The following is a 219,177-nucleotide window of genomic DNA, read 5'->3' as shown; positions in this document are numbered from 1 at the left end:
AGAGGGTCGAAGGTTCGAGTCCTTCATGGCTCACCACTTTTATATGCGGGTGTGGCGGAATTGGCAGACGCACCAGACTTAGGATCTGGCGCCGCGAGGCGTGGGGGTTCGACTCCCTTCACCCGCACCAAGTTTACACGCGGAAGTAGTTCAGTGGTAGAACACCACCTTGCCAAGGTGGGGGTCGCGGGTTCGAATCCCGTCTTCCGCTCCAAATCTGCCGGGGTGGCGGAACTGGCAGACGCACAGGACTTAAAATCCTGCGGTAGGTGACTACCGTACCGGTTCGATTCCGGTCCTCGGCACCATTTAAATTTATGCGCCCGTAGCTCAATTGGATAGAGCGTTTGACTACGGATCAAAAGGTTAGGGGTTCGACTCCTCTCGGGCGCGCCATATATGAGCGGGAAGTAGCTCAGCTTGGTAGAGCACTTGGTTTGGGACCAAGGGGTCGCAGGTTCGAATCCTGTCTTCCCGACCAGTGGGAATTTTAAAATTATATTAGGGGGCCTTAGCTCAGCTGGGAGAGCGCCTGCTTTGCACGCAGGAGGTCAGCGGTTCGATCCCGCTAGGCTCCATCATATTTATCTGGAGGAATACCCAAGTCTGGCTGAAGGGATCGGTCTTGAAAACCGACAGGCGGGTTAAACCGCGCGGGGGTTCGAATCCCTCTTCCTCCGCCATAAATACTTATCATTCTCTTACGGTCCGGTAGTTCAGTTGGTTAGAATGCCTGCCTGTCACGCAGGAGGTCGCGGGTTCGAGTCCCGTCCGGACCGCCATACTTTTTTCGAGTAGGATTATACCTACTTTTTATTATGCTCTAATATCCTTCATTGGCAGGGTAGACCTGTATGAAATATTTTTATTATGGCTCAGTAGCTCAGTCGGTAGAGCAATGGACTGAAAATCCATGTGTCGGCGGTTCGATTCCGTCCTGAGCCACCTTCTTATTTGCGGGTGTAGTTTAATGGTAAAACCTCAGCCTTCCAAGCTGATGTCGTGGGTTCGATTCCCATCACCCGCTCCATTTATTTATATAAATGGGCCTGTAGCTCAGCTGGTTAGAGCGCACGCCTGATAAGCGTGAGGTCGATGGTTCAAGTCCATTCAGGCCCACTCTATTCCGCAGTAGCTCAGTGGTAGAGCAATCGGCTGTTAACCGATCGGTCGCAAGTTCGAATCTTGCCTGCGGAGTTATACATTTTGGAAAACCCCCTATTTTTCTTCTTAGTGCAGAAAAGTAGGGGGGTTTTCGTTTATTTATATCTTTAATCCATCAGGATAGGACAATTCTCTACTTTAAAAAGTTATAGTTATTTATTGACTCGCTAATGGGAAGGTTATATAATAAATCTCGAAATCGAGATAATTTGTAAAAGGATTGATAATTATGAATTTGATGAATGAACAAGACCTGTCTTTAAAGCTATTTGTTGTATTGTCCCGAGCAGTACAGTCCATAACAAAGAGGATTGAAGAGGATATAAAAAGCTATGGACTGAACCCTACTGAGTTCGCAGTTCTTGAGTTGTTGTTTAATAAAGGAGACCAGCCAATACAAAAAATTGGCGATAAAGTATTACTGGCAAGCAGCAGTATTACTTATGTTGTTGATAAGTTAGAAAAGAAAAACTTTTTAGTGCGAAAACCATGTCCTAAAGACCGCCGTGTCACGTACGCATCAATCACGCGAGAAGGCCATGAATTAATGGGCAGTATTTTTCCTAAGCATAAGGAGGCTATTCAAGAGATATTTGGTGGTCTGGAATCTGAGGAAAAAGAAGTAATGATTAAACAATTAAAAAAATTAGGGTTTTATGCTCAAGAATTATAATTTTTTTATATAGTTTGCTCAAATTGATAATATATTAACTAGCGGTAAATAAAGGTCTAGTGTATGTATATGAAAATAGACGATATTAATTTGAAAAAAGGTTGGGATTTAAATGATAAATATGTATCCTGCAAGATCACGTTATACAACAGATCACGGCTGGTTAAAAAGTAACTTCAGTTTCTCCTTTGCAGAATATTATGATCCTAATAATATGAATTTTGGTCCGATGCGTGTTCTAAACGACGATATTATAAAACCGCTTAAAGGGTTTGGAGCACATCCACATCACGAAATGGAGATTGTATCAGTTGTATTAGAAGGTTATTTAAAACACGAAGACAGTACAGGACACTCAGCCATTACAACCTTTGGAGAGGTCCAGCGGATGTCAGCAGGGACAGGAGTTGTTCATTCGGAGGTCAATCCTTCCTCTACGGAAAACGTAAACCTTTTACAAATGTGGTTTGAACCTGAAAAGCCCGGTGTAGCTCCATCATATGAGCAGACAAGTTTTGATATAGAAAAGATGAAGAATGCGTTGTTGCCTATTGTAAGCAAAAATCCAACTTCCAATCACTCAGCTCATATTAATCAGGATTTAACGATCTATTTATCCGATCTAGAACGAGGACGAGAGGTTACTTTTACGCAAAAAGAGGGCCGGAGAATCTTTTTATTTGTAATTGAGGGAGATGTAAGGATAAATAGTAAAACCACTTTAAATAAACGCGACTCAGCTCGTATAACAGAAACAACTACACTGCATGTAGCAGCAGAGTCAGAATCACGTTTCATGTTAATTGATTTACCTTGAGCGCTCCTGCTGTTCTGCAAGCCGTTTGAAGTAGGAGTTTTTTTGCCTAAAATGATAAAAAATTTTTTAAAGGTTCCATATTGAATGCACTCGTCATCAATTAGTCAATTGATGTATAATATAATTTGTGAATGATACAAGCATATCTATCTGTATTATTTATTAGTCAGACGAAATCATAAAGTCCCCTTTATCACTATTTTGAAAAAGTGTAGAAGAAACTTTTGTCGCATTTAGTCTTTTAGGCAGATTCAAAGTGGAAAGTGAGTGTTCATAATGGGCCGTAAATGGAACAATATTAAAGAAAAAAAAGCAGCAAAAGATGCAAATACGAGTCGAATCTATGCGAAATTTGGACGGGAGATTTATGTAGCAGCCAAACAGGGCGAGCCTGATCCTGAATCAAACCAGGCTTTAAGGTTTGTACTTGAACGCGCAAAAACATACAGTGTACCAAAACACATTATTGATCGTGCGATTGAAAAAGCAAAAGGCGGTTCAGAAGAAAACTACGATGAACTTCGTTATGAAGGTTTTGGGCCAAATGGATCTATGGTGATTGTTGATGCACTAACAAATAACGTCAACCGTACAGCATCGGAAGTCCGTGCTGCTTTTGGTAAAAACGGTGGTAACATGGGAGTAAGCGGATCAGTTGCGTATATGTTTGACGCAACAGCTGTTATTGGTATTGAAGGAAAAACAGCGGATGAAGCGCTTGAACTATTAATGGAAGCAGATATAGACGTACGGGATATTGAAGAAGAAGAAAATGCAGTGATCGTTTATGCTGAACCTGACCAGTTCCATGCTGTGCAGGAAGCATTTAAGAACGCAGGTATAAATGAGTTTACAGTTGCGGAATTAACGATGCTTGCGCAAAATGATGTAACTCTTCCAGAAGATAGTCAGGTACAATTTGAGAAAATGATTGATGCGTTGGAAGATTTAGAAGACGTTCAGCAAGTGTACCACAACGTGGATTTAGGGGAATAATGTAGAGAAGGAACTTTTTTCGTTTTGGAGAAAGTTCCTTCTTTTTTATTGGTTATATATATTTTGAACAAGTATAGTTTAGGAACTTATAGGGGAAGTCACTTGCAGGGTACACCTTTGTGTAAACATGTGTACACGATAAGGTGATTTGTACACTTTTATGTATACATGTTTACAAGATCAAATAGATTGTACACTTTCTTGTGTACATGTTTACATATTGAATACATTAGTAAACAAAAACGTAAACATGTGTACAAATATGTACACAAGGCGTGTTTTAAGCATGTTTACGAATTTGTACACAAAAATACAAGTAAGTATACATGTTTACAATTTTGTAATAGTTGGGAAAAAAGATTGACCGGTGAGGGAAAGTTAGATAAAATAATTTCAGAATTATGTAAATATTCAATAAAGAGGCTGAAAGGATGAGTTTATTGGCAAATTCTCGTATTGCAGCAATTGATGTAGGAAATGATTCACTAAAAGGCATTTTTGGAAAGCTGGAAACGGATATTCATATTCCTAACGTAATCGCTAGAGATGTTGCGGATCGTCCAATTATTGGGATAGAGGAACTAGATAATCAAGATCCTATTGATGGTATCCATATTCGTGTACACTCTCCTACTCTAAAAGAAAACAATGCTATTTATCGTGTAGGGCATTTGGCTACAAAAAGCAGCAATTCAGCAGAATTAGACCCAGGAAGCAGCAAGTCTGAGGAAGATCAAACACTTGTTATGTTATTTGCGGCTTTGGCAATAGATGCAGCCCGGGAAGAAAATAAACAGATCTTTAAGCGTTCTAACAATGTTATTGAGGCGACTTACATATTAGGAACGGGACTTCCTCTTAGAGAAGTAAAGGAAGGGAAGGATGTTGCTTACCGTTCTCGTCTGCTCAGCTCCGTTCACCAAGTAGAGTTTCTAGTGACTCCTAAATATCAAGGAATCAAGGTCAATATTAAATTTGAAGAAGTGAAAGTTTATCCAGAAGGATTTGCTGCTTTTATTAACCTTGTGATGGATAATAATTTAAACATTATTAATAAAGATCTTATTGATAAGAGAATTCTTATTCAAGATATTGGGGGATTATCAACAGATGTCGCAGTCATTAAAAATCGCAAGGTAGATGACGATAAGGCACAAGGTTTTAACTTGGGAGTATCAGAGTCTCTTGAAGCTATTCGAGAAGAAATCCGCTCTAAACATGGGGTAGAGCTCGATAGCCGCCGGGACGTTGTGGAAATTATTACGAAGAAGAATGATCGAAATCATATTATGGTGAAAGGAAGCCGGACAAGCGTTCATGATATTGTTGATCGGATTCTTTTAGAGTTGGCGAAAAAGCAATATCGCCACTTGAGGAACATCTGGCAAAAGAACTCGCAGACAGAGATTTGTTATTTCATCGGAGGCGGCTCTATTATCTTAAAAGACTACCTCAAAGCATTAAACAATAGTTTAGATGGATATAACATTGATTTCTTTGAAGATGAGAAAGAAAGTATCTGGATGATGGCCAATGCTTATTATAAACTGATTGCTGATTTTTCAAAAAAAAATCAAAAAGAAAAGCAAAGTGAAGAACAAAAGCTGGTCAAAAAATAAATAGGGTGATTTCATGAAGGAGATGGGAATGAGGAGGGGACAGCCTATTACGTTTCGTATTCCCTCCGATACACCTGATCACGTCCTAAAGCATTTGCAAAGGCTAAAGGAAGTGGAAAAAAGAAACTTTTCCAGTAAAATTGCTGAGTTTGTGATGCAAGGGGTGAATGACTCATTGTCGAAACAAAGAGAGACAATCGCGATTCCCCTTCCAAAAGGACTAAATAAAGAACAGCGGGATTGGTTAAAGCACGAACACTCTGAGGCATTACTAGGCAGTATTGTGTATCAATTGTTATCTGACCCTATCCGTACAGCTTCCGTTTTTGCATCATTAAACAGCAGTGCATTAGAGATAGAGGATGCCCTGTATCTTCAGGAAGAAATAGCTGCTGGAGAAGCAATGGAGATAGAATGGCGTTCAGAAAGTAACCAACTGCAGACAAATGATGAAAAGGAACAAGAAGAAGTACATTCAGAAGAAACAAATAGAAATAACGATGATGACCTCAATAACTTTAAGTGGGAAGGAGTTCAAAGCACGGAAACGCTTCCTGCTGAAGAGGAGGATCTGGAAGACCTGCTTGGAGACTTTCTTGCTCAAATGAATCAATAAAGTACATCCTATTCATTAATAGAAGCACACTTTTGGGTTATGCAAGCCTATTCCTCAGAAGTGTGCTTTTTCATTCTTTTGGAAGCAATGAAAAGATGGAAGGGGTACTAAAAAGGTGAGAGGCTGTTAGTTTTGTGTTAGATTGTGAATGGAAGGAAGAAGAAATAATTAAAAGGGGTGACGTATATGGGCCAATGCAATATCGATCATTCACGAGAAGAGGTCATTCAAAAGCTGGAAAGCCAGCAGTCGTTTTTACCGGAATCATTGTACGGAGATATTCATCTTTTTTTAAAGAGCAGGCATTCCCAGCAAACATTGAATGAATTGTTTCATCTGTTGAAAAAGTACGATCTTTCATCAAAAGAAGAGCAGGAAGAAAGAAATGAAAAGCTGCAAAAGCTGGTCAAGTGAAGGGTAAAGGACAAGAGGGCGGGGTGAAAACTTAGTTTTCACCCCGCCTTATTTATACGCATGGCCATCATTTTCAGTCGTTTTAATTTCTACATAGTGGGTGTGATACCCATCCATTCGATAAGGAAATGGGCGGGCTTGTATAAGCCTCGATTCTTATTTAATTCATCATCTCCGCAATAATTTCGTATGAACGAAGGCGGTCTTCGTGGTGGAAGATTTGTGAGTTGATGATGACCTCGTTTGCTTTTGTTTCAATTAGGAAGCTTTCGAGTTTTTGTTTCACTGTTTCCGGCGCGCCGACAATGGTGGCATGGGAATCCAGTGTTTTTTCGATCGCAGTTCTTTCAAAGGGGTCCCATATGTCATCCATATTGTTGATAGGCGGTTTTAATTGGGTTGGCTCTCCTCTTCGCAAGCTTAAGAATTGCTGCTGCTGGGAGGTAGCTAACCACTGAGCTTTCTCGTCTGTTTCGGCAGCAATCACGTTCACCCCGACCATGGCGTAAGGTTCCTTCAGAACATTGGATGGTTTGAAATGGTCGCGGTAAATATTCAATGCCGGCAGTGTGTAGTCTGGTGCAAAATGGCTGGCAAAGGAAAACGGCAAGCCTTTTTCAGCAGCAAGTTGGGCACTGAAGCCACTTGAACCGAGCAGCCAAATTGGAATATGAAGACCTTCACCAGGAAAAGAGCGGACACGTGCAGTTGGGTTCACTTCGAAATAGGCCTGTAGCTCGTCCAGCTGCAGCGGGAAATCCTCCACCTGGCTATGAAGCGTGCGGCGCAGCGCGAAAGCAGTCGCCTGATCGCTGCCAGGGGCACGGCCAATGCCTAAATCAATTCGTCCCGGATAAAGGGATTCAAGTGTACCAAATTGTTCCGCAATGACGAGCGTCGCATGATTCGGCAGCATGATGCCCCCAGAGCCGACACGAATGTGCTTTGTTTTGCCGGCAATGTGACCAATAATCACAGATGTAGCTGAGCTGGCGATGCCCGGCATGTTATGATGTTCTGCCAGCCAATAGCGGTGGAATCCCCATTTCTCTACATGCTGGGCCAAGTCTGCACTGTTTTTAAAGGACTGTTCTGCGCTGCTCCCTTCTGTAATTGGGGCGAGGTCCAGAACAGATAACGGAATACCTCGAAATTTCTTTGTTTTCATCGTAGTCATTTTGTTCACTCCTTGTTAGTGATGACTCTTCATTAAAAAATGATACGGGGTTTATAAGCAATCGTCCAATAAACTGTTTGTGTCTATGATGAAAGCTAACTGAACGAAAGGTTTTTAACACGAAAGCAAGTGGCTTTATTCGTTCTGTCGAAATTTGTATGATGAAATTTATTGCCGTTTGAAAACGTTTTCATTTATAATAAAAACAGGTCGGATGACATGCGTGGTCATCATCGTACTCGGCGTAGGCGGGGCCGGTGCAGAGAGCAGCTTTAAAGAATTGTGAATTGAAATTATATGTAATAAGTTATTATAAAAAGCAGCCATCAACTTTTCATAAGAAATGTTGATGGCTTTTTTGATGAGAACTGGAATTTCAAGTTCGCTCATTATAGCCTATCATTTCTGCAGTTCATCGACAGTGACAAATGTATAACCTGCTTCTGATAGTGACTGTAAAATCCCTTCGATTGCTTTAAGTTCTTTACCCGTTTCATCGTACATGGCATGAATCAAAATAATCGAGCCAGGAGTTACATTGTCTTTTACATAATCGACTTTATCAGCCGCAGAGGTGTAATAGGTGTCAGGTTCCAGGTTCCAAGTAATTGTGTCTCTGTTTTGCTTATTTAAGTAATAAGGCAATCCTACAAGCTTTTTCCCATTTGGCGGCCGAAAATCAATTTCCCCCTCATATCCTGCTTTTCTAATGAGCCGGTCTGTTTTTTCAATTTCATCTTTAATATAGGAAGATGTTTTTAAGACCATTCGGTTATGTGAATAAGTATGGTTTCCAATTTGATGTCCTGCTTCGACTACTTTCTTTGCTTCCTCTAGATGTTTCTCTATCTCTTCACCAATGAGAAAAAAGGTAGCCTTGGCATTGTATTGATCCAATAGCGGCAGAATCTCATTTACATTCTTCGTCGGACCATCATCAAAAGTTAAAGCAATTACTTTTTTGCTAGTTTCCACCTGTGACGTTAATCCTCCAAATAACTGGTATGTTCTAGCATTCATTAATTTATACGTACCAATCAATAGGAGAAAAATGATCAGAATTCCTATTCCGATAAATAGTAACTTCTTTTTCATCAAGACAACCTTTCTTTCTATAAAATTTTTAAACTAATTAATCATTATAGCGGAAATCAAAGAGTCCTCCAAGATAAGCATTTTTTATTTTAGTCGTGCGGCTGTCGAAATTTGTATGATGAAATTTATTGCCGTTTGAAAACGTTTTCATTTATAATAAAAACAGGTCGGATGACATGCGTGGTCATCATCGTACTCGGCGTAGGCGGGGCCGGTACGGGGAGGAACTTTAAAGAATTGTGAATTGAAATTATATATAATATGTTGTTATAGAATAAAGGGACCCCTCAACACTTCTGGCGAAGAGTTGGGGGGTTTTTTTATAATATGCGAGTTAATTCAAGTAAGTTTGAAACGAAGATAATAGTTATCGAAAGATGGGACTTTACCCCTTTCAAATAAGAAGGAACCTACATAATATAGAGTAATTTAATAGAAAGGAGATGAAATACTATGAGAAAGAACAACGATATAGCTGCACAGCAGGAGCCGGAGTGCCCTACATGCCCGGAAGGAACTGTTTGTGAAGATAGTGACCTTCTTTGTATAAACATTCCTTGCACAACTACAGTAGTACTTCTAGGTTTAATTCAATTAAATATTGGACCTTTATGTATTCGTGCTGGTTCAGTAGGTGATTTGGCGGGTTTAACAAATGAAGAGAAACTAGCTCAAGTGCAACAGGCTTTTGGTGCGCTGCGAAACACTCTGCCAAATTTCACTCTATAGAACAAGCTTTTTAACTGTCCCGAGAGTTTAACAAAATGATCTTTTTTATACAGTAGTTAAGAACATTGACTCATCAACGATGTATAACACTGTGCATAAATAGTAAAAACAGACACAACCAAAACCCCTTGGCGTACAAGGGGTTTTAATGTGTTCAGATGCTTATTAAAAAACATTCAATCTAGTATCCTTTACTGTTTGATTCATGCAGAAATAAAAAATAAGGTGATCATCGATAAAAGAATAAAAGGTATCACTTTGGAACTTAAAAGGTTATTTGTGCTCTTTTTATACTTATAAAAAAGAGCACTACTTGTAATCAAGCTGTTTAAAACGTTACTGCAAATGGTTTATTAAATATTCTGAAATTTGGCATAGTTTTTGCAAGATGTTAGGTAAGTATTTATTAAACTGCTAAACAACAATTCAAAAGGAGAGTGAGAATTAGATGGCGGGAACTTATAATCCTCCTTCTACGGAAGGAAAAGAAGAAGACTTTACCCTTGAAAAAGTACCAGAACATGCGAAGACAATGAAATGGGGAAGTCTAGTAAACACAACAGTTGGTATTGCAACAGCAATGGTTTTTATGCAGATGGGCAGCATGATGGCGATGCGATTCGGCTCTATGAACGCGTTAGTTGCAGAAATTTATGCTACTGTCTTAACGACGATCCTGGGTATTGGTATTTGTTATTATTCGGCCAGATCAGGAATGAACGTAAACTTAATGGCTCGCGGCGGCGGGTTCGGGTATATTGGTGCGTCGGTTACATCTATTATTTATGCATCGAACTTCATTATGTATTGCGCTATTGAAGGGGCGATTATGGCCTCTGCTGTACATGAATATTTGCCTATCGTTCCGATTCAAGCTTATATGGTTTTCTTTGGGCTGGCTGTTATTCCATTAAATTGGTTTGGCATTAAGCAGCTGGATAAATTACAAAAATGGTCACTGCCTATATATATTGTATTGTTAGGTGCTGCTATTTTCCTTTCATTTAAAATGGTACCTAAATATGAAGGTAGTATTTTTTCGTTTCTTCCAGAAGGACAGGAATTTGGGGGAGCGGGTTTACTCGCCTGCATTGGGATTATGAATGGACTTGTTGGCATTTTGCCGCTTGTCATGACGGACTATGCCCGCTTTATAAAAAAGGATGAGTTGAAAATGGGTGTATTTATGGTAGGGTTTGTTCCTATGTTCATTTCTTTTTTCGTAAGCGGTTTAATTGGTATTTATTTTGGTGTGCGTTTTGGCCAGGAAAATCCAGGTGTTTATTTCGTGCACATTTTAGGAATTGGCGGAGCGATGTTTACCATTTTAACGCAGCTTCGAATCAATATTAACAATCTTTACAGTGGTTCATTATCGCTTGCGAGTTTTTTTGAAAACGTATTCAAATTTAAGCCAAACCGCACATTTTGGGTAGTAGTGGTAGCTTTAGCGGCTATTGGACTCATGCTTTTGAATGTACTTGATTATTTAGGAGCGCTTTTAACATTCCAGGGTGTATTTTTATTCGCATGGGTATCCATTATTTTAACAGATGCAGTGATCGTAAAACGACTCTTAAAAATAGGCCCTCCTTATTTCGAGTATAGACAGAAATATTTGTATGCATGGAATCCAGTAGGTGTTATTTCATTAGTTGTTTCCAGCTTCGTTGGTACACTTGCCGCTTTTAATTACTTTGGAGAATTTTTCACGAATACATCTGCATTTTTATCAGGAATCATTGCTACTCTGCTTTATGTTACTTTAGCGGTGGCAACCAAAGGAAAGTATTACATTAAACAGAAAGCTGAAGATGTGATGAAAGGTGATTATATTGCTTGAGTATTAACTTTTGACTAGGAGATGGGGAAAGGACATGAATATAAAAGGTAAAATTGCTGTTGTAACAGGGGCTGGATCAGGAATCGGCCAATCCATTGCAAAGACATTTGCACAGGCAGGAGCGACAGTTGTGATTGCGGAAATAAATGAAGAAAACGGCCGAAATCTGGAGATGGAAATGAAAAAAGAAGGCTATTCTTCAATGTATGTGAATACCGATGTTTCTTCATCGGCCAGTGTGAAGTCAATGATTGAACAAACCAATGAGCGATTTGGCCGTCTAGATATTTTAGTTAATAACGCCGGGTTGGAATACTTTACAACTATCGAGGAGACGACTGAAGAGCAATGGTATAAAACGATGGATGTGAACCTTAAAGGAGTCTTTCTCGGCATCAAGCATGCGATTCCGATGATGAAAAAACAAGGGCAGGGCAGCATTATCAATATTGCATCCGTAGCTGGTCTTTCTGCCTGGCCGGGGTTAGGGGTTTATTCCGCAGCTAAAGGCGGAGTCGTTCAATTAACAAAAGCAGCGGCAGTTGAAAATGGAAAATACGGTATCCGTGTAAATAGCATTTCACCCGGAGCTATTCGGACACCTTTACTAGAGGAACAATATCTTGGATCGACAAATGATCCTGCTGCCGTTGAAGCAGAACTATTAAAACGTAATCCAATGAAACGCTTCGGGATGCCAGAGGATATTGCGGGAGCGGCCCTTTACTTGGCAAGTGAGCATTCTCAATTTGTGACTGGACACTCTCTAGTTGTGGATGGGGGACTGACTTCGTTTGTAGGAGAACTTATTTAAGGGGAAAATTGAACTTAAAGGTCCAAAATAACACGAAATATAGATTAAGTGAACTAATTGGGCACATTATTTAAAGAGCCATATTGATTTATATTTTGATAGATAAATAAAAAGAATTTATTTTAATAGTTAAAGAAAAAGAGGAAAAAACGGAGGAGTTTTTTATGAAGCTAGCAGGAAAAAAAGCGTTAATAACTGGAGGAACAACGGGTATTGGACGAGGTATTGCAATCGCATTTGCGAAGGAAGGCGCTGACATCGCCATCAATTACTTTGGAACAGCCGAAGAAGCCATCTCTGTTCAAAAAGAATTAGAAGATGAATATGGAATTACTGTTGTGCTGGTTGAAGCGGATATAACAGACGAACAACAGGTAGAATCAATGATAGATACAGCGGTTCATGAACTTGGAAAAGTTGATATTTTGGTTAATAGTGCAGGGATTCTCACTCAAATGCTGCTGAAAGATATGAGCGTAAATGATTGGGATCGAATGATTCAAGTGAATCTGAGAGGACCGTTTCTTTGTACAAAATCCATCTTGCCTCACATGATAAAAAATAATTATGGCCGCATCATTAATATTGCTTCTCAGCTTGGTCAAATAGGGGGAGTGGAGCTGTCTCACTATTGTGCAGCGAAGGCAGGGGTCATCGGATTTACAAAATCAGCAGCTCGGGAAGTGGGGAAATATGGGATCAATATTAATTGTATTGCCCCAGGCCCAATTGAAACGAGCATGATTAAAAACTTAGATCATGCTTGGAAGGAACAAAAGCAAAAATCGCTTCCGATTCCTCGTTTTGGATTAGTGGAAGAGGTAGCACCAACAGCAGTTATGCTTGCTTCTGATCCAGATGGAAACTTATATACCGGACAGACGCTAGGGCCTAACTCAGGCGATGTGATGTTGTAAATAAAAAAAGGTGGCATGTATATTGCATTTGTATATTTAAAATATTTTAAAAATTCAGGAGGGTTAAAGAATGTGTGATTTCCATCTTCAATTAAAACCGGGTAAATTTGAGCACCAACGTCAATTAAAAGTAAGCAAAAGTCCTTGGGGACCAGACGATGAAATCGGAAGACTAAATTTAATTACACCAGAATCGCGGGCAAAAGTAATGGCATCTATTGATCAATCTAGAGCTTTTGATTTGTCTGTTGATTATTTTATGGGAATGCCTTCATGGTCTGCTGCTGGAGATCCGCCGTATCAAATTTGGATGACACATACACCGACAGGAAACGTGAATGACAATTTATTGAACGTATCAAAAGAGAGCAAAGAATTGATCAGTTATTCAGGTGATGCTATTTCTATGTACACTCACTGTGGTACTCACATCGATACATTTAATCATTTCGGTTATAGAGGAGAAATCTGGAATGGATTTAATGAAGCCGAGCACCTTGGAAGCCGCCATTGGAATAAATGCGGCCCGGAAAAATTCCCAGTCATTATTGCGCGGGCTGTTATGCTCGATATTCCAGCTGCTAAAGGTGTTGAAACACTGCCGCCATCTTATGGAATTGGGAAAGAAGATCTTCAAGATGCAATGGACAAGCAAGGCGTATCTATTGAAGCAGGGGATATCGTTATGATTAGAACCGGTCAAATGACTGTCTGGCCGGACCGAGATAAATATTTAACAAATTCTCCAGGGCTTAACCTCGAGGGTGCTGAATTTTTAGCGGGTCTTGGTGCGATGATTATTGGGGCAGACAACATTGCGTTGGAGCAAAATCCATCTCCTGAGCCAGACAACTACTTCCCTGTACACACGTACTTATTCTCAGAAGTTGGCATTCCAATTATCGAACTATTGTGGCTTGAAGAGCTTGCAAAAGAAAAAATTTACGAAGTAGGATTCATGGGAAGAGCGATGCCGCTTGTAGGAGCAACAGGGGCACCTCTACAACCGATTGCATTCCCATTAGAACGTTAATATATAAGAGGGACGAATAAGCCTTTCTTAGAAAGAAGAAAGGCTTATTCAAAAAAATAAAAGAAGCCATCGACTGTTTGATTCAACGGTTGATGGCTTCTTTGTGTGTGAATTCGATTATGGGAGAAAACGTTGATGTTAATCTCGTATACCCCGTACTGCATGGCAGCCTAAAAATAAAAAGATGAAGTGATGCTGGATAGAAGTATAAATAGTATTTTATTGGAACCTAAAGGGTATATTTTAATCTTTTTATACTTACAAGAGAAATTTGTTAAGTCATCAATACTTTTGAAAAATAGAGGTTCTAATCAGGTTGTTATGGATTAATAACATATGTTTGTTAGCGTTTTCAGTGTTGGCATGAGTATTGCATTAATAAAAACATATGTAGAGCAATTATATTTTAACCATAAAAAATAAGGAGGCAGGTCAATGGGGGGAAATAATTACAGGTATAAAGTGATGTTCATGATGTTGATGTTGGCGATTATCAATTATATCGATCGTGGAGCGATTGCATATGCTCAGAAAGAGATAATAGAAGAGTTTGGTTTTGATAATTTTAGTTGGGGAATGGTTCTCGGCTATTTTGGGTATGGCTATATTTTTGGTTCGCTTTTTGGAGGGATTTTAGCAGATAAGAAAGGTCCTAGATTTGTATTTACATTAATCGGTATTGGATGGTCCATCTTTGTCATATTAACAGCGTTTGCTGGTGAAATCGGTATGGCCTTATTCGGAGGATCAGCATTAACAGGTTTTGCTGTTATTCGTATCTTTTTTGGTTTGGCGGAAGGTCCGGCCTTTTCTACGATCAATAAGGCGAATGCCAATTGGGCAGCTCCAAGTGAAAGAGGTTTAGCGGTAGGATTAGGGATTTTAGGCACACCACTAGGGGCCCTGTTAACGGCTCCGATCATTGTGGGTATTCTTTCTATTACAAACTGGAGAGTCATGTTTATTGGGCTCGGTATTTTCGGAATATTTTGGGTATTGATGTTCCGTAAAATGTTTACCAATATGCCGGAAGAAAGCCCTCATGTATCTAAAGAAGAGCTGGGGAAAATTAGATCAAGAGATAATCTGCTGCCTGGTGAAAAGGTAGTCGGAGATAGTAAAGCGGAAATAAAGTGGTACGAGTTTTTTAAGCATAGAGCATTAGTATTTAATGCGATTAGCTACTTTTCATATATGTATGTAAACTTTTTGCTATTAACTTGGACGCCTAAGTATTTACAAGATGAATTCGGTTTCCAGCTTTCTTCACTATGGTATTTAGGAATGATTCCGTGGACAGGTGCTTGTATAACGGTTCTTCTTGGCGGGAAAATCTCAGATTACTTGAGACGTAAAACTGGAAAATTAAGAATTGCAAGATCTTACTTTACCATTGTCTGCTTAGCGTTAACGGCAACATGTTTCTTATTCATTCCAACGGTTAACAGTGCCGCCGCGGTACTGGCTCTAATGACTATAGGAAATGCTTTTAATTCATTACCGAATACGGTTTATTGGTCGATTGTTTTAGATATTGAGCCTGATAAAGCAGGAACATACGGCGGAATGACGCACTTTGTCGCAAACTTTGCCACTATTATTGCACCAACATTCACAGGTTTTCTTGTCACGTATTATGGCTATTCGTCCATGTTCGTGGCAGCAGCTGTTGCGGTGATATTTGGAATGCTGTTCATGTTCTTTGTAAACCCAGATAAAAAGAAAGCAGAAAAGAAGCAGCTTGATCTACAGAGTGTGTAAGATTACTGACCTGCTAAGTTCTGAAGAATGGATAAAAGAAAAAATGTACGGAGTAGGATTGATGGGAGGAGCAATGCTGCTTCTAGAAGCGACAAGGCAGCAGCAGCTAATTGCATTCCCGTTAAAATAATGACATAAAGGGAGCTGCATCTTAGTGGACATGAGAGAGAGGGAACGTGTAAAGGGGCAAGAAATATTGAATTGGGATGTAACGGCTGTATCAAGGGCACTGCAATCTCGCCAAGTATCACCTAAAGAATTAACAGAATGGGTGTTAGAGCGTATCGAAGTTGAGAATCCCAAGTTGAATGCTTTTATTACTGTCATGCATGAACAAGCGATGGCTTCTGCTATAGAGGCAGAGCAGGACATCATGCGGGGAAATATAAAAAGTCCCTTGCACGGTATTCCGATTGGTGTAAAAGACTTGATTTACACAAAAGGTATTCGAACGACAATGGGTTCACGTGTTTATAAAGATTTTTTTCCTGAATATGACGCTTCTGTCGTTACGAAGTTAAAGGAGGCAGGCGCAGTTATTGTTGGGAAATTAAACACCCATGAGTTTGCTTATGGGACAACAGGTGACTCATCTTATTTTGGGCCGGTTCGCAACCCATATGATGTGAAAAAAATAACGGGAGGATCAAGCAGCGGATCAGGAGCGGCTGTAGCTGCTGGACTATGTTACGCTGCACTTGGAACGGATACGGGCGGCTCCATCCGTATTCCAGCGTCCTTTTGCGGAGTAGTCGGAATGAAGCCGACATTTGGACGGGTGAGCAAATGGGGAGTGTATCCGCTTTGTCCGACACTGGATCATGTTGGACCGATGACGAAAACAGTAAGAGATAATGCGCTTCTATTGAATGTTCTTGTGGGATACGACTCGAAAGATTATTTTTCCATAGTAAGAGAGCGGGAAGACTTTACTGACAAGCTGGAGAAAGGTGTGCAAGGATGCGTCATTGGCATTCCCTCCTCCTTTTTCTTTGAACACCTGGATAGCGAGATTCAAGCGAAGATGGAGCACGTCATCTCTGTTTATCAGGATTTAGGTGCCTCCATCCGCTTCGTGGACATAGAGAATCTGGATGCAGTATCAAAAGCCCATGGTACAGTGTTAAAAAGTGAAGCTTATGCCGTTCATAAGCATCACCTCGATGACGAAAGAAGTTCATGGGAAGGCGAAGTGAAAAATCGTTTACAAACAGGAAAAGACGTGCGGGCACATGAATATTTGAAAGCACAAGAAATAAAACAACAGGCGATTCAATCGTTTAATCAAGCGTTTGAGCAGGCAGATGTCTTGCTCACGCCAGTTACATCCATATTACCTCCCCATTTGTATGAGCGGGAATTGGAATTTAATCATAAAAAAATACATGTTTTTTCGGTGTTGAACAAATTAACAGGTATTTCCGATTTAACTGGTCTTCCTTGTATGTCAGTTCCGTGCGGATTGTCTGACGCAGGTCTTCCAATTGGATTTCAGTTAACAGGAAGGGCCTTTGATGAAAGCAATTTATACCGTTATGCTTATGCCTATGAACAAGCCGTTCTTCATAAACAATAATTTCTCTGCATCCCCAACTCATTTTTTCACAGGATGAGCTAGGGATGTATTTTTTATGATGAAAGCCGATGGTATGATGAAGATATTAAGAAGTGGAGGTGCCGTAATGAGCAGGGAAAAGGATGAACAGAATTTATTACAGCAGGCACTGAAAAGTCTAAATGTAAATGTTCATGTATTTGAAGACAAGGGTTTATTGATGGAACCTTCTAATCATGAAAATACAGTCGTTACTCACTCAAGTACCTTTCGCATAGGGGAACGGGATCTTACCGCAAGGCTTGAGATGTCTAAAGATCAGGCATTATCTCTATTGAAACAATGCCGTGAGTATTCGGACATGGAACTAGATTTAAAAACCATTCTCGATCATTGCCGGGAAGTGATCTTCGTTTCTGATGCCAATGGCAAAGTGCTGAGGGTAAGTTCTTCATGGAAACACCTTTGGAATGCTGAGGGAAAAGATTTTTTTGAAAAAGGGGTTTTTCAAGTTGAGAAAGAAGGAGTGATTACTCCTTCGGCTACACGGTTAGTGACTGAAAAGAAAGAACAAGTACAAATTATTCAACAAACAGATACAGGAAGAACGCTGATGGTAACCGGTATTCCGATTAAAAATAGGGATGGTGACATTCGACGAATAATCAGCATATCGGAGGACATCACTGAAATCAGCTCATTGAAGCAACAATTAAATAGTGAAAAAGTGAAAAATGAGCGGCTGCATGCCCTTTTATATGATAACGATGATAACGCAGTTCCCTCACTTGTGTTTAACAGCAATACCATGGACAATGTATTGCTGACGGTGTTTAAAATTGCTGATGTGGACTCTACTGTTTTGATCACAGGTGAATCTGGTGTCGGAAAAGAAGTGATCGCTCATTATATTCACCAATGGAGTGATCGGGCAGCGGAGCCATTTATTAAGGTCAATTGTGGTTCGATTCCCGAAAACTTGCTTGAATCTGAACTATTTGGATATACCAAAGGGGCATTTACAGGTGCATTAAAAGAAGGAAAGAAAGGATTATTTGAAGCCGCCCATGGAGGCACCATCTTCTTAGATGAAATTGGAGAAATGCCTTTCTCCCTTCAAGTAAAATTGCTGCGGGTATTACAAGAACAGGAAGTGACAAGAATTGGTGAAACAAAGCCAATCAAAATTAATGTACGTGTCATTGCAGCAACAAACCGCAATCTTCCGGAAGAAGTAAAACAAAGGAATTTTCGTGAGGATTTATATTATCGGCTGAATGTCGTGCCTATTCATATCCCGCCTTTGAGGGAGAGACGTGAAGATTTGTTGCCGCTCATTTTGCACTTTACCGAAGAGTTTAATAGGAAGTTCTCTAAAACAAAGGTGTTTTCCCAGGAGGCGATTAAACACTTTTACTCTTATAATTGGCCGGGAAATATACGTGAGCTGCGTAATATGATTGAACGGCTTATTGTGATGACAGACGCTGATTATTTGGAACCTTCTCATTTACATCCCTTTTTACATTCCGAATCTAAGGAGCCTCCAGTGAAATACCTCTTGGAAATCAAGGAAACGCCTTCAACCTCTTTAGCAGCAGATGAGCTGGCTTTCTCAGTATTAGCTGATCTAGCCCGTCATTACCGCAGACTTGGCATTACCCATGGGGAATGGGGGCTTATTTGTGCGGTTTTTACATATGAAGCGGCGGGATGGACCTTTTATGTGTTAGAGGAAGAACTAGCTGAACATTTAGAGTGTGGGACTCGTCAAATTCGTAAATGGCTGTATTCTTTAAGAAAAAAAGAAATGCTGATTGTTGAACGTTCGTGGAAGAAAACAGGCTATAATTTTAAGCCTTTAATAGAATTGGTGCAAAGTTAAGAAAGACATCAAATGTAATGGATGGGGTAATGATGAAATTAGATTTGTAGGTATACATAGCTTTGTAATTGGTAAAAATAATAGATGTTGTAAGTCATTATGATACCTCTCCCCTTTATTTTGCGCGCTTGTTATCAAGCGTGTTTTTTTAATTAAGGAAGATTTAATAGACGAAACAATAAATCATTAAAAATGATTCATTTAATGGGTGGAATGTTAATTAAGAAGAATTTTTGAATTTGGCAGGAAAAGAGGCAGGGGAATTCTCTCGTGAATGATCACCTAATGGGCGAGAAATCCCCCCACCTAAAAGGTGAGGGGGATTTTCCCCAAGATCGTCTTTAAGAATGGTTATCATGAATTCTCGCTTGCTGCCCTATTAGCTGCATCCACAGCTCTGCATATCATCGGACCGCAATACTTTGATGCTTAAGATTTTGCTAGTTCCGCACTCGCAAGCCACTCTCAAATGTGGAAGAACTTGTCCTTCCTCTGTTGCAGCTGAATAAGCAAATTCTATAACGGTCCATCTTCCAAATTTCTTTCCTGGAAATACCCCTGTTTTTTCCTCCAACACTCCCACCTCCTATTTTCTCTACAATAACAAATTTTGATAGGGTTCGTCACTATATTTAATAGAAAAATTAGAATATTCAGTATAATTTTCTCTCGTTCTGTTGAATGATTATATGATTCTGGCATTGAATGACAAACAGCCGAAGCTATTTCTAGAAAAAACGAGTGAAGAAAAAACTTTATCTCTGCTGTTTTATCAAGAGTAGAATTGAGAAGTCATTACATATCGTGGAATGTCACTTTCTTTTCATTTATTGTGAACAGAAGTTCAATTAAATCAGCTGTCCTTGCCTTCTACGCCCCATTCCCGAAGTTAGCGGCTTTATTCAGAGAAGAAGAGCGAGATTCAATTTATTATCGGGTATCTATGAAGCGATAAATTAATTGAAACTTTTTCACTTTTTAATCGTTAATAATACTAAAATAGAATGTACTATATAAGGGGGGCTGTATAATGCATAAAAGGAAATATTTTATTCTTATGCCACCATTTCTTTTGCTATTTATTGTGTTAATTTTTTATCTTCCAACTGATAGAATCAGCTATATATTTCTATTACCTATTGTATTGTGGATCACTTATTACAGTTGGATTTATGTGGAGAAACAAAAACAAAATAAGTAACCTTATTAATAATCCTTAACAAATATCAATTTGCTGCTTATTGAAAAAAGAAAGGAAAAGGGGGAAAGAAACCGCTCTGATCGTTTCCGTCAAAGCTTTCCACACGGCCTCTCAGCTATCTTCCTTCTTTATACTCCTTTAATGACGAGGATAGGTTTCTTTTAAAAATGTCACAGATTGGTTAATTAATGCCTTTAAAATATCAACATCAATATCCGCTAGTTTATTAATGTATACGCATGCTTTTCCTGCAGTATGTTTTCCGAAGTCTTTTAGCAATTCCTCCCGCTTTGTGTCACCGGTTGCAAAATACAAGCTTATTTTCGCTTTTCGAGGTGAAAAGCCGACGAACGGAGCATCTCCTTCATGACCCGATTTATATTTATAATGATATGAGCCGAATCCGATAATACTTGGTCCCCACATCTTTGCTTCATAACCTGTTGTTTCAGTGAAAAGATCCAATAGTTTATATGCATCTTCACGTTTTTTAGGGTTCTCAACGTTTTCAATAAATTCAATCACACTGTTATCCGTTTCTTTTGTTTTTAGTTCATACATATGAGAATCTCTCCTTATTATTTATTATTCTTTTAAAAAGAGTGACACAGGTAATCGTTTAATCACATCGTATCTAAAGGAGTATGACAAGCACAAATGTTTCGTATCAACTGATGAATTCAAGATAAAAAAAGCCACTGAAATTTTATACAAGAATGGGTTGGGCGATGGTATGATATAAAACAAGGTGGAAGAAAGAAATTTTTGATGAAAAGGGGAAGTTTAAAATGGAATATGTACAAATTAAAAGCATTAACGATCCGCTATTTGCTAAGCTTCACAAGCTGATGCAGGAAGTATTTCCTCCGGAGGAAGTGCTCGAATATGATTTATGGGCGGAACCGCTGCAAGACCCAACGATCCGTGTGTTTGTCGCTGTACATAATGATGAAGTAGCAGGAGTAACGGAGTATCGCTACAACACAGAGCTGCAAGTAGCGATGACGGACTTTACGATTATTATGAAGGAAGGACTTGGTGTTGGTCCGTTCCTAGCTAATAACAGACATGAAGATTTAATGAATTTGGCAAAGGAAAACGATCTTCAGTTACGAGGCATGTTTGCGGAAATTTATGATCCATACCGTGCGCAAGAGCATTCATTTGGCGGCATTAAAGTAATGGATCCATTTGTCCGCCGTGAAGTATTATCGCATCTTGGCTACAAACGTCTTGATTTTCCTTATGTTCATCCAGCATGGACAAATGAAGGAGAAGCGGTGAAGGAACTAGATTTGTGTTTCTTGCCTTACGAAGAAAATCTTCATTCCTTAAAAGCAAACTTTATCAGCCAATTTATCCAAACTTATTATGAAGTTTTGTCTAATAAGCCGCAAGAGTGGCATGATATGATCGCTTATCTTGATAAGCAAGAAGAGATCGAATTAGCCCCTCTATAAAGAGAAAAAATAACGAAAAGAAGCTATCTAACAGTCTATGATTCTCCGACTTTTAGAATAGCTTCTTTTTTCAGTCACTTGTACTAGTCTCTTACCATCTTGAGCCTGCCCATTTGTGATAGATCAGGAATACCAGAGAGGGCAAGAGTCAGTTCTGTTTCTTGGAAAAGTCGTTCAAGCACTTTTTCTACACCTTGCTGTCCGTTTGATGCTAAGCCATAAAGAAATGGACGGCCAATGAGAACGGAGTCAGCGCCTAATGCTAAAGCTTTAACGGCATCAGTACCGCGTCGAATGCCGCTGTCTAACAGAATAGGCATTCTTTTTTGAACGGCTTCTGCGATGGCAGGAAGGGCGTCGATAGTAGCAATTGTTCCATCAAGCTGCCGCCCGCCGTGATTGGAAACGATGATGCCGTCTACACCGTATTCTAAAGCGGTTAATGCATCTTCCGGATGTAAAATGCCTTTTAGTAAAACGGGCAATTTCGTTTTCTCTTTAAGTTTGGCAATATGCTTCCAATGAAGAGCCGGCGTATACATGTTTTCTAGAAGTGAGGCAACAATTGATGCCTCGTCATGATTTGGAAGGGCCTTCATGAATACAGGATCATTTATATAATTGGCTTTACCGAGGCCTTTAGAAATTGGCGAGAATTGATTGCGAATATCTCCTTCACGAAATCCAGGCATAATGGTATCAACAGTAACGACAATGGCCTCATAACCGGCTTTTTCTGCTCTTTCTACCATGCTGAAAGAAATGTCTTCATTGCTAGACCAATATAGCTGAAACCATTTAGAGCCATCTGGAGCTGCTGCAGCTACTTCTTCGATCGAATGGCTGGCTACTGTACTTAATATGAAAGGAATATTCATTGCGGCTGCGGCTCTAGCTGTAGCGAGTTCACCTTCAGGATGGGCCAGTTTTTGTACACCGACAGGAGCGATCAGAAACGGATGTCCATATGTACGGCCAAATAAAGTGACGCTTAAATCCATATCGGATACGTTGCTCAACATTCGCGGAACGATCGCCCATTTTCCAAAAGCTTCTACATTTCTCCGGGCTGTTTCCTCTCTTCCAGCACTAGATCTGGCATAGCTATAACCGCCTTCCTGCATCAGGCTGGATGCTTTTTTCTCCCATTCTTCAAATGAAAGCGGGAAGTCTGTTGATTGCCCTTTTATGGACACGTTTTGATGATTACTACTCATGTTTAATCCCTCACTTTAACAGATATACAAATATGGAATATTGAAACTTTCAAAGAAATAAAATGGTCAATATGCTTGTACTTTTATCTATTATGTCATGTTTTATAGAGATAGAAAAGTGAAGGAGTGTGAATAGTCAAATATTTTTGTCTATAGCAATAGATTGCCCATTTGCATGAATGGGGTATAAGTACTTGGTACTTCTCTCTCAGTTATTTATCGTAATGATCGACTAAATGAGAAAGTGACGTACAAGTTATAGTCGTTTTCATCGATTGAGTGAAAGTGGATCGGAGAAAGCATTTACTTTAACTCAATCTGTTTGTTCAGCTTTAACTATATATAGCTTGATTAAATGCTACTTAATTGTCGGTCTGAAGAAAAGTGAACGATGTATGGAAATAGGGGAAGGGTAAATAACAATAGTAAATATTTATTTATAATTATTATAAATAAATATTTACTTTTATTTAATTTATGTTATTATGAGGTTATTAGTAAAACAAACGATGGGGTGATAGTTTTGACGAACAAAAAACGCTTAACGACGAGCTGGGGTGCTCCTGTAGGAGATAATCAAAATTCGCAGACGGCTGGCCAGCGCGGTCCTACTTTGATTCAAGATGTTCATTTGCTTGAAAAGCTTGCTCACTTTAACCGCGAGCGTGTGCCAGAACGGGTTGTTCACGCAAAAGGAGCAGGTGCCCACGGTTATTTTGAAGTAACGAATGATCTGGCCAAATATACGAAAGCGGCCTTTCTATCAAAAGTTGGCAAGCGTACGCCGTTGTTTGTTCGTTTCTCAACTGTTGCCGGGGAACTTGGTTCAGCAGATACGGTACGTGATCCGCGTGGATTTGCGGTGAAGTTTTATACAGAAGAAGGGAACTATGATTTGGTCGGTAATAATACACCTGTCTTCTTTATCCGCGATGCAATCAAATTTCCTGATTTTATCCATACGCAGAAGCGTGATCCGCAGACACACTTGAAAAACCCGACTGCTGTTTGGGACTTCTGGTCCTTATCGCCTGAATCGCTTCATCAAGTAACGATCTTAATGTCAGACCGGGGCATTCCGGCGACACTCCGCCATATGCATGGATTTGGCAGCCATACATTCAAATGGGTAAATGAGAATGGGAAAGGTGTCTGGGTGAAATACCACTTTAAAACAGAGCAGGGCATTAAAAACATGGACGTAGGTTTGGCTGCAAAGTTGGCAGGTGAACATCCGGATTACCATACTGAAGATTTGTTTAACGCCATTGAAAATGGAGATTTTCCAGCTTGGAAACTATACGTTCAAATCATGCCGATAGAAGAAGCAGATACGTATCGCTGGGACCCATTTGATGTAACGAAAGTGTGGTCACAAAAGGATTATCCGCTCATTGAAGTAGGCAGGATGGTGCTGAACCGCAACCCTGAAAACTATTTTGCAGAAGTAGAGCAGGCAACATTTTCTCCAGGAAATTTTGTGCCGGGCATTGAAGCATCGCCGGATAAAATGCTGCAAGGCCGATTGTTCGCATACTCTGACGCACACCGTTACCGCGTAGGCGCCAATCATAATCAACTGCCGATTAATCGTCCGAAAGCAGAAGTGAATAACTATCAGCGTGATGGACAAATGCGCTTTGATAACAATGGCGGCAAAGCGGTTTATTATGAGCCCAATAGCTTTAGCGGACCAAAGGAAATGCCGTCAGCGAATGTCACGCCATTTAATGTAGCGGGGCAGGCAGGAAACTATAATTACCATCATGACGATCATTACACGCAAGCAGGCGACCTTTATCGTTTAATGAGTGAGGAGGAGCGCGAACGTCTTGCAGCCAATATTGTGAATGCGATGAAACCAGTTGCAAAAGAGGAGATCAAGCTGCGTCAGATCCGCCACTTTTATAAAGCGGACCCGGAATACGGAACACGTGTAGCAAAAGGGCTCGGTCTTACTGTGCCACAGAATGTATAAGCATTTGAGATAAGTCTTATTGAAACTTTGAATAAGTGAGTAATGTGCAGATAAAGTTTATTTTGGGGACGATCAGGCTGGTTGACGCTATTTGTCAACGGCCTGACAGCCGCCTATTTTTGAAAGTAATACGATTTAATTATTTGAATTATCTGAAAATATGATATAATAAACATACTACACCAATTTCAGTTTATCAATGTTTTTGTAGGCAGTTAACGTTCAGACCGCAGCCAAATTCTATTTTATATTTAAAGGGAGTGGAAAATATGGAAAGAAGAATTAATGATCAAGTAGTAGTTAAAAAAATGAATGAGCATTTTTGCCTTGTAAGAGAAGGGAAAGGCGATACAAATGATGTTGAACTATGTTTCTATTCTCTAGTGGACGCCCTATCTTATGCTTCAGAACGTAACTACTAAAGTTGATAAAGAAATAAGGGCTGTTTTAAAAAGGAGGGACTGACACTTCGAATCTTGAGTCGGTCTCTCCTTTTTGTGTGAGTAGAAATAGTGAATAAAATGACCCTGAAGATTTCTGCGACAGCGATTGTTTATACAGAATTGGCATTAAACTGCCTTCATCTTTAATAAAGATAGTAAAAAAGAGACTAGTTCTTTAATGAACATAAGTTTCTGCTGACTATTTTGGGGGTGGAAGAGATGCTGGAAAATACTTTAGTGATGGAAGAGATCTGGAGAAATAAGAAAGCAGGAAGAAGGGCAGCTGTGGCGACAGTTGTTCGCGTGTTTGGTTCCGCTTATCGTAAAGAAGGAGCAAAGATGCTGGTTGATGAGAGCGGAAAGGTAACAGGGACGATTTCAGGCGGATGCCTAGAAGCAGATGTTGCAGAATCAGCAAAGAAAGTGATTGAATCAGGCATTCCAATTTTAAAAATGTATGCACTAGATGAAGATGTTGTCTGGGGACTTGGTCTCGGCTGTCCTGGGACGATCGAAGTTTACATTGAATTGGTGTCCGATGAACAATGTAATCAACAAAGAAAAGGAACAATAAAAATGTCCCATCACCGAGCTTTTGATGCATGGCTTGAGTGTATAAAGAAAGAGAAAGAAGGGGCGCTGGCAACTGTTTTACAAACAAAAGGAAGCAGACAAGCGGGCCGCCTATTTATTCCTAAAAAGGGCCATCCTATTGGAACATTAGGTGATTCGGTAGTAGACTCGCAAGTTTGTCACATGGTGGATCGAAAGTTAAGCGAGTCCAATCCAAAGCCGGAAACAATTGTGTTTAAAGGGGCTCAGAAAGAGGAAGTCAGCGTATTGATCGATGTGTCTATTCCACCGGCCGCGCTGATGATTTTTGGGGCAGGGCATGATGCCATTCCCGTTGCTAAATATGGAGTATCATTAGGTTTCAAAGCGATTATTGTCGACCCGAGATTGGCTTACAACAGTGAAGAAAGGTTTCCTGGAGCGATGAGAGTGCTGGCTGAAACAGATCAGTTTGCCAAAAATCTTCACATTGATAGACGGACGTATATTGTAGTGATGAATCATCATTTGGAGCGGGACCAGGAAACATTAAAATTTGTATTGCCATCACAAGCTCCATACATAGGAGTACTTGGACCGCTCTCCCGTCGTATTCGCATGATGAATGCAATTGAAAAGGAAGGAATCGTTTTTAGGAATCATCAGTTAAAGCGGATGTATAGTCCGATCGGACTCGATATTGGTGCAGTCACATCTGAAGAAATTGCTGTTAGTATTTTAGCAGAAATAGTTGCGGTGAAAAATGGTCATACGGGCGGGTTTTTGCAAAATTCCGAGCACATTCACCAGGCAGCTAAGTTTTAACACACTGATGATAGAATACGGGCTAGAAAGGGAAAGAAAACATGGACGTATACGCTATGATTCTTGCGGCTGGCACCTCTTCTAGAATGGGACAGCCAAAGCAGCTGCTTCCGCTCGGTGAATATTTTATTTTAGAGCATGTAATCCATCGGGTATTAGAAGGACCGTTCACTAAAGTTGCTGCTGTGATCGGGCACGAAGCAGCTGCTATTCAAGAAAGTATTCACATTGAAGATCGGCGGTTTCAATGGATTATCAACAAAAATTATCACTTGGGGAAAAGTTCATCCTTGATATGTGGACTAGAGAGTTTTATATCAACAGGTTCAAACGTGATGGTCTTCCTCGGTGATCTTCCTTTTATTTCCGATGAGACGGTACATACGCTTTATGAAAGCGGGATGGAACTGTTTAGTGAATGCGGTGAACCTTTTATTGTCCGCCCTGTATATAAAGAGGTACCCGGGCATCCCGTCTTTTTTGGTCAAGTGAACAAAGGTTTATTTGATGACTTAGGCGGCGATCAAGGGGCTAAGGCTATTATTGAACGCTTCACCTGCAGAAAGCATCTTATAGTGGAAGATGAAGGGGTTTTATTGGATGTTGATACCCCGGAAGCTTATAAAGAGGCAAAAAAAAGAAATAGAAAATATGGATGAGATTATTAAAAAACTAAACAAGCGTGGAGGTGGTTAATTGGGATCATTTATTTTATTCGCCTTGATTATTCTATTTGCGTCTTTTTTACAGACGAGTACAGGTTTTGGTTTTTCGATTATGGCGACACCTTTTTTGCTGTTATTATTCGAGCCCAGAGAAGCCATCCAACTGAATTTGATTCTCTCGTTCGTCATTTCCTGTGTACTTATTCGCAAAATAAAAAAAGATATGGATGTTACGTTAGTGAAAAGACTTATAGTCGGAAGTGCGGCTGGTCTGCCAATAGGAATCGTTATTTTTCTGGTAGCAGATATTAATAAGCTAAAGATTGGCGTCAGTGTGATTGTTTTAGTATTAACACTCTTGTTAATACTTCAATTCCGTATCTCTCAAACGAAAGTAAGAGATTTGGTGACAGGCGGTTTGTCCGGCGTGCTGACAACGAGTATTGGCATGCCGGGACCGCCCGTCTTGCTGTATTTTTCCAGCATACATACCAGCAAAGAAAAACTGCGGGCGACGACTCTTGCTTTTTATTTATTCATTTATCCCGCAAGCTTGATCGTTCAGCTTTTATTTGCCGGTACGTCGAAAGGTATTTGGGTGTCAAGTGCTGTTGCTTTGCCCGTTGTTCTAGCCGGCTTGTTTTTGGGACAGCTGCTGTTCGCTCGGATCAATCAGCAAATGTTTCGTATTTTTTTATATGGTCTTTTAATTTTTACGGGTATTTATTTGTTGTTGGATAGCTGGAACTAAATCATTAGCTGTCTTTAGAACGATATGTAATATTGAGCCGTTTCATTCTACGGATTAAGTTCGCATGGTCAATATCGAGCAACTTAGCGGCGGAACGTATACTTTTGGAAGAATGGAGAGCGCTCAATATTTTCTGTGATTCAAATAAAGCTAATGCTTCTTTTAAATTAGGGTGATCATAAGCTGACATGATGGAATCGGGAATTTCCCTATCATGTTCAAAAGGTGAAGGTTCGTACCGGCCATGCTCTCTCATATGTTCCGGCAGATCATGTGGAGTGATAGTAGTCGATGTTGTAGAAACAACGAGAAATTCAATAATATTTTTTAACTCTCTAATATTTCCAGGCCATGGATAATGCGTTAAAATAGATAAAGTATCAGATGAAATATGTTTATCCAAATAGTATTTACGACATAGCTTTTGCAGGTAGTAGTCTATTAATGGAGGAATGTCGTCTGTTCTTTGTGATAGCGGCTGCATGGCTAAGTGGACAACATTAATGCGGTACCATAAATCTTCTCGAAACTGCTTGTGATAGACAAGTTCTCGTAAGTCTTGATTAGTAGAACAGATTAGTCGAAAAGAAAGTCGCTTTGGTTTAACATCGCCGACTCGAGTAATAGATTGATCTTGTAGGACACGCAGTAATTTCACCTGCATTGGTAAAGGAAGTTCACCGATTTCATCGAGTAAAATAGTACCTTTGTCGGCTTGTTCAAAGAGCCCTGGTTTGCCTTCTTTTCTAGCGCCTGTGAATGAGCCGCCGCTGAAGCCAAACAATTCAGATTCGAATAATTCCGGGGGAATGGCTGCGCAATTGACCTTGACGAAAGGTTGTTCTTTTTGCGGGCTGTGTTCATGAATAAAGCTAGCCAGGACTTCTTTGCCGGTTCCGGATGGCCCTGTGATGAGCACTGGTGTAGGAAAGGCAGCAATCTTTTTAGCTTGTTTGACTAGGCTTGTCATCTGTGGACTCTTAAAAACGACGGGAGAGTGTTCTTTATTTGTGGAGGACCTTGTGTTCTTTTGTTCTGCTCTTATTTGGTTTTGCAAATGGTTTAAATAAGTTAAATCCCGCACGCTTGTCACGACCATTTTCACTTTCCGATCTTCACTTTTTTCATTATCGAAGACGGGGGTAGCGGTTGCCACAAAGTATTTCCTTTTTTTTATCTTCTGCATAATTGTCGTTGTTTGTTTTGATTGTAAAGCCATATAAGCAGCAGAACGGTCAAAATACTCAACAAAGACTAGATCTTTAATGTTCTTTCCAACCACTTCATTCCGGGATATGCCGGTCATTTCTTCGTACGCTTTGTTTACTGCCAAGGTAACACCTTGATGATCTACTACATAAAGGCCGTCAGAGGAAAAATTAATGATTGTCCGCATTTGTTCATTCGTTTCTTCTAATTGTTTTACCTTTTCAATTAGTTCGTCTATCGTAGCATTCATACGACACTCTCCTTTTTTATGTAGTCATTTTATCACCACTATGGTATTAAAACGGCACCACTCTATATGAATACTTAACAAATATTCATATTGTTGTCAATATTCAGTCATTGGCATGGATCTTGTATTAAGTAATAGTAAGAGATCCTTTTCTGTGAGAAAAGCAGATAATGGATAACTACTAATTTATTACAAAAAGGAGAGATTCAGATGCCAGTACTTGATTTGCCAAGACATATTTTAGTGGAAAATGGAGCAGTAGAACGTTTAGATGAACTAGTAACAGCAAAGGGCGGAAGTAGAGTGTTTGTTATTATAGATTCTTTTTTAGCTCACCCGCCTGTTAATTTACATGAAAGAATAGCGGGGGTTCTTTTGAAAAAAGGGATGGAAAGTTCCTTTTTTAGTAACTATTCAGGCGAGCCAACAACAGAAAATGTAGAGGAAGCCGTCAGTCAATTACAAGCGTTTCAAGGAGACTGTGTCATTGGGATCGGGGGAGGAAGCGCTATTGATTTAGCGAAAGCAGTAGCTGTATTTGGAGGAAACGACGGCATAGGGTGGAGCGAGATTCCACAACTTTTACAGTTAAATCGTTTGCCGTTACTCGCAGTTCCTACAACAGCAGGCACGGGATCGGAAGCAACAAAAGTAATGGTGATTACAGACCCTGAAACGAATGTGAAAATGAATCCTGGTCACCCGCAATTAATACCAGATGCCGCTGTACTAGATCCTGAATTGACCCTCAGTCTTCCTCCTAATTTTACTGTGTATACTGGGTTGGATGCTTTGACTCATGCGATTGAAGGGTACGTATCCAATCGGGCTTCTGAAATGACTGATTTGTTCGCTCTTGAAGCAATCCGTAAAATAGGTCAATCTTTGTCCGGAGTGTACGAAAATGGAAAAGACAGCGATTTACGTAAAGAAATGATCCTGGCTAGCTGCTATGCAGGTATTGCGTTCTCGAATGCATCTACAAATCTAGCGCATGCAGCTGGAAGACCGCTTGGAGCACAATTTCATATTCCTCATGGATTAAGTGTTGCGCTGTTGCTTCCTTTTGTCATGAAGTTCGGATTAGAGTCTTGTAAAGAGCGTTATGCTGAAGTCGCTGTTGCTCTTGGAGAAGATGCGTCGCTCGACACGGAGAAATTGGCACAAAACGCTATCAAAATAATTGAAAATTATAATGAGGCTTTTGGAATTTGGAATGATGCAAAAAAATACATTCAGCCCCAACGGTTGATTGAAGCGATCCCAGTTCTTGTGGCCGATACTCTCTCGGGAAATGGGATTGCTACGAATAGAAAAGTGCCTGTTGAGCATGATGTAGCGCTCATTTATCAGATGTTGGCAGAAAAAGTTGCAGCAGCGGGCAGTACAAAGAATGAGAAAACACTGCTAAACAACTAGTCAATCATTTTATTGCTCATTACTGTTTGTAAGCGCTTGCTAAGTATCACTTGAACACGAGCCGTTGGTAATAATCTTGTTTGATTATAAAAATGAGGTGGGAAAACAATGAGCAAAGTAGAGGGAAAGATGCTGAGGCGTGTCGTTGGTGCCAGTTTAATAGGTTCTACAATTGAGTGGTATGACTTTTTCTTATACGGAGTCGTAGCAGGGATTGTATTTAATCATTTGTACTTTCCCGCAGATGATCCTTTTGTATCTACATTGTTAGCTTACGTTACTTTCGCCGTTGGTTTTGTTGCCCGTCCGATCGGAGGCATTATTTTTGGGCATTTTGGAGACAAGCTAGGCAGAAAAAGCATGCTTATTCTTACGTTATCGATCATGGGCGGCAGTACTGTGCTCATTGCATTTATTCCCACATATGAACAAATTGGTATATGGGCCCCGATCTGCCTTCTCTTCTTGCGGGTGATGCAGGGAATTGGTTTAGGAGGTGAGTGGGGGGGTGCCGTGCTTATGGCATATGAACATGCTCCTGCTGAAAGAAAAGGATTTTACGCAAGCTTTCCACAGATTGGTTTATCTATTGGTTTACTGCTTGCTTCTGGAGTAGTTGGACTCCTTTCCTTCTCTTTATCAGAAGGGCAATTCATGGCATGGGGCTGGCGTCTCGCGTTTGCTTTAAGTGCCGCTCTCATTTTTTTAGGCATGTGGATTCGATTAAATGTATCCGAATCGCCAGAGTTTGCAGAGGTAAAAGGTACAGAAAAGGAATCGAAAATGCCGATCAAAGAAATGTGGCACAATAACACAAGTAATGTGATCGCGGGGATGGGCGCAAGATATATTGACGGCGTGTTCTTCAATGTAATGGGAGTATTTTCGATTACGTATTTGACAAGCACGCTGCAAATTTCCCGGACAGATGCTTTAATAGGGGTTTCACTCGCAGCCTTCGTCATGTGTTTCTTTATTCCATTGTTTGGCCATGTCTCCGACCGTATCGGAAGAACCCGCACATATTGGATTGGAAGCCTAGTGACAGGTCTTTCCGCATTACCGGCATTTTGGATCATGTCCCAAAGCGGTGGCAATGTCACAATGATTTGGCTATCTATTATCATTCCATTTGGTATTTTTTACGCAGCCGTTTATGGTCCTGAAGCCGCGTTGTTTGCAGAATTATTTGATGCGAGAGTCAGGTATACCGGTATGTCTTTTGTCTATCAGTTTTCCGGCATCTTTGCTGGTGGACTCACACCCATTATTGCAACCACCTTACTTAACTACAATAATGGCAGCCCGCTTTTATTAACACTTTACGTTGTGTTTGCAGGAGTCGTCAGTGCCATTTCAGTTAGATGGATCAATATTCGCCAGACTGACTCAGTTCAAGGAGAAAACAGTAAGGGAGACATTAAATCAATAGGAAGTTAATGAGTGGCAGTTAGAGCCATTGATCCCGCCAAATGCAGAATGCAAGGAAAAGGGGCGGTTCTACAAGTGGATTTTTCTTACTGTAGGACGGCCCCAAAGATCGTTGAAAAGCGCCTGATTGCTTCATTACTCATAAATTCTCTAGTTCACCCGCTCCTCCTCAAGCTTTGTAACCCTCTTTAATTAGTCAAAAGGTGTCTAAAATCATCTTTGCTGTATAGGAACTGATTTCAGCTGACTGATTTTCATGCAAAGCTAAGTATAGCCTTCGATCCATCAAGCTTTTTCTTCAAATAACTTAACGATTTCCACAATGACATTTACTGCTTTCTCCATGTTATCGACAGAAATATATTCAAAGCGGCCGTGGAAATTTTCTCCGCCTGTAAAAATGTTAGGTGTCGGTAGACCCATATAGGAAAGCTGAGAGCCGTCTGTGCCGCCGCGGATTGGTTCAACGATCGGTTCGATGCCTAAGTTTTTCATAGCCTCGTAAGCGATCTCAACGACTTCTTTCACTGGTTCAATTTTCTCTCTCATATTGTAGTATTGATCGTTCATTTCCAGGGAAATTCGATTTTGACCATATTTATCCTGTAAATCTTTCACGATGCTGCTAAATGTTTGTTTTCGTGTTTGGAACTGGTCTTTGTCATGGTCGCGGATAATGTATTGCATCTCTGTTTTTTCTACGTCGCCGCTGATCGCAATAAGATGATAGAAGCCTTCATAGCCTTCCGTGTATTCAGGTGCTTCATCGGCCGGCAGCGTTCCGTGTAATTCCATAGCAATCTTCGCTGAGTGGACCATTTTTCCTTTGGCTGAACCGGGATGTACATTTTTGCCGTAAACAGTGACTTTAGCGCCGGCTGCATTAAAGCTTTCATATTGAAGTTCTCCGAGCGGTCCGCCATCTATTGTGTAAGCAAATGCAGCGTTAAATGCATCAACATCAAATTTATGAGGGCCTCTTCCTATTTCTTCATCGGGTGTGAAGGCCACACGGATCTTTCCATGTTTGATTTCCGGGTGTTTAATTAAGTAGGACATTGCGGTCATAATCTCAGCGATCCCGGCTTTGTTGTCTGCCCCAAGTAATGTTGTGCCGTCCGTTGTAATGAGTGTGTGTCCGTGGTATTGAGGAAGCTCGGGGAAATCTGCTGGTGATAAAATAATGGATTGTGCTTCGCTCAGTACGATGTCTTTGCCGTCGTAACTTTCCACTACTTGTGGATTTACATTAGCCCCTGTAAAGTCCGTTGCAGTGTCCACGTGTGCTAAAAAGCCAATCACCGGCACGTTCTTGTCTGTATTAGCCGGTAAAGTAGCCATGAGGTAGCCATTTTCATCTACCGTTACTTCCTTCATTCCAATTTCATTTAGCTCTGCCTCCAGCATGCGCAATAGTGTCCATTGCCCGGGAGTAGAAGGAGTTGTGGAACTGTTTTCATCTGATTGCGTGTCCACTTTTACATAGGATGTAAATCTGTTAATGATTTCTTTTTTCATCTACATTCATCTCCTTTATATATGTACTGAATTAATTTTAACACAAGCTATTCCAAACATTAGTATGGCTCTGCTCCCTATTGCCGGAGCTGGCAGGGGGCATTCTTTTATCCATCCTGTTTGTGTTTGTATTTATAACATTTGGAAAATGTCGTGTAAATAAGCCTGCCTTCATAACTAAACAAAAATGTATACAGAGCATACGGCTAAGTTTAAAATAGGACAGTTAGCTTTTTTGATATAGAGAAGGTGATATATATGTTAAGAGCTTATACGTGGCTAACTTTTTGTGTAGTAGTATGGGGAAGCAACTTTGTCTTTGGAAAGCTTTTAGTTCAAGCTTTTTCCCCAACCCTGTTAACGACGTTGAGGCTTTTATTTATTGTGCTATTTTTAGTTGGATTATCCTCTTACAAAAAACATGTTAAAAGAGTAAATAAAGCAGATTTACTCACCATTGTTTCCTTGGGGATTATTGGCGTATTCATCAATCAGTGGTCTTTTTTTGTAGGATTACAAACAGCTGATCCAACTACCTCGGCATTAATATTAGCAACAACCCCTATTTTAACAAGCTTTTTAGCAGCTGTTTTTCTAAAAGAAAAATTAACCCTTCGTATGCTGACAGGGTCTTTTGTGGCGATTATAGGTATTTACTTCGTTGTAACGAAAGGGAGTTTATCATCTGTACACATGGATAAAGGTCTTATATGGATCGTCATAACGATGATCACATTTGCCATTATGATCATTATCACAAGAGTACTTTCCCAAAGGATAGATCCGATGACCATTACTTTATATTCGAATATAACAGGCTTTATTGTATCAATCCCGTTTGCTTTTTTACTGGATACACCTTTACGAATAAGCTTTGAAATGTCTGATTGGGCTCTTCTGATCAGCACTGCTGTGGTGGTACACGGCATCGTCACGCTGATTTGGAATCATAACATTCGACACGTCGATGCTTCTAAGGCTTCTATTTTATCTAACTTGGAGCCTTTTGTAGCGATGGTTATGGGATTGATATTGCTATACAAACCGATTACAGGTGTGGAATTGCTAGGGGCGCTGTTTATTGTGGGGGGCGTCGTACTATCTACATATCAGCGAAAAAAACAATATAAACAAGCAATATCTAGTAAGTGATAAGAATAAATTCATGCAGCTAAAGAGAGGGTGGATGACGTGCATTCATAGTTATAATTATATAGAAATGCCGGGAATGAATATTCATGAAAATTGGTTATTTTTTCTCATAGGAAAAGAAGGAGCATTTGGCCGTATCGAATATTCCTGCCTTCCTTCTTCCTTATATATGACAAGTGGTAAGTCTTTTAGCAGAATGCTTGAAAAGGTTCTCTAGTTAAACAGGCTTACCTTTTTTGCGTTTCTGTGACATTTGATTTATTTTTATCGGCTCTTTTTTTTTATGTGTCTATTTGTCGAATTTTCTGTTTCGTTGTAATATCTCTCTTTGTAGGAAATATTTTCTCTAATAGTAAATCTTATTCAGGGTTTTTCGCTCATAAGGGGAAATCATTTGTAGGGGAAAAGAAGGGGTAGTCATGATGAAAGTTATAGGGGAAACACGGCAGGAGCGAATTGTCAGATCAAAAAAAATAAAAGAACACCAGCGAAACTCCAAGCTGATTGGTGCCACTTTGGCCATGTCACTGACAGCAGCATCTGTTTTTGTACAGCCGAAAGAGGCAGGGGCGTGTGACTGTGCAGAATCATATACGGTGAAAGCGGGAGACACACTGTATTCATTGGCGAAGAAGTATCAGGTATCAGTTGAGCAGCTTCAAGGAAAAAATGGCTTAACGACAAGCTCATTGAAGGTTGGACAGCAGATTATCGTTCCGTATAGGGATAATAATGGACAGCTGCTGCACTTGACTGGGAAAACGGAAGAAGTTGAAGAAAGTAGGGTGGAATCATCCTCCAGCTCACAGTTACAAGAAGCGGAGAATGCTTATACTAATTCCAATATAGCGGAGACAGAAAAGGTCTCAGGACAAACTAGAGAGCTTAAGGATAAACAGATAGTGAATCAACCTGCAGTTAAGACTGAACAGGCAGTTGAAGCATCTACTCATGTAAATATTAAGCAGGGACAGGTTAAAAAGGTTCTAGGTTCAAGCGATTTGTATGAAGAAGGAAAAAAAGAGAGAAGAACGGCGGTAAAAATGGAGCAGGAAGTAAAGCTCGTGATCAATGCGCCATCGGGTATTCACATTGTTCAATCAGGTGACAATCTTTGGAGTTTGTCTAAAAAGTTTGGTGTAACAGTAGATAAGATCAAGAAAGATAATCAGCTAAAATCCGATGCGCTCAAAATCGGGCAGAAGCTCATTATTACAAAACAAGCAGGCACATCTGCTAAGCCAGCTCCTGATAAAAAAACGGACAATCCGCCAGCAAAAGGCTCCTCTGTCGTTACTTATATTGTGAAGTCAGGCGATACACTTTGGAATACTGGGAAAAAATATGGTGTGCCGTTTGAAAAGATTATGAAGGATAATCATCTAAAATCGGATCGCTTAACCATTGGACAAAAGCTACTTATATATACAGAGAAACCAGCAGAAAATAAAAAAGAGCCAGGCGAAATACCCGGCCAAAAAATAAACAATGAGCCAAAAACGGCTTCCTCTATCATTTATATCGTCAAAACTGGCGACAGTTTATGGAATATATCAAAAAAATATAATGTTTCCATTGAAAAGTTATTAAAAGATAATGAATTGACATCTACTTTTTTATCGATTGGCCAAAAGTTAGTGATTAATCGAGATTCAAGCGATAGACAAATGGGTAATAAGCAGGCGCCGGCAAAAATAGCCGCTGCTACGTATAAAGTAGCAGCAGGCGACACGATTTATTCGTTGGCTGAACGCTTTAATACAAGTGTTGAACAGTTGATGAAGATCAATCAAATGAAGCAGCCGATTGTACTTATCGGTAACGAATTGAAAGTCCCAGCGGAACTTATTGTACAGCATAGTGGTAAAGTAATTGGGGCTGTTGATTCTACTTCGATTGAAGTCATAATACAAGGAAAAGCCATCGCCATGGAAGTTTCCTATGGTACATCTCAACACTATCAGAAGTGGCAAAACAAGTCGGTGACGTTAACCTATGTAAAGGGAACGAGTTCAAAACGCCCAGCACTTATTCGTGTTGAAGCTCTTTAAGATACGGTTCCATTAACACAGCCGTCCCTGTTTAGCTTTTCGGCTAAACAGGGACGGCTGTTTTTTTAGATAGCATTAATGAGAAGAAGCTTTTAACGGCAGCTCCCGTGTGCTTAATTTGCCTTTTTTCAAAAACAGCATCGTGCAGAAAAACAGAGAGAGTGTCACGATAAATAAGGCAAGACCGACTAGCCCTTTTGCGTAGAGCGAAGAAAAGTTCAAAGCTGTTAAGCCGGCTGTTACCGCGGCGGTGATGAATAAATACATGCCTGTTCGGGCTTGCGCACGGGAGGCATACACTTTCAATTCAGCTGCTTGTTCTATGAGTGTCACAATGACTAAAGTGAACATATTAGCAATCATTCCTGGCCACACAGGATGGGTTTGCAGGAAGAATTGAGTGGTTTCCCAGCTGCCTAGATGATACCAGAGCAGCCCAGTTGTTGTGCCGACGACCATAGATGAGATAACTGCTCGTGGCGTAGCTAACGGCCAAAAAAGAGCGGCTACAGCCGGAGCAAATGTGGCTGAGTTTCTCGTCACCCAGGCGAGTACATTCCACCAGGCTGACTGCTCTGCCCGGAGCGTAGCAAGGATAATCATTTCAACTGTTAAAATAGCTAATGCCCATTTCGTATAGCGGATGTACGTATGTTCATCACGTCCTGGGAACAGGGCTTCTCCTACATCTTTTCCGAGACTAGTAGCTCCTGAGAATTGGCACGGTGCTCCCCAGCTTAGAGCACAAGCCCAAAAACCGAGGAAAAACAGTGCGACGAGCGGAGCAGGCAAGACTTCAAGCAAATAATGAGGAATGGCGATCAGACCGACACTTCCATCTGGTACAACGATAGCAGCGGCAAGGCCAAAAATGACGGCTCCGATAATTAACGGAACGCCGAGAATGGCTCCCCATAAAAGCCCCTTTTTCCCTTCTTCAACGGTTTTACAAGATAAAGCCATTTGAAAGGCAGCTTGTGCCAGTACAATGTTAACGAGAAATGTGCCGAACCAGGCAACAATCGTTTGGATCCCGACGCTTGAATAAGAGAACATTTCAGGTTTCGCTTCAGCGAACTGCTTTAAGCCATCCAATCCGGGATTAATGAAAAAGGCCACAAACCCGACTGTCAGCATGACGTAAAACATAATGGTATTAAACATTTGCGTATAGCCTATGGCCCACATTCCGCCAAACTGTAAATAGGCAAAGAGCAGAATAGCAGTAATAATGACGGCAGTCAGTAGGGAAACTCCCGTAAATACATGTAGAGCAGATGCGAACGCTAAGGCTGTGGCCACAGACCACATTGGGAAAGCAAAAGCGGTAATGGCTCCTCCGAGTGCCCTCGCCTTGTTTCCAAAACGATCACCAATCAGCCCGGAAATGGTGACGACTAATTTTTTTCGGAACGGTCCGATAAATAAAAAGGCAATTAACAAAACCTGTACTGTTTCCGCTACACCATACCAGACAGCAGACACGCCCCTTAAGTAAGACAGTTCAATAATAGCGATAAAAGAAGAACCAGAAAATAAGCCGGTAATACATACAGCAACGAAAAACGCATTGAAATTGCGGCCCCCCACAAAATAACCGTTTCCGCTATTCGCTTTCCGTACCGTATATCGCCCAATTCCAATTAACAATAATGTATAAGCCAGCGCTAAACCAACAAACCAAAAACCAACACTCGTCAAATTTATTCACCCTTTCTGTAAAATATTGATTTTTTTCATTATTCTTTAAAGCAGCAATACAAATGCCCCCTTCGTTAGTAAGAAGAGGGTTAATGGTTCGTTCCGTCTTCTTATCTTTCAGAGTGTAATCTGCTGGATGTAGCACCTTGTATGGAACAGGTTGCTGAGATGTCATAGGGCCAGTCCCTCGATCTCTCTTGATAAGATTTTCACTATTTAATTAATTTGTATAATAAATCAATAAAACATATAAGTCAAATAGGTTTAATTGATTTTGGGGTTTTTAGATCAAAAGGCATATGGTTGTTTTTTACATACTGGGAATTGGGAAGATCATTAAATCTGTTAATATAGTAGGGAACAGAAGCAATTCTCCGCCTAAGACAAGTGGAAAACGCCATAACATCCGTACAAGATAAAGGTTTTATGTAATTTCATTGTGAAAATCCTTTACAAGTATAACAGCAGGGCATATTCCATAAGTATATTAGATAAGCAGGATACAAGTATCTAATATGTATTTTTTGAACCCTGAGATGATGAATGTATTGAACATAAGTACACAAGGGAAAAATGAATAGCGGTATCATATATTCGGTAAGCTGGTTTAAAAAAGGGGGGCATGAAATGGATGAGCAATTGTTGTCTTTAGCTTTCTCGGTGGAAGCGAATAAAGGAGTATATGCCCTGCTCTTAGGCTCAGGTATTTCTTATGCAGCGGGCATACCGACCGGCCGCGGGATTGTTCGTGAGCTTTGTCGGAGGATTATGCACGTAAATGGTGCAGACGAACAGGATCCGATGGACTGGTATGAAAAAAAGTATGGAAAAGTTCCTTTATACAATGAAGTCATTGAACTATTGGCAAAAACATCGTCTGAACGGAATGGATTGTTGAAAGAGTTTTTTGAACCGACGCTTGAAGAAGTGGAACAAAGGCAGAAAACTCCAACTGATGCTCATCGTGCCATTGCGAAGCTCGTTCAGCGCGGCTATATCAAAGTGATTGTTACGACAAACTTTGACCGTTTGCTGGAACATTCGCTTGATGAACACAGCGTGCAGTACCAGACGCTGTACCATGAGTCTGATATTGAAGGCATGAAGCCGCTGGCACACGCAGATTGTACAGTATTGAAAGTAAATGGCGACTATCGGGATACCCGCTTTAAAAATGTGACAGATGAGCTGAATAACTATACGGTGCCATTTGCCCAGCTTCTGCGGCGGGTATTTGATGAATACGGCGTAATCGTGTCGGGATGGTCAGCCGATTGGGATATTGCGCTCCGGGAACTGATTAAATCGGTGAAAGGCCGTCGTTATTCATGGTACTGGCATGCTTTTTCGGAAAAGTTAACACCACATGCCGATGAGCTGATCAGTTTTCGGGATGCAAGCAAGTTGATTGACCCAAAAGGGGCCGATCACTTTTTTACGGAACTGTATGAAAATGTAATAAATATTGCCAAAGTAAAAAAAGTGAGTCCAGAGAATATTCAAGTGAAAATGAAACGGCTGAAACGATATATTCAAGATAAAAGGGAAATTGAATTGAGAGAAATGTTGACGGAACATACGAAAGAGGTTGTTTCCTTTTTGTTTGAACAGCCCTATACAAAAGAAGCAGCCATTGAATCTGCGTCTATTCGCAGTCAAACGGCTGCTGAAAAAAGCAGAACACTCGCTATGCTCGTTGCTGTCATGGCTTATTATATGAAAACACCGGAGCAGGGGGAGCTGTTAATTCAGACAGCAGAGCGGCTGACCGGATCAAGACATCACAATGGCGACCCGCTTCTATTAGCGACACAGGGAATCCCGCTTCACGCCGTTTTTTACAGTATTGGCATTAGTGCGGTTATGAAGAAAAACTATCAATTACTGAATAAGCTGTTTACATTGCCCAATGTGCAAGACCCCCATCGTCATCAACTTTCTTTTTTAGCCTACACTTCCCCTCATATGGAGCTGGATCCATTGTTTGAACAAGTCTCAGAAGGGAAGATGCGGCTTGCACCGGCGGAAACGTATTTTACTTATCCTTATTTGAAAAGTGTGTTCATTGAAACAAAGCTCGCATTTGATGAACAGGAATTTGCCAATCATTTTGATTTGTTTGGGCTGTTAAGGGCAATTAAGTACCGCTATATGAACGAAAAAGGAAATACGAGCGGAAAGTTCGGCTATAAAACGAATAGGGAGCACCTGATTCGCTTTTTAAATGAGGGGGCAGAGACAGAACATTGGCCCGTACTCGTCATTTGCGATGGATCGAAGGAGAAGTTCACTGCTTCTCTCGAAAAGTTAGCGGAGGATTTGAATAAGAAAGACGGATTTCACGGACAAGGATTGCTGCATGCCTACACAAAATTTGATGAATGAGAAAATGGGAGGAAAATATTTTTCTCCTATTAATTTTTTTTTCAAAATCGTGCATAATAAAAGAGGTTTTAGAAACTGAAAAAGGGGTTGACCTTTGTGAAACATGTTTACACGGGTAAGACAAAAGATGTATACGAGCTTGAGGACGGGAACTATTTATTAAAGTTTAAAGATGACGTAACAGGAGAGAACGGTGTATTTGATCCTGGAGCTAATACGGTCGGCTTGACGATGGAAGGTGCGGGACAAGCTGGACTTAGATTAACAAAATACTTTTTTGAGATTTTAAAAGAAAAAGGCATCCCTACGCATTACATTGATGCGAATGTTGAAGAAGCAACGATGACGGTTCAACCAGCAACTGTCTTTGGCAAGGGCCTTGAAGTGATTTGCCGCTATCGGGCAGTTGGCAGTTTCCTGCGCCGTTACGGTATGTATGCTGAAGAAGGACAGCCGCTTGATGCATTTGTGGAAGTAACATTGAAGGATGATGAGCGGCAGGACCCGCCGATTTCAGAAGATGCACTTGATATGCTGGGCATCCTTTCTCACGATGAGTATAAAGAGTTAAAAGATATCACACAACAAATTGCTGCTACAGTGAAAGAAGAGCTGGCTAAAAAAGAAATAGATTTATATGATATTAAATTTGAATTTGGACGCGCGAAAGACGGACAAGTCATCTTGATTGACGAAATTTCCGGCGGGAATATGAGAGCCTATAAACAAGGGGAATACATCGAGCCGCTTAAATTAGAAAAGCTAATGATGGAAAAGTAAGACAAAGGCGCTTTAAATATGTTTTTTAGGTAAATGATCATGCAGCTTTGCCATGAAATATAAAGAAAGAAGGATCGAGAAAAGATCCTTCTTTTTTTTGTACTTAGGTTATGTGAATGACTATTGTTAATGTTAGCTCTTTGTTGATTGGACCGCCTGCAGCGGAAATCAACAAGAGAGTGTAACAAAGCTTTTGAAAAACAGTGATAACGCGTAAAAAAGGGCTTTGCTTATTAATGGTGATTAACTGCTGGCAGGTTCAATATGAATGACTGCGTCTTGGATGTTGTATTTTTCCAATAAAATCTCTTCAATATGTTCAGTAATCAAGTGGCTTTCGACAACATTCAGATGCGGATCAACAGTTATAGTGACATCGACAAGTGTGAAATTTCCATGCATGCGGGCCTTTACGCTGCATACTTGCTGCACATCAGGGACACGGGCAATGGTTTGATGTATTTCTTCCAAAAGGTCTTGATCAAAGCCATCTGTTAATGTATGTGTTGCCTGCTTGAAAATTTCCCATGCTGTTTTGATAATGATAAGTCCGACAATGAAAGCTGTTAACGTATCGAGCCAGCTTAGTCCGAATTGAGAGCCGACAATACCGATGAATGCTCCGATGCTCACTAAGGCGTCAGAACGGTTGTCTTGAGCAGCTGCCATCATTGCTTGGCTGTTGATTCTTTTGGCTAAGCGATGATTATACCGATATACGATGTACATGACACCCGCACTAAATACCGCCGTCCAGGCTGTAAGCATGTTAGGTGTGTCTTCTTCTTTTGAAAAAAAGGAATAGCCTGCGTCATAGAGAACTTGGAAACCAACGGTAATCATAATAAAAGCAGCAACGAGCGAGGCGATCGTTTCCGCACGAAAGTGTCCATAATGGTGATCTTCATCGGGGGGCTTGCGGGCAATTTTTAATCCGATGAGTATAGCGATTGAGGCAGCAACATCAGTTGAATTATTGAGCCCGTCCGCCTGTAAAGCTTTTGAATGGCCGATGTATCCGACAATCAGCTTCAGTAAAGCAAGAAAAATGTAGGCTGCAATACTAAGCCAGGCCCCTTTCTCTCCTTGTTTTAACTCTTTATAAGTATCCATTCTATGCCTCCGAAACGTGTCTTCTTTCATTAAGCATATCAGTTGAAATTTGAGTGAGTCTAGAGCAACAGGATTGCAGCAGGTGAACTTTTCTGTGCTGATTAAATAGAATTGAATGAAGTGAAAGAAAAAATGGACTTGGGCTGTTGATAAATGCTCGCTTTCTTCGTTGCTCATGACCCTTATAGTCACTCCGCTTCTCGGCAGGTTTCACGCCTCGGAAGACAAACATTTTCAATCAGTCTAAGACGATCTAAAGTAGATTATGTGAAAATGGGTATAACAGTTATAAATGAAGCAATGAATCAATCATTTAATCAAGGGATAGCTGTTGAAGTGGTTTTTTGGGCATTAAATGGGAAAAGCTATACATGATGAAGATACGCGCAGCGGTAAATAAAAAAGAGTGATCCATTTAAATAAATGTAGCGTTTGCAGAAAAAATCCAATAAAGAAGGTGAAGAAGGATGGTTAAGGTAGTAGTCATTGGCAGTTCATCCATGGACTTGGTCGTTACGTCGTCTAAACGTCCAGGAGCGGGAGAAACGGTAATTGGTGAGTCATTTAAGACGGTTCCCGGCGGTAAGGGAGCCAATCAAGCCGTAGCTGCGGCCAGGCTCGGAGCAGAAGTGTATATGATTGGCTGTGTCGGCGGCGATCATTATGGGAAAGCAATGATCAAAAACTTTCACGATCATGGAGTAATAACAAAGTATGTCGAGACAATTGCCGAGATGGAAAGCGGCACGGCCCATATTATTCTGGCAGAAGGAGATAATAGCATTGTTGTTGTCAAAGGTGCAAATGATGCGGTGATTCCGGCTTATGTTCAGCGTGCGAAGCCGATCATTCAACAAGCCGATATCGTTTTAATTCAGCAGGAGATCCCTGAAGAAACAGTCGAATATACGGCGGATGTTTGCAAGGAACTTGGCGTGCCTCTGTTATTAAACCCGGCACCCGCCCGCCCGATTAGTGAAAACGTCATTGAGAAAGCCACGTTCATTACGCCTAATGAGCATGAAGCAGCGTTGTTATTTATGGAAGTCAGCCAAGAAGCGGCATTGAAAAAATATCCTGAAAAAGTGTTTATTACAGAAGGTGCACAAGGCGTTCGTTATTTTAACGGAGAACAGGAAGTGATTATCCCTTCTTATCAGGTGGAAGCAGTAGACACGACAGGAGCAGGAGATACGTTTAATGCGGCATTTGCCATCGCTTTGGCAGAAGGAAAAACGATTGAAGGAAGTCTTCGCTTTGCTAACCGTGCGGCTTCGTTATCAGTGACGAAGTTCGGTGCGCAAGGAGGCATGCCGTCAAGGAAAGAAGTAGAGGAGACGTTATAACTGGAAAGCTCAGCATGTGGAACGGACCTATCTTCTAGAAAGAGGTGAATGTGATGAAAATTGAAATGAAAAACATTCATAAAGCGTTTGGAGCGAATAAAGTGCTGACGGGTGTTGATTTTGAATTGCGCCCTGGCGAAGTTCATGCACTGATGGGGGAGAACGGGGCGGGGAAATCAACACTCATGAATATATTAACGGGTCTTCATCAGCGGGATGAAGGAGCGATTGTCATTAATGGCGAGGAGCGTTCTTTTTCTAGCCCGAAAGAAGCAGAAGAAGGCGGAATTGCTTTTATTCATCAGGAGTTAAACATTTGGCCAGATATGACCGTGCTGGAAAATCTATTCATTGGCCGCGAGCGAAAAAATGCATTTGGATTACTAAAAACGAAGGAAATGGAAAAATTGGCGCAAGAGCAGTTTAAAGAGTTGTCTGTCGCCATTCCGCTAAAACAAGAAGCAGGGCTATGCTCGGTCGGTCAGCGGCAAATGATTGAGATTGCCAAAGCGTTAGTGACGAATGCTGAGGTCATCATTATGGATGAGCCGACAGCTGCTTTAACGGAAAGGGAAATCTCCAAGCTGTTTGAGGTGATTGAAGCTCTGCGCAAGCAAGGAGTATCCATTGTCTACATTTCCCACCGGATGGAAGAGATTTTTACGATATGTGACCGTATTACGGTCATGCGTGATGGCAAAACAGTCGATACAAAAAGAATTCAGGAAACGAACTTTGACGAAGTTGTTAAAAAAATGGTTGGACGTGAACTTGAAGACCGCTTTCCTGTACGTCATTCTTCTCATGGGGAGGTTGTGTTAGAAGTAAGAGATTTTACAAGGAAAGGTGCATTTGAGAACATCAGTTTTTCGGTGAGGTCGGGTGAAATCATTGGCATTTCAGGCTTAATGGGTGCTGGCCGCACGGAAATCGTACGGGCGATTTTCGGTCTTGACCGAATCGACAGCGGCGAACTGTATATCGATGGAAAAAAAGAGATTATTGACTCACCGAACGAAGCTGTTAAAAAAGGAATCGGTTTTATTACAGAAGACAGGAAAGACGAAGGGCTTGTCCTTGACTTTTCCATTCGTGAAAATATTGCCCTCCCAAGTGTACAGAGCTTTGCTCCAAAAGGAGTGATCGATCAGAAAAACGAGCAGGAATTTGTTGAGATGCTCATTCAACGGCTGACTATTAAAACGGAATCAGCGGAAACGAGTGCCAAAAATTTATCAGGCGGCAACCAGCAAAAAGTAGTACTCGCTAAATGGATCGGAACGGGACCGAAAGTGCTGATTCTCGATGAACCGACGAGAGGTGTAGATGTCGGGGCAAAACGGGAAATTTATTCACTGATGAATGAATTGACCGACCGGGGAGTAGCCATTGTTATGGTCTCTTCCGAATTGCCGGAAATACTAGGAATGAGCGATCGGATCCTCGTCGTCCTCGAAGGGAAAATCAGCGGAGAGTTAGTGAGAGAAGAAGCGACGCAGGAGAGAATTATGACGTTTGCAACAGGAGGGCAATAAGATGGACAAAACCGGTGTAAAACCATTCAAAGACCTGACACACAAACTCGGTCCGCTGCTTGGACTTATTATTTTAATTTTGATCGTCTCGATTTTAAATCCTAGTTTCTTAGCTCCTTTAAATATTTTAAATTTGTTAAGGCAAGTAGCGATTAATGCATTAATTGCTTATGGAATGACGTTTGTCATTTTAACAGGCGGCATCGATTTGTCAGTCGGCTCTATTTTAGCTCTGTCTAGTGCATTAATGGCTGGAATGATGGTTTCGGGTATGGATCCGATCTTGGCCATTCTAATTGGATGCTTACTGGGAGCGGTCATGGGTGCCGTCAATGGCCTGTTAATTACAAAAGGAAAAATGGCCCCATTTATTGCTACATTAGCAACGATGACGATTTACCGGGGATTAACGCTCGTCTATACAAATGGAAATCCGATTACCGGTCTCGGCGACAGCTATTTATTTCAATTGTTCGGCCGTGGTTATTTTCTAGGTATTCCAGTGCCTGCCGTAACGATGCTGCTTGCTTTCGCTGTTCTTTGGGTGATTCTTCATAAAACCCCTTTTGGCCGTAAAACGTATGCGATCGGCGGCAACGAAAAAGCCGCCTGGATTTCAGGCATTAAAGTGCAGAGAGTGAAAATGATGATTTATTCATTAGCTGGCTTGCTTGCTGCTTTAGCCGGAGCGATCTTAACCTCGCGTCTCAATTCGGCTCAGCCGACAGCGGGCACGTCTTATGAATTAGATGCCATCGCCGCTGTTGTTCTTGGCGGGACAAGTCTTTCTGGCGGCCGCGGACTAATCATTGGCACGCTCATTGGTGCATTAATCATTGGAACTTTAAATAACGGTCTCAATATATTGGGTGTCTCTTCCTTTTTCCAAATGGTCGTTAAAGGGATTGTCATCGTCATTGCTGTTTTAATCGACCGTAAAAAAGCTGCATAGGAGGGACCACAGTGAAAAAATTATGGATCATCCTGTTATCGTTGTCGCTCGTTATACTGGGGGGCTGCTCACTCCAACCGCCTCAATGGGCCAAACCGGCGAAAAAAGATAAGCTTGAAGACATTAAGATTGGCTTATCCGTCTCGACATTAAATAACCCGTTCTTCGTTTCACTGAAAGATGGGGTAGTCAAAGAGGCAAAAAAGCATGGCATGGCAACCATTATCATTGATGCTCAGAATGACTCAGCTAAACAAATTAACGACGTAGAGGACCTGATTCAAAAAGGGGTCGATGTCCTGCTTATTAATCCGACTGATTCATCGGCGATCTCTACAGCTGTGCAGTCAGCGAATGCGATTGGCATTCCTGTGATCACATTGGACCGTTCCGCAGATAAAGGCGAGGTCGTTACACTTGTTGCTTCTGACAATGTAAAGGGCGGTCAAATGGCTGGCAGCTTGATCGTTGATCAGCTTGGAGAAGGAGCAAAAGTCGCTGAGCTTGAAGGTGTACCCGGTGCATCAGCGACACGGGAACGCGGCAAAGGCTTCCACTTAGTAGCCGATAAAAAACTAAAAGTGGTCGCAAAACAGACGGCCAACTTTGACCGGACACAAGGGTTGAATGTAATGGAAAATTTGCTCCAAGGAAACCCTGATATCCAAGCCGTATTTGCCCACAACGACGAAATGGCGCTCGGAGCGATGGAAGCTATCGCAAGTTCCGGCAAAGATATTCTCGTCATCGGATTCGATGGAAATGAAGATGCGATCAAGTCCGTGCAGGCTGGCCAGCTGGCAGCAACCGTGGCACAACAGCCAGAACTCATCGGCCAGCTCTCCGTCAAGGCAGCTGGTGACGCATTAAAAGGAACAAAGGTTGAAAAAGTAATTCCTGCACCGCTAAAAATGGTGACGAAATGAGAAAAAGCCGGCAGAGAGGGTACATCCACTTTGCCGGTTTTGTTGTTCTATCTAAAATTTGAAGTCACTTATTCATTTCACAGCTAATAAACTAATTTAGACAGCAGCCCCCGATTCCAATCAATATTTGGAGTTGACAACAAAAGTTTGCCTGATGCAAAATAAAGGTACTATCAACGTAAATGTGTCACGAGAAAACGATAATGTTTTGTCAGAAAGGAAGAGTGCTTATGTTAATGGATTGGTTCACAGAATTGAATCCGTCTATACAGGCGCTGTTTGGCGGTTTACTGACGTGGGGATTAACGGCGCTTGGAGCATCTATTGTCTTTTTCTTTCGCCGAATTAATCAAAGTGTGATGAATATGATGCTAGGTTTTGCTGCCGGTGTGATGATTGCTGCCTCTTTCTGGTCCCTTTTGGCACCTGCGATTGAATTTAGTGAACAAAATGGGCAGATTTCGTGGCTTCCGCCTGCGATTGGTTTTTTGCTTGGCGGCTTCTTTATTCGGCTTCTTGATTTCGTCGTTCCTCATCTCGATTCCAACATAGTGGAGGAAGCGGAAGGACCGAAGACGGGATTGTCGAAGACGACGTTACTTTTTTTAGCGATTACGCTTCACAATATTCCAGAGGGGCTTGCGATTGGTGTGGCATTTGGAGCGGCGGGAATAGGGCTTGGCGATGCGTCCATTGTCGGTGCTTTAGGCCTTGCGATTGGAATCGGCCTTCAAAATATGCCGGAAGGAGCAGCCCTTTCTGTGCCCCTGCGAGGTGAAGGACTGTCGCGGCTGAAAGCTTTTAACTATGGCCAGTTGTCAGCCATTGTAGAGCCGATTGCTGCCGTGGTCGGAGCGGCTGCTGTCCTTGCTATACAGCCCATTATGCCTTACGCACTCGCATTTGCGGCTGGTGCTATGATCTTTGTAGTGGTGGAACAGCTGATTCCGCAGTCGCAGGCAAGTGGAAGCAAAGACTTGGCAACGCTCGGTCTTATGGCAGGGTTTACGGTCATGATGATATTGGATGTGGCTCTTGGCTGATCCGGAACTGGTATTCAAGGAGTCGGCCTCATAAGTGATACACGCTATACAATGTATCACTTATGAGTTTTTTTATTAAGCTATATTAATGACTATTGTTGATTGGAATGGACAGCGAGCCCCAGGGGAATCAGCAGGGCAGCTTAACGAAGCATGTATTAAAATGGTTTTATCGGTTTTTCAAATACGTGAAACAAGTGTAAGTCAGCAATGGAAAACTAATGATTGGCACATACATACGAAGAATAGCGAAACTTCAAGTGGCCATCCATTTCATGTATAATCAAAAGGATAAGATCTCATGATTTCCAAAAAATGATAAAGTTCATTAAAAGGAGGTACTGATCATGGCATTAGCATATTTTAATGGGAACATTGTTGACATGGATGATCCGGTTATTCCGATTGAGGAGCGGGGACATCAGTTTGGCGATGGCGTATATGAAGTGATTCGTTTCTATCAAGGGAAGCCGTTCATGATGAGAGAGCATCTTGAACGCTTATATACAAGTGCAAAAGCCATTAGGCTGGAGATCGGCAAACAGCAGAACGAATTAGAAACTTTAATGCTCGAATTAGCAGCGAAAAGCGGTTTAGAGAATGCAGATCTTTATATGCAGGCGACGAGAGGGGTGGCACCAAGAAACCACTTGTTTCCGAAATGCCCGGCTTCGATTTCTATAACGGTTAAACCTTCCCGTGAATTGCCGCAGGATGTCCGCAAGCAGGGAGTGCAGGTCGTATTGCTGCCGGACGAGCGCTGGCAAAATTGCTACATTAAGTCGCTGAATTTATTGCCGAACATTTTAGCGAAACAGGAGGCGTTTGAGCAAGGCTGTTTTGAAGCAGTGCTCGTGCGCGATGGCTTCATTATGGAAGGATCCAGTACCAATATGTTTATTGTAAAGGATGGGAAGGTGCAGACGACGCCGCTTTCGAATTATATTTTGGCTGGAATTACGCGTTTGGCAGTAAAGAGAATAGCAGAGGAATTACAAGTTCCATTTGTGGAAAAGCCATTTACGCCTGAAGAGCTGCTTCAAGCAGACGAAGTTTTTCTAACGAGTACGACATCGGAAGTGTTAGCAGTCACATCTGCGGATGGCCGACAGATTGGAAGTGGATGTCCCGGACCTGTCACTAGGAAGTTATATGAACATTTTCAATTAAAAGTAAAATGAATAAAGCAAGGAGACTGACTCCTATTTGATTATTCCTCTGCGTGAGAGTCAGTCTTTTTGATTAAGTTAATGGCCGGAAGCCTTCTTCATCTAAATATTGTGCCGCTTCCCCGTACGAATTGAACGTGCCGTCCAGGTTTAAACCAGCGTACACATTCCACATGTCGTCTTCTTCAATGAGCATAAGTGTTTGCCCATCTTCATTTATCCACTTTTCTTCAATAGCTTCTCCCGCAATTGCCGCTTCTTCCGTTGTTCTCGGTGAAAGTGATTGAATCGACTCATGAATAATTTTTCGCAATTCTTCTGCTGAAAAATCCCGGATATTTACCATGCCTTTAGCATCGGTCTCATAGCCAGCTAATTCACCCCCATAGACAAAGCCGTTACCATTTGGGTGAAGATGATAGACGATGTTCTTTTTTTCGGTGACGCTGTCAGCAAATTGAAAGTTCACTCGACCGAGGGAAACATCTTTCCGATCCAATTGAGGAAAAGATTCGATAATCGATAGTTTTTCGTTAAAATTCAGCATAATGCCTCCAATTTTTAAAAATAAGATAAATGCTTATTATACCATACCCTTCTTATTACTATTTCTTGCTTTTCATGACTTTAGTACTTACTTTTCGAGTTTTCTTTGGTAAAATAGAAGAAAAATGTAATATTTCGTAAAAACATTTGTTAGTTCATATATAGAGGAGAAATAATCATGAATTCATCTATAAAGGGCAGCGTGGAAGAGAAACAGAATGACTTTCATCAAGCAGAAGCGTTTGCTAGTTTGATCAGTGCTATGACTCCACTAAACATAGAAATTTTAAACGCTTTGCCAGTTCATGTCTTTTTGGAAGATCGAAGCGGGCGCACAGTGTTTGCTAACAGAATAGCCTGTGAAAAAAATGGAAAAACATTGGATGAACTCATTGGAAAGACGGTGTTTGATTTTTTCTCACCTGCTGTCGCTGAAAAAGTACGCCGTCATGATGTACAAACGTGGCAGGACAAGCAGTTAAGAATGAGAGAAACGATCGTGGATTTTAATGGCGTACCGACTCATATGCTGGCAGGTACGACTATTATCCAAGATGAACAAACAGGTGAAGAATATTTGCTCGGTTTTTCATTTGATATTAGTGAGCGTGTAGAGGCTGAAGAAAAACTAGAGAAACTTGCCTTTTACGATCCGCTTACAGGTCTTCCGAACCGCCGTTACGTGGAGCACCGCGGAAACCAGTATTTAAAGAGCCGGCAAAACAGTGTATCGGCCCTGCTCGTTTTTGACTTGGACTATTTTAAAAAAATTAATGACAGTCTTGGACATGAAGCGGGAGACTTGCTTCTTAAGGAAACGGCTAACCGCTTGAGAACACTAGAAGCGGAAAACATTCTGGCTGCACGTGTCAGCGGAGATGAATTTGCTCTTCTTGTGTCAGGAGCCGGCCACATGGATGAAGTATCCATGCTTTGTGAAAAGTTACTGGCACTGTTTCAGAAGCCATTTATTGTGCTTGGTAAAAAAGTGCCCATGTCCGCAAGTATAGGTGTCAGTGTATGGCCTAGAGATGGAAAGGATATTCACTCGCTCTTAATTCATGCTGATATCGCTGTCAATTCCTTAAAGAGTAAAGGAAGGAACGACTATCGATTTTATGATGCTTCTATGAAAGAATCTGCTCACCGGCGGCTAGAAAAAGAGATTTCTCTTTCCCTAGGTCTGGAGAATGAGGAATTTATCCTTCACTATCAGCCTAAAGTGCATATAAGTACTAGGGAAGTATACGGCATGGAGGCGTTAGTACGCTGGAATAGTGAAAAAGGATTGATCTATCCGGGGGATTTTATCGAACTGGCAGAGGAAACAGGGCTGATCGTTCCATTGGGAGAATGGGTATTGCGGGAAGCATGCCGCCAATGCAAAGAATGGCATGAAATGGGGTATACTCATTTAAAGATAAGTGTCAACGTATCAGCTGTACAATTTCAAAAACAAAACTTTGCAGAAGTGACTGCCCGCATTTTAAGGGAAACAGGTCTCGAACCAAGTGCGCTTGAGCTAGAGTTAACCGAAAGCACAGTGATGGAAAGACCGCAGGAAGCTGCAGTCATTCTTTTACGCCTGCAGCAGCTCGGAGTGGCGATTTCTATTGATGATTTTGGCACCGGTTTTTCTTCGTTCAGTTATTTAAAGCAGTTTCCGATGAATGCTTTAAAGATTGATCGTTCGTTTATTCAAAACATTGAAGAGGGAAAGGCAGATGCGGCAATTGCTAAAGCGATGATCGGCCTTGCCCGCAACCTACATTTAATGATCGTGGCTGAAGGGGTAGAAAACGAAAAGCAGATGGCTATTTTACAAGAAGCAGATTGTGATGCTGCCCAAGGCTATTTTCTCAGCCGCCCGCTTGATGCTGATGCCTTCTTGGCCTACTTGGAAAGCAGCAAAGTAAACTGATATGTCCAGTTGAAAGGGAAAGGCAGGATTTTATGAAAAAACGAATTTCTCTAAATGTACTGGTAGTTTTTCTGCTGGCGGCATCCATTCTCCCTATAAATGTTAAGGCCGCCGGCATTCATTATGCAGCACTGGGAGACTCTTTGGCCGCCGGTCAAACACCTCATAAAGAAATTGGTGTAAGTTATACAGATCTCATTGCGATTGCATTACAGCAGAATGGCCAATTGTCCAGTTTTTCAAAGGAGCTGGCATTTCCGGGCTATTCCACAGAACAAGTATTAAAGCAGCTAGAAAAGAAAGAAGCACAGGCCGTTATTCGGCAGGCGAACCTTATTACGATTTCCGCCGGAGCGAATGATGTGCTGCCGCTTATTCAAAATGATGCCGTGCGGGGAATGTTAAGCTATGAAGCCATTCCGGTATCATTTGCTTTAAATCGTGTACGCAAAAACTATATAAACATATTTGAAAAAGTGAAGGAAATAAACCCGCATGCACAGGTGTATGCAATCGGTTATTATTTTCCCTACCCACACGTAAAAGATGGACAAAAACCATCTGTAGCTGGACAGCTTGACCTTTTAAATAAAATTATTAAGCAGGAAGCGGAAAAAGCTGGTGCTTACTTTGTTCCTGTAGCCGGCCGGTTCGGAACGAATGCCGACTCGCTGATTCCAAATCCCGGAGATGTGCATCCAGCACTTAGTGGTTATTTGGAAATGGCCAATAGCTTTCTCCAAGTGTACGCTCCTGGAAGTCCATCTATTCCATCCAGCATACTATCCCAATTGCCGGCACCCATTCCTTTTTCTAAGCTGAAAAAAGTACAGCCTGCGCAATCAGAAAAACAGAAACCCGCTGAGAAAGAAGAAAAACAAAAGAAGAGAACAACAGATCAAACCGCTGCATCAGAGACGGTTAAAGGGTGCAAGCGGGGGGAGTACATGTAAATAGTGTCCTGTAAGAGGTCGATCCTCCGATTTTAGAATAAATGAAACACAGTCATAACAGCCGCTTAACTTCGTTAGGGGCTGTTTTTTGTCGTTATGTTTCATGGGTTTCTTTAAAATGGGATGGCTTATTGTTTTTCAATCAATACCCCTTTTTTTATTCCAATATGAATAATTTATGAAAAAACGAATACACTTTGAGGTCTAAACAAGGGAAATGTGTATTTCTTACTGCGTTAAAAATTGGCACAATATTTGCAATAATCAATCAAATGGACTAAAGGGGGGAGTTTATGTTGCAGACGAAAGGAATGAATCGATCGCTGACACTCGTTCACGTTGTTTTATTTGGCTTTTCGTTTATGGCACTTGCTACAGTTTTCAGTACGTATGGAATTGCTGCTGAATTATCGCATGGGATGGTCCCTGGAGCTTACTTGATTGCTTTAATTGTGATGCTTTTTACTGCATATAGTTACGGTCAGATGTCCAAAGCGATTCCATCGGCTGGTTCCGCTTATGCATATACACAAAAATCGATCAGCCCGTATGTTGGCTTTCTTGTCGGCTGGGCCATTCTAATGGATTACTTGTTTATCCCAATGGTGAACTATTTACTATTTGGTTTGTTCTTTTCTGCAGCTTTTCCAAGTGTTCCGAATTATGTATGGGTGCTAGGGCTGCTTACGTTAGTTACTGTCATTAACGTAAGAGGCGTAAAGCTGGCGACAAAGGCTAATGCTTTTATCACGATTTTTGCTGTAACATTTATCATTCTGTTTGTAGGCTTGTCTATTAAAGAGATTTTAAGCGGGACAGGCACAGGCACCCTTTTATCTTTGAAACCGTTTTATAATTCTGAAGAACCGATCTCATTTATTGTCACAGGGGCTGCTCTTTTATGTTTTTCATTTCTTGGATTTGATTCAGCTACAGCGTTCGCAGAGGAAACAGTTCAGCCAGAGAAAACAATTCCGCGTGCTGTGTTTATTATTACGCTCGTCGGAGGAGCCGTCTTTATTACTGTTTCTTACTTTGCTCAAAACGTCTGGCCGTCATATAACACATTTACAAACCCCGATTCTGCCGCTCATGAGATTATTACATTAGTCGGCGGTAAAACCTTTGCGTCCGCTTTTCTTGCAGTTTATGCGGTTACTGCATTCGGCTCCGCCATGTCTTCACAGGCAAGTGCTTCCCGCGTCCTGTATGCGATGGGCCGGGATGGTCAGCTCCCTAAAAAGTTCTTTAGCACTTTACATTCGAAATATAACACCCCTGTCAATAACATCTTATTGATTAGTGCAATTTCATTGCTTGCCTTGTTTTTGAGCTTATCGCTCGTTGCTTCATTTATTAATTTTGGCGCCTTTCTTGCATTTACAAGTGTGAACATCGCTGTAATTGCTTATTATTTTATTCGGAAAAAACAACGTTCTTTAAAAGGGACATTGCTTTATTTAATCATTCCCGCTATTGGAGCGCTGCTTGATTTGTGGCTGCTTATTAATCTGGATACTTATTCAAAAATACTTGGAGGAATTTGGTTTGCGCTCGGCTTCATCTACTTACTCGTTCTCACAAAAGGGCTTAGACAGAAGCCGCCTGAAATGGATTTATCAGCTTAATAGTTAAAAATAAAGGAGAAAAACAATGACAAAAGCAGATGTAATTATAATCAGTGATGCCGTTTTTACTGGATTAAAGGACAAACCGGAGCCTTTAGCTGTTGCTGTAAAGGATCATAAAATTTTGGCAGTCGATCTAAAAGAAAAGATAGCTAATTTTAAAGACGAACAAACAAAAGTGATAGATGTCGGCAATAAACTCGTTATGCCGGGCTTTCATGATGCACATTTGCATATCATGCTCGGCAGCTTATTCAGCCATTACTGTGTATCTTTGGCAGATGTGAAATCAGCTGAGGAGGCCGCTTCTGTAGTAAGAGAATATGCTGAAAGTCAGCCTGATCGCCCCTGGATTATTGGTACTGGCTGGGATCACACAGCATGGGATCAAAAGGAGTTTCCAGATCGCTGGGTATTAGACCAGGAGTTTCCTCATCGCCCTGTGATGCTGCTGCATGCGGAAGGGCACTACGGATGGGTGAACTCAAAGGCTCTTGAAATTGCGGGGATCACAAGAGAGACGAAAAATCCTGAATATGGGATTATTTATAAAGACGGTAACGGAGAGCCTACTGGTATTTTAATTGAAACAGCGATTGCTTTAGCAGCTGACTTTGCCTATGATTTTCCAAAAGGGCAGCTCCGGGACATGGTGGACCAGTTCTTGCAGCATGCGGCAAAGCTTGGTGTAACATCTGTCAATGATTTATATGCGAGCCGTGCACATGAAAAACTGGAAGCTTATTCTGTTTATAAGGAGTTTGAAGAGGAAGGGAAGTTATCCTGCCGGTTCCATCTTTATCCGCCGTTGAATGGAGATCTGGAACAAGCGAAGAAACTTAGAGAACAATATTCCTCGGATAAGCTTCGATTAGCAGGGTTAAAACAATTCATTGATGGAGTAGTCACGGGTTATACAGCCTATATGCTGGATCCTTATACAGACAAGCCAGAGACAAAGGGAGAGACCGCCTACACTGCTGAGCAACTGGAGGTGTGGGTAACAGAAGCCGATAAAGAAGGTTTTCAAATTCGTTTTCACACGATTGGCGACGGCGCCGTTCGTCTCGGATTGGACTTATATGAAAAGGCCCAGCAAGTGAATGGCCGGCGTGATGCCCGTCACGCTCTTGAGCATATTGAAGTCATTGCACCGGAAGATATCACGCGCTTTAAAGAGCTAGGCGTTATGCCTTCCATTCAGCCTTATCATATGGCTTTGATGCCAAGAGAAAGTCATACAACTCGTGTAGGGGAAGAAAAGCAGCCGTACATTTATCCAAATGCCTCTTTACTGAGATCAGGCGCTGAAGTGTCCTACAGCAGTGATTATCCGATCGTTCCTCTTGAACCGATGATTGAAATTTATCATGCAGTGACAAGAAAAGACTTCACGCTCAATGAGACATGGAATGAGCAAGAACGGGTAACGTTGGCTGAAGCTTTAAAGGCTTATACTTCAGGTTCCGCCTATAGTGTGTTTCGAGAGAATGAGCTCGGTACGATTGAAACAAACAAACTCGCTGATCTGATCGTATTGGATCGAAATTTATTTGAAGTGCCTCAACAGGAAATTCTTGAAACAGAAGTAGAGATTACATTTATGAATGGTGAAATTGTGTGGGAAAAAACATCTGTAGCTGTTTCAAAGTAATTGAGAAGGATGAAAAGGGAAGCAAGCAGCGGTTTTAAAAATGAATAAACGGCTGCTTGCCATACGTCAAACTCCTAAATAAAAAAGCATCACCGGGATGGTTGCAATACTTAATAGCGTTGTCACGAGCGTGGTAAATGAAACGAGGTCAGGTTCTGTGCCGAATTGGATAGCAAACATTGTCGTGTTAGCCGCGGCTGGCATGGCAGCTTGCAAGATTAAGACATCTTTTAACAGCTCGTTAACAGGCATAAAAGCGGCAATGGCAACTGCAAGGACAGGTGAGGCAAACAGCCGAATGAGCGTAACGGCAGAAACATACCGATAAGCCACTCTTTTTCTAGCAATAACAGCAAGCTGCATCCCGAGGACAAGCATCACTGTTGGGATGGAAGCATCTGCAATTAAACTGATCGCTTCCATAAATGTTTTCGGAATATGTATAGATAAGAGCTGTAAGGCAACACCAGCCAGTGCGCCGTGAATAACAGGCATGCGGATGACACGTTTGAGCGAGTCCGTTAAAGAGGCTTCTTCTTGCCCGCCAATCGATGCGAAAAAGAGTCCGATCGTGTTCATCAGAAACGATTGAAATACCATCATAATGACGGCATAATCAAAGCCCGCTGCTCCGAAGGCAAAAAGAACAACGGGCGCCCCGTAATTTCCGCTGTTCATGAAAGCACCGCCGAGCATCATAGCTGACATTTGTGGTTTTGATGCTTTCATCAAGTAGCCCGTCAGGCCAACGATCAACACAAGCCCGAAACAAAGGACGAGACAAAACCAAATAATATAGAAGTACTCCATCGTTAGCTCATTCGTATAAAAGGTTCGGAAAGCTAAGAACGGCGACATAATATAAAGGGCAGCCATTGAAATGGAGCGAATGTCGAACCCGATTATTTTTTGGCCAAGGAAGCCGGTAAAAAAGATCATAAAGGCTGGCAATACAATCATCAGTAATTCCACTAATAAGTCATCTCCGTCTAGTCAGCATTTTCTTCATCGTAACAGAAACAGCTAGTTCAGACTAGATTCATAGAAAAGAAAGAATGAGAAGATCTTATGAACCTTAGGAAACGTAAACAAAGCTGTTAAAACGACGAACAACAGGTGAAACGCATAAGTACGTTGAAATAAAAAAGCCAGGCGGCTCCATTGTGCAAGGAGATGCCCAGCTTGTATCAGCTAGCTTCTTTTTCAAACAATCCCTTGATCGAGCATGGCATCGGCTACTTTTACAAATCCAGCGATGTTTGCTCCGATGACAAAGTTGCCCTCATAACCAAATTCGGCAGCTGCTTCGACGCAGCTGTTGTAAATATTTTTCATGATCATGTGAAGCTTTTGATCCACGTCTTCAAATGACCATGGCATGCGCGAGCTATTTTGTGCCATTTCAAGTGCAGAGACGGCAACACCGCCGGCATTAGCCGCTTTTGCAGGGGCAAAGAGAATTCCTTTTTCTAAGAAGACGTCTATCGCTTCGAGTGTGGATGGCATATTTGCTCCTTCTCCCACTGCTTTTACTCCGTTTCCGACGAGCATGCGGGCTGCATCTCCGTTAATTTCGTTTTGAGTCGCGCAAGGAAGGGCGATGTCACAAGGGATTCTCCAGATGCCTGAGCAGCCTTCTACATATTCGGCTTGCGGATGTTCATTGACATATTCACTAATCCGTTTTCTTTCTTGTTCTTTAAGACGTTTGACAGTGGCCAGATTGATCCCATTTGGATCGAAAATATAGCCGTTAGAATCACTGCAGGCGATGACTTTCGCTCCAAGCTGTGTTGCTTTTTCGATGGCGTAGATAGAGACGTTTCCTGAACCGGATACAACGACCTTGCTGCCGTTAAAGGTTAGGTCATTATCTTTCAACATTTCTTCTACGAAATACACCGCACCGTAACCTGTTGCTTCTTTTCTTGCTAAGCTGCCGCCGTAGCTGACGCCTTTTCCAGTAATGACGCCGGCATGATAAGCATTTTGCAGACGTTTGTATTGTCCGAACATAAAGCCGATTTCACGGGCGCCGACACCAATGTCGCCGGCAGGTACGTCTGTATCTGGACCGATGTGGTTAGCGAGTTCTGTCATAAAGCTTTGTGTAAAACGCATCACTTCGCCATCTGATTTACCTTTCGGATCAAAGTCCGATCCGCCTTTCCCGCCGCCGATCGGCTGACCTGTTAGGGAATTTTTAAAAATTTGTTCAAAACCTAAAAATTTGATAATACTTGCGTTAACAGAAGGATGAAAGCGAAGGCCGCCTTTATATGGCCCGAGGGCACTGCTATATTGAACACGATAGCCGCGGTTGACATGAACTTTTCCTTCATCATCAACCCATGGCACACGGAACGTGATCATGCGCTCTGGCTCAACGATCCGTTCTAAAATGCCGTATTGCATATATTTTGGATATTTAGCAAACACAGGTACGAGTGAATCAAAGATTTCTTTTACAGCTTGATGAAATTCATCTTCGCTTGGGTTTCGTCTTTGAACGGCATTGTATACACCGTTTACATAGTCTTTTGCAATTTGCATACTTTTATTGGCTGTCTCTTGTGTGAATGCCATTTTCATCTCTCCCACCCGTTTAAAGAATTTTTTGAATAGTTAATATTATCTCCACCATTTATCTTACGGCATACTAAATTATATCGTCAATGCCATTAATATATGCAATTAATGCCGAATTGAGATGAAATAAAAAGAAGCTGCCTCATAAAGGTTTGACACCTTAGTTTTGAGGCAGCTTCTTTGCGGGATTCCGTATTTTACTTTTGAGTAAAGAAATCATTAATCGAACAGGCCAAGCATGTTAATAAAAACAATGATAATGGTTAGCGGCACGAGCCATTTCATCAGCAGGAGCCACGTAGAATATGGTCCTAAACCGAATCGGCGGCCGAGCATAAACTCTTCTTTAACAAGTTCGCGGTTCATTCGCCAGGAGATAAATAAGGCGATTAATAAATTCCCCAGCGGCAGAAGAATATTGCTTACGAGATAATCAGTCGCATCAAAAACCGTTTTGTTTAAAAACTGGACATCCGCAAGCAGGCTGGATGAAAGGGCTGCTGGAATACCGGCGAAAAAAACGATCGTGCCGGCAATGACAGCGAGTTTCTTTCTTGAAGAACCGTTTTTCAAAAAAGCAGCTACGATAATTTCCAATAGGCTGAACGAGGAGGTTAAGGTAGCAAATAAAAACAGTACAAGAAAGACAAGCAAAAATAGTTCTCCAAAGGGCATTTGCGAAAATACCGAAGGCAGTACAATAAATAACAATCCGGGGCCTTCTGCAGGTTCAAAACCAAATGCGAAAACAACTGGAAAAATGGCTAAGCCGGCAAGAACAGAAACAAAAATATTCATCAGTGCAACAGAACCGGCAGACACGGGAATGCTGACATCTTTATTTAAATAAGAACTGTATGTCACCATACAGGAGAACCCAACAGCTAGTGAAAAAAATGACTGTCCGAGTGCATACAGAACCGCTTCCGCTGTCATTTTGGAAAAGTCAGGTTTCAGAAAAAAGCGCACGCCTTCCATCGCGCCGTCTAGTGTTAATGAACGAAATACAAGGACGATAAAAAACAAGAACAAAAGCGGCATCATATATTTACTTGCTTTTTCAATGCCGTTTTGTACACCAGAAGCAATGACAATGATGTTAATGATCAAAAAAGCAGCAAGACCGCCGATCGTAATAGAAGGAGAGCTGATTGTTTGTCCGAACAAAGTGCCGTAGTCTGCTCCTTCATTAATCACTTGGCCGCCGAGTGCCATTACTGTGTAAATAAGTACCCATCCTCCTACTACGCTGTAAAAGGAGAGCAAAAGAAAGCATCCGGCAACACCTAGTTTACCAGTGATTGTCCAGAAGCTGTCAGGAGCAAGTTTTTTATATGAACTTACCGCTTCCTTACCGGAGCCGCGGCCGATAATAAACTCGGAAATCAGCATCGGCAATCCAATTAATAAAGTAAATAAAATAAACAATAAAAGGAAGGCGCCGCCCCCGCTTTGCCCGGTTACATAAGGGAACTTCCAAATGGCGCCGAGTCCAATCGCTGCCCCGGCTGAAGATAAAATAAAGCCGAGACGGGACGACCATTGTTCTTTTTTCTCCATAAACATATTCACCTTTTCTCTATTAAAAAGTCAGAGCTTCGTGCGTAAATCCCACAGTTCCGGAAAAAAGCGATGATCAAGCACGTTCTGTAAATATTGTACACCTGATGAGCCGCCTGTACCCCTCTTAAATCCAATAATTCTTTCAACTGTTTTCATATGGCGAAAGCGCCATTGCTGAAGCCAGTCTTCTATGTCGATCAGTTTTTCAGCCAATTGATACAAGTCCCAATAAGTTTTCACATCATTGTATACGTTCAGCCAAGCGGCTTCAACTGTTGGGTCCCCTGTATAGGTGATAGAGTAATCACGTTTGAGTAAATCGGGATTGATCCGAAAGCCGGCGCGGGAAAGGGCTTCGATGGCGGCATCGTAAATGCTTGGTGAACGATAATCCTTTTCTAATATAGCATGAAGTGCAGGGTCTTTCTGATAAATTGTTAAAATATGAGGTGTTTTATAGCCAAGTAGAAATTCAATCTGTCTATGCTGATAAGACTGGAATCCGGAAGCCTGCCCCAGTTTGCCGCGGAATTCCATATACTCAGAAGGGGTCATGGTAGATAGGACATCCCAAGCTTGAATGATTTGAGTTTGGATTTTTGACACGCGTGCCAGCATTTTAAAGGCTGGCTGAAGCTCATTTTTTTGAATGGAGGAAACGGCGCTTTTCATTTCATGAATAATCAGCTTCATCCATAACTCGCTTACATGATGGATAATAATAAACAGCATTTCGTCATGGTGATCAGATAAGCGCTGCTGGGAAGAAAGAAGTTGATCTAATTTCAAGTATTCTCCGTAGGTCATGTGATGAGTGAAATCTGTATGAATGGATGTTTCTTTTGAGGAGTTCTTTTTTTGGGCTGTCATATTTGATCTTCCTTTCCTAGTTATTGGAGAGCGGACGGAGCACAGCGCGGACAGGACTCCCATCAGCTCCTTCAATGGCTAAGGGCAGGGCAATGAGTTCGTAGTCACCGGGCGCCGCGTGATCAAGCACGATATTTTCCAAAATGTGAATGTTATTTTTGTGGAGGGAGTGGTGCACTGCCATCTCTTTGCTTTCGAGCAAATCAACAGAAGGTACGTCCACACCGATTAAGCAAATACCGCTTTCTTTGAGAAATGGACCGATATCTGGACGAAAAGGCATTGTCTTCTTCGGAAATAGGTGAGGCTGACTTGCAGAGACTGTTTTGAAAAGCAGCCGTTCGGTTCCCTCTAAGTGAAATTCTTTTAGCTGCTTCGTCCCAATTTCTTCGAAGTGGGAGACATCGATGACTCGGGCCTTGCCGATAAACACATCTAAATCAAGTTCAAGCACGGTTTTACCTTCGGAGTCAAAGTGAAAGGGAGCATCAATGTGTGTACCTGTATGCAGACTCGTTGTCATTTGACCAATGTTGACAGATCCGGTTTGTTTCTTTGTAAAAGATAGTTTGTAAGAAAAGAGAATATCACCAGGCCAGTGGGCAATCCGGCTGTTCAGCGGCTGAGAAATATCAATCCATTTTGATTTCATTATCACTGTCACATCCTGATTTGTATATTTGATAACCTTTTGATTAACTAAAGATACCAATATAAATTTATCAAAGAAAACTGTTTTCATTCCTCTTTTATAGTATAATGGATTATTGATTATCGCAAAAAGGCAGGGTTTTATTATGGATAAAAATGTGAAAATAAGCCCTTTTACACGGGAGAAAGAGTATAAAGACCGCGGCAGACTGCTTGTCAAGTGTCCGGATCGTCCGGGGATTGTTGCTGCCATTTCCAAGTTTTTAGCTGACCATCAGGCGAATATTATTGAGTCGAGCCAGTATTCCAATGACCCAGAAGGCGGGACGTTTTTTATCCGCATCGAATTCGACTGTCCGCAGTTAGTAGAGAAACAAGCGGCGATGGAAGCGGATTTTAAAGAGTTGGCAGATACATTTTCTATGGATTATCAATTTACCTATGCAGAAGATCGAAAGCGGACGGCTATCTTTGTTTCAAAGGAGCCCCATTGCTTGCTTGAGCTGCTATGGGAATGGCAAAGCGGCGACTTGCCGACAGACATTGCGCTTGTCGTCAGCAATCACGAGGATGCGAGAGGGATGGTAGAATCACTGGGCATCCCATTCTATTATATCCCCGCTAATAAAGACATTCGCAAACAAGTAGAACAGGAACAGATCGCTCTGTTAAAAGAGCATGATATTGATTTGATTGTTCTTGCCCGCTATATGCAGATTTTAACGTCTGATTTTGTCAGTGCGTTTCCAAATCAAATTATTAACATTCATCATTCCTTCCTTCCGGCGTTTATCGGTGCCCGTCCGTACGAGCGTGCTCATAGCCGCGGGGTGAAGCTGATTGGTGCAACGTCGCATTATGTGACAAATGATCTCGACGAAGGTCCGATTATTGAACAAGATATCGAACGGGTAAACCACCGGGACGATGTGATGGATTTAAAGAAAATCGGCCGCTCCATTGAACGCCGTGTACTTGCAAGAGCGGTCAAGTGGCACTTAGAAGATCGTGTGATCGTTCACGAAAATAAAACCATTGTGTTTCAATAAAAAAAGCTGCTTTGGACGAGCTGATACTGCAGACAATATGCAGTACGCTCGATCTAAGGCGGCTTATTTTTTTAGCTATGTTAATGACTGACTATTGTTGATTTTGCCCCTCTGTTGACTGGAGAAGAAAGCGAGTGCACTCAGCAGGGAAGTTTAATAAAGCTTACTTTTTAATATTCTTCTTGCCTCATAGAAGAGGTAATTGACGAATAAATAATGAATTGATATAGTAGTAAATAATTTTCAGAATACTTTTGTAGCCGAGAGGAGCAAAGACAGATGAGTATAGTTGAGACAGAGAAAGGGTATTTTGGACAGTTTGGAGGAAGCTTCGTACCACCAGAATTGAAGGAAGCGTTAGACTATTTAGCTGCACAGTTTGAACAATATAAAGATGATCCGGAGTTTGTAAAAGAATATAATTATTATCTGAAAGAATATGTCGGCCGTGAAAATCCGTTAACGTATGCGAGTCAATTAACGGAGCAGCTCGGCGGTGCTAAAATATATTTAAAGCGGGAAGATTTGAATCATACCGGCTCTCACAAAATTAATAACGTTATCGGGCAAATTTTGCTGGCGAAAAAGATGGGAGCTAAGCGAGTCATTGCTGAAACAGGTGCTGGACAGCATGGGGTAGCAACAGCAACTGCGTGTGCGATGTTTGGCATGGACTGCGTCGTATATATGGGAGCGGAAGATACTCGCCGTCAGGCACTGAATGTTTTCCGGATGGAGCTTTTAGGAGCAGAAGTTGTAGCTGTTGAAAGCGGACAAGGGCGCCTGAAGGATGCTGTTGATGCAGCGCTTAACGATTACGTAGCCAACTACAAAAATACATTTTATTTACTCGGTTCAGCAGTAGGACCCCACCCGTACCCAACGATGGTCAAACATTTTCACGCGGTCATTAGTGAGGAGTCGAAACGGCAGATTCTTGAAAAAGAAGGCCGTCTTCCGGATGCAGTATTCGCCTGTGTCGGCGGCGGGAGCAATGCGATCGGTGCATTCGCTCATTATATTGATGAGCCGTCTGTCCGTCTAATTGGTGCAGAGCCAGAACAAGCGGCTACCCTAACAAAAGGAAAGCCGGCTACTTTGCACGGATTTAAATGTTTCGTGTTGATGGACGAAGAAGGCAATCCGCTGCCAACTTATTCTATTGCTGCAGGACTTGACTATCCGGGGGTAGGTCCTGAACATAGTTATTTGAAAGAAATCGGGCGTGCTGAATATTATATGGTGACGAATGAAGAAGTACTCGAAGCTTTTCAAACGCTCTCGCGTACAGAAGGGATTATCCCAGCCCTTGAAAGCGCCCATGCTGTTGCACAGGCGATCAAAATGGCGCCTGCTATGGGAAAAGATCAAATCATCATCGTAAACATTTCAGGCCGCGGTGATAAAGATGTTGAACAAGTATTTGAAATGATGAAGAAATAAGAAGCAAGTAGACATTTGTCTAATAGGCTGAAACCGGCGCTTTATACGCCGGTTTTTTTGTTCTGTTAGATGATGTGTTTCTCATGCGCAAAGCAAACTCTATGCTATTTCGGCCCTTTAAGCCATTTCCGATGAGCCCACAAGCTGGATACATAATAGAGGAAGCTGATGAAGGCGAGCACTCCGCTGCCATAAAGCCAAAGTTCTTGTTCGAGGAAAAACGTACTAGCCATCAAGAATAGACTAATGACGATGAAAAGGAGTGCATCTCTTGTTTTAGACAATAAAAACGCTTGTTCAAGCTGCCGCTGCCCATGCCTCTGCCGCCATTCCCGGTATTTTCGCGGTTCGTCCAGTGTTTGTTCAATTTGGCGGGGAATGGATAACAAGGGACGGATGGATCGTATGAGTAAATGTAAGATCGTCCGATTGGAAGCAGATCCTGGTTCGGGATTCTCTTTCAACCATTTAAAAATGAGCGGTTTGCTGACTTCAAGCAAGTCAATATCGGGGTCAAGGATATATAAAATACCAATAAATATGGAAGCAGCCCGTCCAAAAAAGGCGAATTCGCTCGGCAGCTGGATGGGTTGTTCTTTGATGATCGTTTCCACATCTGACAATAGCTGTTCCATTAAAAAGTCATCGGCCATTGTAAAATGATGTTCGGTGTAGGTAGTGACAAGTGTACGAATGATTTGTTTTAAACGTTCTTTATCCGCATCTGGAAGTAAAAAGTGCAGACGTTCGAGAGAGGATACAACTTGATCGTAATCTCCTATAAGAATGCCTTCTACACCCTGTCGAATAGAGGCAGCATCGCTTTTTCTAATGTAACTAACCATTCCGAAGTCGATAAGGGTGATCGTTCCATCCTTTTTTACTAAAATGTTTCCCGGGTGTGGATCAGCGTGAAACTTTCCCTCTTGAAGCAGCTGTTCTAAAAACATTTCCATTAATCGAGCAGCAAGGTCGCGGCGATTAATGCCATTCTCCTGAAGAAACTTCAAGTCCGTCACACGGGCGCCTTCTACCCATTCCATAACGAGTACTTTCTCCGTTGAATATTCCTCATAGTAAACGGGAATATCTACTTTTTCGAATGCTTCATATCGTTTTGTGAAATAAAGGCCATTTTCTAGTTCTTTTAGGAAGTCTAATTCTTCCCCCACGGTTTCTTTTATCTCTTGATACAATGTCGGCAAATCTATTTGTTTACCGAACGGGGTCAAGAATCTTGCAAGCCACATTACAATTCGAATCGCTTTAAAGTCCGTGGAGATGATCTGTTGAATGCCTGGCCGCTGGATTTTTACGGCTACTGTCTTTGCATCGGGCAGAACGGCTTTGTATACTTGTCCTATAGAAGCTGATGCAATCGGGTGTTCGCTAATTTTTTGGAGAACGGCATCGTACGGCTTGCCCCACTCTTTTTCTAAGATGTTTTTGACTGCTGCCCACGAGACGCTGGGGACCCGGTCAATCAAGTCTTCTAGTTCCTTAATAAAGATGGGCGGCATAATATCTGCTCGTGTACTTAAAAATTGGCCGAGTTTAATGAGCAAACCATCTAAACGCAAGGCGGTCCGCCGATACTCCGATGCCTGGCGTTTCAATAAATCTTCCCATTTTTTCGTGGTTTGCTTTGTCCACTTTCCGCGGTGCTTTTTATGAAAAAAAGTTATTTGTAAAAAGAACCTTACTGACATCGTCACAATAATAAACATTCGGTAAAGAGCAAAGTTTTTCACAAATCTTCTTCCTTTCCGGATGCAGGATTTATTTTCATTCTAAAACAACGGTCTGCTTTCTGTACAATCAGTGATGCGTCAAATATAGTACCAGGGATTACCATCTAATTTTAGTACCAAGTCATAAATTGATTGACAACTGTGAAAATAAAGTGTTACGATTAGGCCTGTTGAAAGCAGAATTTAAGTCAGCTAATGACAGATGATTATTTAACATTTAGAAAAGAGGGAAGGTATATTGAAAGAGCTCCAGTCATTTGCTTGGTATGCCGCTCGTGTAGCGCCGCATCTTCCTAAAAAGGCATTTCAACCAGCTCCAGAACGATTGTGGGGAGGTTTGGCCTATCTGATTGTTGTCGTATCTGGGATATTAACCATTAGTTTAACCGATTTTAATATATGGATAAACTCTATCATTGCTATCGTATTAGGCACATCTTTTGCAGCGATGGGCTTTCTTGGCCATGAAATTCTGCATGGAACAGTCGTAAGGAAAGCATGGCTTCGCGAATTAACGGGAGGAATCGCTTTTTTCCCTTTAAGTGTCGGTCCAAAGCTGTGGATTAAGTGGCACAATGTGACGCATCATCGTCATACACAGGATGAGGAGAATGATCCAGATGCCTGGCCGACGGTTGAGCGGTTTTCAAAGGCTAAAGTGTTTAAGCCTTTTTATCAGCTTCCATTTTCTGTACGTGGATGTTTAGAGATGGCTTTTTTAGCGATTACCTTTACAATTCATTCTTCGCGTATGTTTAAACGTTTTATAAAAGAATTTCAGCAAGAAAAGCGCCCGTCTGTCTGGTTCCAATTACTTTTTCCGTGGACGGTATGGATCAGTCTGCTCGTTTTGATTGGACCTTTGAAATGGACATTTGCGTTTTTGATTCCGCTGTTAATTGGGAACTTTATTGTCATGGCTTATATTGCCACGAACCATCGGTTAAATCCACTTGTGCCTGTCAATGATCCGCTTGCTAACAGCCTGACGGTAACGGTACCTAAATGGGTGGACGTGCTTCACTTTAATTTCTCATATCATACCGAGCATCACTTATTCCCGGGAATGAGTTCTAAGTATTATCCGCTCGTGAAAGCTGAGATCAAAAAGCAATGGCCGGAACGATACCATGAGATGCCAATGACTCAAGCGCTTGCTGCCCTTTATAAAACACCACGTTTATACAGCGGTGAGACTCAAACAGAACTTGTTGATCCTTCGGCAGGAGAAACTTACGGCACACTTGGCCATGGGTTGAATCCAGCTGACATTAAGCCGAAAGAGGAAGGATCAGTTTTATTATCAGAAAAGAACGTTAAGCTCAATGAACGATTAATGAAATAAGACAAGCCGGGGCGTCCCATAAGGTTCTGACCTCACCTTCAATATATTATATGCAGTGGATGTTTATCCTTCTAAATATAAAGTATATTGTTGATGTGAGTCTGACACTTTAATTTGGGGCAGTCTCGGCTTTTTGTGATTATTTGGATATGTTAATATTGATTTTCGTTGGAGGTGATCGCTTTCTAGGGGTGATCCGAGAGCCTCCACGCCGCTATTGTTCCTTCCGCTCCAATCAACAATAGTCATGAACATAGCCTTATCATGATTTAAAGACGAATGAGAATAGGAGTACAGCGCTGATAGAGTGATACTATAATCGTAAAAAACAAAAGGGAGATGAAATAGATGAAAGGTAAAACGAATGCGGTGCGTATGCTCGATGCAGCGGGATTGCTGTACGACATGTACGCTTATGATCCAGCCGACGGCAAAATAGATGGTGTATCTGTGGCAGAGAAAATCGGAAAAAATGAAGATAGTGTGTTTAAAACACTCGTAACGATGAGTGCGGACAAACAAATTTATGTGTTTGTTATTCCTGTAGCAGCAGAACTTGATTTAAAGAAGGCAGCCAAAGCAGCAGGGCAAAAGAAGCTAGATATGCTTCCTGTAAAAGATATTCAAAAGTATACAGGCTACATAAGAGGCGGCTGTTCGCCGATCGGTATGAAAAAAGAGTATCCAACATTCCTTGATCCTCGAACCATTTCCCAGGAAACGCTGATTGTCAGTGCGGGAAAAATCGGCCGGCAAATCGAATTAAAAACAGCCGATTTGATTACAATTACACATGCAGTAACCGAACATGAAATCATCAAAGGATAGATGCTTCGAAAGCACGAACAATCGGTTTGAAATATCGCAGAACGCACTAGGAAAGTGAATAACAAGTAAAAAAACGCAACGGATTACCAGCTTGATGAAGGTCGTGTTTGAACTTCCTGTCCCGCTGCAAAAAGTCACATAGATCATGCCAGTTTGCATATAGTGATAAGAGGCCCACTTTTAAAACGAGATGCGAAGAGGTGTGAAAATGAGTGGAAATGTGATTCGCTATTTTACAAGAGGGAATACTGCAAAAGGATTATACAGTCTGCTTGATACGAATCTTCAAGGGATACAGCAGGTCTTTCTTGTAGACGGGGGGACACCAGCGGAGAAGAAAGCGTGTTTCCAGCAGCTCATAGATCTGATGCTGGCAAAAGGGATGGATATGGAGCTGCTGCATTGTCCGGGTGATCCTGATCAAGTAGAGGGGATCATTGCTATAGAAAAATCAGCGGCCATTTTAATGAAGCAGGCAGCACCAGCTGTTTCAGGTCCGCACGTACAATATGTGAAAATTCCAGGCAGAGCAGATATTCCAGCAGATAAGCGGCAAAAAGTTCTCCAATTAGCAGAGCAGGCGGAAGAGGCTCGGCAAAATGCCTACACGTGTTTTCAGCAAGCGCTAGTTGTCCATGATGAATGGGAGGCCATTTATATTAAACAGCTCGATAAGAGCAGAGCAAATGAGCTGAGTAATGAAATCATTGCTCAATTAATTCCTTCAGCAGCTGTGGGTAAAAAAGCAACGGTGAAACACCGGTTTCTAGGAGCGGCTACGCCGAAAGGAGCCGTAGATTTTGTAGGGAATTTAACAGACGGTCTCGCTAAAAGATATTTTATTAAAGGCCGTGCAGGAACAGGGAAATCGACCGTACTTAAAAAGATTGCTTCTGCCGCGGAAGAGAAAGGCTACGACATAGAAATTTATCATTGCGGTTTTGATCCGGCTAGTGTGGATATGGTCATTATCCGTGAGCTTGGCTTTGCTATTTTTGATAGTACTGCCCCCCATGAATATTTTCCAGAGAAAGCAACCGATAGCATTATTGATTTGTATCAGGAAATTATTAAAGCTGGCACCGATGAAAAATACGCGGCTGAAATTCAGGAGATTGCCGGCCGTTATAAGGCATTCATGAGCAGGGGAACTGCGTACTTAGCTGAAAGCAAACGCTGCAAAGAGGAAATGGCAGCGTGCTATCCGCAAGCGGCAGACCTTCAGACAATAAATCGCTTGTGTAATGAAATAATCGCGAGACTTTGAAAAATGTCACCAAACCAGCCCCTCTGGTTATCCGTGGGGCTGTTTTTTATTCTAGAAAAATAATAACTTACAGTTAGGTACGATAAATAATGAATAAATCTACTAAATTTTATATTCAGAATAGAGTTATAATTGGTATAGTATGAATAACGATTTACAAGAAGTAGGAGGAAAATGTTTTGGAGAAAAAAGAATTATTATTAGGAGCGGTTTTTTCCTATGATTTACGTATACCGCTTGCAAAAGGTGCAGGGGGAGAACGTTGATGTCAAAAAAACTTAATATGTTATTAGCTGTCGTTCCATTACTTGTTTTAGTGGCTGCTGCAGCGTCTTCTATTTTTTTCTGGAAAGCAGGTATGCTCATACCGCTGTTCGCGGGAATTGCAGCGACAGCTATTGTTGGATTAGTTATTGGGTTTAGGTGGAGAGAATTAGAAGGTTTCATGACGGAAGGTGTTTCGAAGGCATTGCCGGCAGTATTTATTTTGTTTATTATAGGGACTATTGTCGGGACTTGGATTATAAGTGGCGTTATTCCAACTTTAATCTATTATGGACTAGGTATCATTGATCCAAGAATCTTTTTGCCTACCGTTGTGCTTACGACAGGCATTGTCGCTATTACATTGGGCAGTTCTTTTACGTCAATCGCCACCATTGGCCTAGCATTTATGGCAATTGGCCAAAGTATGGGGTTTTCTCCTGCTGTCATTGCCGGCGGAATCATCTCAGGTGCTTATTTCGGGGACAAACTTTCCCCGCTGTCAGATACGACGAATGTGGCGCCTGCCATGGTCGAATCAGACTTATTTTCGCATGTCCGTCATATGCTTTGGGATACCATTCCCGCCTTTTTTATTACACTAGTTATTTTCTTTTTTATTGGGTTTGGCCATTCGAGAGATTTGACAGGAGCAGAAGGCATTCAAACGATCATGACCGGTTTACAAGATACATTTGTCATTCATCCTCTTCTGCTGTTTATGCCTGTCTTTACGATCTTTTTAATGTTAAAGCGTTATCCTGCTGTCCCTTCACTTGTCATTGTTAGTTTGCTGGGCGGTGTCATTGCTTTGACTGTTCAAGGAAATAGTTTATCTGAAGTGGTCAATGCTATGACTAGCGGATACAAGGCTGATACAGGTAATGCAACGATCGATTCACTGCTCAGCAGAGGCGGCATTGCATCCATGCTCAACACCATTGGTCTGATTATTATCGCGACTGCACTCGGCGGGATTTTAGAAGGAACGGGTATTTTTAAACGGATCATCAATACGATACTGACGAAAGCTCGCAGCACAGGATCTCTTATTTTATCCACGCTTGTTTCTTCACTCGTAATTGGCTTTGCGAGCGGGGCGCAATTTCTAGCAATCATCCTGCCAGCGCGCGCCTTTTTAAATGCGTATAAAGAGCGCGGACTGGATACAAAAAATTTATCGAGAAGTGTTGAAGCGGCGGGAACAGTAGGTATTAATCTTGTTCCATGGAGCGTTCCTGCTATATTTGCTGCGGATGTACTAGGGGTTAGCCCATTTGCTTTTATCCCTTATATTTTCTTTGCTTACCTTGTGTTAATCATTAATGTCCTATACGGGTATACAGGGATTTCAATGGCGAAAAAAGACTATGGCGTAAAAAAATATGAATCTACTACAAAGGAATTTGAACATCGAATTGACCAATTAGGGAGCTGAAAGCAAGTGGTAAAATTAGAAACGGTTATTAAAGTATTGGGGACAGCGCAGGACGGGGGAGTTCCGCAGCCTAACTGTTTCTGTCCTAACTGTAAGGATGCCTTAAAGAACCCGCTCAAAAAAAGATTGGCTGCATCGCTTGGCATTCTTTTACCTCAACTGAAGAAGTGGTATTTAATTGACGCGACACCAGACTTTAAAGATCAGTTGAATATGATCAATGCTGAACATCATGAACCACAGGAGTTAAGCGGCATCTTTTTAACCCATGCGCATATTGGCCACTATCCGGGTTTAATTTTTCTAGGCAAAGAAGCGATATCCGCTCAATCTCTTCCAGTTTTTACTGGTGAAAAGATGCACCACATGTTAAAAGAAAATGCGCCGTGGAATCAATTAATTGAACTGAATAATATTGAGATACACCCATTAGTGCCAAATCAAAACCCAACATTAAATGTTGATTTTGAGATCATGCCTATCAGTGTGCCTCATAGAAATGAATTATCAGAGACATTCGGGTTTATCATTAGCGGCCCTAACAAAAAAATTCTATATATTCCGGATATTGATCGATGGGAAGACTGGGAACACAGCATCGCCGAAATGGCTTCAACAGTTGACTACTGTTTACTGGATGCTACTTTTTATTCAGCGGATGAATTAAAACGATTGGGAAGAAACTACAAAGAAATTCCGCATCCATACATAGAAGAAACGATGGATTTATTGCAGGAAGTGGTGGATCAGAAGAAATGTGAAGTATATTTTTTGCACTTTAATCATACAAATCCAATAATAAATTCAGAAAGCCCTGAATATAAAAAGCTAGTCGAGCGAGGTTTCAAAGCGGCACGTGAAGGAATGGAATTTATATTATAAGGGGTATCAATAAAGAGTTCATTGATACAGAAAAGAACATTCCTATCAATGGCAAGTAACAGAGTATATTTCTGTTACTTGCCATTTTTGTTTAATTAGGCCATAAAAAACGGCCGATGAGCTGATCCACTTCTTCACTTTCATGCAGACCGCTATGGGTGATGCTCTGATCTGAAACAATTGCTTTTTGGAATTGGCGAGGTGGAACGATTTTCTCCAGACTGAGGGCGCTGTCGATGGAAACAAGCTGATCACCGGCACCGGCAATCGCCAGCACTTGTACATCTGATGGAAACAAATGCTTTTGTTTGAAAAGCTTTTGCAGTGCTGCTGAATGTGGCATTAAATCAGTGGCAGCTGCCCCGACGTTTCTTTTTAAGTAACTTTTATCTTTTAATCCAGAAAAAGGACTGCCGATGACGACTAATTTATTGATGAACGGATAGCCGGGTTTTCTTGTATATTCCTCAAGAAATTTAACAGACATGATGCCGCCCATCGAATGTCCGACTAGATTCACTTCTTCCAATTTGTATGTTTTATGCAGAGCATATAACGCCTTGGAGAGCCAGTATGATGTATCTTCAAAATTGGCCCGATTGTTTTCAAAAATGACTTGAACAAACAGACGTCCCCCCGCTGTAAAGTCAGCTGTTTCGTCAAAGAGAACCCGGCCATCGGCTGTTACGCGGCAGATCAGTCCTTTTTTTCCAAAGTGGTGAGTGTTCTCAAAACGTTCCAGCATGGATTGAAAAGAAGCAGCTGATCCTTTATATCCATGCACAAAAACAGTGACATTAGACGGGAGAACCGTTTTCTTAGAATGAGCTGTTTTTGCATTCCACAGGGAATCGGCACTTATATAAATGAGACTAAAAATGAGCAGAAAAGCCGGTATCAGTTTGTATAGCTTTCTCACAAGGTGCAGTCTCCTTTTTCGTTGATTTCTTTTTTGTCAGCTTTGTTCAATAGGCCGGTTGATTTTTCGTCCCAATCAACAATAATGACTAACATAGCCTTTTTGTATTATATAGTTTCTTTTATTTACAACAAGGCTATGCAAAGACTTTTGTTTATGTTCATTTATAATTTGATGGCAGCAGGAAAATGAGAATAGACGGTTAATATGACAAGCAGGAGGTGATTGTGTGCAAGAACGGGTCGGTGTGTGTGATCGGTGCGGAAAAGGACTATATTGTTTAGATGGATTTTTCAATGGAATAAAAGAAGGTGGAAAGATTTTTTGCTTCGAATGCGGGGAAAAAGAAGAGCAAGATGAACAGTGAAGAGAGCGTCTCAACATTATCACTCTTAGGAGCATCCGCTTTTTGTATAGTTCTTTGCACTTATCCGTTAATTGCCGTTTCAGGCGCTTCGCTTTCCGCGGGGCAAACGGTGAGCCTTTTCACCGCTAAAGCTCCTGCGGGGTCTCACCTGTTCGTCTTCTCCGCAGGAGTCTTCGCGCCTTCCACTACAATCAACTCAGTGAAAAATAATCGTCGGCACTTTATTAAAAAGTAATGAATTATTCACATTTTGTATGATGAAGTTACCGCATACTACTACCAGACAATTCATTCTGCTTATGAATATAGAAGATTTGACCCCCGGGCACCAACTCTCCCTCTCCTGCAGTTTTTAAACGTCTTTTGTGACCGCTTCTTTGATTTCACGGCGTTCTGCGTATAAATTCACAGCAATCGTTTTGATAATGCCGTACGTTGGGATGGCTAAAATAATACCCCAGATGCCAGCGATGTTACCTGCTGCCAGAATCAATGTAATGACCGTCAGCGGGTGAATATCAAGTGCTTTTCCCATAACGTTTGGCGAGATTAAGTTTGATTCAATCTGCTGGGCAATGAGCATAATAAGTGCAACCCAGACGGCCATTTGCGGGTCTTGAATCCAGGCAACAAATAGGGCTGGAATCACTGCCAGATAAGGGCCTAGAAACGGAATGATATTCGTGGCCATGCCGATAAGCGCTAGAATTAATGAATAATCTAAGTCGATAATTAAATAGCCGATGAACAGCATTGCACCGACGAGAAAGCTGACGAGAAGCTGTCCTTGAATATAGGCTTGCAGCGTTTCATCCAGGTCTTTTAATGTCCGGAGAACCCATTGTCTGCGGTGTCCTGAAAAGAAATTAGCGAGAAAAGGAGCAAACTTTTCTCTATCCTTCAGCATGTAAAACAAGAAAAATGGAACGAGTACCGTTAAGAATATAGCTTGCAGCAGCCCCTGAACAAAGTTAATCAGCCATGAGCCGAAAGACATTGCCCAGCTCTCTATATTTCCTTCTGCATCCTCTAAGGACTGAATCGCGAATGCAGGAAGCCGTTCTTTCTGATTCATTAAGTAATTGATTCCATCCTGAGCGGCCTGAATCATTTGTGGTGTGTTTTTCGCGAGCCTGGATCCCTGCTCGTTCACGATCGGTCCGATCATGGCGTATAAAACCCAAAAAACCACGATAAGCAAGACAAATACACTTAAAATAGATGCCCATCTTGGCAGTTTTTTTCCTTCAAGCCATTTGACAAGAGGACGGGTGACATAAAATAGTACGCCGGCAAGCAGGAGCGGCAGAAAGACCGTCTTTGCCACGATGACGAGCGGTAGAAAAATGTCATTTATTTCTCTAAAGAGTAAGATAATAATCAGGATGAGCACAATGGCCGCACCCATTTGAAACCATGTTTTATTCGTCAATCCATTCAACACTTCCTTCCGTCCATTGAAGCTGCTACTCACATTATACAAATAATTGCCGGAATAAAGAAATGATTCATACCAACAAAAGAAAGAGCTGTTCCAGCAAAGTAGGTTCTCCCGTCAAGGGATCTGTACTTCGCTTGGACAGCTCTGGTAAAATGTTTCATTAAAATAATAAATGGGCCATTCCTGCAATAATCGGCAGAGAGATGAGCGTTCTTAATAAGAAAATAAGAATCAGGTCTTTTATCGTTACTGGAATTTTCGTTCCAAGCAGAAGACCGCCGACTTCTGACATGTAAATTAACTGTGAAACGGAAAGGCTGGCAATGACAAAACGTGTTAACTCGCTTTCGATGCCTGTACCGATAATAGACGGTAAGAACATATCGGCAAATCCGACAGCAATCGTTTCAGATGCTTCTTTGGCAAACGGGATTTGCAGCAATTCTAACAATGGGATGAACGGCATGCCAAGCCACTGAAAGAATGGGGTTGTTTCCGCAATGATTAAAGCAACTGTACCAATAGCCATAACGACCGGAGCAACTCCAAGCCACATGTCGATCACATTTTGCATGCCGTCTTTTATGATAGCGGAAGGTTTGTTTTGTTCGGCTTGAATTACCGCCCGTTTCAGTCCATAGCTCAATGGTGTATAACCTTCGGGAATACTTTCATCATCGCTTTTTCTTGGTTCACCGCCGATGAATGTATCTGCCTTTTTAGAAAGAGGCGGGATGCGCGGCAAAATTAAAGCACATACAATACCAGCTAAAATAACTGTTCCGTAGAAGGGAAGGAAATAACGGGCTAGTCCCACTTGGTTAATGACGACTAAACAAAACGTGACCGAGACGACAGAAAACGTCGTACCGATAATAGCCGCTTCTTTTTTTGTGTAAAATCCTTCCTCATATTGCTTGCTCGTCAGCAATACACCGATTGTTCCATCTCCAAGCCAGGAAGCAAGACAGTCAACGGACGAACGGCCCGGCAATTTAAATAGCGGACGCATAATCTTTGTTAAAGAATAGCCAAAAAACTCTAATAATCCAAAGTTTAATAGCAGCGGCAATAGCAGGCCGGCAAATAAAAAAGTAGAAAACAAAATAGGGAGCAATGAATATAACAGCAGGCCGCCGGTGTTTTCTGAATGCACCCAGTCAGGCCCAAGTTTGTAAAGAGTCATGACAGCAAAGACAGCACCAATCACGCGTACAGACGCCCATATCGGAGCCACATCGAACAATGAGGCTAAAAATGGAGAATGACGAACAAATGCTGGCCGAAACGCTTTTACAAAAAGCGTACCTGCAGCTGCTAATATCACTAAATAAGTCATAATGGTTGGAATGGCAGCCCCGATCGCTGACTGTAAAGAGTTAGATAGAATAGCAATAGGAATCGTCAGCTCTCCATTGATCGGTATCGGTGTCATAAAGAAGAAAACCCCTATTAGGGATGGAATCACAAAACGTAAAATATTCGGCAAAGAGCTTTTAGTAGCAGAAGAAGTTTCCATTCAACACGTTTCCTTTCTGTATAAAAAACGAATATTTATTCACATACACTAAATTTAATACATAACCAATTAAAAATGCAACCCCTTTCATTATTATTCAAATATATAAAAAATTCGAATCTTTTTTAAGAATATATCATAAAAATCAAGTAATTAAAAGAGAACTATCTAAAAGTTAATAAGATTAAAATAATAATAAAAGGAAGTTGCATATTTAAAAACGAGTATTTTTAAATATGCAAAAATATCGATGGGAAATGAGCGGAACGATCAGTGCATACTGGGGTTTTTGATCAGCTTTCATCTAAATATGGAAAAGGGATGACCCGTGTTTGAGAAGAAAGACGGAAGACGATGTATAAAAATCACTCATCTACGAGGAGAAACTATGTTAAAATGATGGGAGGAAAAGTTTAAATAGATGCCAAGCACTGCTATTCAGCGATGATTTGGTATGTTAAAATAATTTTCAAAATTCAATTAAAGAAGGGGAACATTTTGAGTAAAGCTTTAACGAAAGTAAAAGTAGAAGATATTGTTATGGCAAGCCAAACGTTAAAAGATGTCGCGATCAAAACACCGCTTCAAAAAAATGAACTGCTTTCTGCTCGTTATGGGTGCAATATTTTCTTAAAACGAGAAGACTTGCAAGTGGTTCGTTCATTTAAACTGCGCGGTGCGTACAATTTCATCTACAACTTGCCAGATGAAGAGCGGAAAAAAGGAGTTGTCTGTGCAAGCGCCGGCAACCACGCACAGGGAGTCGCTTTTTCTTGTAAGCAGCTAGGCATAAAAGGGATCATCTTCATGCCGTCTACGACACCGCGGCAAAAAATTTCTCAAGTAGAACTGTTTGGGGGAGAAATGGTAGAAGTCATCTTAACGGGGGATACATTTGATGACTCGTATGAAGCTGCAATGGATTATTGTACGAAAGAAGGAATGGTATTCGTTCATCCATTCGATGCCTATCCTACTATCGCTGGGCAAGGAACAGTCGGGGTAGAAATTATGAATGAAACACCACAGCCGATTGATTATGTCTTTTGTTCCATCGGCGGCGGCGGGCTCGCAGCAGGTGTCGGTTCTTATATGAAAAGCATCAGCCCGCACACGCGCATAATTGGCGTTGAACCGGAAGGCGCTCCCGGCATGAAAACGTCATTGGCGAACGACAAAGTAACAGCTTTAGAATCGATCGATTCTTTTGTTGATGGCGCTGCGGTTAAGCAAGTAGGGAACCTTACGATGGAAGTGTGTAAGGAAGTGCTTGATGGTATCGTGATCGTGCCAGAAGGAAAGGTATGTACGACGATTTTAAAATTGTACAATGAGAATGCAATCATAGCGGAACCAGCTGGTGCTTTATCCATTGCAGCCCTGGATTTTTGCAAAGATGAAATTAAAGGGAAAAACGTAGTCTGCGTGATCAGCGGCGGCAACAACGACATCGACCGCATGCAGGAAATTAAAGAACGATCGCTCATTTATGAAGGGTTGAAGCACTATTTCATCGTTAACTTTCCACAACGTGCCGGCGCCTTGCGAGAGTTTATGCATGAAGTCCTTGGAAAGCAGGACGACATTACCCGTTTTGAATACACAAAACGCACGAACCGTGATGAAGGTCCAGTTCTCGTTGGCATTGAATTAAAATCAAAAGCAGACTATTTGCCGCTTATTCAGCGCATGCAGCAAAAGGGCTTCCCATACATTGAAATTAACAACGATCCGTTTTTATTTAACTTATTGATTTAACCCCAAAGCGCCAGCCCTTTACTAGGCTGGCGCTTTGGTTTTTATATTTCGCTTACTTTGTCGTTGTCCCAGCGGTATAGCCAGAACCGCTCGAATTTAATGCGCTGAACGGTCGCTTCATCATTCTGATCGAGGAGGTTTTTCATTTCTTTCAGCATCCAGGCAGTTTGGGAAATGTGCGCGCGCAGAGCGGCCATTTTTTGTTCAAAAACGCTTGAAATGTCATAGGTGAGATCCGGTTGTCCAAGATCGGAGTCCGTATTGGAAGCAAAGGCAACGAGATGCAGTTTCGGACGTTTTTCTTCTGGAAGACGGCGGATGGCCCGGACAACCGCACGGGCAGTTGCTTCGTGGTCGGGATGGACAGAGAACCCTGGGTAAAAGCTGATAACGAGAGACGGCTTTAATTCATCGAGCAGATCGGATACGAGATCAGCCATTTTGCCGTCATCTTCGAATTCGAGTGTTTTATCACGCAAACCCATCATGCGCAAGTCTTTAATGCCAATGGCTTCTGACGCTTTCTTCAATTCCGCTTTGCGGACATCTGGAAGTGACTCTCGGTTAGTAAATGGCGGATTACCCAAGTTCCGTCCCATTTCTCCCAGTGTCAGACAAGCGTATGTAACCGGCGTTCCTCTTTGCGTGTGAATGGCAATGGTACCGGATACACCGAATGCTTCATCATCTGGATGCGGAAAAATAACGAGTACGTGCTGCTCTTTTTCAATTTCCGTTAACATATGCAAGGCCTCCTTTAGCTGGTTACTTAAACGGCTCTTCGCCTATTTGTAAAGCCACTGCGAGCTTTCCTTCAAAATCGTGGCCCGCTAGAAGCAGTCGGCCTTTTTCATCAAAACCAAAGTGTGTCAAACCTTCAGCATATACCCAGCCAATGCCGAGCTTCAAGCCGACACGGTACGGACCTTCTCCAACTATTTTTCCATGCTCATAGGAAAGTTTCGCATTGCGAATGTAGGCACCTGCTGAAAAAAACTTTTCGTTAAAGTGGGAAGCATATGCTCCATTCGTTGTTTCCATGTGAATGTATACTTCTTTATTAGCAAAGTGATTAATGGATTCTTGGACTTTTTCCACGATAATCGGTTCCACGTTTCTCCACCTCCATACTGATATTAAATATTTTACAAGAAATGAGCAGGGATTGCGAAAAAGAAAAATGAGTCTAAAAGAGGCTGACACTTTGAGTCAGCCTCGTTATGTTAGTTTTTGAATTGATTAAACGCCCCGTGCATGACCGGTCCAACGTAGGCATTCAACTTAAAGCCATGGCGAATCGCTGCGTTGACAAATTCTTTCGCATGAGACACAGCTGTTTTAACATCTTGTCCTTTTGCTAGATTTGCTGTAATGGCAGCAGCGAACGTACAGCCCGCTCCGTGGTTGTAAGTCGTTTTTACTTTTTCTGCTTCAAGTACAGTGAATTCACTTCCGTCATAAAACACGTCGACGGCCTTTTCATGCTCAAGCTGTTTGCCGCCTTTGACGACAACATTTTTAGCACCTAGATCATGAATTTTTTTGGCTGCTTCTTTCATTTGATCTATTGTGCGGATAGGTCCAAGACCAGAAAGCTGTCCTGCTTCAAATAAGTTTGGAGTGACTACCGTTGCGATCGGAAGCAGGAATTCACGCATAGCGACCGGTGCTTCAGGATTTAACACTTCGTCTTCCCCTTTACACACCATTACTGGATCGATGACAACTTTATCTAATCCATTTGATTTGATGTGTTTGGCTGCTATTTCAATAATTTCAGCTGTTGCAAGCATTCCTGTTTTTACAGCGTCAATGCCGACAGACATTGCGGTTTTTAATTGGGCCTCCAATGTATCAATGGATAGAGGGTGTACTCCGTGGCTCCAGTGATTATCGGGATCCATTGTAACAATTGTTGTTAAAGCGGTCATTCCATAAACGCCGTGCTCCTGGAATGTTTTTAAATCCGCTTGAATGCCGGCACCGCCGCTTGTATCTGATCCTGCAATGGTTAATACTTTTTTCATGTCCATGTCGGAAAAAATCCTCCTTTAATTGTGTAGCATATTATAAAAATTAAAACACTTTATACAAGCCTTTTCAAGTGTGCGGCTGTTAAGATAGGAGTAATGAATGAAGATGGAAAGAGCGGGGCAGCCCGCAGCTTGAATAGATTTTTCATTAGATGGGGTATAAAGGAGCTGTAGATCTTTCAGGCTAAAAAGGAATGATCAAAGAGGTGGGAAATGAGCGTTTTTAGCCTGGGCTGTCTTTAGGCGTTCACAATCGCCTTTGTAACGGTGAATGAGAAAGGGTGATTTTTTTGGTAAAGAACATAGTTCAAAACGATTGGGCGGAGCTGCTGGAACCAGAATTCGAGAAGCCGTATTATAAAGAGCTACGTGAGTTTTTGAAGGAAGAATACGCAACGAAAACCATTTATCCCGATATGAATGACATTTACAATGCCCTTCGCTACACGGCTTATAAAGATGTGAAAGTGGTTATTCTTGGCCAGGACCCGTATCATGGACCAGGACAGGCGCATGGATTAAGTTTTTCCGTTCAACCGGATGTCCCGCTGCCGCCATCGCTGCGAAATATTTTTAAAGAACTGCACAGTGATCTCGGTTGTCCGGCCCCTAATAATGGCTATTTGGTTCCGTGGGCAGAGCAGGGGGTGCTTTTGTTAAACACAGTGCTGACGGTGAGGAAGGGAGAAGCGCATTCACATCAAGGAAAAGGATGGGAGAAGCTGACAGATCATATCATTTCTCTAATCAATAGGCGGGAAAAACCCGTTGTATTTATTCTTTGGGGAAAGCCTGCGCAAAAAAAGCTCGCACTTATTGATGAAAAGAAGCATTGCATTATCCAGTCGCCGCATCCAAGCCCGTTATCGGCTTCGAGAGGATTCTTTGGCAGCCAGCCATTCTCCAAAGCGAATGAATGCCTAAAGCGATTTGGCGAACAGCCGATTGTGTGGGAGATTATAGACAAATAAAAGTTTTATATACCGAATTTCGGCAAGTTTCGGCGTTTCACGTGGAACATTGTCAAACGTAGACGGCTTTCGTGATTTTCAAAAAGAATTCTTAGTTCTATTAGATGAAGTTTGCTAAAATGGAAGGTGTGAGGAAGGTGGGCAGATGAATGGAAAAGACAAACTGTTTCCGTTGTAAACATTTTTTTGTCACATGGGATCAGAAAAGTCCACGCGGCTGCCGGGCATATGGTTTTAAATCAAAACAGCTGCCGTCGGTCATTGTGCTGCAGGCTTCTGGCTCGCCTTGCTACAAATTTTCAACTAAGCCCGGCAAACAGTAGCAGGAGGTATGTGTACATGAACATTTCCCATTTGTCTGTATTGAATAAAATAGAGGAAGAAATAAGGCAGGCAAGATCGGCCGAAAAAAGCAGTACGATGAAGAAGCATGTCTATACGATTCGGACGCTGTGCGAGATGCTGCTTGATGAAGTGAATGCAGCAGGGGAAGAAACGGTCCCGGCTGCATCGATGCCGCTGCGCCAGTCGGCTCCGCAGTTCAATCGAGCGGAAAAGCTGCAAGCGGACGATGGTGCAAATGGCGACTCTATATTTGACTTTTAAGGAGAAGGAAATGAAGCTATTTATTATTTTAGGAGCAATTAACGCATTTTTATCTGTAGCACTCGGTGCGTTCGGTGCTCATGGATTAGAAGGAAAAGTGGAACCGAGGTATTTGGACATTTGGAAAACAGGTGTACATTATCAAATGTTTCATGCGGCTGGCATGATTTTAGTAGGTATTCTCATAGGGCAGGTTCAAGTAAGTTCACTGCTGAATTGGTCAGGCTGGATGATGCTGGTTGGAACTATTATTTTCTCAGGCAGTTTGTATGCACTCACGTTATCAGGAGTAAAAGTGCTCGGAGCGATTACACCGATCGGCGGTGTTGCTTTTTTAGCAGGCTGGGTACTGCTCGTTTTAGCTGCGATGAAACTCTAATAAAAAAGGCTGACTCTTTGATTTTGAGTCAGCCTTTTTCAACGTATTAGCCTTTCTATTTTTCAAATTTATCGAGGCGGGTAAGTAGCTAGTGATGTACCTGGGCCGCTGCCTCCGCTAAATGGATATTGATACTCAATCGGCTCATCGAATGTTACATAGTCCACATAGACCATTGGCAGCAAAATGCGCTTTCCAGTTTGAGGTTCACTTAAGATTAAATGATCGCGTCCAGCAGCCTCAATGATTCCTTTGAAAATCTTGGCGTTCCATTCGCGGTTATTTTCAAATGTGGCATAAACAGAAACTAATTTTCCGCGATTAAGACGCAGAATATTTTCTATATATGACTGTTCTGAAGGAAGCATGCCAGGCACGTCTATTCCACCGCTTGGAGTAGTTGCACCGCCCATGCCTGCAGGGGGCATCATAGTCGTACCGCCTGTGCCTGCGGGAGGCATCATTGGAATGGGGGAGGAACTGTACATCGGTCTTGGCTGGTAATAATAAGCCGGCATACTATACATGTAAGGATTAGCAGTTGATTGATTCACGAGAACCCTCCTTGAACGAATAAGTTTTTCAAATCGCTTGTCAGTTAATATGTATGTACAAATTTACGATTCATGACAAAAGAAAAAGCCTTTTCTGCAAAAATCAGAAAAGGCTTCGCGTCTTGAAAGACAAACATTTTCAATCAATCTGAATGTAGTTTTGTCTGCTTATAAAAATCAAAAAGGGCTCCAGGCTGTCAGCAAAACGCGCTTTCTTCGCTGCCTGCCTTTATTAATTAATGTGAAGCATCTGCTCTAGTTTAGAGTGGTCAAGCAGGTTACCGACGAAGAATGTGCCGAATTCGCCGTAGCGGGCGCTGACTTCATCAAAACGCATTTCATAAATGAGTTTTTTGAACTGAAGGACATCGTCAGCAAACAATGTAACACCCCATTCATAATCGTCAAAGCCAACAGAGCCGGTAATGATTTGTTTAACTTTTCCGGCATATTGACGGCCGATCATGCCGTGGCTGCGCATAAGTTTTCCGCGTTCTTCCATCGGAAGCATGTACCAGTTGTCTTCGCCTTGACGGCGCTTGTCCATTGGATAGAAGCAAATATGTTTCGCTCTTGGAAGTTCAGGGTACAGGCGGGCACGTATTTGTGGATTTTGGTACGGATCTTCGTCGCCAGCCAAGTAGTTGCTCAGCTCAACAACAGATACGTAAGAATAACCTGGAATCGTATACTCCGCAATTTTCAGCTTATTGAATTCCGTTTCAATAACATTTAATTCTTCCATCGTTGGACGAAGAATCATCAACATAAAGTCGGCTTTTTGACCGACAACGCTATAGAATGCATGACTGCCTTCATTTGCTTCGTGAGCTACATTCAATTTATCAAGAAATTTTTCGAATTCATGAATGGCTGTTTGACGCTCATCACTTGAAAGCATCTTCCAAGTCGTCCAGTCGATCAGGCGAAAATCATGAAGACAATACCAGCCATCGATTGTTTTTGCTGCTTCACTCATGTTATTCACTCTCCTAGTATGTAAATGTTTTCAATAGTTACTATAACATACATTGACAGACAATTCACAAAAGGGCTTTGACAGCGGTGTGAACATGCTTGTTGGAAAAATCATGATAAAACGTGTTTTTCATTCTTAAAATCATGTATGCTGAACATATCAATATGCAAGGGGGAAGAAAGAATGAGCGATTTGTTTACTGTTTTAACGAACAAAGTTTCTGGGAAAGAATTAAAAGTTGTTTTTCCGGAAGGGCTTGATGAGCGTGTGCTATCAGCTGCCGGCCGGCTTGCGAAAGAAAACTTGCTGATACCCGTGTTAATCGGAAATGAAACAGACATACAACAAAAAGCTTCAGAGCTGGATGTGGATACGGCCGGCTTGGAAATTGTCGATCCGAAAAGCGACAGCCGAATTGATGAACTCATTCAGTCATTTGTTGAGCGCCGCAGCGGCAAAGTAACAGAGGAAGAAGCTCGCCAAATTTTAATGGATGAAAATTATTTCGGCACGATGCTCGTTTATAAAGGATATGCCGACGGGCTCGTCAGCGGAGCTGCTCATTCGACAGCGGATACCGTTCGCCCAGCTTTGCAGATTATTAAAACGAAGCAAGGCGTGAAAAAGACGTCTGGTGTATTCATTATGGTCCGTGGAGAAGAGAAATATGTGTTTGCTGATTGTGCGATCAATATTGCTCCTGACAGCAGTGACTTAGCCGAAATCGCCCTTGAAAGCGCCAAAACAGCAGAAATGTTTGATATCGTCCCACGAGTAGCCATGCTTAGCTTTTCGACGAAAGGATCAGCGGCATCTGCAGAAACGGAAAAGGCGGCAGAAGCTGTTCGAGTGGCGAAAGAACGGGCGCCTGAATTAATTATTGATGGGGAATTTCAATTTGATGCTGCTTTTGTTCCAGAAGTAGCGAAGAAGAAAGCACCGGAGTCTGTCATTCAAGGAGATGCCAATGTGTTCATCTTTCCAAGTCTAGAAGCAGGGAATATTGGTTATAAAATTGCTCAGCGGCTTGGCGGCTTCGAAGCGGTTGGTCCAATTTTGCAAGGGCTAAATGCACCAGTGAATGATTTGTCCCGCGGCTGCAGCGAAGAGGATGTGTACAAGCTTGCTCTTATTACGGCTGCCCAGTCGCTTAAATAATGCTTAAAGCGTACCGGGCAGCGGCAGCTGTCGTTTGAATGATTGAGAAGGAGATACTTTATGAACGAAACATACGAATTACTTAGTCAGCAGGAATGGCGCCTGATCGATCAATCCAGCCTTGGACCCATGTTCAGTGCACTTCAGTCATTTGCGGCAGATGATACATTGTGTACGTCTGTCGGCGCCGGTTTTAGTCCGCCGACCGCCCGCGCATGGGTGCATCATGATACCGTTGTACTTGGTATTCAAGATACGAGGCTGCCCTATTTGAATGAGGGGATTGATGTCTTGCGTGAAGCGGGCTTTCGTGTCATTGTTCGTAACTCTGGAGGGCTTGCTGTCGTGCTGGATGACGGCGTATTGAATTTGTCACTGATTTTGCCTGACACGGAAAGAGGCATTGATATTGACAGGGGCTATGAAGCGATGCTTATGCTGATCAGACAAATGTTTGCTGACTTCTCCGTGGGAATTGATGCTTATGAAATTATCGGTTCTTATTGTCCGGGAAGCTATGATTTAAGTATAGGCGGGAAGAAGTTTGCCGGCATTTCTCAGCGCCGTATCCGCCGCGGGGTAGCCGTACAAATTTACTTATGCGTAAACGGCAGCGGATCCGAGAGAGCCGCACTGATTCGCCGTTTTTACGAGACTGCCAAAAAATCAGAAGCCACGAGGTGGGACTATCCAGATATTCAGCCGGAAGTAATGGCTTCTTTGTCTGAGCTTTTAGGATGCGAGCTTACTATTCAAGATGTGATGATGCGCTTTTTAACTTCCCTTAATCAGTATGCCGGCCGCTTATACTCAAGCTCATTCGAAGGACAGGAGCTTGAGAGTTATCAGAGTTATTTGCAGCGTGTGACGGAACGCAATGAAAAAGCATTGGAAAATTAACATCACATATTGGATGGTACATGTGGTTCACAAATCCAAAAGCAGTTAGAAATAAAAATAAGGGAGTTGTACCAAAAGTATAACTTTTAGGTGCACCTCTCTTTTTTGTACGGTTTTTTACACTTGTCCGCTGCCTTCCGTTCCAGGCACTTCGCTTTCCCCGCAGGAGTCTTCACGCCTTCCACTCCAACCAACTCAGTGAAAAATAATCGTTTGAACTTTGGCGGAAAAGCCTAAAGAAAAAAGCTGACCCTAAAGAGTCGTTTTTAACGACCTTTTGGATCAGCTCCTTGTACATTTATTCAGCCATTTTTTCTAAGTTTCCGTTACGATCCATTTTGAAAGCGGTGGAATTCGGCTCTTCTTCATCAAAAAGAACGAGCTTGCGGGCGCGGTTCATGATTTTCATTAGTGTTTCATAGTCTTCCTGCATGGTGACAGAGTTTTCCTCAAGTTCACGAATCGTTTCTTCCAGTTTCGCTTTCTCTTTCGTTAACTCTTCCACTTCTTGTTTTAATCTCGCATTCTCTTGTTTTAGCCGATCAGACTGGTAGGTCGTGCCGGAGACAGTTTGTAAGAAAGCAATGACTTTTTCCATCGACAGGTCTCCAGTGCTGATAGGTGATGAGGAATAAGACAATGGTTCTGTAGCGATTTCTATGTCGTTAGAGAGCGGTAAAGACATGGCTTCTACTTCTTCAAGGGAAGGAACAGGCGGTTGATACAATAGCTTTTTCTTGCCTCCTTGTTCCTTGCCGAGCAGACGATTGCGCTGTTTTCGTTGTTTTTTCGCAAGGGCGAGCGCTTTTTCATATTGATGGCGGACTACTGCATTCCAACGGAAACCGCAGGCAGCAGATGTGCGGTTTAATTGATCTCCTACTTCCTCAAACGCATTCAGCTGTGTACTGCCTTCACGAACATGACGCAAGACCGTTTCAGCGAGCAAAAGGTCATTTTCCTCCGACCATGCATCTTGTCTATTTTTCATTACAGTCAACTCCTTATTTTATTAAAAGTTTGATTACTGACAGGATGATCCAAATACGTTAGATTTATACCAATATGAAAAAATAATTTTTTTCTGCTAGTTTCCCTGTTTAGCCGGCGCACTATCGTTTTAGCATTGATCCGGGTACTTGCCAACAAGCATTTTTCGATGTAAAATACCGTTTAGCTTAACCTTATTCAAGAAAGGATTGTATATAGATGGCAAACGAATTTCGAGTTTGTGAGGACTGCCAGGCAGTTAACTTGAAAACTCTTGTGCCAAGGCTGAAGAGCGTCGATCCAGAAGCGAAAATTGACGTAGCCTGCCAGTCTTACTGTGGACCTGGTCGTAAAAAGACCTTTACCTTTGTCAATAATCGGCCGGTTGCTGCCTTAACAGAAGAAGAGTTAATGGAAAAAGTAAAGAAAAAGCTAAAGAGATAAAGATCAATCACCTGTCGTTTGTTGGATGAGGTGATTTTTTGTTTCAGTCATGATCACTTTGAAAGCTGTGAATCGTTAGATAAGTGATCATATCTGCATCCCATATCGTACTCAGTTTCTTGAGGCTATAGATCAAACGGAAGATATGACGGGCAGCGGCTGTTTGATGCGTCTGCCTTTTAATTACGGGGAATCGGCAGGCTTTTATGTTTTTGTCTTATTCGACAAAGAGAATATAGAGATCCCTCTTTATTTCACTATATGCAAGGGACCAGCTGTTTCTTCCTCCTAACTTCATAATTTTTCCGTTATAATAGAGATAGGAATGAGCACGAATGGGGGGATAAAATGGAATATTCAAAGAGCAAGCTAGAAGAAGAGAAAGTATTTAAAGACCCTGTTCACCGTTATGTCCACGTTCGGGATTTAGTTATTTGGGATTTAATCGGTACGAAGGAGTTTCAGCGTCTGCGTCGAATTCGTCAGCTTGGAACGACATACTTGACTTTTCATGGAGCGGAACATAGCCGTTTTAATCATTCGCTCGGCGTATATGAAATCGTTCGGCGCATTGTGGATGATGTGTTCGCTGGGCGCCAGGAATGGAACACGGAAGATCGCTTGTTGTCTTTGTGCGCCGCTCTGCTGCATGATGTCGGACATGGACCATTTTCGCATTCATTTGAAAAAGTCTTTCATCTTGACCATGAGGAATTTACAAAAAAGATCATTCTCGGTGAAACCGAAGTCAATGCTGTTTTATCAAGAGTATCCGAAGGTTTTCCGAAACAAGTAGCGGAAGTGATTGGCAAAACACATGAAAATAAGCTTGTCGTCAGTCTTATATCAAGTCAGATCGATGCTGACCGTATGGATTATTTACAGCGAGATGCCTATTTTACTGGAGTCAGCTATGGTCACTTTGACATGGAAAGACTGCTGCGAGTCATGCGGCCGCGTGAGGATCAAGTTGTATTTAAACAAAGTGGGATGCATGCTGTAGAAGATTACATTATGAGCCGCTATCAAATGTACTGGCAAGTGTATTTCCATCCGGTGACGCGCAGTGCCGAAGTGCTGCTGTCGAAAACGCTGCATCGTGCGAAAGAGCTCGATCGGCAAGGCTATACATTTACACATGCGCCAAGACATTTCTATTCTATCTTTAAGGAACAGTATATTCTTGAAGACTATTTAAAGCTCGATGAAGCCGTGATGTTTTATTATTTTCAAGTTTGGCAGGAAGAGAAAGATCCGATTTTAAGTGATTTATGCCGCCGGTTCGTCAACCGGAATTTGTTTAAGTATGTAGAATTCGATCCCGCGAAAGAATACCGCAAACATAGCGAACTGGAAGCATTGTTCAAAAAAGCAGGCATTGATCCGGAATATTACCTTGTATTCGATTCTTCCTCGGATCTTCCTTATGACTTTTACCGTCCTGGGGAGGAAGAAGAAAGGCTGCCAATTTACTTATTAATGAAAACAGAAGAACTGCGTGAGTTGTCACGTGAATCAGATATCGTTGACGCGATTTCAGGTAAACGAAGAACAGATCATAAGCTGTACTTTCCGGTGGATTTACTAGAGGATGAATCATCGAAGCGCAGCATTAAACGGCAAATCCGATCCATTTTAGAAATTTGACGTCTGAAAAACCTTCGTTATCGGGCGTGTTTTCATTCATTAATCGGATATCGTGGGGGTGAGTAAAGTTGTTGAAAGAACATGCGAAACTGATGGGCGTTTTTGCGGCCTGTGGAGAAATTACCGGAAGAAAGAAATTGCAAAAAATGATTTATATTGCTAAAAAAATCGCTTTTCCTTTTCAGGAGAAGTTTGAATTTCACTTTTATGGCCCCTATTCGGAAGAGCTGACACTGCGTGTGGAAGAGCTGTGCAATATGGAATTTCTTCATGAAGTCCGTGAGAAAAAAGGCGGCTATTATCAGTACCGTTATACGCTGACAGAAGAAGGGGAAACCTTTCTCCGGCATGCGGAAGTGGACATGCCTTATTTAAAGGAAATCGTGACAGAAATGAATGACCAAAGCGCCCGCTTCCTTGAACTCGTATCCACTGTGCTTTACTTTGATACGCTGACACGCGGAGAAGTTGCGGAAAAAATCTTTACCTTAAAAAGAAAACAGCGTTACACAGAAGAAGAAATTAAAGAAGCCTATACCTATATTGAACAATTAAAAGCGGAGAGTGCTCGTACATAAAATAAAGCCCGCTCAGAGGCGGGCTTCATTATGTACGACTAATAAAAGTGATTAGTCTTCATCACTAAATCGTTTACCGCCAACGGCATAATGGTTCTTTGACATTTCTTCAATGAAGACAACGATTTTGTCGACAGGAGCACCAGTTGTTTCCGTAACGGCTGCTGTTACTTTTTCAACGAGGGCCTTTTTTTGTTCTTCCGTGCGGCCTTCGATCATTTTTACAGTTACATAAGGCATATTTTTCACTCCTCTCAATAAATTTGAATCAAGATACAAATAAATTGTATGCTTTTCAAAGAGGACAAGCAATAAGGTAAAGTAAGAATAGGCAGAAAATTTTTACTTAAATAAGGTACAATAACGAAAAAGGGGTTTATCATTTGGAGCGCTTTTTAGCTTTTTCATTACAGGAACTTCCATTTGTCATTATTACGCTAGTAGTGGCCTTTACGTTTCATGAGTTTGCTCATGCGTATGTCGCCTATAAATTTGGAGATGACACAGCGAAAGATCAAGGCCGACTGACGCTTAATCCTGTTCATCACCTTGATCCGATTGGAACGATTTTAATTTTAATTGCGGGCTTTGGCTGGGCGCGCCCTGTGCCGGTAAATCGCAGGAATTTTCAAAACCCCCGTCTTGCCGGGATTTTAGTATCGCTTGCCGGGCCGCTCAGCAACTTTGTCATTGCAGCGATTGCTTACGGAATTTTGTTTTTTTCCGTAGACGTAGGGATGCCGCCATTTTTTATTGATTTATTTAAAATGATGCTTTGGCTGAATGTAGTCTTATTTGTGTTTAACTTGCTGCCGCTGCCGCCGCTGGACGGTTACCGGATCATTGAGGATTTGGTGTCTCCTTCTACCCGGATTAAATTAACTCAGTATGAGCAGTTTGGCACGCTGATTTTTTTAATTATTGTCATTACACCGCTGTACCAATACACGATTCAGCCGATTTTCAGTATCATTTTGCCCGCTGTCATTCAAGGGTTTGATACTGTTTTTATGACATTATTCGGCTAAAATACATCTGAAAGAAAGGAGTATGTTTTATGGATAACAAGCAAAAGATCGGCTTTAATATTATTAAAAATGATCCAATGGATGGCCATAAGGGCTTTGGAAAAGGGGCGCTTTCTCTGGAAAATGTATCACCCGTCTTTATTGACGTCGAGGAAGGGGAAGCTTTTATTGATGTCGGCGCCATGCACGCCCGCAGTGCTGTTGAAAAAGGAATTAAATTTTTGCCGAACAAAGAAGAAGTCCCAGAAGGCGCCAAACCGTTCTGGCTCGTATGGGTAACGGTGGATCACGGGGAAAAAGGGCCTTTTTACGCAGGTGTAACGGCTTGTGAATTGACTGTAAACCGCGAAAAGCGACGTGGCTACAAGTCGCTGCCGGAGCATGTGAACCGGATGGATAAATCATTAAAAAGTCATATTATCGTCGATCATATGGATGCACACTCTAAACAAGTGCTGAAAGCTTTTTTACAAGAACATAATGCGGAGATCTGGGAGAACTCTTCCTCGGAATTAAAAGAAGGATTGACAGAATAATCACCCTTTTAGACAAAGTCTAATGTAGTCACCATCAGCCTGAAGCGGAGGGCCCAGAAGGGGCATGAGCGCCACAGAAAGCGAGTGGCTTTTAATAACTAAAACCTTTTATTTCCTTTTTTGTGAAAGATGTTTGAACGTTTTCTGAAAATTACATTCCCATCTTGCCCAATAACTAGAAAGAAAGTACACTTGAGGTAATGCATAAATTGCATAAGCTAGGACAAGAAAAAGCCCCGGGCCGCACACCCGGGGCTTTTTCTTGCGATTTTTGTATTGTCTAGCTGCAGCGCCTTGCTCCTCCGGTCAAATAACCTTCACCCAATGAAGTCAAAGAGCAACTTCTTTGTGTGAAGAGCATTTGCCTGTCGGAGCAGAACAGGCGCTTCCGCTTTTCGTTTGTCTAGCTGCAGGCGCCATCGGCTCGAGGTCACAAGCCAATCCTCCCAGAAAGGTAAAGAACAGCCTTTCCGTGAGGCTCGTCTTGTGCTTGTCGCCGATAAGCGGGCGCCTTCCGCTTTTCGCTTGTCTAGCTCCGCCTCCTTGTGGCTCGAGGTCATATGCCAGTCTGACTGTATGGCTGAAAAACGCCATTTCGTCAGCCTGGCATATGCTTGTCGCCTCAGAGCAGTCGGCTCCGCTTTTCTTGTCTAGCTGCAGCGCTTTGCTCCTCGGGTCAAATAACCTTCCCCCAATGAAGTCAAAGAGCGCCTTCTTTGGGGGAAGAACATTTGCCTGTCGGAGCAGACCAGGCGCTTCCGCTTTTCGTTTTAAAATATAGGGAAAATCCGTTGTATCCAATTCTCTTCTTTTTCTTTCTTTTGTGGTTTTTTCTTTTTTGGTGAGTGATCTGTGCAGTATTTTTCAGGTTCTGTCCCTTTTATGAAGTACATGTTCCTTGTGACTGGACAGTGGCTGCTCGCTATTTTTCCGTTTTCGGGATTGATCGTGACAGCAGTCACCCCTTTTGGCATAGGGAAGTTTTTTACCCGTTTTCCGTTATGGGCTTCTTCCATAAAGTCAAGCCAGATGGCTTTTGCGTAATGCTTATCGGCCACTTTTTTTATTTCTTTGCCATTATCGTAACCAGTCCATACGCCGGCAGTGATTTGGGGGGTAAAGCCAATCATCCAATAATCATAAGGGGTTGACCCTGATTTGCCAGCATAAGGCCGAGTGGTTTTTGGAGCCATCGAGGCGCCTGTTACATTCGCATAACTGCTTAAATTTTTGTCAAACATTCCCGTCATCATGTGAGTGAGTACAGCTGTCTGTTTTTTATCGAAGCGCTGTTCGCTTTTTGCTTCATGCTCATAGATGACGTCGCCGTTTGCGCTTTCCACTCGTTTAATAAAAACAGGCTCCTCGTATTTTCCGCCATTTGCAATGGTGGCATAGGCGTTGACCATGTCAAGCACACGAACACCTGAAGTGCCGAGTGCAAGGGAAGGCACCGGCTTTAACGGAGTGGAGATACCGAAATGCTCCGCTGTTTTAACGAGTGTCTCAGGCTTTAAAAATAAATTCGTTTTAACGGCATAAATGTTGTCTGAAACAGCGAGCGCCTGTTCCATAGTAATCTCTGCGTTCGCATAACGGTGATTGAAGTTGCTTGGTCGATACATTTCCCGGCCATTGTCGTACTGGAACGTTGTTTTTTCGCTCTTTAACTGAGTCGCCGGTGTATAGCCATTTTCTAGTGCCGCATAATATAAAAACGGCTTAAAAGTGGAACCCGGCTGGCGAACCGCCTGAACAGCCCGATTGTAGGGACTTTCTTTAAAGTCTTTCCCTCCGGATAGGGCGGTCACAAAGTGTGTTTTCGGTTCAATGGAAACGAAAGCAGGCTGTACGTCAGAGTCGTCAGCAATCACTTTTTTAATCGTCTGTTCAGCAATGCGCTGATGTTCCCTGTTCAGTGTCGTGTATACACGTAAACCGCCAAGTGCAATTGTTTGTTCATCCGCACCAAGCTTATCAGCGAGTACTTGTTGAACAGCTTCCCGAAAATAAGGAGCGATTTCTATGTCTGTATGCAAGTGTTCACCGATGATACGGAGTTTTTCGGCACTCGCTCGTCTATGCTGTGATGCTGTAATGACTCCGGACTTTTCCATTTGCTGTAAGATAACATTCTGCCGTTCCTTCGCTTTTGTGAGAGAGGCGAGCGGTGAATAAATAGATGGACCTTTCGGAATACCAGCGAGCATACTTGCTTCCGCCAAGGTCAATGCACTTGCTTTTTTTCCGAAATAAAACTGGCTGGCTGCTTCGATCCCATATGCACCGTGGCCATAATAGATTGTGTTTAAGTAGCCTTCTAAAATTTGTTCTTTCGTATAATTCATTTCAAGCCGCATCGTATACATGGCTTCAGATAGTTTGCGTTTCCATGTCTTATCATGGGAAAGATAAAGATTACGGGCATACTGCTGAGTGATCGTGCTGGCGCCCTGTACTTTTGCCATTGCTTTAATGTCAGCAACAACGGCACCTGCTATCCGTTTGAAGTCAAAACCGTGGTGATCAAAAAACTTTTTATCCTCGACAGCAAGAGTAGCTTGGACCAAATGAGGAGATACTTGATCAAGATTGACCCAATATCTTTTCTCGCTGGCACGGCTTTCACCGATCACTTGTCCATCAGCGGAAAAATAAAGAGTGGACTGTGGTACGGCTACTTCTGGTTCACCCAATAGCCTCATATACAAAAAACCGGCCCCTACAAGCAGCAATGCCGCAGCCAGACTAAAAAATCCAAGAAACAAGCCTGCACGTATCCATTTCACTGTTTTAACATAGCTTGACAGGATCATAATGATCATGTGAGTTTACCTGCCTTAAAAAGAATAATTATAAACATTATGAAAAAATTCTCTCAATTTTAAACGTAAGAAAGGGATATTTTCGCGCGAGGCGGCAGAAAAGGAAAAAATAACTTGAATTTTTGTTGAATTCCACTATACTTTTTTCAGTGCAAATGGAAAGAATATATCATTTGCAGAAAGGAAGAGATGATATGAGCGAACTTTGGTATACAGAAAAGCAAACAGCTAACTTTGGTATTACGATGAAGGTTAAGCGGACATTGCATACAGAGCAAACGGATTTTCAATATTTAGAAATGGCTGAGACAGAAGAGTGGGGAAATATGCTGTTCTTGGACGGCATGGTAATGACTTCGCAAAAAGATGAATTTGTCTATCATGAAATGGTCGCCCACGTGCCGTTATTTACTCACCCGAATCCCGAGAATGTCCTCGTTGTCGGCGGCGGCGATGGCGGTGTCATTCGTGAAGTGTTAAAGCACCCTAGCGTAAAGAAAGCGACACTCGTTGATATTGATGGCAAAGTTATCGAGTTCTCGAAAAAGTTCTTACCGGAAATCGCCGGAGAATTAGAAAATGAACGTGTAGATGTACGCGTAGATGATGGCTTTATGCATATTGCTAATAGTGATAATGAATATGATGTCATCATGGTGGATTCGACAGAGCCAGTAGGACCGGCTGCCAACTTATTTACGAAAGGGTTTTATGCGGGGATTTCAAAGGCGTTGAAAGAAGATGGTATTTTCGTAGCACAGACAGATAATCCGTGGTTTAAAGCGGACTTAATCCGTGAGGTACAGCGCGATGTAAAAGAAATTTTCCCAATTACTCGTTTGTACACAGCGAACATTCCAACGTACCCGAGTGGAATGTGGACATTTACGATTGGTTCTAAAAAGTATGATCCACTCGAAGTAAGCGACGAGCGTTTCCACGAGATTGAAACGAAATATTATACGAAAGAGCTGCATAAAGCGGCATTTGTTTTGCCTAAGTTTGTACAAGATTTAACTAAGTAATCTAGCCGTAAGTTTGAGAAAAAGGTGGGGAAAGCTATGCGTTTTGATGAAGCCTATTCGGGCAATATTTTTATCGGTGCCCAGCAGGAGTATGAGAAAAGTCAAGTGGTCCTATATGGTATGCCGATGGACTGGACAGTCAGTTATCGTCCCGGCTCTCGTTTCGGACCAGGGCGAATTCGTGAAGTATCGATCGGTCTGGAAGAATACAGCCCATATCTAGACCGCGAACTTGAAGAAATTAATTATTTCGATGCCGGTGATATTCCGCTGCCGTTTGGAAACGCTGGCAAAAGCCTTGAGTTAATTGAAGACTATATTGATGGCTTATTAGCAGATGGGAAGTTTCCGCTTGGCATGGGCGGCGAGCATCTCGTTTCCTGGCCTGTGATGAAAGCCGTTGCGAAGAAATATCCTGATTTAGCGATTATTCATATGGATGCTCACACGGATTTACGTACAGAGTACGAAGGAGAACCGCTTTCTCACTCTACACCGATCCGTAAAATTGCTGAGCTTATTGGTCCAGAGAATGTTCACTCATTCGGTATCCGCTCCGGCATGAAAGAAGAATTTCAATGGGCAAAGGAAAACGGCATGCATATTTCTAAATTTGAAGTGCTTCAGCCGTTGAAAGAAATTTTGCCGACGCTTGCCGGCCGGCCAGTATATGTGACGATCGATATTGATGTGTTGGACCCGGCACATGCCCCTGGTACAGGAACGGTGGATGCTGGCGGCATTACATCTAAAGAGCTGCTTGCTTCGATTCATGAGATTGCTAAGTCAGAAGTCAACGTCGTCGGCGGTGACCTTGTGGAAGTAGCGCCAATCTATGATACATCTGAACAGACAGCGAATACAGCCTCCAAGCTTATCCGTGAAATGATTTTGGGCTGGGGACTCGTAAATAAAAAGTAATGGAGCAGGGGATGTCCCAAACGCGAGTGATCAACGGTCGAGGGACAACCCTGTTTTTATAAATCAAGCAGTGAAAGCGGCAATGACTCAAAGAAACGTTTTAAAGACAGAGGACCAGTCTTTTATCCAACATGCCGCTATTCTATTAAAAATCTTTTTCGTCATTCAGCCGGTGCTTATTCAAAATGCCCATGCTGGCAATGTGACGTTTTGTTTTCTCGTCGCCCAACTTATGGATTAGACTGTATAGGACAATAAGCGACTGATCGTAACGGTCGTTTTCTTTATCATGAGAATAATCAAGATAAGGAATATGAGACCGCACGTACGTATCGATTTCAGCAGAATAGGATTCTTCAAATATTTTTTTAATAAAAGCGGCTTCTTGGGCCGTCGCTTGTATGATGAAATGGCCTTTCCCTTCATCAGCCGGTAAAATTTCTTTAGCGGCCGGATCGACAGCATATGCTCTCTTCACTTCATTCATTTTAACAACTCCCATCTTTTTTTATTGATTACCACAAGTTCGGCCCTTTTAATCCCGTTTAAAGCTAAAATTTAGGGGATGTCCATTGCATTTTGAAACAAACATTTTTATACTTAATAAGTTATAAGGAGAATTTTTAAAGAGGTGTGAACAGCTTGACACAAAACCAGCAAGCCCATATACCTGTTAATATTCATTTAACAACAGTGATTGAGCATGAGGGAGAGAAAGAGACATACGAACTCTTGCTGCCCGGAGAATTTTATGAGAAAAATGGTACCTGTTTTCTAAAGTATGACGAGATCCAAGAAGAAGGCACTGTGCAAACGATCGTAAAGTTTTCGGAAAACAGTACTGTCATTTTGCGCAGCGGTGCGGTGAACATGAGACTCCCGTTTAATAAGAAAGAGCAGATGAATGGTTCGTATACGAGTCCCCACGGTACGCTGGCCATGATTACTCAAACAAAACAGCTGTCTCACAGCCATACATATAAAGAATCACAGCTCGAAGGAACATTCCAGCTGGACTATCATTTATTGATGCAGGGTACACCAGTTGGCAATTATACATTGAAAATAACGTTTAAAAGTATGTAAAGGGATTTATTTAAGCGCTTTACAGCTCCCTGCTGGTTGAACATAGGAAAGAATCATAAGGAGGTATATATATGAACGTGGCAGAGAAGGTACAAGAAGAGTTAAAGTCAGAAGTTCAGGCGGCTGTATTGAAGGCCGGCTTGGCACAGAAAGAGGAAATTCCGACTGTTGTTTTAGAGACACCGAAGGAGAAGGCGCACGGTGACTATTCAACGAATATGGCGATGCAGCTGGCTCGTGTGGCGAAGAAAGCACCGCGCGCCATTGCGGAAGAGATCATTGCTAACTTTGACTTGTCGAAAGCATCTATCGAGAAAATTGAAATTGCCGGACCAGGATTTATTAACTTTTATATGAATAACGCCTATTTAACAGACTTAATTCCGGTTGTGCTTAATGAAGGTGATGACTACGGAAGAACGAATGCCGGCAGCAATCAAAAGGTGCAAGTGGAATTCGTATCAGCCAACCCAACGGGAGATCTTCATCTTGGCCATGCCCGCGGCGCGGCTGTCGGTGATTCCCTATGCAATGTGCTTGAAAAAGCTGGCTACGATGTAACGAGAGAGTATTACATTAACGATGCCGGCAATCAAATTCATAACTTGGCACTTTCTGTTGAGGCCCGTTATTTCCAAGCACTCGGTCAAGAGAAAGAAATGCCGGAAGACGGTTACCACGGACAAGACATCGTTGGCATTGGACAAAGACTTGTAGATGAATTCGGTGATCAATTTGCCGGTATGCCGGAAAAAGAACGGTACGAAACTTTCAGAAAGTACGGTTTAACGTATGAAATGGAAAAATTAAAAAAGGATCTTGAAAATTTCCGCGTTCCTTTTGATGTTTGGTATTCAGAAACTTCTCTTTATGAAAACGGAAAAATTGATGAAGCAATGAAGGTGTTGCGTGAAAAAGGCCACATTTACGAAGAAGGAGGAGCTGTCTGGTTCCGTTCGACAGCATTCGGAGACGACAAAGACCGCGTTCTTGTGAAAAATGACGGCACATATACGTATTTAACACCGGACCTTGCTTATCACAAAGATAAATTTGAGCGTGGCTACGAAAAGGTTATTAACATTTGGGGAGCGGATCACCACGGCTATATTCCTCGGATGAAAGCAGCGGTTGAGGCACTTGGATATGATCCAGACAATTTAGAAGTCGAAATCATTCAGCTCGTTCATCTGTACAAAAACGGTGAAAAAATGAAAATGAGCAAACGGACTGGAAAAGCAGTAACAATGAGGGAGCTTGTTGAAGAAGTAGGTCTTGATGCTGTTCGTTATTTCTTCGCAATGAGAAGCGGCGATACGCATATGGATTTTGACCTCGACCTCGCTATTTCCGAGTCAAACGAAAACCCTGTCTATTATGCACAGTATGCCCATGCCCGCATTAGCAGCATTTTGCGTCAGGGAGAAGAACAAGGAATTGCTATTAATAAAGAAGCGGATTTGTCGCTTTTAGGCGCTGAAAAAGAAATCGACTTGTTGAAAAAAGTCGGTGACTTCCCGCAAGTGGTCGCTGAAGCTGCTGAAAAACGTATTCCTCATCGAGTGGCTAACTACATCCAAGAACTTTCCGCAGCCTTCCATAGTTTTTACAATGCGGAAAAAGTACTTGATCCAAGCAACAAAGAATTATCAGAAGCGCGTCTTGCTTTAGTGAAAACTGTACAAATTACATTGAAAAACGCCTTGAAACTAATCGGTGTATCTGCACCGGAAAAAATGTAAAGAAGGAGCTTGTGCCGGCACGATAAAGGGTCGGCGCAAGCTTTTTTAGATGAATGGGACCATTGTCAGTGTTCTTCTTCAACAAAAGAATCCTCTCTTTTTCTTACAAAAACCCCTTTATCGAATGGGCGGTTTTCTCTTTCATCTTTTGGGAGAAAGTAAGATCAAACAAATCCTCCAGTGTAAACGGCTGACTGTTTTTGAGATCTTCTTCAAGAATAGGCCGAATCCGGTCGATAAATGCCCGGCTATAAATAAAACAATTACACTCGAAATTAATCAACTGGCTTCTGGTGTCAAAATTAGCTGTACCGATATCACATACTTCATCATCAAACATGGTGATTTTTGCATGATAGAATCCGTTCGTAAATGCTTGCACGCGTGCGTTTGGAAAAAGGAGCATTCGGCGCAAAAAGGGAAAGGCTGCTTCTTGTACGAGTGGATGATCCTTATGTTTAGGAATAAGGACAGTAACGTTAACACCGCGTATTAAAGCGTGTAAGAGCTCATCAAAGATCGGCTGCGTCGGAATGAAATAGGGTGTGCCAATAAAAATGGATGAACGAGCTCCGCGAATCATATCGACCATCTTTTTCTCGAGATTTCCATTACCCGATGGATAAATCATATGTGGTGTACTTGCTGGATCGATTGTAGGCACCATGCTGGATGGCTGCAGGAAAGGTCTTCCTTCTTGATTCCAATCAGCGATAAACTCTGCCTCCAGGTCCATGGCTCCTCCGCCATGAAGGCGCAAATGATAATCCCTCCAAGGAGAAAGCTGCAGATTTTTACTTTGATTAATATATTCGAGCCCGACGTTGAATCCACCGAGATAGGCGACCGTTCCATCAATGGCTGTGATTTTCCGGTGATTGCGCTGCTGGAAGGAAAAGAAGAAATAAGGAAACCGCGGTTTTCCGAAAAGCCCCACATGCACCCCGGCCTGCTCTAAATCATGAATATGCCGCCTTTTCACTTTTCGGCATCCTTGCCAGTCCATTAGTAAATATACATCGATTCCACTTTTCGCTTTCTCCTTTAATAACTGGAAAAAATCTTGGCATAATTGATCGTCTTTTATAATATAAAAAAGGCAGTAAACACGTTTACGGGCATTTTGTATGTCAAAGAACAACTGTTTGAAAAATTCAGGGCCGCTGCAGAAAAAATCAATTTCTCCTTTTCTGCTCGGATACGTTCGTTTCACAGGGTGTGTTTTTGCTTTTTTCCGGCCGAAATAAAGGTCAAGCACGAGCCATATAATAAAGAAAACGAGCCAGAAAAATATCCACATGCGCCTTTTTCCTCCTTTAAAAATCAGCATTATTTCTAGCCTTCCCAAAAAGAAAAAAAGTTTCTCGTAAATGTATGACTTAAAAATATTTTAAAGGATTTGTTGACTGAGCGTTCATTCATAATATAATGGAGGTATAAATATTCTGAATAATATTACTATTTAAATGAGGGGGAAAAGATGCCGCTATCTTGGAGAGGAGTGTAGCGTAGACAATGAATGGATGGTTATGGGTCAACTTTATTGCTGCTGTTTTGGTCATCACTTATGGGGTTTATTTGTTCGTATACTTGTTGAAAACTCGTTACCAATACATTAAATTAGGCAAAAAACAAGAATTTGACCACGATGTGAAAGAACGCTTCAAAAAAATCGGAGTCAATGTATTCGGCCAGAAGAAGCTGCTAAAGGACAAAAAAAGCGGTATGATCCATGTCATGTTTTTCTACGGTTTCCTGCTCGTTCAGCTTGGTGCTATTGATTTTATTATTAAAGGCATCGTACCGGGTGCACATCTGCCGCTTGGACCGCTGTATGGAGGCTTCAAGTTTTTTCAGGAATTCGTAACACTAATGATTCTCGCTGCGGTTGTCTGGGCCTTTCATCGCCGCTATATTGAAAAGCTCGTTCGTTTAAAACGCGGTTGGAAAAGCGGACTTGTGCTGATTTTTATTAGCTTGCTTATGCTTTCAGTACTGATCGGAAACGGCATGGACCTCGTTTGGCACGAAGGGGCGGCTATTCATTGGACGGGTTTTGAACCGGCAGCCTCAGCGGTGGCTGTGATGTTCTCGTGGATTGGTACAAATGCCGCCATTGCTTTTTTCTATGTTTCCTGGTGGGTGCACTTAATTGTTTTGATGGCATTTCTCGTATACGTTCCACAGTCTAAACATGCTCATTTAATTTTCGGGCCAATCAATACGTATTTCCATCGTTTGGATCGCCCAGGCACATTGAAACCAATTGACTTTGAAGATGAAACGCAAGAATCATTCGGAGTTGGCCGTATTCAAGACTTTAACCAGCTGCAAATGATCGACTTTTACGCTTGTGTGGAGTGCGGCCGCTGTACGAATATGTGTCCGGCAACCGGTACAGGCAAGATGCTGTCGCCGATGGACTTGATTGTTAAGCTGCGTGACCATTTAACAGATACAGGAGCCGCGGTTACATCAAAACAACCATGGGTACCGGCATTTGCTTTCTCGAATACGAAGGGCAATCAGCTTGCTTTAGCTAGTGCCGCACGGGGAGGAGGAGCAGAAACCGCTGCGGAACTTTATCCTTCAAACCTGATCGGCAATGTCATCACCGAAGAGGAGATTTGGGCGTGTACGACGTGCCGTAACTGTGAAGACCAATGTCCAGTAATGAATGAACATGTGGACAAAATTATTGATCTGCGCCGCTATCTCGTGTTAACGGAAGGAAAAATGGATCCGGAAGCCCAGCGTGCGATGCAAAGCATTGAACGGCAGGGAAACCCGTGGGGCCTAAATCGAAAAGAAAAAGAAAACTGGCGTGATCTTCGTGATGATGTCCACGTGCCGACGGTAAAAGAAATGAAAAAGGCTGGCGAAAAGTTTGAATATTTGCTGTGGGTCGGATCGATGGGTGCATTTGACAATCGCAGCCAGAAAATCGCCCTGTCATTTGCCAAGCTGTTGAATGAAGCGGGCGTGAAATTTGCGATTCTCGGCAACAAAGAGAAAAACTCCGGCGATACACCGCGCCGTCTTGGCAATGAGTTTTTATTTCAAGAGCTCGCGGCAGCCAACATTGCGGAATTTGAGAAAAATAATGTAAAGAAAATCGTAACGATTGATCCGCATGCGTATAACATTTTTAAAAATGAGTATCCAGCCGTAGGATTTACAGCAGAAGTGTATCACCATACAGAGTTGCTGGACCAACTTGTCAAAGAAGGACGCCTGCAGCCGAAACACTCAGTCAACGAAAAGATTACGTTTCATGATTCATGCTATCTTGGCCGCTACAACGATGTGTACGATCCGCCGCGGGAAATCTTGAAGTCGATTCCTGGCGTGAAGCTGATCGAAATGGAACGCCGGCGGGAAAACGGCATGTGCTGCGGCGCTGGCGGAGGCTTAATGTGGATGGAAGAAGACACAGGCCACCGTATAAATGTAGCGCGTACGGAGCAGGCGCTTGCTGTGAATCCATCCGTTATCAGTTCAGGCTGTCCGTACTGCTTAACGATGCTTTCTGACGGAACAAAAGCGAAAGAAGCAGAAGCAGAAGTCGCGACTTATGATGTAGCAGAACTGCTGGAAAAGTCCATTTTTGGTTTGCCGAAACAAATGAACCTTCCGGACGAAGACGGTACCGAAGCAGAAGAACAGAAAGAAGCGGTCGTTGCTGAAATGGCTTCCGCAGAAGAAAAAGAGCAAAAGTAGAGCTCAGCTTAAAAACGTGATGTCAAAGCTCTCCACCGTCATAAACAGTATATGCGGATGTTCAAGAAAGACCTAGGCGCTTATGGGGCAGTTGTTTTTAATCATTTTTAGTGCCTGTTATTCTGAATTTTTTGTTCACGCATATATTTTAAAATGATTGTGCTAATGCCAAAAGGGTCCGGCCCCACCTGCAATCTTGCATTTGTGGGGTCTGACACTTTTGTTTCACTTCCTCATGATCTTTACTTGAGCGAGCGTTCAGTCAAATTTTAAGGTATTTTACCTTGAAAGATAGATGAAGGAGGGAATTAAGTGTGGTAAAAACAGTCATTATCGATGGAGCACGTACACCTTTCGGAAAGTTTGGCGGAGGTTTGAGCACCTTGTCGGCATCGCAGCTGGGCGGTATAGCGATAAAAGAAGCGTTAAAACGTTCAGGGGTGGGGCCGGAGCAAGTGGACGAGGTCATTTTCGGAAACGTGCTTCAGGCAGGGCAAGGACAAATTCCTTCAAGACAGGCGGCGAGGGAAGCAGGCATTCCGTGGGAAGTGAAAACAGAAACGATTAATAAAGTATGCGCATCGGGATTACGAAGTGTGACATTAGCCGATCAAATTATTCGTGCTGGAGATGAAGAAGTGATCGTCGCGGGGGGCATGGAATCCATGTCAAATGTTCCTTACGCTCTTTTAAAAGGCCGCTGGGGCATGCGGATGGGAGACACGCCGATGGTTGATTTAATGATCCATGACGGATTATCGTGCAGTTACACGGGGGTCCATATGGGAAGCTACGGTAACAGCACAGCGGAGGAATTTGATTTATCAAGGCAAGAGCAGGATGAGTGGGCCGTTCGCAGCCATGAAAAGGCGGTGGCCGCCATCGAATCGGGCAAACTCGCAGAAGAGATAGCTGCTGTGGAAGTGCCGCAGCGAAAAGGTGATCCAATAAAAGTAGAACAAGATGAGGCACCTCGTAAAGACACGACAAAAGAAGCGCTGGCAAAGCTGCGGCCGGCGTTTGGCAAAGAGGGAACGATTACAGCCGGCAACGCACCAGGAATTAACGACGGAGCAGGAGCGCTTGTATTAATGAGTGATGAGCGGGCACAAAGAGAAGGGAAAACACCGCTTGCTGTCATTATCGGTCATGCGGAAGTAGCGGTAGAAGCGAGCCAATTTCCACAGACACCTGGACTCGTCATCAATGAAATATTGAATAAGACAGGCAAATCCCTGGAGGACATTGATTTATTCGAAGTGAATGAAGCCTTTGCGGCCGTTGCACTCGCAAGCAGTAAAATTGCAGAACTTGACCCCGAAAAAGTCAATGTGAACGGCGGAGCCATCGCACTCGGCCACCCAATCGGCGCAAGCGGAGCGAGAATCATCCTAACACTCGCTTACGAACTAAAAAGAAGAGGCGGCGGCATCGGCATCGCGGCCATCTGCAGCGGAAGCGGTCAAGGAGACGCCATCATGATAGAGGTATAGAAAAGCGGAAGCGCCTGAACTGCTCCGACAGGCAAATGTTCTTCCCCAAAAGAAGCCGCTCTTTGGCTTCATTGTGGGAAGGTTATTTGACCCGAGGAGCAAGGCGGTGCAGCTGGACAAAGAAAAGCGGAAGGCGCCCGCTTATCGGCGACAAGCACAAGTCAAGCCGACTGGAAGGTTGTTCTTTAACCTTCTGGACGGATTGACTTGTGACCTCGAGCCGATGGCGCCTGCAGCTGGACAAAGAAAAGCGGCAGCGGTGATTTCACCGCTTCGCGCACAAATGAAAAAAGTCCGCGCATAAAATGCGGCAGCCGGTGCACAAATCTAGAAAACAGCGCATACAAACGAGTACACGGCCCATAAGGCGAAAAAGCAAGCGTATAAACGGGAAAACAGCCAATGCATTGGAGGAGAAAAGATGAAAGTGAAAAAGCTGATGGTTGTCGGGGCTGGACAAATGGGATCAGGGATTGCTCAAGTTTGTGCTCAAGCTGGTTATGAAGTGCTTTTGAATGATATTAGAAAAGAAGCCGTACAACGGGGGCTTGGAGGTATTGAAAAAAACCTTGAGCGTCAAGTAAAAAAGGATCGTCTGACAAGCCGGGAAAAAGAAGAAATTATCGCACGGATTTCGCAGTCGGCTGATTTGCAGGATGCAAAAGACGTTGACCTCGTCATTGAAGCAGCGGTAGAAAATATGACTGTTAAATGTAAAATTTTCTCTCAGCTTGATGAAATTACTCCAGCACATGCCATTCTTGCTTCCAATACCTCTTCCTTACCGATTACAGAAATTGCCGCAGCGACGAAACGGCCAGAGAAAGTGATCGGCATGCATTTTATGAATCCAGTACCAGTTATGAAGCTCGTTGAAATTATTCGTGGATTAGCGACAGCGGATGAAGTTTACCAAACGATCGAAGAGATGACACATACCCTTTCGAAAATGCCGGTCGAAGTGAATGATTTTCCGGGGTTCGTATCTAATCGAGTGTTAATGCCTATGATCAATGAGGCCATTTACACATTGTACGAAGGAGTGGCCACGAAAGAAGCCATTGATGAGGTGATGAAGCTCGGGATGAATCATCCGATGGGGCCGCTTACATTGGCTGACTTTATTGGACTTGATACATGTTTATATATTATGGAAACATTGCATGATGGGTTTGGTGACGATAAATACCGTCCATGCCCATTACTTCGCAAATATGTAAAGGCTGGCTGGCTCGGCAGAAAAGCAGGACGCGGGTTCTACACATACGAATAAGGCGCTGAATCTAAACAACGGGAGGCGAAAAGTATGGAATTGCGTTTCTCAGAAGAGCAGCAGATGATGCAGAAAATGGTGAGAGATTTTGCGGAAAGCGAAATTGTACCCTTTGTTGAACGAATGGAAAAAGGGGAGTTTCCACGTGAAGTGATCAAGAAGATGGCAGAACTTGGCTTAATGGGAATTACCGTTCCTGAAGAATATGGCGGCAGTGAAATGGACTTTGTATCTTACATTATTGCTATCAATGAACTGTCAAAAGTCAGTGCCACAGTCGGGGTCATTTTATCCGTTCACACATCTGTCGGCACGAATCCAATTCTGTATTTTGGCAGCGAAGAGCAAAAGCGCAACTATATCCCGAAACTTGCTTCAGGCGAATATTTAGGTGCGTTCTGTTTAACAGAACCGAGCGCCGGGTCAGACGCGGCTAATTTAAAAACAAGAGCAGTCAAACAAGGGGAGCATTATATTCTAAATGGGTCAAAAGTATTCATCACGAACGGGGGAGAAGCAGATACATATATCGTCTTTGCTTCGACCGGGCCGACAGCAGGTGCGAAGGGGATTTCTGCATTTATTGTAGAGAAAGAGACACCAGGGCTCGTGATCGGCAAAGACGAACATAAAATGGGTCTGCACGGTTCGCGTACGGTGCAGTTGACATTTGAAGAGATGAAAGTACCGGCAGCGAACCTGCTCGGCAGTGAAGGCGAAGGATTTAAAATTGCGCTCGCTAATCTTGATGCAGGGCGGATCGGCATCGCTGCCCAGGCACTGGGAATTGCTGAAGGAGCGTTAAAAGAAGCAGTCAAATACGCTAAAGAACGCAAGCAATTTGGTAAACCTATTGCTGCACAGCAAGGGCTCTCCTTTAAACTTGCCGACATGGCAACAAGTATCGAGGCAGCGAGAATGCTCGTTTACAGAGCAGCTGATTTACGAGCAAAAGGCCTGCCATGCGGGAAAGAAGCATCAATGGCGAAACTATACGCTTCTAAAATAGCTGTCGATGCGGCCATTGAAGCGGTGCAGGTGCACGGAGGCTATGGTTATACAAAAGAATATGCGGTTGAACGGTTCTTTAGGGATGCCAAAGTAACGGAAATTTATGAAGGTACGAGCGAAATTCAAAAAATGGTCATCAGTAAACAGCTCATCCAATAAAGGAGGGGAATAAAGTGAACTTCCAACTGACAGAAGAACATGAAATGATTCGGAAAATGGTGCGTGATTTTGCTAAAAACGAAGTTGAGCCAACAGCGGCAGAGCGGGACGAAGAAGAACGTTTTGATATGGAGATTTTTCGCAAAATGGCAGAACTCGGCTTAACGGGCATCCCGTGGCCGGAAGAATACGGTGGCATTGGCAGCGACTATTTAGCTTACTGTATTGCTGTAGAAGAGTTATCACGTGTCTGTGCTTCAACAGGTGTGACGCTTTCTGCCCACACATCGCTTGCCGGCTGGCCGGTTTATAAGTTTGGGACGGAGGAACAAAAGCAAAAGTATTTGACTCCGATGGCTCAAGGAGAAAAAATTGGTGCATACGGCTTAACAGAACCTGGTTCCGGTTCAGATGCAGGCGGCATGAGAACAACTGCCCGTTTAGAAGGGGATGAATACATTTTAAACGGATCGAAAATCTTCATTACGAATGGCGGTATCGCTGACATCTATATTGTGTTTGCACTAACAGACCCGTCTGCTAAACAGCGCGGAACAACTGCATTTATTATAGAAAAAGATGTTCCGGGCTTTTCCGTCGGCAAAAAAGAAAAAAAGCTTGGAATTCGCTCGTCCCCGACAACGGAGATTATTTTTGAAGACTGCCGCGTACCGAAGGAGAATGTTCTCGGTTCGGAAGGAGAGGGATTTAAAATTGCGATGATGACACTAGATGGCGGTCGCAACGGCATTGCCGCCCAGGCTGTAGGCATCGCCCAGGGAGCACTTGATGCTTCGATTGCTTATGCGAAAGAGCGTAAACAATTTGGCAAGCCGATCGCAGTGAACCAAGGGATCTCATTCAAATTAGCAGATATGGCAACAGCGATTGAAGCTTCCCGTCTGCTCACATACCAGGCGGCTTGGCTTGAATCCAACAATTTGCCGTACGGAAAGGAATCAGCCATGTCCAAACTCATGGCTGGAGATACAGCCATGAAAGTAACGACAGAGGCCGTTCAAATCTTCGGAGGCTATGGCTATACGAAAGATTACCCTGTCGAACGCTACATGCGGGACGCTAAAATTACTCAAATTTACGAAGGAACACAAGAAATCCAGCGTCTCGTCATTTCTAGAATGATCACGAAGTAACCCGGAAAAGTTTGAGAAGGTGAACAAAGTGTTCGAGGTATGGAATAACATAGTAGACGCAGTAAACAAAACAGTTAAAGCAAGGAAGAGCAGGCAAGAACGGTTCCGCTTTTCTGCTCTTCCTTATGTTGCGATAAAGGTGGTTGAAAAAAATGAAGGTAGATAAGAGAAAAGTACATGCATCTGTAAAAGATGAGCAATTAATTCAAAAAAGGCGCGCTGAGATGATTAAAGGAGCAGTTCATTTGTTTAAGCAAAAGGGGTTTCACCGGACAACGACGAGGGAGATCGCTAAAGCGGCTGGATTCAGTATCGGTACGCTTTATGAGTATATCCGGACAAAGGAAGATGTCCTTTATTTAGTGTGCGACAGTATCTACGATGAAGTAAAGGGCCGTTTGCAGCAAATTGATTTAGAGGCCGGGACGCTCGCAAGCCTGAAACTTGGGATTGGTTATTATTTTAAAGTGGTAGACGACATGCAGGATGAAGTGCTCGTTATGTATCAGGAAACAAAGTCGCTTCCGAAAGACGCACTGCCCTATGTACTGAAAAAGGAGATGGACATGGTTGGTATGTTTGAGAGGCTTATTCACCGCTGTATAGAGAATGGAGAACTTCACCTGGGAGGTCAGCAGCTTCATATGCTCGCTCAAAATATTTTTGTTCAGGGGCAGATGTGGGCGTTTCGCCGTTGGGCTTTGCAAAAAAACTTTACGATTGAAGAGTATATCAATTTGCAGACGGAGTTGCTTTTTTCAGGGATTGATGGCTACAAGGCATAACATAAAGGGGGGAGAAGAATGAGCCAGCTGGTGACGGTGTATAAGCCGACACATCACATTCGCTTTGTGACAGCTTCCAGTCTGTTTGATGGACATGACGCATCGATCAATATTATGCGCCGTATTTTACAATCAAGCGGCGCGGAAGTCATTCATTTAGGACATAATCGCTCCGTTGAAGAGGTGGTGAATGCTGCTATTCAGGAAGATGTGCAGGGAATCGCGATTTCATCCTACCAGGGCGGCCACGTTGAGTACTTTAAATATATGTATGACTTGTTAAAAGAAAAGGGGTGCCCGCATATCCGTATTTACGGAGGCGGGGGCGGGGTGATTATTCCACGGGAAATAAAAGAGCTGCATGATTACGGGATTGCCCGGATTTTCTCTCCTGAAGACGGACGGATCAACGGGCTGCAAGGCATGATTAACTTAATGATGGAAGAGTGCGATTTTCCTACTATAGGTAGTTCGATAGTGGACGAAATTGCTGAGTTGAAAAAAGGAAATATTGGCGCTGCAGCCAAGTTTATTTCTCTTGCCGAAAGTCAGGTACAGGCGGAAGAAGCTCAAAAGGCAGAAGCGAAAGCCATTTTTGATCAACTGCAGGCGATAGAAAGCGAAGCGCCGGTTATCGGCATTACCGGTACAGGAGGAGCAGGAAAGAGCTCATTAACAGATGAACTGATCCGCCGTTTCCTTAATGAATGGCCCGATAAAAGGATTGGTGTTCTATCAGTAGATCCGACGAAGCAAAAAACAGGCGGTGCACTATTAGGCGACCGCATACGGATGAATGCTATTTTTTCCGACCGAGTCTTTATGAGGAGTCTCGCTACCCGTAATTCTCGTTCGGAGCTTTCGCTGGCCATTAAAGATGCCATCAGTGTGGTCAAAGCAGCAGGCTATGATTTAGTCATCGTTGAGACGAGTGGAATCGGCCAAGGAGATGCTGAGATTACAGAAATTGCTGATCTATCCCTATATGTGATGACGAGTGAATTTGGGGCTCCATCACAGCTTGAGAAAATCGACATGATTGATTACGCTGATTTGATCGTCATTAATAAGTTTGAAAGAAAAGGATCAGAAGATGCAAAACGCCAAGTCCAAAAGCAGTACCAGCGCAGCCATCAATTGTTTGATGAACCGCTGGATAGCATGCCTGTATACGGGACGATTGCCAGCCAATTTAACGACCCGGGCACGAATGCTTTGTTTGCCGCGCTTGTGGAAAAGATCAATGAAAAAACAGGAAAAAAGTGGAGTGTGCCCTTCAGTAAGAAAGCGGATATAGCCCAGCAGCATGTGATCATTCCGAATGACCGGCGCTACTATTTAAGGGAAATTACAGAAACTATACGCCGCTATCATCAAAAAGCAGAGGAGCAGGTGCACGCCGCCCGGCGTTTATTCCAGCTTGAAGGTGCATTGGAAGAAGCAAAAAGCAATCAAGCGGGTGAAGAAGTAATCCAATCACTCGAAACATTCAAAACAGCCATAGAAAATCAGCTTACAGCCGAGTCGAAAAAAGTGCTTGCCGGCTGGAGTGAACAAAAGGAAAAATACGCGGGAAATGAATATGTTGCGGTCATTCGAGGCAAAGAAATAGTCACAGAGCTGACAACAGTCAGCTTATCGGGACTAAAGATTCCCAAGGTAGTACTGCCGAAGTTTGCGGATTACGGAGAAATTCTCCGTTGGGTCTATAAGGAAAACGTACCAGGCGATTTCCCGTATACGGCAGGAGTCTTTCCGTTTAAGCGAAAAGGGGAAGACCCTAAACGGCAATTTGCCGGGGAAGGCACCCCAGAAAGAACGAACCGTCGTTTTCATTACTTATCAAAAGATGATCATGCGAAGCGGTTAAGTACCGCTTTTGATTCTGTCACACTGTACGGAGAAGATCCGGATCATCGTCCCGATATCTATGGAAAAGTAGGAGAGAGCGGCGTAAGCATTTGTACATTGAATGACATGAAAAAGTTGTATGACGGCTTTGATCTTTGTCATCCGTCTACGTCGGTTTCTATGACGATTAACGGACCGGCTCCGATTATTTTAGCGATGTTTATGAACACAGCGATCGATCAGCAGGTGAAGAAGAAAGAGGAAGAGCTTGGCCGTGTGCTGACCATCGAAGAATTTAAGAATGTGCGGGCACAAACATTGAAAACCGTCCGTGGAACGGTGCAGGCAGATATTTTAAAAGAAGACCAGGGGCAGAATACGTGTATTTTCTCTACAGAATTTGCCTTGCGGATGATGGGGGATATTCAGCAATATTTTATTGATGAGTCTGTCCGGAATTATTATTCTGTCTCTATCTCGGGCTACCATATTGCTGAAGCGGGAGCGAATCCTATTTCTCAGCTTGCTTTTACACTGGCAAACGGTTTCACATACGTGGAGTACTATTTAAGCCGCGGCATGGACATTAATGACTTTGCTCCGAATCTATCTTTCTTTTTTTCAAACGGCCTTGACCCTGAATATACAGTGATTGGCCGGGTAGCACGCCGTATTTGGGCGATAGCGATGCGTGATAAATATGGTGCAAATGAACGGTCGCAAAAATTAAAGTATCATATCCAGACATCGGGCCGCTCACTTCACGCACAGGAAATCGATTTTAATGATATCCGCACAACGCTGCAGGCGCTTATGGCTTTACAGGATAATTGCAACTCTCTTCATACGAACGCTTACGATGAAGCAATCACAACACCGACAGAAGAGTCTGTGCGCCGTGCGATGGCGATTCAGCTTATTATTACGAAAGAGCATGGCTTATCTAAAAATGAAAATCCGATGCAAGGATCTTTTATTATTGAAGAATTAACCGACCTTGTGGAAGAAGCTGTATTGCAGGAGTTTGAACGTCTAAATGACAGAGGCGGTGTGCTCGGAGCGATGGAAACCCAGTATCAAAGGGGAAAAATTCAAGAAGAATCGATGCACTATGAAATGCTGAAACATACGGGAGAACTTCCGATTATTGGCGTGAACACATACTTAAATCCGAACCCGCCATCTGAAGAAGAGATTGACAGCATGGAACTGGCACGGGCAACAGCGGAAGAAAAAGAGCATCAAATTAGCGAACTGCGCCGGTTCCAACAGCAGCACGAACAAGAAGCAAAACAAGCACTCATTCGTTTAAAAGAAAAGGCTGTCAGCGGCGGCAACATTTTTGCTGAGCTGATGGAGACTGTAAAAACAGCAAGTCTTGGTCAAATCACAACCGCCCTCTACGAAGTGGGAGGACAGTATAGAAGAAATATGTAGGAAAACATAACCGCAAAAAGAAATCCAACCTTCTTTTTGCGGTGTTTTTTTCAAAAATCGATTAAAAATGTAAAAGAAAGGGCATTGTAAGAAGAAAAGCGGAAGCGCCTGTTTTGCTCGGACAGGCAAATGTTCTTCCCCCAACGAAGTCGCCTTTTGACTTCGTTGGGGGAAGGTTATTTGACCCGAGGAGCAAGACGCTGCAGCTGGGCAAAAGAAAAGTGGAAGGTGCCTAGTAATCAGTGCATAGGACTCATTTGAAACTTTTTTACTTTATCGGGCATTTTTTCTTTTATAATGGTTACCGGGAAGTATTACAATAGGGAACGGATAAAAGGCGGGGTGTGAAATGATAAAGAGAACCTTAAGTATCATTATGCTTGGAGCGTGTATGTATAGTGCTTTGTGGCTTTATAATATTCAGCTCGGGGCCATCCCTTTTATCCTGTTGTCTTTTTTCTTGTTTTACCGGGCATTAGCTGTGATAAGGACAAAGAGTAAGGATGAAAAACTGCCTGAAGAAGTTATTCAGGAGGAGACAGACGAAAAAAAAGCAGAAATCTTTACATAAATATGGCATAATGAAAGCGCGAGTGTTTATAATGATCAATATGGCCTTTTTCACTCTAATTGAGTGTGTAAATAGAGAAGGGAAGTGCGGATGTGAATTTGAAGCAATTGTCTACAGAAGAATTGAAAGAAATGTCCATGATTGAAATCGCCTATGCTATTTTAAAAGAAAACAAGCAGCCGATTGCATTTCAAGAAATACTTTCTCAAATTCAGAAGTATCAAGAATCAAGCGATGTTGAATTGAAATCCCGTATCAGTCAGTTTTACACCGACCTAAATATTGACGGCCGGTTTATTACATTTGGAGAAAATCGCTGGGGTCTGCGTGCATGGTATCCAGTTGATCAGCTGGAAGAAGAGGCAGCACCTGCTGTGAAAGCGAAAAAGAAGAAAACGAAAAAAGCATCTAAAGAAGAAATCGACTTCGATGAAGAGGATCTGGATGAAGTGGATGTAGTCGAAGAAGATGAAGAATTTGACGAGGACGATTTTGAAGATCTAGATGACGAGGATATAGAAGAAGTCGACGAAGAGGATCTGGACGATCTTGACGAGGACGAGGACGAGGAATTTGAAGATGATCTTGCGGCCGAAGATGAATACGATCTCGACGAAGACGAGGAAGAAGACTTAAAATAAAGAAAATTAATCTTTTCTTGACCTCCTTTATTTCAAATTGTAGTATGTTATTTGGGCTCTTTAAGGAGACAAGTTGACGTTTATAACGCTCCCTTTACTGTGTTAAGTAACGGGGGCTTTTTTGCTTTTTGCCCTCATAAAAATCGTGTATTCATTTAAATAATAAAAGGAACAATAGATTGAAGGGGGCTTTTCAAATTGACTAAATATATCTTTGTAACAGGCGGAGTTGTTTCTTCTTTAGGTAAAGGGATTACGGCTGCTTCTCTTGGCCGCTTGTTAAAAAACCGTGGGTTAAAAGTGACAATCCAAAAGTTTGATCCATATATTAACGTCGATCCGGGAACAATGAGCCCTTATCAGCATGGAGAAGTATTCGTTACTGATGACGGTGCGGAAACGGATTTGGACTTAGGTCATTACGAGCGCTTCATTGACATTAATTTAAATAAGCATAGCAACGTCACGACTGGTAAAATTTATTCAACAGTTTTGCGTAAGGAACGACGCGGAGAATACTTAGGCGGCACAGTGCAAGTAATCCCGCATATCACAAATGAAATCAAGGACCGCGTTTTTCTTGCGGGTAAAGAAACGAAAGCAGACGTTGTCATTACTGAAATTGGCGGAACGGTTGGAGACATTGAGTCTTTACCATTCCTAGAGGCAATCCGCCAAATTAAAAGTGATATCGGTGCTGACAATGTTATGTATATCCATTGTACATTGATCCCATATTTGAAAGCTGCTGGAGAAATGAAAACAAAACCAACGCAGCACAGTGTGAAGGAACTTCGCAGCCTTGGTATTCAGCCGAATATTATCGTTGTCCGTACAGAAATGCCAATTTCACAAGATATGAAAGATAAGTTAGCTCTTTTCTGTGATATTGCGCCGGAAGCCGTGATTGAAGCGATGGATGCAGATACACTTTATGCTGTACCGCTTTCTCTTCAAGAGCAGAAAATGGATGATCTTGTCTGCCATCATTTAAAACTTCAGTGCCATGATGCAGAAATGGATGATTGGAAAGAGCTTGTTCATCAAGTTCGCAGCTTAACAAAGAAAACAAAGATTGCGCTTGTTGGAAAATATGTTGAGCTGCAAGATGCATATATTTCAGTCGTTGAAGCGCTGCGCCATGCTGGTTATGTTTTTGATGCAGATGTTGAGATCGACTGGATCAGTGCAGCCGAGTTATATGCTGAAAATGCGGAAGCAAAACTGAAAGGTGCAGATGGTATTTTAGTACCTGGCGGCTTTGGCGACCGTGGAATTTCTGGTAAAATTGAAGCCATTAAATATGCCCGCGAAAACAACGTGCCATTATTCGGTATTTGCCTTGGTATGCAGCTTGCTTCCATCGAGTATGCAAGAAACGTCGTTCAGTTGGAAGGAGCCAATTCATCTGAAATTGATCCAGCAACTCCGTACCCGGTTATTGACTTGCTGCCGGAACAAAAAGATGTGGAAGATCTCGGAGGCACACTGCGCCTAGGTTTATATCCATGCAAGCTTCAAAAAGGATCAAAAGCATATGAAGCGTACCAGGAAGAAGTGGTATATGAGCGTCATCGCCATCGCTATGAATTCAACAATGAATATCGTGAGGAAATGGAGAAAAAAGGATTTATCTTCTCTGGAACAAGTCCAGATGGCCGTCTTGTGGAGATCATCGAGTTAGAAGATCATCCTTGGTTTGTAGCGGCTCAGTTCCATCCTGAATTTACATCACGCCCGACTCGCCCGCAGCCGCTTTTCCGCGGATTTATTGAAGCGACACTGGCTAATCAATAAGCATAAAAAAGCCTTTAAAGCAAAAAACGCTTTAAAGGCTTTTTAATAATTTGGAAAACGACTGGGTTTGTATCTTGGGAGCTCACTCAGTCTTGATCCCGTAAGATTTCGTCTATTGTCAGCTTTAGTAAAAAGTAAATATACAGTGCAGCGAGGCTCGATGGAAAGCCTGTGCGGCCGCCTGTTTCGTCAGGAAGTAAGCCTTTAATCAGTTTCGTGTCGATAAACACATCTGCAAGTGCATCGAGTGCATCTTCTTCCGTTTGTACGAGACCGGCTGCGGCGACGAAAGGAATGTCTTTTTCTTGGAGAATAGACGCAGCAGCCAAGGCTTCGGAATCGTGAGCGAAACGGCTGACAAGAAGAACACGGTCGCTTGCTGTTAGTGTATCAGCTGTATCGAGCCGCTGGCAGCGGGTGAACGGTTCGGCACCGGCTAGTGCTTCTGCTTCCACCGCTTTCATTTCTCCAAATCCTTGTATGTAAATATGGCCTTCACCAACGATTGCCTGCGCAAGCAGACGAGCGCCATCTTCAATAGAATCTCCTTCTTTATCAGCAATTCGTTGAAATAAGCCATTCAATTGAGTGGTAAACATTTTTAACATGCTTCTGCCTCCTTACTTGTTCATTCATTATACATTTCTTTCAATTTTGGAGCAAAAAGCAGAAATTTGTATATTCAAGCAGGAATTTTGGGAATCAAGCCAGAATTATTTACAAACGGACAGTAAACGACTGGGAAAAATGTTTATTCTTTATTATAAATACATAAATATTATAAATACATAAATCGGTTTATAGACGAAGTCAATTTTAAGCATCTTTAAGCTGATTAAAAATGTTTGCTTTCCGGGGACGTTCATTGATCAAGGAGGATCATGAGCACTGTAGAAAGCAAGTGTTGTTGATAAAAACGAACTGATGAATGGAGACGAGGGGGAAAGACAATTGAATGGAAAAATACTTATTGTAGATGATCAATTTGGTATACGTATTTTATTAAATGAGGTTTTGCAAAAAGAAGGATATGAAACTTTTCAGGCGGCAAATGGAATACAGGCTCTTGAAATTGTTGACAATCATTCACCCGATTTAGTTTTGTTGGATATGAAAATTCCGGGTATGGACGGCATTGAAATTTTAAAAAGAATAAAGGAAAAAGACAGCAGTATGCGGGTCATTATCATGACAGCTTATGGAGAGCTCGACATGATTCAACAAGCAAGGGATCTTGGGGCACTCACACATTTCGCTAAGCCGTTTGACATTGATGACATTCGTACAACTGTAAAAGAGTACATATTTTCGTAAGAGATAACCGGTCATATTTACGTTGGTAAAGGACCGGTTATTTTGGTATGATACAAATGTAAATTGATCTGTAAGTGAATACTTAAAAGATGTACTTTAGTTTATCAAGGAGGAAAATAATCATGCCTTTAGTTTCCATGACGGATATGCTGAATAAAGCAAAAGAAGAAAAATATGCTGTCGGGCAATTTAACTTAAACAATCTTGAATTTACACAAGCGATTTTGCAGGCGGCAGAAGAAGAAAAATCACCAGTCATTCTTGGTGTTTCCGAAGGAGCAGCTCGTTACATGGGCGGCTTCAAACTCGTTGTGGCTATGGTTAAAGCGTTAATGGAAGAATACGAAATCACTGTTCCGACAGCGATTCACCTAGATCACGGTTCCAGCTTTGAAATGTGTGCCAAAGCCATTCATGCAGGCTTCACATCTGTAATGATTGATGGTTCTCATCATCCTCTTGAGCACAACATTGCCTTAACGAAAAAAGTAGTCGAACTTGCTCACATTCACGGTGTATCTGTCGAGGCGGAACTTGGCCGTATCGGTGGACAGGAAGATGACCTCATTGTAGATGATGCCGAGGCAGCTTACGCCATTCCGGCAGAATGCGATCAATTAGTTCGTGAAACAGGTGTGGACTGCTTTGCTCCAGCACTGGGATCTGTTCATGGTCCATACAAAGGCGAACCGAAACTTGGATTTGACCGCATGGAAGAAGTAATGAACTTAACTGGTGTTCCGCTCGTTCTTCACGGAGGTACTGGTATTCCAACGAAAGATATTCAACGTGCGATCTCTCTTGGAACAGCCAAAATTAACGTGAACACAGAAAACCAAATTACTTCAGCGAAAACGATTCGTGAAGTTCTAGCCGAAAAACCAGATCTATACGATCCGCGCAAATACTTAGGGCCTGCACGTGACACGATCAAAGAAACAGTCAAAGGCAAAATGCGCGAATTCGGTTCTTCTGGAAAAGCATAAAAACCTGTTCATTTATAAAGACGCATAGAAACCGCCTTATCAAAATAAGGCGGTTTCCGTACATAGCAAGAAAAGCGGAGCCGACTGTTTTGGGACGACAAGCATATGACAGGCTGACGAAATGGCGCTTTTCAGCCATGCAGACAGACTGGCTTATGACCTTGAGTCCCAAGGAGGCGTAGCTGGACAAAGAAAAGCGGAAGCGTAAACAAGATTAAAAGGAGAGAACACGGATGAAATTATTTATTGATACAGCAAATATGGAAGAAATTGAAGAAGCCCACTCTTGGGGGATTTTATCAGGGGTGACAACGAATCCGTCTTTAGTGGCAAAAGAGGCAGTTTCCTTCCATGACCGTCTTCGTGAAATCACTGCTTTAGTGAGCGATTCAGTTAGTGCAGAAGTCATTTCGCTTGATGCAGAAGGAATGATTAAAGAGGGCCGCGAATTGGCGAAGATTGCACCGAATATTACAGTGAAAGTGCCTATGACTCCAGAAGGATTGAAAGCAGTCGCTGTTTTTGCGAAGGAAGGCATTAAAACGAATGTGACACTTGTGTTTAGTGCGAACCAAGCGTTACTTGCGGCAAGAGCAGGTGCTTCCTATGTTTCACCATTCTTAGGACGACTAGATGATATCGGTCATAACGGTTTGGATTTAATCGAGACGATTGCCTCTATTTTTGCTATTCATGGCATTGAATCAGAGATTATCGCTGCTTCGATTCGTCATCCACAGCACATTACAGATGCAGCTTTGCGCGGTGCTCATATTGCAACTGTACCATTTAAAGTGTTAAAACAAATGTTCAGCCATCCACTTACTGACAAAGGAATCGATATATTTTTAGCTGACTGGGAAAAACGCCAATCAAAATAAACATCCATTTGTTTACATGTTTTCACTGAACTGGGATAACCTATAACTAATGAAAATAGTTGTCAGCACATCGTGGAAGGATTCTTTTTTCGTTAGCCAGTGCGTGAAAGAAGGGAGCAGAAAATGGAAAAACTGAAAATTGTGGGAGGCCATCCGCTAAAAGGCACAATCAAAGTGGACGGAGCGAAAAATAGCGCAGTTGCTTTAGTTCCGGCCACGATTTTAGCTGAGTCTTCGGTAACAATTGAAGGGATGCCCGATATTTCTGATATTCATATGCTGAAAGGACTGCTTGAGGAAATTGGAGGCGAAGTCACCTTTAAAAATGGTGAAATGGTCGTTAACCCAGCGAATATGGTAGCTATGCCGCTGCCAAATGGAAAAGTAAAGAAATTACGTGCTTCCTACTATTTAATGGGGGCTATGCTCGGTAAATTTAAAAAAGCGGTCATCGGTTTGCCGGGAGGCTGTCATTTAGGCCCGCGGCCGATTGACCAGCATATAAAAGGGTTTGAAGCGCTCGGAGCAGAAGTGACCAATGAACAAGGTGCCATTTACTTGCGGGCAAAAGAGCTGCGCGGTGCAAGAATTTACTTAGATGTTGTGAGTGTTGGTGCGACGATTAATATTATGCTGGCTGCTGTACGGGCAAAAGGACAAACCGTCATTGAAAATGCGGCAAAGGAGCCGGAAATTATTGATGTCGCTACATTATTAAACAACATGGGAGCGAAAATCAAAGGGGCTGGGACGGATATTATTCGGATTGACGGTGTGGATAAGCTAGACGGCTGCCGCCATACGATCATTCCAGACCGGATTGAAGCGGGCACATTTATGATTTTAGCAGCAGCTGCAGGGGAGGGAATTGTCATTGATAATGTCATTCCTCTTCATTTGGAATCCTTAATAGCTAAATTGCGGGAAATGAATGTACCTGTGGAAATCGGAGACGATAAGATATTTGTTGGTAAAGCGGAAAAGCTAAAAGCAGTCGATATTAAAACGCTTGTCTATCCAGGCTTTCCAACCGATTTGCAGCAGCCTTTTACGACTCTGTTAACAAAAGCAGAAGGTACGGCTGTCATCACGGATACGATTTATTCAGCCCGCTTTAAGCACCTCGATGAATTGCGCAGAATGAATGCGATTACGAAAGTAGAAGGAAGAGCAGCGGTTATTAACGGACCGGTTCAGCTTCGCGGGGCCAAAGTGAGAGCAAGCGATTTACGCGCTGGAGCAGCGCTTGTGATTGCTGGATTAATGGCAGAAGGAATAACGGAACTGACAGGGCTTGAACATATTGACAGGGGCTACAGCATGCTCGTAGAAAAACTCACCCTTCTTGGGGCAGAGCTTTGGCGGGAAGGGTTGTCGGGGGAAGAGTTTGAACAAATAAAAAGCTCATGAAGAACTTCCCCGCATGTTTCGTGTAATGTGTTACAATATATATGTTAATTAGGTTATACGAATCTAAAATTGCAGTTGTAATACGGGAGGAAAACATAAAATGGAAAGAAGTTTATCAATGGAGCTTGTCCGTGTAACGGAAGCAGCCGCTTTGTCTTCTGCACGCTGGATGGGAAGAGGAAAGAAAATGGAAGCAGATGACGCGGCCACAACTGCTATGCGCGATGTGTTTGATACGATTCCAATGCAAGGAACGGTCGTTATCGGAGAAGGAGAAATGGATGAAGCTCCGATGCTTTACATTGGTGAAAAGCTTGGCACAGGCCACGGTCCGCTGGTAGATATAGCAGTTGATCCACTGGAAGGTACGAACATTGTTGCATCAGGCGGCTGGAACGCGCTGGCTGTGCTTGCTGTAGCAGACCAAGGCAACCTTTTGCATGCTCCTGATATGTATATGGAAAAGATTGCTGTAGGACCTGAAGCGGTCGGTCAAATTGATATTAACGCTTCTGTTCTAGATAACTTAAAAGCCGTAGCAAAAGCGAAGAATAAAGATATCCAAGATGTAGTGGCTACGGTATTAAACCGTCCGCGCCATGAGGAAATCATTGCTCAGCTTCGCGAGGCAGGCGCTCGTATTAAATTAATCAATGATGGTGATGTAGCTGGAGCGATCAACACAGCTTTTGACCAAACAGGTGTGGATATTTTATTCGGTTCCGGCGGTGCTCCTGAAGGCGTGATTGCAGCCGTTGCATTGAAATGTCTTGGCGGAGAAATCCAAGGGCGTCTGTTACCGCAAAGTGAAGAAGAAATAACACGCTGCGGAAAAATGGGCATTGATATAGCAAAAGTGCTTCGTATGGAAGATCTCGTGCGCGGTGACGATGCTATTTTTGCTGCGACTGGTGTAACAGATGGTGAACTCATGCGCGGTGTTCAATTTAAAGGTTTATACGGCGAGACTCATTCTGTTGTTATGCGGGCAAAGTCAGGTACAGTTCGTTTCATTGAAGGGCGCCACAGCCTGGAGAAAAAACCAAACTTAGTGATTAAGCCTTAATTTAATAGAACAATCATTGTTAGTCAGTTACTTAACAGCAAGCGGGCTTGTGCCAGCAACAACCGGCCCTTCAGCCTGCTCTTGCTGTTTCCAATCCCACTCAACCTTGTACACCAACATAACGTTCCTCTCCTTTTTCATTCGATGATTGCGACATTTACCCGAACAGGTTAAAATAGATATTATTTTAAAGAAAAGCGTAAGCGCCTGTTTTGCTCCGACAGGCAAATGTTCTTCACCCAAAGAAGTCCGCCCTTTGACTTCATTGGATGAAGGTTATTTGACCCGAGGAGCAAGGCGCTGCAGCTGGACAAAGAAAAGCGGCGCCGACTGTTCTGGGGCGACGCTAGATACTAGATAAAGAAAGAAATGCTTACTCTCTTCAATTAGGGGAGAACTAAATAAAAGTGTGGTGCCAAAATGGAAGAACTGACAATTTCGTATTTGGAAAATTTAAAGCTGAAGGAACTTTATGAACTTGCGCGGACATACAAGATTTCTTATTACAGTAAACTGACGAAAAAAGAATTAATTTTTGCTATTTTAAAAGCTCGCGCCGAAGAACAAGGCTTCTTTTTTATGGAAGGTGTTTTGGAGATTATCCAATCTGAAGGCTTTGGTTTTTTAAGACCGATCAATTATTCGCCGAGTTCTGAGGATATTTATATTTCAGCCTCACAAATTCGCCGTTTTGACTTGAGAAATGGTGATAAAGTATCAGGTAAAGTACGCCCTCCAAAGGAAAATGAGCGCTACTACGGTCTCCTGCACGTTGAAGCGGTGAATGGAGATGACCCCGAATCTGCTAAAGAACGTGTCCACTTTCCAGCATTGACTCCTTTATATCCGGATCGCCAAATTGTACTTGAAACGAACCCAAGAAATCTTTCTACAAGAATCATGGACTTGATTTCGCCTGTCGGTTTTGGCCAGCGTGGATTGATTGTTGCTCCGCCAAAAGCGGGGAAAACGATCTTATTAAAAGAAATTGCCAACTCTATTACAGCGAATCATCCGGAAGCCGAGTTAATTGTTCTATTGATTGATGAGCGCCCAGAGGAAGTAACGGATATCGAGCGTTCTGTTCAGGCGGAAGTCATCAGTTCAACATTTGACGAAGTGCCGGAAAATCATATTAAAGTGGCTGAACTTGTGTTGGAACGGGCCATGCGTCTTGTTGAACATAAGCGTGACGTGATTATCTTAATGGATAGCATTACACGTTTGGCAAGAGCTTACAATCTCGTCATTCCACCGAGTGGACGCACGTTGTCTGGGGGGATTGACCCGGCCGCTTTCCACCGTCCGAAACGCTTTTTTGGAGCGGCTCGTAACATTGAAGAAGGCGGCAGTTTAACGATTCTTGCGACAGCTCTCGTCGATACAGGTTCTCGTATGGATGACGTTATTTATGAAGAATTTAAAGGAACGGGAAATATGGAGCTTCACCTTGATCGTTCACTTGCTGAGCGCCGCATTTTCCCTGCCATTGACATTAAACGTTCTGGCACGCGTAAAGAAGAACTGCTTATTGAAAAAGGGCAGCTCGATATGATCTGGTCCATTCGTAAAACAATGTCTGATTCGCCGGATCTTGCTGAGAAGTTCCTGCGCCGTCTGCGGCAGACGAAAACGAATGCCGAATTTATTGAGCAGCTTGTAGCAGAAATTAAAGCAGGCGGTTCATCGAAACGAATTTTATAATTCATGTTTGATTTTTGGACAAACACTTGTTATAATTATGTCAGTGTGCTTAGCATATAAGTACGGGGCAATGAAGCCGTATTTCGTATAGACAACTCTGTTTCTAAAATGATTCAGGGCGGAAGGAGATGACAAGAATGAAAGCAGCTATTCATCCAGATTATAAAAAAGCAATGGTGAAATGTGCATGCGGTAACGAGTTTGAAACTGGTTCCGTTAAAGAGCAAATTCGTATTGAGGTTTGTTCTGAATGCCATCCATTCTATACTGGTCGTCAAAAATTTGCTGATGCTGGCGGACGTGTTGACCGCTTCAACAAAAAATACGGCATGAAAAATAAGTAAGTTAAACATAAAAAACAGGCAAGAAGTTATCTATAACTGCTTGCCTGTTTTTTCCTTTTTACCTATGTTCATGGCTATTGTTGCTTTTGCTGGTTGGAGCGGAAGTCAATAGGTGGGTTTAATGAATTTTCCTTTTTGAGGAAAAGAAAAGGATAGTGAAAGCGAGGCCTATATGATCTCATGTATGTGATGAAACAAACAGGATGGGTTGAAGTGATTTGTGGCAGTATGTTCTCGGGAAAATCAGAGGAGCTCATTCGTCGTGTTCGACGTGCACAGTTTGCCAAACAAACAATCATGGTGTTTAAGCCAAAAATAGATAACCGTTACAGCGAAAAATCCATTGTATCCCATAATGGCTCAGCTGTAGTAGCCGTACCTGTGGAAGAATCATCTGCGATTTTAGCAGCTGTTTCCTCGGAGGTTGATCTAGTTGCTATTGACGAGGCTCAGTTTTTCGACAATGATATCATTTCAACTATCCAAACATTGGCTGACCGCGGCCATCGTGTCATTTTAGCCGGGCTTGATCAAGATTTTCGAGGGGAGCCATTTCATCCGATGCCGGCCTTAATGGCCATAGCGGAACTTGTTACGAAGCTGCAAGCCGTTTGTGCCGTCTGCGGATCACCCGCCAGCCGGACACAGCGTTTAATCGACGGTAAGCCGGCAGGGTACGATGATCCGATTATTTTAGTCGGAGCCGCCGAAAGTTATGAGCCGCGATGCCGCCATCACCATGAAGTCCCGCGCAGCTCTGTGTATAAACAAGAAGCAGCTGTGGAAAAAAGTGAATAAAAACAAAGACAGGAGTTGTCTCATAAGATCTGACACTTTGATTTTGAGGCAGCTCTTTTTGGCGAGCGGTTGTCTCCGCTTTTCTTGCCCCGCTGCAGCACCTTGCTCCTCGGGTCAAATAACCTTTCCCTAATGAAGTCAAAGAGCAACTTCTTTTGGGAAAGAACATTTGCCTGTCGGAGCAGAACAGGCGCTTCCGCTTTTCTTCTACGTTGTATGGATATTTTCGATATATTATAATAGTGACATTATGGACGAAATTTGAGGTGAGGCTATGTTTGACCGTTTACAGGCGGTGGAAGACCGTTATGAAAAGTTAAATGAACTGTTAAGTGATCCGGAAATTGTGAATAATCCGAGTAAGCTAAGAGATTATTCAAAAGAGCAGTCTGATATTCAGGAAACGGTGCTCGTGTACCGTGAATATAAAGAAGCAAAGGAACAGTACGAAGAAGCAAAAGCGATGTTGGATGAAAAACTGGACGCTGATATGCGTGAAATGGTGAAGGAAGAAATAAATGAGCTCGAGGAAAAGCTTGAGCAGTATGAAGAGCGTTTGAAAATCTTGTTAATTCCGAAAGACCCGAATGACGATAAAAACGTCATTATGGAGATCCGCGGGGCAGCCGGCGGGGATGAAGCCGCTTTATTTGCCGGTAACTTGTATCGGATGTATAGCCGCTTTGCTGAGGCACAAGGCTGGAAAACAGAGGTTATTGAAGCTCACTCTACCGGCCTTGGGGGATATAAAGAAATCATTTTTATGATCAACGGAAAGGGCGCTTTTTCTAAGATGAAATATGAAAACGGCGCTCACCGTGTACAGCGTGTGCCGGAAACGGAATCAGGCGGCCGTATTCACACTTCTACAGCTACTGTAGCGTGTTTGCCTGAAGCGGAAGATGTAGAGATCGATATTCATGACAAAGATATCCGCGTAGATACATTTGCATCGAGCGGCCCGGGCGGACAAAGTGTGAATACGACGATGTCAGCTGTACGTTTAACACATCTGCCGACTGGGACTGTTGTTTCGTGCCAAGATGAAAAGTCGCAAATTAAAAATAAAGAAAAAGCAATGAAAGTTCTGCGTGCCCGCGTTTATGATAAGTTTCAACAGGAAGCACAGGCCGAATACGATGCGCAGCGGAAGTCAGCTGTTGGCTCTGGTGATCGTTCCGAACGCATCCGGACATACAATTTCCCGCAAAACCGTGTGACTGACCACCGCATCGGTTTAACGATTCAAAAGCTCGACCAAATTCTAGAAGGCAAGCTGGATGAAGTGCTAGATGCGCTCATTATGGAAGAACAGTCTTCCAAGCTTGAAAATTTACAGGATTAAATATGACCCAAAAAATATATGAGGCCCTTCGATGGGCTTCTTCGTTTTTAATAGAGCATAAGCGGGACGCCAATGCAGGTGAACTGCTGCTTCAGCATATTGTTAATATGGGGCGCTCAGAGCTGCTGGCGAATATGCACGAACAGCTGACTGAGGAGCAGCAGCAAATATTTAAGGAAATGGTCAACCGTCATGGGGCAGGTGTGCCTATTCAGCATATGATCGGCACAGAACAATTTTATGGACGGAGCTTTATCGTGAACAGTGATGTACTCATTCCTCGTCCGGAAACGGAGGAACTCGTGTGGCATACACTCCACAAAAGAAAATCGAAGTCAGCACCAGAGAAAGACATCATCATGGCTGACATTGGTACGGGCAGCGGGGCAATTGCTATTACGATGAAACTTGAATGGCCGCAGCTTACTGTCTATGCTTCGGACCTTTCTGAAAAAGCATTACAGACGGCGAAACGAAACAGTGAGGCACTAAAAGCTGATGTCCAATTTTTACATGGAGATTTACTTACTCCGTTTATTGAACGGAGTATGAAGCTAGATTTGCTTCTCTCCAATCCGCCGTATATCCCGCTGTCTGATCGAGAGACTTTATCGACTGTTGTCGCTGATCATGAGCCGGAACTTGCGCTTTATGGAGGAGAAGATGGGCTTGATTTGTACCGCCGCTTCTGTGAACAGCTGCCTAAGGTGCTGAATCCTGGTGCATTTGTCGGTTTTGAAGTTGGAGCAGGGCAGGGGGAAGCGGTGGCTGAATTGTTGCAGCAAGCTTTTCCACAGGCTGCTGTTACAGTGGAATATGATATTAACGGCAAAGATCGAATGGTTTTTATGAAAATTTAATAGTTTCATTGTTTAAGTTTTTCTTTTCTGGACAGACTGTTTGTCAGGAGGGGAAAACAATGAATAAACTAATAGCAGGCATCTATTTAATAATCTTATCACTCAGTACTATTACAAGTTTATATATACCAAATCAGGCCGCAGAGGCGGAAGAAACGATTGTCATTCCGAAAGAAGCCATTAGGCTGCGGATTCTCGCAAACAGCGATAGTACAGAGGATCAGGAGCTAAAAAGAAAAATTAGGGATGATGTGAATACGGAAATTACAAAGTGGGTATCTGACTTGGAGTCTCTGCCTGAAGCCCGCCGCTTGTTAAAGAGCAAGCTCCCAGAAATTCAGCAAATCGCTTTGAAGCGGGCGGAAAAAGAAGGAGTATCTAATAGTATTCAAGTGAACTTCGGCAAGGCGAAATTCCCGACGAAGCTGTACGGCCAATTTTTGTATCCGGCTGGTGAATACGAGGCGATTGTTATTACGATTGGTGAAGGAACGGGCGCCAACTGGTGGTGTGTATTATACCCGCCGCTATGCTTTCTTGATTTTTCAAGCGGTACTGCCGTCAGCCCTGGGATAGAAGAGAATGTCCAGCAGGATCAAACGAAAGAGCCTGTTTACGCGGAAGGAGAGCAGCAGACTCCGGAAGTGAAATTCGCTATCGTTGAGCTGTTTAAAAGAGGAGAATGAAAGTTCGACAAATGATCTTAAAAGTTATTAACAAATCAGTAGGGGATTTGTGGATGAAACGTAAATTATATGACTTTTCAGAAAATTATCCACATCTATCCACAGGGTTATTAACAATTAAAAAAATATTATCCACATGATGTGGACAGTTTTGATGAAATTGTGAATAGTATACAATTAACCTCTCATTTTTTTTGCAAAAAGCGTAGAAATTACGCAAAAAATGAAGAAATAAAATATAGGTGAGTAAAATGCAGACAAAATATTGGTTTGTGGATAATCATGTGGATATGTTAGTAACCTATCCACAAATAAAAGAGGCAGCTCAGTTATTAAAGAAAAATGAGGTTGTAGCTTTCCCGACTGAAACGGTGTATGGGCTTGGGGGCAATGCGTTGTCAAACGAAGCAGCAGGGAAAATATTTGCGGCAAAAGGCCGGCCGGCTGATAATCCACTGATTGTCCACATTGCATCAGAGCAGCAAGCAGCGGATGTAGCGATTCATATATCAGCAACGGCCCAAAAGCTTATGCAGGAATTTTGGCCAGGACCGTTGACGATTATTTTAAAGAAACAGCCCAATCGGTTGTCTGATCTTGTAACAGCTGGACTTGATACAGTGGCCGTCCGTGTGCCGGATCATCCTGTAGCACTGGCCGTTATTAGGGAAGCCGGCCTGCCGATTGCTGCGCCGAGTGCGAACCGTTCCGGTAAACCTAGTCCTACTTCTGCTAAGCATGTACAAGATGACTTGGACGGCAGGATTGCAGGAATTGTGGATGGCGGCAGTACGGGAGTAGGTGTGGAGTCAACGGTTGTGGATTGCACAGGAAGCATACCTGTTATTTTGCGCCCGGGCGGTATTACGAAAGAAGAGCTAGAAGCAGTTGTAGGAGAGGTAGCGGTTGATGCGGCATTGACTGACGCACAAAAGCAGCCGAAATCCCCAGGGATGAAATATACCCACTACGCTCCAAATGCACCCTTGTATTTGCTTCAAGGAAGCTGTGAGTGGATTCAGTCACAAATAAGCGATCAGCAGCAAAAAGGAAAAAAAGTCGGTTTATTAACGACGGAAGATCATCTTTCCTTTTATGAGGCAGATGTCATTCTGCCGTGTGGAAACAGCCGTGACTTGAAGACGGTGGCTCATTGTCTTTACGATGTACTGAGGGCTTTTAACGAAACGGATGTGGATATGATTTATTCCGAAACATTCCCAACTGCTGGTGTCGGCTTGGCGGTTATGAATCGATTGGAGAAAGCTGCCGGCCACCGCTGGATTCATGAAAAAATGAAAGAGTAAACCGAAGAATGGGGCTGTCTCATAACGATGTCAGACCACTCTGTCTTATATCTGTCGCACTTCAATAAGTAAAAGAGACAGATATAGCTGGAGAGGCCGGGCTTTTATGAGAAAGTCCCTTTTTTTATTGTCTATTTTGATCAACTAAGTGAATAGTAAGTTCATTGAGCGGAGCTTCTTTATAGCATTGAAGCAGTCCTTTAGAGGCGATGGCTTCTTTTGGGAGTATTTTTTGTTTTAATGTGATGGTGATTTCACGTTCAAAAGGGAAGGTTTCCATAGCAATTGTCTCTTTATTTCTCCAGTACAGCTGGATTTTATTTTGTTCGAATGGATAAAGGGCAGCTGAAAGCGGGATTCCGTCACGGAAAAATGGGAGCTCCTTTTCCTTTGCCGCACCAGGTTCATTTAGACAAATATATAATGAAAGATGATCACCGAACTGCAGCAGCCCACAATGAAAGTTAAGAAGTGATAGATCCGATAGTTCAAGAGAGCGGATGAGCCGCTCCTGCCGTTCCTTTTCTAGGGCCAGGAAAGCCTTCGCCTCACCGGAAGCCTCATTTTTAAGAAACCCCATATAATACATGCTGCATAAAAGGGCGGCGTAAGCATCTTCTTTCTCCACTTCATCAATTCCATGCCTATAAAGTACCGTTTTCGCTAACACTGGAAAGTCAATGAATGTATACGGAGCTTGTTTTTTATCATTCCAGAAGGGCTCTTGATCAAATGGCTTCCACCCGCAGTCATGTCTTGAGATCGCGTATTCGACAGATTTTCTAAAATTTTCTCCAGGAAACAAAGAAGCCTTCCAATGAGCCATGATCCTGCCGGAAACTTGTGCATGGTGATCCTGCTCGATCATGACGAATTCATCTTTACGCTCTCGTATAATGATGGAAGTTCACTCCTTTGAATGTGAAATATATATCTAAATTAGATGTATGTGGTTTACCCGGTTATTTATTCCCTAATCTGTCGTTTATAATCATAAGTTTGCTAGATTTGTACGGTTCTCTTTATCCGACATTTAGGTATAAGCGAAAGTATTGAAAGCTTTCCGCATATGTTGGAAAGAGGCACGTCCAAAAAGGGAGGGAATGAAGATAGAGATGGGTGAATTCATTACTTTAAGTATGCTGGCTTTAGCTTTGGGCATGGATGCCTTTTCGGCAAGTTTAGGTATCGGCATGGTGCCCATTAGATTAAAGAAGATATTTTATATCGGACTTATAGTAGGGGGCTTTCACGTTTCTTTGCCGCTTCTTGGTATACTGATCGGCAGATTTGTTACAGAGACGTTTGGTGAAATTGCCGCTTTGGTCGGTGGTTTGCTGTTAATTATCGCTGGCAGTCAAATGATCATTGCTTTTTTTCAAAAGCAGGAAGAAGAAAAAGTCGTTCCTTCTGGATGGCAGCTGCTATTATTTGCATTAATCGTCAGCCTTGATAGTTTTTCGGTGGGGCTGACACTAGGTATTTATGGAGCGAAAGTTTTGCTCGTTCTATTCTTATTTGGCAGTATGTCGACAGGGTTAACATGGAGTGGACTGTTAATTGGTAAAAAGGTTGGCAAATGGTTTGGAGCATACAGCGAAGCATTTGGCGGATGTGTATTGCTTGCTTTCGGATTAAAGCTGCTTTTTCTTTAATTGGAAAAATTTATAGCTCTTTTTACCCTCTTTTTAGGGAAATCTTATATAATGGAAAAAAGAATTAAAACTATAAAGAAAAGAATGAAAAAGCTGGAGGGTGAAACGGTTGAACGTACTATTTGTTTGTACAGGCAATACATGCAGAAGCCCAATGGCAGAAGCGATCATGAAGCATAAAAAGCAAGACTGGAATGTGCAGTCTGCTGGTATTTATGCAGCATCGGGCGGCCGGGCAGCAGCGCATGCTATTCAAGTTTTAAAAGAAAAGGAAATCGCGATGGAACATATTTCCCGGGAAATATCTGCAGAAGTAGTTAATTGGGCAGATGTCATTTTCACTATGACTCATGGGCATAAGCAATTAATTTTGGGTGCATTTCCAGAGGTTTCCGACAAGTTGTGGACGTTAAAAGAATTTGTTTATGAAAGGCCAGAAGACGTCGTTGACCCTTATGGGGGAGCTGTGGAGGACTATCGCAGAACGTATGAAGAACTGGATGGATTAATTACTGAAGTACTAAAAAAACTGTAGAGTGAAGCAGGAGCGATCCTGGGAAGGGGAAAACATGGAACATGAGCATGAAACAAAATTTGGGCTAGGGAAGAAGCTTGTTTTTTTCGTAATCATTCTAGCTTTGATCACTTATACGACGAGCGGTTTCTTTATGTATTATATTTATCCAGCTTATTTCTCTTGGATGAATGAAATGGTATTTACTGCGGTCACTTTATTGTTAGGTATCATCTGGTCAGGCATTCTCGCCTATATTGCCGCCGGTTATTTTGTTAAGCCGTTAAAGAGATTAGAAGCGGCTGCTTTGGAAGCTGCACGGGGCAACATTAAACAGGATGTTGAGCTGCCGGAAAGTGAAGATGAAATTCGTTCGCTTGCTCTAGCATTTAATCACATGCTTGGAAACTTAAGAGGGATCGTACACAAGATTGATAACAATTTTGCTTTAACGAATGAAAGCGTGGTGCAAATATCAGCAGAAGCAACCAAAGCTTCGGAAAGAGCAGAAGAGATTTTTCGGACAGTTGATGAAATTTCTGCTGGAGCCGAAAACTCAGCGGCCGCTATTCAATCGACAGCAGAGTCTATTGAAGATGTGACAGAGCTTGCTGCTGAAGTACAAATGAAAGCGAAAGCATCGGCCGTCCAAGCTGGAGAAATGGTTGAGGATTTGCAAGTAAGCAAAGCTATTTTTCAGTCGCTCATTTTAGGGATGGAACAGTTGTCGGTGGAGAATGAGGAGTCACTGGAAGCTGTGAAGGAACTGGAAATGAATGCGCGCAAGGTCGAGCAAATCATTCAGCTCGTCGGTGATATTGCAGCACAGACGAACTTGCTGGCGCTAAACGCTTCAATTGAAGCGGCACGCGCCGGTGAACATGGCAAAGGTTTTGCTGTTGTTGCCGAAGAAGTCCGCAAGCTGGCAGATGAAAGTGCAACAGCCGTGAATGACATTTCTGAGCTGATTAAGCGTATTCAACAAGAAGTAGACCAAGTTGTACAAAAAACAACTTCGCAAGTACAAACAGTGAAAAAAGAAGTGCAAAAAGGATCAGACGCAAATTCAGCCATTGAGCAAATGACAGGAAAAATTCATGAAGTGGCGGATGCGGTACAAATTATTTCCGGACTTGTGGATAAGCAGCTTAACAGTATCCAGCAAACATCGAATCAGTCTGAAGAAGTGGCGGCCATTGCGGAAGAAACATCTGCAGGGGCAGTTGAAGTGACACAAGCGACAAAAGAACAAACACAAGTGATGCATGATATTGAACGAGCGGCAGGGCATTTAAAGGAACAAGCAGAAGAATTAAAGTCAACAATTATACAATTTCGACTCTAGGCGTCTCCCCCTTTTCATTTTCTTGTGCCTGTGACAAAATAGAAGAAAATCGGTTAAGCCAAAAGGAGATTACCAACATGAAAATTGCAATTGCATCTGACCATGGCGGAGTGAACATTCGGAAAGAATTAAAAAGCCTGCTGAATGAACTTGGTCTGGAGTATGAGGATTTTGGATGCAGGTGCGGCGAGTCTGTTGACTATCCGGATTATGCTGTACCGGTAGCAGAAAAGGTAGCACGCGGCGAGTTTGACCGCGGTATTTTAGTGTGCGGTACAGGGATCGGGATGAGCATTGCGGCAAATAAAGTAAAAGGGGTACGCTGTGCGCTTGTTCATGATATGTTTAGTGCAAGAGCAACGAGAGAACACAACGACAGCAACATACTAGCGATGGGAGAAAGGATCATTGGACCCGGCCTTGCTCGTGAAATTGCCAGAGTGTGGCTGACGACTGAATATCAAGGCGGCCGCCATGAAAGCCGTCTCAATAAAATTAAAAAATATGAGGGAAATTAAAACGGAGGGATCAGCTTTGTTGCAGCTTACAGATTGGGAACACCAGCTTAACCGTATTTTGGAAGAGTTTCAGCAGCAGGCACGTCTTCGAAAGGGCCAGACAGTCGTAATCGGCTGTTCAACCTCTGAGATAGCCGGTGAAAGAATCGGTACGGCAGGAACATTAGACATTGCTGAAATGGTGTACGGGCAATTGCAGGCGTTTGCGGAAGAACATGGATTACATCTTGCATTCCAATGCTGCGAGCATTTAAATCGTGCGCTCGTCGTGGATCGGGAGCAGGTCCGCTCGATGCAGCTTGAAGAAGTAGCGGTCGTGCCAGTCCGGCAGGCAGGCGGTTCAATGGCTGCTTATGCCTTTAATCAGAAGCAGGATAGCGCTGTTGTCGAATTCATTAAAGCTGATGCGGGTATTGATATTGGTGATACATTCATTGGTATGCATTTGAAGCATGTAGCAGTTCCGCTGCGGACGAGTGTAAAGGAAGTAGGAAATGCCCATGTTACACTGGCGGTGACACGGCCGAAATTGATCGGCGGAGCCCGGGCTGTTTACGAAAAAACGAATGCAAGTGAAAAATGCACTGGTTAATGTTAGGTTTTGGTCGTCTTTTCAATAAGAAAGTCGACCGTTTTTTATAAAAAGATCGGATTTTATATTTATTTCATTTGAAACAGACGGAAAACGTGATAGAATATAAATGAATTTTTAAAATTGAGTAATACATAAACACATAAATATTTCTCAAATATGAAAGGAGATTGGAAATGAGTACTCTTAAAGATCAAGATTCAGCTGTTTTTGAAGCGATTCAAGAGGAGTTCAAACGTCAGCAGACGAAAATCGAATTGATCGCTTCTGAAAACTTTGTGAGCGAGGCTGTAATGGAAGCACAAGGTTCTGTGTTAACGAATAAATATGCGGAAGGCTATCCAGGCAAGCGTTATTATGGCGGTTGTGAGCATGTGGATGTCGTTGAAGATCTTGCCCGTGACCGTGCGAAAGAAATTTTCGGCGGCGATCACGTGAACGTACAGCCGCATTCAGGTGCACAAGCAAACATGGCTGTTTACTTTACTATCCTAAATCAAGGAGATACAGTTCTTGGTATGAACTTATCCCATGGCGGCCATCTAACTCACGGAAGCCCAGTTAACTTCAGCGGTGTGCAATACAACTTTATTGAATACGGTGTAAGCAAAGAAGATCAGAGAATTGATTATGATGATGTCCGTCAAAAAGCAATAGAGCACAAACCAAAATTAATCGTAGCAGGAGCGAGTGCTTATCCGCGTGCGATTGATTTCGCAAAGTTCCGTGAAATTGCGGATGAAGTTGGGGCATACTTAATGGTTGATATGGCGCACATTGCTGGTCTCGTAGCAGCTGGCCTTCACCAAAGCCCAGTTCCTTACGCAGATTTCGTAACAACAACGACTCACAAAACATTGCGTGGTCCACGCGGAGGAATGATCATTTGTAAAGAAGAGTTTGCGAAGAAAATTGACAAGTCGATTTTCCCAGGTATTCAAGGCGGACCTCTTATGCATGTGATCGCAGCTAAAGCTGTTGCTTTCGGTGAAGCATTGGATGACAGCTTTAAAGCATATGCCCAAAATATTATCGACAATGCTAAACGTTTAGGAGAAGGGTTAACGAAAGCAGGCGTGAACCTCGTATCAGGCGGCACAGATAACCACTTGCTGCTAATCGATTTACAATCTTTAGGCTTAACAGGAAAAGTAGCTGAAAAGGTACTAGATGATGTCGGTATTACAGTGAACAAAAATACGATTCCATTCGATCCTGAAAGTCCATTCGTAACGAGCGGTATCCGCGTTGGTACAGCTGCTGTTACTTCTCGTGGCTTCGATTTGGAAGCGATGGATGAAGTGGCTGATATTATTGGAACTGCCCTGAAAAATCATGAAAACGAAGCGAAGCTTAAAGAGCTGAGCCAGCGTGTAACTGATTTAACAGCGAAATATCCTTTATATAATTAAATGGTGAAGGGAGGCTGTCCCAAAAGGTCGTTAAAAACGACTTTTTAGGGTCAGTCTTTTTTCTTTGGATTAAACTTTTGAATACTATTTCTTATCCGAAATTCGTGGTGCTGTTTTGGGTTCTTCATAGAGATACTGATGCTTTTTGTGTCCTTTCCTTTTGCATAAGAAGGGTGAGAGAGACATCTATGGCAGTTTGTACACATATCTCTTTGACAAAGTTCAAACGATTGTTTTCACTGAGTGGATAATAGTGACAGGCGTGAAGACTCCTGCGGGGGAAAGCGAAGCGCCTGGCGGAGAAATCAGCGGATGAGGTTGAAGAATGATAAAAAAAGGAGATGACCTAAAAGTGATACTTTCGGGACACTCCTCTCTTTTTTATCTTCCCATTTGTTCTTCTTCGGCTTTTTGGGTAAAATCAAAAAGAAGCTTGCTGAAAGAAGTTGAAAAATGGCTGCACGAGCGGCTTCTTTTTTTGCCGCTATGATGCTTGCCGCATGAAAGCTCGTGTGACATAACTTGAAATATTTACATAAAGGAGCGAGGACATTGGGAAAAGTATATGTATTTGACCATCCATTAATCCAGCATAAGTTGACGATTATCCGTGATAAAGAAACTGGAACAAAAGAATTTCGTGAATTAGTAGATGAAATAGCAACGTTAATGGCTTTTGAAATTACCCGCGATATGCCGCTGCAAGAGGTGAAAGTCCAAACGCCTGTCTGCGAAGCAAACGCCAAAACATTGTCTGGGAAAAAGCTGGGAGTTGTTCCGATTTTGCGCGCAGGGATCGGTATGGTAGACGGTATTTTGAATTTGATTCCTGCTGCCAAAGTAGGACACGTCGGCTTGTACCGTGATCCGGAAACACTAAAGCCTGTTGAATATTACGTGAAGCTTCCATCTGATGTGGAAGAGAGAGATTTCATCGTTGTGGACCCGATGCTCGCTACAGGAGGATCAGCCGTAGAGGCGATTCACTCCTTGAAAAAGCGTGGAGCCAAACATATTAAGTTTATGTGCCTCGTTGCTGCCCCTGAAGGAGTGGAAGCGATGCAGGAAGCCCATCCGGATGTTGATATTTATATCGCTGCATTAGATGAAAAGCTGAATGAAAAAGGCTACATTGTACCAGGATTAGGGGATGCAGGGGACCGTCTGTTCGGAACAAAATAATTAGAAGTAGGTGCAGATAAGATGAACCGCCCGATTAAAGTAATGACTATTTTTGGAACGCGCCCTGAAGCGATTAAAATGGCGCCGCTCGTTCTAGAATTGCAAAAATATCCTGAGCAGTTTGAATCGATTGTTACGGTCACTGCTCAGCATCGGCAAATGCTCGATCAAGTGCTCGAAATCTTTAAGATCACGCCTGATTTCGATTTAAACATTATGAAAGACCGCCAGACACTCATTGACGTAACGACGAAGGGGCTTGAAGGGTTAGACCGAATCATGAAAGAAGTGAAACCAGATATTGTTCTCGTTCACGGTGATACGGCCACAACGTTTATTGCCAGCCTTGCTGCTTTTTACAATCAAATTGCTGTTGGCCATGTAGAAGCCGGCTTACGGACATGGAATAAATATTCTCCGTTCCCGGAAGAAATGAACCGCCAGTTAACAGGTGTCATTGCTGACCTTCATTTCTCTCCTACTCATCAAGCAGAGGAAAACTTACTTAATGAAGGAAAAAAAGAGGAAACGATTTTCGTGACAGGAAATACAGCTATTGATGCGTTGAAAACGACGGTAAAAGAAAGCTACAGTCATGAAGTCATTGATCGTTTAGGAAATGACCGCCTCGTGCTGATGACCGCTCACCGCCGCGAAAATCTTGGCGAGCCGATGCGCAGCATGTTCCGTGCTATTAAGCGATTAGTGGAAGAGAATGGAGACATTCAAGTAGTTTATCCGATGCATATGAATCCAGTTGTTCGTGAAATAGCTGATGAAATTCTAGGTAATGATCCGCGCATTCATTTAATTGAGCCGCTCGATGTGATTGATTTTCACAACTTTGCGGCGCGGGCTCATCTCATTTTGACAGATTCCGGCGGTGTGCAGGAAGAAGCGCCTTCTCTCGGTGTGCCTGTTCTCGTTTTGCGTGACACGACGGAACGGCCGGAAGGAATTCAAGCTGGCACATTGAAGCTTGCGGGTGTGGACGAAGATACGATTTATCAAATGGCCACAGAACTGCTGAATGATGAAGCAGAATATGAAAAGATGTCGAAAGCATCCAACCCATACGGAGATGGAGAAGCTTCCCGCCGCATTTGTGAAGCGATTCGTTATTATTTTCAAGCATCGAATGATAAGCCGGATCGATTTTAAAAGAAGGCTATGTTAATGATCATTGTTGATTTTGTCCATTTGCTGATTAGAGCGCCTGCAGCGGCAATCAGCAAAGGAGTTTAACATAGCCTAAAAGAAAAGAGACAGTAATTTTCTAGTCAAAAAAGAAAGAGGGGAGGGGGGGCAGTCAGCCCCCCCTCTTTTAATGGTGGTGAGTAGTATCTTCTATTGTATAGTGAACTACTCTATATAGACTGATAGATCAAACGATTGAAAGAGAGAAAAGACTGCCGTTTATTGGCGCAAAAGGTAATGCACGGAGAAGAGTTAATTTACTCTTATTGATACAGATAAGAATAACTTATAGTTCGACAAAAGTTTTGATCAATTTGTGAAATGTATGTTACAAAATTTGAGGTTTTTCTTTGTACACGTTGACATTAAAATACCCCTATTGTATGCTTACAAAGGATAAAGGGCAGGATTGTATAAATAGGGTGTAAAAGCTCTTTTTTTTTGAAGTAAAACCTACTGTGGAGCAGGGGTGTTTCCGCATGAAAAGCCAGAAACGTGCATTTAAAGCAATGACCTTATACAGTGCGATTTTAGCGCAAATAACGGGATCAATTCTCATCGGAATTTTCGGTGGGCGCTGGCTGGACGGGAAGTGGAATACCGAACCGCTTTTTTTAATCGTTGGACTGCTCTTAGGATTAACTGCCGGCATTATCTCGATGCTTCGTACAGTTAGTTACTTCAATTCGGAGGATTAGTTATGGGAGAACTCCAGCATTCGCTTTCTAGACAACGAAAGTACATATTATATCTCCTTGCTGTTTTTGTTTTTTGCTGGGGAATAACGCCGTATAAGATGGTTTTCGGCGGCCTCATTCTTGGCACAGCTTTGAGCTTCTTCAACCATTGGCTGATGTTGAAGCGGATGAACCGTTTCAATCAAGCATTGGATCATGGTAAAAAATTTCAGTCACTCGGCACGATGTCACGAATGGCGACAGCCGGCGTGGCAGCGATGATTGCCCTCCGCTATCCAGATCACTTCAGTATCATCACTACCGTTTTGGGATTAATGGCATCTTACATTGTCATTATGATAGATTTTTTTATTCACTTTTTAATAAACAGAACAACCGGGGAAGAGAGGTGAAATCAGTTGCATCATAAAAATCCAACGATTGATTGGGAAGTGTTTGATGGGTTTACTTTAACATTTAACTTAGCCAATGTGCTAATGATTACTATTGCTAGTCTAATCGTCTTTTTGATTGCAGTTATTTCTACAAGAAGCTTAGCAATGAAGCCCACTGGTCTGCAAAACTTTTTTGAGTGGATCATGGATTTTGTGAAAGGTATCGTCAAAAGCAATATGGACTGGAAAACGGGGGGACGCTTTCATGCCCTTGGATTAACGTTATTCCTTTATATTGCCATTTCCAACTTTGTAGGTTTGCCATTTTCGGTAGTGTATAATGATTATCTCTGGTGGAAGTCACCAACAGCAGACCCGGTGATCACTTTAACACTAGCATTCATGGTTGTCGCACTATCGCATTACTATGGAATTAAAATGAAAGGCTTTGGTGAGTATACGAAAGACTATTTTCGTCCAATGGGATTCTTATTCCCATTGAAAATTGTTGAAGAGTTTGCTAATACACTCACTCTTGGTCTTCGTCTTTACGGTAACATCTTTGCCGGTGAAATCCTTCTTGGATTGCTGGCAGGAAGCCTGGCTACAGGAGTCGGCGGACATTTAGCCGCTGTTATTCCAACATTGGCATGGCAAGGGTTCTCCGTATTTGTTGGTGGAATTCAGGCATTTATCTTCACTATGTTAACGATGGTCTATCTGGCTCACAAAGTGAACCATGACCATTAAAATATACCCGTTCATTTCATGAACGAACCTATTTTTAAAAAACTATTTTATATAAAATTTAAGGAGGAAATTTTAAAATGGGTCTTTTAGCAGCAGCAATCGCAATTGGTTTAGCCGCACTTGGTGCAGGTATTGGTAACGGTCTTATTGTATCTAGAACAGTTGAAGGTATCGCTCGTCAACCAGAAGCACGCGGTATGCTTCAAACAACAATGTTTATCGGGGTAGCGTTAGTAGAGGCGATTCCTATCATCGCGGTAGTTATCGCATTCATGGTACAAGGTCAATAATTATTGAGAAGCGAAAGGCGCTCGTTCATTGTGATTACAGATTTTTAGCTCCTGGTGAGGAGCCGTTCTTTTTGTCCATGACAGAAAGAACGAAATCGTCATATGAGTTGACGCTTTCAGCTAGACATAAGGGATTTTTGTTCCAATGGCGAAGATCATTCCAAGCGAACCTTCGCCATTGCTTTATGTTCGAAGTGTAACAAGCAATTCCATTCTTTTTATACAGTCTCTTCCCGAGAAGGGGAGGGGTGAAACTCTTGAAAGGAGTGAAGTGGGCGTGTTAGCAAACACATTTGTACTTGGAGCGTCGGCCGGTTTTAATGGCGGAGACATTTTGTTCCAATTAATTATGTTTATTATTTTACTGGCGCTAATCAAAAAATTTGCCTGGGGTCCTTTAATGGGAATGATGCAGCAACGTGAAGAGCATATTGCTTCTGAAATCGATGCAGCAGAAAAAAGCCGGGTTGAAGCTAATAAATTATTAGAAGAAACGCGCGCAGAGTTAAAAGCATCTCGTCAGCAAGCGCAGGAAATTATTGAGAATGCTAAGAAAATGGGCGATAGCCAAAAAACAGAAATCATTGCTGCCGCTCGTGCAGAAGCTGAACGCTTGAAGGAATCTGCGAAAGTAGAGATCGAGCAGCAGACTGAGCAGGCAATGGCATCTCTTCGTGAGCAAGTGGCTTCTTTATCTGTATTGATTGCTTCTAAAGTAATCGAAAAAGATTTAAGCAAGGAAGATCAAGAAAAATTAATTAATGAGTATATCCAAGAGGCAGGGGAAGAGCGATGAGTGATTCCGTAGTAGCGAAACGCTATGCGCTAGCTCTCTTCGAAATTGCCAAAGAACAACAGCAGCTTCAATCGATTGAAGAGGAACTGCGTGTAGTGCAAACTGTTTTTCAGGAAAACCAAAAATTACTTTCTTTACTTCAATCACCGAAGCTTACGATTGAAGAGAAAAAAGAGCTGTTGAAGTCCGCTTTTGCAGCAGCTTCAACTTATGTGATCAATACGTTGATGGTGTTAACTGAACGTCATCGCGAAGGATATATTATAGATGTGGCCGAAGCATACATTGAACTGGCCAACGCAGAACGTGGAATTGCGGAAGCAACGGTTGAATCCGTTCGTCCGTTAACGGAAGCGGAAACTGTACAAATTTCTGACCAGTTTGCTAAAAAGGTGGGCAAACAGTCTTTAAGAATTACAAACATCGTTGATCCGCAATTGCTTGGCGGCTTAAAAGTCCGCATTGGCAATCGTATCTTCGACGGCAGCCTGCGCGGCAAGCTGAGCCGGTTAGAAAAACAATTAACAGCGAAATAAGCGAGAGCATCTTTCATCATGCTTTCGGCTCGAATACAACTATTACTAATTATATGAGGGGTGAAATTCATGAGCATCAAAGCTGAAGAAATCAGTGCGCTGATTAGAAAGCAGATTGAGAACTTCCAGTCAGATATTACAGTAAACGATGTTGGTACAGTTATCCAAGTTGGTGACGGTATCGCTCGTGCTCATGGCCTCGACAATGTCATGGCTGGAGAACTTCTTGAGTTCTCAAACGGTGTCATGGGTATGGCACAAAACTTAGAAGAAAACAACGTAGGTATCGTTATTCTTGGACCTTATAAAGAGATCCGTGAAGGCGATGAAGTCCGCCGCACTGGCCGTATCATGGAAGTGCCTGTCGGGGAAGAATTGATCGGACGCGTTGTTAACTCTCTTGGACAGCCTGTAGACGGTCTTGGTCCAATTAATACAACAAAAACCCGCCCAATCGAAAGCCCAGCAACTGGTGTTATGGATCGTAAATCTGTTCATGAACCATTGCAAACAGGGATTAAAGCGATTGACGCGCTTGTGCCAATCGGCCGCGGTCAGCGTGAGTTAATTATCGGAGACCGCCAAACTGGTAAAACAACAGTAGCGATCGATACGATTCTTAACCAAAAAGACCAAGACATGGTATGTATTTATGTCGCTATCGGTCAAAAAGAGTCCACGGTGCGCGGAACGGTTGAAACACTTCGTAAACACGGTGCACTTGACTATACAATTGTCGTTACAGCTTCAGCGTCACAACCGGCGCCAATGCTGTTCCTTGCTCCATATGCTGGGGTAACAATGGGTGAAGAATTCATGTTTAACGGCAAACATGTTTTGATCGTATATGATGATTTATCTAAACAAGCAGCCGCTTATCGTGAACTTTCCTTATTATTACGTCGTCCTCCAGGCCGTGAAGCTTACCCTGGTGACGTTTTCTACTTGCACTCCCGTTTACTCGAGCGTGCAGCTAAATTGAACGATACGTTAGGAGCTGGCTCTATTACTGCTCTTCCATTCGTTGAAACACAAGCAGGCGATATTTCTGCTTACATTCCAACGAACGTAATCTCTATTACTGACGGACAAATCTTCTTACAGTCTGACTTGTTCTTCTCAGGTGTTCGTCCTGCGATCAACGCTGGTCTTTCTGTATCTCGTGTTGGTGGATCCGCTCAAATTAAAGCGATGAAGAAAGTAGCTGGTACGCTTCGTCTGGACTTAGCGGCTTACCGTGAACTTGAAGCGTTCGCGCAATTCGGTTCTGACTTAGACAAAGCAACTCAAGCAAAATTAAATCGTGGAGCACGTACAGTTGAAGTCTTGAAGCAAGACTTGAACAAACCACTTAAAGTTGAAAAACAAGTAGTGATTCTTTATGCGTTAACACGCGGTCTTTTAGATGATATTCCAGTAGGAGATATCCGCCGCTTTGAAGATGAACTATTAAGCTGGTTAGACCACAACCATACAAATGTGTTAGAGCATATTCGCACAACGAAAGAACTTGCTTCTGATGATGAAATGAAAGCAGCCATCAACGAGTTCAAAAAGACGTTCGCGAAATCTGAATAATTATCCAGATGATTAAAAAAAGCGGGAGTGGATCACTGACTTGTCAATGGATCCTTCCCTCTTTCTAAGTCAACTTCTAACATAAAAAGGGTGGTGAGAACCAGTGGCATCGTTACGCGACATAAAGACTCGGATTACTTCTACTAAAAAGACGAGCCAGATCACAAAAGCGATGGAGATGGTTTCCGCTTCTAAATTAAACCGTGCCGAAACAAATGCGAAAGCATTCGTTCCTTACATGGAAAAAATTCAGGAAGTGGTCGCATCCATTGCTCTTGGCAGCAAAGATGTAACACATCCGATGCTAGTCTCCCGCCCCGTTAAAAAAACCGGGTATTTGGTCATTACCTCAGACCGCGGTTTGGCGGGAGCTTACAATAGCAGCATTCTTCGCCTTGTCAGCAACAAAATTAAAGAACGGCATACGTCCAAAGATGAATACGTAATTATTGCTATTGGACGGATGGGCCGCGACTTCTTCCGCAATCGTGGAATGAATGTCGCACTGGACATTACAGGCTTGCCTGATCAGCCAGCTTTTTCTGACATTAAAGATATCGCCAGCAAAGCGGTTAACGCCTTCGCAGAAGGAATGTACGATGAACTTTATATGTACTACAACCACTTTGTCAGTGCGATCCAACAGGATGTCACAGAAAAGAAAGTGCTGCCATTAACAGACATCGCTTCGTCCAGCAAGCTCACTTCTTATGAATTTGAGCCGGCACCTGAAGAGATTATGGAAGTTCTTCTTCCACAATACGCAGAAAGCCTAATCTATGGAGCACTCCTTGACGGCAAAGCTAGTGAACACGCCGCACGGATGTCTGCCATGAGAAGTGCAACAGACAACGCGAAAGAACTAATCGATACATTAACATTACAATACAACCGTGCACGCCAAGCAGCAATCACACAAGAAATCACGGAGATTGTCGGCGGAGTAGCGGCGTTAGAATAGAAAAGCGGAAGCGCCTGTTCTGCTCCGACAAGCAAATGTTCTTTGCTCAAAGAAGTCGTCCTTTGACTTCATTGAGCGAAGGTTATTTGACCCAAGGAGCAAGGCGCTGGCGCTAGACATTAAACATACACACTAACAACATGATAGATGGAACGATTACGATAGGAGGGAAAGAGATGAACAAAGGACGCGTTCTTCAAGTTATGGGTCCGGTTGTTGACGTCAAGTTCGAAAGCGGCCAACTTCCTGAGATCTACAACGCGCTAAAAGTGCAAATCGGTGCACAAGCTGATAAAGACGCTGTTGAACTGACATTGGAAGTAGCGATTCACTTAGGTGATGATACGGTACGGACAATCGCTATGGCATCAACGGACGGCTTGCAGCGTAACACAGAAGTAATAGACATGGGTCAGCCAATCTCTGTACCAGTAGGAGATGCGACGCTTGGACGTGTATTTAACGTACTTGGTGAAACAATCGACTTGAATGAAGATATCCCAGCACAAGCGGAGCGCCATGCGATTCATCGCCAGGCACCTACTTTTGAACAACTTTCTACTGAGGTTGAAATCCTTGAAACAGGAATCAAAGTCGTTGACTTGCTTGCACCATACATTAAAGGTGGTAAAATCGGTCTTTTCGGTGGTGCGGGTGTAGGTAAAACCGTTCTTATCCAAGAATTGATCAACAACATCGCCCAAGAACACGGCGGTATTTCTGTATTCGCGGGCGTAGGTGAGCGTACTCGTGAAGGAAATGACCTTTACCATGAAATGAGCGATTCAGGTGTTATCAGCAAAACAGCCATGGTCTTCGGACAAATGAACGAGCCTCCTGGTGCGCGTATGCGTGTCGCTTTAACAGGTTTGACAATGGCGGAATATTTCCGTGATGAACAAGGTCAGGACGTTCTCTTCTTTATCGACAACATTTTCCGTTTTACGCAAGCAGGTTCTGAGGTATCTGCCCTATTAGGCCGTATGCCTTCTGCCGTTGGTTACCAGCCAACACTTGCGACAGAAATGGGTCAATTACAAGAACGTATTACGTCTACAAGCGTAGGTTCTGTTACATCAATCCAAGCGATTTACGTACCGGCCGATGACTATACAGATCCGGCACCGGCAACAACATTCGCTCACTTAGATGCAACGACAAACCTTGAGCGTAAACTTTCCGAAATGGGTATTTACCCTGCGGTAGATCCTCTTGCTTCTACATCTCGTGCGTTATCTCCTGAGATTGTTGGAGAAGAGCATTACGCAGTAGCTCGTCAAGTGCAGCAAACATTGCAGCGTTATAGAGAGCTTCAAGATATTATCGCTATCCTTGGTATGGATGAGCTTTCAGAAGAAGATAAATTGACTGTAGCACGTGCACGCCGCATTCAATTCTTCTTATCACAAAACTTCCACGTTGCGGAACAGTTCACTGGACAACCAGGTTCATACGTACCTGTTAAAGAAACTGTTAGTGGATTTAGAGAGATTCTTGATGGTAAATATGACAGCCTTCCAGAAGATGCATTCCGCTTAGTTGGCGGCATTGAAGAGGTTGTAGAGAAAGCGAAAGAAATGGGCGTAGAGGTATAATAAGGGACCAGGGGGTTAAGTTATGAAGACAGTTAAAGTCAGTATCGTCACTCCTGATGGCCCGGCGTACGAATCGGAAGTTGAAATGGTCAGTGCCAAAGCTCAGAGCGGTGAGCTCGGTATTTTGCCGGGACATATTCCGATGGTCGCTCCTTTACAAGTTGGCGCTGTCCGCTTAAGCAAAGGCGCTGGAAAACCTGATTTGGTCGCGATCAGCGGCGGATTTTTAGAAGTCCGTCCAGATCAGGTGACGATATTAGCACAAGCGGCTGAAACAGCGAAAAATATCGATATTGCACGGGCAAAAGAAGCAAAGCAAAGAGCTGAAAGCCTGCTGAACAGCAAACAAGATAACATTGATTTTAAACGTGCTGAATTAGCATTAAGACGGGCAGTTAACCGTATTGACGTTTATGAAGGCAACGTGCAATAAGAATAAAAACCTTCCGGAAACGGGAGGTTTTTTTCAAATCATACGTTTGTATGACTTCCCCTAGTCTAGTGACATAGGACTAGGTCATCTGCTTAAATAAATGTCGTGCGTCAGCAAGGCGCTGCAGCTTTTCTTAAATGTCTAGCTGCAGCGTTTATCAGGTCACAAGCCTAGTCTCCTAGAAAGGCAAAGAACATCTTTCCATGAGACTGGTCTTGTGCTTGCCGCCGATCAGCAAAGGTACTGGAGCTTTTCTTTAAATATAAGGAGGGATATTCATGATGGCAAACTTCGGGCAGGATGCATTGTTCAGTATCTTGTCACATCTCGTTTTTATCGGTTTATCATTTTGGGCATTACAATCTATTCGCTTAGATCAGATGTTGAAAGCAAATCATGTTGTTCAGGCGCGTTTATTATTTATATTGTTATCGATTGCGATCGGTTCTGCCGTCAGCAACTTCTTCCTTGATTACTTCATGTGGTCCCGCCAATTGCCACTATTATTCCAATAAAAATTTTAAAATAGTTCTTCTTACACGCTTGTATTTTTTTCTATTTTGTATATCATTTCTTTAGGGAGTATTTAAATACCTCACATTACTATGCAATAAAAAGTGAATAGTTGAACAATTCCAACACTGTCGACAAAGCATGTGATTTGTCGTGTTTTTCCCTGTTTATCTTTCTTTCATTAGGTCACACTGATGATAAGGGAGATGATATCAATGAATCTAGCAAAAAATATCCATTATATATTACTAGGTTGTTTGATGATATTTGTATTAGGGAATAACACAAATGCAAGCGATGAAAGCAGCCCATTGCTGCTTTTGACTGATAGTGTAAAAAGTGTGGATGGATTAATTGAAGAATGGGCTTTACATACTCGAGAACGTTTGACAGAAGAAAAGCCGGATGATGCGGTGCGCAGACTCCAAACAAACTTAACTGGATGGAAGATCGGATCAGCCAATCGGGACGAGAATGTTCAATTTACTGCTGCACGAACAAAAGGAACCGTGCATCAGAAAGTCCAGGTCGTTTCTTCCGATACAGACGGGGGTGTTGTTTATGTGCTTTATTCCGTTACGGCAGCTGATGAAGAGGAAATGAGAACATTTCTGGCGCAAGAGCTTAAGCCTACATATTCACAAATTTTCCACAGTACACCACAGATTTTCACTTGTATCAAAGGGAAGTTTGATGATAAACTTGAAGAAGTTTTGCCAAATCAACTTTCTAAATTACTATCGAGCTGGGAAGCTGAAAAAAAAGAAGCCGTTTTTGAAAAAAACTTTTATTCTCTATCTGCTTATTCAACACACTTTATAAGCAGTCTTTCGCTGCCAGATCATGAAATGAATGTGCAAGTTGGATTAAGAAAAGACCAAAGAGGCGAGGGGACAAACTTTGTAATAGGCACGCCTCTCATTACGATTGAATATTAATATATAAATTGGACGCGGAGGGGAAAATGTTGGAAAAAATTATCGTCCGCGGCGGTAATAAATTAAGCGGAACTGTGAAAGTAGAAGGTGCAAAAAACTCAGTTCTGCCGGTAATCGCCGCTACATTATTGGCTAGCAAAGGAAAGAGCGTGATTCGGGATGTACCGACTCTCTCTGATGTATATACAATAAATGAAGTACTTCGCCATTTAAATTGCCAAGTACATTTTGAAAATAATACAGTAACGGTAGACGCATCTGAAGAGCTATTCGTAGAAGCACCATTTGAATACGTGCGCAAAATGAGGGCGTCTGTTCTTGTGATGGGCTCATTGCTTGCCCGTACAGGAAAAGCAAGAGTGGCACTGCCAGGCGGATGCGCCATTGGTTCCCGCCCGATTGATCAGCACTTAAAAGGATTCGAAGCAATGGGAGCAGTCGTACGAGTAGAAAATGGATTTATTGAAGCAGAAGTGACGAAGCGGCTAAAAGGTGCAAAAATTTATCTTGATTTTCCAAGTGTAGGTGCAACAGAAAATATTATGATGGCTGCCGCTTTAGCTGAAGGTACGACGGTTCTTGAAAATGTAGCGAAAGAGCCAGAAATTGTTGATCTTGCGAATCTATTGAATGCAATGGGCGGCAAAGTAGTCGGTGCCGGCACAGAAACGATTCGAATTGAAGGTGTGGAAGAGCTTCACGGAGCGGATCATACTATTATTCCTGACCGTATTGAAGCTGGAACATTCATGACTGCTGCTGCGATTACGGGAGGCAATGTACTCGTTCAAGGAGCTGTTCCTGAACATATGTCTTCTTTAATTGCCAAGTTGAAAGAAATGGGCGTGCAAGTGGCAGAAGAAGAGGACGGCTTACGTGTCATCGGTCCGGAACAATTAAAAGCAGTTGATATTAAAACAATGCCTCATCCGGGATTTCCGACAGACATGCAGTCACAGATGATGGCTCTTCTATTAAAAGCCCAAGGCACAAGCATGATTACTGAAACTGTTTTTGAGAATCGCTTTATGCATGTAGAAGAGTTTCGCCGCATGAATGCAAATGTTAAAATAGAAGGCCGTTCGGTCATTATTAACGGACCTGCAGATATTCAAGGAGCTGAAGTGGCTGCGACAGACTTGCGTGCAGCTGCTGCCTTAATCGTAGCTGGTTTAGTTGGAGAAGGCTATACACGTGTAACAGAGCTGAAACATCTTGATCGTGGATATGTGAACTTTCATGGCAAACTGGCTGCTCTTGGAGCCGACATTGTCCGTGTGAAAGAAGAAACAACTTCCGAAGACCCGTCTAAACCAATCATTACTGACATTAACGCTTAAAAATAGAAGAGGAGCTGTCTAAAAGTCGAAAATCATCGGCTTTTGGGCAGCTCCTTTTTGGATCGAACAAAGCGGCTGGAGCACCGGACAATGCTGCATAATCGCAAACAAAACACCTAAACAATACATGAGTATTATTTTCTTAAATTAGTATATTTTGGGAATTTATGGGTTGAGGAAAAGTGGCATATCCATACGCCCGGCGCCATATTCTTAGAAGTGAGTACGGACTATCGGCTCAATACTATGAATGGAGGCCTCTTTGTGATGAAAAAAAGACACACAATCTCAGTTCTCCTTGCTGCACTCACCGTCATCGCCGTCGTTCTTCCTTCACTGTTAGTTCTGCTTTTTTCATCAGAAGAAGAGGAGAAAGCAAGCACACCTAAAAAGCGGGAGCACGAGTCATCCCTGCAAGAGCCTGCTGTAGAAGTAGCGGTATTTCGCTCCAGCTTGAAACAAGTAGATACATTGCCGCTTGAACAATATGTCGCAGGGGTCGTTGCAGCAGAAATGCCGGCTGAGTTTGAAAAAGAGGCGCTGAAGGCTCAAGCATTGACTGCCAGGACATATATCGTGAAGCAAATGATGAATGGCAAAACAGTAAACGGCGGCCGAGCGCACGTCACTGATACGGTGAACCATCAAGTATTTAAAACGAAGGAAGAACTGAAGCAGCTTTGGGGCAGCGATTTTAACTGGAAATCTAAGAAAATTGATGAAGCCGTACGAGAAACAGCCGGGCAGATCATTACCTATGATGGCACACCAATTACCGCTTCTTTTTTCTCAACAAGCAATGGGTACACAGAGAACTCGGAAGACTATTGGAATGAGCCTCTTCCGTATTTAAAGAGCGTCACGAGCCCATGGGATGAAGCTTCCCCAAAATATAGTGCGAAGAAAGTGATGCCGCTCACTGAATTTGAACGAAAGCTGGGTGTATCAGTGAAGAATGGCACTGAAGCCGGAACGATTACGTCACGGACACCTGGAAAACGAATTGCTTCAGTAAAAATTGGCGGCAAAGAGTTTTCTGGAAGAGAAGTGCGTGAAAAGCTTGGCCTTGCTTCCTCAGACTTTAGCTGGGTGCTGAAATCAGGCAATGTCATCATTACGACAAAAGGATATGGCCATGGGGTAGGCATGAGTCAATACGGAGCAAATGGCATGGCTAAGGAAGGGAAGAATCATAAACAAATCATCTCGCATTATTATCAGCAAACGAAAATAGAAGAAGCAGAGAACTTTATAGAAGAAAAAGTAACCGCAAAAAAATAGGGGGGCTGTCTCGTAAGAGTCTGGCCCCACCCTCAAGATACTATATATACCGAATGCTTATCTTTCTAATAGAGAGTACATGGTTGATAGGGGGGATAAAACGGCCCTCTCACCTAAGAGCTTGCCCATTGGGTGAATTTATACATTAAACGGCTGATCGGGCTGTGAGGACGTGTAAAGTACGTAAATTGAACGATAAGAAAGCAGATGAGGACACCTGTTACATCTTTGACCGCATCAATCACAGTGGCTGAGCGGAATGGGACAAACGCCTGGTGAATTTCATCAATTAACCCGTAAAAACAAGCAATTAAAGCAGCAGCTACATGAACGGCATTCGTCAATCGGCCGTTTGCTAAAAAAGCAATGACAATTAAACTATATAAAATGGCAAATTCAATTAAATGCAGAGACTCCTTAAAAAAGCGATCCACATCACTCTGGGGGAGTTCAATAATCGCATTGGCAGGCATGCTGGACATGATCCATACGGCTGCCATATACAGCAGAGGCGCAATAGTGGACAATCCTCTTGCCAACTTTTTCAAATAAATGCACCACCTTAATGAAAGTATAAGATTTAACCATTTTATCATGATTTCCTGCTCTCTCCTTTCCTGTTTTGTGGCATATTTATAACGATTTTTGCAAAAACAAAAATTTTTCCAAAGGGATGTATACATTCATGGAAAAGTGTTCACACTGGTTGCTGAGGTGATGAACATGAGAGAGGGAGAAAAGAACAATACTTCTCAAAAAATGAAGAAAATGTTGAAAAACCGCTGGTTATTTCCTGCTATTTACTTAATGAGTGCCGCTATTCTAATTTCAGGAATTATTTGGTACCAAATGGCAGGATCGGAAAAAGAACAAGTACAAGGAACGCAAGAAGGTGCAGTAGATGAAGAATTGTTTGACCAGCCGGCGGAAGCAGTCAATTCATCTGTAGAACAAATGGCTGTACCTATGCAAAATGAGGATGAAGCAGTCATCAAGACAACTTTTTATGATGAAAAGGCCTCTGAAAAACAACAAGAAGCAGCACTCGTAGTCTATAATAATACGTATCATCCAAGTACAGGTATTGATTACGCAGTAAAAGGCGGCAAAACATTTAACGTCACAGCAGCATTAAGCGGAAAAGTAACAAAGGTGCAAGAAAATGATGCCTTGCTCGGTAATGTCATTGTCATTGAACATGCTAATGGATTAGTGACAAACTATCAATCAGTCAAAGACATTCAAGTAGCAGAAGGCGATCAAGTGACTCAAGGTGAGATTATTGCGAAAGCCGGCAAAAGCCTTCTTAACGAAAAAGCGGGTGTCCACCTGCACTTTGAAGTACGTAAGGATAACGTAGCGATTAATCCGATTGATTGTATTGATAAAACGGTAGCAGCAATCGAAAAGTCTGTGAAGCCGGTACAAACAGAAGAATCAACGGATAAAGCAGCAGAAGAAGAATCTACTAATCAAACAGAGGAATCAACGGATAAAGCAACAGAAGAATCTACTGAACAAACAAAAGAAAGCCCATCTGATCAAGAACAAAACAGCAGCACAATTGAGAGTGAACTAGAAGAGGAAGGCGGCCATTAAACCGGCTGCTCAGACTGTTGACAAACGCTCGCTTTCTTCGTTACTCGCCTGATTTCAGCGCTCGTGGCCTTCTCTGGTTACTCCGCTCCTCGTCAGGCTTCGTGCCTCGAAAAACAAGCATTTTCAATCAGCCTGAAAATAATCTGAAAGCAGCCGATCTACCGGCTGCTTTTTTTATTGAAGAGGAGTGATGGAATGTATGAACAGGCCAGCGGGGAGTCTCTCCTTCATTCGTATATAAGAACGGGATCTTGTTCAAAGTTTTCATTTTATTTCCCATTGTCGTACTATTTTTTCGTTCTCGCCAATATAGTAATAATAAAACCTGTATAAAGAAAAAGGGATTGTTTGAGGTGAGGGGTCGTTAGACGAACAAATACCTGATGACAATGGGAGCAGTCTAGTTGCGGAAGAAAAGAAAGTGAAAACTTTCTTTCCGTGTGCAAATGCGGATGCATGCGGATTTGTATTATTTCATTCAAGCGAGAGCGAGTCTCATTTCACACGTCTCACATCCAATGAAGGAGGCGAGCGTTGTGCACGATTACATCAAAGAGAGGACGATCAGGATCGGTGAGTATATCGTGGAGACGAGAAGAACAGTACGGGTGATTGCAAAAGAGTTTGGTGTATCCAAAAGTACAGTGCACAAAGATTTGACAGAGCGGCTGCCGGAAATTAATCCAGAACTTGCCCAGCAGGTGAAAGAAATATTAGATTATCATAAGTCGATCCGTCATCTTCGCGGAGGAGAAGCGACGAAGAGAAAATATTCAGCAGCTCTAAAAAAAGCAAGCGGTTCGGAAACTGAAGTATCATCGTCCACATAAATGAAAAGGAAATCTGCCTGAAGAGGCGGATTTTTTTAATGTTAAGATTTTTTGAGAAAGGCTATGTGAAGGATTATTGATGGTGGAGGCATCTGAAGTGGCAATCAACAAAGAAGTTGAACAAATCCTTTTAGAAAGACGAATATGTACATATAATAAGAAAGTTCACAAATACTTAGGCTTTTTTTAGATCAATTATGATAAAATAAAAAATTGGGATATCTTCCTGTTTTATACGAAATGAGAGATAAAAAAACGTACATAAATACAAACTAATTCATAAAAAAAAGGGGGCTGCTCTGATGATTTCAAAAGATATTGGAATTGATTTAGGGACAGCGAATGTATTGATTCATGTAAAGGGTCAAGGAATTGTGCTGAATGAGCCATCGGTTGTGGCTATTGATAAAAATACGAATAAAGTCTTAGCTGTCGGTGAGGAGGCCCACCGAATGGTCGGCAGAACGCCAGGAAATATTGTGGCGATCCGCCCGTTAAAAGACGGTGTCATTGCTGATTTTGATGTAACAGAATCGATGTTAAAGTATTTTATTAACAAATTGAATGTGAAAGGCTTGCTTTCCAAACCACGCATTTTAATTTGCTGCCCGACGAATATTACAAGTGTCGAGCAAAAGGCGATCCGTGAAGCAGCAGAAAAAAGTGGTGGAAAGATCGTTTATTTAGAAGAAGAACCGAAAGTAGCAGCGATCGGAGCGGGGATGGAAATATTCGAGCCGAGCGGCAACATGGTTGTCGATATTGGCGGTGGCACGACAGACGTAGCTGTGCTGTCTATGGGTTCTATCGTTACAGCCTCGTCTATTAAAATGGCCGGCGACAACTTTAACAATGAAATTTTAAATTACATAAAGAAAGAGTATAAGCTGCTTATCGGTGAACGAACAGCTGAAAATATTAAAATGACAATCGGCAGCGTGTATCCAGGCGGACGAAACGAGGAAATGGAGATACGTGGACGCGACATGGTATCTGGGCTTCCGCGCCTGTTGAAAGTCAACTCTGAAGAAATTGAAAGAGCCCTTAGAGAATCCGTTGCGGTCATCGTGAAGGCTGCTAAAGATGTGCTTGAACAAACGCCTCCGGAATTGTCAGCGGACATTATTGACCGTGGTGTCATTTTAACAGGCGGCGGCGCATTGCTTCATGGCATTGATCAGCTATTGGCAGAGCAGCTGAAAGTCCCTGTTTTAATCGCAGAAAATCCAATGGACTGTGTAGCAGTAGGTACGGGCATGATGCTTGACAACATAGATAAATTGTCAAAAACAAAGTTAATCTAAACAGGGGCAAAGCTAGATCCTATTCAGATGAGGTGGGTATATGTTTCGCGGATTTTATACAGCAGCTTCAGGGATGATTGCGCAGCAGCGCCGGACCGAAATGCTTTCTAATAATATGTCAAATGCTCATACACCTGGTTATAAAGCTGATCAGTCTTCCGTGCGGGCTTTTCCAGAAATGCTTCTGCAGCGGATCGATCAGGTGCCTATCCCTGTTCGAAGAAAGCTGAATCTTCCTTTTGAACCGCATATCGGTGCGTTAAACACAGGCGTATACGTGCAGGAGACGATCCCTAATTTTGCGCAGGGAGATTTGCGGGAAACAGGGTTCAAAACGGATGTCGCTCTTTTAGATGTCAATGTGCCTGTGAATGAAGACACTGGACAAAGTGGAATGACTTTCTATAAAATACAAGGCCAGGACGGCATTCAGCGCTATACGCGCAATGGAAACTTCACATTGGATGCTTCCGGCTTCTTAACAACGGCAAGCGGTCATTACGTTCTTGATCCAGCTGGTAATCGGATTGTGCTGAATTCAGAAGAAATCGCGATTGATGAAAGCGGACGGATTACAGAGGAAGGACGACCAGCAGGCCAGATTGGCGTAGCTTTTGCAGAAAATCCACATTTGCTTATTAAGGAAGGCGATGGGCTGTTTCGACTCGAAGATGGCGAACTGCCTGACGTTTCTTCTAGAAATGATGTGCAATTTCGCATACAGCAAGGGTTTGTAGAAGGATCTAACGTGGATACTGCTCGGACAATGACGGACATGATGTCGGCCTACCGAACGTTTGAAGCGAACCAAAAATTATTGACTGCTTATGACCGCAGCATGGAGAAAGCTGCTAATGAAATTGGCAGAGTATAGACAAGTCTCTATTAGAGACCCGCATGCTGCTTGAAACCTCTTGTCTTTCGGGGCGCGTAGGGGTCAAGGAGGCATGAGCACTGCGGAAAGCGAGTGTTTGTCAACAGCCAGCCTGAACTAATCTTCCCGGGAGGATCATGAATGAATCAGACATTGATTACATCCGTAAATACATTAAGTCAATTGCAGAAAAAGCTCGATATCATCAGCAACAATATTGCTAATATTGATACAAATGGATACAAACGCCGGGATGCTTCTTTTACAGACTTATTAAATCAAAATGTGATGAATATGCTCCGTCCGAACGAAGAAGCTGGGCGTTTGACGCCGACAGGTATTCGTGTTGGAACGGGTGCGCGAATTGCCCAGACACAAATGGCAGGAACGCAAGGAAACATTAGTCAGACAGAGCGGCAGCTAGATTTTGCTTTTACGAAAGAAAACCAATTTTTTAAAGTACTCGTCCAGGAAAACGGACGGGGAAAGATTCACTACACCCGAGACGGTTCGTTCGCGGTTACTCCGGTTAATGCGAACGAAGTGATGCTTGTCACAAAAGAAGGCCGCCCAGTGCTTGGGGAGAACAACCAGCCCATCACGTTCCGAACGGACAGCGGGGACATTACGCTGGAAGCGGGCGGGAGACTGCGCGCTGGTGGACAAACATTCAACCTTGGAGTCGTAGAAGTAAAAAAGCCCCAGCTGTTAACGCAGGCAGGCTCGAATCTATTAACGCTGCCTGATAACCCGGCGATTGCTGAAAATCAAGTTTTGCAAGAGCTGACGGCTGCTGGCCGTGCGGAGATTGCTTTACAGCAAGGAACGCTCGAAAAGTCAAATGTTGACCTTGCGAAAGAAATGACCGAATCACTGAACGTGCAGCGCGCCTATCAATTTCAATCTCGTACCATTTCTCTGGCTGACCAAATGATGGGGCTTATTAACGGCGTACGCTAGAGGGGACGAAACAACGTGACGGAAAGTCTGCAAAGAAAGAAAAAGCGCACCCAGCTGACGCCGCTCGGCCGATTCGTTGTCAATGTATTTTTTATATGGCTCTTTGGAACGATAGGAGCGATCGTTGGTTACAGTATGATTGGGAATGGAAACCCGCTCGATGTCTTCCTTCCCCAAACGTGGCTCCATTTAGCCGAAGTATTAATCAATAGTTTATTATAAGGTGGCGAAATAACATGCTAGATATTCAGCAAATTAAAGAAGTGATTCCTCATCGCTATCCATTCCTTCTTATTGATCAAATTCTTGAAGTAGAAGAAGGAAAACGAGCGATAGGCATTAAAAATGTAACAGCGAATGAAGAGTTTTTCAACGGTCATTTTCCAGAGTATCCTGTGATGCCAGGTGTGTTAATCGTTGAAGCTCTCGCTCAAGTAGGAGCTGTTGCGATGTTGATCAAAGAAGAAAACCGTGGCAAGCTTGCTTTTTTTGCAGGAATTGACGGCTGTCGTTTCAAACGTCAAGTGCGCCCTGGCGATCAGCTTCGCCTTGAAGTAGAAATGACACGTTTACGCGGACCAGTCGGCAAAGGAAAAGCAGTTGCTACAGTGAATGGTGAAATAGCCTGTGAAGCAGAAATTACATTTGCCTTGAAATAACTGTCTCTTTGGAGGCAGTTTTTTTGTGTAATTTTTCTCGAAATGGGAAAGGTAAGAAAAGAAGTAAATAACAGAAGAGAAAGGAGGGGCTAAGATGAAAAAAAGGCTTTTATACTTTGCGGGAAGTTCTGCACTTGCGGCGATGCTGCTCATGGGGTGCGGAAATAATAATGGTCCAGCAGATGACACAGATGAAAATCCGATAAAAGAAGACCAGCAGGATGTCAATGACGATGCTAACGACGTAAAAAATGATGCAGAGAACGATATGAATGATGCGGAAAATAACGTTGAAGATGATCTGCATGGGGCAGACGAAGACATGACAGATGATCGCAACGTGGTAGAAGACGAAAATCCGCCGCTGGAACAGCAAAAGGATATGCAGCGTGACGACAACAAAAAAAATGAATAAAAAAACAGGGAGCCATTTCCCTGTTTTTTATTTTGAAAATCTTTGTCAAATCCTGTATAAGTGTGTTAAAGTATAAGATGTTATCATTTTTACAAAGGTTCATCAGGACTTTCTAGGAGGTACTTATTGTCAATGTTCAGCAGCTTATCTCAAGGTATAAAAATAAGTATCACTCGATCTATTAAGACATCATTTGAACAATATATGGCTAAAATTATGTGGGATGAAAAAGTCTATCGCTTCGAAGACTTTTTTAACGAATGGAAAACGTACATCCATACGAGTGCGTCATGGTATGACAAAGTGAGCGAAGAAATTAAATCGAGCCCGGAATTTCATGAGGAATTAGCTGAAAAGATCAATGAAGTCGTTGAAAGAGTTCTTTCAGAAGAGCCGACATCGGATCAGTTAGAAGAGCTGGAAGCTTTACAGAAAGAAGCGGGAACGGACTTTGATTTTTCCTGCCGAATGGAAGCAAAGTTTTATATTGATTTTTTAAGCGAACAGCTAAAAAAAAAGAAGAGCAACTGATGCCGGCAGACGACTTTGAATTGTCTCTAGCAGCCCTTCTTTATTACCATGCTTATGAAAGAGAATTGCCAGTCCGTGATTATCGCAAACAGGACATTCAATATATTATTCAAAAGCTTCAGCATAAAATCGATACAGGCCAGGACGAACTAGAGTCCGGTATGATTCACTAAAGGGCAGCCTTGCAAAAGAGGCAGCCCTTTTTGCATTCCAAAGGTTCGCCTCTTTGGTATGGAGAATGCCCTTTATGACGAGTTTTTCCATAAACATGCGCATGCGAAAAAAGCCTAACGATATCTATTTTTTCGCAGGCTCTGTTGTTAAGACGTTTTATCGGATCGTGCATTTTTACGTTGTCTTAAGTATATGTCAAATGTTTCGATCAGCTCTTCTCCTTCAAGCCCTTCATGGACGAGATCAGCGAGAATTTGTTTGGCGTATTCATTGCGCATGTGTAAAAGCTCGCCCTCAAATAGAACATTGATCCCATTTTCAAGTTTATTCAATGCCCTTATTTGTGCAGAGAAGAGGGCGGGGTCATTGCTCGGATGAGTAATGATTACTTGGACTTTCAACTCATCTTTTTGTTTTTCATATGACCGCAGCAATTCTTCATAGCAAGGATCAACGAATAATTCAATCAGCCAAGACTGCTTCTCGTCTTCTCTATTGATGATTAATCCATCTAGCAGCCGGATTTCTTGGGCATTATTTTGTCCAGCGAGGTAAAAGCCGGCAACTTTAAAGGTCTTCATGTCAATCATGCTCCCTTCTTTGTCAATTGCTTCCTTATGAAAAGTATAGCACGTTCTTAGGAAGAACTATACAAAGTTGAATGGATGGATTTTTAACGTTTCCTATGGAGATAGAAATCTTTGCAGGGGGAAACGTTAACTTTTTCAAAAATATGGAGCGGTAGACATGAAATATGGATTTTACCCTTATATGTTTCCTTACTATGATAAGGGCAGCTTGAGTGAAAGGAGGTGAGCAGAGTGATTAACCAAGTGACGCTTGTTGGAAGGCTGACGAAAGATCCTGAGGTAAAGTACACGGCTGAGGGACGGCCGTTTTTGAATATGACGATAGCTGTCAACCGGCCATACCGCAATCAGCAGGGGATAGCGGAAACCGATTTTATTTATTGTACCATTTGGGGTAAATCCGCGGAAAATACAGCAAAGTATTGTCAAAAAGGCTCGCTCGTTGGTGTACTTGGCACGATTCAGACACGGAATTATGAAGATCAAAATGGGAAGAGAGTATATGTAACGGAAGTAAGCGTTCATACTGTTCGATTTATGGACAAGAAACGCTCGGATTCTATGGAACTTCTGCCGATTTTAACGATTCCTTAAAAGAAAGAAAAGGGTGATGGAAATGCTGACAAATGAGAGATTAGAGAAAAGAATAGAAGAAATGACTTACTGCCTCGGAAAAACGCTTGCCAGACTTCGTGTTGTTGAAGAAAAAGTAAAATGCATGGAACAACAACACCCTCATGAGTACCCCAAGCCGGCCGCCCAACAACCAATTATTCCGTGTTAAATGATACTGAAATTATCTATTCTATTTAGCCAAACTGGCTCCACGATCGACGGATCTCCGCAAGAACCCCTTCATTTAAAAGAGCCGGCTCATCCTCTGAACCGGCTCTTTCATCAAATAATCCCATTCTCCTCTTCACTTGATTCCTACACTTTACATAAACCATGGCTTTATTAAAATCCGCTGCGGATTTCCGTTCTAACCAATAATAGTCATGAACATAGCTTAAAACATAAGAAGCAGGGAGAGCATTAATGCTCTAATTGCAGCAATTTTTTCAGTTCATCATCGTCCAGCTCTGTCAGCCACTGGTCACTGCTAATGATTTCATCGTTCAGTGCTTGTTTTTTCTCCAGCATAAAATCAATTTTTTCTTCGAGTGTCCCGGTTGTAATCATTTTATGAACGTGAACGAAGCGATTTTGGCCAATCCGATATGCCCGGTCGGTCGCTTGATTTTCGACTGCTGGATTCCACCAGCGGTCAAAATGAATGACATGATTGGCGGCGGTTAAGTTTAGCCCCGTGCCGCCCGCTTTTAGAGATAACAAAAAGACTGGGAAATGTCCCTCTTGAAATTGTGCAACGAGGCGGTCGCGTTGATCTTTAGAGGTGCTTCCGTTTAAAAAAGGAACGGGAATGGAGAAGCGCTGTTCCAATTCCTGCTTCATCATTTCTCCCATGCCAATGTACTGAGTAAATATTAAGCAGGCTTCTTTGCGTTCAATGATATTCTCGATCAGTTCCATCAGTTTGTTCATTTTTTCTGAGCGCTCAACAATATGTAACGGCTCCTGTTCTTTTAAATAAAGAGCAGGGTGGTTGCATAACTGCTTAATTTTGTTCAGCATTTGCAAGATCAGCCCGCGGCGCTCGAAAGCAGCCAGCTTCCCGATTTCTTCCATCGTTTCATTGACGAGCTGTTCATAGAGTACTGCCTGTTCAGTTGTGAGTGGACAGTATTCCTTCTGTTCGAGCTTGTCGGGAAGGTTTAACTCGACTTCTGGGTCCTTCTTCGTCCGCCGCAGCAAAAATGGCCGAATCTTCGCTTGCAGCTGTTCAATCTTTACTTTCATGCCGTCTTTTTCGATTGGAACAATGTAATGCTTTTGAAAGTGAGACAAGCTGTTCAAGTACCCGTGGTTGGTAAAGTCAAAAATAGCCCACAGTTCAGAGAGCCGATTTTCCATTGGTGTGCCGGTTAGCGCAATATGATGGCGGCCTGTTAGCTTGCGGATCGCTCTTGACTGCTTCGTTTGGGCGTTTTTTATATTTTGCGCTTCATCAAGCGCGACCGTACTCCATTCAACGGCGGCCAGCGTTTCAAAATCAAGATGGGAAAGGCCGTATGTTGTCAGGATCACATCTGCCTCTTTGGCCATTTGTTCAAAGTCTTCTCCCTGCTTTCGGCTGCTTCCGTAATGAAGCGCAACTTGTAGGCCGGGGGCGAAACGCTCAAGTTCTTTCTGCCAGTTGCCAAGCACAGAAGTCGGACAAATGATCAGTGAGGGTGTCTTTGGCTGTTCTTGTTTTTTCACGTGCAGCAAGTAAGAAATGAGCTGAATGGTTTTTCCGAGTCCCATATCATCCGCCAGCACCGCCCCAAATCCGCATGAGCGTAAAAATAGCAGCCAGCTCATACCGAACTGCTGATATGGCCGCAAGTCAGCATGAAGATCAGCTGGAGCGGGTACGAGTGGAATGGACGAGACATTTTTGAGCTGATCGATCATTTTTTTGAATGAGCGGTTCAGTTCAATTTGAATATGAGCAAATAGCCGCGGATCGGTCCAGTCGTCTGTCAGTTCCTCTTCGGGAACGAGTTCCTGCTCCAGCAAGTCTTGAAGGCGCAGTCCTTCTTTTTTCGCTTTTTTCATTAAGCCTTGGATTTTGCGCACCATTTCAGGGTCCAGTTGAATCCATTCACCGTTGACCTTCACGAGCCGGCGGCTGTTTGCGGTCAATTCCATAAATTCCTCTTCAGATAAGTCCACGCCGTTCATTGACAGCCGCCAGTTAAAATCGAGAATGGCCTGCAGACCAACGAAAGAAGGACGGACCGTCGCCGTTGAAGACACCTTGGCAGATAAAGAAAGTGAGGCATTCCGAATGGATTCCCACCACGACGGCAATAGGATTGGAACACCAAGCTGCATAAATTTTTCGCTCGCCTCTGTTAAAAATAGAAAAGCCATCTCTTCGGAAAGAGAGGAACGGAGTGAACCTGCTTCTTCCAGCCAGTGGAAGAGACGGAGCCAGCGTGCCTGCTCTTCCTCTGCTTCAGCAAGATAAGGGACCCAGCTCTTTGGAACCTTTCCATTTAACGGATATACCTTTTCCGTGTTCTTACGGTTGATCAACACGGTTTCCAATGACCATTCACTGCTGTCTTCTGCAGGTTCCGTTAATCGGAGTCCCGCAGTAAACGGAGCGGCGCTTTCTTCCGTTCCAAGCCATTGCCTCCAGCGGGATGCATCAAAATAACGATTCAGCTCCTCAGGTGTCAGCTTGCCGCCAGCCAGCCGGCTTACTCGCGTGAACATGCCTCCAGCTTCTTCAAAGGCTTGTTCCGCACATATATGAAACAAGGAAGTGACGAGCTTGCGGTTACTCATGTGTATGACCGAGTCTTCCCAAAACTCCGGATTGAATTCCTCCCAGACGGAATCTGGCACTCTAAAGGACATGCCATCTTCTTTAAATTCCGGTAAAAAAGTTCCGTCTGTAATCGCTTCGTAAATTGTTGGCGCAATCGCAAGGCTGAAATCTCCGAGTTCATCCCATTCCCAGCGGATAAAGCGGTTGAACTGTTCACTTTTAAATAAGGTGACCCACTGCCAGACAGACAAAAGAATGCCGTTTGTTCCTTTATAGGAAACGTCTTGCAGCAAGGAGCCATAAAAACTTTCCTCGTGGCTGAGAAACAGCTGCTTGACCCATCTGGCAGGCGGAACGGGAACATCCACGTCTGTCGTTGCCCAGAGGAAAAACTGGTTATTTTCTGTCCATTCTATATGAATCGTGATTGCTCTTGTTTTAAGCATCCGTTAACTGACCCTTTCTGCACTCCTCCTGGAAAGCTCGCAGCCGTTTCTTTTCTTCCAGAAGGTGATGGATATATACGTCCCAACGATCGGCTTGTTTTAATTTTTTATACAGTGTTCGCAGCCGTTTTAAGTAGCGGACGGCTTTCTTATAGCTTGCGCGGTTGCGTTCTTCAATCAGCCGGAGAATGCCGTGATGATAAAGCGGCAAAACTTCCCTTGGGGCATGCTTGGCAGCTTCTTTCAGGCCATTCCGGTCAAGATCCGTCAGATCGCTGTCCATCCATATCACAAGCTCCACCCATTCACGGTATTGTCCGGCACTAATGAGGTAAAAGCTTAAGTCTGAAAAGCTGTACGGCAGCATCTGCTCCAACAGGCTTTTGTAAAGAAGCGGTTCTTTCGCCATCAGCCACTCCGTATCAATATAAGATAAAAACCAATGAACGAACCGTCGGCTTTGCATGCTGTCCATCTGTTCGAGCTCTTCCAAATAGCCTTCCAGCTTTTTTTCGATGATTTGAATAAGCATCCGTGCTTTTTCATACTGTTTGGCATTGAATGATTCCGCCAGCCAAAATAAGTACAAGTCCACACCTGTATCTGGAAGATCTTTAGCAAAAGAGATAAAGTCCTCCAATTCATTCGCTAAATAAAGCTGATGAAGAAGTCCGATCGATGCGGTGAGCCCATTGTGTTCCCTTATGAATGAATGCAGCCGCAGCCGTTCTTCTTTCCGCCATGATTCCCGCTTAAAAAGAGAGGTCCATAAATGGCGGTACAAATCAATGCGCTGTGAGGCAAACACTTGATGTTCTGGTGCTAACAGGCGGGCTGTTTCCCGGCGCAAATAATTAATATATGAATCAAATTCAAAAGGCAGGGCGTGCACCCCGATGTTTTCGGCTGCATCAGCCGCTTCTTCCACTAAGTAAAATAAAAAAGAGGAACAAGAGCGGTACAGTAACTCCCGGGAAATGGCGGTTTCGTTCAATTGCTCGGTGATGTAAGACAGCAGCCCGCAGCTTACATATAATTCATAGAGCGGCTGCCATTCACGTTTAGTGGGCCGACGCTTTAATAGATCTTCATATACATTTCTTCCCTCGTATTCGATAACATACGGATTGCGGAGCACAGAGCCGGGGGGCAGCCGATCTTGCGCAGTATGTTTGATCCTATTCATCCAGGCATCCGGGCCATCATCAGCGGCCCTTTTTGTTTTTAATAAATCACTTGCCCGCATGACACCTGGGATGGCTGATGGGCTTTGCGGAGCAGTCAGCCATTCATCTGCAAAGTCATAAACAGATTCCGTATAATCGTGGAATGCTTCAAAGAAAAGTGCAATTTGATGGGCACACCAAGACTCTGCTTGGCAAGTGCATCTGCTTGAAGCAGGGAAGATCAAATCAAGATGTACAGTTAATGACCGGCCATCGGGCTGCTCTACTGAACCAGCAATGAACTTGCCGGACGTTTCATCCACGGTTGCCCGCGCCTCTGCGTATAGCCGCAGCCCGCTTTCTATAATGGATTGATCCCCGGATAAAGCCGGACTCAGTTCCTTCTTTAATTCCGTTCCAAAAGCACCCAATTGACTCTTTAACGTTTCTGAATGAACAGACATGAGCCATCCTCCTCTACCCCTGTTTCTATGTATAAACACGAGATAAGCAAACGAAAAATTTTTCGCTTGCACCGAGCATCCCTGTGAAATTCGTATCTTTTCATTATAAAACAAAAAAGCAAGAGAAAAAAGATGGGCGTAAAATCCTTTGTATCTGATGCGGTCAACTGCTAACATCATAAAATGTTTAAATATTTAGTATTTTTTCATAAATATTACAAACATTACTCTGTTATGGCAATTTTAGGGTAAATATACAATTACTTAATTTGTTAGTAATAATGTTCAATAAACTTTAAAAAGTAGTTTAGGAGATCGTCGGTTGTTGTCGAATGGATATGATAGAATGGAAAAAAATAAGATAGGAGGTAGAGGTGTGAAAAGGAGTACCTTTTTGGTTATTTTGTCGTTTTTTTTGGTCATTCCTCTATTCGGAATTAAACATACAGCCCAGGCTGCAGGAAGTTTTACGGATGTAGGAGCTTCTCATCGAGCAATGAAGGAGATTTATTACTTAGCTAAGGGAGGCATTGCCCAAGGTTCTTCTGCGGGAGAATTCAGCCCGAATAAGCGTGTGACCCGCGCAGAGGCCGCTACATTTATTGGACGTGCTCTTCAGCTGAATGGTACAAAACGTCCAACAGATTTTAAAGATGTCGGTTCTGGAATGGTTGCTTCGGGCTACATACAGTCTGCTGTTGAAAAAGGCATTCTCTCTGGATATAGTGATAAGTCATTCCATCCTTATCAAGAAGTAACACGCGGGGAAATGGCTGTCATGATCAGCAAAGCGTTTGGGTATAAGTATGACAACAAATTGTCTGTTGCAGCCGAAGCTCTGAAATCCCGCGGCATTGCCGAAGGAAAAGCAGACGGCTCTTTTGGTGCGGATGAATGGATTATCCGTGCTGATTTCTCTGTCTTTTTGGCGCGTGCCATTAATCCGGAATTTCGTGTCAAAGAAAATACGGTCGACTTTAAAGATTCCCGCTGGATTAACGTAGACAGCTTAAATATCCGTACGGGTCCAAGCGATGCGTATCCGAAAGTGGGAGCGGCTAAGCAAGATGAGCAAGTAATAAGTGCGTATAAAGTAGGCGCGTGGAACTATATTAAATACGGTTCACTTCAAGGATTCGTGCACAGCGCTTACTTGCGTGATACGGCCGAAGCAACGAACGCAGGCAATGTTGATCCACGCATCGCTAAGCAAGTGATCGTTCTTGATCCGGGCCATGGCGGCGGTGACTCTGGAGCCGTTGGTTATGGAATTAAAGAGAAGGATGTTGTCCTCGACACTGGTTTGAAAGTAAATAACTTATTCAAACAAACACCATTTCAGGTAAAAATGACGCGCTCAACGGATACGTTTGTGACATTAAGCGGCCGGGTCAGCTACGCTAAATCAGTCAGTGCAAATACGTTTATCAGCATTCACGCAAATGCTTCTAATGGAGCAGGCAATGGCATTGAAACGTATTTCTACAACGCTGCTTACCAAAATCCGAACACCGATGACAGCAAATTGCTGGCATCAAAAATTCAAAACCGTCTCCTTGCGGCACTGAACTTACAAAATCGTGGCATCAAGCACGGCAGCTTCCACGTTATTCGTGAAAATACGATGCCGGCTGTTTTAACGGAACTAGGCTTTATTGACAATAAAGGCGACAATGACAAGCTTCGTTCAGACTATTGGAGAAATGCCGCGGCGAAAGCGATTTACCTCGGTACATTGGACTACTACAAAGCCAAAGGCTATGAGGTAGATGCCCTATACGATGTTGCAAAATAGGAAAATATTAAAATAGAATTCTAATAAAGTAAAAGTTACAATGAAAAGGAGGCAGCGTGCTGTCTCCTTTATTTTTTTGGGCTTTGTTAAATGCCCCTGTTGAGTTCCGCTGGAGTCTCGTGCCTTCCGCTCCCATCAACAACCATCATGAACATAGCTTATTATTATTTTTTTACAAAAGGAGAGGTGATCGCTTTGAGTAACATAGTGAAATATTTGCTTCTGATGTTTGCTGCGCTTCTCTTTCTTTACGTTTCTCCATCTGCCGCAAATGCAAACGGGCTTGTGCAAAAGAGAGCTATTATTTTATTTAATGAAGAAGTAGATCGTTCATTGCTAGAAGATTATACGGCAGAGGTCAAATACATATTTGATGAATTGCCGGCAGCTGTTGTGGAATTGACAGATGCTCAAAAAAAGTTATTAGCGTTTCATCCAGAGATTCAATCGATCGAATACGATCAGCCGCTGCAAAAGAGCGAGCAGCTGCAAACGAATGATCCGCCGGCAGACTGGGGCTATAAGGCAGTTGAAGCGGACAAGCGCGTGCCAGGTACGCTGTCTGGAAAAGGAGTAAAGGTCGGGATTCTTGATTCCGGAATTGATGCGAAGCACCCAGATCTTCAAGCAGCCGGCGGTGCCTGTATGACGGACATACTCACCATCGATGGCTGCAAGAACGCTTACAACGATGACAACGGGCACGGTACCCACGTTGCGGGGATCATCGCCGCTAAAGATGATAACAGCGGTATTGTCGGCATCGCGCCTGACGCGCAAATTTATGCTGTGAAAGTGCTCAATGAATTCGGTGAAGGCTCGACAGCGACCATCATGGCTGGAGTCGAATGGGCGATTAAAAATAAAATGGATATCATTAATATTAGTATTACCACGCCTTACGAGGACAGCCAGTTGGGGCAAATGGTTAAGCGGGCATACGACAGCGGCATTCTCGTCGTCGCAGCAGCAGGAAATAAAGGGAAGCCATTAACTGGAGAACCGTCATCTGTTCAATATCCAGCTAAGTTTCCAGAAGTGATTGCGGTTTCTTCTATAGATGTCAATAAAAAACACGGCGCACTTGCTTCCGTCGGCCAAGAAGTCGAACTCGCAGCACCTGGAGAGAAGATTTATAGTACCTATCCCACTTCGTTAAAAGGAAACGGGTATCGAACGATGTCTGGTACGTCTATGGCCTCTCCTTACGTTGTCGGTATGGCGGCACTATATAAAGAAAAGTACCCGTATATGACGAACAAACAGATCCGGGAGCTTTTACAAAGGAATGCCCTTGACCTTGGCGCAGCCGGGCGAGACGCTTACTTCGGTTACGGGCTCGTACGAACGGACAAAGATCCTGTCGTTCCAAACGCATCGCTTTCATACAATACAGATGGTAAAGGGAAGATCACCATTAACACAAGCGAGGCAGCTGCTAAATGGAAGAACTACAACGTCTACCGATTTGACACGCTAATCGCAGAAGGAATCACGGCTGCGCAAATGACTGATTACGCAACAGCAGGAACGGTGCAATATTACGTTCATCCGGTCATTGACGGCAAAGAGAGCACTCACTTTGTTGAAGTGAAAGTTGACAATAGAGAACCTGTATTGAAAGATGTTGCTTTAAACAAATGGTATAACCGTTTCGTAACTTATTTGTATTACGAAGGAATTATGAAAGGATATACGAACGGGGAAATAAAACCGGAACAATCCATTTTACGGAGTGAAGCGGCTATTCTGCTTGGAAAAGCCCTTGATCTTGACGGGACAAAGCGCAGCACGCAGTTTAAAGACGTAACCGCTGCATCCGGCGCATCCGGCTATATTCAAGCACTTGTTGAAAACCATGTCATCTCCGGCTTTCCGGACGGCACCTTCCGCCCGAACGAACAAGTGACCCGCGCGGAGATGGCGATTTTAATTGCCAAAGCCTATCACATTGCCGGTGGGACAACCGGTTCATTTAAAGACATCAGTACAAATGTAACAGGCTATCAATACATTAATGGCCTGACAGCTAATCGCATTATCAGCGGCTTTGAAGACGGCACCTTCCGTCCTCATATGGCGATTCACCGCGCAGGTTTTTCCGCTTTTTTAGCAAAAACAATGAACGAACAACTAAGATTTCGTTAAGAACAACGAGGGGCGGTCCAAAGTGGCGGCCCCTTTTTTTTGCTAAAATGTGCGCTCCCCATTTTTTATCCCTTTATAATTATCTTTATATTCAGATATATTACAAAAACATGTCAATATTACAAAAATGTATATATTATGCTAGGAAACAGACAAATTTTTTGAAAGCGCTCCAATTCCTAAAAATGGGGGCTGTGGAAATGTTGTAATATCAGTCTTTTTGTAGATTACGTGTAGAAACGTGAATGTAACGCAAACGTAAAAGAATAGTAGGTTTATATTTGCTACAATATCCTCAGAGAGAAAAAACAGGAAAAAAAGACAGAAACTTTTTTTAATATATTCAGGGGGTTCACAGTGAATAAGTTTAAAAAGATCGTAGCAAGTGGATTAGCTTCTTTTATGTTAATGACAACGGCACCAGTCGCAATTCCAGCACTTTCACATACAGAGGTACAAGCAGCATCGGTTGGAGAATCATTAGTAGAGTACGGGAAAAAGTTTATGGGTGTTCCTTATGTATTTGGCGGCACGACACCACGCGGCTTTGACTGCTCAGGCTTTACACAATATGTATACAAGCACGAAGGGATTTCCCTTCCAAGAACGGCAGAACAACAATATAAAGTGGGCACATCGGTTTCTAAAAGCCAATTAGTACCTGGCGACTTAGTATTTTTCGCTAATACATACAAACCTGGTATTTCCCATGTCGGCATTTACGCTGGCAACAACATGGTATTAAATGCAACATCTAGTAAAGGGATTGCGCTTGTTTCCTTGAGCAACTCTTACTGGGGTCCAAAATATGCGGGTGCGAAACGCATCGTCGAGCATTTTGACGGATTCAAAGATCTAGCGAAAAGTGATGCATCCTATGAGGCAATTACGACTCTAACAGATAAGAATGTCATCCAAGGTTTTGATGATTATACATTTAGACCGGATGAGCCGGTAACACGCGGACAAGCAGCAGCTATTATTAACCGTGTACTTAAGGTGAAGCCGGAAATTATGAGCCACTTCAAAGACGTACCGAAATCTAACCGCTTCGCAGTGGATATTGCAGCGATGCGTGAAGCAGGCATCATTAATGGTTTCTCAGACAAAACATATCGTCCAGATGACTACATGACTCGTACAGAAATGGCAGTGATCGTTCAAAGAGCATTCGAGTTAAAACTTGGCGATGCTTCAGCAGCTTCTAATTCTTACGCAGACATTAACAGCGGATATTGGGCATACGAGTCAATTGTTACAATGAACGCTATTGACAAAACAGGCATCTTCAACACTGATAAGTATTACGGAGATCATCGTGCATCTCGTGAAGTATTTAGTGTAGCTATTTATAACTCTATGAACGCAAAATAATACATGAATGAATAGTCTTGGGAATCTTTCCAAGGCTATTTTTTTAATAAAATATTCATAAAATGTTTCCTATTTTTCTATTTAATTGTTAAGTTTCATTCGATAGAATAATAGAGTATAAAAAAGGAATTTTTTGTCGAGAGGAGTTTTATCATTGAAGCGAAATAAGTTAGCTGCTGTATTATTGTCTTCTGCTCTAGTACTGCCGGTTTTTTCGCCTGTTCATACGAAGGCAGCAGCTGTCACTTTAGAAGATCAAATCAAAGCGATGACTGATGCTGGAATTATGCAAGGGTATAGTGACGGGAATCTTGGTGCAAGAGAAAAGGTTACCCGCGCGGAATTTGCTACGTTTCTGACGCGTGCTCTACAGCTTCCAGAAGGGTCTTCGGTTTTTAAAGACGTGCCATCTTCCTTGAGGCTTGCTGGAGGCATTAACGCTGCGGCAGCCGCGAAAATTGTTAACGGCGGATCAGATGGCCGGTTCCACCCAGATGCTTTGATTACGAGACAAGACATGGCGCTTATGATCAACAATGCGCTTAATTATTTAGGAATGGAAGTCGAGTACAAAGCACCGCCTTTTACCGACATTGGCCATTTAAGCTCTGCCCACAAAATCGCGATCGGCAAAAGTGTTTCCCTTGGGATTATTCACGGCTACTCCAGCACGACATTCAGTCCGGGTGAGAATACGAGACGCGATCATGCAGCGGCATTTATTTATCGGCTGCTAGAAGCAAAAAAAGCCGGGGAGCCGAACTTGCCGCCGACGCCAGAACCGGAACCGCAGCCAGAACCGCCAACGGAAGAGCCGGCTCTACCGCCAGCACCGTCGGAGGCTTATCAAGTGGCCGATATTGATTCGAGCGGCAAGCTGACGTACTCTTCCACATATTACAGCACGTTCGATGCGGCCAGACAAGCAATGGATAGCCGGGGCCAAGAATTAATCGTCAAAAACAACAAAATTATTCATATGAAAACGAACAGTGGCATCGTATTTGCCGGCAACAGCGGTGCGACTGTCAACTTGTACAGTGACCAGAGCTTTACAACAGCAAAGTCCTATGCCACGAAAGGGTCTGAACTGAAGTATTTGACATCCACCGACAGTTTTGTGAAAGTATCGCTCGGCGGCAAAGACTATTATATGAAGCATAGCGACAGTCAGCTCGTTCCTTTCGAAGGGGCACCAGGCCGTGCCTACTACCGGGTAAGCAGCGGGGAGCTGCAGCGTTTCATTTACGATCCTGCAGGGAAAAAATATGTATCCTATACAGCTGGTAAAGCACCAAGCTTCCTGCAAGCCGGCCAAAAATACTACAGCTGGGACAATGCAACCTTTTATAATGAGCAAGGACGCGTCGTTGGAACGGCTTATCAATACTTTCAATTTTTATCCGCACGGACAACAACGAACTATACTGCCGCGGAACTGGACAGCTACATTAAAAAAGCAGTAGCGGAGAGAGAAGCAACAGGACTTGCAAAATATAAAGATGCATCGAAGAAAAGCAAACTGCTTGGTCTCGGGGCTACTATTAAAAAAGTCGAAGCAGAAAAACGGATTAATGGACTGCTGATTCTTGCAATGGCCATCCACGAAAGTGATTTCGGTACAAGCCGTCATGCGTACTTAAACAATAACTTGTTCGGTATCGCCGTTTACGACAGTAAACCAGAAGAAGGAAAATCATTTGCGTCTCCAGTCGAAAGTGTCTATCACTTAGCGGATGGTTACCTAAATGACCGCTACGTCGTACCAAACCCAGTCGGTGCCTGGAAGCAAAGCATCGCTAACGGTGCTGCAGCCGGAAACAAAGGGGTCGGAATCAATGTTAAATATGCATCTGACATTGACTGGGGCGGAAAAGTAGCCGGCCATATGTATCGGATTGACAAAGAACTTGGCGGCAAAGACTTTGGAAAATACCAAATCGGCTTAACGAACGTCAAAGAATTGAACGTTCGTTCCCTGCCAAATGGTACGATCCAATTCGCCTATAGAGAAGAGGGCATGCCAGTCGTGATGAACGGCCAGCCAATCTCTGGATGGCAAAAAGTCATCTCAGACGAACTCAAATACAACGAAGCCTACGTATATGCACCATACGTAACTGCTCTGCCCGTTGCAAAATAAGTGACTGAACCCCTCCAAATTTTGGAGGGTTTTTTTCTGTGCATTAAGTGGTGTCCGCGCACAATGATCAAAATCGCGCGCATAAAATTCCTCCCGCCGCGCACAAACCCTGCGTGTCTACACTGGCAGCCCATAGCCACGCGAAAAAGCGATCCAGCGGTGTTCACTGGATCGCTTTTTTCTTCGATTCAATTAATTTTTGCAAAACTGGGCTTTTGCTGCCGCCGAGTGATTGCCATTTTTTCTCGTGACGTTCGAGGTCGTCGAGTGTCAGGCGTTCGTAGTCGCTGCCAGCGAAGGTAAGGTCGCGGTTCACTTGGTACCAGAGGTCGCCATTCGGCCGAATCCACTTTGTGCCGAGCGATTCGATGCCGAGACGAATTTCACGGGCAGCAAGTAAGTATTTTTTTTCTCCTGTTGCTTTGTACGCTTCGATGAACATATTTGCTTCGCCCAGTGCGTGGTTGAGCGACGTATGGATAAATTGCTTGCCTTGATGCGCTGAATAATAGTCAGCTGGCAAGTATCCATTTTCTGTCGGTACGATGTTGTCGATCGTAATCAAGTTCAGCAAGTAATCGGCGTAGGCCGGCAAAGCGTCCATCAATTCTTTTTCATCGAATGCTTTGCCGATGCGGTATAAATACAAAGCAATTAATTCATTATGCCGCGTATCAACATATGGAGACGTAATGTCATACTTTTGCTTCAGCCACGTACTCGTGTATTCTGTTTCCCAAATGACACTTTGTTTCCGCTGGCGGTATTCCATTAAATTAGCGGCCGACTGCGCCATTAAATCGTAAAAATAACGGTCCCCCAATTGAAAGTAGCGGTCGATGGCTGCTTTTTCCACAAGCGTGCCGAGATGGCGGCCGTAGCCTTCTTTGGAAAAAGGTTCAATCGACCACGGCAGCTTCTTCATCGCGCCATTCACAGTAAACCAATTGTTCACTTCTTTATAGTGCTCATGCTGAAAGTCAATCCAGCTGCTCAAATGGTCCGGACTCGTAAACAACGGTTCTTTTGCGAGTAAGAACCATTGCTCTGCGATCTGCTTCGGCGGTGCTTCCAGGGTGAAAGAAAAGCCGGACTGGCTGTGTGTCAGCGCTTCTGTTTCCGCTGTCAGCTCGCGGATCGTACTTTGCTGGCCATTATCATACAGCTTCGTCTTCGTCCGCGAGTGATATTGCTTGCTTACAACGGCTTCATATAAAAAGCGGCCGTCCGCTGAGTAGCGGAGCAGGCCGGACGGGGGCGTCGTCGGATCGTTCCCGGTCACCGGATCGTGCTCCCGCGGCTTTATGTCCCGATGCCAGTTGATAAAATAGTAGTCGGTGGCACCGGGCTGCGGCACGCTCGCTTTCAATGTGAGCGGCTCGTTCGATGTGTTTCTCAGCTGGATCATGACGAAACGGTCCCCGTTGTTGATCGTGCGCACGTTGATCTTTACTTGGCCTTGATTTTTCCATTCGTACGTATAACGCACATCTTTATAAAAGGAAGACAGACTCGATTGTTTCTTCTTTTGCAGTGCTAAGTCCCGGTCGAGCAGCAATTTTGTTTCCCCGAGCGGCACGGTTTCTATAGGAGCAGCTTTTTTACTATGATCTTTTTCCGTACAGCCTGCTAAAAGCAATAAGGCTGCCAGTGCGATCACCATCCATTTTTTCATTACGCCCGCGCTCTTTTCTTCACTAAATTCAGCATTTGACGGAACCCTTCCTTATAAAAGAAGAACAGGCCGGCTGCGTAAAGAAGAACGCCGAGCGGGATGATAATGGCGAGCTGCCACAGTGAATACAAATGGGAAATCGGCGTGAAGGTCTTCAACAAGTAAAGTGGAATGACCATCACTGCTGTGACAACGACGACGCGGCCGATTAAGCCAAACAGCCGTGCCGCTTCTTTTTTCTCGAAATCTTTATAGACGAAAATGGTGCTGACCGTTAAGTAATAAATCGAGACGAACGAGCTTGTCAGCGCAAGGCCCGGGTAGCCGAACGGGCCGACGAACAGCCAGTTTAGCAGGACATTCAAAGCGATTGTCGTCACGCTGATTCGAAAAACAATCTTCGTTTTCCCGCGGGCGTACATTGACTTCGACACGATGTACTGCAGTCCCTGCGCCACGATGATTGGCAAGTAAAACATGAGAGCAAGGTACGTGTTGTACGTGTCATCAGCCGTAAATTTTCCCCGCTGGAAGATGAACGCAATCGCTTCCTGGCCGACTAGAAATAACCCTGCTGCAATCGGTGCCAGCGTCAGCAGGGAAATTTGCATCCCCATGAAAAACGTATCCTGGAACTTCTTCGGCTGATCGACTTGTTCAGATAATAAGGTGAAAATAATAACAGCAATCGTTGTCCCGTAAATCGTGTGCGGAATACTCGTAATGAGGGACGCATTGTTCAAATAAGTGACCGCGCCCTCCACCGTATTCGAAGCAAACGCTTTGTTGACGAACATATTAATCTGGCCAACTACTGAATTCAGCAAAGAAGGAATGAGCAGCACGACGAAAGCGCGGCGAAACTCTTCTTCCACCTTCAGCGCTGGACTCCAGCGCCAGCCTTTTCTTAATAGATAAAACAGCTGGATCAGTATACCGAGCACCGTTCCGAAAATGAAACCATATGCCAAGCTGTTAATGCCCCATTGGTCGGAAAACAGCAAAGCGAAAATCGCCCCCATGAGCGTCGCCGATAGTTTAGAAATTTGCGAAGGTACGAAAATCCGCCGTCCCTGCAAATAGGAGTCTAAAATGCCGTTCAGCGCAATCGCACTCATAAATAGGAAGAAAAAGCGCGTAATTGCTACCGCCGTGACTTCCGTATCTGGGCTCATATGCCCGTAAATGATCGGAACGAAGTACGGTGCCAGCAGCCAGCCAGCGACAGAAATACCGAGAAACAGCACGACCGTCACATTCATAATCGCGTTCGCATTCTGCTCTGTCCGCTCCGGCGCATCTTTACGATTTTTCACATAAAGCGGTAAAAACACATTATTAAACCCGCCGGCAATCATCGCAATTACAAGCGTAATAAACGAAAATGCCAGCAAATACCCATCCGTATAATGACTCGCCCCAAACTCCCGTGCAATAATACTCTCCCTCAAAAAGCCGGAAAACTTCACAACCAGCGCCAGCAATCCAAGCCAGAGAGCCGTCTTCTTCAATGACACAAAACCCACCTCAATATAAACTAAGAATGAAAACTCAATACTTAATCATACCGTAAATCGAGCGGGAAGTTAAGAGCGGGGGCTGCGCACAAATGCCAAAGGTGCGCGCATAAAAGAGTTCAAGCCGCGCATAAACGCTGAAATCGTGTGCACAAATCTAGTAAACATGCGCATAATTCCGATGGGTCGCCGTCTGGAAGGTTCTGCGGCTGGTGCCTGCGTCCCATTTTGTGACGAACGTCTAGCAATTTAACCCAAATAAAGTAATAATAGATAGGGAGGGAGGAGGAGCATCTATGGAATTAAACAAGCGAATGCATGCATTTTTAATGGAACGGGCAGAGCAGTTGACCGAAGAGTGGTATGACTCATTGGACAAGAGTGATCCGACGGGTGTGTATGCTTCCACGGATCCGGCTGTTATTGCCCAGTTGAAAAATCAGAATTTCAGGTTTCATCAGTATTTGTGCAACCTGTTGATTGAGGAAGAAGCCGTTTTTTATAAACAGTTTGATGAGTGGATTTTTGAAGTGTCACGAAGCAAGGATCATGTGAACACGCCTATTCATTTTATTATCCGCGAGTTCATGAGGGTTCGTTCACAATATTTGGGCTTTGTTGATGAGTTTACTAGAGAAAATGAAGATGTCAGTCTGGAACGCATGAATGGCTGGAAAGAAAAGTTTGTGAAGGCCTTTGATGATGTTATTTTGAAATTCACGGAAGAAACGTATACGTATCAAACTAGAATGCTCGCAGCCCAGCGCGAAATGATTAATGAATTAAGTTCGCCGGTGATCATGTTAAAAGGTGGAACCGCTTTGCTGCCTTTAGTCGGGGACATTGATACGCAGCGGGCAAAGTTTATTTTGGAAAACACGCTGCAGCAGTGCTCCAACCTGCGGGTCAGTCACTTACTCATTGATATATCAGGCGTCATCATGATTGACACAATGGTCGCTTGTCAGCTGTTTCAGCTTATTGACTCGCTGAATTTAATCGGCGTTAAATCTACGCTGTCCGGCATTCGTCCTGAAATTGCCCAAACAGCCGTGCAGCTCGGGTTGAACTTTGGATCGATCCGCACAGCGAGCACGCTGGAGCATGCTATCAAATTTTAAACCGCACTCCGGGAGGGAATCTTTCGGAGTGACATCCATAGGGAAGGGGAAGAGAGTGTGATTGTCAAAAAAAGAACCATTCCGTTGAAGATTCAGAAACTAGAAGCTTTATGGGGGCGGCTGCCGGAATCTCATCCGAAGCGGCCTGACATTCAAGGTGAATTAGAAAAAAGCTGGGCGGGCTATCGGGGTGAAGAAGCGCTTGATTACCATTTGTCGTTTCTCGACGACAGGCAGCATATGATTTTCCACGGACTGCGGCTGCTCGGTACGAATGGACACTTCTTTCAAATCGACACATTGATCCTTTGTACGAACATGGCCATCATTCTGGAAAGTAAAAATATCACAGGCACCCTATTTTTTGATCAATCCTTCCACCAGCTGATCCGTTCCCGTGAAGATCGTGAAGACGTATTTTCCGATCCTATCCTGCAGATCCGCCGTCAACAACATCAGCTTCAAAACTGGCTCACCAGTCAGAACATCCCTAAGCTTCCGATCCATCCGCTCGTCGTCATCAGTTTTCCTTCCACGAAAATCACCACGGATCCCGAACATAAAGAAGTATTTCAAAAAGTTATCCACGCCGCAGCTATCCCCTATAAAGTCGATCAGCTTCATCAACTCCATCAGACAAACGTGTTAACCATCAAACAATTGAAAAAAGCAGCGAGCCAGCTCATCAAACATCATGTGCCCCATCATCCCGATGTCCTCAAACAATTTCAAATTTCCCAATCCCAACTGCTAAAAGGTGTCCAATGTTCCGTTTGTCAGCACATTCCAATGAAACGAATGAAGGGAAAATGGTACTGCCTTCAGTGCCGCCGCTATTCGAGTGATGACCATATTGGAGCACTAACCGACTACGCACTTTTGCATAGCAGCACGATCACAAACAAGCAATTCCGCGAGTACTTGCAAATCGACTCCCGCTCAATCGCGACCCGCTTGTTAAGAGCGTTAAAATTGCCCCATTACGGAAATCAAAAAAATCGAACGTACCAACTGCCAACATTCAAATCATAAATACATTGCATCCGGGAGCGAGCACTTTATGGGCGGGTGAGCTATGTTTATGCGCGGATACCGTAGATTTGTGCGCGGGTGCCCTGATTTTATGCGCGGCCCCACGCAATTTGTGCACGAAAACCACCAAAGTATGCGCGCCATCACACAAGCATAAACACAAAAACCCCCGCCGCCAGCAGGCGGCAGGGGGTTCCCACTCCTATTATTTCGCTCCAAGGTAAATCTCTTCATATTTCTTCGCAGCGGCCAAGTGTGAGTATTCGGCTTCGATTTTCGCGCGAGCACGTTCGGCGAGCTGGCGGCCTTTTTCTGGGTTGTCCAGCAGCTCGATCATCGACGCAGATAATTCTTCTACGTTTTTCTCTTCGACGAGCAGTCCATCGACGTCATGGTCAACGATTTCTTTCAAGCCGCCGACGGCGCAGGCGATGAGCGGCTGGCCGGAGCCCATGGCTTCCAAAGCGGAGATCGATGTCGCTTCTTCTACGCCGGCGGAGTGGACGCTCGGTACTAAGACGACATCGGCCAGGGCATAGTATTCTTTAATGACATCATGAGGAATGGCGCCAAGCAAGCGAACGCTGCCCCCAATGTTTCGTTCCGCGATCAATCGTTTCATTTCGTCCATTGCTTCACCTGTTCCGGCGAAGATCAGCTGGGCGTTCGGGTATTTCTCAAGCACAGCCGGCAAGGATAAAATTGGATAGATGACGCCGTTTTTCTTCGTTAAGCGACGCGGCACGAAGAAGACAGGGGCATCGGCATCGACGCCGTGTTTTTGGCGGTATGCCGCTTTGTTCTCGCTGTCCGGGCGGAAATCGTCCACATTAATAAAGTTGCGGATCGCTTTGCCGGTAATGCCGGCTTCACGCTGCACGTACTCTTTAATGCGCGTATCGACCGTAATAATCGCACGCGTGCTCCGGTACGCTTTCACTTCTTCTTCCATTAAAAAGCGTTCTTCCGGGCTGTCTTTTAAAATATTGCCGGCACTCAACGCTTCGTACGTTAAATAACCGTGCACCGTTGACACGACAGGAAGCCCGGCGTCGAGCGCTGCGAATGTCGCGTACACTTCCTGGGCGTTCACGATGTCGTAATTTTTACTTTTAGCGGCTTCCATTAGCTTTTGCAGCATTTTTTTACGTGTCTGCAAGCCGTAGACGAAGCCTTTTCCTTTTGACATTTTATTCATTAAAAAGCCGGGGCCGCGCACTTTTGCTTTCTGGGTAAATTCAGGTATATCGGAAAACGACAGCACATCGACTTCATGGCCGCGTGCTTCTAAACCAGCTTTCAGCGTCGCCACATGAACCGACAAACCGCCGACATGCGGGTAATGGTACACCGTCGCAAGCAAAATCTTCATGAAAAACCCTCGCTTCACATAAATTTTTTCTTTAATAGTTCAATATTTTCTAAGGCATCTTTACGCATCCCAGCCGCATTGCCGGCAACGACCTTACTCAATTCATCGCGGTGGGCAAGAACGTAGCGGGCGTTTTCTTTCATTTTCTCCGCGTCAAACGCTTCAAGAGGGAACGAATACTCCCACATGCCGGAACGCTTCAGCAGGCTTTCCACCTTTTTATCGTAGCTGATGCCGATATGAGGCACGGCTGTCAGCGCGGAAAAAATTAACGAATGCAGACGCAGGCCGATCGTCATTTCACATTCACCGATAAAGTTCAAATACTGATTTGGCGTAAAATCACCGCCGAGCAGGAAGCAGTCATCAGCCCGCTTCATTTTTTCCATCACCCGCTTCGAGGCGTTCACATCGTGGTGGCCTTCCATCGGCACGAACACCGGCGTAATGCCTTCCGTCGTGATCAAATCATCGAGCACATCGGCGAGCTTGTCATAATAATCATCGTGTTCAAACCATGGACGTGTCGACACTGCGACTAACTTTTCACTGCCTGTCAGCGGCAGACTCTTCATACAAGCATCGTCCTCTTTTTTCTGAAAAGCGAAGACGATATCGGCCGTCACCACCGTTTCCGGACGCTTCACACCGAGATTATGTAAGTAATCCTTCGAATATTGATCGCGCACCGTTACGAAATTCGCCCGGTTCGCGAACACTTTCATTAAAATCTTTCCCCACGTCGACGTTACTGGACCGATCCCTTGGGAAAAGAACATCACCTTCGCCCCGCACAGCTTCGCCAAAAAGGCAATGAGCAAATAATAAGGAAGCGGCCCGAATAGAAACTTCGTCGGGTACGTATCCTGCAGCAAGCCGCCGCCGCCGCTGATCAACAGGTCCGCTTGTCTAAGCGCCCGGATCTTGCCTTTGTTGTCATGGCGCCAGCCGCGATACACCGTCTTCACGTGATGATCCTTTGCCGTCTGCTCCGGCGAAAGTGAAAACACTGTAATATCGATGTCGTCTATTTCATTTTTTAAATTATCTACAATCGCTTCCAGGATCGCTTCATCGCCGGTATTGCCTAATCCATAAAATCCCGAAACAACAACCTTCAAACGGATGTCCTCCTTCAAATCAAATAACTACATTTTAACATTGATACTAGGCACATTCAACGAAATTAGTGCAAGCTGAAAGTGAATTTGCTATACTATGAAAAGCAAAGAATTTCAACTGTACTGTGATAAGAATAGATGTTCAAACAAGAAAACAACGAATGATTTTGAACAACTTCTAGTGAGAAAGGACTTTTTTACATGCAAAAAATTTGCGTCATTGGTTTAGGATATATTGGTCTGCCGACAGCGGCCGTCTTTGCCCGTGCCGGTTTTTCTGTCGTTGGAGTCGATGTGAATAAGCAAGTCGTTGAACGTTTAAATAAAGGTGAAATTATAATAGAAGAAGTCGGCCTGCCGGAAGTCGTGAAAGAAGTCGCGGCCGCAGGAAACCTGCGCGCGTCGCTTCAGCCGGAGGAAGCGGACGTATTTATCATTTCCGTCCCGACACCGATTCATGCGGACTGCACAGCGAACGTTGATTACGTGAGAAGTGCAACAGAGGCGGTCGTTCCTTATTTGAAAAAAGGCAACGTCGTCATCGTCGAATCAACGATCCCGCCGCGCACGATGGATGACGTCGTCGCACCGATCATCGAAGCGGCTGGCTTCAACCCGAAAGAAGACATCGCGCTTGCCCACTGCCCAGAACGCGTACTGCCGGGCCGCATTTTAATTGAGCTCGTGGAGAACACGCGCATCGTCGGCGGTCTGACACCGGAAGCAGCGACGAAAGCCGCGAACGTGTACCGTCAAATCGTGACAGGTGATGTCATCGAAACAGAAGCCGTGACAGCGGAAATGTCGAAGCTCATGGAAAACACTTTCCGTGACGTCAACATTGCCCTCGCGAATGAACTGGCGAAAATCTCTGCCCGTCTCGGTGTTGATGCTCATAAAGTGATTGAGCTGGCGAACAAGCACCCGCGTGTGAACCTTCACCAGCCGGGACCAGGCGTCGGCGGCCATTGCCTTGCTGTGGACCCGTACTTTATCGTGGAAAAAGCGCCAGAAGAAGCGCTCATGATCCAGCTGTCCCGCAACATTAACAACTCGATGCCGGACTTTGTCATTGAGCAGATTATTAAGCTGACAGCTGAACTGAAAGAACCGAAAATCGCGTTATTTGGCTTAACGTATAAAGGGAACATTGACGATGTCCGTGAAAGCCCAGCGATTGAAATCGTGGAAAAGGTGCTGGCGAACCCGCGCTATGACGTGCGTGTGCATGATCCGCACGTAAGAGACGAACAAGTGCCATTCGCGCTAGTTTCGTTCCAAGAAGCGGTAAAAGACGCCAACCTTGTCGTCGTGTTAACCGATCATAATGAATTTAAAATGATCGATAAAAACGTGCTCCTATCCCAAATGGAAACGCCGGTTATTTTTGATACGAAAAACTGCACGAACCTTGAGCAAGAAGAGGGGCTTACTGTCTACCGCATCGGCGACGTTACCGGCTTGAAAGCCATCGCGGTGAAACCAATCAACAGCTAAGGATGTCTGTGATGAAAAAGGAACAATATTTAGGCGTCTCCGTGTCGCCTTACACATATGAGGAAATCATTGAGGATTTGAAAGAGAGAATCGCCGCAGGAAGCCAGTCCACCGTTATTGCGGTGAACCCGGAGAAAGTCATCACCGCCGGCCGCGACCCGCTCGTGAAGGAGCTGATCAACAACTCGACGTATCAAATCGCCGACGGCATCGGCATGATCATTGCGTCGAAGCTGAAAAGGGGCCAGCTCCGCGAACGCGTCACCGGCGTCGACATGATGGGGCGTCTGCTGCAATTTGCGGCTGACGAAGGACACAGCGTCTTCTTCTACGGTGCCAAAGAATACGTCGTCCGCACAGCGAAAGAGAAGCTCGAAGCAAGCATCCCGAACCTTCGCGTTGCGGGATATGCCAACGGCTACGTGAAGGATCAGGACGCACTCGTGCAGCAAATTCGGGAATCGGGAGCGGCCCTTCTCTTCGTCGCGCTCGGCAGCCCGCGCCAAGAACTGTGGATCAAAGACAACATGGCGAACCTACCAAACGTCAAAGTATTCCAAGGCGTCGGCGGCAGCTTCGACGTCTACTCAGGCAAAGTCAAACGAGCGCCCGCCGCCTACCGCAAACTCGGCCTCGAATGGCTCTACCGCCTAATGAAAGAACCAAAACGCATCAAAAGACAAACAGCCCTGCCTAAATTCTTACTGAAAGTTCTATTGAAAAAATAGCCAAAGTGCCTGGCATCCTCCCACCCCCCAACAACGCTTTTTCCACCAAACAGGGCAGGAGGTGCCTGGCACTTTTTTGAAAAGGAAATGCCTGTTTAAAAAATACCCCAGTGCCCAGGCGGTCCAAAGTGCCTGGCACTTTTTCAGAGATCCCCTGGCACTGTTACAAAGGAAGTGCCCAACTTGAAAATTCTCCACCTAATCACCGGCGCAGAAACCGGTGGCTCGCGTAAGCACGTCATCACACTGCTCGAGCAGTTCTCGAAAGACGAAGTCGTGCTCGCTCTCATGCACGAAGGTCCGTTTGCCGAAGAGGCGAGGCAAAAAGGCATTCGTACGGAAGTGTTCTCTCAGAACTCGCGCTACGATTTGTCGATTTTAAAGAAACTCGTTGCTTTCATCGAAGAAGAACAGTTCGATCTCCTGCATACACATGGCCCGCGCGCTAACTTGTTCGGCATTTATTTGAAAAAGAAAACCGGCATCCGCTGGGTGACAACGGTCCACAGCGATCCGTCGCTTGATTTCGTGAAGTCGGGTGTGAAAGGGAAAGTCTTCACGGCACTCAGTATGTACGCCGTGAAAAAAATGGACGGCTATTTTGCGGTGTCAGAGCGGTTTAAGCAAAATTTAATGAAGCTCGGCATCGACGGCAGTAAAATCCACACCGTCTACAACGGCATTCATTTTATGAAAGAAAACGCAGAGCCGATCCCGCGCAGCGAACTTGGCCTGACAGATGAAGATTTCGTTATGGCGATGGTCGCCCGGCTTCATCCGATCAAAGGCCATACGATCGTCTTCCAAGCGATGAAAAGAATCGAAGCGGAAGAGCGCCCGCACTTGCTGCTTGTCGGGGATGGTCCGATCAAAGAGGAATTAGAAGAAGAAGTAAAAAACCTAGAACTAAACAGCCATGTCCATTTTCTTGGTTTTCGCTCGGATGTAGACGGAATCTATGCCTCATCCGACCTCGCTTTGCTCGCCTCCTATAGTGAAAGCTTCCCGCTTGCGCTGCTAGAGGCGGCCAATCAGCACGTGCCGATTGTCACGACCGACGTCGGCGGAGTGAAAGAACTCGTAGAGGACGGAACAACCGGCTGGATCGTGCCAGTCGGTGATGCTTCCACCTATGCTGAAGCCCTCCACGGGGCAGTGGGGCGCAGAAAAAAGGGAACGCTTGCTGACATGGGCGAAACATTATATCAATATGCCTCGGAGCGCTATTCACTCGAACAGCTCGAACAAGCCACCCGTCATCTTTATACACATTTGATACAAAAATGAAACAAAAAACAATCCCAAGGGCTCTATCCCTTTAGCTAAGTAAATACAACCGATTATTCACAGAGGCCGGACCCTTTCGTCAGCCTCTTTTTTTTGTAGATTTTTCGTATAAATTCCAATGAAAATTAAGGAACCATATCTTTCATTCTACAAACATGACAAGAAATTGACAAAAAAGTAAGGGTAAACACTATCATTTTTCCGCAAAGTTGGTATATAATGAGAAAGCTATGATTTTTCAAGAAAACTTTTCTATTTTATCCATGAGTAACTGACAAGAGATTGCCAGTTTATTTTCATATTCATGTCAAACGTAACAAAATTATTAAAATATGGAAATAGTGATAAAATGGTTGAAAATCAATAGCACTTTGATAGAATAGGATTTGAGTTTAAATCTACCAATCAATCCAATTACTACATAAGTATGTGAAGATTGGCACGAAAGATAGCTCAAGATTAACCAATGTAATGAACAACCAGCTCTTCGGCTGATTGGTTTCATAAACTAAAAGATTATTTACAAAACAGGAGGAACTATCACATGGCTTACCAACCAAAGTCTTATCGTAAGTTCGTTGCAACTGCAGCAACAGCTACTATGGTAGCATCTGCAGTAACACCTGCGTTTGCAGCAGAATTAAATTTCGGCGATGTATCTGATCGTTACAAAGAAGCAGTAGACTACCTAGTGAAAAACGACATCACTCAAGGTATTTCAGAAACTCAATTCGGTACTGCTAAAAACATCAAACGTGTTGACGCAGCAGTTATGCTTGCGAAAGCTCTTAAATTAGACACTGAAAAAGCACCAGATGCAGGCTTCACAGATGTTCCTAAACATCGTCAAGGTGCAGTTAATGCTCTTAAAGCAGCTGGGATCATCAGCGGTAAATCGGAAACAAAATTCGGCGCTGACGATAACCTAACTCGTGGAGAAATGGCGATCATTATCTCTAGAGCTTATAAATTAGAAGAAAAAGCTGAAAATAAATTCTCTGACGTATCTGATCGTTATGCTGACGCTGTAGCTAAATTAGTTAAAGCTGGCATCACTCAAGGTAAAACAGAAACTACGTTCGGTACAGCTAACTCAATTACACGTGGTGAGTTCGCGATCTTCGTATTCAGAGCTGAAAACCCAGTTGCTCCTGCTCCAGAAGTAGTAGAAATCGCATCTGTTGACTCTACAACAATCGAAGTAACATTCGACGGCGAATTAACAGCTGAACAAGCAGCAGCTCTTAAATTTCAATTCGATCCTGCTTTAGAAGTGAAAAAAGTAGAATTGAAGAAAGAAGCAGAAGCAAAAGCAGCAGCTGCAAAAACAACTGTTGTATTGACTACTGAAGAGCAACAAGCTGGTACTAAGTACCAATTAACTTCTGTAAACGGTGAAGCACCTAAAGCTGATGTTGGGTTTGAAGTACCTGGAGTTGTTGCTCCGGCTGTTGAGAGTGTAAAAGCGATTAACGCTAAAACTCTTGGAGTAACATTTAATAAAGAATTAACAGTTGACGAGCAAAAAGCTCTTACTTTTGAAGTGAAAAAAGACGGTTCTACTCAACTAGTTAAAGTTGATAGCTTCGAAGGAAAAGTTGCAAAATTAGTAAGAACAAACGGTGCTGCTTTAGCTGCTGGTGAATACACAGTAACAGTTAAAGGTCTTGGCGAAGAAGTTTTAACTGCAACTGGTAAAGTAGAAGCTCAAAAAGCAACTACTTTAGAAGTTACAAGTGAGCAATTGCTTGATAATACAGCGAAAGCAAAAGTTGGAGTAGAACTTAAAGATCAATATGGTGAAAAGTTACCTTTAGCTAAGGGAGACTATACTTTAACTGCTTTCAACAAAACACAAGGCACTACTAAAACATTAGATTTTGATTCTACTGATAAAGTGTTCTTCATTAAAACAGATGGCGCATCTGATGCGGACAAAGATGCTTTCAAAGTAGATGATGAAGTTGTAGTTACACTTCTTCACAATGACACAGGCCTAAAAGCGACTAAAACATTAAAAGTTGTTACAGGTGCTCAATTACACTCAATTTCTCTTGGAGAAGTTCAATTACCAGCAGGTAAAACACTTCTTACAGAAGATCTAACAAATATTAAAGTACCTTACACTGCTAAAGATCAATATGGTAATGACGTAGAACTTCAAGCTGGTGATGTAGAAGTTATCTCTACAGACTCAAGTGTTCTAGTAAAAGGCAACGTAACATTCACAAAAGATAAAGATCAAACAGTCTTAAACATCGCGAAATTCGAAAAAGCTGGTAAAACTAATCTTATTCTTTTGAATAAAGTAACTGGTGAGACTTCAACAGTTGCACTTGAAGTAAATGAAAAAGCAGGTACTCCATATGCGGTATCGCTTGCTGACGCTTCTGTCGAAGCTGCGGCTTCAGGAACAAAAGTAGTAGATCTAATTGTTACTGACAAATACGGTAACAAAGTTGATGCGAAAGATTACACAGGTAACGTAGCTAGAGACTTCACTGTAGTTTCTTCTAACAGCACTGTTGTTACAAATGCTGTAATCAACGACACACCTGGACATGACAACTATGGTAAATTGGTAATCACTTCTGGGGCTGTTGATAAAGGACAAAAAGCAACAGTTACAGTTACATTAAATGCAACTGGCAAAACAACGAAAGTTGATGTAACAATCGGTGAAGCAGTAGCTCCATTCGATCTAGCTATTTCTAAAGATAGCAAACATGCAACATCACTTGTAGTTGGTGGAAAAACTACTGTAGACTTTGATGTATTTGATCAATACAACACTAAAACTGGAGCTAACGGAGCTTATACAGTTGCATACAAACTGAAAAATGATACTGATAGTGAATATGTAGCTTTATCTGCAGCTGACAATGATATTAGAACTCCTGAAGTTACAGTTACAGCAACAAAAGCTGGTTCTGCAACTCTTGTTGCTGAACTTAAAAAAGGCGCAGAAGTTATTGATACAGTAGAAATTCCATTCACAACAGTAGCAAACTCTTCAGAAAAATTCACTTATGAAGTAGCTGATATTGCTAAGTTGTATAAAGATGGAGACGGTGCAGATACAGCTCTTGATGCTGGTGAAATGGGCGATAACAAGCATGCTCAAGAAATCAAAGTACTTGCTAAAGCTACAGACGGTTCTACCTTAACTGTACCAAACACATCAATTCTTGGTGTAACAGCTGTAACTTCTAATGTAACAGTTAATAAAGCAGCAGATGGAAAATGGTATGTAGCTGGTTCTGATGATACTTTAGATAAAGATGCTACTGGTAAAATCCGAATTAACGTAGCGACTGATGAAGGTACAAAGACAATCGAAAAAGAAGTAACAATCTCTAAAGATGCTCTTCAAACAGTTGCAGTAAAAGCAATGGATAAAGCAGTAGCTGACAAAGAAGATGCTAAATCTAAAACTGAAGTGACAGCGGCGAACTATACAGACACTATTACTTTCAATACTACTAACAAAGTATATCTTTGGACAGTTGACCAATTTGGTGTAGCTACTGACTTTGATATTAATACTGCTGACAGTGTAACAGCTGCAGGATTTAAAGATATCAAGTTTACTTCAGATGATACATTTACTAAAGGTAGCAACGAAGTAGCTGTAGCTGATGTTGGTGGCGATACTGTTGCAGATTCTGGTTCATCTTACCGTTTGACAGTCATTAAAGATGGTGTAGCCCTTGACTTGCCAGTACGCGTTACAACAGCCTTAGCGGATACTACTGCACCAACATTAAAAACTGCTGCACTTGCAACTGATGATAAAACTCTTACATTGACTTTATCTGAGGCAGTTTCTAATGCTCTTGCTGATGAAGCCGCTCTTAAAGCAGCAGTTACTGTAGCGACTAATGGTACAGACTTTGTAGCTTTAGCTGCAGAAGACACAGTAACATTGTCTGGTAAGACAGTTACAATTAAATTTAATTCTCCATTAACTACAGCAACAAACAAAGTGAAAATTGCAGCTAACACATTGAAAGATGCTGCTAACAATAAGAACTTGGCAATTGAAACAGCTGCAATTAATGCTACTACTAACCAATAAATACGAAACGTTACTTCATAAGCTAGTAATCTAGCGAAAGAAGTGGAAATCAGACCTCATGGGCAAGACTTTAATTAGTTCCTCCCCATGGGGTCTTTTTTCTAACTGTCGTGCTGTATTCGTCAGGGAAGTTCTGACGCGTGGTGAACGGTTCCTTATGATCACGAGCCTAATCCTCCTGTATCCAGTGAGAGCCTATCTGCTCGAAGGGGTGAAGTCAGGTGAAGTCGTACCCGGTGGTTCCGGGGCGGGGGTCTTTAAAAGGTGACTATGGCTAGGTCGACGAATCCATGTAGGCAGGGTGGAACGATGGAATGTGCGAATGGCTAGGAGTTCATATTCCATTCTCTCGTTTGAAATTACGAGTTGGTGATCCGGTACAATTTGAACTGTTAAACGGGTCATGCCCACACCTGAATAGTGGAAGCCTACGGTCATCAAAACAATGGAGCAGCATGATGGAACGTTTGAAGTCTTTTCGGAAGAGGTTAGATAGAACCGGTGAAGCCGAAAAGATGGCTGCGGGTTCATAGTAGTGACGATCACATGCCGATTGGACTTGTATGGTAACATACGAGAAGGATAAAACATGTGGGAGCGAAGGAACCCAGTCAGTAGTAGAATTCTTACCGACTTATTTCCCCGAAAGTAATGTCGTAATGTAGGCGGTCAGCTTAGATGAAAGTCTAAGCTGGCTGCTTTTTTGACTTTTACTATTGATAGATCGCCGTGTGCGGTGAAAGCCGCCTGCACGGTGAAGGCTCGTTATAAGGCCACCGCTATGAAGACAAAGTGGTATAAGACGGGAATAGCATTGATTTGGAAAGTAAATTATTACTCTATTTAAAATTCGAGAATAATATTGCTGATAGTTCCGACAATCATATAAATGGCACTCTCATTGGCGGTGTTAATTATGAACAAGGTGTCGATGGAAGTGGAAAAGCAATTGTGTTAGGCGGGCTATCTTCACCAGATAGAATAAGCATCCCATTTGACCCGTCTTTTCAGTTCTCTAATGAAATCACAATCTCTTACTGGCTTAAAATTAATAATAAGAGAGGGACTGACGGAAATGGAAATGAAAAAACAGAGGGGTTTCATTCCATTTTCCAAGGGAGTAAAGTTAGTAACTTGTTATACACGAACTGGGGGAATAGTACATTTTATTATCCTTCAAATAACATACGGCTTCAGGCTGGTGGGATTTTAAATACGCATGAATGGGTTCATATTTCCTATGTAATTTCGGCAAATTCAGCTGTTTCTTATGTGAACGGGGTTAAATATAGTGAGAATAGTGAAGCAACGCCTATTGATTTAAGCACATCTAGTGGTTTTAGCATTGGAAGACAAGCTGACAATTGGTATCCATTAGATGGTTCACTGGATAACTTTAGAATTTATAATCGGGCACTTAATGCTAATGAAGTGAAGAGTTTGTATGAAACTAAGCAGTAGAAAATGAATGGAAACATCAGGGACTGGCCAAGGTAAGAGGTGGCGTGTCTATCACTCCTCGAAGTTTGCTAGATTTTGTCGAAACACAAGTAGAGACAGAGAGTCGTTATGGCTCTCTGTTTTTTTAAAAAATCTATTCTCTACTCGTTAAATTTTTCTTTTCTGTGACTTTTAAATTGTACTTTTTGAACCGTCTTGCAATATATGCCTGGGTGACTCCTAGTTTGGCAGCTGTTTTTCTTGTGCTTTGAAGTTGATTATAGGTTTTTTCAATGATCTCTTTTTCAATATTATTAAGGTATTCCGTCAATGTTTGACTCTCTGGCAAGGTATCCAGCAAATGAGCTCTTTCTGTCTCTTCTTGCCGAAAGTTACTAGGCAGGTCCTGTTCATTAATCACTTTATTAGAAGCTGTGATGACTAATCGTTCTAATAAGTTCTCTAGTTCTCTAATATTTCCCGGCCAGTCATAGTTATATAAGATCTTGATTAATGTTCCTGATAAGATATGCTCTTTTTGGTACTTGTTATTATATTTTTTCAGAAAAAAGTCTAAAAGGGGAACGATATCTTCCCGGCGTTTCCGCAGTGGGGGGATAGTCAGAGGCAATATATTTAGCCGATAATATAAATCGGCACGAAATTGCCCGGTTTTCGTCATTTCCAAAAGGTTAGCGTTTGTGCCGGCAATGATTCGAACGTCTGCTTGATGGACTTGTGAATCTCCGATCGGTATATACGTTTTATCTTGAAGGAATAAAAGTAATTTAGACTGTAAATGCAACGGGAGTTCGCTAATTTCGTCAAGGAACAATACTCCATTTTCCGCAGCGGCGATCAGCCCTATTTTTCCATTATTATTAGCTCCTGTGAAGGCCCCTTTCTTATAGCCGAAAAGCTCCGATTCAATTAGAGACTCAGGAATAGCGCCGCAATTCAAGTGGACGAAAGGCTTGTCTCTCCGGTTACTTAATTGGTGGATCTTTTGCGCAAAGACGCTCTTTCCTACTCCTGTTTCACCTGTAATTAAAACGGTTGTGTCAACATCTGCCACTTTTTCAAGCCACTCAAGGGCAGAGTGAAATGCCTTGCTTTTCCCAACAAATGGTTCTACTACTTGCTCTTTATTTTTTTGATGGATCATTTGCCGAATTTGGTTTTTATACCGCTGTAAAAGCTCTTCTGCTTTTTCCAATTCCATATTCATATTTAATGCTTCACTGATCGTGCGCGCATGGGTAACAATAAATTCAATCTCGCCTTTTTCGTCGGTAATATAATCCCCGGACACTAATAATTTCTGATTGTTCTTTGTAACTTGTACTGTGTTGATAAACTGCTTGTTCTCTACTACGAGACGGGCAATAGAAGGAGAGAATACTCCTCTTTTTTCCATATCAAGTACACTTTGGTTGATTAAATCAACCTCGTCAGCCTCAAATAGTCCCCGCTTTGCAGCATCATTTACCCAGATTACGGTTCCACTTTTATCAAGAACCCAAATACCATCCTTAATCGAGTTCATAATATCCAAAAATAATTTATTCTTTTCATCTCGGAAAAGGGCTGATTTATCCAATTGAATCACCAAATTCTATATTATTTCATTCAATTCTATCAAAATTTTTTAAAAAATCCATAAAATCATAAGCTGGTTGATTCACCCACAATACATTCCCTTTGTTATCGATTATCTAAATAGGACCTTTTCATGTATTTAACAACTTTAAAAATAATTGCTCATCAAATTGTTGGAAAACCTTTGTTGTCGAAGTGTTTATCCCCATTGTTAATTCATTTCCATATGTCAGAAAGTTTAAACCATCAGCTCTTTTGATTCGTAAACGACTCGTATTTGAATCCCTATGTAAGAAAATATAGCACGTTATAAAGGGGATTTATGCTTTTTTTGACGAAAATTGAATCGAATTAGAATCACCCATTCGAAATTATCTTATAAATTCAATGTGATCTATTTTGAAAGTGTTGATTTATCAGCGTTTTCAATTTGGCATGATTCTTGCTAACTACATAAAGTGTACTCAAATATATAGTTAGCAAGGGGAGGGCATCATGAATCATTTACTTAATAAAACCTTAACAAACATCAAAATTTCTGCCATTCGTGAAATCGGAAACAAAGTGGCGAATGACCCGTCGATTATTAACTTTACAATTGGACAACCGGATTTTGTAACACCAGATTCCATTTTAGAAGCAGGGAAACGTGCAATTGAAGCACGTAAAACTGGTTATACACATAACTCAGGTGTGCTTGAACTTAGACAGGCTGCTGCTGACTTTGTACAAAGACATTACCAACTAAATTATCGTCCAGAAGATGAAGTTTTAATTACAAATGGCGCAAGTGAAGCGCTGGATATTGCTTTCCGTGCGATTTTAGAGCCGGGTGATGAAGTTATTTTACCAGCACCTGTTTATCCCGGGTATGAGCCACTTATTCGTATGTGCTACGCAACACCTGTATTTGTGGATACTCGTAAAAACAATTTTAAAATCTCTGCAAAGTTAATTGAAGAAAACTTAACAGAAAAAACAAAATGTGTTATTTTACCATATCCATCAAACCCTACAGGTGCTATTTTAGAGGCTCATGAATTAGAAGAAATCGCAAATCTATTAAGAGGGAAAGATGTTTTTATTATTTCAGATGAAATATACAGTGAACTAACATATGGATTGCAACATATTTCAATCGCTTCATATCCAGAAATGAAAGAGCAATGTATAGTCATCAATGGTTTATCAAAGTCCCATGCCATGACAGGTTGGAGAATTGGCTACACATTAGCCCCTGCTTATATAACAGAAGAAATGTTTAAAGCTCATGCATTTAACTGTGTATGTGCAAGTTCAGTCAGTCAATACGCTGCCATTGAGGCATTAAATCACGATTTACCAGAAGTCGAAGAAATGCGTCAGCAATATGAAAAACGACGTAACTACACGTATCAACGTATTATGGACATGGGCTTGGAAGCAATCAAACCAGACGGTGCGTTTTATTTATTTGTTTCAATTGAAAAGACTGGTTTAAGTTCGAATGAATTTATCAATCAGCTTGTGGATGAAGTAAAAGTAGCCGTCATTCCGGGCTATGGTTTTTCTGAATATGGCGAAGGGTACATCCGTATTTCGTATGCATGTTCAATGGAGAATTTGGAAGAGGGCATGAATCGTATGCAAAAGTTTGTACAGCCTTTATTAGAAAAAGTATTAGAGGAGGCAGAATAATTTGAAGCCATTACATTTTCTAGCGTTAATTCCGATTGTGGGTTTTCTTATTGGTGTACCTTTAACGAATCGAATTGAACCCTATGTATTGGGGTTGCCTTTATCAATGTTTTGGATTGTTTTGTGTGTCGTTTTAACTTCCTTAACTGTTTGGGTGATGTATACGTTCGATCAACATGATGAGGAGGGTGTAGAATGAATATTTCTATAACAATTATGATTGCCTTTGTGATCGTCTGTATGTATTGGGCGATCAAAGCAGGCAGAGGTAAAAATGGAAATATGGAAGAATGGGCATTAGGTGGACGAGGCATGGGTGCGATCGTTACTTTCTTCTTATTAGCGGGGGAGTTTTTTACCGCATTCTCCTTAACTGGATTAGTGGGACTAGCCTATAATAGTGGAATTGCAACACTTTATATCATGACGTATATTTCAATTGGCTGTGTTCTTGGCTATTTTCTACTACCAAAAATCAGACGTTACAGTAAAGAGCATAATTTAGTCTCGCAAGGTGAATTTTTTGAGAAGAAATATACTAGTCCGTTTTTAGGGAAACTAATTACAATTGTAGGTGTAGTGGCAATTGTGCCAATGATTGTAATGGCACTAAAAGGATTAGGTCTGATTGTGTCCGTTGCGTCCTACGGGGCAATATCTGCTACAGTAGCAATATGGGTTGGAAGCATTATTGTCGTAATCTATACATTAATTTCAGGACTCCACGGTTCTTCCCGTGTAGCTTTGATTAAGGATGTTCTTACATTTGGCGTGCTTTTATTTTTAGGTCTGTACTTCCCATTCCATTATCATGATGGTATTGGATCAATGATTAAAGATGTTTCTGAAGTGAAAGCTCAAGTCTTATTCTTTCCAGATACAGGCTTAAGTCTTGTATGGTTTATCTCTTCCATCGTCTTAATGGGGTTAGGAGTATACATTTGGCCACATACATTTTTATCAACATATGCAGCAAAAAGTGACAAAGCCCTTCGTAAAAATTCTATTTTAATGCCTTTATATTCATTAATGCAGCTATTTTCATGTTTTATCGGATTAGCAGCGATATTAACGATTCCCAATCTATCAGGAGCGGAAAGCGATTTGGCATTAATTCAATTAGTATTTCAAACATTTGATCCATGGTTTGTAGGATTAATTGGGGCAGCGGGATTACTAGCATCTTTAGTACCATGTTCAGTCATGCTCATTACAGTTGGTTCAATGATAACGTCTAATATTTATATACCATTGAAGCCAGATACTTCAGCTCGTAAGCAAATGAATATTGCACGATCTTTCGCAGTTGTTGCAGCAATTATTAGCTTATACTTATCATTACATTCAAGTGGTGCACTCGTATTGCTGCAATTGATTAGCTATAACTTTATTATACAGCTTTTCCCATCTCTAAAGGAAAGTGCCTGTCACTCCCCGAGTTTTGTCGAAAGATTGATAGGTTACAAAAAGAGGCTGGACAGAAGGTTTTCAGCCGAAGAAAAACCCGAACTATAATGAGGAATTCTAATTTAGAATTTCATAATAGTTCGGGTTTTAAAAGGAGAGTGCCTGTCACTCCCCAGAATCTGGGGTCAGACCCCCATTCATTAAATGTGCTAGAATACTTATACTTTGAAAAGCATTTACGAAATACTGTAGTGATATATAGCCATTTGATAGAAAGAGATTACTGTTTAATATTAGTGATAATAATTGCTTAATACTAATTGGCACAACTTTAATTGTTAGAAGTTCTTAGAAATAATTAATAAATGAAATGAGGAGAAAGCTTTGAAAAAAATTATTACCACATGCACATTAATAGTATTACTTGTGTTTGCAATAATATTTATATCGAACAAAAATAGTAATCCATATGAAGGTGAACCTCTTGAGCCAATTTATGAATTAGTAGAAATGTTATCTCCGACGTTAAAATGGACAATATCTCCGGTTTAAAATTCCCCAATCATAACAGATAATCGTCACGTAGCTTTAAGTTAGGAGAGTGACGTGACGGTGTTAAGAGAAGGGGAATTTTTTATGATTCGAGATTTACATCAAAAAGGCTGGACTCAAACAGAGATTGCTAGGGAAACAGGGTTTGACCGAAAAACGATCAGCAAGTATTTGAAAAATGGAGAAATGCCCAAAAGCAAGGCCAGGAAGAAACGAGGTAGCAAGATTGATCCATTCAAGCCTTATCTTCTGCAGCGAATTCAGGAAGGTACGACCAACTGCGTAGTACTTCTTGAAGAAATTGAGGCGATGGGCTATGAAGGAAAAAGTACAATCTTGCAGAGTATTGGGGTCAGACCCCCACCACGTTAAAGTATTAAAGTAATAGTTTTAAAAGTAGTAGGCTCTGTGGAGAATAAAATCTCTGCAGGGCTTTTCTTTTGTCTTTATTCCGTTTCAACCAACTTTTCAACCATATATTATAATCATGTATAAGCTTATCTTAAGCCCTAATTCCCTTGCGGAGTTAGGGCTATTTCTATTTTAGGAGGAATGCAGAATGAACACGTACGAAGAACGAAAAGTGAAACAGATGGAACTGCTGGGTGTGAAGGAAAGTGACAAGAAGATACCTGCTAAACGTGTGAACATCGTTAGCCTAAAAATGGTTCGTGAGAAGAGCTTCTTGTATCCGGAGCGTGCTGTAAGAAGTCCGGAAGATGGCTACAGGCTGTTCAAGCAGTTTCTGGGTGAACTAGACAGAGAGTATTTCGTGGTGATGTGCCTAGACACGAAGAATCAGCCGACAGCAATTAACATCTGTCACATAGGGAGCTTGAATGCTAGTTTGGTACATCCAAGAGAGGTAATGAAGACTGCTATTTTATCTAATTCATCGTCAATCATTGTTGCTCACAACCATCCAAGCGGGCAGCCAGATGAATCTAGAGAAGACGTAGAAGTGACTAAACGATTAGTAGAAGCAGGAAAGATCATTGGAATTGATGTCATCGATCATTTGGTGATCGGCGACGGTAAGTATGTTTCATTAAAAGAAAAAGGCTACATTTAAAAAGGAGGAAAAGAAATGGAATGCATAAACTGGTTCATTGAGGGTTACAAGAGGCTAACTGGTAAAACTGTACTTGCAGTACAAGTGGGCTATGAAGCCGTGGAGTTAGCTCAAGAAGAAATTGGATACGAGTTCATACCAGAAGAGGACTTAGGTAGAGTGCCTGTCACTCCCCGAAATATGTCGAAAGATATTTGGAAGGCTCTGTGGAGAGTAAAATCTCTGCAGGGCTTTCTTTTTTTATTTTTGTATAAAAAATGGAATAGCAATGTGATAGAATTGAAATGCAGCTGAATATTGTGAGGGTGGTAGGTTGTCGCTCTTCTTTCCGTTTTAGGAAAGGAGGTGATAATCATGGAAACATTTCTTGAATTTCTTCGTGAAGTTCTGAAAGGGATCGTGCGTGAAGTAAGTGCGTATTTCTTTCGGAAAAACATACTAGAAAACAAGAAAACCACCCTACGCCGTCGCAAGCAAAAGGGTGGTTCTCGAAAAACTAACAAGTAATTTTGACAACCATCACCCTGACGGTAGAGGTTGCAGGGAGGAGCGCTACCAACGCTTCTCTTTTTTATTATATTCTCATTATACATGAAATAAACCCTGAGATAAACCATAAAGAGTGTTGCCTGTCATCACCCGGTAGATGTCGAACGAGTGTTCTTGGGAAGAAAGAAGGCTCTGCGGAGAATACAATCTCTGCAGGGTCTTTCTTTTTTTATTTTCCCTGCTACTTTATCATGGTGTTGCAGGTATTTGTTTGATTGTGTCGAATATAGGTCATAGAGAGCGTTATTTCTCGTAGAAATTCTTTTTTTCTCCCTCATATTTCTTCATGTTTTCTGCACAGTCCTCGTGTGAAAATTCATTTTCTATTTTATTTTTCCTACCATTGATTAGCATACAAAGCTAAAGGAGGTTTATTGATTGACTGTAAAAGTTTCAAGCATTGGTTTGAAAGGTTTGGAAGGGTACCGTGTTCAGGTAGAGGTTCAAGTGTCGCAGGGAACGGAGTCGATGGTGATTGTCGGGCTGCCCGATGCTTCTGTGAAGGAGTCGAAGGAACGTGTCTTGTCGGCGGTACGGACGCTGGATGGTGATGTGACGGATCAGAAGATTGTTGTGAATTTGTCCCCATCGGAGCAAAAGAAAAACGGACCGTTGTTTGATTTGGCCATGGCGATCGGATTATTGAAAGAGTTGGATCATTTAAAGGAAGAAATCCCGCAAGATGCCGCATTTATCGGGGCGCTTTCGCTAGATGGCACTGTCGAGAAAGTGGAAGGAATGCTGCCTGCCCTCATTGCAGCTAAGGCCTTAGGATTCAAAAAAGTCTATCTTCCTCTTGATCCAGTCATTCCGATTGAGATGCTGGAGGATTTGGATTGCATCATTGTTGGCCATATAGATGAAGTATTACAACATTTAGCAGGACAAACTTTGCTGCCGCTCGATACACCTACACAAGCAGCGGACAGATCCTTTCCCATGCCTGGCTATCAAAAAGATTTCTGTCATATCATCGGTCATGAACAAGCAAAGCGCGCATTAGAAATAGCGGCGGCCGGCGGACATAATGTCTTAATGAGCGGGCCTCCTGGCTGTGGCAAAAGCCTGCTGGCAGAAGCATTTCCTTCTATTCTCCCGCCTTTATCGAAAGAGGCCCAGCTGGAAGTCATTAGTCTATACCAACTGGCAAAAGAACAGCTTGTTTCTCCGCAAATCGCTCCTTATCGACATCCTCATCATTCCGCTTCTTCTGTTGCCATTATAGGCGGCGGCACTTACCCGAAGCCGGGGGAAATTTCACTCGCTCACCGCGGTGTTTTGTTTCTAGATGAAATGGCGGAATTTACGAAAAAAACGCTCGATATGCTCAGACAGCCGTTGGAAACAGGCAAAGTAACGATCAGCCGGGCGCATTCCACTGTTACTTATCCCGCTTCTTTTATCCTCATTGGAGCAATGAACCCCTGCCCTTGCGGCTACCTTGGCTCCAACATTCGTTATTGTACATGCAGCCCGAAAAGTATCCAAGCGTACCAAAATCGCGTTTCAGGGCCTGTCTATGATCGAATCGATATTCTGCTGTCTTTAAGATCAGTGAATCTCAGTCAACAGACAGCAAAAACAGAAACATCGTCGGCTATTCGTCTTCGTGTGAAAAAGGCACAAGACAGACAATTCGAAAGGTATCAAGAGCAACTATGCAATGCAAAGGTGCCATTTGAAATGTTAACAGCTGCAAGCCCCCTGACGGAAAGCCAACGTAACATGATTGCCCAGATAGCAGTTAAGCAGCAATGGAGCAGCCGCGTTCAGATCAAACTGATCCGCCTGGCAAGGACGATCTCTGATTTGGCGGGAGAAAGCAGCATCACGGATGAATCCATCTGGCAGGCGATGACGTTCAGGCGAACGAATCATTCAAACCAATCTACAGCTGTAAGGGAAAACTAATGGCGCGTAAGAAAAGAATATGGATACCTCATCGGTTTTATCACATCGTTTGCCGGGGAAATCGCCGTGATCCGTTATTTCGTCACGCTAACGACTTTCAAGCCTTTTTCCACATCCTCAATCAACTGTATGATAAATACCCCTTCGAACTGGCTTCCTATTGCTTAATGACCAACCATTTTCATCTGCAAATGCGCTCACAGGAGCATTCGATTTCCAAAGTAATGTCACTCATCAACAAAAGGTATGCTAATTACTATAATACCCGTTACCGTCTCACAGGCCATGTATTCGAAAAGCGCTTTTTTGATCAAATGATAGACACGAAAGAAGGAATGTTGAATGTCAGCCGCTATATTCACCTGAATCCAGTTGAAGCCAAAATGATCCATCGTCCTGAGCTTTATCGGTGGAGCAGCTGTCCGCTTTTTTATTATAATCATGTATCCAATCAGCTAGTTTATATGAATATCCATAGCGTATTAGATTATTTTACAGGGACGGACGAAGAGAAGAAAAAGAAATATATAGAAGCGATGAAACTATAGGAGAGTGCCTGTCACTACCCGAAGTTTGTCGAAAGATTGAGGAAGATCGGGCATTGGGGTCAGACCCCTGTCGCTCCAGATCAATTATGCTATTAGATAGAGGAAATCATGTGTTTATAAAAGCATGGTTTCTTCTTTTGTTTTCCTCTCTTTTTATCTATCATTTGCTCGTGGATAAAAATGTAATATATGGTAATAACTTTTGTGTGGGCGCAAGGCAAAAAAGAAGGATTTCTTTGCTAAAATAGAGCATGGGGTTACGTCTTGTAAGCTACTAGAATACATCGTCGGAGGAAAGTACATATGGGATTAAGGTCAAGTTTTTGCAACAAGTTCATCGCAGCTGCGGCCACTGCCGTTATTGCGTTAACAGCGGCCGCATCAGGGGCTCAAGCCGCTAATTATAAGGATGTGCATCCAGATGGCCGTTATAAAGAAGCGGTGGATTACTTAGTTGAGCATGATATTGCGAAGGGATATTCGGAGGAATTATTCGGTACAGATCTTTCGATTAAGCGCGGCGACGCAATGGTCATGATTGCGAATGCACTTAAATTGGACGTTAAAGCGGCTCCTCCGTCTCCGTTCAAAGATTTGAACAACCGGGTGAGACAGGCTGTTAACGCTGTGTATGCTAAAGGAATGATCAACGGTAAAACCAGTACTTTGTTTCAGCCTGAGGCAAATATTACACGAGCAGAAATGGCAAAAGTTATTGCGAACGCCTATCAACTTGATGGGAAAGGTGTTCAAAATGAATTCGTCGATGTCAGTGACAGATGGGACGAATACGTGGATGCGCTTGTGAAACATGGAATCACGAAAGGAAAGACACCTGATCGATTCGGAGCGGTGCAAAATGTAACGCGTGGTGAATTCGCTATATTTATGTATCGCGCCAACGCGGCGAATCCGAACATTGATTGGGAGACACCTGCGTTTACTTACAGCGGGGAACATTCTTTCAACGTTGAATACGGTGCGGAGTTTGCCATGCCTGACGTGACGGCTGTAGATAGAAATGGGAAATCTGTAAAAGTAACGAGTGTCATCACCAATCAAAATGGTCAGCCATTTGATAAAATCGATACAAAAATTCCGGGTGTCTACACGATCACCTATAAAGCGACTGACGTGACTGGCAACAAAGCGGTCATCATGGACATAACGGTCACGGTTTCTGAGCCAAAACGAGTGATTGACACGGTGAATATTGTGGATGAACACACGATTTCAGTGAAATTTAAAGAGGAAGAAGCAGTAGAAATCGATCTTGAACATGAACTTGTGCATGGTCAGAATGAAGTTACATTTACGCATGAAGGTGTTCAATACACCATTTCAGTTGAGTATGATGCGCTTACACCTGCAGTGAAGGAGGCAGAAGCAGCGATCGCTGCACTGCCGGAAAAAGTTACTCTCCAGGATGAAGAGGCTGTTACAAACGCGCGCGCACTAGTGAATAAAGTTCTTGCTATTAAAGAAGACGCAGAAATACAAGGTTTAACGACACTCGAAGAAGCAGAAGCAGCCATTAAATATTTTAAAGAAGAGCGCATTACGCTTAATCAAAGTCGTTACGTATTAAAAGTAGGCAAGACGTATAAATTGGAAGCGACTCTTACACCGACTGGGGGACCTGCGACGAGTTTACAATGGACATCAAGCAATCCTGATGTTGCAACAGTGGCACAGGATGGAACAGTCACTGCTGTTAGTGAAGGAACGACAACGATTACGGTTACAACTGAAAGCGGAAAACAAGCTTCCAGCTATATTACTGTAAGTAATAAACCGCTGCTGCAATTCAATTCGTATGCGTCTGTTACCATTAATAACGAAATCAAAGGCATAAGCACTTCGTTTATCAATATGGGCAGTCAGACAGTAAAAGTAGAAAAAGTGGAAGTGTATGAAGGGGATACAAGAAGGACTGTTTACAGCGAAGCTGATTTGTTGAGCAATGAAATTCCTGTGGAAATTAAGCCTGGCGAAAGATTTGGAATCGGCATCTCTTATAAAATTGGCCTCTGGGCAACGAAGAAAAATGTAGTCAAATACACAATCAATGATGGGGAAGAAACATTCGAGTATACATCAGAACTGTAGGCTGTCGTTGAACGTGTGATAGGGCAAAAGAAAAGTAGAGTCAGTCATTGAAAGAAAATGATTGGCTCTACTTTTGTATTTTCATAGATTTTTCTTTATTAAATCTAACATCTACATAAATAGGTGATACCTTCTTTTTCTTCTCTATTTAAGAAATCACTACTTTGCTTTTTTCCGACAGCCATCCTTCTTTTGTATAGGACATCTCCCAAAAAGCGAGTTCGTATTCTTTGGAAAGGACAAATTGTTCCGTGATTTTTTCTTTTTCCTTTTCGCTTGCGGAGTCAGCATACTGATTCAACAAATCGATTTGTTCCTGGGTAGATGTTTGGAACCGTTCACTTGCATAGGTTTTTATCCAATTTTGATAAATAGGCTCTGCAGGTGCAGCCTCTTCATATACTTTTCCAATATCGGCATATAGCCAATAACATGGCAGCAGGGCAGCGAGTGTTTGGGCAAAGCTGCCGGAAAGAGCCGCCCGGTATAAGTGAGAGGTATAAGCGTATGCTGTAGGAGCAGGACGGAAATTCTCCATTTCTTCTTCTGTAATATTTAATACTTTTGCATGTTCCTGATGGACGGTCAGCTCTGCCTGTGCCGTCAGCTTCGCTTTTTCAGCAAGCTGCGCGGTATGTTGAAAGTCATCCGCTTGTGCGGCGGCCATGGCATGGACTTTTCCATAATGCTTCAAGTAATAAATGTCCTGAAGAATATAATATTTAAATGTATCGAGCGGCAAATCACCATTCACGATTCCTTTGACAAAGGGATGATTCAAACTTAACTTCCAACTGTGTTCTGTGGCTTGTCTTAACTGATCTGTAAAAAGCATAATAAAATCCTCCTCTGTTCATTGTTTTAGGGAACTGAGGAGGAAAGGGATTTCGCTTACTCGCAAAAAGCATCTATGTACGCTTTCTAATGATTACGCAAATAAGTCAATAAGCGATTTCCGCTTCCCTCCGCTGGTATTAACCAGTTCAGGTTCCAAGGGTTTAAAGTCTACTTTTATCTCAGCCTTTCAAAGGCTCCCCTAGCAGAAAAATAATTTAATTTTCAGAATACTATCTTCAGCATATCAAAAGAAGAGAGAATGTCAAATAGGTATAGTGCCTGTCACTCCTTATATAAGTATTTCGAACTACTATTCATCTTTTAATATTGTTATAATAGGAGGTGTTTTTATTAAATATTACTATAGGAGGAAGTAAATGTTAAAGAGACTGATATTCTTAACTGCTTTGTTCGTTTTTTCAATATTCGGTGCCTCTTATGCTATGGCAGCAACTGAAGTAGAACCGAATAATACGGTGCAACAAGCGACGACAATCGGGGTGAACCAGCAGCATCAAGGGGTGCTGAGTTCATCTAGTGATGATGACTATTATAAATTTACGTTAAATAAGCCTGGGAATGTCTCAATTACAATGGCCAACTTGCCGAATTCTTCATGGTATGTGAGGGTGTATGATTCTCAAGGTACCACATTGAACACGTTCAATACGGAATATGGATCATTTGCGAATGGAAATACGAAAGACCAGATTGGGTTACCTGCGGGAACATACTACGTTAGGATCAGCAACTATACTGGGGCATCTGGAATTCCATATACGTTTAATCTGCAATACGAGGAAAGCAACCTCTATGAGCAAGAAGCCAATAATAATGTACAAAGTGCGACGAGTATGAAAGTCAACAATGTATATAAAGGTGTACTGAGTTCATCTAGTGATGATGACTATTATAAATTTACGCTAGATAAGCCTGGAAATGTATCAATCACAATGCCAAACCTTACGAATTCTTCATGGGACGTGAATGTTTATAATTCCCAAGGCACCAATCTGAATAGATTCTATACAGACTATGGATCATTTGCCACTGGGGATAAGAAGGACCAGATTGGCTTACCAGCAGGAACGTACTATATTAGGGTTAGTAACTACACGGGGGCATCCAAAGTCCCTTATCACTTTAACCTGCAATATGATGAGAGCAGTTTTGTTGAAAAAGAACTGAATGGCTCGTTTCAAGAAGCAAATCCTATTCAATTAAACTATAAATATCAGGGAGTATTAAGCTCTTCTGGCGATTATGATTATTACTCTTTCAAAGTGGATAGAACGACTAACTTGGTGATGAATATTCCTAATTTAGCTGGTTCTAGTTGGGATGTAAAAATCTATGACGAAAAAGGAAATACGATTAACCGTTTCCATACGGACTATGGCTCTTTTGCATCTGGGAACACAACCTTTCCGTTCGCTGTAACGAAGGGAACGTACTATATAAGCATTGATAACTATACTGGAGCCTCTAAAGTCCCGTATTCTTTTGCTTTGCTATCAAGAAATTTTAAAGATTTAGGGATTGGTTTCTGGGGGTACAATGAGCTTACCTACCTTTATAACAAAGGCGTGATCAGCGGATATCCTGATAATACCTTTAGACCAAACCATAACATTACTAGGGCACAGGCAGCGATTATGGTTGCGAGAGCATTAAAGTTAGACACTTCTTCTGCTTCGGGTCCGGTATTCACAGATGTTCCTAAAACGATCACTGGCTATACGTCTATTTCGGCTGTGATGAGAGAAGGGTTATTTGATGAGTTTGTTAGTACTGAATTTAAACCTTATCAAAATATCACACGGGGAGAAATGGCAAGTATTCTATCCAAAGCCTTCAAGTTAAAGTCTACTGGAGCATCAAGCTTTAAAGATACGAAGAATCATTGGGCAAATGGCAGTATCCAAGCTCTTGCAGATAACAATATCACTTTAGGATATTTAGATAATACTTTCAGACCTAACGAGAGTATTACGAGAGCGCACTTTTCACTATTCTTTGCGCGTACAATGGAAAGTGAATTTAAACAATAATCAAGTCATTGAATGTCCGAATGAAAATAGAATAGAGGAAGCGAAATGGACTGGGAAAGAGTCTATTTCGCTTCTTTTTTATATCACCTTTGATACATATGTATAAATAATGAAGAATGTGGGGGAGAAGGCAATGAAGCTGTTTACTAAAGAAACGGTTAAAGGAATGATCATTGGTTCAGTACTTACCGCCGGACTTGGTTCTGGTGCTGCCTATGCGGGAACAGTCATTCACCAATATAAAACTCCAAGAGGGAATACCGCTGCGGTTGAAGAAGAGAACGTCCATAAAAATCGGATAGGTGTCACAGTCAATGGACAAGCAGTCAATAGTGATACTTGGTATCACGATAGTGGAAAAACATTTGTGCAGCTCCGTGATGTAGCAGAGATGTTAGGAGCAAAGGTCAACTACAACTCAAAAACGATGTCAGCTGAACTTGTCTTGCAGCAAAGTCAGACGACACCTATTAACCTTATTGATTACATGCCCCCACAAATGAGTGTCAAATATTTTAAAGGCACTGGTATGGAATATGCGGAATACAAAGAAACGGTTTTGTCTTTAAAAAACGGATTATTAGAAACGTATGATGATAATGAAGGAACAAGAATCCTTTCGATTCTTGATATCAGTCAAAATGAAATCGCTGAAGTTTACCACGAAGACGAAGTATACGAAAACGGAACAGTTAATCTAGCCACTCTAGATAGATATAAACATAGAACGACATTACTCAAAAATCCAATTGAAGTTGGAAGGGAAATTAACGGACAGAAGATCATTAAAACTAATGCTGAGATTAAGGTTCCTTATGGGACGATAAAAAATGTCATTGTCTTGGAAGAACGCGAAGTTTATGACGATGGTTCTGTTCGGGTTTTTAGAAAATATTGGGCGAAACGTTTAGGGTTAGTTAAAAGTGAATCTATTCATACCAGCGGTGGTTCGAAGCATGTCATCACCTCGGAACTAGAAAGAATAGAGCCTTATAAAAATTAAGTAGGGGAGTTGATTCCTTAATAAGTTTGGTTTGAAAGGAAAAGTAGTTATTACGGAGATAGGACTTTCTTTTTTGTTTTCACTCGAATGTGAGGGTGGTTGATTGTCGCTATTCTTTCCGTTTTAGGAAAGAATGTAATCATCGTAGAAACGTTTCTTGAATTTCTTTGTGAAGTTCTGAAAGGAATTGCACGCGAAGTAAGTGTGTATTTCTTTAAAACAAGAAAACCACCCCTCGCCGTAGAAGCAGGGTGGTTCTCGCAGAACTAAATAATGTATGACAGCCACCACCCTGACGGCAGGGGCTGCGGGAGAAGTGTTGCCAGCACTTCTTTTTTTTATTATATTCTTGTTATATAGCAAATAAATAAGGGGTATTGGAGTTAGCATCGCTCATATATGCGTTGAAGCCTCATTTATTTAATCACTCGTTTTGCACCTACATAACGATCTTTCCAATACTTATCACTCATTTTCACCACTTTTACTCCCTTTGATGTGGCCCCTGTAAATGTGCCATTTCCATTATAAATGCCAACAAACGATACTTTCCCTTTTTGTCCGGTAGCGTAGAAGACTAAATCGCCTTGTTTCAATTCACTTTGCTTCACTGCTTTCCCTGTATGATATTGTGATGCACTTGTTCTCGGGATCGTCATTTTAGTTGCTGCTGTTTTATAGACATATTGTGTAAAACCGCTTGCATCAAATCCGTTTGGCGTTGTCCCTCCCCATTTATAAGGGGTCCCCACATATCGTTTGGCTGATTCTGAGACTTCCTCCCCGTAATTAATAGATGCTGAAGCGCTGGATGCTTGAGAAAAAGTGAATGCTGCTAATAAAGCTAGAGTGGATAATACGGTTACTACCCATTTTGGAAAGCTGACAGTCATACTCATTTCGATTCCTCCCCATCATGAAAAATCAACACAATTTTAAATTTATGGGGATTTGTATAATTTATTCCAAATGTTAATTAAAATAATTTCTATCTGTCGCAGTCAATAGAGGAGAACAGCAAAAGCTATTCAAAAAGCATCACCTATGGACTAACAAAAGAAAGCTACAGGGATAAGGATGTCAAAATAGAGTACCCTCAAATGATCCGATTAGGTAATGAAAATAAGCAGAAAATCGTGAACGACCTCATAAAGAGTGAGGCTTTGAAGGTGTTAAACTATTACCCATCAGCGGAGAATGAGTTAACTTTAGAAATCAATTATAGGTAGGAAAGGGTCTATTACATCTCTATACATATCGAACGAATATTCTTGTTGAAAAGGAAGGCTCTGCGAATCTGAGGGCACTGAAAAACTTACGATTTTAAATTCGTACCGATTTTTCAAACAGAAATAGTCAGCCGCTTGTTCGAAATCGAACAAGCGGCTGACTATTTCTTTGATTTTTTCTATTCTTTTTCTTTTCGTGGACCTTGCGTAACAATTGGATTCAACTTTGCGGCGAGCGCTATTTCGTTTTCTTTTGTGTATTCAATATTTGCCTTTTCGGAGTAAAGCAGTGTTTTAATTCCCCCTGTTTTAAGCAGATACCGTTGATTGGAGTGGAAAGCGTCCGCCTGGAGCGCAAATCAACAATGTTTAGTGTAGTCACTATTTTAGGTGGACTTTTTCAGTGCCCTCATGAATCTGCAGGGCTTTTCTTTTTAGCTTTTCTTTTTTATGATGGGGCAGGTACGATAAAAATCACAGTCGTTATAATGATAACGAATTAGAGGGGGGATTGGATGTATGCAAAGCTAAAATTTGCCATCTCCATGGCCATATTCGGTTCGATCGGTTTATTTTCGGAAAAAACGGGTCTGCACTCAATCGAATTAGTTTTTGTGCGCTGCCTCTGTGCAAGCATGCTTTTAGGAGCGATATGGGGGATTAGTGCACTGAAAACAAAACAACAGAGGAAAATTCCTATTCCTCACCGGGAGTATGTACTTGCCTTATTATGCGGTGTATTCCTTATCATAAATTGGGTCTTTTTCTTTCGTTCTTTAGAAGTGATGCCGATTACTGTGGTCATATCCATTTATCATCTAGCACCAGTGATTGTGCTTCTCTTAGGTTCTTTTATCTTTAAAGAAAAAATAACGAGAACAGGATGGGTCTTTTTCTTTGTTTGCTTTTTAGGAACTTTGTTAGTGGGAGGCATTCACCAGCATGCAACTGTTGCTGGATTTTTATCCACGGGTGTTGTCTGGGCGTTTGCGGCAGCATTGTTCTACGCTCTTACTTCGATCACGGGAAAGGGAATTCAAATGCTTCGTCCCTTGTTAACAACTGTTATTCAAACAAGTCTCGGTATTGTATTATTGCTGCCATTAGTGGACTGGTCAAATTTTATACATCTTACTTTTGAAAACTGGTTCTATATCCTTGTGACAGGATTTATTCATACAGGATTTGTATTTTATTTGTTTTTTAGCAGTCTGCGTGAATTAAAGGCTCAAACCATTGCTCTTTTAGTCTTCATTGATCCGATTGTCGCTATCTTACTTGATGTAACGATTTTAAACTACCGTCCTGATGTCTATCAGCTTATCGGAATATTTCTAGTGTTTGTGGGGATTAGTTATTCTCCTAAACAGGAAAGAAGTTTAGAAAGAGCGTAAAGCGGCCGAAAAACGAAGCTTACAAAACATCTTGCCCCAGAGTAGTGGGGCAAGATTTCATAGGAAATTGAAAGCTATAGTGGGGTTAGGGGAATTCGTTTGTGAAAGCAGCAGAAGAGAAATGAGACGGCAGCTATATAATAGAAGGAAATGAATCTGACCTCCCGGCAGTTCTATACCCAAAACGTGGGGTAATTTCGATCACTTCTTAAATTATTGATCAGCAGCGCAAATAAAACGATTAACACGGAGCCGATGAAAACAGGTAAAAATAAAAAGCTCCAATTGTAATCTCCCATCATCACGACAAGCGGATTTGCCCCTGCCGGAGGGTGCGTGGTTTTGGTTAACATTAATGCGGCAATCGCCAATCCAACAGCTAAACCAATTGCCCAGGGGCTATTCCCGAATATGTAGTAGATTGACAAGCCGATGAAGGTTGATATGAGATGTCCGCCAATAATATTTCTTGGCTGTGACAGCGGGGCGTTCCAAACACCGAATGCAAGAACGCAACTAGCACCAAATGGAGCGATTAGCCATTCCGTTGACGTGACGCTAGTCAATATGGATAAAACAGAAATGGTTAAAAAGCCACCGAGTAATCCCGTCATGGCATCTTTTACATTTACTTTTAAAGGCGTGACGCCGTCTCCTTTCATTTTAGATGCAAGCGAAAAAGGAACAGAATGTTTCTCTACCCGACTTGTTGATCTCGAACTTTCCATTGATTCTCTCCTTCCTTCTATCAGGCTTAACGGTTCAGTCATTATGAGATCCGGTCAATGACTTGGAAAAGCTGCGGCATTGGCTATTAAAATAGGAACTAATAGGATGAAAACTGATATGATTTTTTTCTTACATGATATCAAACATCATTCATTGGTTGGAAAAAGAGAAGTGAGGGGACTCACTTCTCTTTTTAGGATTTAGTTGTTTGGAAACCAGCCTACAGGTTCTACTGCAAGGTTAATATTGATCTGCTTGATTTCTTGGAAGTCGTCCAAACCATAAGTTCCAAGGCTGCGGCCAATTCCGCTTTGTTTATATCCGCCCCAAGGAGCTTCTACATAAGTAGGGTGGTAGGCGTTCACCCAAGTGATTCCAGCGCGAACCTTTTTAATGACTCGCATTGCTTTTGCTCCATCACCTGAGAAAACACCGCCGGCAAGTCCATAAACAGTATCATTAGCTAATTGAATGGCTTCTGCTTCATCTTTAAACTTTTGAATGGTAACGACTGGCCCAAAGATCTCCTCTTGAACGATGCGCATGTCGGATGTAACGTTTGTGAAAACGGTTGGTTCGATGAAGAATCCTTGATCTAAGCCGTTTTCTGTTAAACGACGGCCGCCGCATGCTAGTGTAGCACCTTCTTGTTTGCCAATTTCGATGTAACGTAAAATGGCGTTCATTTGATGTTCACTGTTAATTGCGCCCACTTGGGAAGTCTCATCTAGACCAGGACCAACTTTAATTTGTTTAGCGCGTTCAACATAGCGTTCCACGAATTGATCGTAGATGCTTTCTTCTACTAAAATACGGCTTCCGGATGAGCATACTTGACCAGCACCAAAGAAAATTCCAAATAGCGCATAATCCACCGCTGTTTCAAAGTCTGCATCTGCAAAAATAATGTTTGGAGATTTTCCGCCGAGCTCTAGGGAAATTTTCTTTAAGTTTCCTGCAGCAGCTCTCATAATTTCGCGTCCAACTTCTGTGCTTCCTGTAAAGGAGACAAGATCGACATCGTTGCTTTCTGCTATCGTCTGACCGACGACGGAGCCTTTACCCATTACAAGGTTTACTACACCTTTAGGAACACCGACTTCTTCGATGATCTCTACTAATTTCATGGCAGTAATCGGAGTAGATTCTGCTGGCTTATAAACAATTGTATTTCCTGCAGCCAATGCTGGAGCGATTTTCCACACGCTCATTAATAGTGGGAAATTCCAAGGAACAATCAGACCAGTAACGCCAACCGGCTCTCTAACGACCATTGCCTGTACATCTTCAGGAACTTGGTATGTCTCGCCATCAGGTGTCATAATCAAACCAGCGTAATAACGGAAGCATGTAGCAGCATCGCTAATATCGAATTCAGCTTCGGCTTTCAATTTACCATTGTCCATCACTTCTAATTTAACTAATTCATCAAAATTCTCTTCAATTTTGTCTGCAATTTTATTGAGGTATTTAGCTCGCTCGTGAGTAGTTAGTTCAGACCATACACCGCTTTCAAAGGCAGCCTTTGCAACAGCGATCGCTTCTTCTGTTTCTTCTTTTGTTGCTCTTGGAGCTGTAGCGATCACTTCTTGGTTTGCAGGATTGATTACTTTATTTAAATCGGAGTTTTGAGAATCTCTCCACTCACCATTGATATACATTTTTAACTCGATTGCTTGTGTTTGTACTGTCATTTTTTATCCACCTCGTCAGTTATATTTTTAAAACTAATTTTTCTTCCTTAGCTCTTGAGCAGCATGTCAATATCATCTTTCGTTGTTGTCTTTCTTCATCGCTGAAAAAGATATCCCGGTGATCCACTTCTCCCTGAACGACATCCACTTCACATTGTCCACATCCTCCAGCTTTGCAGGAATAGGGAGCTTCGATGCCTGCATCAAGCAGAGCTTCTAACAGCGTTTGTTCAGAGTTTACTTCTATGACTGTATTACGATTAACGACTTCCACTAAAAATGGATGGTTTTCTCCGGATGCAGCCGCAAATAATTCAAAGTGGATGGACTTTTCTGGATATCCGTAGGAGAGAGCTGCTTCCTTGTATTCAGTAACCATAGAAACGGGACCACAGAAGTAAACGTGGCTGCCAATTCTCTGATTCTTCATCGTTTCCGGTGTCATGCGTACGGGTTCATCACTTCTTGAGAAGTAGAAGGTGCATTTGCCCGGATACTTTTCATTCAAGTAATCATAATAAGCACACAGTTCCTTTGTTCGTGCTGCATAATGAAGTTCAAATGTTTTTCCTTGAGCTTCTAGTTCAGTCATCATCGTTAAGAATGGAGTGATCCCAATTCCAGCGGCGTAAAACACATGATGTTTAGCGTGAAACCCTAACGTAAAGTGGTTTTTTGGAAAACTAGTTTTCACTGTATCACCGACTTTGACGTGATCGTGCCAATAAACAGATCCTCCTCTTGAATGTGGGTCACGATTAATAGAGATAGAGTAGTGAGTGCGATCGGTTGGATCACTTACAAGAGAATAATCTCTTTCAAGGATTGTCTCTCCCTGGTCCACATATGTCGTGATATGCGCACCGCCCGTAAATGCCGGTAACAGCTTCTGATCGGAAGGATAAAGATAAAAGCGTTTAACACTTTCGGTTATTTGCTCGATCTTTCCTACGTACATTTCTATATTTCCTATGACTCTCATAACCTTCACCTCAGTCCTTTCTTCAATGTGAGTTAAATTGCGTTAATTAGGGATGAATGGATAACCTATATAGCCTTTGCGAACTTTAGAGAAAAATGGGCCAACCTCCATGTAAGCATCGCAGTGTGTACATTGAACCTCATCGTCGTAGCTGGTTTCACTCGTTTGATAACATTTCATGCAATAGATATAACGTCTTTTAGGTCCGTATATAATTGTTTGAATTTCATCTTCTGTAAAGCCTGCTTCGATCGCTTCAGTAAAAGCAGTGACGGCGTGATCCCAGTCCGAAGCAATGTACAGGTGAGTGCCCATTTTTTGACTATAAAGCAGGGTACGCAGGTCTTGAAGGTTGATGGAATCTCCCATTTCAAAGTGCTCATATTCAAGCGCTTCTTGTGAATCCGCAGCTAAAACTTGTTTGACATCGCTTACAGCTTTTTGATCATAAATAATCAGGTGCTTTTTTCTTTTATTATTAAAGGTAATTGTTTCTTTAATTGTTTCTGATTGATCATATAATACGGGGCTATTATACAAAGTGCTCCTCCCTTTCTTCTTGGTTTTTTATTTCACTTTTACACTATCAATCAAGTTTTTAAGATACTCAACCGATTGAGGTAAGAACGGTGCCATTCCTTTATACTCCGCCATATAATCTGGAATATCTGCAAGGTTAAAATAGGTGATCTCCAGCCATTCCGGTCTCAGTACGAGGTCTTCCAATGGGAGAAACTGAGTATCAAGGATGAATAAAATGGCGTTGCTGCGCGGCATGCGGATGAACCATTGCTCTTCTACACGAAGGTGAACGAGCTTTCCTGCATTTTCTGCTGTTACCTTATGTCTTTCAGGTCCCCAAATATCCATTGTTTCATAGTTGACATCCCAACGATCGGCCATAAGGTTCCAGTTGACCCTTGTTCTTGGTGCTCCCGGTTCAATCGTTAACAAAAACTTTCTGATTCTATCGGCGAGGTCTACACCATCCCGACTGACAAATGGTACCGGTCCGTGTATTTCATTAAATGACATTCCAAGATTCCAGTTTGGTGAAAACAATGCTGCAAAAGATTCTTGAGCCACTTCTAGGTAGAAGTTATCATCTCTGTTGACCATTAACATAAAGTCATTATGAAAATGGCGGCCAATCATATCATAAGGCTCCAGTGAAATACTTGACTCATCACCAAAAATGAAGGTTTCTGTTTCTTCAAGGATATGGTTAGAGAAAGTCCATTGGTTTCCATCTTTTTCAACGCTAAAGTGTTCAGGGTATTTATCTACCGCCAAATCGATTAATAATTCAACAAACTCCCATTGCATTTCCATCGTATGGGGGAAGGATTGGTAGCGGACATCTGGTTGTTTTTCTAACATTTCTCGTTTCCGTTTGATTTGAACTTTGTATTCGGGAGTGATTTTCATGAAATTCACTTTATCCTCACTTAATGCCACTAAGTCATTGGAATAACGATATGTTTTATGCTTAAAATTTGTAAATGGGAATGTAAACATATCAAGATTAGTTGATTTAAACATCTGATTCTCCTCCTTTTGATTAAACGCAGCTTTGTGTTGTTAACTTCCTGTATCTTTTAGCAGTTGATGCAGCAGGGGATGATCCAGATCGACATCAAACGCCAATTCACTTTCTAATTCAAACATTCTGGAAATTAAGCTGAGATATTCAACCTTTTTTTCGTCGTTCTCCTCTTGTGAAGCGATCTCTTTCATCATAAGAATGGGGCGGCGGATGAATTGATTGGAAATCATTTTTGTATATTTCGAAATCACCTGCTTTTCTTTTTCAGATAGGCTGGGTAATTTATTATGAATATGTTTCATTGCTTCTGCTTGAATACCTGAAGATTTTTCTTGCAGTTCCTCGATAAGAGGGGTAATGGATAATGTCTTTTTCCAATCGTTAAATTCAAATAATTCCGCTGCTATCATCCGTTTGATCTTGTTTGCCTCTTTTAATCTTTCTTTTTGATTGGAGTCAATGACGTTGTGTAAGTGATCCACGTCATATAAATAGACGTTTTCTAGTTCGCCAACTTTTGGGTCTATATTTCTTGGCACTCCAAGATCGATAAAAGTAAGAGGACGTTCTTTTCTGCTTCCGATAAGATGAATCACGTTTGTTGTGTCCAGCAGATAACTGTTTCTGTTGATAGAGCAAATAACCAAATCAACTTGTTCTAATAGCTGCAGACACTCGCTGAAAGGGTAAGCGTTTCCATTGTAGACGGCGGCTAATTCCTCTGCTTTATCGAAGGTACGGTTGGCAAAAAGCAGCTCATGGCATCCTGCTTCCTTCAAATGCTGGGCAGCTAACCTGCTCATTGTTCCCGCGCCAATGAGTAATGCTTTTTTCCGTTCTAATTGAGGAATTTCTTTTTTTAACATTTGAATGGCTGCATAACTGATGGAGACCGCTTGTTTTCCTATCGACGTTTGAGTATGTGCCTTTTTTCCAATCGTGATCGCCTGTTGGAAAAGGCGATTGAAAAGTTCGCCGGTATTTTTAGAGTGCTGGCTGTCAAAAAACGCTCGTTTCACTTGCCCCAGGATTTGAGTTTCCCCTACAACTAAGGAATCTAAGCCGCAAACGACAGTAAATAAATGAGTCACGGCTTCATCATTTATTTTGACATAAACCGCACTTTCGGCTTTGTGATAGTATTTGGTCACTTTTTTCAGCAATTTCTCTTTTAATATTCTTTCCGCCAAATACAGATTGTCTGTAGCTGCATACATTTCAGTTCTGTTACATGTACTGAGAACTACACATTCTTTGATAATCGGGTTAGATATTAATTTAAGTTCAATATCTTTTTTTTCGAACGCATCAAAGTGAGTCTGTTCCCTTATTGTTAGAGGAGCACTCTCATGATTTAATCCAATTACTAAGATTGTCAATGTATCCCTCCTTCCAATAATGCGGTGAATGAGCAGCAGAATCGTTTACGAAGCTTTCCTGCTCTTACTCTAGTAATTGCAATATCCGTGCCAAATGTTATTTCCAAACAAAACCGCGATAAATCAGGTTTTGTGATTTTTTTATTCACATGTGTAATTTCAATTATTAAATTTTATTTCAAAAATAAAATTTCTGGATTAAACAGCATCGTTGCTTTTGGATGGTAAAGAATTGTTATTCATGACTTGATCTGCATGATAAGAAAAGACGTATTTGGCCGAAACATAGTAGCAGATTCCTGCTGCAAAGTATGCTGGGATACCTGCCGACATATAATAGAACAAACTGCTGGAAGTATCCGCTACAGGATTGTACAAGCTCCAGTAGGCTATTGTACCAACGATAAAGCTTACAATGGCAGATGGATTCACTCCCCGCCAGTAATAATAACTTCCGTTCGTATCATAAAGATCTCGAATGGAAACTTTCTGTTTTTTCACAAAGAAGAAGTCAGAAATGACGATTCCTCCAAATACCGCCATGATATAGGAAATCACTGTAATAAAAGATCCGAAAGCATCGTAAAACGAGGCACTCAACAATAACAAGACTGTTGGTATAGCTGTTGCCATGGCAATAGACCAGGATTTCTTTGGAAAAACGGTTTTAAAACTAATAGCCTGCGAATACATAAGAAACGTTCCTGCCGTGATATTTCCAAGAGTAAGTAACAGAAGACCAATGATTCCAATCCATGTGCCTCCGATGGCAAACATCCAATCGGTTGGATCTAATGAGGCAACGACTAAGGCTGCAAGGGCTCCTAGTATGACAGCGACGTTGACAATAATGCCATAGCTGAAAAAGCCGGCTTTAAATGCGGACTTTTCGCTTTTGGCAAGTCTGCTGTATTGGCCCAGGTAAGGAAGCCAAGAAAATCCAAGTCCAATGTTTATTTCTAAAGCTGTAATAAGGGAACGAGCATGATCATCATAGGGTTCAGCTGGAGATAGAGAGAATATTTTATCCAATCCTTGTCCAAACATTAAAAGAGCTATGAGTCCTAAAGTCATCAGTAAAATAGCTGGAACACCTATTAAGTTAAACTTACGCATGACGAGCGGTCCCTGAAAAGTGATCAAAAATACAATCGCAAAGATGATGATGGCAAAGAAAGGTGCCCCCGTTGTTCTAGTTGTAAAAAATTCCGGGAGACCAGCGACAGAAGCAATCTTCACCAATGCCTGTCCTGCCATAAAGAAGGCAATGGACATGTAACCGATCGTAAGGAACATGAAGATAAAATAAAATATATTTGATCCTAAGTAGCCTAACGCGCTGCGGAAACCAATAAATGTATCCACCCCGTACCTGGCAAAAAGAAGGATGATAGGTGCAATTAATAGGAAAGGCAAGGCATTTCCAAATAAAATCGATGCAATCGCTTCTTTAGCACTAAGCAGCATCCCCGTATACCCGCCTACAAGTATGCAGATACAAGAAATACCGATTCCCACTTGAATGAGAACCAAATCCCAAAAACCAAACACACGATCACTTTTTTGTGCCGGCAGGAATCCAAAAGCTACATCCTTTGAAATAGCAGAATTGTTTTTACTCATTTCAACCTCCGAATATTTTTATTTAGCAGGCGGCAGGCGCCTAACCTGTCTATAAAGCATTAAGAGTATATACAACAACGTTAAATGAAATTTCATTTAGAAAATAACAAACAACAAAAATACGGAAATAGCCCCTATGACCATTAGTTCAGGAACGGCATGAACGATCCCCATTTTTTCAGTATTGGATTCTTCCTTCTCATAATGTTGAATTCTGTCATGAAGATCGGTATACAAGGTTCTGACAAATGCATCTGTAGACATCATATTTTTTTTAATCATGCTTTCTTTTTTCAAAATAGCCCCTCCTTATTGATTTGAATATTTAGTCTATTTAGAGTATTGCAAGTTGCGAACCAATTTGAAAACCCTTACAAATCTAGGATTGAGCCAATTAATGATTTCACTTATGAAATTTTTATTCAAATTTGAAAACCTTTACAAACTAAAAATTCAGACAACAATTGATTTGCATTTGTCGGTTTTTCATTTAAAATTAAAATAACTTCAGAGAAAACATCAAAAAGGGATGTGATTAAAATTCATAACATGCTTGTGGGCGTTTTACAGTCAACTCTTTTGAGTATATATGACGAACTCGTTATTACTGATACTCGGGGAAAAATAATTGGAAATTTCGGAAATATCAAAATGTTATGGAAAGATAAGCCTGATTTGATCGGCATGAATTTATTTGAAATTGAAAAAAAAATCTTTTATGATGAATCGTCTCTAGAGGATTTACTGAATGGAGATAAAAGGTCTGTTATTCAAACGGCTTGGAATAACCAAAGAATACTTATTACTTATTACCCGGATCATAAGCTGAACGATAAAGAATATTATACATGGGGGCTCAAGGTTCTTTCACGAAGCGATAATATTTTGATGGAAAACACCGTGGAGGATGAAAACGATTTTTCTAAAACGCTTACAAAAGACGTTTCTAGGCTGTTTATTGTGAAGAGTCAAAAGATGATGGATGTTTTGAGTACGGTTGAAATGGCTGCGAAGGTTTCGTCATCCGTTCTTTTATTGGGGGAATCTGGAGTAGGTAAGGAGGTAATAGCGCGGGCCGTTCATGACCTGGGTGTTAGAAAAAGCAAACCATTTATTGCAGTGAACTGTGGAGCCATTCCTGAAAACCTATTGGAAAGCGAGCTATTTGGATATGAGGAAGGGGCTTTTAGCGGTGCAAAGAAGGATGGCGCGCCTGGCAAATTTGAACTGGCAAATAAGGGAGTCATTTTTCTCGATGAAATCGGTGAAATGCCGCTTAATCTTCAGGTGAAATTACTAAGAGTTCTGCAAGAAAGGGAAGTGACTCGTTTAGGAAGTTCGGCTACTGTCAAACTGGACATCCAAGTCATCGCAGCTACGAATAAAGATATTAAAAGCTTAGTGAATAAAGGGAAGTTCAGGGAAGATCTGTATTATCGTTTAAATGTCATTCCTATAAATATCCCTTCATTAAGGGAAAGAATTGAAGAGCTTCCTTACTTCATTCGTTTCTTTTTACACAAGTATAACAATATGTATAATCGGACAATTGAAATCAATCAAGATGCCATTGACTTAATGTCGATCTATGAATGGCCGGGTAACATTAGACAGCTTGAAAATACGGTTGAGAGAATAGTTGTCACGAGTAAAGATACAGTGGTAGATGCTTCTGTTGTGCAAGAATTTATTCCATTTGAACAAGAAGTGATGACATCTCCACCCATGTTTAAACATCTTATGCCCCTGCAAGACGCCATTGATCTTGTAGAAGAGCAATTAATTACGATGGCTATGGAAAAATATAAATCTATTAAACTAGCATCAAAGGTGCTGAATGTCAGTCAGCCCACAATGAGCAGGAAGTATAAAAAGATTTTGACGAAATTGGCGGAACAGAATATAGTCCCATCTGCTAAAAGGAACGTACTTGAAAGTCAGCTAAATAGCCGATTGCGTTCTGTAGCTATAGCAACAGCAGCAATCATACAGCCTGAAGAGGTCAGCGAATTGAAAAGAGAACCCGCGTTTTCTAATCCAACTTTTCGGAAGATTCAAAGTCAGCTTACGATGATCAGAAAACAAGAAGGGGGAATCGAGTGGGCGTTTATCTTTGATATCCTTGAGGACAAGAAGTTTAGGACTCTTGTTGCAGACAAAGACTTTGTCATGACGCCTGGAGAATCCTATGAACCATCACCCGAATTCACTAAAGTAGCTGCTAATGCAGTGAAAGGAAGAGTGGAAGTAACCCCGATATATAAAGACGTTTACGGAGAATGGAAAACAAGCCTGGCACCGGTGATCGACGACACAGGCCAGGTCATTGCATTGATTGGTTATGATTACAGTAAAGAGTACATTGAGTCTGAATTAGGTAAGATGGGGAAGGTTTTGAAGATTAATATCTGAGAGGTTGTACTTGCCGCTCCCTGAATTTTTATAATAAGAGAAAAAGGAAGTCAGTCATTTTGGCTGGCTTTCCGTTTGTGTCTTCATAGGTCGATTCACTTTTATATCAGTAATACTTTATAAAGTCTCAAAAAAGCCGATATATGATTGTAGAAAATTATATTGGAGGAATTTCATGAGACAGCGAGAGGGAAAACTGAGTACGAAGATCACGATGCCTTTATTGGGTTCTATGCTGCTGATTCTTGTCATAACGATTTTTATATTATTTCAAAATACAAAAATGACAGTAGAGCAAACGATAGCGAATTTCAGCATGAATACAGCCGAAAATATGGCTTCCGGTTTTGATGTGCGTACATTTGAAACGTTTCTTGAACATCCGAAAGAGTCTGAAGAGTATTGGAAACTAAGAGAGCAGCTAGGTGATTATCAAGCGAAAACGGGTGCTTCTTACGTTTATGTAATGAATGAAAAAAATGAAAAGGTTACGATCCTTGTGGATGGAGCGCCAAAAGGTTCCGACCTGGCCTCAGAAATTGGTGCTCCAACGACGGGGACTTCATTCGCAGATGTGGAACCTGTGTTAAAGGGTGAGTACACTTCCACAGACATTGTGAATGACCCGGAATACGGACAATATTTGTCAGCATTTGCACCGATCAAAAATAAGAATGATGAGGTCATTGGCATACTAGGTGTCGATATTATGGCAGATGATGTAGGTGTTATCCAAGACCACGTCATTGCTCATTCACTGCCGCTGTACATCGCGATTTTGCTGGCGCTTATTGCAGGCACCGGGGTGCTGTTGTTTTTTTACACAAGATCACGTCTTGCTCCGCTGGCTGTCATCTCCAAAACGGCAAGGGAAATCCAGAATGGTGATCTTGAGAAAGCAGAGCAGATGATTGACAGTCTTGTCATTAAAGGTCATGACGAAATCAGGCACGTAGCCGATTCATTTAAAAATATGACGCATAGAATCAGAAGATTAATTTCTGGTATTGTTGATATCTCTCATCACCTCATTCAGACTTCTGAACAGTTGGCGGGTGATGTGCATACTGCGAGAAACTCTAATCAACAGAGTGCTCGGAAAATTGATTATATTGCGGACAGCAGTAAAAGCAATTTACAGCAGTTAGAGGAATCGATTCAAGCGATGGAGGAAATGGCGATCGGCATCCAAAAAATTGCAGATTCTTCTGGGAGCGTTTCTGAATCATCCAATGATGTAACCCAAACGGTTGAGTTGAGTGAACGTGATATCACTTATGTCATTAGCGAAATTCAAGGAGTAGAGTCATCGATCACTGCAACAGCCAGCAAACTGGAAAGTATGGTCGGTCAAGTGGACGAAATCAGCCAAATGACAAAGGTGATTACAGAAATATCCAACCAGACCAACCTGCTTTCTTTGAACGCTGCGATTGAAGCGACACGAGCGGGAGAACATGGAAAAGGTTTTGCTGTTGTAGCGGAAGAAGTAAGAAAGCTTGCCGAAGAGTCGAAGTGTTCAGCACAGGAAATATCCCGGCTGATGAGTGACTTCACTGGCGTTACGCAAGAAGTGATTGCAGACATGAACGAAAGCACGTTGAAAGCGCATAAAGGAACAGAGGCCGTCATGCATACTGGAAAAGTATTTACCCGGATTCTTGATTCGGTTCAAAAGGTAAATGAAGAGATCCAAGAAGTCTCTGCGGTCACAGAACAACTGAGCGCAGGAGCAGAAGAAATATTCGCCTCATTAGAGCAATTCTCAGAGATTACTAAGCAAACGGCGAAAGACACAATCGATGTAGCAGGCGCTTCTAAAAAAGAGCTTGTACAAATGGATAAAATGGAAGAAACGACGATTATATTGAAAGAGTTTGCTGAAAAGTTAGAGGAATCTGTGGCGGTTTTCAAATAGATTGCTTGTGAGTTGCGGGATGTATAAGAACATTAACGAAGAGAAGGTGACGTGCAAGTGTGTAAATTTTTAATGAAAAAGAGCCATCGATTTATAGGAGGATTAGCAGCAGCAGGCTTGTTCATGGTACTCAGTGCCTGCGGCAATCAGACCGATTCAGCTTCAAAAGAGCCGGCTGTTAAACAAACAGAAGAAGCCTCTCAAACAGCTGGTGTATCTGCGAATACGAAGGAAGCTGAAAACCATTCTGATCAAGATAACAGTATTGAGGGAGTTTTGTCAGAAGCCAAAGCTAAGAAGACTGTAGATGAACTGATGTCAGGAATCGTTGGAACGTTTAGGGATTCTGGGGAAAAGTACCGTTGGAGTAACTATAATAACCCTGCAAACTTCGATGTTTTACAGCCAGAACTATTAAACTATGCATCTGAAAGTTTTACCGACGGATTTTTAAGGGAAACAGCATCGGATTATTATTGTGAATGTGATCAACGATTTTTCCCTGATACTAGCTTAGATGTTCGCTTTACCTTACATAAAAGCACGAATCAAATGTTTGCAGCATCTAGTATTGAATTTATCAACGATATGGGAGATGGCGGGAATACGGTTTATTACACCGTCGTAAAGGAAAATGGGAAGTGGGTCATGGACGATATCAAATGGGTGGCACCCGAGAAAGAACCAATGAATGTCACATGGGACGAGCTGCAAGCTTATGAAAAACAATTCGATCCTAAAGTGGAGCTTCTTAATGAAAGCAAATACGACGGACGGAAAATATATATTATCCGATATCCTGAGCTTGACCAGATAAAAGGTGTATATGCAGACAACACCGAGATTTTATATGACGTTCCGAACGAATTATTGCCAGAAGCATTACAGGAAAAAGAGTCGAGTGAAGAGACGGAAGAAATAGCTCAAGAAGATGCGAGCGGCGAAAATCAAGAAGTAACCGAAGAGGCACCGTCGGGCGATACATTAACGCCAGAGCAAGCAGAACAGTTAGTGAGAGACCACTTAGGATTTACTAACCAGCCGGATATTTCTGTCGTATATGATCACGACACGGAAGAAGGGCATTATAATATCCATGTGTATAAAATTCTAGATAAAGGAACGGAATTTGAACACAATTCAACATACGGCTGGTATGGCGTTGTTCCAGAGACTGGTGAAATTTACGATTCTATACTAGAGGGAATGTAGAGGAGAGGTGCCTGGCACTTCTCCTTTTTCTCTCTTTAAAGCAGCATTTGTCCCTTATTTCTCTTAATCATCCATACGAAGATCATGAGATAAAAGATGATCAGCACAATGCCGGCGTCTCCAGTGATATAGGGAACAACAGGACTTGGGTTCTGTGTAAATATTTCTCCGTAATGCCACATAAGGTTATGGGCCGAGTGAGCAAAGATGGCAGGCCAGATGCTTCCTGTGACGTATCGCACATACGTTATAAATGCGCCGGCCAGCGTCACGGTTGCCATAAACAACGGTATAAAAATCAATAAATGAACATCCCCATGATAAATATCGGTGAACAGCATGATCGGCAAATGAAATAATCCCCAAATAAACCCGTTCAACAATAGAGCCTTTGCGAGTCCGATCTTTTTTAGCTTAGCCGCTAGATACCCGCGCCAGCCGATTTCCTCCCCCAGCGTCACGGTCAGCGAGCTTACGATAAAGCTAATGAAAAAACCAACAAATAGAAATGTCCCGCGTCCTTCATATTCTTCTCCAATCCCAAAAGTACCGAGACCTGTGAGCCAAACAATCATATATCCAATGATGATCGGAACCATTGGAATGATGAGTGCCCACAAAGAGAGTTTTAGGGGAAAACGATGAAATCCAAGTTGTTTCCACCCCGCTTTAGTGAATCCTTCTCCCGTGAGCAGCATGGTCATCAGCACAGAAGCAAAAGGAACGAACATAAATAAAGACGTGCTCTGCTTAACGGGCAGCATAATGATCATAAATACAAAGAAAAAAACGAAAGCCATATATATTGAAGCCTTTTGCATATCTGACAGGTTCTTTAGCAAATGAATCACTCCTTATACATTATTATGGATAACACCACCATAAATGGTATATAACGTACGGGCTTGCTGTCACTTTCTGGGGATTACATTTAAAACGGATGAAATTTCAATCTCTTATGATATTTTTGAAACCGTACTCTAGTTATATCGTATAATCTAGTAAAAAATAAAAAGGAGGTACGTGTATATGTCACAATCAGCTTATTATGAAGTGACTAATCATGAAAATATGAATGCAGTGCTTAAAGCGTTTATGCTTTCTTTAGGTATAGCTGTCCTTGGAATGTGTGTAGGCACTATAGTACCGCCAGCACTTTTTTTACCGCTTATCGTGATTGAAGTTCTACTATTGCTTGGAGCGTTCTTTTTGCGGAAACGAAAGGCTGTTGGGTATTCTTTTCTTTATTTCTTCACCTTTCTTTCAGGAGTGACGACTTATCCGATCGTCGCTTATTATTTACAGACTTCTGGGGCTCAAGTGGTTCTTGGGGCGTTTGCGTCTACGTTCGTTGTCTTTTTTGTCATGGCTGTTGCTGGAGTTAAAACGAAGAGAGATCTTTCATTTCTAGGCGGCCTGTTGTTAACGGTTTTATTAGCTTTAATTACACTATCCATTATGAATCTATTCTGGCCGTTTTCTTCTACTGCCATGTTTGTTTATTCAATCATCGGTACTGTGCTTTTCTCCGCTTATATTATGTATGACTTTAACCAGATGAAAAGAATGACGATCACAAATGAGATGGTTCCGCTATTGGCATTAAATTTGTATTTAGACTTTATTAACTTATTTATAAACCTGTTAAGGGTCCTGGGGTTTTTAAGTAAAGAATAAAAGCTGGGCGCCATCCGGATAGCGGA

197 protein-coding genes, 12 tRNA genes, 2 pseudogenes and 2 riboswitches are annotated in these 219,177 nt (G+C 42.5%); of the genes and pseudogenes, 159 read left to right on the top strand and 52 right to left on the bottom strand.

What is annotated here, in order from left to right:
- Positions 1-45 precede the first annotated feature (45 nt).
- The 18 genes from QYG89_RS08680 (at position 46) to QYG89_RS08595 (ending at position 6,299) form a co-directional block, all read left to right on the top strand.
- A tRNA-Leu gene (locus QYG89_RS08680) sits at positions 46-130 on the top strand.
- Positions 131-139: 9 nt separating this feature from the next.
- Positions 140-214, top strand: a tRNA-Gly gene (locus QYG89_RS08675).
- A 5-nt stretch (positions 215-219) separates the two neighbouring features.
- Positions 220-308, top strand: a tRNA-Leu gene (locus QYG89_RS08670).
- 11 nt (positions 309-319) lie between these two features.
- Positions 320-396 (top strand) — tRNA-Arg (locus tag QYG89_RS08665).
- An 8-nt stretch (positions 397-404) separates the two neighbouring features.
- Positions 405-481: transfer RNA gene (locus QYG89_RS08660), tRNA-Pro, on the top strand.
- A 24-nt stretch (positions 482-505) separates the two neighbouring features.
- Positions 506-578: transfer RNA gene (locus QYG89_RS08655), tRNA-Ala, on the top strand.
- Positions 579-590: 12 nt separating this feature from the next.
- Positions 591-683, top strand: a tRNA-Ser gene (locus tag QYG89_RS08650).
- A gap of 22 nt (positions 684-705) precedes the next feature.
- Positions 706-782: transfer RNA gene (locus tag QYG89_RS08645), tRNA-Asp, on the top strand.
- Positions 783-872: 90 nt separating this feature from the next.
- A tRNA-Phe gene (locus tag QYG89_RS08640) sits at positions 873-945 on the top strand.
- A gap of 11 nt (positions 946-956) precedes the next feature.
- A tRNA-Gly gene (locus QYG89_RS08635) sits at positions 957-1,030 on the top strand.
- A gap of 15 nt (positions 1,031-1,045) precedes the next feature.
- Positions 1,046-1,119: transfer RNA gene (locus QYG89_RS08630), tRNA-Ile, on the top strand.
- A gap of 6 nt (positions 1,120-1,125) precedes the next feature.
- Positions 1,126-1,197: transfer RNA gene (locus QYG89_RS08625), tRNA-Asn, on the top strand.
- 196 nt (positions 1,198-1,393) lie between these two features.
- Entirely contained in the window at positions 1,394-1,837 is a 444-nt protein-coding gene (locus tag QYG89_RS08620; RefSeq protein ID WP_404316584.1) for a MarR family winged helix-turn-helix transcriptional regulator, read from the top strand.
- A gap of 112 nt (positions 1,838-1,949) precedes the next feature.
- Positions 1,950-2,654: a pirin family protein gene (locus QYG89_RS08615; RefSeq protein WP_404316583.1), complete on the top strand. Its 705-nt coding sequence runs from the start codon at positions 1,950-1,952 to the stop codon at positions 2,652-2,654.
- Between the two features lie 276 nt (positions 2,655-2,930).
- Entirely contained in the window at positions 2,931-3,650 is a 720-nt protein-coding gene (locus tag QYG89_RS08610) for a YebC/PmpR family DNA-binding transcriptional regulator (protein WP_404316582.1), read from the top strand.
- Positions 3,651-4,090: 440 nt separating this feature from the next.
- A complete protein-coding gene (locus QYG89_RS08605) occupies positions 4,091-5,269 on the top strand; it encodes an Alp7A family actin-like protein (protein ID WP_404316594.1) in 1,179 nt (392 codons plus the stop codon).
- A gap of 28 nt (positions 5,270-5,297) precedes the next feature.
- On the top strand, positions 5,298-5,885 hold the full coding sequence (locus QYG89_RS08600) for a hypothetical protein (protein ID WP_404316581.1): 588 nt from the start codon (positions 5,298-5,300) through the stop codon (positions 5,883-5,885).
- 186 nt (positions 5,886-6,071) lie between these two features.
- Positions 6,072-6,299, top strand: a complete 228-nt coding sequence (locus tag QYG89_RS08595) for a hypothetical protein (RefSeq protein ID WP_404316580.1) — start codon at positions 6,072-6,074, stop codon at positions 6,297-6,299.
- 160 nt (positions 6,300-6,459) lie between these two features.
- Here QYG89_RS08595 and QYG89_RS08590 read toward each other — a convergent pair whose 3' ends face one another.
- Complete coding sequence (locus QYG89_RS08590; protein WP_404316579.1) at positions 6,460-7,476, bottom strand: LLM class flavin-dependent oxidoreductase; 1,017 nt, start codon at positions 7,474-7,476, stop codon at positions 6,460-6,462.
- Between the two features lie 399 nt (positions 7,477-7,875).
- A complete protein-coding gene (locus QYG89_RS08585) occupies positions 7,876-8,571 on the bottom strand; it encodes a polysaccharide deacetylase family protein (protein ID WP_404316578.1) in 696 nt (231 codons plus the stop codon).
- Between the two features lie 453 nt (positions 8,572-9,024).
- Between QYG89_RS08585 and QYG89_RS08580 the strand changes: the two genes are divergently transcribed.
- From QYG89_RS08580 to QYG89_RS08540, 9 genes are all read left to right on the top strand, one after another.
- Entirely contained in the window at positions 9,025-9,300 is a 276-nt protein-coding gene (locus tag QYG89_RS08580) for a hypothetical protein (protein WP_404316577.1), read from the top strand.
- A gap of 448 nt (positions 9,301-9,748) precedes the next feature.
- On the top strand, positions 9,749-11,143 hold the full coding sequence (locus QYG89_RS08575; RefSeq protein ID WP_404316576.1) for a purine-cytosine permease family protein: 1,395 nt from the start codon (positions 9,749-9,751) through the stop codon (positions 11,141-11,143).
- A 34-nt stretch (positions 11,144-11,177) separates the two neighbouring features.
- Positions 11,178-11,957: an SDR family NAD(P)-dependent oxidoreductase gene (locus tag QYG89_RS08570; RefSeq protein ID WP_404316574.1), complete on the top strand. Its 780-nt coding sequence runs from the start codon at positions 11,178-11,180 to the stop codon at positions 11,955-11,957.
- Between the two features lie 164 nt (positions 11,958-12,121).
- Positions 12,122-12,874 (top strand): 3-oxoacyl-ACP reductase family protein, encoded by a 753-nt coding sequence (locus QYG89_RS08565; protein ID WP_404316573.1) that lies wholly within the window; start codon positions 12,122-12,124, stop codon positions 12,872-12,874.
- Between the two features lie 70 nt (positions 12,875-12,944).
- Positions 12,945-13,907, top strand: a complete 963-nt coding sequence (locus QYG89_RS08560; protein ID WP_404316572.1) for a cyclase family protein — start codon at positions 12,945-12,947, stop codon at positions 13,905-13,907.
- 435 nt (positions 13,908-14,342) lie between these two features.
- The gene (locus tag QYG89_RS08555; protein ID WP_404316571.1) at positions 14,343-15,668 is read left to right on the top strand and encodes an MFS transporter; all 1,326 of its coding nucleotides are present in this window, start codon (positions 14,343-14,345) and stop codon (positions 15,666-15,668) included.
- A complete protein-coding gene (locus QYG89_RS08550; protein WP_404316570.1) occupies positions 15,661-15,798 on the top strand; it encodes a hypothetical protein in 138 nt (45 codons plus the stop codon). The genes QYG89_RS08555 and QYG89_RS08550 overlap by 8 nt, the downstream gene beginning before the upstream one ends.
- A gap of 66 nt (positions 15,799-15,864) precedes the next feature.
- Complete coding sequence (locus QYG89_RS08545; RefSeq protein WP_404316569.1) at positions 15,865-17,244, top strand: amidase; 1,380 nt, start codon at positions 15,865-15,867, stop codon at positions 17,242-17,244.
- A gap of 106 nt (positions 17,245-17,350) precedes the next feature.
- Positions 17,351-19,108 carry a sigma-54 interaction domain-containing protein gene (locus QYG89_RS08540; protein ID WP_404316568.1) on the top strand — a complete coding sequence of 586 codons (1,758 nt, stop codon included), beginning with the start codon at positions 17,351-17,353 and terminating at the stop codon, positions 19,106-19,108.
- A 379-nt stretch (positions 19,109-19,487) separates the two neighbouring features.
- Here the strand turns inward: QYG89_RS08540 and QYG89_RS08535 are convergent, their stop codons facing one another.
- Together QYG89_RS08535 and QYG89_RS08530 are read right to left on the bottom strand one after the other, a co-directional pair.
- Positions 19,488-19,682, bottom strand: a complete 195-nt coding sequence (locus tag QYG89_RS08535) for a hypothetical protein (protein WP_404316567.1) — start codon at positions 19,680-19,682, stop codon at positions 19,488-19,490.
- A gap of 765 nt (positions 19,683-20,447) precedes the next feature.
- Entirely contained in the window at positions 20,448-20,870 is a 423-nt protein-coding gene (locus tag QYG89_RS08530; RefSeq protein WP_404316566.1) for a DUF1801 domain-containing protein, read from the bottom strand.
- Between the two features lie 227 nt (positions 20,871-21,097).
- On the opposite strand from QYG89_RS08530, the gene QYG89_RS08525 reads away from it, so the two are divergent.
- Positions 21,098-21,769: a GNAT family N-acetyltransferase gene (locus tag QYG89_RS08525; RefSeq protein ID WP_404316565.1), complete on the top strand. Its 672-nt coding sequence runs from the start codon at positions 21,098-21,100 to the stop codon at positions 21,767-21,769.
- An 83-nt stretch (positions 21,770-21,852) separates the two neighbouring features.
- Here QYG89_RS08525 and QYG89_RS08520 read toward each other — a convergent pair whose 3' ends face one another.
- The gene (locus QYG89_RS08520) at positions 21,853-22,986 is read right to left on the bottom strand and encodes an alpha-hydroxy-acid oxidizing protein (protein ID WP_404316564.1); all 1,134 of its coding nucleotides are present in this window, start codon (positions 22,984-22,986) and stop codon (positions 21,853-21,855) included.
- Positions 22,987-23,509: 523 nt separating this feature from the next.
- Between QYG89_RS08520 and katA the strand changes: the two genes are divergently transcribed.
- The 5 genes from katA (at position 23,510) to QYG89_RS08495 (ending at position 28,200) form a co-directional block, all read left to right on the top strand.
- Positions 23,510-24,964 (top strand): catalase KatA, encoded by a 1,455-nt coding sequence (katA, locus tag QYG89_RS08515; protein WP_404316563.1) that lies wholly within the window; start codon positions 23,510-23,512, stop codon positions 24,962-24,964.
- A gap of 269 nt (positions 24,965-25,233) precedes the next feature.
- Positions 25,234-25,386, top strand: coding sequence for a hypothetical protein (locus QYG89_RS08510; RefSeq protein ID WP_404316562.1), 153 nt, complete (start codon positions 25,234-25,236; stop codon positions 25,384-25,386).
- A gap of 240 nt (positions 25,387-25,626) precedes the next feature.
- A complete protein-coding gene (locus QYG89_RS08505; RefSeq protein WP_404316561.1) occupies positions 25,627-26,784 on the top strand; it encodes an XdhC family protein in 1,158 nt (385 codons plus the stop codon).
- A gap of 41 nt (positions 26,785-26,825) precedes the next feature.
- A complete protein-coding gene (locus tag QYG89_RS08500; RefSeq protein ID WP_404316560.1) occupies positions 26,826-27,443 on the top strand; it encodes a nucleotidyltransferase family protein in 618 nt (205 codons plus the stop codon).
- Between the two features lie 37 nt (positions 27,444-27,480).
- Positions 27,481-28,200, top strand: a complete 720-nt coding sequence (locus tag QYG89_RS08495) for a sulfite exporter TauE/SafE family protein (RefSeq protein WP_404316559.1) — start codon at positions 27,481-27,483, stop codon at positions 28,198-28,200.
- Between the two features lie 4 nt (positions 28,201-28,204).
- Here the strand turns inward: QYG89_RS08495 and QYG89_RS08490 are convergent, their stop codons facing one another.
- Positions 28,205-29,659: a sigma-54 interaction domain-containing protein gene (locus QYG89_RS08490; protein WP_404316558.1), complete on the bottom strand. Its 1,455-nt coding sequence runs from the start codon at positions 29,657-29,659 to the stop codon at positions 28,205-28,207.
- Between the two features lie 210 nt (positions 29,660-29,869).
- Between QYG89_RS08490 and QYG89_RS08485 the strand changes: the two genes are divergently transcribed.
- Complete coding sequence (locus QYG89_RS08485) at positions 29,870-31,078, top strand: iron-containing alcohol dehydrogenase (RefSeq protein ID WP_404316557.1); 1,209 nt, start codon at positions 29,870-29,872, stop codon at positions 31,076-31,078.
- A 108-nt stretch (positions 31,079-31,186) separates the two neighbouring features.
- Complete coding sequence (locus QYG89_RS08480) at positions 31,187-32,518, top strand: MFS transporter (protein ID WP_404316555.1); 1,332 nt, start codon at positions 31,187-31,189, stop codon at positions 32,516-32,518.
- A gap of 276 nt (positions 32,519-32,794) precedes the next feature.
- On the opposite strand, the gene pepT is transcribed toward QYG89_RS08480, so the two are convergent.
- Complete coding sequence (gene pepT, locus QYG89_RS08475; protein ID WP_404316554.1) at positions 32,795-34,027, bottom strand: peptidase T; 1,233 nt, start codon at positions 34,025-34,027, stop codon at positions 32,795-32,797.
- A gap of 258 nt (positions 34,028-34,285) precedes the next feature.
- On the opposite strand from pepT, the gene QYG89_RS08470 reads away from it, so the two are divergent.
- A complete protein-coding gene (locus QYG89_RS08470; protein WP_404316553.1) occupies positions 34,286-35,179 on the top strand; it encodes a DMT family transporter in 894 nt (297 codons plus the stop codon).
- A 419-nt stretch (positions 35,180-35,598) separates the two neighbouring features.
- On the top strand, positions 35,599-37,230 hold the full coding sequence (locus tag QYG89_RS08465; protein WP_404316552.1) for a LysM peptidoglycan-binding domain-containing protein: 1,632 nt from the start codon (positions 35,599-35,601) through the stop codon (positions 37,228-37,230).
- A 75-nt stretch (positions 37,231-37,305) separates the two neighbouring features.
- Here the strand turns inward: QYG89_RS08465 and QYG89_RS08460 are convergent, their stop codons facing one another.
- Positions 37,306-38,931 carry a sodium:solute symporter family protein gene (locus tag QYG89_RS08460; RefSeq protein WP_404316551.1) on the bottom strand — a complete coding sequence of 542 codons (1,626 nt, stop codon included), beginning with the start codon at positions 38,929-38,931 and terminating at the stop codon, positions 37,306-37,308.
- A gap of 107 nt (positions 38,932-39,038) precedes the next feature.
- Positions 39,039-39,138, bottom strand: a riboswitch (SAM riboswitch).
- A 420-nt stretch (positions 39,139-39,558) separates the two neighbouring features.
- On the opposite strand from QYG89_RS08460, the gene QYG89_RS08455 reads away from it, so the two are divergent.
- Both QYG89_RS08455 and QYG89_RS08450 read left to right on the top strand, forming a co-directional pair.
- A complete protein-coding gene (locus tag QYG89_RS08455) occupies positions 39,559-41,316 on the top strand; it encodes an SIR2 family protein (RefSeq protein WP_404316550.1) in 1,758 nt (585 codons plus the stop codon).
- Between the two features lie 96 nt (positions 41,317-41,412).
- Positions 41,413-42,096, top strand: coding sequence for a phosphoribosylaminoimidazolesuccinocarboxamide synthase (locus tag QYG89_RS08450; protein WP_404316549.1), 684 nt, complete (start codon positions 41,413-41,415; stop codon positions 42,094-42,096).
- Positions 42,097-42,339: 243 nt separating this feature from the next.
- Here the strand turns inward: QYG89_RS08450 and QYG89_RS08445 are convergent, their stop codons facing one another.
- Positions 42,340-43,209: a cation diffusion facilitator family transporter gene (locus QYG89_RS08445; RefSeq protein ID WP_404316548.1), complete on the bottom strand. Its 870-nt coding sequence runs from the start codon at positions 43,207-43,209 to the stop codon at positions 42,340-42,342.
- 467 nt (positions 43,210-43,676) lie between these two features.
- Between QYG89_RS08445 and rbsK the strand changes: the two genes are divergently transcribed.
- From rbsK to dat, 6 genes are all read left to right on the top strand, one after another.
- Positions 43,677-44,555, top strand: coding sequence for a ribokinase (gene rbsK, locus QYG89_RS08440; protein WP_404316547.1), 879 nt, complete (start codon positions 43,677-43,679; stop codon positions 44,553-44,555).
- A gap of 53 nt (positions 44,556-44,608) precedes the next feature.
- A complete protein-coding gene (locus QYG89_RS08435; protein ID WP_404316546.1) occupies positions 44,609-46,090 on the top strand; it encodes a sugar ABC transporter ATP-binding protein in 1,482 nt (493 codons plus the stop codon).
- Position 46,091: 1 nt separating this feature from the next.
- A complete protein-coding gene (rbsC, locus tag QYG89_RS08430; RefSeq protein WP_404316545.1) occupies positions 46,092-47,042 on the top strand; it encodes a ribose ABC transporter permease RbsC in 951 nt (316 codons plus the stop codon).
- Positions 47,043-47,053: 11 nt separating this feature from the next.
- A complete protein-coding gene (gene rbsB, locus QYG89_RS08425; RefSeq protein WP_404316544.1) occupies positions 47,054-47,968 on the top strand; it encodes a ribose ABC transporter substrate-binding protein RbsB in 915 nt (304 codons plus the stop codon).
- A 230-nt stretch (positions 47,969-48,198) separates the two neighbouring features.
- On the top strand, positions 48,199-49,011 hold the full coding sequence (locus QYG89_RS08420) for a ZIP family metal transporter (RefSeq protein WP_404316543.1): 813 nt from the start codon (positions 48,199-48,201) through the stop codon (positions 49,009-49,011).
- 347 nt (positions 49,012-49,358) lie between these two features.
- Positions 49,359-50,192 carry a D-amino-acid transaminase gene (gene dat / locus QYG89_RS08415; RefSeq protein ID WP_404316541.1) on the top strand — a complete coding sequence of 278 codons (834 nt, stop codon included), beginning with the start codon at positions 49,359-49,361 and terminating at the stop codon, positions 50,190-50,192.
- 61 nt (positions 50,193-50,253) lie between these two features.
- On the opposite strand, the gene QYG89_RS08410 is transcribed toward dat, so the two are convergent.
- Positions 50,254-50,727, bottom strand: a complete 474-nt coding sequence (locus QYG89_RS08410) for a hypothetical protein (protein WP_404316538.1) — start codon at positions 50,725-50,727, stop codon at positions 50,254-50,256.
- Between the two features lie 177 nt (positions 50,728-50,904).
- On the opposite strand from QYG89_RS08410, the gene QYG89_RS08405 reads away from it, so the two are divergent.
- From QYG89_RS08405 to QYG89_RS08390, 4 genes are all read left to right on the top strand, one after another.
- Complete coding sequence (locus tag QYG89_RS08405; protein ID WP_404316536.1) at positions 50,905-52,647, top strand: putative bifunctional diguanylate cyclase/phosphodiesterase; 1,743 nt, start codon at positions 50,905-50,907, stop codon at positions 52,645-52,647.
- Positions 52,648-52,679: 32 nt separating this feature from the next.
- Entirely contained in the window at positions 52,680-53,600 is a 921-nt protein-coding gene (locus QYG89_RS08400; RefSeq protein ID WP_404316534.1) for a GDSL-type esterase/lipase family protein, read from the top strand.
- Between the two features lie 293 nt (positions 53,601-53,893).
- Positions 53,894-55,228, top strand: a complete 1,335-nt coding sequence (locus QYG89_RS08395) for an APC family permease (protein ID WP_404316532.1) — start codon at positions 53,894-53,896, stop codon at positions 55,226-55,228.
- Positions 55,229-55,253: 25 nt separating this feature from the next.
- Positions 55,254-56,882, top strand: a complete 1,629-nt coding sequence (locus tag QYG89_RS08390; protein WP_404316530.1) for an amidohydrolase — start codon at positions 55,254-55,256, stop codon at positions 56,880-56,882.
- 66 nt (positions 56,883-56,948) lie between these two features.
- Here QYG89_RS08390 and QYG89_RS08385 read toward each other — a convergent pair whose 3' ends face one another.
- From QYG89_RS08385 to kynB, 5 genes are all read right to left on the bottom strand, one after another.
- Positions 56,949-57,854, bottom strand: a complete 906-nt coding sequence (locus tag QYG89_RS08385; RefSeq protein ID WP_404316528.1) for an AEC family transporter — start codon at positions 57,852-57,854, stop codon at positions 56,949-56,951.
- Between the two features lie 231 nt (positions 57,855-58,085).
- Positions 58,086-59,468 (bottom strand): NADP-specific glutamate dehydrogenase, encoded by a 1,383-nt coding sequence (gdhA, locus tag QYG89_RS08380; protein WP_404316526.1) that lies wholly within the window; start codon positions 59,466-59,468, stop codon positions 58,086-58,088.
- A 222-nt stretch (positions 59,469-59,690) separates the two neighbouring features.
- Positions 59,691-61,031, bottom strand: a complete 1,341-nt coding sequence (locus QYG89_RS08375) for a sodium-dependent transporter (RefSeq protein WP_404316524.1) — start codon at positions 61,029-61,031, stop codon at positions 59,691-59,693.
- Positions 61,032-61,061: 30 nt separating this feature from the next.
- The gene (kynA, locus tag QYG89_RS08370) at positions 61,062-61,904 is read right to left on the bottom strand and encodes a tryptophan 2,3-dioxygenase (RefSeq protein ID WP_404316521.1); all 843 of its coding nucleotides are present in this window, start codon (positions 61,902-61,904) and stop codon (positions 61,062-61,064) included.
- Between the two features lie 16 nt (positions 61,905-61,920).
- The gene (gene kynB, locus QYG89_RS08365; protein ID WP_404316593.1) at positions 61,921-62,559 is read right to left on the bottom strand and encodes an arylformamidase; all 639 of its coding nucleotides are present in this window, start codon (positions 62,557-62,559) and stop codon (positions 61,921-61,923) included.
- Positions 62,560-62,701: 142 nt separating this feature from the next.
- Between kynB and purU the strand changes: the two genes are divergently transcribed.
- Complete coding sequence (purU, locus tag QYG89_RS08360; RefSeq protein WP_404316518.1) at positions 62,702-63,604, top strand: formyltetrahydrofolate deformylase; 903 nt, start codon at positions 62,702-62,704, stop codon at positions 63,602-63,604.
- Between the two features lie 279 nt (positions 63,605-63,883).
- Positions 63,884-65,047: a tryptophan synthase subunit beta gene (trpB, locus tag QYG89_RS08355; RefSeq protein WP_404316515.1), complete on the top strand. Its 1,164-nt coding sequence runs from the start codon at positions 63,884-63,886 to the stop codon at positions 65,045-65,047.
- A gap of 104 nt (positions 65,048-65,151) precedes the next feature.
- Here the strand turns inward: trpB and QYG89_RS08350 are convergent, their stop codons facing one another.
- Positions 65,152-66,798, bottom strand: a complete 1,647-nt coding sequence (locus QYG89_RS08350) for an ABC1 kinase family protein (RefSeq protein ID WP_404316512.1) — start codon at positions 66,796-66,798, stop codon at positions 65,152-65,154.
- 238 nt (positions 66,799-67,036) lie between these two features.
- Between QYG89_RS08350 and QYG89_RS08345 the strand changes: the two genes are divergently transcribed.
- From QYG89_RS08345 to QYG89_RS08325, 5 genes are all read left to right on the top strand, one after another.
- Positions 67,037-68,143: a fatty acid desaturase family protein gene (locus tag QYG89_RS08345; protein WP_404316509.1), complete on the top strand. Its 1,107-nt coding sequence runs from the start codon at positions 67,037-67,039 to the stop codon at positions 68,141-68,143.
- 348 nt (positions 68,144-68,491) lie between these two features.
- On the top strand, positions 68,492-68,971 hold the full coding sequence (gene ybaK / locus QYG89_RS08340) for a Cys-tRNA(Pro) deacylase (RefSeq protein ID WP_404316507.1): 480 nt from the start codon (positions 68,492-68,494) through the stop codon (positions 68,969-68,971).
- 208 nt (positions 68,972-69,179) lie between these two features.
- Complete coding sequence (locus QYG89_RS08335) at positions 69,180-70,238, top strand: hypothetical protein (RefSeq protein ID WP_404316505.1); 1,059 nt, start codon at positions 69,180-69,182, stop codon at positions 70,236-70,238.
- 265 nt (positions 70,239-70,503) lie between these two features.
- Positions 70,504-71,940, top strand: coding sequence for a Na+/H+ antiporter NhaC (gene nhaC, locus QYG89_RS08330; RefSeq protein ID WP_404316502.1), 1,437 nt, complete (start codon positions 70,504-70,506; stop codon positions 71,938-71,940).
- Between the two features lie 6 nt (positions 71,941-71,946).
- Positions 71,947-72,822 carry an MBL fold metallo-hydrolase gene (locus QYG89_RS08325; RefSeq protein WP_404316500.1) on the top strand — a complete coding sequence of 292 codons (876 nt, stop codon included), beginning with the start codon at positions 71,947-71,949 and terminating at the stop codon, positions 72,820-72,822.
- Positions 72,823-72,913: 91 nt separating this feature from the next.
- Here QYG89_RS08325 and QYG89_RS08320 read toward each other — a convergent pair whose 3' ends face one another.
- Positions 72,914-73,741, bottom strand: coding sequence for an alpha/beta hydrolase (locus tag QYG89_RS08320; protein WP_404316498.1), 828 nt, complete (start codon positions 73,739-73,741; stop codon positions 72,914-72,916).
- 229 nt (positions 73,742-73,970) lie between these two features.
- Here QYG89_RS08320 and QYG89_RS08315 point away from each other — a divergent pair, with 229 nt between their 5' ends.
- Positions 73,971-74,108 carry a hypothetical protein gene (locus QYG89_RS08315; protein WP_404316495.1) on the top strand — a complete coding sequence of 46 codons (138 nt, stop codon included), beginning with the start codon at positions 73,971-73,973 and terminating at the stop codon, positions 74,106-74,108.
- 352 nt (positions 74,109-74,460) lie between these two features.
- Here QYG89_RS08315 and QYG89_RS08310 read toward each other — a convergent pair whose 3' ends face one another.
- Both QYG89_RS08310 and QYG89_RS08305 read right to left on the bottom strand, forming a co-directional pair.
- Positions 74,461-75,540 (bottom strand): AI-2E family transporter, encoded by a 1,080-nt coding sequence (locus tag QYG89_RS08310; RefSeq protein WP_404316492.1) that lies wholly within the window; start codon positions 75,538-75,540, stop codon positions 74,461-74,463.
- 169 nt (positions 75,541-75,709) lie between these two features.
- Positions 75,710-77,068, bottom strand: coding sequence for a YjiH family protein (locus QYG89_RS08305; protein WP_404316489.1), 1,359 nt, complete (start codon positions 77,066-77,068; stop codon positions 75,710-75,712).
- A gap of 444 nt (positions 77,069-77,512) precedes the next feature.
- On the opposite strand from QYG89_RS08305, the gene ilvA reads away from it, so the two are divergent.
- The gene (gene ilvA / locus QYG89_RS08300; protein ID WP_404316487.1) at positions 77,513-78,826 is read left to right on the top strand and encodes a threonine ammonia-lyase IlvA; all 1,314 of its coding nucleotides are present in this window, start codon (positions 77,513-77,515) and stop codon (positions 78,824-78,826) included.
- A gap of 41 nt (positions 78,827-78,867) precedes the next feature.
- Here the strand turns inward: ilvA and bshB2 are convergent, their stop codons facing one another.
- The 3 genes from bshB2 to pdxK form a co-directional block, all read right to left on the bottom strand.
- Positions 78,868-79,569 carry a bacillithiol biosynthesis deacetylase BshB2 gene (gene bshB2 / locus QYG89_RS08295; protein ID WP_404316484.1) on the bottom strand — a complete coding sequence of 234 codons (702 nt, stop codon included), beginning with the start codon at positions 79,567-79,569 and terminating at the stop codon, positions 78,868-78,870.
- A 22-nt stretch (positions 79,570-79,591) separates the two neighbouring features.
- The gene (locus tag QYG89_RS08290; RefSeq protein ID WP_404316481.1) at positions 79,592-79,939 is read right to left on the bottom strand and encodes a YojF family protein; all 348 of its coding nucleotides are present in this window, start codon (positions 79,937-79,939) and stop codon (positions 79,592-79,594) included.
- A 110-nt stretch (positions 79,940-80,049) separates the two neighbouring features.
- Positions 80,050-80,859 (bottom strand): pyridoxine/pyridoxal/pyridoxamine kinase, encoded by an 810-nt coding sequence (pdxK, locus tag QYG89_RS08285; RefSeq protein WP_404316479.1) that lies wholly within the window; start codon positions 80,857-80,859, stop codon positions 80,050-80,052.
- Positions 80,860-81,149: 290 nt separating this feature from the next.
- Between pdxK and QYG89_RS08280 the strand changes: the two genes are divergently transcribed.
- From QYG89_RS08280 to QYG89_RS08265, 4 genes are all read left to right on the top strand, one after another.
- Entirely contained in the window at positions 81,150-81,830 is a 681-nt protein-coding gene (locus QYG89_RS08280) for a uracil-DNA glycosylase (RefSeq protein WP_404316476.1), read from the top strand.
- A gap of 149 nt (positions 81,831-81,979) precedes the next feature.
- Positions 81,980-82,153 carry a uracil-DNA glycosylase gene (locus QYG89_RS08275; protein ID WP_404316472.1) on the top strand — a complete coding sequence of 58 codons (174 nt, stop codon included), beginning with the start codon at positions 81,980-81,982 and terminating at the stop codon, positions 82,151-82,153.
- Between the two features lie 16 nt (positions 82,154-82,169).
- Positions 82,170-82,436: a YwdI family protein gene (locus tag QYG89_RS08270; protein WP_404316470.1), complete on the top strand. Its 267-nt coding sequence runs from the start codon at positions 82,170-82,172 to the stop codon at positions 82,434-82,436.
- A 10-nt stretch (positions 82,437-82,446) separates the two neighbouring features.
- Positions 82,447-82,815, top strand: a complete 369-nt coding sequence (locus QYG89_RS08265) for a DUF423 domain-containing protein (RefSeq protein WP_404316468.1) — start codon at positions 82,447-82,449, stop codon at positions 82,813-82,815.
- Positions 82,816-82,883: 68 nt separating this feature from the next.
- Here QYG89_RS08265 and gerQ read toward each other — a convergent pair whose 3' ends face one another.
- Both gerQ and hemQ read right to left on the bottom strand, forming a co-directional pair.
- A complete protein-coding gene (gerQ, locus tag QYG89_RS08260; protein WP_404316592.1) occupies positions 82,884-83,342 on the bottom strand; it encodes a spore coat protein GerQ in 459 nt (152 codons plus the stop codon).
- Between the two features lie 259 nt (positions 83,343-83,601).
- Positions 83,602-84,348: a hydrogen peroxide-dependent heme synthase gene (gene hemQ, locus QYG89_RS08255; RefSeq protein WP_404316466.1), complete on the bottom strand. Its 747-nt coding sequence runs from the start codon at positions 84,346-84,348 to the stop codon at positions 83,602-83,604.
- A gap of 183 nt (positions 84,349-84,531) precedes the next feature.
- Here hemQ and pta point away from each other — a divergent pair, with 183 nt between their 5' ends.
- Together pta and QYG89_RS08245 are read left to right on the top strand one after the other, a co-directional pair.
- Complete coding sequence (pta, locus tag QYG89_RS08250; RefSeq protein WP_404316464.1) at positions 84,532-85,506, top strand: phosphate acetyltransferase; 975 nt, start codon at positions 84,532-84,534, stop codon at positions 85,504-85,506.
- A 60-nt stretch (positions 85,507-85,566) separates the two neighbouring features.
- Entirely contained in the window at positions 85,567-86,406 is an 840-nt protein-coding gene (locus QYG89_RS08245) for a lipoate--protein ligase family protein (protein WP_404316462.1), read from the top strand.
- A 298-nt stretch (positions 86,407-86,704) separates the two neighbouring features.
- Here QYG89_RS08245 and QYG89_RS08240 read toward each other — a convergent pair whose 3' ends face one another.
- The gene (locus QYG89_RS08240; RefSeq protein ID WP_404316459.1) at positions 86,705-87,397 is read right to left on the bottom strand and encodes an RsfA family transcriptional regulator; all 693 of its coding nucleotides are present in this window, start codon (positions 87,395-87,397) and stop codon (positions 86,705-86,707) included.
- A gap of 218 nt (positions 87,398-87,615) precedes the next feature.
- Between QYG89_RS08240 and QYG89_RS08235 the strand changes: the two genes are divergently transcribed.
- From QYG89_RS08235 to QYG89_RS08225, 3 genes are all read left to right on the top strand, one after another.
- Positions 87,616-87,840, top strand: a complete 225-nt coding sequence (locus QYG89_RS08235) for a DUF1450 domain-containing protein (protein ID WP_404316457.1) — start codon at positions 87,616-87,618, stop codon at positions 87,838-87,840.
- A gap of 348 nt (positions 87,841-88,188) precedes the next feature.
- Complete coding sequence (locus tag QYG89_RS08230) at positions 88,189-89,487, top strand: HD domain-containing protein (protein ID WP_404316455.1); 1,299 nt, start codon at positions 88,189-88,191, stop codon at positions 89,485-89,487.
- A gap of 68 nt (positions 89,488-89,555) precedes the next feature.
- Positions 89,556-90,065 carry a YwgA family protein gene (locus QYG89_RS08225; protein WP_404316453.1) on the top strand — a complete coding sequence of 170 codons (510 nt, stop codon included), beginning with the start codon at positions 89,556-89,558 and terminating at the stop codon, positions 90,063-90,065.
- 51 nt (positions 90,066-90,116) lie between these two features.
- Here QYG89_RS08225 and QYG89_RS08220 read toward each other — a convergent pair whose 3' ends face one another.
- A complete protein-coding gene (locus tag QYG89_RS08220; protein WP_404316451.1) occupies positions 90,117-90,305 on the bottom strand; it encodes a 2-hydroxymuconate tautomerase in 189 nt (62 codons plus the stop codon).
- Between the two features lie 143 nt (positions 90,306-90,448).
- On the opposite strand from QYG89_RS08220, the gene QYG89_RS08215 reads away from it, so the two are divergent.
- Entirely contained in the window at positions 90,449-91,093 is a 645-nt protein-coding gene (locus QYG89_RS08215) for a site-2 protease family protein (RefSeq protein ID WP_404316449.1), read from the top strand.
- Between the two features lie 29 nt (positions 91,094-91,122).
- A complete protein-coding gene (locus QYG89_RS08210; RefSeq protein ID WP_404316447.1) occupies positions 91,123-91,629 on the top strand; it encodes a YwhD family protein in 507 nt (168 codons plus the stop codon).
- Positions 91,630-91,959: 330 nt separating this feature from the next.
- Here QYG89_RS08210 and QYG89_RS08205 read toward each other — a convergent pair whose 3' ends face one another.
- Positions 91,960-92,430 (bottom strand): hypothetical protein, encoded by a 471-nt coding sequence (locus tag QYG89_RS08205; protein ID WP_404316446.1) that lies wholly within the window; start codon positions 92,428-92,430, stop codon positions 91,960-91,962.
- Entirely contained in the window at positions 92,400-94,454 is a 2,055-nt protein-coding gene (locus QYG89_RS08200) for a transglycosylase domain-containing protein (RefSeq protein ID WP_404316444.1), read from the bottom strand. The genes QYG89_RS08205 and QYG89_RS08200 overlap by 31 nt, the downstream gene beginning before the upstream one ends.
- Positions 94,455-94,648: 194 nt before the next feature.
- Here QYG89_RS08200 and speE point away from each other — a divergent pair, with 194 nt between their 5' ends.
- Both speE and speB read left to right on the top strand, forming a co-directional pair.
- Positions 94,649-95,479: a spermidine synthase gene (speE, locus tag QYG89_RS08195; RefSeq protein WP_404316442.1), complete on the top strand. Its 831-nt coding sequence runs from the start codon at positions 94,649-94,651 to the stop codon at positions 95,477-95,479.
- Positions 95,480-95,515: 36 nt separating this feature from the next.
- Positions 95,516-96,400: an agmatinase gene (gene speB, locus QYG89_RS08190; RefSeq protein ID WP_404316440.1), complete on the top strand. Its 885-nt coding sequence runs from the start codon at positions 95,516-95,518 to the stop codon at positions 96,398-96,400.
- A gap of 145 nt (positions 96,401-96,545) precedes the next feature.
- Here speB and QYG89_RS08185 read toward each other — a convergent pair whose 3' ends face one another.
- A complete protein-coding gene (locus QYG89_RS08185; RefSeq protein ID WP_404316438.1) occupies positions 96,546-96,887 on the bottom strand; it encodes a hydrolase in 342 nt (113 codons plus the stop codon).
- A 155-nt stretch (positions 96,888-97,042) separates the two neighbouring features.
- Here QYG89_RS08185 and QYG89_RS08180 point away from each other — a divergent pair, with 155 nt between their 5' ends.
- Positions 97,043-97,486: a DUF1934 domain-containing protein gene (locus tag QYG89_RS08180; RefSeq protein ID WP_404316436.1), complete on the top strand. Its 444-nt coding sequence runs from the start codon at positions 97,043-97,045 to the stop codon at positions 97,484-97,486.
- 71 nt (positions 97,487-97,557) lie between these two features.
- The gene (argS, locus tag QYG89_RS08175; RefSeq protein WP_404316434.1) at positions 97,558-99,228 is read left to right on the top strand and encodes an arginine--tRNA ligase; all 1,671 of its coding nucleotides are present in this window, start codon (positions 97,558-97,560) and stop codon (positions 99,226-99,228) included.
- A 103-nt stretch (positions 99,229-99,331) separates the two neighbouring features.
- On the opposite strand, the gene QYG89_RS08170 is transcribed toward argS, so the two are convergent.
- Positions 99,332-100,528 carry a phospholipase D-like domain-containing protein gene (locus QYG89_RS08170; RefSeq protein WP_404316432.1) on the bottom strand — a complete coding sequence of 399 codons (1,197 nt, stop codon included), beginning with the start codon at positions 100,526-100,528 and terminating at the stop codon, positions 99,332-99,334.
- A 215-nt stretch (positions 100,529-100,743) separates the two neighbouring features.
- On the opposite strand from QYG89_RS08170, the gene QYG89_RS08165 reads away from it, so the two are divergent.
- The 11 genes from QYG89_RS08165 to QYG89_RS08115 all read left to right on the top strand — a co-directional run bounded on the left by QYG89_RS08165 (position 100,744) and on the right by QYG89_RS08115 (position 115,120).
- Positions 100,744-102,948, top strand: coding sequence for a heterodisulfide reductase-related iron-sulfur binding cluster (locus QYG89_RS08165; protein ID WP_404316430.1), 2,205 nt, complete (start codon positions 100,744-100,746; stop codon positions 102,946-102,948).
- A 314-nt stretch (positions 102,949-103,262) separates the two neighbouring features.
- The gene (locus QYG89_RS08160) at positions 103,263-104,441 is read left to right on the top strand and encodes an acetyl-CoA C-acetyltransferase (RefSeq protein WP_404316428.1); all 1,179 of its coding nucleotides are present in this window, start codon (positions 103,263-103,265) and stop codon (positions 104,439-104,441) included.
- A gap of 106 nt (positions 104,442-104,547) precedes the next feature.
- Positions 104,548-104,745 (top strand): hypothetical protein, encoded by a 198-nt coding sequence (locus QYG89_RS08155; protein ID WP_404316426.1) that lies wholly within the window; start codon positions 104,548-104,550, stop codon positions 104,743-104,745.
- A gap of 117 nt (positions 104,746-104,862) precedes the next feature.
- Positions 104,863-105,714, top strand: a complete 852-nt coding sequence (locus tag QYG89_RS08150; protein WP_404316424.1) for a 3-hydroxybutyryl-CoA dehydrogenase — start codon at positions 104,863-104,865, stop codon at positions 105,712-105,714.
- Positions 105,715-105,747: 33 nt separating this feature from the next.
- Positions 105,748-106,884 carry an acyl-CoA dehydrogenase gene (locus QYG89_RS08145; RefSeq protein WP_404316421.1) on the top strand — a complete coding sequence of 379 codons (1,137 nt, stop codon included), beginning with the start codon at positions 105,748-105,750 and terminating at the stop codon, positions 106,882-106,884.
- A 14-nt stretch (positions 106,885-106,898) separates the two neighbouring features.
- A complete protein-coding gene (locus QYG89_RS08140) occupies positions 106,899-108,038 on the top strand; it encodes an acyl-CoA dehydrogenase (RefSeq protein WP_404316419.1) in 1,140 nt (379 codons plus the stop codon).
- A gap of 152 nt (positions 108,039-108,190) precedes the next feature.
- Positions 108,191-108,823 carry a TetR/AcrR family transcriptional regulator gene (locus tag QYG89_RS08135; RefSeq protein ID WP_404316417.1) on the top strand — a complete coding sequence of 211 codons (633 nt, stop codon included), beginning with the start codon at positions 108,191-108,193 and terminating at the stop codon, positions 108,821-108,823.
- An 18-nt stretch (positions 108,824-108,841) separates the two neighbouring features.
- Entirely contained in the window at positions 108,842-112,111 is a 3,270-nt protein-coding gene (gene icmF, locus QYG89_RS08130; RefSeq protein ID WP_404316415.1) for a fused isobutyryl-CoA mutase/GTPase IcmF, read from the top strand.
- A 349-nt stretch (positions 112,112-112,460) separates the two neighbouring features.
- Positions 112,461-112,682 carry a hypothetical protein gene (locus tag QYG89_RS08125; protein ID WP_404316413.1) on the top strand — a complete coding sequence of 74 codons (222 nt, stop codon included), beginning with the start codon at positions 112,461-112,463 and terminating at the stop codon, positions 112,680-112,682.
- Between the two features lie 92 nt (positions 112,683-112,774).
- Positions 112,775-113,323 carry a DNA-directed RNA polymerase subunit delta gene (rpoE, locus tag QYG89_RS08120; protein WP_404316411.1) on the top strand — a complete coding sequence of 183 codons (549 nt, stop codon included), beginning with the start codon at positions 112,775-112,777 and terminating at the stop codon, positions 113,321-113,323.
- Positions 113,324-113,521: 198 nt separating this feature from the next.
- Positions 113,522-115,120 (top strand): CTP synthase, encoded by a 1,599-nt coding sequence (locus tag QYG89_RS08115; protein ID WP_404316409.1) that lies wholly within the window; start codon positions 113,522-113,524, stop codon positions 115,118-115,120.
- A gap of 86 nt (positions 115,121-115,206) precedes the next feature.
- Here QYG89_RS08115 and QYG89_RS08110 read toward each other — a convergent pair whose 3' ends face one another.
- Positions 115,207-115,728, bottom strand: a complete 522-nt coding sequence (locus QYG89_RS08110) for a DUF2529 domain-containing protein (RefSeq protein ID WP_404316407.1) — start codon at positions 115,726-115,728, stop codon at positions 115,207-115,209.
- Positions 115,729-116,071: 343 nt separating this feature from the next.
- Here QYG89_RS08110 and QYG89_RS08105 point away from each other — a divergent pair, with 343 nt between their 5' ends.
- The 12 genes from QYG89_RS08105 (at position 116,072) to QYG89_RS08050 (ending at position 127,821) form a co-directional block, all read left to right on the top strand.
- A complete protein-coding gene (locus QYG89_RS08105; RefSeq protein WP_404316405.1) occupies positions 116,072-116,434 on the top strand; it encodes a response regulator in 363 nt (120 codons plus the stop codon).
- Between the two features lie 122 nt (positions 116,435-116,556).
- On the top strand, positions 116,557-117,420 hold the full coding sequence (gene fba / locus QYG89_RS08100; RefSeq protein ID WP_404316403.1) for a class II fructose-1,6-bisphosphate aldolase: 864 nt from the start codon (positions 116,557-116,559) through the stop codon (positions 117,418-117,420).
- A gap of 233 nt (positions 117,421-117,653) precedes the next feature.
- A complete protein-coding gene (gene fsa, locus QYG89_RS08095) occupies positions 117,654-118,301 on the top strand; it encodes a fructose-6-phosphate aldolase (protein WP_404316401.1) in 648 nt (215 codons plus the stop codon).
- Positions 118,302-118,424: 123 nt separating this feature from the next.
- Positions 118,425-119,711 carry a UDP-N-acetylglucosamine 1-carboxyvinyltransferase gene (locus QYG89_RS08090; RefSeq protein ID WP_404316399.1) on the top strand — a complete coding sequence of 429 codons (1,287 nt, stop codon included), beginning with the start codon at positions 118,425-118,427 and terminating at the stop codon, positions 119,709-119,711.
- 100 nt (positions 119,712-119,811) lie between these two features.
- The gene (gene glpX, locus QYG89_RS08085; protein WP_404316397.1) at positions 119,812-120,777 is read left to right on the top strand and encodes a class II fructose-bisphosphatase; all 966 of its coding nucleotides are present in this window, start codon (positions 119,812-119,814) and stop codon (positions 120,775-120,777) included.
- A 420-nt stretch (positions 120,778-121,197) separates the two neighbouring features.
- Entirely contained in the window at positions 121,198-122,481 is a 1,284-nt protein-coding gene (rho, locus tag QYG89_RS08080; protein ID WP_404316394.1) for a transcription termination factor Rho, read from the top strand.
- A 137-nt stretch (positions 122,482-122,618) separates the two neighbouring features.
- On the top strand, positions 122,619-122,825 hold the full coding sequence (gene rpmE / locus QYG89_RS08075) for a 50S ribosomal protein L31 (protein WP_404316392.1): 207 nt from the start codon (positions 122,619-122,621) through the stop codon (positions 122,823-122,825).
- Positions 122,826-123,005: 180 nt separating this feature from the next.
- Positions 123,006-123,623 carry a thymidine kinase gene (locus QYG89_RS08070; protein ID WP_404316389.1) on the top strand — a complete coding sequence of 206 codons (618 nt, stop codon included), beginning with the start codon at positions 123,006-123,008 and terminating at the stop codon, positions 123,621-123,623.
- A gap of 274 nt (positions 123,624-123,897) precedes the next feature.
- Positions 123,898-124,968 carry a peptide chain release factor 1 gene (gene prfA / locus QYG89_RS08065; protein WP_404316387.1) on the top strand — a complete coding sequence of 357 codons (1,071 nt, stop codon included), beginning with the start codon at positions 123,898-123,900 and terminating at the stop codon, positions 124,966-124,968.
- A 2-nt stretch (positions 124,969-124,970) separates the two neighbouring features.
- The gene (gene prmC / locus QYG89_RS08060) at positions 124,971-125,828 is read left to right on the top strand and encodes a peptide chain release factor N(5)-glutamine methyltransferase (RefSeq protein WP_404316385.1); all 858 of its coding nucleotides are present in this window, start codon (positions 124,971-124,973) and stop codon (positions 125,826-125,828) included.
- A 59-nt stretch (positions 125,829-125,887) separates the two neighbouring features.
- Positions 125,888-126,514, top strand: a complete 627-nt coding sequence (gene spoIIR, locus QYG89_RS08055; RefSeq protein WP_404316383.1) for a stage II sporulation protein R — start codon at positions 125,888-125,890, stop codon at positions 126,512-126,514.
- 251 nt (positions 126,515-126,765) lie between these two features.
- On the top strand, positions 126,766-127,821 hold the full coding sequence (locus QYG89_RS08050) for an L-threonylcarbamoyladenylate synthase (protein WP_404316380.1): 1,056 nt from the start codon (positions 126,766-126,768) through the stop codon (positions 127,819-127,821).
- Positions 127,822-127,945: 124 nt separating this feature from the next.
- On the opposite strand, the gene QYG89_RS08045 is transcribed toward QYG89_RS08050, so the two are convergent.
- Positions 127,946-128,716, bottom strand: a complete 771-nt coding sequence (locus QYG89_RS08045; RefSeq protein ID WP_404316591.1) for a DUF3891 family protein — start codon at positions 128,714-128,716, stop codon at positions 127,946-127,948.
- Positions 128,717-128,924: 208 nt separating this feature from the next.
- On the opposite strand from QYG89_RS08045, the gene QYG89_RS08040 reads away from it, so the two are divergent.
- From QYG89_RS08040 to spoIID, 22 genes are all read left to right on the top strand, one after another.
- Positions 128,925-129,476 (top strand): manganese efflux pump MntP, encoded by a 552-nt coding sequence (locus QYG89_RS08040; protein ID WP_404316378.1) that lies wholly within the window; start codon positions 128,925-128,927, stop codon positions 129,474-129,476.
- A gap of 100 nt (positions 129,477-129,576) precedes the next feature.
- Positions 129,577-130,011 (top strand): low molecular weight protein arginine phosphatase, encoded by a 435-nt coding sequence (locus QYG89_RS08035; RefSeq protein ID WP_404316376.1) that lies wholly within the window; start codon positions 129,577-129,579, stop codon positions 130,009-130,011.
- A 34-nt stretch (positions 130,012-130,045) separates the two neighbouring features.
- On the top strand, positions 130,046-131,335 hold the full coding sequence (locus QYG89_RS08030; RefSeq protein ID WP_404316374.1) for a methyl-accepting chemotaxis protein: 1,290 nt from the start codon (positions 130,046-130,048) through the stop codon (positions 131,333-131,335).
- Between the two features lie 77 nt (positions 131,336-131,412).
- Positions 131,413-131,853 (top strand): ribose 5-phosphate isomerase B, encoded by a 441-nt coding sequence (gene rpiB / locus QYG89_RS08025; protein WP_404316371.1) that lies wholly within the window; start codon positions 131,413-131,415, stop codon positions 131,851-131,853.
- A gap of 19 nt (positions 131,854-131,872) precedes the next feature.
- Entirely contained in the window at positions 131,873-132,445 is a 573-nt protein-coding gene (locus QYG89_RS08020) for a TIGR01440 family protein (RefSeq protein WP_404316590.1), read from the top strand.
- Between the two features lie 176 nt (positions 132,446-132,621).
- Entirely contained in the window at positions 132,622-133,857 is a 1,236-nt protein-coding gene (gene glyA, locus QYG89_RS08015) for a serine hydroxymethyltransferase (protein ID WP_404316369.1), read from the top strand.
- A 552-nt stretch (positions 133,858-134,409) separates the two neighbouring features.
- A complete protein-coding gene (gene upp, locus QYG89_RS08010; RefSeq protein ID WP_404316366.1) occupies positions 134,410-135,039 on the top strand; it encodes a uracil phosphoribosyltransferase in 630 nt (209 codons plus the stop codon).
- 21 nt (positions 135,040-135,060) lie between these two features.
- Entirely contained in the window at positions 135,061-136,200 is a 1,140-nt protein-coding gene (gene wecB / locus QYG89_RS08005) for a non-hydrolyzing UDP-N-acetylglucosamine 2-epimerase (RefSeq protein WP_404316364.1), read from the top strand.
- Between the two features lie 515 nt (positions 136,201-136,715).
- Entirely contained in the window at positions 136,716-136,934 is a 219-nt protein-coding gene (locus QYG89_RS08000; protein WP_404316362.1) for an AtpZ/AtpI family protein, read from the top strand.
- A gap of 2 nt (positions 136,935-136,936) precedes the next feature.
- Complete coding sequence (locus QYG89_RS07995; protein WP_404316360.1) at positions 136,937-137,326, top strand: ATP synthase subunit I; 390 nt, start codon at positions 136,937-136,939, stop codon at positions 137,324-137,326.
- A gap of 6 nt (positions 137,327-137,332) precedes the next feature.
- Positions 137,333-138,058 carry a F0F1 ATP synthase subunit A gene (gene atpB, locus QYG89_RS07990; protein ID WP_404316358.1) on the top strand — a complete coding sequence of 242 codons (726 nt, stop codon included), beginning with the start codon at positions 137,333-137,335 and terminating at the stop codon, positions 138,056-138,058.
- Between the two features lie 77 nt (positions 138,059-138,135).
- The gene (gene atpE / locus QYG89_RS07985) at positions 138,136-138,348 is read left to right on the top strand and encodes a F0F1 ATP synthase subunit C (RefSeq protein WP_006838507.1); all 213 of its coding nucleotides are present in this window, start codon (positions 138,136-138,138) and stop codon (positions 138,346-138,348) included.
- 277 nt (positions 138,349-138,625) lie between these two features.
- Positions 138,626-139,144 carry a F0F1 ATP synthase subunit B gene (locus QYG89_RS07980; RefSeq protein WP_404316355.1) on the top strand — a complete coding sequence of 173 codons (519 nt, stop codon included), beginning with the start codon at positions 138,626-138,628 and terminating at the stop codon, positions 139,142-139,144.
- Positions 139,141-139,680: a F0F1 ATP synthase subunit delta gene (locus QYG89_RS07975; RefSeq protein WP_404316353.1), complete on the top strand. Its 540-nt coding sequence runs from the start codon at positions 139,141-139,143 to the stop codon at positions 139,678-139,680. The genes QYG89_RS07980 and QYG89_RS07975 overlap by 4 nt, the downstream gene beginning before the upstream one ends.
- Positions 139,681-139,749: 69 nt before the next feature.
- Positions 139,750-141,258: a F0F1 ATP synthase subunit alpha gene (gene atpA, locus QYG89_RS07970; RefSeq protein ID WP_404316351.1), complete on the top strand. Its 1,509-nt coding sequence runs from the start codon at positions 139,750-139,752 to the stop codon at positions 141,256-141,258.
- Between the two features lie 103 nt (positions 141,259-141,361).
- Positions 141,362-142,219, top strand: coding sequence for a F0F1 ATP synthase subunit gamma (locus QYG89_RS07965; protein WP_404316349.1), 858 nt, complete (start codon positions 141,362-141,364; stop codon positions 142,217-142,219).
- Between the two features lie 176 nt (positions 142,220-142,395).
- Positions 142,396-143,814, top strand: a complete 1,419-nt coding sequence (gene atpD, locus QYG89_RS07960) for a F0F1 ATP synthase subunit beta (protein WP_404316347.1) — start codon at positions 142,396-142,398, stop codon at positions 143,812-143,814.
- Between the two features lie 22 nt (positions 143,815-143,836).
- The gene (locus QYG89_RS07955) at positions 143,837-144,247 is read left to right on the top strand and encodes a F0F1 ATP synthase subunit epsilon (protein ID WP_404316345.1); all 411 of its coding nucleotides are present in this window, start codon (positions 143,837-143,839) and stop codon (positions 144,245-144,247) included.
- A gap of 278 nt (positions 144,248-144,525) precedes the next feature.
- Positions 144,526-144,762, top strand: coding sequence for a DUF1146 family protein (locus QYG89_RS07950; protein ID WP_404316343.1), 237 nt, complete (start codon positions 144,526-144,528; stop codon positions 144,760-144,762).
- A gap of 213 nt (positions 144,763-144,975) precedes the next feature.
- The gene (locus QYG89_RS07945) at positions 144,976-145,698 is read left to right on the top strand and encodes a YwmB family TATA-box binding protein (RefSeq protein ID WP_404316341.1); all 723 of its coding nucleotides are present in this window, start codon (positions 144,976-144,978) and stop codon (positions 145,696-145,698) included.
- A 29-nt stretch (positions 145,699-145,727) separates the two neighbouring features.
- Complete coding sequence (gene murA, locus QYG89_RS07940) at positions 145,728-147,038, top strand: UDP-N-acetylglucosamine 1-carboxyvinyltransferase (RefSeq protein ID WP_404316589.1); 1,311 nt, start codon at positions 145,728-145,730, stop codon at positions 147,036-147,038.
- A gap of 267 nt (positions 147,039-147,305) precedes the next feature.
- Complete coding sequence (gene spoIID, locus QYG89_RS07935) at positions 147,306-148,319, top strand: stage II sporulation protein D (RefSeq protein WP_404316588.1); 1,014 nt, start codon at positions 147,306-147,308, stop codon at positions 148,317-148,319.
- 113 nt (positions 148,320-148,432) lie between these two features.
- Here spoIID and QYG89_RS07930 read toward each other — a convergent pair whose 3' ends face one another.
- On the bottom strand, positions 148,433-149,002 hold the full coding sequence (locus tag QYG89_RS07930; RefSeq protein ID WP_404316339.1) for a VanZ family protein: 570 nt from the start codon (positions 149,000-149,002) through the stop codon (positions 148,433-148,435).
- A 40-nt stretch (positions 149,003-149,042) separates the two neighbouring features.
- Between QYG89_RS07930 and QYG89_RS07925 the strand changes: the two genes are divergently transcribed.
- The 10 genes from QYG89_RS07925 to QYG89_RS07880 all read left to right on the top strand — a co-directional run bounded on the left by QYG89_RS07925 (position 149,043) and on the right by QYG89_RS07880 (position 155,664).
- The gene (locus QYG89_RS07925) at positions 149,043-149,918 is read left to right on the top strand and encodes a peptidoglycan DD-metalloendopeptidase family protein (protein WP_404316337.1); all 876 of its coding nucleotides are present in this window, start codon (positions 149,043-149,045) and stop codon (positions 149,916-149,918) included.
- A 536-nt stretch (positions 149,919-150,454) separates the two neighbouring features.
- Positions 150,455-150,748, top strand: coding sequence for a sporulation transcriptional regulator SpoIIID (gene spoIIID / locus QYG89_RS07920; RefSeq protein ID WP_404316335.1), 294 nt, complete (start codon positions 150,455-150,457; stop codon positions 150,746-150,748).
- 302 nt (positions 150,749-151,050) lie between these two features.
- Positions 151,051-152,052: a rod shape-determining protein gene (mreB, locus tag QYG89_RS07915; protein ID WP_404316332.1), complete on the top strand. Its 1,002-nt coding sequence runs from the start codon at positions 151,051-151,053 to the stop codon at positions 152,050-152,052.
- A 40-nt stretch (positions 152,053-152,092) separates the two neighbouring features.
- The gene (locus QYG89_RS07910) at positions 152,093-152,926 is read left to right on the top strand and encodes a flagellar hook-basal body protein (protein ID WP_404316330.1); all 834 of its coding nucleotides are present in this window, start codon (positions 152,093-152,095) and stop codon (positions 152,924-152,926) included.
- A gap of 141 nt (positions 152,927-153,067) precedes the next feature.
- Positions 153,068-153,886 (top strand): flagellar hook-basal body protein, encoded by an 819-nt coding sequence (locus tag QYG89_RS07905; protein WP_404316328.1) that lies wholly within the window; start codon positions 153,068-153,070, stop codon positions 153,884-153,886.
- Between the two features lie 15 nt (positions 153,887-153,901).
- Positions 153,902-154,108: a DNA-directed RNA polymerase subunit beta gene (locus QYG89_RS07900; RefSeq protein ID WP_404316325.1), complete on the top strand. Its 207-nt coding sequence runs from the start codon at positions 153,902-153,904 to the stop codon at positions 154,106-154,108.
- Positions 154,109-154,122: 14 nt separating this feature from the next.
- Positions 154,123-154,545, top strand: coding sequence for a 3-hydroxyacyl-ACP dehydratase FabZ (gene fabZ, locus QYG89_RS07895; protein WP_404316323.1), 423 nt, complete (start codon positions 154,123-154,125; stop codon positions 154,543-154,545).
- A gap of 94 nt (positions 154,546-154,639) precedes the next feature.
- A complete protein-coding gene (locus tag QYG89_RS07890) occupies positions 154,640-154,960 on the top strand; it encodes a hypothetical protein (protein WP_404316321.1) in 321 nt (106 codons plus the stop codon).
- Positions 154,961-155,092: 132 nt separating this feature from the next.
- On the top strand, positions 155,093-155,491 hold the full coding sequence (locus tag QYG89_RS07885; RefSeq protein ID WP_404316587.1) for a hypothetical protein: 399 nt from the start codon (positions 155,093-155,095) through the stop codon (positions 155,489-155,491).
- Positions 155,491-155,664, top strand: coding sequence for a hypothetical protein (locus tag QYG89_RS07880; protein ID WP_404316319.1), 174 nt, complete (start codon positions 155,491-155,493; stop codon positions 155,662-155,664). The genes QYG89_RS07885 and QYG89_RS07880 overlap by 1 nt, the downstream gene beginning before the upstream one ends.
- Before the next feature lie 147 nt (positions 155,665-155,811).
- On the opposite strand, the gene QYG89_RS07875 is transcribed toward QYG89_RS07880, so the two are convergent.
- Positions 155,812-156,246: a YwpF family protein gene (locus tag QYG89_RS07875; RefSeq protein WP_404316317.1), complete on the bottom strand. Its 435-nt coding sequence runs from the start codon at positions 156,244-156,246 to the stop codon at positions 155,812-155,814.
- A 240-nt stretch (positions 156,247-156,486) separates the two neighbouring features.
- Between QYG89_RS07875 and QYG89_RS07870 the strand changes: the two genes are divergently transcribed.
- Together QYG89_RS07870 and QYG89_RS07865 are read left to right on the top strand one after the other, a co-directional pair.
- The gene (locus QYG89_RS07870) at positions 156,487-156,849 is read left to right on the top strand and encodes a single-stranded DNA-binding protein (RefSeq protein ID WP_404316315.1); all 363 of its coding nucleotides are present in this window, start codon (positions 156,487-156,489) and stop codon (positions 156,847-156,849) included.
- Between the two features lie 22 nt (positions 156,850-156,871).
- Positions 156,872-157,039: a hypothetical protein gene (locus QYG89_RS07865; protein ID WP_404316313.1), complete on the top strand. Its 168-nt coding sequence runs from the start codon at positions 156,872-156,874 to the stop codon at positions 157,037-157,039.
- A 251-nt stretch (positions 157,040-157,290) separates the two neighbouring features.
- Here QYG89_RS07865 and QYG89_RS07860 read toward each other — a convergent pair whose 3' ends face one another.
- Together QYG89_RS07860 and QYG89_RS07855 are read right to left on the bottom strand one after the other, a co-directional pair.
- Positions 157,291-160,083 carry a DEAD/DEAH box helicase gene (locus QYG89_RS07860; protein ID WP_404316311.1) on the bottom strand — a complete coding sequence of 931 codons (2,793 nt, stop codon included), beginning with the start codon at positions 160,081-160,083 and terminating at the stop codon, positions 157,291-157,293.
- Positions 160,076-161,713 (bottom strand): hypothetical protein, encoded by a 1,638-nt coding sequence (locus QYG89_RS07855; RefSeq protein ID WP_404316309.1) that lies wholly within the window; start codon positions 161,711-161,713, stop codon positions 160,076-160,078. Before QYG89_RS07855 ends, QYG89_RS07860 begins: the two co-directional genes overlap by 8 nt.
- Before the next feature lie 376 nt (positions 161,714-162,089).
- Here QYG89_RS07855 and QYG89_RS07850 point away from each other — a divergent pair, with 376 nt between their 5' ends.
- From QYG89_RS07850 to QYG89_RS07835, 4 genes are all read left to right on the top strand, one after another.
- Positions 162,090-163,508 (top strand): N-acetylmuramoyl-L-alanine amidase, encoded by a 1,419-nt coding sequence (locus tag QYG89_RS07850; protein ID WP_404316307.1) that lies wholly within the window; start codon positions 162,090-162,092, stop codon positions 163,506-163,508.
- Positions 163,509-163,703: 195 nt separating this feature from the next.
- Positions 163,704-165,656 (top strand): S8 family serine peptidase, encoded by a 1,953-nt coding sequence (locus tag QYG89_RS07845; protein ID WP_404316305.1) that lies wholly within the window; start codon positions 163,704-163,706, stop codon positions 165,654-165,656.
- Positions 165,657-166,013: 357 nt separating this feature from the next.
- Positions 166,014-167,030, top strand: a complete 1,017-nt coding sequence (locus QYG89_RS07840) for a C40 family peptidase (protein WP_404316302.1) — start codon at positions 166,014-166,016, stop codon at positions 167,028-167,030.
- Positions 167,031-167,184: 154 nt separating this feature from the next.
- Positions 167,185-169,173 (top strand): S-layer homology domain-containing protein, encoded by a 1,989-nt coding sequence (locus tag QYG89_RS07835; protein WP_404316300.1) that lies wholly within the window; start codon positions 167,185-167,187, stop codon positions 169,171-169,173.
- A gap of 163 nt (positions 169,174-169,336) precedes the next feature.
- Here QYG89_RS07835 and QYG89_RS07830 read toward each other — a convergent pair whose 3' ends face one another.
- Positions 169,337-170,848, bottom strand: a complete 1,512-nt coding sequence (locus QYG89_RS07830) for a hypothetical protein (protein ID WP_404316298.1) — start codon at positions 170,846-170,848, stop codon at positions 169,337-169,339.
- Positions 170,848-172,365, bottom strand: coding sequence for a murein biosynthesis integral membrane protein MurJ (gene murJ, locus QYG89_RS07825; protein ID WP_404316296.1), 1,518 nt, complete (start codon positions 172,363-172,365; stop codon positions 170,848-170,850). The genes QYG89_RS07830 and murJ overlap by 1 nt, the downstream gene beginning before the upstream one ends.
- Before the next feature lie 296 nt (positions 172,366-172,661).
- On the opposite strand from murJ, the gene QYG89_RS07820 reads away from it, so the two are divergent.
- Positions 172,662-173,486 (top strand): STAS domain-containing protein, encoded by an 825-nt coding sequence (locus QYG89_RS07820; protein WP_404316294.1) that lies wholly within the window; start codon positions 172,662-172,664, stop codon positions 173,484-173,486.
- Between the two features lie 57 nt (positions 173,487-173,543).
- Positions 173,544-174,518, top strand: a complete 975-nt coding sequence (locus QYG89_RS07815) for a nuclease-related domain-containing protein (protein ID WP_404316292.1) — start codon at positions 173,544-173,546, stop codon at positions 174,516-174,518.
- Positions 174,519-174,723: 205 nt separating this feature from the next.
- Here the strand turns inward: QYG89_RS07815 and QYG89_RS07810 are convergent, their stop codons facing one another.
- Both QYG89_RS07810 and csaB read right to left on the bottom strand, forming a co-directional pair.
- Positions 174,724-175,890 (bottom strand): glycosyltransferase family 4 protein, encoded by a 1,167-nt coding sequence (locus QYG89_RS07810; RefSeq protein WP_404316290.1) that lies wholly within the window; start codon positions 175,888-175,890, stop codon positions 174,724-174,726.
- 14 nt (positions 175,891-175,904) lie between these two features.
- Positions 175,905-177,011, bottom strand: coding sequence for a polysaccharide pyruvyl transferase CsaB (gene csaB, locus QYG89_RS07805; protein WP_404316288.1), 1,107 nt, complete (start codon positions 177,009-177,011; stop codon positions 175,905-175,907).
- A gap of 201 nt (positions 177,012-177,212) precedes the next feature.
- Between csaB and QYG89_RS07800 the strand changes: the two genes are divergently transcribed.
- From QYG89_RS07800 to QYG89_RS07780, 5 genes are all read left to right on the top strand, one after another.
- On the top strand, positions 177,213-178,508 hold the full coding sequence (locus tag QYG89_RS07800) for a nucleotide sugar dehydrogenase (RefSeq protein WP_404316286.1): 1,296 nt from the start codon (positions 177,213-177,215) through the stop codon (positions 178,506-178,508).
- A gap of 11 nt (positions 178,509-178,519) precedes the next feature.
- Positions 178,520-179,236, top strand: coding sequence for a WecB/TagA/CpsF family glycosyltransferase (locus QYG89_RS07795; RefSeq protein ID WP_404316284.1), 717 nt, complete (start codon positions 178,520-178,522; stop codon positions 179,234-179,236).
- Between the two features lie 183 nt (positions 179,237-179,419).
- On the top strand, positions 179,420-180,523 hold the full coding sequence (locus tag QYG89_RS07790) for a glycosyltransferase (protein WP_404316282.1): 1,104 nt from the start codon (positions 179,420-179,422) through the stop codon (positions 180,521-180,523).
- Positions 180,524-181,067: 544 nt separating this feature from the next.
- A complete protein-coding gene (locus QYG89_RS07785; protein ID WP_404316280.1) occupies positions 181,068-184,601 on the top strand; it encodes an S-layer homology domain-containing protein in 3,534 nt (1,177 codons plus the stop codon).
- Between the two features lie 819 nt (positions 184,602-185,420).
- A complete protein-coding gene (locus QYG89_RS07780; RefSeq protein WP_404316278.1) occupies positions 185,421-186,062 on the top strand; it encodes a LamG domain-containing protein in 642 nt (213 codons plus the stop codon).
- Between the two features lie 133 nt (positions 186,063-186,195).
- Here QYG89_RS07780 and QYG89_RS07775 read toward each other — a convergent pair whose 3' ends face one another.
- Positions 186,196-187,641 carry a sigma-54 interaction domain-containing protein gene (locus QYG89_RS07775; RefSeq protein ID WP_404316276.1) on the bottom strand — a complete coding sequence of 482 codons (1,446 nt, stop codon included), beginning with the start codon at positions 187,639-187,641 and terminating at the stop codon, positions 186,196-186,198.
- A 494-nt stretch (positions 187,642-188,135) separates the two neighbouring features.
- On the opposite strand from QYG89_RS07775, the gene QYG89_RS07770 reads away from it, so the two are divergent.
- The 10 genes and pseudogenes from QYG89_RS07770 (at position 188,136) to QYG89_RS07725 (ending at position 197,465) form a co-directional block, all read left to right on the top strand.
- Positions 188,136-189,317, top strand: coding sequence for an aminotransferase A (locus QYG89_RS07770; RefSeq protein ID WP_404316274.1), 1,182 nt, complete (start codon positions 188,136-188,138; stop codon positions 189,315-189,317).
- Position 189,318: 1 nt separating this feature from the next.
- The gene (locus tag QYG89_RS07765; protein WP_404316272.1) at positions 189,319-189,516 is read left to right on the top strand and encodes a DUF3311 domain-containing protein; all 198 of its coding nucleotides are present in this window, start codon (positions 189,319-189,321) and stop codon (positions 189,514-189,516) included.
- Positions 189,513-190,832 (top strand): sodium:solute symporter family protein, encoded by a 1,320-nt coding sequence (locus tag QYG89_RS07760; RefSeq protein WP_404316270.1) that lies wholly within the window; start codon positions 189,513-189,515, stop codon positions 190,830-190,832. The genes QYG89_RS07765 and QYG89_RS07760 overlap by 4 nt, the downstream gene beginning before the upstream one ends.
- Positions 190,833-191,336: 504 nt before the next feature.
- Positions 191,337-191,636, top strand: a pseudogene (locus tag QYG89_RS07755) (helix-turn-helix domain-containing protein); the annotation flags it as partial.
- Positions 191,637-191,868: 232 nt separating this feature from the next.
- The gene (radC, locus tag QYG89_RS07750; RefSeq protein WP_404316586.1) at positions 191,869-192,348 is read left to right on the top strand and encodes a RadC family protein; all 480 of its coding nucleotides are present in this window, start codon (positions 191,869-191,871) and stop codon (positions 192,346-192,348) included.
- A gap of 15 nt (positions 192,349-192,363) precedes the next feature.
- The gene (locus QYG89_RS07745) at positions 192,364-192,642 is read left to right on the top strand and encodes a hypothetical protein (RefSeq protein ID WP_404316268.1); all 279 of its coding nucleotides are present in this window, start codon (positions 192,364-192,366) and stop codon (positions 192,640-192,642) included.
- A gap of 60 nt (positions 192,643-192,702) precedes the next feature.
- Positions 192,703-192,855, top strand: a complete 153-nt coding sequence (locus QYG89_RS07740) for a hypothetical protein (RefSeq protein WP_404316265.1) — start codon at positions 192,703-192,705, stop codon at positions 192,853-192,855.
- A gap of 420 nt (positions 192,856-193,275) precedes the next feature.
- Positions 193,276-194,808 carry a YifB family Mg chelatase-like AAA ATPase gene (locus QYG89_RS07735; RefSeq protein ID WP_404316263.1) on the top strand — a complete coding sequence of 511 codons (1,533 nt, stop codon included), beginning with the start codon at positions 193,276-193,278 and terminating at the stop codon, positions 194,806-194,808.
- Entirely contained in the window at positions 194,808-195,356 is a 549-nt protein-coding gene (locus QYG89_RS07730) for a transposase (protein WP_404316261.1), read from the top strand. Before QYG89_RS07735 ends, QYG89_RS07730 begins: the two co-directional genes overlap by 1 nt.
- Positions 195,357-195,659: 303 nt before the next feature.
- Entirely contained in the window at positions 195,660-197,465 is a 1,806-nt protein-coding gene (locus tag QYG89_RS07725; RefSeq protein WP_404316259.1) for an S-layer homology domain-containing protein, read from the top strand.
- A 148-nt stretch (positions 197,466-197,613) separates the two neighbouring features.
- On the opposite strand, the gene tenA is transcribed toward QYG89_RS07725, so the two are convergent.
- On the bottom strand, positions 197,614-198,300 hold the full coding sequence (gene tenA, locus QYG89_RS07720) for a thiaminase II (RefSeq protein WP_404316257.1): 687 nt from the start codon (positions 198,298-198,300) through the stop codon (positions 197,614-197,616).
- Positions 198,301-198,408: 108 nt separating this feature from the next.
- A riboswitch (TPP riboswitch) is annotated at positions 198,409-198,513 on the bottom strand.
- 166 nt (positions 198,514-198,679) lie between these two features.
- Here tenA and QYG89_RS07715 point away from each other — a divergent pair.
- A complete protein-coding gene (locus QYG89_RS07715; protein ID WP_404316255.1) occupies positions 198,680-200,353 on the top strand; it encodes an S-layer homology domain-containing protein in 1,674 nt (557 codons plus the stop codon).
- A 133-nt stretch (positions 200,354-200,486) separates the two neighbouring features.
- Positions 200,487-201,356, top strand: a complete 870-nt coding sequence (locus QYG89_RS07710) for a stalk domain-containing protein (RefSeq protein ID WP_404316253.1) — start codon at positions 200,487-200,489, stop codon at positions 201,354-201,356.
- A 416-nt stretch (positions 201,357-201,772) separates the two neighbouring features.
- Here the strand turns inward: QYG89_RS07710 and QYG89_RS07705 are convergent, their stop codons facing one another.
- A complete protein-coding gene (locus tag QYG89_RS07705; RefSeq protein ID WP_404316251.1) occupies positions 201,773-202,255 on the bottom strand; it encodes a C40 family peptidase in 483 nt (160 codons plus the stop codon).
- A gap of 845 nt (positions 202,256-203,100) precedes the next feature.
- Between QYG89_RS07705 and QYG89_RS07700 the strand changes: the two genes are divergently transcribed.
- Positions 203,101-203,979, top strand: coding sequence for a DMT family transporter (locus tag QYG89_RS07700; protein WP_404316249.1), 879 nt, complete (start codon positions 203,101-203,103; stop codon positions 203,977-203,979).
- A 173-nt stretch (positions 203,980-204,152) separates the two neighbouring features.
- Here the strand turns inward: QYG89_RS07700 and QYG89_RS07695 are convergent, their stop codons facing one another.
- The 8 genes from QYG89_RS07695 to QYG89_RS07660 form a co-directional block, all read right to left on the bottom strand.
- Entirely contained in the window at positions 204,153-204,707 is a 555-nt protein-coding gene (locus QYG89_RS07695; protein ID WP_404316247.1) for an HPP family protein, read from the bottom strand.
- A gap of 201 nt (positions 204,708-204,908) precedes the next feature.
- Positions 204,909-206,402 carry an aldehyde dehydrogenase family protein gene (locus QYG89_RS07690; RefSeq protein ID WP_404316245.1) on the bottom strand — a complete coding sequence of 498 codons (1,494 nt, stop codon included), beginning with the start codon at positions 206,400-206,402 and terminating at the stop codon, positions 204,909-204,911.
- 19 nt (positions 206,403-206,421) lie between these two features.
- Entirely contained in the window at positions 206,422-207,360 is a 939-nt protein-coding gene (locus QYG89_RS07685; protein ID WP_404316243.1) for a PDR/VanB family oxidoreductase, read from the bottom strand.
- A 66-nt stretch (positions 207,361-207,426) separates the two neighbouring features.
- Positions 207,427-207,924, bottom strand: coding sequence for a dimethylamine monooxygenase subunit DmmA family protein (locus QYG89_RS07680; RefSeq protein WP_404316241.1), 498 nt, complete (start codon positions 207,922-207,924; stop codon positions 207,427-207,429).
- A 27-nt stretch (positions 207,925-207,951) separates the two neighbouring features.
- The gene (locus QYG89_RS07675) at positions 207,952-208,926 is read right to left on the bottom strand and encodes a heme-dependent oxidative N-demethylase family protein (protein WP_404316239.1); all 975 of its coding nucleotides are present in this window, start codon (positions 208,924-208,926) and stop codon (positions 207,952-207,954) included.
- 39 nt (positions 208,927-208,965) lie between these two features.
- Complete coding sequence (gene hemA / locus QYG89_RS07670) at positions 208,966-210,309, bottom strand: glutamyl-tRNA reductase (RefSeq protein ID WP_404316237.1); 1,344 nt, start codon at positions 210,307-210,309, stop codon at positions 208,966-208,968.
- A gap of 198 nt (positions 210,310-210,507) precedes the next feature.
- On the bottom strand, positions 210,508-211,932 hold the full coding sequence (locus QYG89_RS07665) for a purine-cytosine permease family protein (RefSeq protein WP_404316235.1): 1,425 nt from the start codon (positions 211,930-211,932) through the stop codon (positions 210,508-210,510).
- 96 nt (positions 211,933-212,028) lie between these two features.
- Positions 212,029-212,229 carry a hypothetical protein gene (locus QYG89_RS07660; protein ID WP_404316233.1) on the bottom strand — a complete coding sequence of 67 codons (201 nt, stop codon included), beginning with the start codon at positions 212,227-212,229 and terminating at the stop codon, positions 212,029-212,031.
- 354 nt (positions 212,230-212,583) lie between these two features.
- Between QYG89_RS07660 and QYG89_RS07655 the strand changes: the two genes are divergently transcribed.
- From QYG89_RS07655 to QYG89_RS07645, 4 genes and pseudogenes are all read left to right on the top strand, one after another.
- Entirely contained in the window at positions 212,584-214,344 is a 1,761-nt protein-coding gene (locus QYG89_RS07655; protein ID WP_404316231.1) for a sigma-54 interaction domain-containing protein, read from the top strand.
- A 175-nt stretch (positions 214,345-214,519) separates the two neighbouring features.
- Positions 214,520-215,323, top strand: a pseudogene (locus QYG89_RS17380) (HAMP domain-containing protein); the annotation flags it as partial.
- A complete protein-coding gene (locus tag QYG89_RS17375) occupies positions 215,318-216,262 on the top strand; it encodes a methyl-accepting chemotaxis protein (protein ID WP_449727744.1) in 945 nt (314 codons plus the stop codon). The pseudogene QYG89_RS17380 and the gene QYG89_RS17375, both read left to right, overlap by 6 nt.
- Positions 216,263-216,313: 51 nt before the next feature.
- On the top strand, positions 216,314-217,474 hold the full coding sequence (locus QYG89_RS07645; protein WP_404316226.1) for a hypothetical protein: 1,161 nt from the start codon (positions 216,314-216,316) through the stop codon (positions 217,472-217,474).
- A gap of 35 nt (positions 217,475-217,509) precedes the next feature.
- On the opposite strand, the gene QYG89_RS07640 is transcribed toward QYG89_RS07645, so the two are convergent.
- A complete protein-coding gene (locus tag QYG89_RS07640) occupies positions 217,510-218,316 on the bottom strand; it encodes a CPBP family glutamic-type intramembrane protease (protein WP_404316224.1) in 807 nt (268 codons plus the stop codon).
- Positions 218,317-218,503: 187 nt separating this feature from the next.
- Between QYG89_RS07640 and QYG89_RS07635 the strand changes: the two genes are divergently transcribed.
- On the top strand, positions 218,504-219,151 hold the full coding sequence (locus tag QYG89_RS07635; protein WP_404316222.1) for a Bax inhibitor-1/YccA family protein: 648 nt from the start codon (positions 218,504-218,506) through the stop codon (positions 219,149-219,151).
- Positions 219,152-219,177 lie beyond the last annotated feature (26 nt).

Source organism: Bacillus lumedeiriae (assembly GCF_044891285.1).
GTDB classification, from domain to species: domain Bacteria; phylum Bacillota; class Bacilli; order Bacillales; family Domibacillaceae; genus Pseudobacillus; species Pseudobacillus lumedeiriae.
This window is presented reverse-complemented; position numbering and strand designations above follow the sequence as displayed.

Bases quoted from the DNA above. Each gene is read 5' to 3' on its own strand.
- rbsK (WP_404316547.1), top strand. From the start codon at position 43,677: ATGGTTAAGGTAGTAGTCATTGGCAGTTCATCCATGGACTTGGTCGTT.
- bshB2 (WP_404316484.1), bottom strand. From the start codon at position 79,569: ATGTTAACGGAAATTGAAAAAGAGCAGCACGTACTCGTTATTTTTCCG.
- QYG89_RS08305 (WP_404316489.1), bottom strand. From the start codon at position 77,068: ATGGAAACTTCTTCTGCTACTAAAAGCTCTTTGCCGAATATTTTACGT.
- QYG89_RS08560 (WP_404316572.1), top strand. From the start codon at position 12,945: ATGTGTGATTTCCATCTTCAATTAAAACCGGGTAAATTTGAGCACCAA.
- QYG89_RS07730 (WP_404316261.1), top strand. From the start codon at position 194,808: ATGGCGCGTAAGAAAAGAATATGGATACCTCATCGGTTTTATCACATC.
- QYG89_RS08585 (WP_404316578.1), bottom strand. From the start codon at position 8,571: ATGAAAAAGAAGTTACTATTTATCGGAATAGGAATTCTGATCATTTTT.
- rpmE (WP_404316392.1), top strand. From the start codon at position 122,619: ATGAAAGCAGCTATTCATCCAGATTATAAAAAAGCAATGGTGAAATGT.
- QYG89_RS07945 (WP_404316341.1), top strand. From the start codon at position 144,976: ATGAATCTAGCAAAAAATATCCATTATATATTACTAGGTTGTTTGATG.
- QYG89_RS08420 (WP_404316543.1), top strand. From the start codon at position 48,199: ATGTTAATGGATTGGTTCACAGAATTGAATCCGTCTATACAGGCGCTG.
- speE (WP_404316442.1), top strand. From the start codon at position 94,649: ATGAGCGAACTTTGGTATACAGAAAAGCAAACAGCTAACTTTGGTATT.
- hemQ (WP_404316466.1), bottom strand. From the start codon at position 84,348: ATGAGTGAAGCAGCAAAAACAATCGATGGCTGGTATTGTCTTCATGAT.
- QYG89_RS07955 (WP_404316345.1), top strand. From the start codon at position 143,837: ATGAAGACAGTTAAAGTCAGTATCGTCACTCCTGATGGCCCGGCGTAC.
- QYG89_RS07885 (WP_404316587.1), top strand. From the start codon at position 155,093: ATGTTCAGCAGCTTATCTCAAGGTATAAAAATAAGTATCACTCGATCT.
- QYG89_RS07880 (WP_404316319.1), top strand. From the start codon at position 155,491: ATGCCGGCAGACGACTTTGAATTGTCTCTAGCAGCCCTTCTTTATTAC.
- QYG89_RS08110 (WP_404316407.1), bottom strand. From the start codon at position 115,728: ATGTTAAAAATGTTTACCACTCAATTGAATGGCTTATTTCAACGAATT.
- QYG89_RS08125 (WP_404316413.1), top strand. From the start codon at position 112,461: ATGATAAAGAGAACCTTAAGTATCATTATGCTTGGAGCGTGTATGTAT.
- gdhA (WP_404316526.1), bottom strand. From the start codon at position 59,468: ATGGCATTCACACAAGAGACAGCCAATAAAAGTATGCAAATTGCAAAA.
- QYG89_RS08510 (WP_404316562.1), top strand. From the start codon at position 25,234: ATGGAAAGAAGAATTAATGATCAAGTAGTAGTTAAAAAAATGAATGAG.
- QYG89_RS07705 (WP_404316251.1), bottom strand. From the start codon at position 202,255: ATGAGTATGACTGTCAGCTTTCCAAAATGGGTAGTAACCGTATTATCC.
- fabZ (WP_404316323.1), top strand. From the start codon at position 154,123: ATGCTAGATATTCAGCAAATTAAAGAAGTGATTCCTCATCGCTATCCA.
- QYG89_RS08610 (WP_404316582.1), top strand. From the start codon at position 2,931: ATGGGCCGTAAATGGAACAATATTAAAGAAAAAAAAGCAGCAAAAGAT.
- QYG89_RS08040 (WP_404316378.1), top strand. From the start codon at position 128,925: ATGAAGATAGAGATGGGTGAATTCATTACTTTAAGTATGCTGGCTTTA.
- glpX (WP_404316397.1), top strand. From the start codon at position 119,812: ATGGAAAGAAGTTTATCAATGGAGCTTGTCCGTGTAACGGAAGCAGCC.
- QYG89_RS08400 (WP_404316534.1), top strand. From the start codon at position 52,680: ATGAAAAAACGAATTTCTCTAAATGTACTGGTAGTTTTTCTGCTGGCG.
- QYG89_RS08565 (WP_404316573.1), top strand. From the start codon at position 12,122: ATGAAGCTAGCAGGAAAAAAAGCGTTAATAACTGGAGGAACAACGGGT.
- atpD (WP_404316347.1), top strand. From the start codon at position 142,396: ATGAACAAAGGACGCGTTCTTCAAGTTATGGGTCCGGTTGTTGACGTC.
- wecB (WP_404316364.1), top strand. From the start codon at position 135,061: ATGAACCGCCCGATTAAAGTAATGACTATTTTTGGAACGCGCCCTGAA.
- QYG89_RS07700 (WP_404316249.1), top strand. From the start codon at position 203,101: ATGTATGCAAAGCTAAAATTTGCCATCTCCATGGCCATATTCGGTTCG.
- QYG89_RS08555 (WP_404316571.1), top strand. From the start codon at position 14,343: ATGGGGGGAAATAATTACAGGTATAAAGTGATGTTCATGATGTTGATG.
- QYG89_RS08465 (WP_404316552.1), top strand. From the start codon at position 35,599: ATGATGAAAGTTATAGGGGAAACACGGCAGGAGCGAATTGTCAGATCA.
- QYG89_RS07770 (WP_404316274.1), top strand. From the start codon at position 188,136: ATGAATCATTTACTTAATAAAACCTTAACAAACATCAAAATTTCTGCC.
- QYG89_RS08000 (WP_404316362.1), top strand. From the start codon at position 136,716: ATGAAAAGCCAGAAACGTGCATTTAAAGCAATGACCTTATACAGTGCG.
- pta (WP_404316464.1), top strand. From the start codon at position 84,532: ATGAGCGATTTGTTTACTGTTTTAACGAACAAAGTTTCTGGGAAAGAA.
- QYG89_RS08235 (WP_404316457.1), top strand. From the start codon at position 87,616: ATGGCAAACGAATTTCGAGTTTGTGAGGACTGCCAGGCAGTTAACTTG.
- speB (WP_404316440.1), top strand. From the start codon at position 95,516: ATGCGTTTTGATGAAGCCTATTCGGGCAATATTTTTATCGGTGCCCAG.
- purU (WP_404316518.1), top strand. From the start codon at position 62,702: ATGGATAAAAATGTGAAAATAAGCCCTTTTACACGGGAGAAAGAGTAT.
- QYG89_RS08520 (WP_404316564.1), bottom strand. From the start codon at position 22,986: ATGAGTAGTAATCATCAAAACGTGTCCATAAAAGGGCAATCAACAGAC.
- QYG89_RS07975 (WP_404316353.1), top strand. From the start codon at position 139,141: ATGAGTGATTCCGTAGTAGCGAAACGCTATGCGCTAGCTCTCTTCGAA.
- QYG89_RS08335 (WP_404316505.1), top strand. From the start codon at position 69,180: ATGAGTGGAAATGTGATTCGCTATTTTACAAGAGGGAATACTGCAAAA.
- QYG89_RS08540 (WP_404316568.1), top strand. From the start codon at position 17,351: ATGAGCAGGGAAAAGGATGAACAGAATTTATTACAGCAGGCACTGAAA.
- QYG89_RS07950 (WP_404316343.1), top strand. From the start codon at position 144,526: ATGATGGCAAACTTCGGGCAGGATGCATTGTTCAGTATCTTGTCACAT.
- QYG89_RS07725 (WP_404316259.1), top strand. From the start codon at position 195,660: ATGGGATTAAGGTCAAGTTTTTGCAACAAGTTCATCGCAGCTGCGGCC.
- QYG89_RS08170 (WP_404316432.1), bottom strand. From the start codon at position 100,528: ATGTGGATATTTTTCTGGCTCGTTTTCTTTATTATATGGCTCGTGCTT.
- QYG89_RS08150 (WP_404316424.1), top strand. From the start codon at position 104,863: ATGAAAGTGAAAAAGCTGATGGTTGTCGGGGCTGGACAAATGGGATCA.
- QYG89_RS07675 (WP_404316239.1), bottom strand. From the start codon at position 208,926: ATGTTTAAATCAACTAATCTTGATATGTTTACATTCCCATTTACAAAT.
- QYG89_RS08525 (WP_404316565.1), top strand. From the start codon at position 21,098: ATGGAATATGTACAAATTAAAAGCATTAACGATCCGCTATTTGCTAAG.
- prfA (WP_404316387.1), top strand. From the start codon at position 123,898: ATGTTTGACCGTTTACAGGCGGTGGAAGACCGTTATGAAAAGTTAAAT.
- QYG89_RS08245 (WP_404316462.1), top strand. From the start codon at position 85,567: ATGAACGAAACATACGAATTACTTAGTCAGCAGGAATGGCGCCTGATC.
- QYG89_RS07905 (WP_404316328.1), top strand. From the start codon at position 153,068: ATGAATCAGACATTGATTACATCCGTAAATACATTAAGTCAATTGCAG.
- QYG89_RS08395 (WP_404316532.1), top strand. From the start codon at position 53,894: ATGTTGCAGACGAAAGGAATGAATCGATCGCTGACACTCGTTCACGTT.
- QYG89_RS08500 (WP_404316560.1), top strand. From the start codon at position 26,826: ATGGACGTATACGCTATGATTCTTGCGGCTGGCACCTCTTCTAGAATG.
- QYG89_RS08620 (WP_404316584.1), top strand. From the start codon at position 1,394: ATGAATTTGATGAATGAACAAGACCTGTCTTTAAAGCTATTTGTTGTA.
- QYG89_RS07715 (WP_404316255.1), top strand. From the start codon at position 198,680: ATGTTAAAGAGACTGATATTCTTAACTGCTTTGTTCGTTTTTTCAATA.
- QYG89_RS08445 (WP_404316548.1), bottom strand. From the start codon at position 43,209: ATGGATACTTATAAAGAGTTAAAACAAGGAGAGAAAGGGGCCTGGCTT.
- glyA (WP_404316369.1), top strand. From the start codon at position 132,622: ATGAGTACTCTTAAAGATCAAGATTCAGCTGTTTTTGAAGCGATTCAA.
- QYG89_RS08615 (WP_404316583.1), top strand. From the start codon at position 1,950: ATGATAAATATGTATCCTGCAAGATCACGTTATACAACAGATCACGGC.
- ybaK (WP_404316507.1), top strand. From the start codon at position 68,492: ATGAAAGGTAAAACGAATGCGGTGCGTATGCTCGATGCAGCGGGATTG.
- QYG89_RS08375 (WP_404316524.1), bottom strand. From the start codon at position 61,031: ATGGAGAAAAAAGAACAATGGTCGTCCCGTCTCGGCTTTATTTTATCT.
- QYG89_RS07860 (WP_404316311.1), bottom strand. From the start codon at position 160,083: ATGCTTAAAACAAGAGCAATCACGATTCATATAGAATGGACAGAAAAT.
- QYG89_RS08595 (WP_404316580.1), top strand. From the start codon at position 6,072: ATGGGCCAATGCAATATCGATCATTCACGAGAAGAGGTCATTCAAAAG.
- QYG89_RS08505 (WP_404316561.1), top strand. From the start codon at position 25,627: ATGCTGGAAAATACTTTAGTGATGGAAGAGATCTGGAGAAATAAGAAA.
- pdxK (WP_404316479.1), bottom strand. From the start codon at position 80,859: ATGGACATGAAAAAAGTATTAACCATTGCAGGATCAGATACAAGCGGC.
- QYG89_RS08435 (WP_404316546.1), top strand. From the start codon at position 44,609: ATGAAAATTGAAATGAAAAACATTCATAAAGCGTTTGGAGCGAATAAA.
- pepT (WP_404316554.1), bottom strand. From the start codon at position 34,027: ATGAAAAAAGAAATCATTAACAGATTTACATCCTATGTAAAAGTGGAC.
- QYG89_RS07820 (WP_404316294.1), top strand. From the start codon at position 172,662: ATGGAATTAAACAAGCGAATGCATGCATTTTTAATGGAACGGGCAGAG.
- QYG89_RS08165 (WP_404316430.1), top strand. From the start codon at position 100,744: ATGAATGGATGGTTATGGGTCAACTTTATTGCTGCTGTTTTGGTCATC.
- QYG89_RS08210 (WP_404316447.1), top strand. From the start codon at position 91,123: ATGGATAACAAGCAAAAGATCGGCTTTAATATTATTAAAAATGATCCA.
- QYG89_RS07800 (WP_404316286.1), top strand. From the start codon at position 177,213: ATGCAAAAAATTTGCGTCATTGGTTTAGGATATATTGGTCTGCCGACA.
- nhaC (WP_404316502.1), top strand. From the start codon at position 70,504: ATGTCAAAAAAACTTAATATGTTATTAGCTGTCGTTCCATTACTTGTT.
- QYG89_RS08580 (WP_404316577.1), top strand. From the start codon at position 9,025: ATGAGAAAGAACAACGATATAGCTGCACAGCAGGAGCCGGAGTGCCCT.
- QYG89_RS08050 (WP_404316380.1), top strand. From the start codon at position 126,766: ATGCAGACAAAATATTGGTTTGTGGATAATCATGTGGATATGTTAGTA.
- QYG89_RS08145 (WP_404316421.1), top strand. From the start codon at position 105,748: ATGGAATTGCGTTTCTCAGAAGAGCAGCAGATGATGCAGAAAATGGTG.
- QYG89_RS08230 (WP_404316455.1), top strand. From the start codon at position 88,189: ATGGAATATTCAAAGAGCAAGCTAGAAGAAGAGAAAGTATTTAAAGAC.
- trpB (WP_404316515.1), top strand. From the start codon at position 63,884: ATGAGTATAGTTGAGACAGAGAAAGGGTATTTTGGACAGTTTGGAGGA.
- QYG89_RS07865 (WP_404316313.1), top strand. From the start codon at position 156,872: ATGCTGACAAATGAGAGATTAGAGAAAAGAATAGAAGAAATGACTTAC.
- QYG89_RS07710 (WP_404316253.1), top strand. From the start codon at position 200,487: ATGAAGCTGTTTACTAAAGAAACGGTTAAAGGAATGATCATTGGTTCA.
- QYG89_RS08030 (WP_404316374.1), top strand. From the start codon at position 130,046: ATGGAACATGAGCATGAAACAAAATTTGGGCTAGGGAAGAAGCTTGTT.
- QYG89_RS07995 (WP_404316360.1), top strand. From the start codon at position 136,937: ATGGGAGAACTCCAGCATTCGCTTTCTAGACAACGAAAGTACATATTA.
- QYG89_RS08265 (WP_404316468.1), top strand. From the start codon at position 82,447: ATGAAGCTATTTATTATTTTAGGAGCAATTAACGCATTTTTATCTGTA.
- QYG89_RS07910 (WP_404316330.1), top strand. From the start codon at position 152,093: ATGTTTCGCGGATTTTATACAGCAGCTTCAGGGATGATTGCGCAGCAG.
- QYG89_RS08600 (WP_404316581.1), top strand. From the start codon at position 5,298: ATGAGGAGGGGACAGCCTATTACGTTTCGTATTCCCTCCGATACACCT.
- QYG89_RS07740 (WP_404316265.1), top strand. From the start codon at position 192,703: ATGGAAACATTTCTTGAATTTCTTCGTGAAGTTCTGAAAGGGATCGTG.
- spoIID (WP_404316588.1), top strand. From the start codon at position 147,306: ATGAAAAAAAGACACACAATCTCAGTTCTCCTTGCTGCACTCACCGTC.
- QYG89_RS17375 (WP_449727744.1), top strand. From the start codon at position 215,318: ATGACGCATAGAATCAGAAGATTAATTTCTGGTATTGTTGATATCTCT.
- QYG89_RS07665 (WP_404316235.1), bottom strand. From the start codon at position 211,932: ATGAGTAAAAACAATTCTGCTATTTCAAAGGATGTAGCTTTTGGATTC.
- prmC (WP_404316385.1), top strand. From the start codon at position 124,971: ATGACCCAAAAAATATATGAGGCCCTTCGATGGGCTTCTTCGTTTTTA.
- kynA (WP_404316521.1), bottom strand. From the start codon at position 61,904: ATGACAGCCCAAAAAAAGAACTCCTCAAAAGAAACATCCATTCATACA.
- dat (WP_404316541.1), top strand. From the start codon at position 49,359: ATGGCATTAGCATATTTTAATGGGAACATTGTTGACATGGATGATCCG.
- QYG89_RS08220 (WP_404316451.1), bottom strand. From the start codon at position 90,305: ATGCCTTATGTAACTGTAAAAATGATCGAAGGCCGCACGGAAGAACAA.
- QYG89_RS08185 (WP_404316438.1), bottom strand. From the start codon at position 96,887: ATGAATGAAGTGAAGAGAGCATATGCTGTCGATCCGGCCGCTAAAGAA.
- rho (WP_404316394.1), top strand. From the start codon at position 121,198: ATGGAAGAACTGACAATTTCGTATTTGGAAAATTTAAAGCTGAAGGAA.
- QYG89_RS08090 (WP_404316399.1), top strand. From the start codon at position 118,425: ATGGAAAAACTGAAAATTGTGGGAGGCCATCCGCTAAAAGGCACAATC.
- QYG89_RS08455 (WP_404316550.1), top strand. From the start codon at position 39,559: ATGGATGAGCAATTGTTGTCTTTAGCTTTCTCGGTGGAAGCGAATAAA.
- QYG89_RS08570 (WP_404316574.1), top strand. From the start codon at position 11,178: ATGAATATAAAAGGTAAAATTGCTGTTGTAACAGGGGCTGGATCAGGA.
- atpE (WP_006838507.1), top strand. From the start codon at position 138,136: ATGGGTCTTTTAGCAGCAGCAATCGCAATTGGTTTAGCCGCACTTGGT.
- QYG89_RS08590 (WP_404316579.1), bottom strand. From the start codon at position 7,476: ATGACTACGATGAAAACAAAGAAATTTCGAGGTATTCCGTTATCTGTT.
- argS (WP_404316434.1), top strand. From the start codon at position 97,558: ATGAACGTGGCAGAGAAGGTACAAGAAGAGTTAAAGTCAGAAGTTCAG.
- QYG89_RS08275 (WP_404316472.1), top strand. From the start codon at position 81,980: ATGGAAAAGACAAACTGTTTCCGTTGTAAACATTTTTTTGTCACATGG.
- QYG89_RS07875 (WP_404316317.1), bottom strand. From the start codon at position 156,246: ATGAAGACCTTTAAAGTTGCCGGCTTTTACCTCGCTGGACAAAATAAT.
- QYG89_RS08070 (WP_404316389.1), top strand. From the start codon at position 123,006: ATGTATGTGATGAAACAAACAGGATGGGTTGAAGTGATTTGTGGCAGT.
- QYG89_RS07635 (WP_404316222.1), top strand. From the start codon at position 218,504: ATGTCACAATCAGCTTATTATGAAGTGACTAATCATGAAAATATGAAT.
- QYG89_RS07760 (WP_404316270.1), top strand. From the start codon at position 189,513: ATGAATATTTCTATAACAATTATGATTGCCTTTGTGATCGTCTGTATG.
- QYG89_RS07685 (WP_404316243.1), bottom strand. From the start codon at position 207,360: ATGTACGTAGGAAAGATCGAGCAAATAACCGAAAGTGTTAAACGCTTT.
- QYG89_RS08270 (WP_404316470.1), top strand. From the start codon at position 82,170: ATGAACATTTCCCATTTGTCTGTATTGAATAAAATAGAGGAAGAAATA.
- QYG89_RS07745 (WP_404316268.1), top strand. From the start codon at position 192,364: ATGGAATGCATAAACTGGTTCATTGAGGGTTACAAGAGGCTAACTGGT.
- QYG89_RS08200 (WP_404316444.1), bottom strand. From the start codon at position 94,454: ATGATCATTATGATCCTGTCAAGCTATGTTAAAACAGTGAAATGGATA.
- fsa (WP_404316401.1), top strand. From the start codon at position 117,654: ATGAAATTATTTATTGATACAGCAAATATGGAAGAAATTGAAGAAGCC.
- QYG89_RS07810 (WP_404316290.1), bottom strand. From the start codon at position 175,890: ATGAAGATTTTGCTTGCGACGGTGTACCATTACCCGCATGTCGGCGGT.
- QYG89_RS08135 (WP_404316417.1), top strand. From the start codon at position 108,191: ATGAAGGTAGATAAGAGAAAAGTACATGCATCTGTAAAAGATGAGCAA.
- QYG89_RS08240 (WP_404316459.1), bottom strand. From the start codon at position 87,397: ATGAAAAATAGACAAGATGCATGGTCGGAGGAAAATGACCTTTTGCTC.
- rpiB (WP_404316371.1), top strand. From the start codon at position 131,413: ATGAAAATTGCAATTGCATCTGACCATGGCGGAGTGAACATTCGGAAA.
- QYG89_RS08575 (WP_404316576.1), top strand. From the start codon at position 9,749: ATGGCGGGAACTTATAATCCTCCTTCTACGGAAGGAAAAGAAGAAGAC.
- QYG89_RS07925 (WP_404316337.1), top strand. From the start codon at position 149,043: ATGAGAGAGGGAGAAAAGAACAATACTTCTCAAAAAATGAAGAAAATG.
- QYG89_RS07855 (WP_404316309.1), bottom strand. From the start codon at position 161,713: ATGTCTGTTCATTCAGAAACGTTAAAGAGTCAATTGGGTGCTTTTGGA.
- QYG89_RS08480 (WP_404316555.1), top strand. From the start codon at position 31,187: ATGAGCAAAGTAGAGGGAAAGATGCTGAGGCGTGTCGTTGGTGCCAGT.
- QYG89_RS08410 (WP_404316538.1), bottom strand. From the start codon at position 50,727: ATGCTGAATTTTAACGAAAAACTATCGATTATCGAATCTTTTCCTCAA.
- mreB (WP_404316332.1), top strand. From the start codon at position 151,051: ATGATTTCAAAAGATATTGGAATTGATTTAGGGACAGCGAATGTATTG.
- atpA (WP_404316351.1), top strand. From the start codon at position 139,750: ATGAGCATCAAAGCTGAAGAAATCAGTGCGCTGATTAGAAAGCAGATT.
- QYG89_RS07930 (WP_404316339.1), bottom strand. From the start codon at position 149,002: ATGTATACATCCCTTTGGAAAAATTTTTGTTTTTGCAAAAATCGTTAT.
- tenA (WP_404316257.1), bottom strand. From the start codon at position 198,300: ATGCTTTTTACAGATCAGTTAAGACAAGCCACAGAACACAGTTGGAAG.
- QYG89_RS07785 (WP_404316280.1), top strand. From the start codon at position 181,068: ATGGCTTACCAACCAAAGTCTTATCGTAAGTTCGTTGCAACTGCAGCA.
- QYG89_RS08390 (WP_404316530.1), top strand. From the start codon at position 55,254: ATGACAAAAGCAGATGTAATTATAATCAGTGATGCCGTTTTTACTGGA.
- icmF (WP_404316415.1), top strand. From the start codon at position 108,842: ATGAGCCAGCTGGTGACGGTGTATAAGCCGACACATCACATTCGCTTT.
- QYG89_RS08490 (WP_404316558.1), bottom strand. From the start codon at position 29,659: ATGAATGCTACGATAGACGAACTAATTGAAAAGGTAAAACAATTAGAA.
- fba (WP_404316403.1), top strand. From the start codon at position 116,557: ATGCCTTTAGTTTCCATGACGGATATGCTGAATAAAGCAAAAGAAGAA.
- QYG89_RS07830 (WP_404316298.1), bottom strand. From the start codon at position 170,848: ATGAAAAAATGGATGGTGATCGCACTGGCAGCCTTATTGCTTTTAGCA.
- QYG89_RS07690 (WP_404316245.1), bottom strand. From the start codon at position 206,402: ATGACAGTACAAACACAAGCAATCGAGTTAAAAATGTATATCAATGGT.
- QYG89_RS08470 (WP_404316553.1), top strand. From the start codon at position 34,286: ATGTTAAGAGCTTATACGTGGCTAACTTTTTGTGTAGTAGTATGGGGA.
- radC (WP_404316586.1), top strand. From the start codon at position 191,869: ATGGAACTGCTGGGTGTGAAGGAAAGTGACAAGAAGATACCTGCTAAA.
- QYG89_RS07655 (WP_404316231.1), top strand. From the start codon at position 212,584: ATGTTATGGAAAGATAAGCCTGATTTGATCGGCATGAATTTATTTGAA.
- QYG89_RS07695 (WP_404316247.1), bottom strand. From the start codon at position 204,707: ATGGAAAGTTCGAGATCAACAAGTCGGGTAGAGAAACATTCTGTTCCT.
- gerQ (WP_404316592.1), bottom strand. From the start codon at position 83,342: ATGTATAGTATGCCGGCTTATTATTACCAGCCAAGACCGATGTACAGT.
- spoIIR (WP_404316383.1), top strand. From the start codon at position 125,888: ATGAATAAACTAATAGCAGGCATCTATTTAATAATCTTATCACTCAGT.
- QYG89_RS08530 (WP_404316566.1), bottom strand. From the start codon at position 20,870: ATGTATGAACTAAAAACAAAAGAAACGGATAACAGTGTGATTGAATTT.
- QYG89_RS07795 (WP_404316284.1), top strand. From the start codon at position 178,520: ATGAAAAAGGAACAATATTTAGGCGTCTCCGTGTCGCCTTACACATAT.
- QYG89_RS08485 (WP_404316557.1), top strand. From the start codon at position 29,870: ATGCCAGTACTTGATTTGCCAAGACATATTTTAGTGGAAAATGGAGCA.
- QYG89_RS08405 (WP_404316536.1), top strand. From the start codon at position 50,905: ATGAATTCATCTATAAAGGGCAGCGTGGAAGAGAAACAGAATGACTTT.
- ilvA (WP_404316487.1), top strand. From the start codon at position 77,513: ATGATTTGGTATGTTAAAATAATTTTCAAAATTCAATTAAAGAAGGGG.
- QYG89_RS07890 (WP_404316321.1), top strand. From the start codon at position 154,640: ATGAAAAAAAGGCTTTTATACTTTGCGGGAAGTTCTGCACTTGCGGCG.
- rbsC (WP_404316545.1), top strand. From the start codon at position 46,092: ATGGACAAAACCGGTGTAAAACCATTCAAAGACCTGACACACAAACTC.